The sequence below is a fragment of the Saccharothrix sp. NRRL B-16348 genome (assembly GCF_001280085.1).
Classification (GTDB): Bacteria; Actinomycetota; Actinomycetes; order Mycobacteriales; family Pseudonocardiaceae; genus Actinosynnema.
Genome location: NZ_LGED01000194.1, coordinates 1 through 193626, shown reverse-complemented (window position 1 = coordinate 193626; position 193626 = coordinate 1). Strand labels below are relative to the sequence as shown.

Sequence of the window (193626 nt, the reverse complement as noted above, 5' to 3'; positions counted from 1 at the left end):
CGGCGGCCATGGGTGCGTTGGCGAGGTCGGTGGTGGCGGTGACGCGGTCGGCTCCGGCGGCGGCGTGGAAGGCGGTGATGTGGGCGAGGAGGTCGTGGATGTGGCCGTGGCCGCGGTGTTCGGGGAGGACGCCGAGGTAGCCGACGTTGCGGTTGTTCGGGGTGGCGGAGGGGATGGTGAGGCCGACGAGGGTGCCGTCGGTGGTGTGGGCGAGGCGCCACCAGTCGCGTTCGCCGGGGCAGTCGCGGTAGAAGGCGAGGGTGTCGCGGGCCTGGTCGGTGGGGTCGGTGGTGGTGAGGGCGCGGCGGGTGTGGTGGTCGAGGGTGTCGACGGCGATGCGGCGCAGGACGTCGAGGATGACGTGGTCGTCGGGTTCGGGGGTGAAGGTGAGGCGGTCGCTCGGGGTGGGGGCGCCGTGGTCGGGGGTCCACTGGTACTGGAGTCGTTCGACGTGGTCGGTGAGGCCGGCGTGGTGGGCGGCGGTGGTGCGCCAGGTGACGGCGGCGGTGGTGGCGGGGTCGTCGCGCCAGGTTCCGGGGAGGCCGATGACGTATTGGGGTCGGTGGCCGAGTGCGTCGTGGCCCGCGGTGAGGAGGCGGGTGGCGAGGGTGGCGCGGTCGTCGTCGGTGCCGGTGGTGACGTGGAGGCAGTCGAGGGCGAGGGGGTGGGTGCTGTCGGTGCGGCCCCACCAGAGGGCGCGGGCGACGATGTGGTCGTCGTGTTCGGCGATCCAGGTCCACTCGGGGCGGTACTGGTGGCGGGCGTGGTCGCGGTGGTAGCGGTCGGCGTCGATGTGGGCGACGGGGTCGGTGACGGTGAAGTGGGCGATGCGGTGGTGGTCGGCGGGGGTGGCGGCGCGGATGATCACGCGAGCGATTCTCACATCCGGTCGTGGATGCGGTCGCGCATGGGCTTCTCCCCCAGTGCCCGGAGGGTGGCGTCGACGAGGGCGGTGAGGGGGTAGGGCAGGTCGGCGTCGAGGTCGCGGGCGGCGGCGGTGGTGGCGGTCCACTCGGCGTCGAGGGTGGGGAGGAGGGCGCGGGCGTGGTCGGTGAGGTGGACGATGCGCCTGCGGGCGTCGTCGCCGGGTTTGAGGTCGACGAGGCCGTCGCGGCGCATCTGGTTGACGGTCTGGCTGACGGCGGAGTGGGTGACGCCGATGGTGTCGGCGAGGTCGCGGATGGACAGCGGTCCCCTGGTGTGGACGAGGCGGATGACCGGGGTGTAGCGGGGGCGGAAGTCCGGTAGGCCGAGGTCGGTGTAGACGCGGGCGACGTCGCCTTCGAGGAGGTCGAGGAGGTGGCGGAGTCGGGTGCCGAGGTATTCGCCGGCGGGTGCGTGGTCCACTCCCCTAATGTAACAGCGCTGTTGTATCTGTGAGGAGGGGTGGATGTACCCGGAGATCGAGCCGTACGAGCACGGGATGTTGGACGTCGGCGACGGCAACCTCGTGTACTGGGAGGTGTGCGGCAACCCGGAGGGCAAGCCGGTGGTGTGCCTGCACGGCGGGCCGGGCACGGGCTGCTCCCCCGGCATGCGGCGGCAGTTCGACCCGGAGGCCTACCGGATCGTGCTGCTGGACCAGCGTGGCAGCGGGCGCAGTCGGCCGCACGCGAGCGAGTACTCGACGGACCTGTCGGTGAACACGACGGCGCACCTGGTGGCCGACGTCGAGCGGCTGCGCGAGCACCTGGGCATCGAGCGGTGGATGGTGTTCGGCGGGTCGTGGGGTTCGACGCTCGGCCTGCGGTACGCGCAGTTGTTCCCGCACCGGGTGACGGACATCGTGCTGGTCGCGATCACGTCGGGCCGGCACGCCGAGCTGGACTGGCTCTACCACGGGCTGGGCATGCTGTTCCCGGAGCAGTGGTCGAGGTTCCGGGACGGCGCGGGCGAGGGCGCCACGGACCTGGTGGCGGCCTACCACGCGTTGCTCAACGACCCGGATCCGGCGGTGCGGGAGAAGGCGGCGACGGACTGGACGGACTGGGAGGCCTCGATCGTGTCGCTGGAGCCCGACCACAAGCGGGGGGAGCGGATGGAGGACCCGGCGTGGCGGATGGCGTTCGCGCGGCTGTGCGCGCACTACTTCAGCCACAAGGTCTGGTTGGAGGACGGGCAGGTGCTGCGGGACGTGGAGCGGTTGCACGGCATCCCGGCGATCCTGGTGCACGGTCGGCTGGACCTGCAGGGCCCGTTGTGGACGGCGTGGGAGCTGGCCCGGTCGTGGCCGGACGCGGAGCTGGTGGTGGTGCAGCGCGCGTCGCACGCGCTGTCGGATCCGGGGATGGCGGACGCGGTGCTGGCCGCGACGGACCGGTTCGCGCGTCAGGGCGTCGGCAGCTGATGGTGCGCCGGCCCGTGGACGCGGTGGTGGCGGGCGGGCCGCAGGGATTCAGGGCCGCCAGACGGTGGTCGTCCTGACCGTGACGCCTTCCAGGTTCCGGGGAACCGGCACCGGGAAGGCGTCGACCCGCGTCCAGCCCGCAGGCATGAAGGACCGCTGCGGGTCGCCGACCAGCACCAGGGCGCCGCGGCGGTGCGCGGCGAGCAGGAACGGCTCCACCCGGGCGGCCATGTCCCGGTCGTAGAACACGTCGCCGGCCAGCAGCACGTCGGTGTCGGGTTCGGTGTCGAGCAGGTCGCCGGGCGTGATCGTCACGGTCACGTCGTTGGCGCGGGCGTTGAGCCCGATCGCCGCCACCGCGACGGGGTCGATGTCGTTGGCCGTGACCCGGCCGCCCGCGCGGGCCGCCGCGACCGCGACCAGGCCGGAGCCCGACGCCAGGTCCAGCACCCGGCGGCCCGCGACGAGTTCGGGGTGGTCGAGCACGTGCCGGGCCAGCGCCTGGCCGCCCGCCCACGGGAACGCCCAGAACGGCGGTTCCGGCGAGCCGGTGCGCTCCCACAGCGCGATCACGTCGTCCGCCGTGCGCAGCACGATGTCGGGCGTCAACGGCACCGGTCGCGCGCTCGTGACCGAGCGGACGAAGTCCTCCACGCCGCGACAGTAGTACCGACGCTCGTCACGCTCGCCCTGCCTCGGGCACACGCCCGGGGCTCACAGCCCTCCGGCGACCCGCAGCACCGCGCCGGTCGTGAACGACGCCGCGTCGCCCAACAGCCACGCCACCGCCTCCGCGATCTCCGCCGGCTCGCCGGGCCGGCCCAGCGGGATCGCCGACGCCACCCGGTCGGGCCGGTCGGGCACCCCGGACAGCTCGTGGATCGCCGTGCGGACCGTGCCCGCCGCGACCGCGTTCACCCGGATCCCCCGCGGGCCCAGCTCCTTGGCCAACCCCACCGTCATGGCGTCGACCGCGGCCTTGCTCGCCGCGTAGTGCACGTACTCGCCGGGTGACCCGGTCGTGGCCGCCGCCGACGACACCGACACGATCGACCCGCCCGCCACCAGGTCCCGCGCCGCCCGCCGCGCGCACAGCAACGCCCCCACCACGTTGACGTCGACCACCCGGCGCAGGTCCTCGGTCCGCGTCTCCGCCAGCGGGCCGACCGGGCTGGTGATCCCGGCGTTGATCACCACCCCCGTCACCTGCCCCAGCGCCGCGGCGGCGTCGAACAGGGCGTCGACGTCCGCCTCGTCGGACACCTCCGCCCGCACCGCGACGCCGCCCACCTCGCGCGCCAGCGCCTCCGCCTCCGCCGCGGCGGCCCGGTAGCCGATCACCACCCGGTGCCCGTCGGCGGCCACCCGCCGCACCACGGCCGCGCCGATGCCCCGGCTGCCGCCCGTCACCACGATCAGGCCAGCCACGCGGTCACCTCCACGTCCACCACGTCCTGCGCCGTCACCAGCATGTGCGCCAACCCCGGCACGTCCACCAGTCGCGCGTCCGGCGCCGCCGCGCACAACGCCGCCTGCACCGGCCGGAACGCCGGGTACTCCTGCTCGCCCCGCACCACCAGCAGCGGCACGTCCAGCTCGGCCGCCCGCGGGAGCACGTCCCACGGCTCCACCGCCGCCCGTGCGGCGTCCGTCCACGTGTAGGAGTCGAGGGCGCCCATCGCGATCGACGCCTCCACCACCGCCTCCACCCGCACGGCCGGGTTCACCACCGCCACCCGCCGCACCGGCACCACGCGCCGCACCGCCGTCGTCAACGAGATGTGCCCGCCCGCCGAACCGCCCACCAGGTCCACCGGGCCGTCGTCGCACCCGAACTGCTCCCGCGCCGCCGCGACCAGCGCGGGCATCGCGGCCACGGCCGCCGCCACCATCGGCACGTACCCGCCGACCACCGGATCGGGGCCCTCGCCCCACGCGGGCAGCGCCGCGTACAGCCGCCACGCGTCCACCCCCGTCAACGGCAGCGCCTCGGCCATCGCCTCCGGCGTCCCCGGCTCGCCCAACAGGTGCCACACGACCACCAACCGCCGACCGCCCGCCGCCGGCGGCGCCGCCACGAACCGCACACCCGCCGCCTCACCCGTGATCATCATGACCCCGAACCTACGTCCCCACCGGCCCGGACGGCGTCCACCCGCCGCGAACACCGCCCACGCACAGCGACCACAAGCCGCCCGAACGCGTGAATCCGCACCCCGGTGTCACTCGAACGGTCGCGCCAGGGCACCCTGAGGACGTGACCGAGCCGCGTTGCGCCGCGATCTCCGCGGACCTCGAGGAACCCCAGGCGGGCACCGCCGCGACCGCCGCCGCCTGGATCTGCCTCGAACAACCCGGGCCCTGGGGACGCGACGCCCTCACCCAGAGCAGGCTCGACCCCGCGCTCGGCGCCGAACTCGCCCGCCGCGCCGCCGACACCGGTGTCCGCGTCCTGCTCATCCGCCGCCCCGGACGCCACGCCGACACCCACCACGACGCGCCCCGCCGCGTCTACCTCGCCGCCACCACCCCCGGCCGGCCGTGGCTGGAACGGACCGACCTCGCCGACCCCGCCGCCCTGCTCGACCTCGACTTCGCCGCCCTCGCCGCAGGCGTTCCCGCCGGCCTCGGCGAACCCGTCACCGGGCCGCTGCTGCTGGTGTGCGCCAACAGCCGCCGCGACGTGTGCTGCGCCCTGCGCGGCCGTCCCCTCGCCGAAGCCCTCGCCGCCACCCGGCCCGACACCGTCTGGGAGTGCACCCACACCGGCGGCCACCGCTTCGCGCCCACCGGCGTGCTGCTGCCCACCGGCTACACCTACGGCCGCCTCGACACCGACTTCGCCGCCCGGCTGCTCGACCACGCCGACCGCGGCCACGTCGTCACCGACCGCTGCCGGGGCCGCTCCACCCACGCGCCGCACGGCCAGGTCGCCGAACTCGCCGTCCGCGACCTCACCGGCGAACACCGCGACGTGCTCACCGTGCACGGCGACACCGTCCACCACGCCGACGGCAGCGCCTGGCACGTCACCGTCGAACCCCGCGACCTACCGGCCGCCCGGCCCGCCAGTTGCGGCGCGGCCCCCACCCCGGCCACCGGACTCGTCGCCACCGCCGTGCGCCGGCTCGTCCCCGTCGGCTGACCTGCCCGGCACCGCCGCCCGGAACAGCCCCAACCCCACCGCGTACGCGTCGTCCAGGCCCACCGCCCGCAACGCCTCCGCCGGCAACGCCAGCAACGACACCGCCACACCCAGGAAGTACGCGTCCAACAACCCCGCGTCCCGCGCCGTGCTCGGCAACCCCGCCGCCGCGTGCAGGCCCGCGCCCGCCCGCGCGTTCGACACCGCCATCCGACCCAACGCCGCCCGCACCCCCGGCCGGCGCACCGCCTCCAGGTACAGCTCCACCATCGCCAACAGCTGCGTCGGGTCGTCCGCCACCGCGCGCCGCAGCAACGCCGGGTACAGCTCCGCCACCTCCGCCGGCGAGATCCCGTCCGGCGTCGTCTCCCGCAACCGGCGCACCGCCGCCGCGTGCAACGCCGTCATCCGGTCCGCCGCCGCGCCCAGCAACGCGTCCCGCGACGGGAAGTAGTTCTTCGTCGTGCCCTCCGGCACGCCCGCCGCCCGGTCCACCGCGCGGTGCGTCAGACCACGACCGCCCTCCGCCGCCAACACCGAGATCGCACAGTCGCACAGCAGGTCCCGACGGCTCGTCACGGGGACGGGACACTAGCCGATCGTGGCCGGCCCGCCGTCGCCACCACCCGACCCGCCTCCACCACCAACCACACCCCGCACACGCACCGCACGTAGTCCACCGCGCCGTGCGACGAAACCGGGTACACACGCTCGGCACTGGGCCACCCGCAACAAGGGCATCTGGTGTTCACCCCACCAGCGTGATGTCATGGTTCAGTGCATTTCAACCCTTACGGCGGCGCGGCAGCGGAACTCGCCGCCGCCCTGGTCAACGCCGACCCCCGCAGCACCGCCGCCGACCTGCTCGACCTGCTGCGCGAGCACGGCTACAAACCCCTCGGCGACCTCGACGACGACCAGGCCCGCGAACTCACCGCCTGGGCCGCCCGGCTCTCACCCGTCTTCGACCACACCCCCGAGCAGATCGCGCTGGTCAACGACCTGCTCGCCGAAGCCGCCGCCAAGCCCTACATCTCCACCCACGACGACCGACCACCCCACCTGCACTACGCCCCCGAACACGCGCCCACACCGCAGCGCGTCCGCGCCTTCACCGCCGCCGGCCTCGCCAACGCCGTCTGCGACGACCCCGGCCGCCTCGGCCGCTGCGCACGCCCCGGCTGCCACACCGTCTACGTCGACACCTCCCGCAACGGCCGCCGCCGCTTCTGCACCACCCGCTGCGCCAACCGCGTCCACGTCGCCGACCACCGCACGCGCACCGCCTGACCCACCCGCCACCGCACGACCGGCCGGCCCACCGCGAGGCTGCCCGCCCGAGCGCGCCCGGCGGACTCCACCCGACCGGCCCACCTCGTGGCCGGCCCGCGCGTCCCCGCGAACCGGCCGCACCCCGTCGACACGACCGGCGCGGTTCCCGTCGGCGCGGTCAGTGCATGACGCGGCGACCGAAACGGGCGTTGCCGAACTCCGCCGCCTCGCCGATCAACGCCGACCCCACGTCCGTCCGACCGCGGAACCACGCGTGCCGGAACCACGCGTCCTGGTGGAACACCACGTCACCGAACAACGCCCGACCGCCGAACCTCACGTGCCGGAAATCCGCCCGACCCGACACCTCGGCCCGCCGCAGGTCCGCCCGACCCGACACCTTCGCCCGCGCGAACACCAGCTGGTCGGCCACCTGCGCCGCCCGCAACGACACGTTCCCGGCGAACACCGCCAACCCGAACGACACCGACCGCGCGAACAACGCGTCGGTGAACACCGCGTGCCGCAGGAACCGGGCGCCCGCGAAGTTCGCGTCACCCGTCACCGTCATCGCCTCGAACCGCGCGTCACCCAGGAACACCGCGCCCATCAGGTCCACCCGGTTCACCCGGCACCCCGACAGGTCGAAGTCCACCAGGATCGCCCCCGGCGCCACCACGTCCATCCCCGGCCAGAAATCCGCGCCCGGCCGCAGGTGCGACACCAGCTCCCGCTGCACCGCCGTGCGCCACGGCGCGTCCAACCCCAGGCTCACCCCGCCGCGCAACGCCGCCAACCACGACGTCACCACCGCCTGCCGCCGCCGCGGCACCTGCCGGCCGATCTCGGCCAACAGCAGCAACCCCTCCTCCTCACCGGCCCGGAACAGCCGGTTCGCCTCACGCCACACCGACACCGGAGCCGGGGCCGCACCCGCGTCCGGCCCCACCCGCCGCCGCGCGTGCTCGTCCAACAACGTCTCCGAACGCGACGCGCGCGCATGGCGCACGCCAATCCAGACGATGACCAACGCCACCGCCAACGGCACCAGCCACGACGACATACCCCCGATCATGCCCGTCCCGCGTACGTCGACGGACGTACTTCCCGTCACCGCTTCGTGGCCGACGCCGAGACGCTCGCCCACACGGAGCATCGAAGGCATGGAACCGACCAGCACCCCGGCCCACCGCGCCTCCGACACCGACCGCGAGCACACCGCCGCCCGGCTGCGCGACGCCGTCGGCGAAGGCCGCCTCACCCTCGCCGAAGCCGACGAGCGCATCGCCGCCGCCTACGCCGCCGTCCACCACCACGACCTCGCCGCCCTCACCGCCGACCTGCCCGCGCCGCCACCACCGGCCACCCCGCCCGCGCGACACCGGCCACCCGTGCTGCCGATCGTGCTGCTGGTGCTCGCCGTCGCCTGGATCGCCTCACCCCTGCCGTTCCCGTGGCCGCTGCTGCTCATCGCGCTGCTCGTGCACCGCGGCCTGCGACACCGCCGGCGGCACGACCCGATCACCCCGGCGGCCTGATCCACCCACGCCCGTGCCTGCCCTAGAGTCCGCCTTATGGACCTGACCGACGCGTGCTTCGCGGGCGCCGCCCGACAGGCCGAACTGCTGCGATCCGGCGCGCTCACCTCACGCGCCCTCGTCGCCGAGTGCCTGCGCCGCATCGACCGGCACGACCGGAGCCTCAACGCGTTCCGGCTCGTGTTCACCGACCGCGCCCTCGCCGACGCCGACCACGCCGACGCCCGCCTCGCCCGCGGCGAGGACGCGCCCCTGCTCGGCGTGCCCGTCGCGGTCAAGGAAGACCTCGCCATCGCCGGCCTGCCCACCACCAAGGGCACCGCCGCCGTCGACACCACCGCGCCCGCCGACTCCGAGATCGTCCGCCGCCTGCGCGACGCCGGCGCCGTCATCGTCGGCCGCACCCGCATGCCCGAACTCGGCCTGTGGCCCTACACCGAGTCCACCTGGGCCGGCGCCACCCGCAACCCCTGGTCGGCCGACCACTCGCCCGGCGGGTCCAGCGGCGGATCGGCCGCCGCCGTCGCCGCCGGTCTCGTCGGCGCCGCCATCGGCACCGACGGCGCGGGCTCGATCCGCATCCCGGCGGCCTGCACCGGCCTGTTCGGCCTCAAACCGCAACGCGACCACGTGCCCCTCACCCCCGACCGCGACGTCTGGGACGGCCTGGTCGCCGCCGGACCCATCACCCGCCACGTCGCCGACGCCGCCCTGCTCCTCGACGTCCTCGCGCCCGGCGGCGACCACACCGCCGCCGTCACCGCCACCCGGACCCTGCGCGTCGCCGTGTCCCTGCGCACCTGGGGCCGCGGCATCCCCGTCGACCCCGAAGTCCGCGACGCCGTCCTCGACACCGCCGGCCTGCTCGCCGACCTCGGCCACGACGTCACCCGCGTCGACCCCGACAACCTGCACGACGTCGCCGGACCCGCCGTCCTCGCCGCCCGCTACCTGCACAGCGCCGCCACCACCGAGCGGGCCCTGGACCGACCCGACCGGCTCGACGCCCGCACCCGCGCCGTCGCCGCCCTCGGCCGCTCCCTGCCCGCGCCCGCCGTGCGCGCCGCCCTCGCCCAGACCGCGAAGCTGACCGAGCACGCCAACCGGCTCTTCGACGACCACGACCTGCTGCTCACCCCCGTGCTCACCCGGCCGCCGCTGCGCGTCGGCGAGTGGAACCGCCGACCCACCCTCGCCGCACTGCTCGCCGCCGCCCGCATGACCACGTTCCTGCCCCTGTGGAACATCACCGGCAACCCCGCCGCCGCCGTCCCCGCCGGCCACACCCGCACCGGCCTGCCCCTGGCCGTGCACCTCGTCGCCACCACCGGCGACGAACGCACCATCCTCACCGCCGCGGGCCAACTCGAACGCGCCCGCCCCTGGACCGACCGCCGCCCACCCGCCTACCCCTGACCCCGCGCGCCCCACCTCCGCAACGCGCGTGTCCTACGTTCGGAACGACCGTGTCCTACGGTCGGAACGCGTGAATTCAACGCTCGGAACGCTCCCGCAGCTCCAGTTCCGCCCGCAACCGCCGCAACCACTCCGGCACCGGGCCACCCGACACCGCGGCCGACTCCGCCTCCACCACCTGCCGCAGCACGTCGTCCGCACCCCACGCCACCTGCCCGAGCACCTCCTCGCGCACCGACGGCCACGCACCCGACGCCGACGCCACCGCCCGCAACCGCGCGTAGGACTCCCACGTCGGGTGCGCCAGGAACGCCCGCCGCCGCAACCCCACCGCCCGCCGCACCCACCCCGCGCGCAGGCACTCGTCCACACCCAGGTCCACCAGCCGGGTCGCCGCGCCACGACCGCCCGTCGCCACCAGACCCCGCTCCACCCACGCCACCGCCTCCGCCGACCGGCCCGCGTCCCGCAACACCGTCGCCACCTGCAGGTAGTGCCACCCCGACGACAGGTCCCGCGACAGCACCAACACCTGCAGGTCCACGTCACCGGTGTGCTCGGCCAACTCCTCCATCACCCGCAGCAACGCCCACCGCTCCCGGTCGTACCGCCCGGTCTCCCCGAACCCGATCACCGGCAACCGCTCGAACCGCGCCACCGCCTCAGCCCGGTAGCGCTCCAGCCCGTCCTCGCCCAACGCCGACGCGTACGCCGCCAACCGCACCTCCGGCGGCTCGGCGAACCCCGTCTGCAACCACAACAACCACGCCGCCAACTCCCGACCGTCCACGGCCGGCTCGCCCGCGCACGCCACCGCGTGCAGGTCCAACACCCGGTCCACCAACCCGGCCAACGCCGCCCGCTGCGCACCGCCCTGCGTCGCGCCCACCAGCACCTCGGCCAACTCCCGCGCCACCACCCGCGCGCCCGGCCCACCCCGCACCAACGCCGACAGCTCCGCCACCACCGACGCCAACTCGTCCCACCGCACCGACCACGGCACGTCCACACGGGCCAGCGCGGCCGCCGCACGACCCGGTAAAGCGTCCACCGCGACATCCAACCGCACACCGACCCGCCCCACGAGCCCCCGCCCGGACGCCCGCCGACGCGATCACCCGCCCCGACCACGCGAAAGGGGCGCCGGCGACCACCGCCGACGCCCCACCACTGCGTCCAAGATCACCAACCGGGCGTCACTCGTGCAGCGAACGCGGCGGCTCCGACTCCCCGCCGCCCACCTCACGCGCCACCGGCCCCGACCCCAACGTGCCGCGCTCCACCCCGCGCTCGACCGGGCTGTGCTCCAACGGACCCGGCACCTCCTTGCGCGCCACCGCCTCCGCCGCCCGCACCGCCTCGGCCACCGCCGGGTCCGGCGCCGTGTCGAACCAGTCCGCCACCGACGGGTCGTCCTCCTCCGGCGCCGACGACACCGGCTTCTCGTAGGCGGGCGGCTCGTAGCGGAACACGCCGTCCTCGCCCGGCGCGCCCAGCATCTTCGCGAAACCCTCCAGCGCCTTGCCGTAGTCCGACGGCACCAGCCACACCTTGTTCGCGTCGCCCTGCGCCATCTGCGGCAACGTCTGCAGGTACTGGTAGGCCAGCACCTCCGGCGTCGGCCTGCCCGCCTTGATCGCCGCGAACACCTTCTCGATCGCCTTCGCCTGACCCTGCGCCTGCAGGTACCGGGCCGCCCGCTCGCCCTGCGCCCGCAGGATCGCCGCCTGCCGCTCGGCCTCCGCGGTCAGGATCGCCGCCTGCTTCGCGCCCTCCGCCGACAGGATCTGCGCCTGCTTCTGACCCTCCGCGGACTTGATCGCCGCTTCCCGCTGGCCCTCCGCGTTGAGGATCATCGCGCGCTTCTCCCGGTCCGCGCGCATCTGCTTCTCCATCGAGTCCCGGATCGACGGCGGCGGGTCGACCGCCTTCAACTCCACCCGCGCCACCCGGATGCCCCACCGGCCCGTCGCCTCGTCCAGCACACCGCGCAACTGGTTGTTGATCTGGTCACGGGAGGTCAGCGTCTCCTCCAGGCTCATCCCGCCCACCAGGTTGCGCAGCGTCGTGGTCGCCAGCTGCTCCACACCCACGATGTAGTTCGAGATCTCGTACACCGCCGCCCGCGGATCGGTCACCTGGAAGTAGACGACGGTGTCGATCGACACCGTCAGGTTGTCCCGGGTGATCACCGGCTGCGGCGGGAACGACACCACCTGCTCGCGCAGGTCGATCCGCGCCCGCACCCGGTCGAAGAACGGCACCAGGATGTTCAACCCCGGCGCGGCGGTCGTGCGGTACCGGCCCAGCCGCTCGATCACCGCGGCCGTGGCCTGCGGGATCACCAGCACCGACTTCACCATGACTATCAGCACGAACAGCACCAGGACCGCGATGACGATCAGCGTGGTGGTCAACTCTCCCAGCCTCCACTCAGGCCCCGGACAGCACCACTGCGGTCGCGCCCGAGATCTCGACAACAGTGACTTCGGCGCCGGGCTCGATGGTCTCGTGGTCCAACGACCGCGCCGACCACACGTCGCCGCCGATCCGCACCCTACCGCCGTGCCCGTCCACAGTGGACACGACGACGGCGGTGCTGCCCACCAGGGCCTCGACGCCCGACTTGTGGCCCTGCCCCAGCGCCATGCGGCGCCTGATCGCGGGCCGCGCGCCCACCACCAGCCCCAGCGACACCAGGCCGAACACGATCCCGCTGACCACCACGTCCCCGCCCAACGCGGACGCGCCCGCCGCGCCGAACGCGGCCAGACCCAGCATGACCAGCACGAAGTCGCCCGACAGGAGCTCGGCCGCCACCAGGACGACACCGAGGATCAACCAGATCAGCGCGGCCACCCACCCATCCTCGCACTTCCGGCGGCACGCGGGGCGGGTTTCAGGCGGCCGGCTCCGTCACGAAGTCGATCAACCGCTCCACCGCGCCGATCAACGGCGTCTCCAGGTCCCGGAACCCCGACACCCCCGCCAACACCCGACGCCACCCCTCGTAGGGCTCGCCCCAGCCCAGGGCGGCGCACACACCCTCCTTCCACGGCACGCCCCGCGGCACCACCGGCCACGCCGCGATCCCCACCGACGCCGGCTTCACCGCCTGCCACACGTCCACGTACGGGTGGCCGGTGACCAGCACGTCGTCGTCCCGGATCGCCGACACCAGCCGCGACTCCTTGCTGCCCGCCACCAGGTGGTCCACCAGCACACCCAGCCGCCGACCCGGCCCCGTGCCGAACTCCGCGATCCGGTCGGCCAGCACGTCCACCCCGTCCAGCGGCTCGACCACGACGCCCTCCACGCGCAGGTCGTGCCCCCACACCCGCTCCACCAGCTCCGCGTCGTGCAGGCCCTCCACCCAGATCCGGCTGTCGCGGGCCGTGCGGGCACGCAGCCCCTCGACCTTCACCGACCCCGACGCCGTCCGCGCGGGTGTCGCCGCCGCGGGCGCGGGCCGCACCAACGTCACCGGCTGCCCGTCCACCAGGAACCCCGCCGGGCGCAGCGGGAACAGCCGGTGCCTGCCCTGCCGGTCCTCCAGCACCACCTGCCCGTGCTCGAACCGCACCACCGCGCCGCAGAACCCCGACGCCGGGTCCTCCGCCACCAGCCCGACCTCGGCCACCACCTCGGGCACCGTCCTGCGCTTGCGGCCCGACAGCACGTCGCGGCCGTAGTCGTGTGATCGCACGGCCGGCGACGTTACCGGCCCGCGGCCGCCGCGTGGCGCTACGCCGTGCCGACGACCGACGGGTGATCGGGGAAGAACCCCGCGAACACCTCGCACCACGCCGCCAACCGGTCCCCGTCCACCACCGCCGACCAGCGCTCGATGCCGTCCCGCAGGTCCGGCGAGGCGTAGGCGAAGTCCACCGCGTCGGACGCCGGGTCGCCCACGCACGGCCGCGGGTCGATCGCCACCAGCCCCCGCCCGCCCGCGTCCAGCACGTTGCCGAAGTGCAGGTCGCCGTGCAGCAGCGTCGCCGCCACCCGGTCACGGGCCAGCTCCGCCGCCCGCGCGTGCGCCCGGTCGTGGTCGCCGGGGTGCCGCCGGCGCAGCACGCCGAAGACGAAGTCCACCCGTTCGCTCAACGGCGGGAACCCGTCCCGCGGCGGGATGTGCAGCGCGTTCAGCACCTCGGCCAACCCGGGATCGTCCGACGCCGCGGGGGTGCCCGGCGTCAGGCCCTCCAGCAGCAGCGCGCCCCGCGCGGGATCCGCCGCCAGCACCCGCACCATCCGCGGCGACGGCTCTCACGCACGCAGCGCCGCCAGCTCCTGCGCCGCGATCGCCGGCTCCGGCGTCACCTTCACCACCACCGGCTCGCCGTCACGCGTGCACCACAACGTGTGCGACGTGCCCCCGGAGAACGGCCGCACCACCTCCAGGCCCCAGTCCCGGCACAACCCCGCCACCAGCGCGTCCAGACCGTCAAGCCACGACCGCACACCCAGGCCGAAGCGCCGCGTCATGCGCTCCTCCAACGACCCCATCAGCCGTCCAACCTCAAGATGAACTCCTCCACGTCCTCACCACGCCCCGCGGCGAACCCCACGTCCTCGCCGACCGCCACGAACCCGCACTTCGCCAACACCCGCAGCGACCCCAGGTTGTCCACCGCCGCCCGCGCGAACAGCGGGCGCCGCGGCTCGTCCCGCAGCAACAGCTCCAACGCCGCCGTCGCCAACCCCTTGCCCCAGTGCTCGCGGTCGATCCAGCACGTCACCTCCGGCTCACCGAACCGGGTGAACCTGCCCACGTGGCCGACCACCTCGCCGTCGAACACCACCGTCCGCGCCACCACCGAGTCGTCGGCCAGGATCCGCGCCCACCGCACCAGGAACGCCGCCCGGTCCGACGGGTCCGCCGAGGTGAACGCGGCCATCCGCACCGCCTCCGGATCGCGCTGGTGCTCGAAGAACAGCAGCACGTCGGCAGCGGTCACCTCGCGCAGTTCGACGCCCACGCGGCAAGTAGACAACACGCGACCGGGCCGTCAGAAGATCCCCCGACCCCCGTCGGGCGACCGGCCGGGCGGACCGGTCAGAACGCGGGCCAGGGGATCGCCGGCCAGTCGTCGGACGGCGCCGGGTACACCCCCGCCGCCAGCAGCTTCTCCACCCGCTCGGTCAACGCCCGCACCTCCGCGCGCGTCAGGTGCTCGTGCAGCCGCTCCGACAACCCGCCGTCCAGCCGCGACCGCAGCCGACGCAGCGCCTCGACCGCCTCCGCGGCCAGCTCCTCGCCCAACCAACCCCACAACACCGTGCGCAGCTTGTCGTCGCTGTGCAGGCAGATCCCGTGGTCCACCCCGTACACCGCGCCGTCGAGCGCGTGCAGCACGTGACCACCCTTGCGGTCGGCGTTGTTCACCACCACGTCGAACGCCGCCATCAACCGCACCCGCGGGTGGTCGGCGTGCACCAGCACCGCAGGCTCCCCGTACCGGTCGTGCGCCCGCAACACCGAACGCCACCCCGGCCGCACCTCGGCCACCGGCACGATGTCCACCAGGTCGTCGTCCTCGCGGGTCTCCACCCACAACTGCACCATGCCCGACCCGAACGGACCCTCCCGCAGCACCGTCGGCGGCACCACGTGCACCCCCGCCGCCTCCGACACCAGGTACGTGGCCACCTCGCGGCCCGCCAGCGTCCCGTCCGGGAAGTCCCACAACGGCCGCTCGCCGCGCACCGGCTTGTACACGCACTGCGCCGTCACGCCGTCCAGGCTGATCTTGCAGAACAACGTCGCGTTCGACGCGTCCACCAGCCTGCCCTCGACGTCGATGCGGCCACGCCGCAGCAGGTCGAGCACCCCGTCGTCCGCCGGACCCACCGCCGCGCTCAGCCCTCGTCCGAACGACGGTAGCCGTTCTGCCGCGGACAGACGTGCCCCTCGGGGTCGAGCGGCTCGGCGCACAGCGGACACGGCTTGCGGCCCGCCCGCACCACCCGTTCCGCGCGCTCGGCGAACGCCCGCGCCTCCACCGGGCTCAGGAACACCCGCACCGCGTCCGGACCCTCCTCGGTGTCGTCGAGCACCACCGCCTCGTCGACCTCCTCCTCGGTGATCGCGAGCAGTTCGATGACCACCGCGCGGGACTCGGCGTCCCAGCCCAGCCCCATCGTGCCGACCTTGAACTCCTCCTCGACCGGCACCGCCAAGGGTTCGGTGTCCCGGAGGTCCTCGGGGACCAGTTCGGGCACTTCCGCGCCGAACCGCCGGTGCACCTCCTCCAACAGCGAGCCGATGCGCTCGGCGAGTACGGCGACCTGTTGCTTCTCCAGCGCCACGCTGACCAGCCGGGCCTCCTCGGAGGCCTGCAGGTAGAACGTGCGCTCGCCAGGCTGCCCGACTGTGCCGGCGACGAACCGGTCGGGCTGGCGGAATACGTGGATGACCCGTGCCATGACAACGACGACCCTAGGCCACGCGAGCAAGATCGGCAGCCCTGCCCCGTGCTTTTCCACGACTGGCGAACACGACTCCCGGTCGATCGGCGCTGACCGGCCGCCGCGCGCCCGGATAAGGTCGCCGCGTGGTGACGATCGCGCCGTACGGAACGTGGACATCGCCCATCGACGCGGCCGACGCCGCCGCGGCCGGTGGGGGCCTGCACTGGGTCGACCTGCACGACGGTCGTCCCTGGTGGGCCGAGGGACGACCCGCCGAGGGCGGCCGGGTCGCGCTGGTGCGCGACGGCCAGGACCTGCTGCCCCCGCCGTGGAACGCGCGCAACCGCGTCCACGAGTACGGCGGCCGGCCGTGGGTCGTGCTGGACACCCCCGAGGGGACGCGCGTGGCGTTCACCAACTGGGACGACCAGCGCGTCTACCTGTTCGACCCCGACGACCCGCGGCCCGTCCCGCTCAGCCCCGAACCCGAGCGCCGGCACGGCCACCGCTACGCCGACCTCACCGCCGGGCCCGGCCACGCCGAGGTGTGGTGCGTGCGCGAGACCGTGACCGGCGACGCGCGCACCGACGTGCGCCGCGACCTGGTCGCGCTGCCGCTGGACGGCTCACCGCCGCGCGTGCTCGCCGCCAGCCACCACTTCATGACCGGACCCCGGCTCTCGCCCGACGGCCGCCACTACGCGTGGATCGGCTGGGACCACCCCCGCATGCCGTGGGACGGCACCGAGCTGTGCGTCGCCGAGGTCGGCTCCTCCGACTACCGCGTGCTGGCCGGCGGCGAGACCGAGGCCGTGTGCCAGGTCGAGTGGGAGGCATCCGCCGGGGAACCCACGCTGCTGGCGCTGACCGACCCCGACGGCTGGTGGAACCTGTTCCGCATCGGCCTGGACGGCACCCGCACCAACCTCGCGCCCGTCGCCGCGGAGCTGGGCGGGCCGATGTGGCGGCTCGGCAACCGCTGGTTCGCCACCATCGGCCCCGGCCGCCACGCCGTGCTGCGCTCCGGCGCGCTGGCGGTGCTCGACGAGCGCAGCGGCACCGTCACCGACGTCGACGTGGACCTGCCCGTCTGGCACGCGCACCTCGCCGTGCACGACGGCGTGGTCGTCAGCGGCGCCTCCGGACCGCTCGCCGAGTCCGCCGTGGTGTCGCTGGACCTGTCCACCGGCGTCCTCACCGAGCACACGTCCGGCGAGTCGCCGTTGCCGGCCGACTACCTGCCGGTGCCCGAGGAACGCGTGTTCCGCGGGCCGGACGGCGACGTGCCCGCCTACGTCTACCCGCCGCACAACCCCGACTTCGCCGGGCCCGACGACGAGAAACCGCCCTACGTCGTGCACGTCCACGGCGGGCCCACCGGCCGTTCCGCGCCCGTGCTCGACGCCGAGCTGGCCTACCTGACCAGCCGCGGCATCGGCGTGGTCGCGGTCAACTACGGCGGCTCCACCGGCTACGGGCGGGCGTTCCGCGAACGGCTGCGCGAGCAGTGGGGCGTGGTCGACGTCAACGACTGCGCCGCCGTCGCCCAGGCGTTGGCCGACGAGGGCACCGCCGACGGCGACCGGCTCGCCATCCGCGGCGGCAGCGCCGGAGGCTGGACCTCCGCCGCGTCGCTGACCTCGGTGAAGACCTACCGGTGCGGCATGGTCGCGTTCCCCATCCTCGACCTGGCCGGCTGGACCGGCGACGGCGGCGAGACCCACGACTTCGAGTCCCGGTACGTCGAGGGCCTGGTCGGGCCGTGGCCCGCGGCGACCGACCGGTACGCCGAACGGTCGCCGTCGCACCGGGTCGACCGGCTGGCCGGGCCCGTGCTGCTGCTGCAGGGCCTGGAGGACGAGATCTGCCCGCCCGAGCAGGCCGACCGGTTCGCCTCGGCGCTGGACGGCACCGGCATCCCGCACGCCTACCTCACGTTCGAGGGCGAGCAGCACGGGTTCCGCAAGGCCGAGACGATCGTGGCCGCGCTGGAGGCCGAGCTGTCGTTCTACGGGCAGGTGTTCGGCTTCACCCCCGAGGGCGTCGCGGTGCTGGAGCTGCGCCGGTGACGTCCTCCGGGTCTCCTTTGTTGCGGGCGGGTGACCGGGTCGTCGTGGTCAGCCCGGCCGGACCGTGCGCGGCCGGGCTCCTCGACGCCGGCGTCGCGTGGCTGCGCAAGTGGGGCCTGGACGTGCGGGTCGACGACCACGCCCTGGACACCCACCCGACGCTGGACTACCTCGCCGGCCACGACACCGACCGCGCCCGTGCGCTCGAACAGGCCTGGCTCGACCCGGCCGTGGTCGGGGTGCTGTGCGCCCGCGGCGGCTACGGCAGCCTGCGCATGGTGGACCTGGTCGACTGGACCGCCGTCGCCGCGGCGGCTTCCGGACGCCGGAAGGTCTTCGTCGGCTCCAGCGACACCACCGTGCTGCACGAGCGGTTCTGGGCGCACGGCGTGCCCACCTGGTTCGGGCCGATGGTCGGCACCAGGGCGTTCGTGGAGGACGCCGACGCCCGCGAACGGCTCCGCGCCGCCCTGTTCACCGGCGTGTCGTCCTACCGCGGGGTCGGCATGGCGCCCGGCGTCGCCCGGGGCGTCGCCGTCGGCGGCAACCTCAGCCTCCTCGACGCGCCACCGCCCGCCGGCGCGATCGTGCTGCTCGAGGACGTCAACGAAGAGCCCTACCGGCTCGACCGGATGCTCACCGACCTGCTGCGGTCCGGGTGGTTCGACCGCGTCGCCGGGCTCGTCCTCGGCTCGTGGACGGGCTGCGGCGACCCCGCGGCCGTGCTCGCCGACCGGCTCGGCGGCCTCGGCGTGCCGATCGTCGCCGACGCCCCGTTCGGGCACTGTGACGGCCAGCTCACCGTGCCGCTCGGCGTGCCGGTCGAGATCGACGGCGGCACCGGGGTGGTCACCATCGTCGGCTGACCACCCCGGCGCCACCGGTCACGGGGTCCGACCGTCACGGGGTCCGACCGTCACAGAGCCGACCGTCACAGGCCGAACGCGAGCAGCACGTCACCGCCGTCCGGGTTCGGGTAGTCCGGCGCGTAACCCGCCTGCACGTACACCATCCCGTCGGCCACGACCGCGCCACCACCGCCACCGGAGATCGTGCCGCCACGCCCCGGCAGGCCGTTGACGCCGGTGAAGTCCCGGATCGTGTCGTAGGTCCACAGCACCCGGCCGTCCCGCGCCGAGTACGCCCGCAGCTTGCCGTCGTTGCCTCCCTCCCACACCAGGCCCGGACTGCTCGTCACCGCCGGGCCGTGACCCAGCGAGCAGATCTCCGGGTGCGCGGCGGCGCCACCGGTCGTGCAGCCGTCCGCCGGGTTCGGCGTCTTCCACAGCACGCGGCCCGTGGCCGGGTCCACCGCGAACACCGTGCCCGGATCGGCGAAGTACGTCGCGATGTAGAGCCGGTGCCCGTCGTAGCTCGTGCCCCACTGGATGCCCGAGATGCCGCCGCTGGGCAACGGCACACCCAGCTGCCGACGCCACACCACCTCCCCGGTCCTCGCGTCGAACACGTGGTAGACGCCCAACTTCTGCCCCACCCCGACCAGCTCCCGCCCGCCCGCGGTGAACAGGTTCGGCGTCGCGCCGATGTCGTAGTCCAACGCCGTGCCGTCCTTCAGCCCCGGGCAGTAGCCCTCCGGTTCGGGGCTGTTGCACAACCCGCGCCACGTGTCGGCCTTCGTGACCTGGTTGCGCCACTTCACCGCGCCCGTGCGGTGGTCCAGCGCCAGCAACGTGTCGAAATCGCCGGCGCTGCCCGTGTAGTTCTGACCGGTGCCGACGTACACGGTGCCGCTGCGCGCGTCGACCACCGGCGAGCTCCACACCCCTGCCCCGGACGGCTCGTACCGGGTCGCGCCACTGGGCCACGTCCCCACCGCCTGCGGCTCGGGCACCGTGTAGTGCCGCCACACCAGCTCGCCCGTGCGGGCGTCGAGGGCGTCGATGTGACCGCGGAACGTGCAGCACGGGTAGTTCGGGTCGTCCGTCCCGTCCGGGCTGGTGGCCGCGTTCTCACCGCTCGACGTGCCGACGTACACCTTCCCGTCGTGCACGATCGGTGAACTGGTCACCGTCGCCGCCGGGTGCGCGTCGACCTGCTTCGCCCACACCACCCGACCCGTGACCTGGTCCAGCGAGTAGACGAAGCCGCGCACATCGCCGAAGTACACCCGCCCGCCCGACACCGACGGGCTGTCCCACGGGATCGCCGGCCGGGCGCCCGGAGCGATCCCGGACAGGTCCGTCGTCCACACCTCCGCGCCGGTCTCCGCGTCCCGCGCGTGGAACCTCCCATCCGGCCCGCCGAAGAACGCCACCCCGCCGACCACGGCAGGCTGGCTCCGCACCGGAGCCTCCGATTTCGGGAAGGCGAACGCCCACTTCACCTTCAACTTCGACACGGTGCGCGGCGTGATCCGCCACTCCGCCGCCGCGTACCGCGACCCGGCCGAGTCCTTCGACCACGTCGCCCAATCACCCGCCCAGCCACCCGGCCGGTCGGGCCGCCCCGGCGAGGCCGCCGTGACCCCGGCACCCAGCGACACCACCGACGCGGCCACCGCCACCAACGCCACTACCCGTTCAGAGATCGGCATTTCCATCCCCCTGCCACTGTGGAAAGCCTCTCCACCGTGACAGCGGGAACCGATCACCACGAGCGACGAAAGGACCGAATCCCCTCGGGAGAAGGTTGACCCCGACCAAGCCGATCGGTTGACCCCGACCCGCCCCGAGAAGGACTACCCTCCGCCACCGACACAACGGCAGCCCCGCTCAAGCCAACCTCCACCACTTCGGCAATCGGTCTGGTCGTTCGGTTAGGTCGGGCCCGACCTACCGCAGCGTCCCGGTGGGCGGTCCGGGCGCTGCCGTTGTCAACCGAACGCCAGCGCCCGCCAGTGCGTGTCGCTGTTTGCCGCTTGTCGCTTACCGCTCGTCGGTGGTGATGAGCGGTTGTCGGTCGTCGGTGGTTGTCAGTGGTTGTCGCGCAGCATCTGGTTGTCCCGCAGCGTCTGGGTGTCGCGTCGCACCTCCTCCGCTCGGTCGCCGACGGCCTGGATCTCCTGGGCCAACTCCGGGTGGCTGGCCCGCATCCTGCTCAGCGCCGCCAGCAACGGCTCCAGCAGCGCCACGGCGTCGTCCTCCGCCAGCGCCTCGCGCACGACGACGTCCATCCGGCCGACCTGACCGGCCAGGCTGCGCAGCGACGCGGCGTTGTCGCGCGCCCACTGCGACACCGCCCGGTCAGCCGCGCGCTTGTCCCGTTCGGCACGGACCCGACCCTCGGCGGTAGCGCCCAGTTCCGACGGGCGCAGCCGCAGGTACCGGCGCTCCGCCGCCTGTCTGCTGGCCACTCCCAGCGCGGGAGCCAGCTCGGCCCAGCTCGTGCCCAGCTCACGCGCCGCGGCGATCAGCTGCGGTTCCCAACCGGCCAGCTCGTCGCGCAGTCGCCGCAGGAGGACCAGCGCGGACAGCACCTGCCCCGCACTGAGGTCTTCCCCGGTTGCCGCCGCCCGGACGGTCTCGTAGTCTCCGATCGCCATGACGTCAACTTACCGACGACATTCGCTCTTGTCAACCACATGACGACGTGGTACAACTGAATCGGCAGCGCAATCACCAGCGCATTGACCAGACCAAACCAGGAGGTGTTCCCGATGTTGATGCGCACGGACCCGTTCCGGGAGCTGGACCGGCTGGCGCAGCAGTTCTTCAGCGGACCGGGCACGTGGTCGCGGCCCACGCCCATGCCGATGGACGCCTACCGCGCCAACGACCAGTTCGTGGTGGAGTTCGACCTGCCCGGAGTCACCCCGGACGCCATCGACCTCGACGTCGAGCGCAACGTGCTCACGGTGAAGGCCGAGCGTCGCCCCAACCGCACCGACGACGTCGAGATGCAGCTGTCCGAGCGTCCTCTGGGCGTCTTCTCGCGCCAGCTGTTCCTCGGTGACTCGCTCGACGTCGACCGGATCAAGGCCGACTACGACTCCGGCGTGCTGACGCTGCGCATCCCGATCGCGGAGAAGGCCAAGCCGCGCAAGATCACCATCGGCCAGACCGACGGCGCACCGAAGGAGATCAACGCCTGACAATTCCACGCCGTCGGCTACCGGATGTGCACCGGGTCTGCGGCAGGTAGGCCCGGTGCACATCGCCCACCGCCCGAGCGGCACTCGCCCACTGGCCCGGCCGCTGCCCGCGGCCCGGTGTGCGGTGACACCGGCAGATCGCGTCACCGATGCGCAGGTCGGGACCGGACAGTGCAGGCGGTACCGGACGCGGCCTGAGCGGAAATCGGTGGATCGTGCCGGTCGACGTCCGACAGGATCGCCGACCATGCGACCGGCGCCGGGGGAAGTGCTGCACTTCTCCGAAGACCCCACGATCACCCGGTTCGAGCCGCACGTCGCCGCCACGGCCCGACAACCCGAGGCGTACGTGTGGGCGGTGGACCACACACGGACGCCCGACTACTGGTTCCCGCGCCAGTGTCCGCGTGCGATGGCGTGGGTCGAACCGACCACCAGCGCCGAGGACCGGGCGTGGCTGGGTGTCGAGCGGGTTCACGCGATCGAGTTCGGCTGGCTGCGCCGGATGCAGACCGCACGGCTGTACGCCTACCGGTTCGACGCGCGGGCGTTCCGGCCGTTCGGCGAACCGACCAACGCCCACGTGGCCACCGAACCGGTCGAACCGCTCGGCGCGCCCGAGGTGGTCGGCGACCTGCTCGCGTTGCACGAGGACGCCGGCATCGAGCTGCGGCTGATGGCCAACCTGTGGCCGTTCTGGCGACGGGTGGTCGCGAGCACGCTCGGGTTCAGCGGAATCCGCCTGCGCAATGCCCTGCCCGAACCGCCCTGACGATCGACCCGGCGGACGGTCCTCGTGAACGAGGCTGACCAACCGGCGGCTGCGACCACTTCGCATGCCGCGATGTCAGCACCCGCTCGACGTCCGGCGATACCCAACTGCTGCCGTCGGGGTGACGGCCCATCTCGAGGAACCACTCGGACACCTCAGCCGGGTAGACGTCACGCCACGCCTCACGCGCCTGGTCCGGGGTCAGCTCCACGAACTCCACGTCACGCCCGATCGCCTCGCCGATCATCCGCACCGCGTCCCGCCGAAGCACCGGTGCCGGACCGGTCGGCTGGTAGGTCCGACCGGCGTGCCCTCCTCCACCAACGCCTTCACCGCGGCCGCCAGCGACGACGGGCCGGTGAAGTCCCCGGCCACCACCTCGACCCCGGCCGGCAGTCGAGCCGCCGCCGGATCACGCGTCAACGCCCGGACCGACCACCCCCGTCGAGCAGTCGACGCACCACGCATTGCCCGGCGATGCCGGTCGCACCGGTGACCAGAACCGGCATTGCTTCCTCCCGGCAGGCTAAGAAGACACGACTCAAAGCCCTGGTGAGGGTCCTCGGGCGACGAGGGTTGCCGACATACCGACCGGTCGGTACCCTCGCGACGTGGACGAACGGCGCATCGACGCGGTGGTGTTGGACTGGGGTGGCGTGCTCACGGTCTCCGTGCCCGCCTTCATCGAGGACTGGCTGACTTCGGAGAACATCGACCGGGACCGCTACGGCCGGACCATGAAGAGCTGGATGGGCCGTGACGCGGTCCCCGACAACCCGGTGTTCCGACTGGAGACCGGCGAGCTCACGCCCGACGAGTTCGAGGCACTCCTGGCCGCCGAGCTCCTCACCGTCGACGGACGCGAGGTGGCGTCGAAAGGCCTGCTGCGCCGCATGTTCGGCAGCGCCCACCCGGACCCGAAGATGGTCGACCTGGTCCGCGAACTGCGCGCCGACGGCCTGCGGACCGTGCTGCTGTCCAACAGCTGGGGCGAGGGCTATCCCGAGGAGCTGCTGCTGGAGCTGTTCGACACGATCGTGATCAGCGGTCGGATCGGGCTGCGCAAGCCGGACCCGCGCATCTTCCAGCACACTCTGGACCAGATCGGCCTGCCCGCCCACCGGTGCGTGTTCTTCGACGACGCGCCGGTCAACGTCGAAGCGGCGCAGGCGGTCGGCCTGCACGCCCACCGGCACACCGACGCCGACACGACCCGCGCGGTGATCGCCCAGCTCAGGGGAGTCGCCGCATGACCGAACTACCCGGCCTGGACCTCGACCGGCTCGCCGCGCACCTCGGCACCGGCCCGTTGACCGGCGAACTGATCCCCGGCGGACGGTCGAACCTGACCTACCGCGTCACCGACGGCCGGGAGCGCTGGGTGCTGCGCCGCCCGCCGCTGGGCCACGTGCTGGCCACCGCGCACGACATGTCCCGCGAACACCGCGTGATCAAGGCACTCGCCGACACCGCCGTGCCCGTGCCGCGCGTCGAGCTGCTCTGCGAGGACACCGACGTCATCGGCGCGCCGTTCTACCTGATGGAAGAGGTGCCCGGCGTCGCGCTGCGGCACCGCGACCAGTGCCCGTGGCTCACCCCCGACAAGGCGCGCACCCTGTCCGAACGGTTGGTCGACGTGCTCGCCGACCTGCACGCCGTCGACCCGAAGGACGTCGGCCTGACCGACTTCGGCCGGCCGGACGGCTTCCTCAAGCGCCAGGTCGCCCGCTGGGGCAAGCAGCTCGACGCCTCGCGCAGCCGTGAGCTGCCCGGCATCGACGAACTGCGCGACCGGCTCGCCGACAGCGTCCCCGACTCCGCCCGCGCCACGATCGTGCACGGCGACTACCGGCTGGACAACGTCCTGGTCACCGAGGACCCGCTGGACATCAGCGCGGTGCTGGACTGGGAGATGGCCACGCTGGGCGACCCGCTGGCCGACGTCGGCCTGCTGTGCGTGTACTGGAACGGCATCGGCGCGCGCGAGGACGACCCGATCACCGGCACCGTGCCGACGTTGCCCGGTTTCGCCGACACCGACGCGCTGGTGCGCCGCTACGCCGAGCGCAGCGGCGCCGACACCGGCGGTCTGGCCTGGTACACGGCGTTCGCGTACTTCAAGCTCGCCGTGATCCTCGAAGGCATCCACTTCCGCTTCACCCACGGCAAGACCGTGGGAGCGGGGTTCGACCAGATCGGCCAACTCACCCTGCCGCTGGTCCGGCAGGGACTCGCCGCGAGCTCAGGGGAGCACTGATGGACTTCGCCTACGACGCCAAGACCGAGGAACTGCGCGGCACGCTGCTGCGGTTCATGGACGAGTTCGTCTACCCCGCCGAACCGGTCGCCGAACAGCAGTTGGCCGACGCCGAGGACCCGTGGGCGCGTCCGGCGGTGCTGGAGGAGCTGAAGGCCGAGGCGCGCCGGCAGGGTCTGTGGAACCTGTTCCTGCCCGACCCCGACCACGGCGGCGGCCTGACGAACCTGCAGTACGCGCCGCTGGCCGAGATCACCGGCCGCAGCCCGCACCTGGCGCCCGAGGCGCTCAACTGCGCCGCGCCGGACACCGGGAACATGGAGGTGCTGGCGATGTTCGGCACCGAGCAGCAGAAGAAGCAGTGGCTGCGCCCCTTGTTGGACGGCGAGATCCGGTCGGCGTTCTGCATGACCGAGCCGGACGTCGCGTCCTCCGACGCCACCAACATCGCCACCAGCATCACCCGCGACGGCGACGAGTACGTCATCAACGGCCGCAAGTGGTGGTCGTCCGGTGCGATGAACCCCAACTGCGCGATCTTCATCGTGATGGGCAAGACCGACCCCGACGCCGAACGGCACCGTCAGCAGGCGATGATCCTGGTGCCGCGCGACACGCCCGGCGTGCACGTCAAGCGCGGCATGCGCGTGTTCGGCTACACCGACGCCTCGCACGGCGGGCACGCCGAGATCGTCTTCGACAACGTCCGCGTGCCCGCCGACAACCTGATCGCCGGCGAGGGCGAGGGCTTCGCGATCGCCCAGGCCCGCCTCGGCCCCGGCCGCATCCACCACTGCATGCGGCTGATCGGCATCGCGGAACGCGCGCTGGAACTCCTGTGCCGCCGCGCGATTTCCCGCGTCGCGTTCGGCCAGCCGATCGCGCGCCAGGGCGTCGTGCAGGAGTGGATCGCCGAGTCCCGGGTGCGGATCGAGCAGGCCAGGCTGCTGGTGCTCAAGACGGCGTGGCTGATGGACACCGTCGGCAACAAGGGCGCGCACACCGAGATCCAGGCCATCAAGATCGGCACGCCGCTCATGGCGGAGTGGGTGCTGGACAAGGCGATCCAGGCGCACGGCGCCGGCGGCGTGAGCCAGGACTTCCCGCTGGCCGAGCTGTGGGCGGCGGCGCGGACGCTGCGCCTGGCCGACGGCCCCGACGAGGTGCACCGGATGTCGTTGGCGAAGCGGGAGCTCAAGCGGTATTTGTGACGGGGTGAGCGACTTCGACGTGTTCCTCGCCGACTGCCCCGCCCGCACCACCCTGGAGGTCGTCGGGCACACCTGGTCGGTGGTGGTCGTCGTCGCCCTCGGCGACGGGCCGCTGCGGTACGGGGAGTTGCTGGACCGGATCGGCGGCATCAGCAACAAGATGCTCACCCAGACCCTGGCCCGGCTGCGCGGCAACGGGCTGCTGACGAGCGCGGACGGGTGGCACGAGCTGACCGGTCTCGGCCGTTCGCTGCTCACCCCCGTCCGCGCGCTCGCGGCGTGGGCCGAGGAACACACCGGCGAGCTGCTCGACGCGAGGCAGCAGGCAGGGCCTCCGGACGCTGGACGGCAAGCCGGTCCGGCGGGCGTCGAGCAGCACGCCGCGGCGGCGGCGACCGGCACCCGGCAGCACACTCCGGCGACCGATACCCGGCAGCTCGCCGCGCCGTCCGATGGCCGGCGGCAGGCCGCACCGCTCGACACCAGCCACGCCGCGCAGTGCGACACCGGCCAGGCCGGGCTGGTCGACGGCCGTCAGGCCGCAGCGCTCGACACCCGGCAGCTCGACACCCACCAGCAGGAGATCCGGCAGCACGTGGTCGGGTCGAACGCGGGCGGGTAGTGGGTGGGCGGGGCAGGGGTTGGTTGCCGGCCTCGTTGTTTCAACCGACGTTTCAGGTTGGCGATAACGGCGTTTTGGTTGAAGGCCCCGCCACAATCACCCGTTCGTGAAGTCGGTAGTCGGAGAATGTGCAGTTCAGAGGGGGTGGAAGGCGGGAACCGAACGGTTCCTGGATGTGCGCGATCATGGCCGACATGACCCGCATCTCCGTCGTCACCGGCGCCAACCAGGGCCTGGGTTTCGCCCTCGCCGAAGGCCTCGCGCACCGCGCCGCCCCGTCCGACGTCGTCTACCTCACCGGCCGCCACGCCGGCCGGGTCGCCGACGCCGCCGCGCGCATCGACCACGACGCCATCCGGACCCACGTGCTGGACGTCAGCGACGAGCACGCCGTCGCCGCCTTCGCCGACGACCTGCGCGAACGCCACGGCGGCGTGGACGTGGTGCTCTCCAACGCCGCCGCCCGGCTCACGCCCGGCGCGTCGTGGGGCGAGCAGGTCGGCCCGTTCGTGGACACCAACAACCTGGGCACCACGCACATGCTCCGCGCGTTCACCCCGCTGCTGCGCCCCGGCGGCGCGCTGCTGGTGGTGGCCAGCTCCTTCGGCACCGTGCGCCAACTGCCCCGCCACCTGCACGGGCACTTCGCCGCACGGTCGCTGGACGACGTCGACGCCACGATGCTCGCCTGGCGCGACGCCGTGCTCGACGGCACCGCGGCCGCCCAGGGCTGGCCGGACTGGATCAACATCCCGTCCAAGGTGGGCCAGGTCGCCGCCGTGCGCGCGGTGGCCGCCGAACGCCGCGACGACGACACGGCCGCCGGCACGCTGATCGCCGCGGTCTGCCCCGGCCTGGTCGACACCGACGCCTCCCGACCGTGGTTCTCCGACATGAGCGGCGCGGCCAGTCCGGCCGAGGCGGCGAAGCCGGTGCTCGACCTGGCGCTCGGGGCGCGCCGCCCGGAGCACTACGGCGAGTTGGTCCAGTTCGGCCGGGTGCTGCGCTGGTCGTGAGGCACGGCCGCGAGCAGCGTGCGCGTGTAGTCGTGCCGCGGTGACAGCAGCACCTGCTCGACCGTGCCCTGCTCCACCAACTCGCCCTGGTACATCACCGCGACCCGGTCGGCGATCGTCCACGCCAACCCGAGGTCGTGGGTGATCACCAGCGCGGCCAGGCCCAGCTCACGGCGCAGCCGCAGCAGCAGCGCCAGGATCTCGCCGCGCACGGAGGCGTCCAGCGACGCCACCGGCTCGTCGGCGATCAGCAGCCGCGGACCCAGCGCCAACGCGCCCGCGATCACCACGCGTTGGCGCTGGCCGCCGGACAGCTCGTGCGGCAACGACGGGAAGAACAGCTCCGGCGGCCGCAGTTCGGCCTGCGACAACGCCTCGGCGACCCGAGCCGCCTCGTCGCCGGGCACCCGGTGGATGCGCAGCCCCTCGGCGACGGCCTCGTACACCGAGTGCCGCGGGTTGAGCGCGCTCGTCGGGTCCTGCAGCACCAGCTGCACCTGCCGCCGGTACGCGCGCAGTCCCGACGCCGACCGGGGGAGTCCGACGCCCTCGAACAGCACCCGGCCCGCCGTGGGCCGTTGCAGGCCGAGCAACGTGCGGGCCAACGTGGTCTTGCCCGAGCCGGACTGCCCGACCAGCGCGACGATCTCGCCCGCCCGCACCTCCAGATCGACCCCGGCCACGGCCTCCGTCGCGCCGAAGGACACGCGCACGCCCGAAGCTCGCAGCAGCACCGGCCCGTCCGACGGTGCTTCGGACGGCGTGACGTGCCGCGACGCCGGATCGCCCACGGTCGGGAACGCCGCCGCCAACGCCTGCGTGTGCGGGTGGGTCGGCGACGCGATCACCTCCCGCGCCGGACCTTCCTCCACCACCTGCCCGTACCGCATCACGGCCAGCCGGTCGCACGTCGAGGCCAGCACGGACAGGTCGTGGCTGATCATCACCAGCCCGATCCCGCGCTCGGACACCAGCCGCTTGAGCACGTCCAGCACCTGCGCCTGCACCACGACGTCCAGCGCCGTGGTCGGCTCGTCCGCGATCACCAGGCGCGGTTCGCACGCCAGCGCCATCGCGATCATCACCCGCTGCTTCTGCCCACCCGACAGCTCGTGCGGGTACGCCCGCGCCGCCCGCGCCGGCAGCTCCACCTGGTCCAGCAGCGCCGACACCGACCCGGTGACGCCGTGCAGCCGCATCGGCTCGGCGATCTGCTCACCGACCCGGTGCACCGGGTTCAACGCGTGCATCGCGCCCTGGAACACCACCGACGCCGCCGCCCACCGCACCGCCCGCAGCCGGCCCCACGACATGCCTTGCACGTCCTCGCCGTCGAGCAGCACCTCGCCCTCGACGCGGGCGTTGCGCGGCAGCAACCGCAGCACCGACATCGCCACGGTCGACTTGCCGCACCCCGACTCCCCCGCCAACCCCAGCGTCTGCCCGGCCTCCAGCTCCAGCGACACCGACCGCACCGCGGTCGCCTCGCCACGCGCGGTCCGGTAGTGCACGCTCAGGTCGCGCAACTCCAGCAGGCTGCTCACCGCTCCCCCTTCAGCCGCGGGTTGAGCACCGTCTCCAGGGCCCGCCCGCACAGCGTGAACGCCAGCACCACGCACACCACGCCCAGCCCCGGCGGCACCAGGAACCACCACGCACGCTGCGACACGGCGCCGTGCATGTTCGCCGCGTGCAGCAGCGACCCCCACGACACCCGCGTCGGGTCGCCCAACCCCAGGAACGACAGGGTCGACTCCGCCACGATCGCGCTGGCCACCGTCAACGTCGTGTTCACGAACACCAGCGGCAGCACGGCGGGCAGCACGTGCCGCCCGATCACGTGCCCGTGCCCGCCGCCCAACGCGCGGGACCGCTCGATGAACGGCCGCGCCTCCACCGCCAGCGTCTGGGCCCGCACCAGCCGCGCCGTCGCCGGCCACGACGTCACCCCGATCGCCAGCACGATCGTGCCGAGCCCGCGCGGCAGCACGGTCGACAGCGCGATCGCCAGCACCAACGACGGCAGCACCAGGAAGAAGTCGGTGAACCGCATCAGCACCGCCGACACCCACCCGCCGAAGTGGGCCGCCGCGATCCCGACCACGGTACCGATCAGCACCGACAACACGGTCGCCGCGAGCCCCACGACCAGCGAGATCCGGGTGCCCCACCAGGTCAGCAGCAGCACCGAGCGCCCGTTGTGGTCGGTGCCCAGCCAATGCGAGGACGACGGCGGCTCCCACGGCCGCGCGGTCACCCGCGTCACGTCCAGCCCGGACGCGTCGGTCACCCACGGCGCCAGCACCGCCAGCAGCGTGATCACCGCCAACCCGATCAGCCCGGCCAGGCCGCCGCGCTGGGAGGCGAACTCCCGCCACGTCGCCCGCGCCGCGGCCTGCCGCCGCTGCCACGCGATCGCCGTCACGACGCACGCACCCGCGGGTCCAGGACCCGGTACAGCAGGTCCGCGAACACGTTCATGGTGATCACCGCTCCCGCCAGCACCACGAACGTGCCCTGCAGCAGCGGCAGGTCCGGGCCGGTCAGCGCCTCGTAGGTCAACAGCCCCAGCCCGGGCCAGGAGAACACCGTCTCGACCGTGATCGCGCCCGACACCACGAGCCCCAGGTGCAGGAACACCAGCGTCACGGTCGGCAGCAACGCGTTGGGCACGGCGTGCCGCCGCCGCACCAGGTCGTCGCGCAGCCCCTTCGCCCGCGCCGTCGTGAGGTAGTCGGCGTGCATCTCCTCCAGCAACGACGACCGCATCACCAGCAGGTACTGCGCGTAGACCACCGCGATCATGGTCAGGCACGGCAGCACCATGTGGTGGGCCACGTCCACCGCCTGGGACAGGAAGTCCGGCGGGGTGTCCGGGTACCGCATGCCGCCGCTGGGGAACAGGTCGCCGGTGGCCAGCGACAGCAGCATGCCCAGCCAGAACGTCGGCATCGCCCACTGCGCCAGCGCCAGCCCGGTGGAGACCCGGTCGGACCGGGATCCGCGCCGCCACGCGCCGCGGATGCCCAGCCACAGCCCGATCACCACGGCCAGCACGGTGGACGTGCCGGTCAGCAGCACGGTCGGCCACAGCCTTTCGCCGATCAGCTCCAGCACCGGCCGGCTGTAGACGTAGGACGTGCCGAAGTCGCCGCGCAGCGCCGCGGTGAGGTAGTCGACGAACTGCTCGTCCAACGGCTTGTCCACGCCCAGCCGCGCGCGCAGCTCGGCGAGCTGGTCGCCGGTCACCGGCCGGCCGCGGGTCATCGCGACCACCGGGTCGCCGGGGATCACCCGGAACAGCAGGAACCCCAGCGCCACCACGAACAGCAGGCTGACCAGCGCGCCGCCGACCTTGCCCGCCAGGTGCCGGATCACTCGCGGTCCTCCGCGCGCAGCCCGCGCCGCCGGCCGATGAGCCACGCGCCGCCCACGAGCACGACCAGCGCGCCGCCGACCACACCCAGCACCAGGCCGGTGTTCGAGCCGGTGTCCGAGCCCGCCGACGCGACCGGCGTCGCGCCGTAGTACCCCCACACGCCGTTCTGGGCCATGATCACGCCGCCCGGGTCGGGCTGCACGGGGAACGAGGCGAACTTGTCGCTGCGGTAGGCCTCCAGCGCGTTGTCGTAGCCCAGGACGACGGCCGGCACCTGGTCGTAGAACCGCTGCTGCATCTTCAACACCAGCTCGCGGCGCTTGGCCGGGTCGAACTCGGCGCGCTGCTGCGCGTAGAGGGCGTCGTACTCGGCGTCGCAGAAGAACGTGTCGGTGGTGCCGCCCTTGCCGTCGGCGTTGGGCCGCTGGCCGCACGTGTGCAGCGACAGGATGAAGTCCGGGTCGGGGTTGGTGCCCCAGCCGGAGAACTGCAGGTCGAACGTCCCGGCCGTGCCGGCCTCGTTGAGCTGGTTGTCCGACACGATCTGCACGTCGACCACGATGCCCAGGTCGGCCAGCGACCGCTTGACGAACTCGCCGGTCTGCTCGTCGTAGGCGCGGCTGGCGTGCCCGAGCAGCCGCAGCTCCATCCGCCTGCCCTGCGGCGAGACGCGGATGCCGTCCGCGCCACGCGCGTACCCGGCCCGGTCCAGCTCGGCGTTCGCCGCGGCCGGGTCGTAGGGGTGCGCGGGCTCCGGCTTGAGGTGGTAGTCGCCGAACACCGGCGGGATCGGGCCGGTGCCGCGCTGCGCGTAGCCGCCGTTGACCTTGGCGATGATCGCGTCGAGGTCCAGCGACTTGGCGATCGCCCGGCGCACCACGACGTCCTTCAACGCCGGGTGCCCGTCGCCGATCGGCTCACCGGTGCGCGTCGCCGCCCCCGAGTTGATCACGATCTCGTTGAAGCGGCGGCCCTGCGCCTGGTTGCGCGTGATGCCGTCCTTGTCCTTCAGCGAGTCGAACTGCGCCGGCCCCATCCGGTTGACCAGGTCGACCTCGCCCTTGGTCAACGCCTGCACCGCGGCGTCGGCGGTCTTGTAGTAGGTGAACGTCAGCTCGTCGTACTTCGGCGCGCCGCGCCAGTAGTCCTTGTTCGCCTTGAACCGGATGAACTCGTTGGCCCGGTACTCGGTGAGGATGAACGGCCCGCTGCCCACGACGGGCGTCTGGTCGTTGCGGTACTCGCCGATGTCGGCGACCTTCGACCACACGTGCGCGGGCACGATCGGCACGTCCAGCGCCAGCATCGTCGCCTGCGGCTGCTTGGTCTTGATCACCAGGGTGCGGTCGTCGGTCGCGGTCACCGACTCGAAGTCGGCGGTGAAGCTGCCGTTGGCGGTGGCGGCGGTCTCGTCGCGCATCATCAGGTCGTAGGTGAACGCGACGTCCTCGGCGGTGATCGGCTGCCCGTCGGACCACTTCTTGCCCTCGGGCACGTGGAAGGTCCAGGTCAGCCGGTCCTCCGACGACTCCCACTGGTCGGCCAGGCCCTCCACGGGGCGCTGGTCCTTCACGTCGTAGGCGGTCAGGTAGTCGTACATGAGCCTGCCGACCTCGGTGCCCGCCTGGAAGACCGACAGGAACGGGTTGAGCGAATCCACCTGCTGGGTGATCGCCACCCGCAGGGTCACCGCCTGTTGCGCCTGCGCCGGTGTCGGCGCGAGCAAGACCACCAATGTCATCGCCGCCGTGACCGCGCCGAATCGCCGGATACCCACAGTGACCGCCTCCCGCCCGTGAGTGGAAGTCAAGAAGTAACCACTACGTCGTGGCACACGTCAAGAACCGACATCGCCTCGGTACGGTGAACCCATGCGGATCTTGATCTCGGCGGACATGGAAGGGGCGACGGGGGTCACCTGGACCGCCGACGTCGTCCCGCAGACCGAGCAGTGGCAGCGGTTCCGCCGGCTGTTCACCGGCGACGTCAACGCCTGCGTCGCGGGCGTCCACGCGGGCGGCGCGACCGACGTGCTCGTCAACGAGGCACACTCGTCCCAGCGCAACCTCCTGCTGGAAGACCTCGACACCCGGGCACGGCTGCTCACCGGGCGGCACAAGCCGCTGTCGATGATGCAGGGCGTCGACTCCGGCGTGGACGGCGTGGTGTTCCTCGGCTACCACGCGGGCGCGGGCCAGGAGGGCGTGCTCGCGCACACCTACCTGGAGAACTCCATCACCGGTGTCTGGCTCGACGGCGTGCCCGCGAGCGAGGGCAGGCTCAACGCCGCGCTGGCCGCCGAGCACGGCGTCCCCGTGCTGCTCGTGACCGGCGACGACAAGGCGTGCGACGACGCCCGCGACTACGCGCCCGGCGCCGGGTTCGTCGCCGTCAAGGAGTGCGTCAGCCGCTACGCCGCCGTCTGCTCGCCCCCGCGGGTCACCTCCGAGCTGATCACCGCGGCCGCCCGGACGGCCATGGGCCGCGCCGGACGGGGACCGGCCGCCGTCGCGCCGCACCGGGTCGAAGTGGAGTTCGACGCCACCCACCTGGCCGCCGCCGCGGCGGTGGTCCCTACGGTGGAGCAGATCGGAGCACGCCGGGTCGGGTTCGACGCCGCATCCATGACCCTGGCGATGCAGGCGTTCAAGGTCGTCACCGCGATCGCCGCGGGGGCGGTGGAGGGTATCTATGGCTGAGGACGTCGTCGACCTGTGCGCCGCGCTGCTGCGGTTCGACACCACCAACCGCGGCGGCGGCGAGTCCGCCGGCGAACGGGAGGCCGCCGAGTTCGTCGCCGCGCACCTGGACGCCGTCGGCGTGCAGGCCACCGTGCTCGAACCCGCGCCACGCCGCGGCAACGTGCTGGCCCGCGTGCCCGGCACGGAACCGGACCTGCCCGCGCTGCTCGTGCAGGCGCACCTCGACGTGGTGCCCGCCGACGCCGCCGAGTGGAGCGTGCCGCCGTTCGCCGGCGTCCAGCGCGACGGCTACCTGTGGGGCCGCGGCGCGGTCGACATGAAGGACATGATCGCCATGGTCCTGGCCGTGCTGGGCGACTGGTCCCGCGAAGGACGACGGCCGCGCCGCGACATCGTGCTCGCGTTCGTCGCCGACGAGGAGGACCAGGGCGAGTTCGGCGCCCAGTGGCTGGTCGACCACCACCGCGACTTCTTCGCCGGCTGCACCACCGCGATCAGCGAGTCCGGCGGCTACTCCTACCCCGTCGGCGACCACCGCGTCTACCCCATCGGCACCGCCGAACGCGGCACCTCCCACCTGCGGCTCACCGCCACCGGGCGCGCCGGGCACGGCTCCCGCCGCAACGACGACAACGCCGTGGTCAAGCTCCTCGCCGCGCTCACCCGCGTCGCCGCGATCGAGCACCCCGTGCGGCTCACCCCGACCGTGCGGGCGTTCATCGAACGGGTCGGCGCCGCGCTCGACGTGCCGGTCGACCTGTCCGACGTCGACGCCACCATCGCCCGGTTCGGGCCCGCCGCCCGGCTGGTGGAGAACACCGTCCGCAACAGCGCCACCCCCACCGTGCTGCAGGCCGGGTACAAGGTGAACGTCATCCCCGGCAGCGCCACCGCCGAACTGGACGTGCGCACCCTGCCCGGCACTACGGACGAGCTGCTGGCCTCGATCGACGCCGCCCTCGGCCCGGACGTGCGGCGCGAGTTCATCGCCGACGAACCGCCCGTGCAGGCGCCGATCGACTCGCCGTGGTTCGACGCGATGGCCGCCGCCCTGCGCGCCGAGGACCCCGAGGCCGTGGTCGTGCCCTACTGCATGGGCGGCGGCACGGACGCCAAGGCGTTCAGCAGGCTGGGCATCGACTGCTACGGCTTCGCCCCGCTGTCCCTGCCCGCCGGCTACGACTACCGCGCAATGCCGCACGGCGTGGACGAGCGCGTGCCCGTGGACGGCCTCCGCTTCGGCGCCCGCGTCCTCGACCGGTTCCTGTCCTCGTAACCCTCGTCCACACGATCGGGTGCATGGGCCCGCGTATCCCCACCCTTCGCATCACCCTCCTAGCTCGGGGAGTGATGGTGAAGGAGGCCGGCTCATGTGGGCGCGAATCACCAGAGGAGCAGTGGCGGTGGCGATCGTCGTCGGCGTCACCTCGTGCGAGAGCGGGGTGTTCGACCGCCCGGGCGGCGACACCGCGACCGACCCGACGACCACCACCCGACACACCGGCACCGGTTCGGACACGACCACCACCAAGGGAGGCACCCGGTACGGCTGGTTCCTCCCCGAGGGACCGGACTCGCCGAGCTTCCCGGAGGACAACGTGTACACGGCACTGAAGGCTCGAGCCTGCGCGGAGGCCCAGGCGATCCTGGACGACCAGTGGAGCTCGATGACGAGCCCGCGCAACGTCCTGCTCTACCAGGCCGGGGTCCACCTGTGCGGGGGCCGGGAATCGGCCGGGCGCGCGATGTTCGACCGCGCCTCCCGGTACGGCTGGGCGATGAACCGCGGCTCCGACGGCAGCGGCGAGGTCGACTGCGCGACCTACCAGGCCGTGCGCAGCGTCCTGGAGCAGCAGGCGCCCGAGAGCTTCCCGTGCGCCGAGGGCCGGCCGCCGAGGTGGCCGGACGACACGGACCGCGCCGACCCGCGCACCGACACCACCACGACCACCACCACTCCGACAGGCACGACCACGACGACCACGACCACCACCACCCGCACGACGACCACCACCACGACCACGACGACGTCATGACCAGCCCGGCCGACCGGGACGCGCCCGACAAGGGCTCCGGCCAGCCGGACGCGGTGCAGCGGGTCGGTGAGGCGTTGGCCAACGTCACCGTGCTCACCGGCCTGCTGGTGTACTTCGGCTGGCGGCGCAGCGACGTGCAGGCCCGCGAGCTGGGCATCGACAGCTCCGTGCTGGGCATGTCCACCACGGACTACGTGCTGCGCAGCGTCGGACCGGTTTTCCTGCTGCTGGCGGTCGTCGTCGGGATCGCCCTGGTCTGCCGGTGGCTGGAGCCCCGCGTCCGCGCGGCGAGCGACCGGCCCGGCAGCCGCGCACGGGCGCTGTCGGTGGTGCTGTCGCTGGCCTGGCTGATCCTGCCCGCCGTGACCGTGGCGCTCGGGCTGCTGTTCCCGGTCACCAGCTTCTACGCGTTCCCGCTCGCGGTCGGCGGCGGGATCCTGCTGTCGCTGTACGCGAGCCGCCTGCGCCGCCCCGACGAGCACCCGACGTGGACCAGGGTGCTGGTCTTCGCCGTCGTGTCGCTCTCGCTGTTCTGGTCGGCGGGCAACTACGCCGAGGTCCGGGGCGTCGAACTGGCCCGCGCCTACGCCGAGGACGTGCGCGGGCAGACCGCCGTCGTCGTCTACGCCCGGGAACGCCTGCACATCACCGCGCCCGGCGCCTGCGAGGAACCCCTGCCCGCCGACGGCTCCCGCTACCGGTTCCGCTACCTGGGCCTGCGCCTGCTCACCAAGGTCGGGGCCAAGTACTTCCTGGTGTCCGACGGCTGGACCCGCGACCGCGGCACCGTGGTCGTCCTCGCCGACAACGACGACATCCGCGTCGAGCTGGGCCACGGCGAGCAGCCGCGCCCGCCGACCTGCCCGGCCGCTACCGGCCCGGGTCGGTGATCTCGCGCAACCTGGTCAGCGCGTCCAGCAGCGCCGCCATCCGCGGCCGGCCCAGGTGCGCGGTCCACTCCCGCTGCACCTCCGCGATCGCGGCCAGGCAGACCGGGACCGCCGCGCGCCCTCGTTCGGCGACCCGGATCAGCCGGGCCCGCGCGTCGGTGGGGTCCGGGCCGCGCTCCACGTAACCGGCGCGTTCGAGCTGGTCGACCAGGAACCCGGCGGTCTGCTTGGTGATCCGGGCGGCCTCCGCCAGCTCCGTCAGCCGCGAGCCGTCCGGGTCGATCCGGTGGAACACCCGCGCCTGCGCGGGCGTCACGTCGTCGAACCCCGCCTCCGCCAGGGCGGCGAACACCCGGTTCTCCAGCTCGCGGTGCGGTAAGTACAGCAACAAGCCGAGATCGGGCACGGCACTCCTTGACAGCGGTCAGAGAAGTTGATCACCCTATCGTGTCGGGGCCGCCGGATCGTGCCGCTAGTCGAAGCGGATGTGCTTCACCGAAGTCCACGTCCGCCGCACCCGGCCGCGCAGCCGGCTGTCGGTGTTCGGCGCCAACGTGAGCCCGGCCGACGCGGCGATGCGGTCCGCGACCTGCGGCACCGTGATGTGGTCGGTCCACACGTGCTCGGCGAACTCCGGCTCGCGCAGCCGTTCCAGGCAGCGGTCCAGCACCCGCAGCGCGAAGCTCTCCCGCCGCAGCGGCACGTCCTTGCCGAGCACGACCTGCGCCGCGTGCCCGAAAACGCGTTCCCGCAGCCGCCGCACCACCGTCTCCCGCTCGGCCAGCAACGCGAAGTGCCGCACGTCGTGGCCGCGGTCGCGCAACCCGCCGACGATCTCCCGGAAGTAGGCGGGCTCCACCACCGTCATCGGCACCACGATCACCCCGTCGTGGCCGGTCAACGCCCGGTCCAGCACCTCGACCACGCCCCGCCGCCACGACACCAGGTCCTGGAAGTCGCCGCGCAGCGCGGGCGGCGTCATCCGGCGCAGGGCGAACCCGACGTGCTCGGGGTCGCTGAGGAAGCTGCCCGGCAGCCGCCGCTGGAGCTCGTGCGCGGTCTGGGTCTTGCCGCCGCCGAACGGGCCGTTGATCCACAGGAGCACGACACCGACCTTACGGACGCCGCGCCAACCGGACGAGCTTGAGCGCCAGGTGCAGCTCCAGCCGGGCGCCGCCGTCGGACAGGTCGCGGCCGGTCAGCTCGGCGATCCGGCCCAGCCGGTAGTACAGGCTGGTGCGGTGCAGGTGCAGGCGTTCCGCCGCGACGCGCACCTCGCAGCCGCAGTCCAGGTACACCTCCAACGTCCGCAGCAGCACGTCCGACAGCCCGGCCAGCACCTCGTCCGGCGACGCGCCGAGCAGCAGCCGGTACGCGCCCAGTTCGGACCACCGCACCCGATCCGGCAACGCCGGGTCCAGCCGCGCCAGCTCCGCCGCCGCCAACGCCTGCTGGTACGCCGCGCCCGTCCGGTCCGGCGGGTGCGGGTCGCTCACCCCGACGTGACCCGGCAGGTCCGGCAGGGCGTCGGCGGCGGGCACCGTGCGCACCACCCGCGGCTCCAACGCCACCACCACCCGCACCGGCGCCCGCTCACCGGCGGGCACCTGCGCCGCCAACGCCGCCAACCGCCCACCCAGGTCCAGCTCCGGCACGTCGCCGAGCACCCACAGGTAGCCGACCAGCACCCCGTTGTGCCGCAACGGGAAACCGACCCGCTGCTCGAACCCCAACGCCGCGTTCCCCGGCACCCGCACCGGCCCCGTCGCGGTCGCCACGCCGTGCTGCTCCTGCCACGCCGCGACGTCCGCGGGCACCCGCCGGGTCAGGATCGCCCGCACCCGCGCCTGGTCCACGTCGTCGGTCTGGGCGCTGTGCGCGACCACCCGGCCCGCCACGTCGTCCACCGACACCCCGCGTCCCAGCACCCGGGACAGCTCGTCCAGCAGCTCCTGCATTCCGACAACTGTAGGAACAACTCCAGTCCCCGGACGGTCGCCCCACCCGACGCCGACGCCCTAGCGTGATCGATCGTGACGAACAGCAGGATCGCACCCTGGGCCTCACCGCAGGCGCAACGCAGGCTCGCCGAGGTCGAGGCCGCCGTCTCCGCCGACCTGACCGCCGCCGGCGTCGCGGCCGCCGTCGGCAAGGCCCTCGAAGCGCACGCCGCCCAGGTCGACGACGACGGGATCGTGCTCTACGCGGGCACCAACGTGCTCAGCCCCGCCGCCGCGGCGACCGTGCGGGCCACCGTGTCCAGCCGGCCCAGCATGGGCTGGCCCGGCGAGAAGTACCAGGTCGGCCTCGACCACCTGGACACCCTCGAAGTCCTCGCGCCGATGCTCGTCGCGTCCCTCATGGAAGGCCGGTTCGCCGAGGTCCGGCTGCAGAGCGCCACCCTGGCCAACCTCGCCGTCTACACCGCGTTCGCCCGCGCCGGCGACAAGATCGCGGTGCTGCCCGAGTTCGCCGGCGGCCACGCCAGCCACCACGCCCAGGGCGTGCCCGCGATCCGCGGCCTGACCGTGGTCGACCTGCCGTACCTGCCCGACGAGCTGGACATCGACTACGCGACGCTGCCCGGGTTCCTGCGGGTGCACCGGCCGCGGATCGTGGTGATCGGCGCGAGCCTGATGCTGTTCCCGCACGACGTCGCCGCGGTGCGCGCGGCGGCCGACGAGGTCGGCGCGGTCCTCGTCTACGACGCCTCCCACATGGCCGGGCTCGTCGCAGGCCGGGAGTTCCAGCGCCCGCTGCACGAGGGCGCGCACCTGATGACGTTCTCCACCTACAAGTCGTTCGGCGGCCCGTCCGGCGGCTGCGTCGTCACCCGCGACCCCGAGCTGGCCGAACGCGTCTCGAACGTCGCCTACCCCGGCATGCTCGCCAACTACGACGCCGGACGCCTCGGCGCGCTCGCCGTCACCGCCGCCGAACTGGCCGAACACGGCCCCGACTACGCGCGGGCGTGCATCGCCAACGCGCAGGCGCTGGGTGCGGCGCTGGCCGACAACGGCTTCGACGTCGCCCGCCACGACGGCGTCTTCACCCGCTCCCACCACCTCGCGATCGACGCCCTCACCCTCGGCGGCGGCGACGCGGCGGCCGTGCTGCTCGGCGAGGCCGGGATCTACCTCAGCGGCATCAGCCTGCCGTGGCAGCGCATCGACGAGGGGCTGCGCGGCCTGCGCATCGGCACCCAGGAGATCACCCGCCGCGGCTTCACCCCCGAACATCAGCCCGCCGTTGCCGCTCTGATGCGCCGCGTCCTGATCGACCGCGAACCGCCCGAGCGGATCCGGGCGGACGCCGTCGCGCTGCGCCGGGAGGTCAACGCGACCGCCTGACCGTCACGCCCGCTTGTTCAGGATGTCGTTGATGCGCAACCCCTCCGCCGGGGTGACGCGGCCGTGCGGCAGCTCCACGCCGACGGCCTCGGCCAGCTGCCGCTGGTGGACGTCGACCACGGCCTCCACCAGGTCGGCCAGCACCGCGCCGCCGACCCGGGCGCGGCGGTAGCCGACGACGACCGTGACGACGCCCGCCGCCGCGGCGGGCCACCAGACCGTGCCCAGGGCGAGGTAGAGCACGCCCCAGGCGGTGGTCTCGGTGGCCGCGCGGTAGCGGGCGTTCGCGGTGGTCAACGCGGCCGCGGTGCTCTCGCCGAGCAGCAGCCACAACCGCGGCCACGCCAAGGCGACCGACAGGCCGAACTGCACGTCCACGCGTTCGTCGGCGAGCCGGAACCGGTCGCCGATCGGCGTCAGCCTGGCCGGGCGGTAGCGGTCGAGCGCGGCCTCCGCGCGGTTCGCCCGCCACGCGACCAGCCGCTTCGGGCGGCGCGCGGTCCACGTCCGGCGCACACCCGCGGCGACCGCCTGGGTGAGCAGGCCCGCCGCGGTGGCGGCGAGGAGGACGCCGACGACCAGGAGCGCGATCACGGCGGGCTTCGCCGACACGCCCCTGGTGACGCGGTCGAGTTCGGCGGCCAGCCGTGCGGTGTCCAGGGCGTGGCGGTGGCCGAGCAGACGGGCCACCACGACCGCCGCCACGAACAGCAGCCCCGGCAGCACCAGGGTGGTGAGCCAGCGGTCGGCCAGCTTCTTGCCCAGCTCCGACAACAACGTCGTCACGCCGGCTACCCCGCGCGCAGGATCATGGGCGCGTCGAACACTTCACACCGCGGCTCGCGCCCGTTCCCGTCCGGGTCGGCACGCCGGGGGCAGCGCCGCGTCGGGCAGCGGTAACTGCCCTCCACCCGGGCCGGGTCGAGCCCGAAGTCGGTCAGCACGGGCAGGCCGCCGGACTTGGTCGGCACCGGCGACGGGTCGTACCCGAGGTCGCGGCACACCTGCGCGGCCGGAACGCCGTCCCGCACCTCGCGCTCCGCCTCCTCGATGCCCGCGAGCACCAGCTCGTCGCCGTGCGCACCGGCCCGCAGGCGCGGCAACGCGGCGCACAACCACGCCATCGCCGCGTGGTCCTCGGCGCTGCTCAACCCGACCTCCCCCGCGCGGAACACCTGCGCCCGCGATCATCGTCGGACTACTCTACGTGCGCGTCGTCGTGCGGGGGTGCCAGGTGCTGGAAGAGGTGCTGCGGCGCGTCGAGCGGTTCACCCGGCACGGCGACGTTGACGCCGTCCTCGGCCGCGACGTGCTCACGGGGGCCGCGCCGCTCTGGCGGCGGGCGATGTCCGACGGCGGCTGCACGCCGGAGGAGGCGCTGGCCCTGGCCCGCCTGCACTGGTGCCGCTACCACGCCGACCCCGACCACCCGGAAGCCACCTCCGAGCTGTGGACGGCACTGCGCCTCTACCACGTGGTGCACCTGGGCGCCCCGGACGCCGTGCCCGAGGACGTGCGCCCCCACCTGGGCGGCGCCGGCTCGATCGAGTCGCAGTTCGCCGGACCCCAGCACTGGCGCACACGGGCCGTCACGCTGCTGCAGGCCCTGCGCGACGTGGACGACCCGGCGAAGCTGGACGAGGTCGTCGACCTGCTCGGCGGCGTCGTCGACGTCTACCCGCCCGACGAGCCGCGCCGATCTGCCGACATGGCCAACCTCGCCACCGCCCTGCAGTTCCGCGGCGACCGCACCGGCGACCTCGCCGACCTGGACCGCGCCGTCGACGTCGCCCGCGCCGCCGCACGGCACTGCCTGCCCGGCAGCAGCGAGGAAGGGCGCCGGCTGACCACGCTGGCCACGGTGCTCAGCTCACGGGCCCACCACACCGGCGACGCCCTCGACATCGTGGAGGCCATCCAGTTCGCGACCCAGGCCGTGCGCTACACCCGGCCGTCGGACACCGGGTACCAGGCCGTGTGCCTCACCGCCCTCAGCGGCGCCCTCGGCGTCCGCTACGAACTGCGGGGCGACACCGACGACCTCGACCAGGCCATCACGCACGCCCGCACGGCACTGGCCGCGTCCGACGAGCCGCTGTACCGCTCCAACCTGGCCGGGAGCCTCGTCACGAGGTTCCACGCCTCGGGGCGGATGGCGGACCTGGACGAGGCGGTCCGCGAACTCACCGAGGCGGTGCGGCGCACCCGCACCGACAGCCCGTTCCGCACCAGCAGCCTGGCCAACCTCGCCCACGCCCTCCTCGTGCGGTCCGAGCGGACCGAGGACCCCCAGGACCTGGCCGACGCCGACGCCGCCGCCCGGCACGCCGTGGCCACGGCCGGCCAGGGACACGTGAACCTGCCCGGCGCGTTCGACGTGCTCGGCCGCGTGTGCCTGGTCCGGTACCGGTTCACCGGCGACCCGTCCGCCCTGGACGAGGCGGTCGAGGCCTTCACCTCGGCCGTGGACCACTGCCGGCCCGGGAGCCCCTGGCTGTCCGAGTACCAGGGACACCTGGCCAACGCCCTCGCGGACCGGGTCGTCGAACGGACCTCGCCGCTCATCGGCCGCCGGCGGCTGGAACTGCGGCTCGTCGCGCCGAACGACGCCACCGCGGTGGTCGGCGACCACGAGGAGCTGACGCGGACCGTGGAGCTGCGCCGACAGGTGCTGGCCGGCGCCGGGCCGCACGACCGCCGCCGCGGCACCCACCTCAACGACCTGGCCAACACCCTCTGGCTGCGCGGCCTCGCGACCGGTGACACCGCCGACCGCGACGAGGCGATGCGCTGCTACCGCGAGGCGATGACCTACCCGGTCAGCCGGTCGTTCGCCGCGCTCAACCTCGTCCGCGGCCTGCCCGCCGACCACGTCGAGGAGATCGTCGCGCTGTGCCGCGAGGTGGCGGCCGACCTCTCCGCGACCACGTCCGACCGCGCGGCCGCGGCGGTGCGCTGGGCCGAGACGGCGGCCGACCACGCCCTGTGGAACACCGCGCTCAACGGCTACACCGCCGCCGTCGACCTGCTCGGACCGGCCACGACCCACGGCCTCGACCGCGTGGTGCGGGAACGCCGCCTGGCCCGGTGGAGCGGGCTGGCGTCGGAGGCCGCGAGCTGCGCCCTCCACGCGGGCGACCCCGACCGGGCGCTGGAACTGCTGGAACAGGCCCGGGGCGTCATCTGGTCGCAGCTGCTCGACGCCGGCGAGGGCCTGACCGCGTTGCGGGCCGTCGACCCCGAGGCGGCCGACCGGCTCGTGGAGCTCGACACCGCGCTGCGGCGCCGGCCCGACGACCCCGACCCGTGGCAACGCCGCATCGCCGACCGCAGGCTGCACCTTGCCCAGGAACGCGACGAGCTGCTCGACCGGATCCGGGCGCTGCCGGGCTTCACCCACTTCCTGCGCCCACCCCGCGCCGCCGACCTCCGCCGCGCCGCCGCCGACGGGCCCGTGGTCGTGGTGAACGTCAGCCAGTGGCGCGGCGACGCCATCATCGTCACCGCGGACCAGGTCACCGTGCTGCCGCTGCGGATCGACCACGCCACCGTGCTCGCCCGCGCCACCCGCTACCTGGTCGCGCTGGAGGAGTACGAGACCACCCACGACCCGACCGCCCGCGTGGTGCTCAACCAGCACCTCGTCAGCATCCTGGACTGGCTGTGGCACGAGGTGGCACGACCGGTGCTCGACGCCCTCGGCCCCGTGCGGCGCGTCTGGTGGTCACCCGCGGGCATCCTCGCCCTGCTGCCCCTGCACGCGGCGGGCCCGCGCGGCGGACCCGGCCTGCTCGACCACGTCGTCTCCTCCTACACGCCGACGCTGCGGGCGCTCGTCGAGTGCCGCGACCGCGCCGCGACGACCGCCACCGGTTTCCTCGCCGTCGGCCTGACCACCACACCCGGACAGCCGCCGTTGCCGCAGGTGCTGGAGGAACTGGACGTCGTCGCCCGCACGTTCCCCGGCGCACGGGTGCTGCGCGACGAGCAGGCCACCCGCGCCACCGTGCGCGACGCGCTGCGCGACGCCGCGTGGGCGCACCTGAGCTGCCACGGCACCCAGGACCCCGACAGCCCGTCCGACGGCGGGATCGAGCTGCACGACGGCAGGCTCACCGTCGCCGACCTGGGCGAGGTGACCGCACGCGGCGAGTTCGCGTTCCTGTCGGCCTGCCACACCGCGCGCGGCGCGCTGGCCGTGCCCGACGAAGCGGTCACGCTGGCCGGCGCGCTGCAGTACCTCGGGTGGCGGCACGTCATCGGCACGCTGTGGTCGGTGGACGCCGCCGGCGCCGCCGCGGTGACCGCCGACGTCTACCGCGAGCTGAGCCGCGACGGCGCGCTGGACCCGACCGACGCGGCCGTCGCCCTGCACCACGCCGTGCGCAGGCTGCGCGACGAACACCCACGACAACCCATCACCTGGGCGTCGCTCGTGCACTCGGGCGTGTGAGGACGAAGGAGGATCGGTGGACCTGCCACAGGACGTGCTCGATCACGGCGACCGCGTGTTCGGCCTGCTCGACCAGGGGCTGGACGAGCAGGCCGAACCGGAGCTGCGCGCCCTGCTGCGCCAGGTCGAACGCCACCTCGGCCCCGACGAGCCGGGCACCGTCGAGCTGTACGACGTGCTGGGTGGCGTGCTCTACCGGCTGCACCGGCTGCCGGAGTCCGAGGCGATGCACCGCGAAGCGCTGACCCGCTACCGCCGTTCCCTCGGGCCGGAGGACGCGACCACGCTCGCGTGCGCGCACAACCTCGGCACCACCCTGGTCATGCGCGGCGAGGTGGAGGAGGGCACCGCGCTGCTGGAGGAGACCTACCGGCTGCGCACCGCGGCCGACGGGCCGGACGACCCCGACACGCTGGTCAGCGCCAAGACGCTGGGCTCGATCCTGTTCACCCACCACGACCGGCCGCGCGGCCTGGCGCTGCTGGAGGACACCCACGCGCGGTGCCTGCGGGAGTTCGGGCGGGACGACGAGCTGACCCTCGACACGTGCAGCGACCTCGCCGCGGCGTTGTGGGAGTCGGACCGGCGCACCGAAGCCGCGCAGCTGCTGATCGGGCTCTTCCAGGACTACCACCGCCTCGCCGGCTGGGATCACCCGCTGACCCAGCAGACGCGCGAGCGCCTGTTCAGGATGGGCGTGCGGGTCCAATGAGGACCGTACCTGTCCCCATTACCGCCTAGGTTGGCGTCGTGACCGAGAAGCTGACGACCCGGGCGTTGAACCGGGCGACCCTGCACCGCCAGTTCCTGCTCGAACGGGTGGACCGGACCGCGTGCGACGTGGTGGAGCACCTGGTCGGGATGCAGGCGCAGGAGCCGTTCTCGCCCTACTACGGCCTGTGGTCGCGGATCCGGTCGTTCGAGGCCGACGAACTGGGGTCGCTCCTGCTGGACCGGCGGGTGGTCCGGGCGTCGCTGCACCGCGCCACGATCCACCTGGTCACCGCCGCCGACCACGGCCGGTTCGAACCCCTGCTGCGGCCGTTCCTGCACCGCCGGTTCGCGTCCTCGCCGTTCGGGTTCGTGATGGACGGCCTCGACGTCGAGGACTTCACCGAGGCCGTCACCGCGCTGCTGGAGGAGGCTCCGCGCACCCGGCGCGAGATCGGCGACCTGCTCGGCGCGCGGTGGCCCGACCGCGACGCCAACGCACTCGGTTACGCGGGCAGCTTCCTGGTGCCGTCCGTGCAGGTCCCGCCGCGCGCGGTCTGGGGGCGGTCCGGGGTGGCGCGGTGGACCACGGCGGCCCACTGGCTCGGCCCCGTGGGTCCCGCCGCGTCGACCGAGGAGTTCGTGCGCCGCTACCTGGCCGCGTTCGGTCCGGCCTCGGTCAAGGACGTGCAGACGTGGGCGGGAATGAGCCGCCTCAAGTCCGTGGTCGAGGCCATGGACCTGCGGGTCTTCACCGACGAACGCGGCCGGACGCTGTACGACCTGCCGGACGCGCCGCTGCCCGACCCCGACACGCCCGCGCCGGCGCGGTTCCTGCCCGAGTTCGACAACGTGCTGCTCGGCCACGACGACCGCACCCGCGTCATCTCCGACGAGGACTACCGGCGGGGGATCGTCATCGGCGGCAAGCCGACGCTGCTGGTGGACGGCTTCGTGCACGGCGTCTGGAAGCTCGCCGGCGACGGGCTGGACATCGAGGTGTTCCGGCCGTTGACCCGTGCCCAGAAGGCCGACGTGGAAGCCGAAGGCGCACGGTTGTTGCAGTTCGCGGGCGTGACCGGGGACGTCCGCCTCTGAGATCGGCTCCGGGTTTGGACGATCGTCCAGTACGATCGTCCAATGACGGTTCCCGAACGGCTGCTGCACGCCGCCGCCGAGCTCATCGCCGAGAAGGGCTGGGGTGCGGTGAGCACCCGCATGCTCGCCGAACGCGCCGGCGTCGGATCCGGTGTCGTGCACTACCACTTCGACTCCACGCAGGCGGTGCTCGTGCAGGCCGCCGTCGGCGCGCTGCGGTCCGCCGTGGACGGTCTCGCGTCGGTGCTGGAGCGCGCTGCGACGCCGGCGGACGCCTTGACGCTGCTACTGGAAGCGTTGGACGGGCACGGCGGGCAGGAGCTGTTCACCGAGACGTTCCTCGCCGCGACCCGCAACGACGAACTGCGTCAGGCGGTGGGCGAGGTGCTGGTGGAGTTCCGCCGCACGCTCGCCGCGTGGCTGCAGGCGCGGGACGTGCCGACACCGACGGAGACCGCCGCGGTGCTGGCGGCGGCCGTGGACGGCGTGCTGCTCCACCGGGCCCTGTCGCCGGACCTGACGGCGGACGTCGTCGTGCCCGTGCTGGGGAGGGTGCTGCGATGAAGGTCCTGATCAGCGGAGCGGGCATCGCCGGGCTCGCGCTCGCCCACCGGCTGGGGACGCTCGGGCACGAGGTCGTCGTGGTGGAGCAGGCCGCCGGGCCGCGCACGTCCGGGTACATGATCGACTTCTTCGGGCCGGGCTACGACGCGGCCGAGCGGATGGGCGTGCTGCCGCGCCTGCTCGACCTCGGCTACCGGGTGGCAGAGGCCGCGTACGTCGACGCGCGCGGGCGTCGGGTGGCGGGGCTGCGGTTCGACCGGATGGCACGGGCGGTGAACGGGCGGCTGGTGAGCGTGATGCGGCCGGACATCGAGCGCGCGTTCCGCGAGGACCTGCCCGCCGGGGTGGCGCTGCGGTTCGGCGCCCGCGTGGTCGGCGTCGAGGACGGTGAGGCCGAGGTCCGCGTGCGGCTGGCCGACGGGTCGGCGGTGTCCGGTGACCTGCTGGTCGGCGCGGACGGCGTGCGCTCGACCGTGCGGCGGCTCGTGTTCGGCGACGGGCACGTGCGCTACCTGGGGTTCCACACCGCGGCGTTCACGTTCGACGATCCCGCGGTCCACGCGCTGGTGGCCGGCCGGTTCTGCGTCACCGACACCGTGGGCCGCCAGGTCGGGTTCTACGGGTTGCGCGACGGACGGGTGGCGGCGTTCACCGTGCACCGGACGCCGTCACCGGACCTGCCCGCCGACCCGCGTGCGGAGATCGTCCGGGCGTACGGGTCGCTGGGCTGGGTCGTGCCGCGGGCGTTGGCGCGGTGCCCGGAGGACGTCTACTACGACCAGGTCGCGCAGGTGGAGCTGCCGCGGTGGTCGTCCGGGCGCGTGGTGCTGGTCGGAGACGCGTGCGGCGCGGTGTCGTTGCTGGCCGGGCAGGGCGCGTCGCTCGGGATCGGCGGCGCGTACGTGCTGTCCGAACACCTGGACGACCTGGCCGCGTACGAACGCGCGTGGCGGCCGGTCGTGGTGGAGAAGCAGCAGGTCGCGCGGTCGGGTGCGCGATGGTTCCTGCCCGCGTCGCCGTGGCGGCTGCGGGCGCGGCGGGTGGCGATGAGGCTGTCCGCGCTGCCCGGCGTGGACCGGGTGGTGGCGACGAGCCTGGTGGGCAAGCCGGTCAGGCTGGGCTGACGAGCCGGACCTCTCCGGGACGGTCGGCCGCCGGCGCCGCCTACGGAAGCGGGTTTCCTCTCGTGTCGGACTCCTCCCACTCGGAGTCGGAGTGCGGCGGTCCGTGGACGGCGTTGTCGACCTCCTCGTCGAAGTACAGCACCCGGTAGCCGTCGGCGTTCTCCTCGAAGTAGCCGCCCGCCGGCTTCGCCCGTTCCTCGACCTCTTTCTTGGCCGCCGGGTTCGCTTCCAGCCACTTCGGCATGATCCAGCCGTTGAACGGCTGCCCGTGCGATCCCGAGGCGACGACCGTGTACCCGATGGGGACGATGTGCCTGTTGGTGGCCTCGAACGCCCACTGGCAGGCCGCGCACGACATCTTGACGCCGCCCAGCTGGATCTCGGCGGGCACGTTCCGGGCGTTGCCGGACTGCCAGTTCTCGACGTGCTGACCGAGCAGCGTGAGTTCGGCGTGCTGCGACCCGGAGCCGCCTTGATCGAGTTCGAAGTACCTGGCCCCGTTGGCGCGGGCGTCGCGGATGGCCGCCGTCCACCCAGGCAGGGACGCGGATTCGGGGTGCGCCGAGCCGTAGTCACCGGACACCGTCGCGCCGAACTTCACCGCGTCCTTCGTCTGGCGACGGTTGTCGTCTTCCGCGCTGATCGGCTCCCGGAGGGCTTCGTCCATCTCCACGGCGTCGTTGCTGGTGACGTGAGCCCTGCCGGTGTTGCCGGCCAGTCCCAGGGAGCCGTCCGGCAACACCGTGGACGCCACGTGCGGGCTGCCGCCTTCCGCCGCGGCACGATGCGTGAGGCGGGCGACCCGATCGCCGGCCCGCAGCCCGGCGTCCCGGTCGTCCGCACCCGACGCCACCGTTTGACGGAACCTCCTGACGACGTAGACCGGAACGTCGTCGGGGGACGCATAACCCGCCTCGAGGTGGTGCGCGGTGGAGTTGGCGGCGTACTCGCGTTCGGCCGGCAGGGCTTCCCGCAGGAGGACCGGGTCGACCGCGTCGCTGCGCCAGGAGAACCCGGACCCGTCGAACGCGAGCCACCACTGGGCGGGTGTCTCGAGGGGCATCCGCTGGACCGCCGGCGTGCCCGCACCGGACCCCTGCGACGACCCGGCGGCCTTGGCGGGATCGGCCCCGCTCAGCGCCCGTCGGGCGGTGGCCTCGGCTTCCCGCTCGAAACGGTCCCCGGGATCGCTGATCCGCAAGCCGTCGCCGTTGTCGGCGCCCGCGACCGGACCCCGGCGCTGCTGGATGACGTGCGTGAGTTCGTGGGCCAGGGTGTGCTTGTCCACGCTTGCGGTGCCGGTGACGATGTGGTGGCCCGAGGTGTAGGCGCGGGCACCCACTTCCGCCGCCGAAGCCCGCGCGGCGGCGTCGGTGTGCAGGCGCACCTCGGAGAAGTCCGCGCCGAGCCGGTTCTCCATCTCGGTGCGCGTGTCGTCGTCGAGGGGGCGGCCCGGCGACCGGAGCACCTCCGGCACGGCCGAGCGCTGCACGGGCCGGAGGTGCGCGCTGCCGTCCTCGTGGAAGTGCGGTTGTCGCTGCCGAGCTTCGATGTGACGGCCCGTGGCGGCGTTGCCGATGGTGCGTTGCAGGTTCGCGATCGCCTGCGGAGTCAGGGGCATGGCCGGGTCCCACGACATCGGCGCCGGGTCGGCAGCCCGCGTCGGCTGTGTCCGGGACGTGCCGACCGGTTCCTGGTCCTGCGCGCGCACAAGCCCTCCATTCCTGGGCGGCCGGGAGACGTGATCGCATCTCACCTTGCCGGCCACGATCGAGCGGGAAGAAGGGCCGCGAGGGCACGACCCGACCCCCTCTCGCGGCCCGGGAGGGCAAGATCGCGCCCGGCACGCACGACCTCGGCGCGTCGTGCTTCAGCGCACGGGCCGGCGGTGGGCTGCGTCGTTCAGGCGCGTTCCGCTCGCAGCGCGTCCAGTTCGGCTTGTAGTCGGTCGAGTTGGCGTTCCGCCCGTTCGGCCCGGACGAGGGTCTGGGCGCGGGCTTCTTCGAGGGCGTCGAGGCGTTCGCGGGCGGCGCGTTCGGCTTGATCGAGTTGGGCGCGGTGGGCTTCGCGTTGGTCGGTCAGCTCGGCTCGGGCGCGGGCCAGTTCGGTGCGGGCGTCGTCGGCGGATTGTTCGGCGCGTTCGGCCTTGATCCGGGCTTCGTTCGCGGCGGCGGTTTCGGCGCGTGCGGCAGCCTGGGCCTGCTCGACGCTCGTCCTGGCTTCGGCGACGGCCTGGTCGACGCGACTCTGCGCGTCCGCTCGTGCCTGGGCGACCTGGGCTCGGGCTTCGGCTTGGGCGCGTTCGACTTGGGCCTGCGCGTCGTGTCGGGCTTGGTCGATCTGAGCTTGGGCGTCCGCACGGACCTGGTCGACTTCCCGCACCGCCTGCCGCCGTGCCTGTTCGGCGTGCGTGACGGCGTCGGCCTTGGCCTGCTCCACCTGGGCTTGGGCGTCCCGCCGGATCTCGTCCACGGCGGCCGCGGCCTCCACGCGGATGGTGGCGATCTCCTCTTCGGCCCGTTCGACGGCGGCATCGGCTTCGGCCCGTGCGGCGTCACGTTGCCCGTAGGCGGCTTCGGCGTCCTGCTCGGCCTGTTCGGCGGCCCGCACCGCGTCCTCGGTGGTCGCCTCCGCCGCTTGGCGTGCCCGTTCGGCGTCACGCCTGCGCCGTTCCGCCTTCGCGACCGCCGCCTCCGCCTCGGCGACCCGCCGTGCGGCCTCGGCCTCCACCGCCTGCACCTGGCTCTCGGCCACGCTCGGGTCGGCGATCGCGGACAACTCCGCCACCGCACCGGTCAACGTCGTCGACAGCTGCTCGGTCAACACCCGGAACCGCTCCAACAGTTCCTCGGCCCTGATCTTGCCCGCGGTGATCCCCTGCGGGCCTTTCGTCACGGTGACGACCTCCTTCTCGCCCTCCGCCGCCTGCGCCAACCGCTGCCTTTCCCGCCACGCCCGCCACCGGGTGTGCTCGGGCAGGTCGCAGTACTCCGCGGGCCGCCCCGGCCCGGTCCCCCGGAACACCGGTCGCGTGCAGCCGGGGTAGTTGCAGGTCAGCGCGGAGGTCTCCGTCGTCGTCACGGCAATATCGTAGCACCATTCCGTTGGATCAAACGTTATAGGCCACAACGCAACGCTATTGGGTGGATTGACCGTGACTTCCGATAAGTGAACCTTATCGGAAGTGAGATTGGAGGCCGTCCGGCCGTGCCCTCGGCCGACCGTGGCAGCAACGTGCCGCGTCCGGGTGGGGTCCCGTGAATCGATCCCATACTCGGTGCCGACATCACGGGGAACGGGGAGGAAGCGTGCGGACCAGCACGAAGGCGGAGATCGCTCAGATCTCCGAGGCGGTGGCGCGTGCGGTGTTCACGCAGAGCAATCTGCTGTGGATGGTGCAGAGCGAGATCCAGGCACGGTTGCCCGAGACCATCCGCCAGCACGCCCAGCTGTCGCTGCCGAACCTGGCCAAGCTGGCGATCGCCGAAGTCACCCCGGACCTGGCGGAGATGCAGGCGGCGGTGGAGGGGGCGGCGCGGAAGGAGTTGGAGGCCGACCTGCCGGAGTTGGTCAACCGGGCCGCGGACGGGCTGCTGCCGGAGTTGGCGAGGGCGGCGGTGCGGGAGGCGACACCGGATGCGGCGAAGCTGCGGGAGGAGTTGGTCGCCGCGGTGGTCTCGGAGGTGACCGGCATCATGCACGGTCAGGCCGGGGACGTGTTGGCGGACGTGGTGCGGCAGGCCACCGACCAGGTGCGCGACGTGGTCGCGGGCAGCCTGGCGCGGCAGTCCGAGGAGGTGATCGCCGAACTGGCCCGCGCCGCGGTCGCCAAGGCCACCCCGGACCGTGACGAGGTGCGTGACGAGCTGGTGCACGCCGGGTCCGCCGCGATGATCGAGGTGGTGCGCGCGGCGGTCAGGGACGCGGCGCCCGAGGCGGTGCGGGACGAGGCCGAGAAGGTCCGCGGCTCGTTGGCCGACGCGGTGGAGCGGGCGGCGGGGGAAGTGGTGCCCGGGCTCGCCCGTGACGCGGTGGCCGGGGCAACTCCGGACCTGCGGCTGCTGCACGAGGAACTGGCGGGCAAGGCCGCGGTCGCGGCGACCGAGAAGGCACGTGAGGCGACCCTCGAGGCTGTGCCGGGCGTGGTCGACAAGGTGTCCGAGGAAGCGCTGAACTCGGTGCGCGGCGCGGTCCGCGACGAGGCGGAGAAGGTGTTCGCGCAGTACGCGCCGAACCTGGTCACCGTGGTGCTGCCGCAGGGCGGGAAGGTGGAGCTGGGCGCGGACACGCACTCGGTGCTGCCGGAGTTGCTGGTGGCGTTGCACGCGCGCTGCCACGTGCTGCTGGTCGGCCCGGCGGGCACCGGGAAGTCCATGCTGGCCAAGCACGCGGCGGGGGCGTTGGGGCTGGAGTTCCAGGCGCTGTCGTTGGGCCCGACCACGCCGATGAGCAAGGTGTTCGGCTACTACGACGCCCACGGCCAGTACCGCGACACCCCGTTCCGCCGTGCGTTCGAGCACGGCGGCGTGATGCTGCTGGACGAGCTGGACAACGGCCACCCCGGGTTGCTCGCCGAGCTGAACCAGGCGCTCGCGCTGGGCACGTGCGCGTTCGCGGACGGCATGGTGGACGCGCACGAGAACTTCCGGTTGGTGGCCACCGGGAACACCTACGGCACGGGTGGCGACCGGCAGTACGTCGGCCGGCAGACGTTGGACGCCGCCACGCTGGACCGCTTCGTGGTGATCGACGTGCAGATCGACGAGGGGTTGGAGGAGAGGATCGCGTTGCGGCACGCGCCGTCGCACCCGGACGCGGTGCACGAACTCCTCGGCGAAGTCCGGGATCTGCGGAAGCTGGCGGAGGACAAGAAGCTGCCGGTGCTGTTCTCGCCGCGGACCAGCATCGACGGCGCCAAGCTGCTGGAGGCGGGCGCCACCGTGGACCAAGTGCTGCAGTGGCGGGTGGTGCGCGGTCTCTCCGACGCGCATCGCAAGGCACTCGGGCTGGACTGACCGGTGCCGACCACGACGCTGACCACGACGTTGCCGCCGTTGCTGTCCTGGCGTGAATTCCTGGATGCCGCGACGGCTCCGCCGTCCATCTCCTACGGGAGCAGCCGGAGAACGGATGTCGAATGGCACGGCGCCTCCTGGGACGAGGCGGTGCAACTGGCCGTCGACGGGTGGCCGCTGGCCTTGGAAGAGGCCGACGTGACGATCAGCCAACTGCGTGACAGCGCCGGCCTGTCCCACGCGGTCACCGTGTTGGAGCCGACCTGGGACGTGACCGGCAGCGAGGTGGACGTCGGCGCCTACCTGGCCGGGGTGCCGGAGTGCATGGTGGACGCGGTGCCCCGGCAGGTGTCCCGACGGGGCAAGGTGATCACGTTCCTCGTGCCGTCGTCGTACTCGCACCGGATCGACCACCAGGTGATCATCAACCGCGGTCTGGCGCTGGCCACGCTGTGCGCCGCGATCATCGACGCCGGTCACAGCGTGGAGATCTGGTCCGGGGACGCCGGGATCCTGCACCTGCCTCAGGGGAACCAGCGCTACTGCGGTGTGGCCCGGGTGATCTCGGCCGGCGAACCGTTCGACGTGGGCAGGCTGATCTTCGCGATGGCGCACCCGGCGATGCTGCGGCGGCTGTGGTTCGGCATCTGGGACTCGCAGCCGAAAGCGGTCGCCGCGGCGATGTACGCGGACAACTACGGACGGGCCCCGTACACGTGCCGGGCCACCGACCTGCCCTCCGAGATCACCCAGCCGTACGTGTTCCCCTACCTCACCGAAGAGGACCGGCAGTGGGACGACCTGCCCACCGCGCTGTCCTGGGGACGGCAGGTGTTCAGCGACCTCGGCCTGATCCAGGACTGACCACGGCCGGCGCGCTCATTCACCCGAACGCCGCACACGAGATGGGCTGGTGGGCGTAACGAACGTCCTTCCGTCACGAACCTGCCTGTAAGACCACCGTTCAGTGGAGGCACCGCCAGGGGGTTCTCATGACGACGAAGGCCATCATCACGCCGCGCTCGACGACGACGGGGCAGTTCCGGCCGAGTGAGGCCGAGTCGGCGGGGGTCGAAGTGGAAGCCGTGCTGCCGGAGGGCGCGGTGGTGAAGGGTGGCCGGGAGCGGCTGGAGGCGTTGGAGGAGCAGGGGTACCGGGTCAAGCTGCTGCCGGACGCCGGTGTCCTCGACCTCGGCACGACCCGCATCGACACCGAGAGCGACGCGGAGAGGCCACCGGCGCCGGCGGAGCTGGAGGTGCCGGCCGAGCAAGCCGACGAGTGGCCGCACCACCTCGTCCAGCTCGTCGCGCCGCCGCGTGCCGAGTGGCTCGCGGCGATCGAGGCACGCGGTGTGGAGGTCATCGAGCCGACCGGCGCGTACGGCGTGCTGGTCGGCGGAACGCCCGACGCGGTCGCGCGGCTGCGCGAGCTGACCTTCGTCACGTGGACCGGGCCGATGAAGCCCGCCTACCGGATCCACCCGAACCTGGCCGGTGCCACCGGCACGGTCTCGTACGTCAGCGTCTCCGTCCACCCGCCTGCCGCGGCCGACGAGGTGCGCCGGGCCGTCCAGGACGTGGGCGGCGCGGTGGTCAGCGACTCGCGCGCCGAGTCCGACGCGCCGCTCTACGCCACGATCGTGGTCGAGCTGGACGCGGCCGACCTCCCGACGATCGCCCGACTGCCGCACGTGCGGCTGCTCGAACGGGTCGACGACCGGCCCGGCCTGGACGGCGAGCGCGAGTCGCAGCTGGTCCGCGAGCAGATCCCGCCGTCGACGGGCTACCTGGCGTGGCTGGGGTCGCTCGGCCTGGGCGGCGGCACGGGGGTGAACGTGGCCATCTGCGACACCGGTGTCGACGAGAACGCGACCAACAACACGACCGGCCACCTCGACATCCGCGGGCGTCAGGTCGCGTTCGTCAACTACGACGGCGACGCGGCCATCCAGGACAAAGAGGGGCACGGCACCCACGTCGCGGGCATCGCGCTCGGCAACGGCGGCAGCGGCGACACCGAGGGTGTCGCGCCGGACGACTTCCTCAGCGGTCTGGGCGTGGCGCCGCAGGCCGGGCTGGTCACCCAGAACGGGCTCGAGGGCCCGTGGCCGCCCGCCGACTTCGGCCAGTTCACGCGGGACGCGGTGAACAACGGCGCGGCCGTGCAGAACAACTCGTGGTTCTCCTCCGCCGCGGGCAGCGGGTACACCGCGACCGCCCGCCGGTACGACCAGCTGGTGCGCGACCCGGACGACGCCACCGCGGGGCTCGACTCGCTGGTGATCGTCTTCTCGGCGGGCAACGCGGGCGGCCGGCCGGGGACGATCACCGGTCCGAAGGAGGCCAAGAACGTCATCGTGGTCGGCAACTCGCTCAACGCCCGCCCGGGCGAGGGGTTCCCGAGCGACGACGTGCAGGGCATCGCGTCGAGTTCCAGCCGCGGTCCCGCCGCGGACGGCCGGATCCTGCCGAACGTGTGCGCGCCCGGCACCGACGTGAACTCCGCGCAGGCGGGCACGGACAGCGGTCACGTCCTGCTGACCGGGACGTCGATGGCCGCGCCGCACGTCACGGGCGCGATCGCGGTGATGATCGAGTGGTGGCGGGCGCGCACGGGCGGCGTCACGCCGAGCGCGGCGATGGCGAAGGCGTTGGTCGTCAACGGCGCGGAGGACATGGCGGGCGGCCCCAACTGGCGGTCGTACTCGGCGTCGGAGTGGGCGAACCTCGGCGGTGGCCTGCGTTCGGTCTCCGCGCTCGGTCACGTCCCGGCGGAGGCGGTCGACCAGGCCCCGGGCGGTGTGTTCGGGGCGATGACGGAGGTCGCGAGCGCCGCGGCGGTGGCGGGTCCGGGTGACTGGCACTACGACCAGGGCACGGAGGTCATGACGTTCCGGACCGTCTCCCCCGGCGCGACCAGGCTGAACCTGCGCGACAGCGCCCCGCTCGGGCCGGTCCCGAACAACGACCAGGGGTGGGGGCGGGTGAGCCTGGAGAACGTGCTGGAGCAGGCGCCCGCCTCCGACCGTGGCCCGAAGGTCTTCTCCGACCAGCGGCACGCGTTCACCGCGGCGGGTCAGGAGCACCTGATCCGGGTCGCGCCGGCCGACCCGACCCGGCCGTTGCGCATCACGCTGGTGTGGACGGACGCGCCGGGCGCGGTGGCGGCCAACCCGACGCTCGTGAACGACCTCGACCTCGAGGTGACCGAGCTGGACTCCGGCATCGTGTTCAAGGGCAACGTGTTCGCGGGCGGGTTCTCGGCGCCGGGCGGCGTGTTCGACAGCGTGAACAACATCGAGTGCGTCTACCGCGCGAACCCGTCGGGCGTCTACGAGGTCCGCGTGATCGCTGCCGCGGTGTCGGCGAGCGCCCGGCCGGACATCGCCACGCCGTGGCAGGACTTCGCGCTCGTGATCGACAACGCCGAGGTGCCGCCGGCGGCGCCGGTGAGCGTCGTCCCGGTGCTCGACCGCTCGGGCAGCATGCTCGTCCACGGGTACGAGGCGGTCACCCGCACCGCGTCCAAGCAGTTTCTGGACCTGCTGTCGGTGGACGACGAGGTCGGCGTGGTCAGCTTCGGCAGCACCGGGGACGTGGCGTTCCCGACGGGTCCCGGTCCGGCCGTGCAGCCGATCACCGGCCAGCCGGTCCGCGACGCGGCGAAGGCCGAGGTGGACGCGGTGGTGTTCGGCGGCTGCACGTTCCTGGGTGACGGGATCGTCAAGGCGCGGGACCTGCTGGCGACCTCGTCGGTGGCGAGCCGGGCGATGGTGCTGCTGTCGGACGGGTACGACAACAAGGGGTGCGACGCGGGGAACCCGGCGAAGCCGTCGGCGCTGGACGCGGTGGCGACGCTGCCGAGCGCGGTGCCGGTCTACACCTGCGCGATGGGTCCCGCCTCGGACCAGGCGCTGCTGGAGCAGGTCGCGGACATCTCCGACGGCCGCTACTACTTCATGCCGACGATCGACGACCTGTTCGAGATCTACAACTACCTCCGCGGCCAGGTGTCCGGTGACGGGATCGTCGTCAACGAGTCGGCGATGGCGTCCACGAGCCGGGTCGCGGCGTTCGTCGACGACGTGGCGGCGCAGGCGACGTTCACGGTGTCGTGGGCGGACACGTCGCTGCGGTTCGTGGCGGAGAGCGCCACGAAGGCCGACCAGCTCTGCGTGCGGCTGCGCGACCCGAAGGGCAGGCTCGTGCCCGCGCACTCCAGTTTGCTGCGCCGGACCGAGGGCGACGGGTACGTGGCGTTCGACGTGGCCGAGCCGTTGGCCGGGAGGTGGTTCATCGAGGTGTCCACGGCGCGGGAGGGGCACACCCGCTACACCGCGGCCGGGTTCGTGCGGTCGCCGATCCGCCTGCACGTCGACCTGGGTCCGCGCCGGTTCACGGCGGGCAGCCCGCTGCTGGTGACGACCAAGATGACCGACGGCACCCGGCTGTTCAACCCGGCCAGGCCGACCGGGCTCGTGGTGGCGCCCGCGTTGAGCCTCGACAGCCTCGGCAAGGTCCACGCCGACGCCCTGGCCAAGCTCGACCCGGTGGAGGTGCCCGGCGGCGACTCGGTGCCGGAGCACGTCGGCAAGGTGCTGGCGCTGCGCGCCCGGCTGCTGGCGGCGGGCAAGCCCGACCTGTTCCAGTTCACGGCCACCCGGCTGACCCTGTCGGACACCATGCCGCGGGCGACCGGGGTCGAGTCGGCGTTGCCGCTGGTCACCGGCCGGTTCACGCAGACGAAGGAGGCGGGCAGCTACAACGTCCGCGTGACCGCCACGGGCCGGGCGCCGCACTCCGGTTCCCGGTACGTGCGCACGCAGCTCGCCTGCACCGTGGCCACGCCGTAGGCGGCCCGTGGTCCGGCCGCCGGGGTCACTGTTCCCCGGCGGCCGGAAGCCCGCTACACGGCGTCCTGCCGTGCCAGCCAGTTCGTGATCGCCTGGTTCGTCTCCGCCGGCTTCTCCTGCTGGATCCAATGACCGCAGTCCAGGTTGACCACGTCCACGTCGGGCACGAACTCGGCCAGCGTGGCGGACGGCTGGATCACGTCCCGGTCGCCGTAGATCATGAGCGTGGGCTGCCGGATGATCGGGTCCACGTCCGCCAGCAGGTGCCAGTTGCGGTCGAGGTTCCGGTACCAGTTCACACTGCCCGTGAACCCCGTCGATTCGAAGGCGGAGACGAAAACGGCCAGTTCACCGTCGCTCATCACGGGCTCGCCGAGTGGCGTTTCCGCTGTGGCGAGATCGATCAACGCCATACCCGGCCGAGGCTCCAGGGGCGGCACGTTCTTCCGGTACATGTTGCGGAGGAACCGGAAGGTGTTCTCGTCGAACACGGCGTCCGCGACGCCTGGCCGCCGGTTGAAGTGGACGAAGTAGAAGTCGCCGCCGAGCACCTCTTCCATGGCCTCGATCCAGGGCTTTTCTCCGCGTTCCTGGTAGGGCAGGCTCAGGTTGACCACTTTGTTCACGCGTTTCGGGTGCAGCAGGGTCAGTCCCCAGACGACCATCGCGCCCCAGTCGTGCCCGACGAAGGTGGCGTCCTCGTACCCGTAGTGATCGAGCAGCCCGACGAGATCACCCGACAGGTGTTCGATGTCGTAGTCCGTCACTGCGGCCGGACGGGACGAGTTTCCGTAACCGCGCTGGTTCGGGACGATGACGTGGTAGCCCGCCGCGACGAGGGCGGGCACCTGATGACGCCAGGAAAAGGCGTGCTCCGGCCAGCCGTGGCAGAGCACGATGGGCTTTCCCGCATTCTGCCGGCCTGCTTCGAACACTTCGAGTTCCACGCCGTTGACGGGGACGACGGTGGGCTCGGGGAAGTCGACCGGAGTGAACCGGGCGTGGGTGGTGGGACTCGTCGGTGAGGTCATGCCGCCATCGTGCGGACTGAAACCGGTCACCTCCTGACCGGTTTGATGTGGGAGTGTTGCCGGCGTGCGAACCGACCGGCTGGTGGCAGTCCTCCTCCTGCTGCAACGGCGCGAGCAGGTGACCGCGGCGGAGGTCGCCCGGGAGTTGGAGGTCTCCGAGCGCACCGCCCGCCGCGACCTCGACGCCCTGGCCATGGCCGGGGTGCCCGTGTACGCGATGCAGGGCCGAGGCGGCGGCTGGCGCCTCGTGGGCGGCGCCCGCACCGACTTGTCCGGGTTGACCGCGAGCGAGACCCGCGCCCTGTTCCTGGTCGCCGGCCCGGCCTCGGCCGCGACGCCGGCTGTGAAGGCAGCCCTGCGCAAGCTCGTCCACGCCCTGCCGGAGCCGTTCCGGGTGCAGGCCGAGGCCGCGGCGTCGTCGTTGGTCACGGACCCGCGACGATGGGGGTCGAGCCGGGTCGAGCACCGACCGCCCCGCTTCCTCGACGAACTCCAGGACGCGGTGATCCGCGGCGTCCAGGTGCGGCTCGGCTACGTCGACGGCCAAGGCGCCGAAACCGAGAGGACCGTCCACCCGCTGGGCATCGTCGCCAAAGGCCCGTCGTGGTACCTCGTCTCCGACACCGAGGCCGGCCGGCGGACGTTCCGGATCGACCGCGTGTCGTCCGCCGTGCCGACCGACGACCCCGTGCACCGGCCCGAGGACTTCGACCTCGCCGTGAGCTGGCACGAGATCGCCGACGAGATCGACCGCAGGCGGATGCCGCTCGAAATCCAGGCGGTGTGCGTGCCCCACGGGATCGGCCTGCTCCGGATGGGGCTCGGCAGTCGGCTCCAAGTGGGAGGCTCCACGACCGACGGCCGCATCGAGGTCCTGATCCGCGGCCACGACGAGTACACGCTCGCCGGCGAACTCGCCGGACTGGTCGAGTGGCTCGAAGTGACCGGCCCTCCAGGTGTGCGGGACCACCTGGCCTCGATCGGCAACGCACTCGTCCAGCGCTACGGCTGAGACGGTCGTCCGTGCTCGGCCGAGCGGCGGTTTCCACGGATGATCGGACGGGGTAACCGGCGGATCACCTCGTGGGAAAGGATGGCCGCATGATCGTTCCCTTGGACCTCGCCGACGACGAGACGGTGAAGGCGGTGCACCGGATCGCGGCCCAGTCGTACGCGGTCGAGGCGGAGTTGATCGGCAGCACGGCGATACCGGCGTTGCACGAGTCGGTCGAGGACGTCCGGAGATTGCCGTTGCGGTGGCTCGGCGGGTACGTCGACCACGACCTGGTGGCGTTCGTCGGCTACGCGAAGGTCGACGGCGTGCTGGACATCGACCGGCTCTGTGTGGCGCCGAGCCACTTCCGGCTCGGGTTCGCCAGACGGCTGGTGGAGCAGGTGCTGGCCGAGGGCGGGCCGGCGATCGTGTCGACGGGTGCGGCGAACGCGCCCGCCATCGCGCTGTACGAAGGGCTGGGGTTCCGGTTGGTGGACACGGTGGTGGTCGAAGGCGGGCTGCGGATCGCCCGGTTCGGGCATCCGGGGTCGATCTAGGACGGTTCCTGTCCTACTCGGGCTCTAGCGTCGTTCCCGTGACCGAGATCCGAGAGTTCCGCATCGCCGTGCCGCAGACCGACCTGGACGACCTCGCCGACCGCCTCGCCCGTGCCCGCTGGGTGGAGCCGTTGCCCGGTGACGGGTGGCGGCGCGGCGTGCCGGTCGACTACCTGCGCGACCTGGCCGGGTACTGGCGCACGGGCTTCGACTGGCGGGCGCACGAGGCGCGGCTGAACGCCTTCCCGCAGTTCGTGGTGGAGGTCGACGGGCTGGACGTGCACTTCCTGCACGTGCGGAGCGACAACCCCGACGCGCTGCCGCTGCTGTTGGTGCACGGCTGGCCGAACACGTTCGTGGAGTTCGTGGACGCCGTGGCGCACCTGCGGGACTTCCACCTGGTGGTGCCGAGCATCCCCGGTTTCGGGTTCTCCGCCAAGCCGAGCGGGCCGTTCGACGTCGCCCGGGCCGGTCGGGTGTTCGCCGGGCTGATGGCGCGGCTGGGGTACGGGCGGTACGGGGTGCAGGGAGGCGACCTCGGCGCCTACATCGCGCCGGAGGTGGCGAAGGCGGCGCCGGAGCACGTGGTCGGGGTGTTCGTGAACGGCGGGCTGGGGTTCCCGACCGAGGAGGACCTGCCGACGTTGACCGAGGACGAGCGCGAGTTCTACTGGCAGATGCAGGAGTGGGCGGGCGCGGGGGTGGACCACCACGCGCTGCTGCGCGCCGCGCCGCAGACCTTCGCGTTGGGCTGGCACGACTCGCCGGTGGCGTTGCTGGCGTGGCTGACGCAGAAGTTCCAGGAGTTCACCATCACGGTGGACTCGCCGGAGCAGGCGATCGACCGCGACCTGCTGCTGGTGAACGCGACCCTGTACTGGTTGACCGGCACGGCGGGGTCGTCGTCGTGGTTCATGTACGACAACGAGCGGTTCGCGTGGCCGGAGGGGCAGAAGCTGGTGCCGACGGGCGTGTACAGCGGTCCGCCCGCGATCCGGCGGCTGGCCGAGCGGCACAACGACATCGTGCACTGGCCGGACGCCAAGCCCGGCGGGCACTTCGTGGCGCTGGAGGTGCCCGAGGCGTTCGCGGGCGAGGTGCGGGAGTTCTTCGGGAAGGTCCGGTGAACCGGGTGATCGGCCGGCGGCTGCGCCGGCACTCGCTGCTGGAGCCGTCGGCCGACCCGGTGGCGGTGGTGCGGGCGATGTGCGGAGCGCACGCCCAGGTGATGTCGGCGGCGGAGCTGTCGATCGGCGTCCGCACGACCCTGACCCGGCAGCGGGTGCGGGACGCGGTGTGGGTGGACCGGACGTTGGTGAAGACGCGCGGGCCGCGCGGCACGGTGCACCTGCTGCCCGCGGCGGACCTGCCGATGTGGACGGGCGCCTTGACGGAGCTGCCGCAACGGCTCCAGCTGCTCACCGACGAGCAGGCGGGCGAGGTGGTGACTGCGATCGCGGACGCGTTGCGGGACGACGAGCTGACCGGTGACGAGCTGACCGAGGCGGTGGTCGCGCGCACCGGCGCGTGGGCGGGCGACCGGGTGATGGAGGCGTTCGGCGGAACGCCGTGGCCGCGGTGGGTGGAGGCGATGGGCACGGCGTCCAACCGCGGCGCGATGTGCTTCGCGCCGAACAAGGGCCGCAAGGTCGCCTACACGAGCCCGCAGCGGTGGCTGCCGGGTTTCGCGCCGGCCGCGAACGGGGCGGTGGAGCTGCTGCACGCCTACCTGCGGTCGTACGGTCCGGCGACGCAGGCGCACTTCGCGAAGTGGCTGGCCGCGCCGAAGCGGTGGGTGAACGAGCTGTTCGAGCGGGCCGACCTGGAGCAGGTGGACGGCGGGTGGGTGGTGCGCGGCGACACGTCGTGGCCGGACGAGCCGCCGGCCGGGGTGCGGCTGCTCCCCTACTTCGACGCGTACGTGGTGGGCAGCCACCCGCGTGAGGAGGTGTTCCCGGGTCGGGCGTTCGAGCGGGCGTTGTCGGGCGGGCAGGCCGGGAACTTCCCGGTGCTGCTGGTGGACGGCGTGGTGGCCGGGGTGTGGCACCAGAAGCGGTCGGGTCGGCGGATCGTGGTCACGGTGGAGCCGTTCGCGCCGTTGTCCCGGGCGCACTCGGCCGAGCTGGACCGGGAGGTGGCGCGGGTCGGCGAGTTCCTGGAGGGACGGCCGGAGCTGACGGTCGGCACGGTGACCGTCGGCGGGCACGCCTGACGAGCCCGGACGTCGGGCTGGCCGTCCACCGCGGACGGCCCGCCCGACGTCGGCGTGCGTTCCGTGTCAGGCCGACGTTTCCGTGCTCAGGCGGGGACGCCGAACCACGTGGGCAGGTGGCCGACCAGGTCGTCCTGGTCCTCGCCGACCCACGCCACGTGACCGTCCGGGCGCAGCAGCACGGCGGGCACGTCCAGTTCCTCGCTGACGTCGACCACGTGGTCGACCCGGTCCGTCCACCCGGCCACCGACAGCCGCCCGGTCTGGTCGAGCAGCAGGCCGCGGCCGGCGTGCATCAGCCCGTACAGGCGTCCACGCTTGAGGCCGACGTCCCGCAGCCGCCTGCCGAGCAGCTCGTGCCCCTCGCCGAAGTCGTAGCGGATCGCGGTCCCGGTGATCTTCTCGGTCAGGTGCCGGTTCACCTCGTCGAAGTCCATCAGCTCCCACACCAGCCGGCGCACCGCCTGCGCCCCCGGGTCGAGCGACATCAGCTGCATCTGCGCGCGCGTGTTGTCCAGCACGGCGGCGGCCACGGGGTGCCGTTCGGCGTGGTAGCTGTCGAGCAGCCCGGCCGGCGCCCAGCCGTTGACCTCCGCGGCCAGCTTCCAGCCCAGGTTGAACGCATCCTGGACGCCGAGGTTGAGCCCTTGTCCGCCGACCGGCGGGTGGACGTGCGCCGCGTCGCCGGCCAGCAGCGCCCGCCCGGTCCGGTAGCGCTCGGCCTGCCGGGTGGCGTCGCCGAAGCGGGACAGCCAGCGCGGCGAGTGCACGCCGAAGTCGGTGCCGGCGAACGCCCGCAGCTGCTGCTTGATCTCGTCGAGGGTCGGCGGGACGGCGCGGCCCTCGGACACCCCGGCGGCGGGCACGACGACGCGGTGCAGCCCTTCTCCGAGGGGCATGAGGCCGAACCGGACCTGGGTCTTGCGGACCTCGGCGGTCACGGCGGCGATCGTCTCCGGTGACGCGGTCACCTCCATCTCCCCCAGCAGCGTCTCGACCCGGCTCGGCTCGCCGGGGAAGTCGACGCCGAGCAGCTTGCGCACCGTGCTGCGGCCGCCGTCGCAGCCGACGAGGTAGCGGGAGCGCAGCCGGGTGCCGTCGGCGAGTTCGACGGTCACGCCGTCGTCGTCCTGGTCGAGGCCGACCAGTTCGCTGCCGCGGCGGATCTCGGCGCCGAGTTCGGTGGCGCGTTCGGCGAGCAGCCGGTCGGTGGTGGGCTGCGGGATGCCGAGGACGTACGGGTGGGCGGTGTCGAGCCGCTGCGGCGGCGGCTTGGGGATGCCGGCGAAGAAGCCGCCGATCGGGTGCTGCCGCCCGAGGGGCAGGAACCGCTCCAGCAGACCGCGCTGGTCCATCACCTCGACGCTGCGCGCGTGCAGGCCGAGCGCGCGGACGACCTCGGTCGGTTCGGTCTCCTTCTCCAGCACGAGCACGTGCACGTCGTGCAGCCGCAGTTCGCCGGCCAGCATCAGGCCGGTCGGTCCGCCGCCGACGACGATCACGTCAATCATGAATACCCCCGTTGAGCATGGACCGGGCAGCGCATTTTCGCAGGTCCCGGCTTCGAGCGGAGATTGTGCGGCACACCGGGGGTCTTGCCGCAAGACCCCCTGTGCGCTATAAGTTGAGAGTGGCGGGGAGTGCTTTCACCTCCTCGCCGTTCGTGTTTCCGGGCCGCGACCACTGATCGTTGGCATTGCCAACGAGTGGGTAGACTGCGGTCGCATGGAGACCTCAGGCGCGCCCCAGCGGCTGCGCGGCACGACGAGTTGGCTGCTCGGCCAGGCGACGACCCACGCGGCACGGCTCGTGTCGGAGGCGTTGGGCGCGGTCGGCGCGCGGCGCTACCACTACTCGCTGCTGGCCGCGTTGGACGAGTTCGGCCCGGCCAGCCAGGCGGACCTCGGCCGGCGCGGCGGGCTGGACCGCAGCGACGTGGTGGCCACCGTGAACGAGCTGGCGGACAAGGGCTTCGTGGAGCGCCGCCCGGATCCGGGCGACAAGCGGCGCAACATCGTGACCGTCACCCCGTCGGGGGTGGCCCACCTGCGCCACCTGGACCGCGTCCTGGGGCAGGCTCAGGAGTCGCTGCTGGCGCCGTTGTCGGCGGCCGAGGGGGAGGAGCTGGTGCGGGTGCTGAACGTGGTCTTGGAGCACCAGGGATGAGCGGGTCGATGCGCGCGGTCGTGCTGAGCGGGCCCGGCCCGGTGGAGAACCTGGCCGTGGCGGAGCTGCCGGTGCCGGAGCCGCCGCCGGGGTGGGTGCGGGTGAAGGTCGGCGCGTTCGGGCTGAACCGGTCCGAGTTGCACACCCGGCTGGGGCTGGCCGAGGGCGTGACGTTCCCGCGCGTGCCGGGCATCGAGGCGGTGGGCGTGGTGGACAGCGACTGCGACCTGCCGGTCGGGCAGCGGGTGGCGGCGATGATGGGCGGCATGGGGCGGGTGTTCGACGGCGGGTACGCCGAGTACACCGCGGTGCCGCGCGAGCTGCTGATCCCGTTCGACTCGGACCTGCCGTGGGAGGTGCTGGGCGCGGTGCCGGAGACGTTGCAGACCGCGTACGGCTCGTTGACCACGGGGCTGGACCTGCGGGCGGGCCAGTCGCTGCTGATCCGCGGCGGCACGTCGGCGCTCGGGTTCGCCGCCGCCGCGCTGGCCGTGGACCTCGGCGCGACGGTGCTGGCCACGACCCGCCGCGCCGAGCGGCTCGCCGTGCTGCGCGAGCACGGCGTGGCGCACCCGCTGGTGGACGACGGCACGGTGGCCGACCAGGTGCGCGAGCTGTTCCCCGACGGCGTGGACGCGGCGTTGGAGCTGGTCGGCACGCCGACGTTGCCGGACACGCTGGCGGCGACGAGGGTGCACGGCACGGTGTGCTTCACCGGGATGCTGTCGAACGAGTGGATCGTGCCGGACTTCTACCCGATCGGGTACCTGCCCAAGGGCGTGCGGCTGACCGCGTACGGCGGGGAGAGCTCCGACCTGCCCGCGGAGGTGCTGCAGCGGTTCCTCGACCAGGTGGCGGGCGGTGAGGTGTCGCTCGGCCCGACCACGGTCTACCGGTTGGACGAGATCCGGCAGGCGCACGACGACCTGGAGCACGGCCGGCGGGTCGGCAAGCTCGTCGTGCTGCCCTGAGAATCGGTGGCCCGGGGAGAACCGGTGGCCCGGAAAAATTTCTCGGGCGTCGTGTCGATGTGGTCCTCCGCCGTTCGTGTAGAGGGTGCGGAGCAACCCCCGACCTGAGGAGCACGAGATGACCCAGTACCTGATCAGCGTGGTGGAGCCGACCGGCTACGACATCCCCGAGCCGGAGGTCCTGCAGCGGATCATGAAGGACGTCCAGGCCGTGGACGCCGACATGCGGGAGGCCGGTGTGTGGGTGTTCGCCGGCGGTCTGCACGCGCCGGAGACGGCGACCACGCTGCGCCCGATGGAGAACGGCGAGGTGGTCGTGACCGACGGTCCGTTCACCGAGAGCAAGGAGCACATCGGCGGGTTCAGCATCGTCGACGTGCCGGACCTGGACGCGGCGCTGGACTGGGGCCGGCGGATGAGCGTGGCGTGCACGCTGCCGGTCGAGGTGCGGCCGTTCCAGGACTTCGCCGGCTGACGTGACGGCGGTCGAGCAGGTCTTCCGGGCGGAGTACGGCCGGTCGGTGGCGGTCCTGGTCCGCGTCTTCGGCGACATCGACATGGCCGAGGAGGCGGTCCAGGACGCGTTCGCCGAGGCGGTGCGGCGCTGGCCGGAGGCCGGTGTGCCGCCGAGCCCGGCGGGCTGGATCATCACCACGGCCCGCCACCGGGCGATCGACCGGCTGCGCCGGGAGTCCACGCGGGGCGACCGGCAGGCTCAGGCCGCGTTGCTGCACGCCCGTGACGACGCTTGCGAGGTGGACGCCGTGGGTGACGAGCGGCTGCGGTTGATCTTCACGTGCTGTCACCCCGCGTTGAACCAGGCGGCTCGGGTGGCGTTGACGTTGCGGCTGCTCGGCGGGCTGTCCACGGCGGAGATCGCGCGGGCGTTCCTGGTGCCGGAGCCGACGATGGCGCAGCGGCTGGTGCGGGCGAAGGCGAAGATCCGGGACGCGCGGATCCCGTACCGGGTGCCGGCCGAGGCGGAGCTGCCCGACCGGCTGCGTGCCGTGCTGGCCGTGGTGTACCTGGTGTTCAACGAGGGGTATTCGGCCAGTTCGGGTGGCGCGTTGGTGCGCGGTGACCTGTGCGCGGAGGCGGTGCGGCTCGGGCGGGTGCTGGCGGAGCTGATGCCCGACGAGCCGGAGGTCGTCGGGCTGCTGGCGTTGATGCTGCTGCTGCACGCGCGCGGTCCGGCGCGCACCGGCCCGGACGGCGGTCTGGTGCGGTTGGCCGAGCAGGACCGCTCGCGCTGGGACCGGGCGATGGTGGCGGAGGGGCGGGAACTGGTGCGGTGGTGCCTGCGCCGCGGCCGGCCGGGCCCGTACCAGGTGCAGGCGGCGATCAACGCCGTGCACAGCGACCCGCCGCCGACGGACTGGCGGCAGGTCGTGCTGCTGTACGACCACCTGCTGGCGTTGACGCCGAGTCCGGTGGTGGCGTTGAACCGCGCCGTCGCGGTGGCCGAGGTCGACGGGCCGGAGGCGGCGTTGTCGCTGGTCGACGACCTGGCGGCGGGTGGCGGGTCGATGGCGGGCTACCACCTGTTCCACGCCGTGCGCGCGGACCTGCTGCGCCGCCTCGGCCGGGACGCGGAGGCGGCGGGCGCGTACCAACGGGCGTTGGAGCTGGCGGGCAACGACGTCGAGCGGGACCTGCTGCGCCGTCGGCTCGACGCGGTCACCGGGTCGGCGCGGGGGTGAAGGGCGGGCCCGCGCTTGTCGGTGGCCACCTGTTTACTTTGCACATGATCGACAAGGCGGGTCACCGCGATGTCCACCCGACCACGGCTCCCACTCCCGGCACCGAGATGGTCGAGCGATTCCAGGGCGGGAAGGGAATTCGGTTCAAGATCCGCAACGTGAGGATCGACGGCCAGGCCGATGTGGTGCACGTCCGCGGTGGAGGTTCGCACCAGGTCAGTTTCGACGTGCTGCACGATTGCCGGGAGTGCGGCAACGCCATCAACCAGGTGATCGTCGGTCTGGCGGGCCAGGATCGTGCCCAGGTGTCGGTGTGGAACGGCAAGCAGCGCAGCGGGGGCGGCGTGAAGGTGGTCAACGCCTACACGAGCGTCGCGGCGCTGTCGGAGGACAACCCGGGTCCGGCGGAGTGGGTGACTGTGTCGTGCGACCTCGTTGTTCCCGACGAACCCGGCGTCTACTCGGTTCGAGCGCGTTATGCGCAGGCGTATCAGGGAAATCTGATGACTGCCGAGGGACGTGCGATCCCACAGCCGGAGCACCAGGAGGTGCTGGGTTGGTGGAAGGTCGACCGTCCGGAAGGGCCCGGCCCGGAATCGACCATCGGCACCATCGTCGTCGAAGCGTGAAGCTGCTGGTCAGCGGGCTCGTCACGCGACCGCGGTCGGGTGACGAGCCCTCGGGTCGACGTGCGTCTAGCGCAGCCGCCGGATCAGGTCCGCCACCTCCTGCGGGGTGAAGTCGAGCGACACGACGCCGATGGTCAGCTCGATGCTGCACCGCGTCGGGTCGGGCGAGCTCTTGGGCCGCTGGGGCAGTTCGACGCCGCTCTCGGCGAGGATCCGCTTCGCCGCGGCGGCGACGGCGTCCTTCGGCGCGGGGATGTGGACGTGGAACAGCGGTGTCTGGGGCACGCGCGGGCGGGTGGTCGCGTAGCCGTCGGCGTTGATCGCGGCGGCGACGGCCACGGCGTGGTCGCGGAACTCGGCCATCCTGGGCAGCACCTCGTCCAGGCCCATCAGGGCGGTGACGGCGGCCGGCCACGAGTCGGGGGTCGCGCCGCCGAGCCTGCGCCGCCACACCGAGGCGGCGTCGATGGTCGCCTGGTCGCCGGCGAGGACCGCGCCGCGCACGCCTTCCAGGCCCTTGTAGAGGGAGACGTAGACGGTGTCGAACAGGTCGGCGATCTCGGCGAACGGCCGGTCGTAGTAGGTCTGCGCCTCCCACAGCCGGGCGCCGTCCATGTGCGCCGCGGCGCCGCCGTCCCGTGCCCACTTCGTCTGCGCGACCAGGTCGTCCCAGGCGGGCAGGAGGCCGCCGATCTCGCGTTGGGGCAGTTCGAGGAGCAGGGCGGCGATCGGTTCGCGGACGCCGGCGAGGTCGTCCAGGGTGATCAGGTCCTCGCGGTCGCCGACGGCCAGGTGGCGCAGGCCGTGCACGGCGCTGTAGCCCTCGTCCTCCCAGATCACGAGGTGGCACTGGGGATGTGCGGCGAACGTGCGGCGGCCGGTGCGTTCGGCGTGGACGCGCATCGCGGTCTGCTGCGCCATCGTGCCGGTGGGGAAGAACAGGGCGGCGGGTTTGCCGAGCAGGTCGGCGATCCGTTGTTCCAGCTGCTTGGCGGGCTCGTCCAGGCGGAGGCCGGGTGGGACGCGGTCGAGCAGGCGACGCAGCACCGCGTGCGGGTCCTGGCGGAGCCGGGAGTGCTGGACCAGGGAACGCCGGATCTCGGGTGTCATGGCGGGAGTCTGGTGTTGCCGCCAGCGATGTGCAACAACGTTTGTCACCGGTCACTTGACTGATTCGGGCGCCGGTGCGCCGCGCCTAGCGTCGTCGGCATGGAACTGACTCGACCCGACGCCGACCTCGTCCTCGTCCACCACGACCGCGTGCCGTTCGAACCACGGCCGGACGGATTGCTGGACGTCCGGTGGCTGGAGCACGTGGAAGGTGACGGGGTGGTGACCTATTCGCAGTGGTCACGCCCGGTGGAGGTGGACGGCGGGGTCGCCTACCGCCGGTACCGGTCCGCCCAGGAGGAGGGCTCCGTCGAACGGCCGGTCGGGTGCGTGGTGCTGGTGTCGGTGGAGTTCGACCGGCCCGGGGTCGCCGAGGAGTGGGTCGACCTGGTGTTCACCGCGTTGGCGGCCGAGGAGGAGCGGCACCCGGGCGGGATTTCGGCGCACTTCCACGTGAGCCTGGACGGGCTGCGGGTGCTGAACTACGCGGAGTGGACGTCGCCGGAGGCGCACCGGGACGCCATGGCCCGGGGCAACGGGTCGGTGGGCCGGTCGGAGCCGTGGGGTCGGGTGCACTCGTTCGCCGGTCTCAAGGCGAGCGACGTGCGGCGGTACCGGGTGGTCGACCTGGGGTGACGACCAGGGATAATAGGGGTCATGGGGAAGACCTATGAACGGATCGAAGGACGTCTGCGCGAGTTCATCGAGGCGCAGCCGGTGTTCTTCACCGCGACCGCGCCGCTGGCCGCCGACGGGCACGTGAACCTGTCGCCGAAGGGCCGCCGGGGCACGTGGCGGGTGCTCGACGACCAGCGGGTGGCGTACCTGGACTTCGGCGGCAGCCACGCCGAGACCATCGCCCACCTGCGGGAGAACGGGCGGATCACGCTCATGTGGTGCGCGTTCGAGGGTCCGCCGAACATCGTGCGCGTGCACGGCACGGGCGAGCCGGTGTTCCGGGACGACCCGAGGTTCGCGGAGCTGGTGGCCGGGTTCGGCGACGCGGACGGTTCGGCGTTGCGGGCGGTCGTGGTGGTGACCGCGAAGCTGATCAGCGACACGTGCGGCTTCGCCGTGCCGTTCATGGACTACCGGGGTGAGCGGACGCTGCACGAGGAGTACTTCGACCGCAAGTCGGACGAGGAGTTCGCCGCGTACTGCGAGAAGAAGGACTTCGTCGGCTTCAGCATGGACGGCCTGCCCGCCGTGCCACTCCCCCTGCCGCCGCGGTAGCCGTTCGGCGCGGGCCGGTCGCTCATCGTGCGGCCCGCGCCGCGCCCAGGTAGGCCAGCACGTCCGCGAGGCGCCAGCCGGCGCGCTGGTCGAGGTCGTCGGCGATGCGGTCGCCGTGGTCGCGCCACAGGTCGCCGAGGCGTTCGCGGACGCGCTGGTCGGTGCCCTGGTCGCCGGTCTGGAACGCCGCGCCGATCTCGTCCCACCGGGCGACGATCCGCTGCACGTCCGGGTCGGTGACGGGGGTGTCGGCCTCCTGGTGGCGGTGCAGCTCGGCGACCAGGCCGGCCCACTCGGCGCGCAGCCGGTCGATGCGCTGCTCCCCCAGCTCGTCGCGGCGGGCGGCCAGGGCGTCGCGTTGCACCTCGGTCAGGTAGCTGTCCAGCAGCGACATGCGTTCGAGGGCGCCGAGCAGCCGTCCGGGGTGCGGGTCGGCGGTGTCGAGCAGGCCGCGGACCTGGCGGCGCAGCTCGTCCAGGTGCCGGGCCCTGGTGTCGAGGTCGGCCAGCTGGGCGGTGATCACGGCGCGCAGGTCGCCCGCGTCGAGGGCGGCGGCGATGCGGTCCAGCGGGACGCCGAGCTGCCGCAGCGCCCGGATCCGGTAGAGGCGGCGCACGTCGTCGGCGGTGTAGCGGCGGTGGCCGGTCGAGGTCCGCTCGCCCGGCACGAGGAGGCCGATCTCGTCGTAGTGGTGCAGGGTGCGCACGGTGACGCCGGCGGCACGGGCCAGGTCCCCGGCGGTCCACATCTCGGTCATGCCGCGAAGCTAGAACCTCACGTCACGTGATGCGCAAGGCCGCCGGAAACGGTGTCGTGTCGTGGGGAGGGCGTGTGACACCGTCTGCGCCGTGACCGAGTACCTGTTCTTCTGGAAGCCCGACGCGCGGCCGGGCGCGCCGGTCGGCGAGGAGTGCCTGAGCCAGTGGTGGGAGGGTCCGTTCACGGTGGACGGCCTGACCTACCGGACGGCCGAGCACTTCATGATGTGGGGCAAGGCGCGGTTGTTCGGTGACGAGCACACCGCACGTCGGGTGCTCGCGGCGCGCACGCCCCGCGAGGCGAAGGCGCTGGGCCGGCAGGTGCGCGGGTTCGACGAGGACGTGTGGGTGGCGCGCCGGCTAGACGTCGTGGTGCGCGGGAACGTGGCGAAGTTCGACGCGCACCACGACGCGCGCGAGTTCCTGCTGGCCACCGGTGACCGGGTGCTGGTGGAGGCCAGCCCGCTGGACCGGGTGTGGGGCATCGGACTGGCCGCCGACGACGAGCGGGCGGCCGACCCGGCGGCCTGGCGGGGGCTGAACCTGCTCGGCGAGGCGCTGGTGGAGGTGCGCGCCCGGCTCCGTCAGGGGTGATCGCGTCACCCGATGAGTGCGAACCGGTGGGCGCGTCCCGGCCGGTTGGGTCCGTTCGCGTCCCGATTGGTGGAATTTCGATCTACGCTAACTGAGCGGCGAGTGGCGCCGATCACCTCGGGAAGGGGGCGGTCGTGCTGGTCGAGGCTCAGCGGAACCGCGGTGCCCTGCGCCGGGTGACGGGTCTTGCCCGCAGCACGCCGGGCAGGTTGAGCCTGCTGGCCCTGCTGCTGATGGTGATGAGCCTGCTGGTCGGCGCGGCGACCGCGACGTCCGTGCAGCGCCGGTCGGACGCGCTGGAGGCGTTGGCCGACCGCAGCGAGCCGCTGGCGTTCGCCGCCCAGGAGGTCTACCGGGCGATGGCGGACGCGGACGCCACGGCGTCGAGCGCGTTCCTGTCCGGCGGGGTGGAGTCGGCGACGCTGCGCGGCCGGTACGAGGCGGACGTGGCGAAGGCCGCCGCCGCGTTGTCGGCGGCGACCGGCGAGATCACCCGCTCCCCCGAGCTGACCGAGGCGCTGTCGACGTTGTCGGGACAGCTGCCGGTGTACACGGGTCTGGTCGAGACGGCCCGCGCGCACAACCGGCAGGGCAACCCGGTCGGCGCGGCATACCTGCGCGAAGCGTCGGCGTTGATGCAGACGCGGATGCTGCCCGCGGCCCGCGAGCTGTACGGGGTGGAGACCGGGAAGGTGGTGCGCGACCTGGAGGACGCCGGGTCGCTGCCGTGGCCGGAGCTGCTGCTGGGCCTGCTCGCGCTGGTGGTGCTGGTGCTCGCGCAGCGGTACCTGACCCGCCGCACGAACCGGGTGCTCAACCCCGGCCTGGTGGTGGCGACCGCGTTGACCGCGATCTCGTTGCTGTGGGTGCTGGCGGCGAGCCTGCTCGTGGTCTACAACGCCTCGGCCAGCAAGAACGAGGCCACGCTGGTCGACCTGCTCGCGCGGGCCCGGATCGCGACGCTGACCGCGCGCGGCGACGAGACGTTGACGCTGGTGGCGCGGGGCAGCGGCGCGACCTACGAGGCGGAGTACGTCGAGGCCGACAAGGTGCTGGACGACCTGCTGGGCCGGGTGCGGGTGGTGGACGGGGCGCCGCCGGTGGCCGAGGCGGTGGAGCACCACGGTCGGTGGCAGGAGGCGCACCGGAAGGTCCGCGAGGCCGACGACGCCGGCGACTTCACGGCGGCGGTGGCGTTGGCGCTGGGCCAGGACGCGCGGGGCGCGGCGACGGCGTTCGACGCGTTGGACTCGGACCTGGTGGAGGCGATCGGCACGGCGCGGGCGGAGCTGACCGGCGCGATCGGACGGGCGCGGGCCGGGTTGGGCGGCGTGGTGCCCGCGGTGGTGGTGCTGGCGTTGCTGGCGGCGGCGGCCTCGGCGTTCGGGTTGTGGCAGCGGCTGAAGGAGTACCGATGAGACGGCTGCTCGCGGTGCTGGCCCTGGTGGTGACGGCGGCGTGCGCGCCGGTGCCCAGTGGCGCGCCGCCGATCGGCGGTGGTTCGCCGGTGCCGCCGCGTCCGGCGGAGGCGGCGGAGCTGACCGAGCCGCCCAGCACGGCGGACGTGCCGCCGGCGTCGTGCGACCCGACGGCGAGCCTGCGCCCGACCGGGCCGCTGCCGCCGCCGGGGCAGATGCCGGCCGGGTCGACCATGGCGGAGATCCAGGCGCGGGGCCGGCTGATCGCGGGCGTTGACCAGAACACGTACCTGATGGGGTTCCGCAACCCGGTCTCCGGCGAGCTGGAGGGTTTCGACGTCGACCTGGTGCGCGAGGTCGCGCGGGCGATCTTCGGCGATCCGGGCGCGATCCAGTTCAAGGTGGTGACCTCCGAGCAGCGGGTGCCGACGTTGGAGCGGCACGAGGTCGACATCGTGGTGCGGACCATGACGGCGACCTGCGAGCGCTGGCAGAAGGTGAACTTCTCGACGGTGTACCTGCAGGCGGGGCAGCGGGTGCTGGTGCCGTCGAACTCCGACGTCACGGGCATCGAGTCGCTGGGCGGCAAGCGGGTGTGCGCGACGAAGGGGTCCAGCTCGCTGGCCAACGTGGCGACCGCGGCGTCGCGGCCGGTGCCGGTGTCGGTGGCGCACTGGACGGACTGCCTGGTGATGCTGCAGCAGGGTCAGGTGGAGGCGATCTCCACGGACGACACGATCCTGGCCGGGTTCGCCGCGCAGGACCCCTACACGAAGGTGGTGGGCCCGCAGTTCGCCGCCGAGCCGTACGGGATGGCGTTCCCGAAGGCCGACGAGGACTTCGTGCGGTTCGTCAACGCGCTGCTGGAGCGGCTGCGGGCGGACGGCACGTGGGCGCGGATCCACCAGCGGTGGCTGGGCGATCCCCCGGCCCCGCCCGTCGCCGCCTACCGGGACTGACATGGACACCCTGGACGAGGAGCTGGCGGCGTTGCGGCGGGAGAGCGACCGGGTCGCCGAGTCGTTGCTGGCGATGGAGGACCACCCCGGCCACCGGTTGCTGCGCGGCGCGGTGCTGACGGGCGCGTCGGCGCGGCGGTGGGAGGCGGCGAACGCCGGGATGGTGCGGCTGTGGGAGTGGTTCGACGCCTACCGGGCGGTGCTGCGGCGGGCGTCGGACACGCGTGACCCGGCGGAGTTGGGGCGGCTGCTGCGCGGGGAGGCGGTCGTGCTGCCGGGTGCGTCGGCGCGGACGTTGACCGGGCCGGTGGCGGAGCGGGTCACGGTGCGCGCGCTGGTGGCGCGGATGAAGTCGGAGTACGCGCGGGTCACGGCGGTGCTGGCGGAGGCGCACGAGGCGTGGGCGCGGCGGTTGGAGGTGCTGGACCCGTTGGCCGGGCAGGTGGCGGGGATCGACTCGCCGGCCGCGGAGCGGTTGCACGCGGAGGTGGCGCGGGCGCACGCCCGTGCGGTGGCCGACCCGTTGACGCCCGATCCGGCGGTGGCGGACCTCGTCGCGCGGGTGGCGGCGGTGAGCGCGCTGCACCGGACGTTCTCGTCCCGGGTGGCGGCGCTGTCGCGGCTGGTCGCGGAGGTGGAGTCGGTGCGGGCGCGGGCGGCCGAGGTGCGGGTGGAGGTGGTGGCGAAGATCGTCGGCGACCACCCGCCGGTGCCGACCGAGGACGTGGCCGGGGCACTCGACGGGCTGCGGGGACGTTTCCCGGACGTGGCGGAATCGGACGTGGCGGCCGTGGAGACCGCGGTGGGCGCGGCGGCGGCGCGGGCGCGGGAGGTGTTGGCGCACCTGACCGGGTCGCTGGACCGGCGCGCGGAGCTGCGCGGCCGGTTGGACGCCTACCGGGCGAAGGCGGCCGGGCGTGGGTTCGCCGAGGACGCGGAGCTGCTGGTGCTGCACCGGCAGGCCCGTGACGTGCTGTTCGGCGCGCCGTGCGACCTGGGCGCGGGGACGGTGGCGGTGCTGCGGTACCAGCGTGCGGTGCTGGCCAGGACGGAGGCCCGATGAGGACGTGTCCACGTGCCGGCTGCGGCGGGGTGATCGACGACGACGGCTTCTGCGACGTGTGCGGCCTGGAGGCCCCGGTGCTCGCGTCCACCACGCCCGCCGCCGGTGACGCGGCAACCGGCGGCCCCGCGGGCGCGCCTGCGGCAACTGGTGGGCCTGCGGGCCACGGGCAGAGGACGGGTGCCGCGGGTGGCGGCAGGACCGGTGCGGGCGGAGGTGTGGCGACCGGTCGGCCTGGCGAGCTTGCCGCGGCCGGCGGGCCGGAGGTCGGTGCGGACAGCGGGCCCGCCACCGGCGCGTACCCCGGCCCCGGCAGCGGTTCCGGCGGCAGGTCTGACAGCGGCCCCGCGACGGGCGCGTACCCCGGTCCCCGCGGTCGGGCCGACAGCGGTCCTGCCACGGGCGCGTATCCCGGGCCGGGCGCCGACAGCGGTGTTGCGACGGGCGCGTACAGCGCGACCGGTCCCGCCACGGCTCCGTGGTCGCCCGCGGCGTCGTCGTCGGGGCGGGCGCGGCGCGCGTCGACGCCCACCCGGTCGTCCGGGCGCGGGCGGTTGGGCGCGGGGTTGGTGGAAGTGCCCCGGGTGCCGTACCGGGACCCGAAGGCCGCCGTGCTGACCGACCCGGAGGTGCCGGAGGCGAAGCGGTTCTGCTCCAGCTGCGGCAAGGAGGTCGGGCGTGGCCGGGACGGCAGGCCCGGCCGGGTGGAGGGGTTCTGCGCGCACTGCGGGCACCACTACTCGTTCACGCCGAAGTTGGCGCCCGGCGAGGTGTTGCACGACCAGTACGAGGTGCTGGGCTGCCTGGCGCACGGCGGGCTGGGCTGGATCTACCTGGCCGCCGACCACGCGGTCAGCGACCGGTGGGTGGTGTTGAAGGGCCTGTTGGACTCCGGTGACGCGGACGCGATGGCGGCGGCGATGGCGGAGCGCCGGTTCCTGGCGGAGGTGGAGCACCCCACCATCGTCAAGATCCACAATTTCGTGCGGCACGCCGACCGGACCAGCGGCGAGCTCGTGGACTACATCGTGATGGAGTACGTGGGCGGCACGTCGGTCAAGGACATGATCAAGCAGTTGCGGGCCGAGGGCGCGGGCACGGAGTCACTGCCGGTGGCGCAGGCGATCGCCTACGCGCTGGAGGTGCTGCCCGCGTTGGGCTACCTGCACGGGGTGGGCCTGCTGTACTGCGATTTCAAGCCGGACAACGTGATCCAGACCGAGGAGCAGTTGAAGCTGATCGACCTGGGCGCGGTGCGGCGCATCGACGACCGGCACTCCCCCATCTACGGCACGATCGGCTACCAGGCGCCGGAGATCGGCACGGACGGCCCGTCGGTGGCCTCCGACCTGTACACGGTGGGTCGGGCGTTGGCGGTGATGAGCTTCCAGTTCGACTTCCGCGGCAGGCACAAGGAGTCGTTGCCGGATCCGGACGAGCAGCCGATGCTGCGCAGGCACGACTCGTTCCACCGGTTCCTGCTGCGGGCCACGCACCGCGACCCGGAGCAGCGGTTCGCGTCGGCGGAGGAGATGGCCGAGCAGTTGACCGGTGTGCTGCGGGAGGTGTTGGCGCAGCAGGACGGCACGCCGCGGCCGGGTGTGTCGCGGCAGTTCACGCCGGAGCGGCGGGCGTTCGGCACGGAGGGCGGGCTGGACGTGCGGGCGGCGGCGACGGGTCTGCCGGTGCCGCAGGTGGACACCTCGGACGCGGCGGCGGGTTTCCTGGCGACGGCGGCGACGACGGGTGATCCGGACCAGGTGGTGGCGGCGTTGCGGGCGGCGCCGGTGCAGACGGTGGAGGTGCGGTTGCAGGTGGTGCGGGCGTTGATCGAGGCGGGTCGGGTGCGGGAGGCGGTCGGCGAGTTGGACGCGTTGGCGTCGCCGTTCGACCCGGACGACCCGTGGACGCCGGCGCCGGACGACTGGCGGCCGGGCTGGTACCGGGGGGTGGCGGCGTTGGTGGACGGCCGGGGTGATCGGGCGCGGGCGGCGTTCGAGCGGGTGCGTGACGCGTTGCCGGGCGAGGCGGCGCCGAAGCTGGCGGTGGCGGTGTGCGCGGAGTCCTCGGGTGACGCGGACGCGGCGGCGGCCGGGTACGAGGTGGTGTGGCGCACCGATCACGCGTTCGTGTCGGCGGCGTTCGGGCTGGCCAGGGTGCTGGTGGCGCGGGGTGAGCGGGAGGCGGCGGTGGGTGTGCTGCACTCGGTGCCGGACACGTCGATCCACCACGTGGCGGCGCAGGTGGCGGCGGTGCGGGCGCAGTTGGGCGCGGCCCGGGAGTGCGCGGGGCGTGCCGGCGCGGAGGCGTTGGCGGAGGTGATGGCGGCCGGTGCGAGGCTGTCGGGGTTGGAGTTGGACGTGGCGAGGCGGGCGGGGTTGACCGTGGAGTTGTTGGGTGTGGCGTTGGAGTCGTTGCCGGGCGCCGGTGCGGCGCCCGGCGGGAAGCTGCTGGACTGCGAGGTGAGCGAGTCGGGGCTGCGGTCGGGGCTGGAGCGCTGCTACCGGCAGTTGGCGCGGCTGGCCGACACCCCGGAGGAACGCATCGCTCTCGTCGACCGCGCGAACGCGGTCCGGCCCAGGACGTTGGTGTGATCATGGAATCCTGTCCCGAGTGCGCGTCGCCGGTGGCGTCGCAGGACCGTTTCTGCGAGGCGTGCGGGCGCAACCTGCGGGTGCAGCGGACACCGGTGGGTGGTCCGGGGGCGCAGTGGCCGCCGATGTGCGCGTGCGGTGGTGAGGAGTTCGACGCGGACGGGTTCTGCGAGCAGTGCGGTCGGGCGCGGCCGTCGGCGCGGGACCGGGTGGAGTTCGTGCTGCCCGGGGTGGCGGGGGTGAGCGACCGGGGCAAGCGGCGGCAGCGCAACGAGGACTCGATGGCGTTCGGGCGGGTGCGCGGGCGTGGTGTCGCGGTGGTGGTGTGCGACGGGGTGGCGTCGTCGGAGCGGGCCGAGCAGGCGTCGCAGACGGCGGTGGACACGGCGGCGGACGTGCTGTTGACGGGGTTGCAGGCGGGGATGGACGCCGAGTCGTCGACGACGGACTCGGTCGTGGCGGCGAACGAGGCGGTGGGCCGGTTGGCGCGGCCGGAGGCGGCGGAGGTGGCGCCGTCCTGCACGTTCGTGTCGGCGGTGGTGACCGACGACTCGGCGACGGTGGGGTGGGTCGGCGACAGCCGCGCCTACCTGGTGGCCGAGGCGGGCGCGGCGCGGTTGACCACGGACGACACGTGGGCGGCGCAGCTGGTCGCGGAGGGCGTGCTGACCGAGGAGGAGGCGTTGACCGACCGGCGGGCGCACGTGCTGTCGCGGTGGTTGGGCGCGGATTCCGGGGTGGAGGCGCCGCAGACGGTGACGTTCAAGGTGGAGACGCCGGGGCTGCTGGTGCTGTGCAGCGACGGGTTGTGGAACTACGTGCCGGAGCCGGAGGACCTGCTGGAGGTGCTGCCGCGGGGTGTGCCGCCGATCGAGGTGGCGCGGGAGCTGGTGGAGGTCGCGTTGAAGGCGGGCGGGCACGACAACATCACGGTGGTCGTCGTCCAGTTGCGGGGTGGGCATGGGGCTTGATTTCGCGGTCGAGGTGTTCCAGAACGAGTACCTGCCCGAGGGCGCCGCGGACGTCGACGCGATCGTCACGGTGACCACGACGGGCGCCGCCGCGCAGGTGGTGTCGGCGCACGCGGCCGAGGTGGTCATCGTGGACACGTCGGCGTCGATGGCCTACCCGCCGTCGAAGCTGACCGCGGCGAAGCAGGCGACGGTGGCGGCGATCGACGCGTTGCGCGACGGGGTGTCGTTCGCGGTGGTGGCGGGCACGGACACGGCGCGGACGGTGTACCCGCGGGCGCGGAAGCTGGTGGTGGCGGACGCGCGGACGCGGGCGGCGGCGAAGCAGGCCGTGCGGATGCTGCGGGCGGACGGCGGCACGGCGATGGGCCGCTGGCTCACGTTGGCCGACGAGCTGTTCGCCGGGTTCGAGGGCGGGCCGCGGCACGCGATCCTGTTGACCGACGGCGAGAACCAGCACGAGTCGCCGCGCCAGTTGACGAGGGTGCTCGACGAGGTGGCGGGCCGCTTCACGTGCGACTGCCGCGGGGTGGGCACGGACTGGCAGGTGGCGGAGCTGCGGCGGATCGCCGAGGCGATGTTGGGAACGGTGGACATCGTGGCCGACCCGGACGGGTTGGCGGAGGACTTCCGGTCCATGGCGGCGGCCGCGATGGGCAAGGCGGTGGCGGACGTGTCGCTGCGGCTGTGGACGCCGGAGGGCGCGCGGGTGGTGTCGCTGAAGCAGGTGTCGCCGGGGTTGCGGGACTTGACGGGGCGGCGGGTGGAGTCGGGGCCGCGGACGGGCGACTACCCGACGGGCGCGTGGGGTGGCGCGGAGAGCCGTGACTACCACCTGCGGGTGCGGGTGCGGCCGGCGGGCGTGGGCGACCGGATGCTGGCGTCGCGGGTGAGCCTGGTGGGTCCGGCGGGTGAGGTGCTGGGTCAGGGCCGGGTGTTGGCGGTGTGGACGGAGGACTCGGCGTTGTCGACGCGGATCAGCTCCGAGGTCGCCCACTACACGGGGCAGGCGGAGTTGGCGGAGGCGATCCAGGACGGCTTGGAGGCGCGCAAGTCCGGTGACGTGGGCCGGGCGACGGCGAAGCTGGGCCGGGCGGTGCGGCTGGCGCACGAGTCGGGCAACACCGACACGGCGAAGCTGCTGGCCAGGGTGGTGGAGGTGGAGGACCCGCGGACGGGGACGGTGAAGCTGCGGGCGCGGGTGGCCGACGCGGACGAGATGACGCTGGACACCCGGTCGACGGTGACCAAGCGGGTCGGGAAGGGCTAGGCGATGGCGACCTGCCCGGCCGGGCACGACTCGGCGACCGACGACTACTGCGACGTGTGCGGCGCGCCGCTGTCGTCCGGGTCCGGGTCGTCGCCGTCCGTGCCGGCGCCCGCGGTCGAGGAGACGTGCGCGGCGTGTGGCGCGGTGCGGGTGGGTCGGTTCTGCGAGGAGTGCGGGCAGGACTCGTTGAACCCGGTGGTGGCCCCGGCGCGGCCGGTGGTCGCGGAGGCGGTGTCGTGGCACGTGACGGTGGAGGCGGACCGGGCGTACTTCGAGCGGGTGGTGGCGGCGGGCGGGCCGGACGCGGGCGCGATGGCGTTCCCGGAGTTCTGCCCGCCGCGCCGGTTCGGGTTGGCGGGGCGGCAGGTGTCGATCGGGCGGCGGAGCCGGTCGCGGGGCATCTTCCCGGGGATCGACCTGGTGGGCCCGCCGGAGGACCCGGGTGTCTCGCACCACCACGCGGTGCTGGTGGCGTCGGGTGACGGGTGGGCGGTGGTGGACCTGGACTCGACGAACGGGACCACGGTCAACGAGGACGACACCCCGCTGCGGCCCCACCGGCCGCACCCGTTGGAGCCGGGTGACCGGGTCCACGTCGGCGCGTGGACCACGATCACCCTGCACCGCTCGGCAGGCCGGCCGGCCTAGTGCGACCTTCGCCACCGCTCAGCCGGCGAGCAGGCCCAGCGCGAGCGTGACGGCGGCGAGCAGCCCGAACGCGGACGGCAGGCCCACGTGGCGGTCGCCGACCCGCAGGTGGGTGGCGATCGCGGCGGTGAAGAACAGCACCACCCCGGTCACGGCGGCCAGGCCGAGGGGTCGGGCCGCGTAGCCGACGACGATCCCGGCGACGGCGAGGGCTTTCACCGCGCCGAGCAGCGGCAGCAGCGCGGCGGGGACGCGGGCGGCGGCCATGGCGGTGAGGACGCGGTCGTCGCGGACGAAGTCCAGCACCGCGGAGTAGGTCAGCGCGACGGCGAGCAGGGCACTGGCCGCGAGGTGGGCGACGTGCACCGGGTCACCCCCGGAACGCGTCGGCGTGCTCGACGGCCCACCGGGCGAAGGTGCGGGCGGGGCGTCCGGTGACGCGCTCGACCACGTCGGTGGGGGTGGAGCCGGCTTCGGGGACGTTCCCGTAGAGCCCGAGGACGAAGTCGGCCTTCTCGGCCGGTCCGCCGGGTGCGACGCGGTAGATCCGCAGCGCCGGCGGTTCGGTGGTCCACAGGGCACGGGCCCGTTCCGGGGTGAGTTCCTCGAAGCGCAGGTCGCGGCCGGTGGCGCCGGCGAGGTGGCGCACCTTGTCGCGCGGGGTGAGCGCTTCGGGGCCGGTGAGGGTGTAGGTCTGCCCGGCGTGGCCGTCGGTGGTGAGCGCGGTGGCGGCGACGGCGGCGATGTCGGCTTCGTGGACGGCGGCGCTGCGCCGGTCGCCGTGCGGTTCGCGGATCACGCCCTCGGCGCGCAGCGGCGGTCCCCAGTCGGTCAGCGTGTTGGCCATGAACTCCAGCGGCCGCAGCTGCGTCCACTCCAGGCCGCTCGCGCGGACGGCGGGTTCGAGGGTGCCCTCGGCCCAGCCGCCCAGGAGGGTGACGCGGCCGACGCCGGCGCGCCGTGCGGCGGCGGCGACCTCCTCGCCGTTGTCCAGCGGCCGGTAGCCGTGCCCGAAGTTGATCAGGTGGGCGGCGGTGGCGCCGGCGAACGCGGCGGCGAGGCTGTCGACGTCGGTGGTGTCGCCGCGCACGACCTCGACGTCGGCGGGCAGGCCGGCGTTCCCGGGCCGGCGGCTCAGCGCGCGGACCCGGTGTCCGGCGGCGAGCAGGTGGGTGACGAGGTGGCGGCCGACGGTGCCGGTCGCGCCGGTGACGAGGATGGTCATGCGGGCTCTCCGGTGAACGGGCCGGTGTGGTCGGCGACCCAGTCGGGGAAGGTGCGGGCGGGGCGGCGGAGGATCTTGTCGACCTCGCCGGTGACGGTGGCGGGCAGGCCCGCTCCCCTGGCGTACCGGTCCATCAGGGCGTGTGCGAACGCCGCCGGCAGACCTGCCCGGACCAGGTGCCCGGTCGCCTGGTCGGGTGGGATCTCGTGATAGCGCAGCGGGCGGTCCAGCACGCCGCCGATGATCGCGACGAGTTCGGCGTGGGTGTGGGAGCCGGGTCCGGTGACCTCGACGCGGCGGCCGTCGAGGGTGTCGGTGGTCAGGGCGTGGGCGATGACCTCGGCGAGGTCGCGTTCGTCCAGCGGCGCCTCGGCGAAGTCGGCGTAGGGGCCGCGCACGACGTCGCCCGACCGGATCTGGTGCGCCCAGGCCGTGGCGGTGTTGGAGGCGAACGACCCGGCGCGGACGCTGACCCACGGCAGGCCGCTGCCCGCGACGGCGGCCTCGGCTTCGGCGTTGCGGTCGCCGCGGTGGCGGGAGGGCTGGTCGGCGGGGTCGTCGTCGACGTTGAGGGCGGACAGCGCGACGACTTTGCCGACGCCGGCGGCGCGGGCACGGGCGACGAGGGCGAACGGGTCGGCGACGGCGCGCGGGTGGACGAACAGGGCCGTGACGCCCGCCAGGTGGGCGGGGTCGTCGTCGACGAACGTCACGTGGTCGAGGTCGGTGGCGTGGGCCCGCGGGTCGCGGCTGACGGCGAGCACGGGCCCGGTCAGCAGGCGGACGAGGTGGCGGCCGACGAGGCCGGTCCCCCCGGTGACGAGGACGGTCATGGGCGTTTCCCCCGGTTAGACTTCGTGCGGATCGGATACGATACGGAGACCATAACATATGAGTTCCATAAGTTCTGGGGACGCGCGGGAACGGCGGCGGACCGTCACCGCGATCAAGGAGGCGCTGCGGGAGCTGCGCAACCAGTTGTCGCTGCTCAACCACCAGGTCTCCCGGCGGCTGGAGCTCAAGGACGTCGACCTGGACTGCCTGGAACTGGTGCAGAGGCACGGGGCGATGACGCCGGGCGAACTCGCGCGGCGGGCGGGGCTGCACCCGGCGACGCTGACCGGGATCCTCGACCGGTTGCAGCGGGCGGGGTGGATCACCCGGGAACGCGACCCGAACGCGGCGGACCGGCGCGCGGTGACGGTGCGCGCGGTCAAGGACCGCAACCCGGAGCTGTTCTCGCTGTACTCGGGGATGAACGCCTCGCTCGACGACCTGTTCACCGGCTACAGCGAGGCGGAGCTGGCGCTGCTGGCGGACTTCCTGCGGCGGACCACGGCGTTGGGGCGGACGGCGACCGAGGAGTTGGCGGAGGAGTAGGTCGGGCGTCCGGAGTCTCCGACTGGGCCGGGCGCGCGGCCGCCGGTGGGCCGTCGCGCGGGTTTTCGGCGGGACGGCCGCACGCGTTGTCGATCACGAATACGGTGAGGGGAGTGCGGAGGAGCGTCAGGAGGGGTGATGGCCGACGCGGTCGACCTGGTGTTGGCGCAGTGGTCGGTGCAGCGCCCGGACGTGGACACCTCGCCGATGGCGGTGCTGACGCGGGTGACGCGGCTGGCACGGCTGCTGGAGCGGGAGTTGCGGGAGTTCGTCGGCCGGTTCGACCTGGAGCCGGGCGAGTTCGACGTGTTGACCACGTTGCGGCGGGCGGGGTCCACGCAGGGCATGACGGCGGGCGCGTTCCTGTCCGCGTCGCTGGTCACGGCGGGCGCGATCACCAACCGGATCGACCGGATGGAGGCCAAGGGCCTGGTGGAGCGCGTGCCCGACGCCGCGGACCGGCGGGTGGTGCGGATCAAGCTGACCGACCGGGGCGCGCGACTGGTCGACGGGATGCTGGCCGAGCACATGCGGCAGTACGCGCGGCTGCTGGAGCCGTTGGACGACGACACCAGGGTCGTGGTGGCCGACGCGTTGCGGGCGCTGCTGGAGGTGTGCGAGTAGCGCCGGGCACCGGCGGGGGCCCGGCGCCGACTACCGGGGCACGGCGTCGAGGGCTTTGAAGATGCGCTTGTCGGAGACGGTGTAGCGGGTGCCGATGGTCTGGGCGAAGTAGCTCAGCCGCAGTTCCTCGATCATCCACCGCACCTCGTCCAGCTCGTCGTGCGGTTCGTCGGCGGGCAGGGCGGCGCGCAGTTCGCGGTACTCGGCGTGCACGGCGTGGACGCGGTCCATCCACTCCTGGTCGCGGCGGACGTTCTCGGGCAGCTTCTCCAGCCGGCGGGCGATGCCCTGCAGGTAGCGGTGCACGTCGACGAGCCGGTCGGCGCCCGCCTCGGTGACGAAGCCCTTGTGCACCAGGCCGGTGAGCTGGGCGCGGACGTCGGCCACGGACTCGTCGAACACGGCGCCGCGCACGCCGTTGAGCCGCAGTTCGACGTCCTGGGCGGCTTCCAGGACGCGGCGGACCTTGTGCACCACGTCGAACGTGGTCTCGCCGAGGCCGCGGCGGACGTGGTCGGTGAGCTTGGTGAACGCGGCCTCGGTCCACACGGGCCCGCCGGCGTCGCGCAGGAGCTTGTCGACGGCGGCGGAGATGCAGTCGGCGAGCAGCGGTGCGACGCCGCCGTGCGGGTTGCGGGTCAACGCGAGCTTCTCGGCGTTGTTGAGACCGCGTTGCAGCGTCTTGACCGGGGACGGGGTGGTGAGCAGGAGCAGCCGGCGGGTGCCGCGCCACATGGCCTGCCGCTGGCGTCCGGGCGTGTCGAGGATCTCCACCGCGACGGTGTCGCCCTTGTCGACGAGGGCGGGGTAGGCGGTGACGACGATGCCGGACCGCTGCCGCTGCACGGTGCGCGGCAGGTCGCCGACGTCCCACGTGGTCAGGCCGGTGCGGGCGAGGTTGCTCGCGGCGGCGGCGAGGGTTTCGCGCAGTTGGCCCCGCAGTTGTGCCTTGAGCGCGGCGAGGTCCTTGCCCTGGGCGAGTTCGCGGTCGTTCTCGTCGACGATCTTGAACGTGAGCTTGAGGTGTTCGGGCACCTGGTCGAGCTGCCACTCGTCGCGGGGCACGACGACGCCGGTGAGCTCGCGCAGCCGGCGTTCCAGCGCGGGCAGCAGGGGTTCGTCGGGGTCGATGGCGGACAAAGCGGCGGCGGCGACGTCGGGCACGGGCACGAAGTTGCGGCGCACCGGTTTGGGCAGCGACCGGATGAGCGCGACGACCAGTTCGGTGCGCAGGCCCGGGATCTGCCAGGACAGCGAGTCGTCCGGCAGGGTGGTCAGCGCGGGCAGGGGCAGCTTGACGGTGACGCCGTCGACCGGCGCGCCGGGCTCGAACCGGTAGGTCAGCGGCAGGGTGAGGCCGCCGCGGCGCAGTTCGTCGGGGTAGGCGTCCGGGGTGACCGCGGCACGGTCGTTGAGCAGCATCGCCTTGTCGAAGGTGAGCAGGTCGGGGTCGGTGTGGCGGGCCTTCTTCCACCAGGTGTCGAAGTGCCGGACGGACACGACGTCGGCGGGCACGCGCTGGTCGTAGAAGTCGTAGACGGTCTCCTCGTCCACGACGATGTCGCGGCGGCGGGCCCGGTTCTCCAGCTCCTCGACCTCGGCGAGCAGGTCCCGGTTGTGGTGGAAGAACTTGTGGTGGGTGGTCCACTCCCCCTGCACCAGGGCGTGCCGGATGAACAGCTCGCGGGACAGCTCGGGGTCGATGCGCCCGTAGTTGACCTTGCGCGAGGCGACGATCGGCACGCCGTAGAGGGTGACCTTCTCCAGGGCGACGACGGAGCCGCGCTTGGCTTCCCAGTGCGGTTCGCTGTAGGTGCGCTTGACCAGGTGCTCGGCGAGCTTTTCGGCCCACTCGGGTTCGATCTTCGCCACCGTGCGGCCCCACAGCCGCGACGTCTCCACCAGTTCGGCGGCCATCACCCACTGGGGAGGTTTGCGGAACAGGGTCGAGCCGGGGAAGATCGCGAACTTCGCGTTGCGGGCGCCCAGGTACTCGGTGGCGGCGCGCTTGCCCGGGTCGCGTTTGGGTACGTCCTTGACCCCGATGTGCGACAGCAGCCCGGACAGCAGCGAGACGTGGACGTTGCGCGGGTCGGCGGGCTGGTCGTTGACGTGCACGCCGAGGGTTTTCGCGACCTGCCGCAGCTGCTGGTAGATGTCCTGCCACTCGCGCACGCGCAGGTAGTTGAGGAACTCGCCGCGGCACAGCCGGCGGAACTGGTTGGACGACAGTTCCTTCTGCCGTTCGCGCAGGTACTGCCACAGGTTGAGGAACGCGGTGAAGTCCGAGTCCGGGTCCTTGAACCGGGCGTGGAACTCGTCGGCGGCCTGCTGCTTGTCCGACGGGCGTTCGCGCGGGTCCTGGATGGACAGCGCGGAGGCGATGACCATGACCTCGCGGACGCAGCCGTTGCGGTCGGCCTCGATGACCATGCGGGCCAGGCGGGGGTCCACGGGCAGCTGGGCGAGCTTGCGGCCCAGCGGGGTGAGCTTCTGCTCGGCGGGCAGGATCGCGCCGAGTTCCTGCAGGAGCTGCACGCCGTCGGCGATGTTGCGCGCCTCGGGCGGGTCGATGAACGGGAACGCGGCGATGTCGCCCAGGCCGATCGAGGTCATCTGCAGGATGACCGACGCCAGGTTGGTGCGCAGGATCTCCGGGTCGGTGAACTCCGGTCGCGCGTCGAAGTCGTCCTCGCTGTAGAGGCGCACGCAGATGCCCTCGGAGACGCGTCCGCAGCGGCCCTTGCGCTGGTTGGCCGAGGCTTGCGAGACGGGTTCGATGGGCAGCCGCTGCACCTTGAGGCGGTGGCTGTAGCGGGAGATGCGGGCGGTGCCGGGGTCCACGACGTACTTGATGCCGGGCACGGTCAACGACGTCTCGGCGACGTTGGTGGCGAGCACGACGCGGCGGGCGGTGTGCGGCTGGAACACGCGGTGCTGCTCGCCGAACGACAGCCGCGCGTACAGCGGCAGCACCTCGGTGTTGCGCAGCTCCAGGGCGGCGAGGGCGTCGGCGGTGTCGCGGATCTCGCGTTCGCCGGACAGGAACACCAGCACGTCGCCGGGACCCTCGGCCTGCAGCTCGCGCACGGCGTCGCAGATGGCCTGGGTCTGGTCGCGGTCCGGGTCGGCGCCGGGGTCGTCCGGGTCCACGATAGGGCGATACCGGACCTCGACCGGGTAGGTGCGGCCGGAGACCTCGATGATCGGCGCGTCGCCGAAGTGCCGGGAGAACCGCTGGGGGTCGATGGTCGCGGAGGTGATGACGACCTTCAGGTCCGGCCGCCTCGGCAGCAGCTGCTTGAGGTAGCCGAGCAGGAAGTCGACGTTGAGGCTGCGTTCGTGCGCCTCGTCGATGATGATCGTGTCGTAGCGCGACAGCATCCGGTCGGTCTGGATCTCGGCGAGCAGGATGCCGTCGGTCATGAGCTTGACCAGCGTGTCCTCACCGGACTGGTCGGTGAACCGCACCTTGTAGCCCACCGCGCTGCCCAGCGGCGTGTCCAGTTCCTGCGCGACGCGCTCGGCGACGGTGCGCGCGGCGAGGCGGCGGGGCTGGGTGTGCCCGATCTGGCCGAGCACGCCGCGGCCCAGTTCGAGGCAGATCTTGGGCAGCTGGGTGGTCTTGCCCGAGCCGGTCTCGCCGGCGACGATCACGACCTGGTGGTCGCGGATGAGCGCGGCGATGTCGTCCTTGCGGTTGCTGACGGGCAGCTCGGCCGGGTACGTGATCTTCGGCACGGCCTCGCGGCGCAGGGCGACGCGCAGCTCGGCGGCCTCCGTCTCGGCCTCGATCTCGGCGAGGACGGCGGCGCGGGCCGAGTCGTCGCGGACCTTGCGCGCGCCCTCGAGCCTGCGCGCCAGCCTCCGCTGGTCCCGCGACATCAGTTCGGACAGGCGTTTGCGCAGGTCAGCGTGCGACATCTGGTTCATTTGGGTCAAGGATATCGAGGGTGGGCCGGTGGGGCTGCCGATTATCGGCCGGCGGACACGGCGAGTTGGCGTGACTGGGCGACCAGCTGCCCGGTCGTGTCCCACAGTTCGACATCCTCCTCGTAGTAGCCGCCGGCGAGGTGCCGGGTGGCGACGCGGGCGGCGAGCCAGCCGGGCGCGGGTCGCGCGCGGACGTGGACGGTGAGCTCGATCGTGGCGGAGTCGGTCACGCCGAGTTCGAGGACGGCGGGCGCGGCGGTGTCGACCAGGGTCGCCAGGCTCGCGGTGTCGGCGGGGCGGCCGTCGGCGAACCGGAGCCAGAACTCGGCGCGCGGCGTGCCGGTCGGCCGGCCCTGCGCCCAGCCGAGGGGCTTGGGCGCGCGCAGCTCGACCCGGTCGGCGACGGTGACGCCGGGCAGCCGCCGGCCGCCGTAGGCGTCGACGCACTCGTCCGGCGGCGGCAGGTCGGGCGCCTCGTCCAGCACGAGGGTGCGGCCGGCGGCGGCGTCGAGGTCGGCGTAGGAGGCGACGACGCGGAGCACCTCGCGGTCGCCGCACACCAGGCGTGCCTCACCGGTCGACAGCCGCCGTCCGACGCGCACGACCTCGGTGTCGACCCGGGCCGGTCCGACGACGCCGGGGCGCAGGTAGTGGGCGCCGACGACGAGCGGGTCGGGGTGCGGCAGCACCGCGCCGAGCGCCCGCAGGCAGAACGCGACGAGGTAGCCGCCGTTGGGCCGGCCGCCGTCGCCCGCCCAACGGTCGGTGAGGTGGGTGGCGAACCGCCCGTCCCCCGTCGCGTCCACCCGCGTGTCGGTGTCCCACTCGTGCATGGGACTCACCCTAATGGGCGTTACCGACGGGTAGTTCAGCCGCCGTAGGGGCTGCCGCCGTCGAGCATGGCGGTGGCCATCTTGGTGAGCTGCTTCGCCATCAGCACGTTGTGCAGGCCGGGACCGAAGCTCACCCGCGCCACGCCCAGCGGGGCCAGGTCGTTCGCCGTGGGCGAGCCGGGACCGTGGCCGACGTTCACCGGACGCCGACCGACGGCCTCGACGAACTCGGCGATCCGGTCGCCGGGCAGCCGGATCGGGAAGACGCAGTCCACGCCCACCTCGAAGTAGGCCTGCGCGCGGCGCACCGCGTCGTCGAACGACTTCTCCCCGTGGAGGAACTCGTCGATCCGGGCGTTGATCACCAGGTCGGGGTTGGCGGCGCGCACGGCGGCCAGGAACTCGGCCTGCTCGCCGATCTCGACCATGGCCTGGGTGCGCGGGTCGGAGTCCTCCAGGTTGCAGCCCGCCGCGCCGACCTCCGCCAGCCGCTCGCCGATCCGCGCGGCCGGCAGGTCGTAGCCGCGCTCGATGTCCGTCGTCACCGGCACGTCGACGGCGGCCGCGATCCGGCGCACGGCGTCGAACGCCACGTCGGCGGGCATGTCGTGCCCGTCCTGGTAGCCCAGGGCGGCGGCCACGGCGACGCTGGTCGTCGCCACCACCGGGTGGCCCGCCTCGGCGAAGACCCGCGCGGACGAGACGTCCCACGCGTTGGGCACCACCAGCGGGCTGCCCGGCACGTGCAGCGCGCGCAGCGCCTTGGCCGCCTCGGTCACATCGGTCTTGGTCACATCGACTCCCGTCACGACAGGGCCTCGCGGCGACGGCCCCGCCCTTGTTCCACTGTGATCAACCGTGCCAATACTGCCAGTTCCCCCAACCGGCCGGAGGCGTCCGCGAACACCTGGTGCCACCGGGTTCCGGGCGCGGTGCGAGAGGCGTCCGCCAAGCCGGAGCGGTGATCCACCGGCCGTGCAGGACCCGTTCACCGCGCCGTCATCCGGACCGGGCCCGCACGCCGGGAACGGGTCGGGGCGTCGACCGCCGGCTAAGGTCCGGTCCCGTGTCGAACCAGTGGGCCGTCGCGGGCGTGGACCTGCACCTCGACCTCGATCCGGCGTTGTCACGGCGCGGCGGGCTGGAGCGCGCGTTGCGGGAGGCGATTCGGGCCGGGCGGTTGGCGCCGGGCGCCCGGCTGCCCGCGACCCGGAAGCTGGCCGTCGAACTCGGGTTGGCCCGCAACACGGTCGCCGCCGCCTACGACCAACTGGTCGCCGAGGGCTACCTGACGGCACGTCGGGGCGCGGGCACGCAGGTCGCACCGCTCCCCCGAGCCGACCCGCCCGCCACGGCCGCCACGCCGCTACCGCCGAGCCCTCGGCACGACCTCACACCCGGCAGCCCCGACGTGTCGACGTTCCCGACCGCGGCCTGGCTGCGCGCGACCCGCCGGGCGCTCACCGCGGCGCCGGCGAGCGTGCACGGCTACGGCGATCCACGCGGCCGCGTGGAGTTGCGCACCGCGCTGGCGGAATACCTGGGACGCACGCGCGGCGTGCGGGCCACGCCGGAGCGGATCGTGGTGACCTCCGGCTACGCACAGGCCTTGGCGCTGCTGGCGTCGGTCGTCGACGGGCCGGTCGCCATGGAAGACCCCGGGCTGCCGTTCCACCGGGACGTCGTGGCCCGCGCCGGACGCCCGGTGGTGCCGCTGCCGGTAGACGACCGAGGCGCCACCACCCCCGCGGACGTGGCGGCGGCAGTGGTGACCCCGGCGCACCAGTACCCGACAGGCGTGCCGCTGCACCCGTCGCGACGGCACGCGTTGACCGCGTGGGCACGCGAGTCCGGCGGACTGCTGGTCGAGGACGACTACGACGGCGAGTTCCGCTACGACCGCCGGCCGCTCGGCGCGGTCCAGGGCACCGCTCCCGACCACGTCGTGTACGCGGGCAGCGCGTCGAAGACGCTGGGACCCGGCGTCCGCCTGGGCTGGCTCGTGCTGCCACCGCGCTGGCTGGACCCGGTAGTGGACGCGAAGCTGCACGCCGACCACCACACCGAGGTCGTGGGCCAGCTCGCGTTGGCCGACCTGATCGGCACCCACGCCTACGACCGGCACATCCGCGGCTGCCGACAGCGCTACCGACACCGCCGCGACCAGCTCGTGCAACGACTGGACGACCTCGGAATACCGGCGCACGGCGTCTCGGCCGGACTGCACGCGCTCGTGGAACACCCCGACGAAACCGCGGTGCTGGCACGGGCCGCCGCACGCGGACTGGCCCTGTCGGGACTGCGCCCCCACTGGCACGACCCCGACCACGCGGCACGACAAGGCATCGTCGTCGGCTACGCGACCCCGGCCGAACACGCCTACCGCGCCGCACTCGACGCATTGGCCCGAACGCTGACCACGTGAGCCCCCCGGCCCGCCGCAACGCCACCACCTCGGACAACACACCCCACAGCCGCCACGACAACGCCCAGGGCGTGCTGATGCGCCAACCACAACCCGCCGTTCGGCGGCTGGCGCCGCGGCACCCCGGCCGATGAGCTGGATCATGCGATGAGTCGGGGGACGACCCATCGAGGGGGAATTGGTTTGTTCCGACCCGTGCCGGTGCCCGTGCTGCCGCCCAGCACCGCACTGGCCGACCTGGCGACCGCCGGCGAGCACCACGCCTGGCTGGCGGGCACCACCGGCGTGTTCACCAGCCGACCGTCCACGCCACTCGTGCTGAGCTGGACCGGCGACACCTGGCGCGAGGAACCCCTGCCCGACCTGCCCGCCGCGGCGAGCCTGTCCGGCGTGTCGGCCGCCGCACCCGACGACGTCTGGGCCGTCGGCAACAGCGCCGGCCGCCCCCTCGTGCTGCACTACGACGGCACGGCCTGGCAGGTCGTCGCCACACCGCACATCGCCTGGGCCAAAGCCGTCACCGCCGTCCACGCCGACGACGTGCACGTCGTCGGCGCCGGCCGCGACGCCCTGCACTTCGACGGCCACCGCTGGCGACTGCGCGCCGCGACGTCCTCCGCCCGCGAAAGCCTCCAGACCATCACCGCCACCGGACCCCACGACGTGTGGGCCGGCGGCGGAGGCCTCGCCGGCGCCGGACCCGCCACCTACGACTACCCCGTCCTCGTCCACTGGGACGGCGCCACCTGGACCGAGGTCGCCGGACCCCGCACGGAACGCGGCCACGTCGCCCGCCTCGCCGCCGCCGCACCCCACGACGTCTGGCTCGGCCACGTCCGCGACACCGAAGGACTCCGCGTGCACCGGTGGGACGGCGAGCAGTGGAACGCCGTCCCCGCACCCGAGGACACCGGCCGGCTCAGCGTGCACGGCGTCGCCGCCGGCTGGACCTGGGGCGTCCGCGCCACCCGCGGCTCCTTCGAGACCCGACCCGCGTTCCACCGCTGGACCGGCGACGCCTGGACCGCCGTCACCCTGCCCGACGACCTCGCCCGCGCCTCCGCCTCCCACGTCGGCCTCGCCACCACCGGCGCCACCACCTGGGCCTACCTCAAAACAGCCGCGGGAGTGCACGTGCTGCGCCACACCACCCCGTGACCACCCACCACGCGCTGAGTCACACTGTCGCGTGACCTTCCGCCTCACCGTCCTGGGCACCGCCACGCCCTACCCGCGCCCCGGCAACCCCTGCTCCGGCTACCTGCTGCGCAGCGAGCACACCGCCGTGTGGGTCGACGCCGGCCCCGGCACGCTCGCCGAGCTGCAACGCCACCACCGCCCCGACCTCCTCGACGCGGTCTGGATCTCCCACACCCACGCCGACCACGCCGCCGACCTGCTGCCCTACTACTACGCGCTGCTGTTCGCCGACCACCAACCGCACGCGCCCATCCCCCTCTACGGCCCACCCGGACTCGCCGACCGGCTCGAGACCTTCCTCGCCGGCGCGTCGCCCAACCCCGCCTCCGCCGCGTTCGAGGTGCACGAACTGCACGACGGCCACCGCGCCGAGATCGGCGACCTCACCCTCACCAGCCGCGCCGTCGACCACGGACTGCCCGCGTTCGGCCTGCGCGCCACCCACGACGACGCCGTCTTCGCCTACTCCGGCGACACCGGCCCCTGCCAGGCACTCCACGACCTCGCCGACGGCGCCGGCCTGTTCCTGTGCGAAGCCGACGGCGCCGGACCGCACCACTGCTCCCCCGAGGACGCCGCCGCGGCCGGCCGCGGCGCCCGACGACTCCTGCTCACCCACATCGGCCACACCCTCGGCCACGTCGAAGCCGCCGAACGCGCCCACGCCCCCGTCGCCAGACCGGGTGAGACTTTCACGATCAGGTGATCGCCGCCGGTGCCTTCACCTGGCCCGACCACGTCCGACAACCGGACGAATCCCCATCAGACCTAAGTAGTCGCATAACCGAGAACCGCCGCATTACACCGAACACACCGAACACCGGGTAAATGGCAGCCGAAGGCCCACCGCAACCGACAACGGCAACCAACTTTTCCACCAACGTTCCACCACAACACCGCCACCAGGCAGAACACCGCGCACCACCACCACATCCGCCCGACCGCGAATGACCCGAGATCGCCACGAACACGTAACCCCGACACACCGAGAACCAACGAGCCCAACCACACGACCACAGCGTTGGATCACCAACGCGGGGGCAAGATGACCCCGCCTCACACCAACACAGTAGGCTGCCTCGTTGCCACCTCCTGATAGCCGGTATCCCCGGAGCACGGGTGGATCCACGGGTGCAGCGCGCAAGGGGAAAGGTCGTGGCAAGGGGATGGGCGTTCCACACCGCAGACTGATCGTCAGACCGATCGCCGGTCCCACGAGGTGACCATGAACGGCATCGACATCATGCTGCCCCACTACGGCGACATCGCGTACCTGAAAACCGCCGTGCGCAGCGTCATCGCCCAGGACGACGAGAGCTGGCGCCTCACCGTCATCGACGACAGCGTCGCCGACAACCAACTCCCCGAGTGGTTCGACTCGCTCCGCGACGACCGCGTCCGCTACCGGCGCAACGACCACAACCTCGGCATCAACGCCAACTTCCAGAAGTGCCTCGACCTCGCCGAACGCGACTTCCTCGTGGTCATGGGCTCCGACGACGCGATGCTGCCCAACTACGTCAGCACCATCCGCCGCACCACCGACCGCTACCCCGACGCCGACGTCGTCCAAGCAGGCGTCGAAGTCATCGACAGCACCGGCCAGGTCGTCCAACCCCTCACCGACCGCGTCAAGCGCAACATCTACGCACCCACCACCACACCCAAGGTGATGAGCGGCGAAGACCTCGCGGTCAGCCTCCTGCGCGGCAACTGGACCTACTTCCCCTCCCTGTGCTGGCGCCGCGAAGCCCTCAAAGACCTCGGCTTCCGCCCCGGCCTCAGCGTCGTCCTCGACCTCGCCCTCATGCTCGACCTCCTCGAACGCGGCGGACGACTCGCCGTCGTGCCCGACCTCTGCTTCCAGTACCGCCGCCACGACGCCAGCGTGTCCTCCTCCCTGGCCTCCGTCGGCGGGCGCTTCACCGAAGAACGCGACTTCTTCCTCGACGTCGCCGAACACATGGACCACATCGGCTGGCACCGCGCGGCCAAAGCCGCCCGCCTGCACCTGTCGTCCCGCCTGCACGCCCTGCTGATGCTGCCCGGCGCCGTCACCTCGAGGCAGACCGCCAGCGCCAAGCTCCTCGTCCGCCACGCATTCGGAACCACCAAACCCGTGAGGAAGTGATCGACGGTGCTGTCGACCGCGCCAGAACAACCGCCGCGGACCAGCCCCGAGCCCACCCCGCCGCCGCCCACCACCGCACAACCCCGCCGAGGCTGGCTCATCGCCGCCGAAGCCGTCGTGTCCGTGGCCGCCGCGGCGCTGACGGTGGTGCTCGCCCGCGGCGTCGAGGTCAACCCCCTCGACCGGATCGGCCAGGTCAGCGGCCTCGCCGGACTCCAACTCCGCTACGCCGTCATCGCCCTCGTGCTGCTGACGCTCGTCGTGGTCACCACCCGCGTCCGCTGGACCGCCCACGCACCCACCGCACGCAGACTCGTGGCCGCCGCCGCGGCCGGCCTGTTCAGCGGACTCGTCGCCGGCGCGATCGTGATCGCCCTGCGCGGCACGTCCTGGGGCCTGTTCGCCAACTACGGCGACGCCGGCACCCTCAGCGACTGGGCACAAGGACTGATCGACACCGGCACCATGAAGCCGGACTACCCACCAGCCTGGATCCACCTCACCGCCTGGCTCTCCGAACTCACCGGCTCCACACCGGACAACGTCCTCAAGCCACTGCAGATCGTCGGCACCGCGCTGTTCGGACCCGTCGCCTACCTCGCCTGGCGACTGCTGCTGTCCCCCATGTGGGCACTCGCCCTCGGCGTGCTCCCCGCCATCGTGCTGATCGAGCCGTACAAGCCCTACACCACGATCATGCTCGTCGTGATGGTCCCCGTGCTGATCGCCCTGCTCCGCCGACTCCGGCGCGCCGGCGACACCACCTGGCGCGGCATCGTCCTGCCCGCCCTCGGCTTCGGACTCGCCCTCGGCCTGATCTTCCTCATCTACTCCGGCTGGTTCGTCTGGTCCGCACCCGGCATCGTGGTCGCCGCCCTCGTGCTGTTCCCCTGGCGCACCGGCTGGGCCAAGGGCCTCACCCTGCTCGCCGTCACCACCGCCGTCTTCGTCGCCGTGTCCTGGCGCCACCTCTTCGGCCTGCTGGACGCCTCCGGCTCGGTCAAGGACCGCTACTTCTACTGGGACACCTGGACCGAGCCGACCTACATCGCCATGTGGCGCACCGACCTCCCCGGCACCACCGGCCCCTGGCCCCCGCCCGGCGAGATCGGCGGCGTCGGCCTGTTCACCATCCTCGCCCTCGTCGGCGTGGCCGCCGCGATCGCCGTCGCACGCAGCCGGACCATCGTCATCACCCTCACCTGCGTCTTCGCCGGCGCCTGGCTGCTGCGCTTCCACTTCGGCTCCCAGATGTACGCCGCCGACGCCGTGCAGCTCTACCCCCGCAGCACCGCCGAACTCCTCTACTGCCTGCTCCTGCTCACCGGCTTCGCCGCCTACTTCGGCGTGCGTCGCTTCGACGCCGTCCCCCGCGTCCGCGCCGCGCTCTCCTCACCGTCGCTCGGCCTCGGCGCGCTCGTGGCGGTGTTCCTGCTCCTGGCCTCCGCGGGCTCCTCGATCGGCGACCGCTACATGCCGCGCGTCGACAACTCGCTCGGCATCCTCGCGACCGCCTCGCACCTGACCAGGCAGACCGACGGCACCTGCGCGGCCTACGCGCACACGCTGGGCAAGGGCTGCTACACGAAGAACGACCCGCGCTACCACCTGGCGCTGCGCGAACTGGCCGAGTTCAGCCCCAAGCCCGGCGAACTGCAGCACCCGCGCTCGGACGGGTGACCAGAGGGCACGACAAGGGTGGGGGCGGCCGGGACGATCCGGCCGCCCCCACCGCTGTGTCGGCCCGGGTCCCGGCCACGTGCACGGCACCGTCGAGCGGGCGACGGCCGGCGGCGTCAAAATCAAGACCGTGCTGAAGCTGACCGCGACCGTGCTCGACGCACCCGACGCCCAAGCCCTCGCCCGCTTCTACCGCGACCTGCTCGGCTGGTCCCTCGGCGACGACGAACCCGGCTGGGCCACCCTCCGCCCGCCCGACGGCGGCGCCGGGCTGTCGTTCCAGACCGAGTCGCGCTACCGCCGCCCCACGTGGCCCGCCTCCGACGGCGACCAGCTGATGATGGCGCACCTCGACATCGAGGTGGACGACCTGGAGACCGCCGGCGCGCACGCGGTCGCGACGGGCGCCACGCTCGCCGACCACCAGCCGCAGGAGAACGTGCGCGTCTACCTCGACCCGGTGGGCCACCCGTTCTGCCTGTACGTGAACCCCTGAGCCGGTGTCAGGGCGCTTCGATCGCCCGGGTGATGGAGTCCAGCACGCCGGGGAACCGGTGTTCCATCTCCTCGCGCCGCAGCTCGTGGGTCCGGTAGCTGCCCTGGGGCGTCACTCGCAGCACCCCGGCCTCGCGGAGCACCTTCAGGTGGTGCGACAGCGTCGACATGCTGACCGGCACGTCGAACTGCCCGCACACGATCCCGCCCGATCGGGCGAGTTCGGCCACGATCCGCAGCCGGACCGGGTCCGCGAGCGCGTTGAGCACGGTCGCGAGACGCAGGTCTGCCACGTCCGGGTGTTGTAGGGCGCGCACGGTTCCGCATAGTAGCGACCCGGGACAAGTGGTCTATTAATCCACACTGAAGGTATTAAAGTTATCAACAATGTTAGGGTGACCGCGTGACCTTGCCCGAGCCGGTGCGCGCGGAACTCGACCGCGTGCGGCACGCGGCCCTGGTGGACTTCGCCGCGTTGGACCAGGTGCGGCGCCGCTTCGACGAGGAGCAGGCCGACGCCCTGTCGGGCTACCTGCGGGCCGCGCAGTCGGCGAACACCCTGCGGGCCTACCGCTCGGACTGGGTGGGCTGGGCGGCGTGGTGCGAGGCCGAGGGCCGGGTGGCGTTGCCCGCGGACCCGGTGGACGTGGCGGTGTACCTGGCGGTCGCGGCGGACACGACGAAGCCCGACGGCTCCCCCGCGTTCGGCCCGTCCACGTTGGAGCGCAAGGCGGCGGCGATCGCCGCGGTGCACGCGGCCGGCGGCCTGCCCTCGCCCACGCGGTCCGACGTGGTGCGGTTGACGTTGCGCGGCATCCGCCGGACCCGGCAGGCGCAGCCGCGGCGCAAGCGGCCGGTGCTGCTGGGCACGTTGGAGTCGTTGCTGGCGGAGCTGCCGCCGCCGGGCTGGCCCACGGGGGTCGCGCGTCGCCGTGACGCGTTGCTGCTGCTGGTGGGGTTCGCGGGGGCGTTGCGGCGCAGCGAGTTGGCGGCGGTGGCGCTGCAGGACGTCACGGTGGACGTGGACCCGCGCACGCACGAGCCGCTGCTGCTGGTCGAGCTGGGCGTGACGAAGACCGACCAGACCGGCGCGCACCGGCAGCGCGTGGTCCTCCCCCGCGGCGCACGGCGCCCGACGTGCCCGGTGTGCGCGTACGCGGACTGGGTGGACGTGCTGACGGCGCCGGAGCCGCGGACGTTGCTGGAGGACGAGGGCGACGCGTCGCCGACGCACCGCTGCCACTCCTACCGGCCCGACCCGGCGCGGGGCCCGCTGTTCCCGTCGGTGAGCCGGCACGGGCGGCTGGGCGGTCGGTCGATGTCGGACCGGGCGGTGTCGGACGTGGTGAAGCGGTACGCGGCGCGGGCCGGGTTGGACCCGGCGTTGTTCGGCGGGCACTCGCTGCGGGCGGGGTTCGCCACGCAGGCCGCGCTGGGCGGCGCGAGCGACCGGGAGATCATGCGGCAGGGCCGCTGGACGAACCCGCGCACGGTGCACCGCTACATCCGCACCGCGAATCCGTTGGAGGACAACGCGGTCACCCGCCTCGGGCTGTGATCAAGGGCGCACGGTGGGTTGTTAACTTCTAACACGTCCGGTCCTTCCGGGCGGAACCGAACGGTCTAGCGGATTAGGGCGTCGGCCCGCTTGCGCGGTTTGTTTCCGCCGTGTTTCCACGTGCGTTGAGCTGCGGTTATGACCGTCCGGTCGGTATCGGCGGCCCGGCTGACCTGCGCAAGTGGCCCGGCGGCGCCGGACGTCCAGCCCGCGGGACTGCGTTTACCCGCGCGTTGACGCCAATACGATCGTCTTCACGCGGCCGCCCGCCCCGGCCAAGCGCACCGTGGCCCCCGGACTACCCTGCACTGTCCGGGGGCCACGCGCTGCTTCAGGCGCCGGTCGCGCCGCCGACCACGGCGTCGGAGGACGGCGGTTCCTCGGTCTTCCCCGGCGGTGGCACGAGGACGGACAGGTCGCCGCCGTTGTCGTTGACGCGCAGCACGAACGGCCGGGTCTCGGTGTACTGGACGACGGACACCGACGCCGGGTCGACCACGATGCGCTGGAACCCGTCGAGGTGGACGCCGAGCGCGTCGGCGAGGACGGCTTTGATCACGTCGCCGTGGCTGCACGCGAGCCACACGGCGCGCGGTCCGTGCTCGGCGGTGACCCGGGCGTCGTGGGCCCGGATCGCGGCCACCGCGCGCGCCTGCACGGTCGCGAGGCCTTCCCCGTCGGGGAACACCGCGGCGGACGGGTGCTGCTGCACGACCGACCACAGGGGCTCGGCGAGCAGGTCCTTGATCGCGCGCCCGGTCCACTGGCCGTAGTCGACCTCGGCGAGGTCGGGTTCGACGGTCGCGTCGAGGCCGAGCTTGTCGAGCAGGGGCGCCAGCGTCTGCCGGCAGCGTTCCAGCGGCGAGGTCACCACGGCGGCGAGGGGCACGCCGGCGAGCCGGTCGACCAGTGCCGAAGCCTGCTCCTCGCCCCGTTCCGACAGGGTCACGCCGGGTTGGCGGCCCGCGAGGACGCCCGCTCCGTTGGCGGTGGAGCGGGCGTGTCGCAGCAGGATCACGGTAGCCACGCGGCCAACCCTATGTCGGGTTGAGCAGACCCATCGACAGCAGCCCCATCAGGACGATGCCGAGCAGCAGCCGGTACCACACGAACGCCGAGTAGCTGTGCTTCGAGACGTAGCGCAGCAGCCAGGCGATGGTGGCGTAGCCGACGACGAACGCGACGACCGTCGCGGCGATCATCTGCGGCACGGACGCGGCGTTGGGCTCGGAGCGGTCGAGCACGTCGGGGATGCTGAACAGCCCGGCGCCGAACACGGCGGGCAGGGCCAGCAGGAACGAGTAGCGGGCGGCGGCGGCGCGGTCCAGCCCGAGGAACAGGCCCGCGGTGAGGGTGCCGCCGGAGCGGGACACGCCGGGGATCAGCGCCATCGCCTGGGCCAGGCCCATGCCGACGGCGTCCTTGAGCTGGAGCTTGTTCCGCAGGTGCTGGGCGAACTGGTCGGCCAGGCCGAGCAGCAGGCCGAACACCACCAGCACGGTGGCGGTGATCCACAGGTTGCGCAGCGACGAGCGGATCTCGTCCTTGAACAGGTAGCCGAGCACGCTGATCGGGATGGACCCGATGATCACGTACCAGGCCATGCGGTAGTCCTCGGTCTTGCGCGCGGCCTTGCTGAACAGGCCGCGGAACCAGGCCGCGATGAAGTTGCCGATGTCCTTGGCGAAGTAGATCAGCACCGCGACTTCGGTGCCCAGCTGGATGACCGCGGTGAACGACGCGCCCGCGTCGTTGCCGAAGAACAGCGTGGAGACGATCCTGACGTGCGCCGACGAGGAAATGGGCAGGAATTCCGTGAGTCCCTGGACGAGTCCTAGGACAAGGGCCTGCAACCAGCTCAACTACCCACTCCTGCCAGATCCAGAGCTTCGGTCGCCGTGCGGAGCGCGGCGATCCCCTGCTCGAGATCTTGCAGCATGGGCGAAAGGGTGAGCGTGGTGACCCCCGCTTCGGCGTAGGCGCGCATCTTGTCGGCGATGCGCTCCTTGGTGCCGAGCAGGGAAGTCCCGTCGAGGAAGCCGAGCGGCAGCGCGGCCATGGCGCCGTCGTAGTCGCGGGCGAGGTAGCGGTCCTGGACCTCCGCGGCCTCGGCGGCGAAGCCCATGCGCGCGGCGTTGTCGTTGTAGAAGTTCTTCTTCCGGCTGCCCATGCCGCCCACGTAGAGCGCCGCGTAGGGCCGGATCCGGTCGGCGCACGCGCGCCAGTCCTCGCCGACGACCATCGGCACGGTGGCGGCGATGTCGTAGTCGTCGAGGGTCTTGCCCGCCTTGTCGCGGCCGGCCTTGAGCGAGGCCAGCGCGTCGCCGGAGTGCTCGGGCGAGAAGAACAGCGCGAGCCAGCCGTCGGCGATCTCGCCGGCCAGCTCGACGTTCTTCGGGCCGACGGCGGCCAGGTAGACCGGGATGTGCTCGCGCACGGGGTGCACGGTCAGCTTGATGGCCTTGCCGGGGCCGTCGGGCAGCGGCAGCGTGTAGTGCTCGCCGTCGTAGCTCAGCCGCTCGCGGCGCAGGGCGGTGTTGACGATGTCGACGTACTCGCGGGTGCGGCCGAGTGGCTTGTCGAACCGCACGCCGTGCCAGCCCTCCGACACCTGCGGCCCGGACACGCCGAGGCCGAGCCGGAACCGGCCGCCGGACAGGGAGTCCAGGGTGGCGGCGGTCATCGCGGTCATCGCCGGCGTCCGCGCGGGGATCTGCAGGATCGCGCTGCCGACGTCGACGCGCTCGGTCTGCGCGGCCACCCACGCCAGGACCGTGGGCGCGTCGGAGCCGTAGGCCTCGGCGGCCCACACCACCGAGTAGCCCAGTCGGTCGGCTTCCCTGGCCAGTTCGAGGTTCGCGGCGTCGTTGCCCGCGCCCCAGTACCCGAGGTTCAGTCCCAGTCGCACGAACCGGACCCTACCGGTCGGTAACCTGGTTGGCCAGGGCGACACCCCGGCCGGTGTGTCCCGATCGTGACGGGATTCGGCCTTGACAGGCGCGTGCCACGGCCCGCCGGAATGTCGATCACCCTTTAGGCTCCCCCGCGTGGAACAGCGATACCTCGGGCGCAGCGGACTGCGGGTCTCCCGGATGGCCCTGGGCACGATGACCTGGGGACGGGACACCGACGCGGACGAGGCGGCCACCCAGTTGCTGGCCTTCACCGAGGCGGGCGGCACGCTGGTGGACACCGCCGACGTGTACGTGGAGGGCGAGAGCGAGCGGATCCTGGGCGGCCTGCTGGGCGAGGTCGTGCCGCGTGACGAGCTGGTGATCGCGACGAAGGCGGTGGCGCGGCGCAACGACGGCCCGTTCGGCGGCGGCGCGTCGCGCGGCGCCCTGCTGCACGCGCTGGACGGGTCGCTGCGCCGGTTGGGCGTGGAGCACATCGACCTGTGGCAGCTGCACGCGTGGGACGCGAACGTGCCGCTGGAGGAGACGCTGTCGGCGTTGGACACGGCGGTGGCGTCGGGGCGGGTCCGCTACGCGGGGGTGTCGAACTACTCGGGGTGGCAGCTGGGCACGGCGGCGGCGCTGCCGGGGCACACGCCGCTGGTGTCGACGCAGGTCGAGTACTCGCTGCTGGAGCGGGGCGTGGAGCGGGAGGTGGCGCCGGCGGCGCAGCACCACGGCGTCGGGCTGCTGCCGTGGGCACCGTTGGGGCGTGGCGTGCTGACCGGCAAGTACCGCAACGGCACGCCGTCGGACTCGCGGGGCGCGTCGGCGCACTTCGCCGGGTACGTGGAGCAGCACCGCACGGAGCGGGCGGCGCGGATCGTGCAGGCGGTGGCGACGGCGGCGGACGGGTTGGGCACGAGCGCGTTGTGCGTGGCGCTGGCGTGGGTGCGTGACCGGCCTGGGGTGGTGGCGCCGGTGGTGGGCGCGCGGGACACGGCCCAGTTGCTGGGGTCGCTGGCGGCGGAGGAGCTGACGTTGCCGCCGGCGATCCGGGCGGCGTTGGACGACGTGAGCGCGGTGGAGTTCGGCTACCCCGAACGGCCGATGGGCTGATTCGTGTGGATGTGTCCGTTCAGTCCCTTGACGCACGAATTGTTGCTTTCCGTGACGAATCTTGTGACCTCGGTGACCCCGCGTCACCCGGACGGCCCAATCGGGGCTAGGTTCGGCTCGTGCTTGAGACAAGTGGTGAACCGGCCGCGGTGACGCGGCGGCGACTGTTCGGCATCACGGCCGGGACCGCGGCGACGGTCATGGCATCGAGTGGGTCCGCGGCGGCCCAGGGCCCAGCGACGACGAGGCGTGCCTCCTCCCCGGAGGCGACGTCGTTGGACGCGGAAGGCGCGTGGCGCAAGCTCGCGGAGGGCAACCACCGGTTCGTCACCGGGCACCAGACGCACCCGCACGAGTCGCTGCGGTGGCGCGAGTCGCTGGTGCAGGGCCAGCACCCGTTCGCGGTGGTGCTGGGGTGCGCGGACTCGCGGGTGCCGCCGGAGCTGGTGTTCGACCACGGGCTGGGCGACCTGTTCACGATCCGCGCGGCGGGCGAGGTGCTGGACAACAGCGTGCTGGGCAGCGTCGAGTACGCGGTGGAGCACCTGGGCATCCCGCTGGTCGTGGTGCTGGGGCACGCCCGGTGCGGCGCGGTGTCGGCGACGGTGGACGTGGTGCGCGGCCGGGCGGAGGTGTCCGGTGACGTGAGCGTGCTGGTGCGGGCGATCGAGCCGGCGGTGCTGGCCACGCCGCCCGACGGCGACGAGGCGCGGTTCCTGGCGGCGGCGGTGGACAACCAGGCCAAGCGGGTGGCGTCGCTGATGCTGGAGCGGTCGGTGACGCTGCGCACGGCCGTGCAGCACCACGGGGTGATGGTGGTGGCGGCGAGCTACCAGCTCGACACCGGTGAGGTCACCCGCCTGACGTAGGGCCGCCGAGCAGGCTGTCGTCCACGAGCCGGAACCACTCGCGCACCCCGCCGAGCTGGCCTTCCAGCCAGGTGGCGACGTCCGCGGCGAGGTCGAGCGCGCGGGGCGTGCGGACGTGCCCGGCGAGGTGCTCCACGAGGGTCTGGATGCGCCGCACGGGCGGCGGGTGGTTGCCCGCGAACGGGACGGTGAGGCCCAGCTCGTCGGCGAGCCGGTCGGTCACCTCGTGCAGGAACAGCACCAGCAGCACCGCACCGACCAGGCACGGTTCGTGCGCCTCCAGTTCGCGGTGCCCGAGGTCGTCCAGGGTGCGCAGCATGATCACGGCGGCGACGCGGTCGGCCTCGTGCTCGCGCGGCCAGCCGACGGACTGGGCGTCGAGCGCGCCGACCGGGGTGTGGTGGTCGGTGCGGCGGCGGGCGTGCAGCAGGTGCCCGGCCAGCAGGTGCCCGACCTCGTGCGCCAGCACGAACTGGGTGCCGCGCCGCGCCATCAGCGACACCAGCGCGGCGCGTTGCCCGGACAGCTCGGGCAGCCGCCGCGCCTCGACCGCGCCGTTGCCGTACAGGTAGGCGTTGACGGCCTCGGCCAGCGCGTAGGACGCCTGCTCGGAGGTCAGCAGGGGCGGGGTGCCGTAGTTCGGCAGCGCCCCCGTCATGATCTTCAGCACGGTGCCGAGCAGGTCCAGCAGCGCGGTGTTGACCAGCACAAGCACGCCGCGGCCCGGCACGGGGACGCTGAGCGCGTCGAGGGTGCCGGTGGGGAACACGCCCGCCAACACCGGGGTGGTGGTGTCCCAGCCTGCGGCGCGGGCCAGGTGCAGCACCTCGGGTTGCAGCGCGTCGAGGGTGCGTTGCTGCTCGCGCAGGTGCGCGGGCCGGTAGGCGGCGGGCCGGACCCGCACGTCGACCAGCCGTGCGAGCAGGGCCGACCGCGGTTCGGCGGCCACCTGGTGCCAGGTGTGGTAGCGCGCGGCGGTGTCGGCGGGGTGCGCGGGGGGGGGGGGGGGGGGGCGCGCGGGGGGGTGGGGGGGGCCGCCCCCCCGCCGGTCCCGCAGCAGTTGCACGTGCCGATTCCGCAGCTCCTCGACCGTCATCGCGACGCCTCCCCGTTCACCTGGGATAGTCGCCGGGAAAGGCCCGGAGGTACGGGTGTCGCCCGACTATCACCTTCCCAGACCAACGACAACACCCGCCCCCTGCGTGACGATGGTGGTTCGGTGATGGATGCTGGGAGGGCTGAACGGGGTCGACTGGGAGGTCCGACGTTGCGCCGACTGGCGGCGGTAGTGCTCACCGGGGTCGCGTTGGTCTCGGGCTGTGCGACCGAGGAGAACCCGGCCGACCCGTTGCAGCTCGCGGCGACGTTGGAGCCGGCGCGGCCCGCGGCGTCGCCGGAGCAGGCAGGCGCTCCCCGGGGCCGGGTGGTGCCCTCGGGGCGGGCGACGGCGGTCGCGGTCGCGGGCGGCCGGGTGGCCGTCGCGGTGGCCGATCCGCCGTCGGTGGCCCTCTATCCCCTGGACACGCTCGGTGACCCGCTGGTGGTGCCGTTGCCCGGTCCGGCGGAACGGCTGGTGACCGTCGGTGACGCGGTGGAGGCGGTGGTGCCCGCCGGTGTCGTGGTGACGATCCGGCCGGACGGCACGACGTCGTCGCGGAACGTGGACGGCGCGCCTGTGGACGTGGCGCGGGTGGGCGACCGGACGTTGGTGGCGCAGCGGGACCTGCGGCAGGTGTCGGTGGACGGGCACGTGGTGCGCGGCATCTCCAGCCCGGACCGGCTGGTCGCGGTGGACGGCGCGGCGGTCGTGCTGGACCGGCCGCGCAGCGCGGTGTTCGACCTCGACCCGGGCGCCGACGGCCCCGGCGCGGGGTTGCGCGCGGGCGAGGGCGCGACGAACGCGGTGGCCGACCGGTTCGGCCGGGTGCTGGTGGTGGACACGCGCGGCGGTGAGCTGATGGCGTTCTCCACCGGCCCGTTGATCATGCGGTTGCGCTACCCCGTGCCGGGCGCGCCGTACGGGATGGCCTACGACGAGACGCGTGACCTGGTGTGGATCACGCTCACCGAGCGCAACGAGGTCGTGGCGTTCGACGTCGCCGGCGCGGAGCCGGTGGAGCGGCACCGGTTCGCCACGGTCCGCCAGCCGGACTCGGTGGCGGTCGATCCAGGCAGCGGGCGCGTGTTCGTCGCGTCCGGGGACGGCGCAGGGATGCAGGTGATCGGATGATGGGCGATGGGGTGGTCGACGGGGACTGGGAGTACCGGCCGCTGCGGCTGCCGGCCGGTGTCTCCCGTCGCACGGCGACGACGCAGCTGGCGATCCACGCGGAGTTCGCCGGGTGGGAGCTGTCGCGGACGTTGTTGTTCGGTGACGGTTCTCGCAAGGTGTGGCTGCGGCGCAAGCGGACGGCCGCCGTGATGCCGGGCGTGATCACCTAGGGCCGGTCCCGCGCGGCCCACCGCGCGTCACCGTCGCGGCGGTGACGGCGGACCCGTTCGGCTGTCCACCACACCTGTGGTACCACAGGTGTGGTGGAGCGGGCTCGGCCTGCGCTTTCGGGGGTTGTTCGTCCGTTGTGGACTCAGCGGCGGGCTCGGACCAGCCAGGTCGCCGAGTCGTAGCGCACGCCGCGGTCGGTCTGGTGGGCGGTGAGGTCGGCGCGCAGGTCGGCCACGGCGCGTTCGCGGGCGTCCGGGTCGAGGCTGGTGAGCAGTCCGGCGAACTGGCCGGTGATGAACCGGCAGGCGTCCTCGGCGTCGCGGCCGAAGTACATGGGTTCGGTGAGGCCGTCGATCCGCACGTCGGCGAAGCCCGCCGACGCGAGCAGGTCGCGGGAGAGGTCGGGGTCGGAGAAGGCTCCGGAGACCGGTGGTGGCGCGGGCAGGTCGCGGCCGGCGGCGAGGGCCGTGCGGAAGGACTTGAGCCAGGTGTTGCGGTCCAGCGGCTGCCAGGTGAGCAGGGCCAGCCGCCCGCCGGGGCGCAGCGCGCGGGCGATGTTGGCGAACGCGGCGTGCGGGTCGCCGAAGAACATCACGCCGTGGCGGCTGAGGACCACGTCGAAGTGCCGTTCGGGGAACGGGTGGATCTGCGCGTCGGCTTGGCGGAACCGGGCGTTGGGCACGTGTTCGCGGTCGGCCGTGCGGCGGGCGAGTTCGACCATGGCCGACGACAGGTCCACGCCGAGCGCGGTGCCCTCGACGGCACGGCGGGCGGCGTCACGCGTGGTCTGCCCGGCGCCGCAGCCGATGTCGAGGACGTGGGAGGTCGGTTCGATCCCCGCCGCGTCCAGCAGCCGGTCGTGGTAGCCGGCCACGCCCTCGTCGATGCGGTCGGCGCGGGTGGCCCAGAAGTCGCCCTGGTCACCGTTCCAGGCGCGCAGTTGGTCCACGTTGGACGGATGGACCTCCGGTGCCGCGTTCATGTCCTGTCCCCCAGTTCGTCGTCCCCGGCCGCAGGACCCTAGTCGGGTGGGGGACGACGGGCGACCGTTTTACAGCCGGATCAGTCGGTGTCGGTGTCGGCGAGGGCGGCGGTCGGGTCGCGGTGTGGTGTGCCGGTGGGCCACCAGTCGCCGTCGGCGGAGCGGTAGGGGTACCAGCGGCCGTCGCGGCCGTAGCGGAGTTGTCGGTTGTGGACGGTCCAGCGGTTGCGCCACACGGTCGGTTCGGGCAGTTCGCCGCTGTCCCAGGCGGCGCGGGCGCGGGCGGTGTCGGTCTTGCCGGGGGTCCAGGGGTGTTCGAGGACGTCGAGGGCGCCGGCGCCGCCTTGTTGCCAGGCGCGGACGGCGCGGGGGTCGGCGTCGAGGCGGTCGCGCAGGGCGGGGTGGGTGGCGGCCATGCGGATGTGGTCGCCGCGGTCGTCGGTCGCGGGCCACCGGCCGGTGGCGAGCACCTCGCGGGCCTTGGCGGCGGCGTCGGCGACGAGCAGCCGCAGCACGTCGACGTCGAGGCCGGGCGCGGGTTCGAACTCGGGCAGGGGGCCGAGGTCGGCGGGCGGCGGGTCGTCGGGCAGGTCGGGGACGGGCTGGGCGTAGGCGGTGGTGGCGAGGACACCGCTGGTGGGTCGGGCGCCGGCGACGACTTCGTCCTGGTCGCGTCCGCGCAGGAGCAGCAGGACCCACGGGTCGGCGTCGAGCAGCCAGGACGCCTGGTGGCACAGCGCGGCGGCGTGGCGGCAGGGCAGTTCCCAGCCGGGGCAGGTGCACTCGGGGTCGAGGTCGCCGATGCCGGGCAGGAGCGGCACGCCCGCGTCGTCGGCGGCGTCGGCGAGTTCGCGGGGCATCTCGCGGTCGAGCAGCGCGGCGAGGTGCCCGGCCTTGGCGGCGATCTGGCCGAGGAACCGGTTCCACTCGCCGTCGGTGAGCGGGGTGAGGTGGACGGAGGTCTGGTAGGTGTCCTCGGCGTCGTAGACGGTGGCGGCGATGCGGCCGGGGCTGACGGTGATGGTGCCGACGAGCCCGGCGTGGGCGTACTTGCGGCCCTGCCGCAGCGGCGCCTGGTCGAGCGAGGTGTCCTCCAGGGCTTGCAGCCACGCCTTGCCCCACCAGGAGCGGGCGCGGCGCACGCCCTTGCCGAACGCGGGGAATCCTTTGACGCGGTCGCTCATGTGCCGCTCCTGAGTTCGACCAGGTTGCCCAGTTCGTCGTCGGACAGTTCGGTGAACGCGGCGCCGCCGCGGGCGAGGACCGAGTCGGCGAGGTCGCGCTTGGCGCGCAGCATCGCGGCGATGCGGTCCTCGATGGTGCCTTCGGCGATGAGCCGGTGCACCTGCACGGGCCGGGTCTGGCCGATGCGGTGGGCTCGGTCGGTGGCCTGGTCCTCCACGGCGGGGTTCCACCACCGGTCGTAGTGCACGACGTGGTCGGCGCGGGTGAGGTTGAGGCCGGTGCCCGCGGCTTTGAGGGACAGCAGGAACACCGGGCACTCGCCGTCCTGGAAGCGGCGCACCATGTCCTCGCGGGCGGGCACGGGCGTGCCGCCGTGCAGGAGTTGGCTGGGGATGCCGCGGGCGGCGAGGTGGCGTTCGATGAGGCGGGCCATGGCGACGTACTGGGTGAACACGAGCACCGCGCCGTCCTCGGCGAGGATGGTGTCGAGGAGTTCGTCGAGCAGTTCGAGCTTGCCGGACCGGCCGGCGAGCTTGGGCGACGGTTCCTTGAGGTACTGGGCGGGGTGGTTGCAGACCTGCTTGAGGCCGGTGAGGAGCTTGACGATCCGGCCGCGGCGGGCGATGCCGTCGGCTTCGCGGACCTCGGCCATGAGTTCCCGCACGACGGCCTCGTAGAGCGCGGCCTGTTCGCGGGTGAGGGCGACGGGCTGGTCGGTCTCGGTCTTGGGCGGCAGTTCGGGTGCGATGCCGGGGTCGGTCTTGCGGCGCCGCAGCAGGAAGGGCCGCACGAGCCGGGCGAACCGCCGCGCGGTCTCGTCGTCGTGGTCGGCTTCGATGGGTCCGGCCCAGCGCGCGGTGAACTCGGGCCTGGTGCCGAGCAGGCCGGGGGTGGTCCAGTCGAGGATCGCCCACAGTTCCGACAGCGCGTTCTCCACGGGGGTGCCGGTGAGGGCGACGCGGGCGCGGGCGGGGATGCGGCGCAGTGCCTTGGCGGTGTCGGAGGCGGGGTTCTTCACGTGCTGCGCCTCGTCGGCGACGACCATGCCCCAGTCGACGTCGGCGAGCCGGTCGGCGTCCAGGCGCATGGTGCCGTAGGTGGTGAGCACGAACCCGTCGTGCGCGACGTCGCGGCGGGGTCCGTGGAAGCGGCGGACGGGCACACCGGGCGCGAAGCGCTCGATCTCGCGCTGCCAGTTGCCCATCAGCGACGCGGGGCACACCACGAGGGTGGGACCGGGGTCGCGTTCCTGGCGGTGCAGGTGCAGCGCGATGAGGGTGATGGTCTTGCCCAGGCCCATGTCGTCGGCGAGGCACGCGCCGAGGCCGAGCGAGGTCATGCGGTCCAGCCAGCGCAGGCCGTGCAGCTGGTAGTCGCGCAGGGTGGCGCGCAGCCCGGGCGGCGCGGCGACGGGGTCGCGGTCGAGGTCGGCGAGCCGGGACTTCAGCTCGTCCAGCCAGCCGGTGGCGGCGACGTCGACCTCGACGCCGTCGATCCGGGTCGTGCCGGTCAGGGCGGCGCCGAGCGCGTCGATCGCGGTGACGGGTTTGAGGGTGCGTTCGCGGGCGCGGCGGGCGAGTTCGGGGTCGACCAGGGTCCAGCGGTCGCGCAGCCGCACCACGGGCCGAGTGGCCTCGGCGAGCCGGTCGAGTTCGTCGGGGGTGAGCGGGTCGTCGCCGAGGGCGAGCTGCCAGTCCACGGAGGTGAGCTGGTCGGGGCCGAAGAACGCCGGCCGGTCGGCGGGGCGTTCGCCGATGACGACCTTCGCCGACAGGTCGCGCACGAGGTCCTTGGGCCAGTGCACGTCCACGCCGGCGCCGGCGAGCCGGACCGCGCCGGTGGCGAGCAGGTGCTCCACGTCGGAGTCGAGCAGGGTGACCTCGTCGGGCACGGGCTGGTCGAGCAGCCGTTCCAGGGGCGACCAGGCGCGGGCGGCGCGGCGCAGCGCGACCATGGCGTCGGTCCGGGACCGCTGGTTGGCCGACGCCCACAACTCGGCGGCGTCGACCACGCGGGCCGGGTCGGCGAGGCTGTGCACCTGCACGACGGCGCGGAACGGGCCGAAGCCCTCGATCCGCAGCGAGATGCGCACGCCCTGGTCGGCCCAGTCGCGCAGGTGCGGCACCTGCTGGGGCGCCATCGAGGCGAACGCGGGCGCGCCGGCGGCGTGCACGGCGGCCGCGCCGCGCGGCATGGTGTCGGCGACGGCGTCGAGGAACGCGCGCAGCAGCGGTTCGGCGTCGGGCAGTTCGAGCGGGTCGCGGCCCGGCAGCGGAACGGCCCTGGCGTGCGCGGGCATCGCGTCGGCCAGGTCGCGCACGCGGGCGTGGTCGGCGGCGTCGAGCGGGCCGAGCAGCCAGGCGTCGAAGTCGCCGTCGGTGACCGCGGGCCGCACCCGGCCGCGGGCGACGAGCTGCAACGCCGTCACCACGGCGGCGCCCCAGAACGCGGTGGCGGGGTGGGCGTGCGGTGCGCGGCGGGCGCGGCTGAGCAGCGGCACGGCCTCGGCGACGGGCAGCCGCCGGGCGGGGACGGTCCGCCGGTCGCCGTCGGGGGTGGCGATGGTGAGCCGGTCGGCGCCGGGGGTGTCGTCCGGTCCCGACGGGTCCTGTGCGGGGTAGAAGGCCATGGTGGACGTGCGTGGCGGGTCGGCGGCCTCGAAGACGGCCGCGTACCGCTCCAACCCTGTGTTCAGCGTTCCCCCTCGCTACTCAAGTTTGAGTATAGCCCAGCTGCCGGGCCTGCCGGGCGATCCCGGCTCGCCCGCCATGGGGTAGGCGCCCGCTTCGAGGCGTCCGACGAGGCCCCGCGTCCACTCGACCCCGCTGGACGCGGTGTGCTCCCACAACCCGTACAGCTCCTTCACGTGCGGCGGCTCGTGCCACTCCCCCGCCTGCTTGCGCGCCGCGTCACGCCGTGCCTCCAACGCCGCCAACCGCTCGGTGAGCAGACCGACGGCCTCCTCCCGCGACAGCGACGGCAGCAGCGCCAGCCCCGCGGCCAGCAGGTCGGGCCGCGTCTCGGGGCGGCGCAGCGCGTCCCGCAGCAGCTTGCGGTACTCGGCCTCCCCCTTGGGGGTGATCTCGTAGTCGGTGCGGCCGGGCGGCACGGCGTGGTCGGCCAGGCAGCCGTCCTTGGTGAGCTGCTTGAGCGCGTGGTAGATCGAGCCCCACTTGACGTTGGCCCACTCCCCCGCGCCCCACGACATCAGGTCGTTGCCGATCAGGTAGCCGTGTGCGCGCCCGTAGCCGCGCACCACCCCGAGCACCAGCAGCCGTGTTGCCGACATCGCGTCCTCGTCCAGCGGTATCCGGGTTCCACGATCCCGGTTTCGCCGATCAGGGTAGATCGCCGAGGATGGAGCGGTGACCCTCGCCAAGATCGACGACGCCCGGCGGCGGGCCCGCCTCGGCGTCCGACACCTGCTCTCCACCCGTGCCGCCGCGGTCGAGGACGTGGTCGACGCGGTGGTGGGCCTGCACGCCACCGACCCGGCCACCGTGGTCCTGTCCGCGTGCGCGCGCCTGGAGCGGCCCTCGGTGGCGGAGGTGGAGGCCGCGTTCTACGACCGGCACACGCTGGTGCGGCTGCTGTGCATGCGCCGCACCATGTTCGCCGTCACCGCCGCGACCGCGCCCGTCGTGCAGGCCGCCGCGGGCGCCGCCGTCGCCGCGAGGGAACGGCAGAAGCTGCTCGCGTTCCTGGCGGAGGGCGTCGGTTGGGACGCCGACCGCCTCGCCGAGGTAGAGAAGGCGACCCTGGAGGCGCTGCGGCTGCGCGGCGAGGCCACCGCCGTCGACCTCGGCCGCGACGTGCCGGATCTGCTCGAACAGGTCGTCGTCGCGGCCGGCAAGCCCTACGAGACCCGCCAGAACGTGTCCAGCCGCATCGTCCGCGTCCTGGCCGCCGAGGGCTGGATGCGCCGCGGCCGTCCGGTCGGCAGCTGGTTGAGCAGCCAGTTCCGCTGGGAGCCCGCCACGCCGTGGCCCGAGCTCGACTCCGCCGAGGCCCGCGCCGAACTGGCCCGCCGCTGGCTCGCCTCCTACGGGCCCGGCACCGAGGCCGACCTCAAGTGGTGGACCGGCTGGAACCTCGGCCACACCCGCAAGGCCCTCGCCGCGGCGGGCGCCGTCGAGGTCGAGCTGTCCACCGGCCCCGGCCACGCCCTGCCCGACGACCTGGACCCGGTCGAGGACCCCGAGCCGTGGGCCGCGCTGCTGCCGGCACTGGATCCGACCCCGATGGGGTGGCAGGCTCGCGACTGGTACCTCCCCGACCGGCACCGGCCGCGCCTGTTCGACACGTCGGGCAACGTGGGACCGACCGTGTGGTGGAACGGCGCGGTCGTCGGCGGGTGGGCCCAACGTGCCGACGGCGGACTGGTGTGGGAACTCCTCGACGACGTCGGCGCGGACGCGGAGGCCGCGATCGCCCGGGAGGCGGAGCGGTTGGCGTCCTGGCTCGGCGGGGTGCGCGTGGTCCCCCGCTTCCGGACACCGTTGGAGAAGGAGTTGGCGAGATGATCCTGTTGCGGAGGGTGGACGACGGAGCGGTGGAACGGCTGCTCGGCCTCGCGGTGGCCGACACCGACCCGGGCGACGTGATGCCGCCGGGCTGGACGGTCGACCGGCCCGACGAGTTCCGCGAGTTCTACCGCGGCTTCCAGGACGACGCCTACGAGATCGTGGAGGACGACCGCACCGTCGGCATGGTCCGGCTCAGCGCCAAGGGCGAGACCGGCATCTGGGTCGCCCGCTGCGCCCGCGGCAACGGCGTCGGCCTCGCCGCCCTGCGCCGCGTCGTCGAGGAAGCGCCTCGCCGCGGCGTCACCACGATCGTCGCCGACACCACCACCGACAACGTCGCCGCCATGACCATCCTCCGGAAGGCGGGCGCCACCCTCGACGTCGACGGCACCCGCGTGTTCGCGCGCATCACCGTGCCCGCCGAACCGTCGCCCGACCTCGCCGACAGCCGCGAACTGCTCCTCGCCTACCTCGACTTCTACCGCGACACCGTGCTCCGCAAGATCGACGGCATGGCGGAGGACGAGCTGCGCACGAGCCGCCTGCCCACCGGCTGGGCGCCCCTGGCCCTGGTCAAGCACCTCGCCCACGTCGAACTGCGGTGGCTGCGCTGGTGCTTCCGCGGCGAGGAGATCGCCCACCCGCGCGGCAACCCCGACGTCGACCGCGCCGAGTGGGTCCTCGAACCGGGCGACACCGTCGAGAGCGTCCGCGGGTTCTACATCGAGCAGTGCGCCCGGTCGCGGGAGATCGCCGCTGAGGCCGCCCTCACCGACCGCGCGGCCCGCTGGGACCTGCCCGAGGTGCCCCGCGCCACCCTCGCCTGGATCCTGTTCCACCTGCTCCAGGAGTACGCGCGCCACGCCGGGCACCTCGACGTGGCACGGGAGCTCAGCGACGGCGTGGTCGGGACCTGACCGGAACCGGCCTCAGGTCGCGGACCGGCGGAGCTTGGCGTGCAGCGCGCGGCGGGCGACCGGACCGAGGTCCTGCACCACGTCGACGAGAGCCGCCAGGCGCTCCAAGGCGTCCAACGCGGCGTGCGCGCCGGCGGGGTCCACGCCCTCGAACAGCTCCAGGCCGATGAACCCCGCGCACACGGCGCGGGCCAGCCCGGCGGTGTCCACCACGTCGGCCAGCGGCGAGTCGGCGAGCAGCCGGTCCAGCGCCCGCTCGACCGGCCGGATCCACAGCTCCAACGCCGCCGACGTCGCTTTGGCCAGCTCCGGGTCGGACTGCGCGCCGGCCAGCAGCTGGGCGAGCACCATGACGTTGCCCAGCGAGCGTTCCTCGGCGTGCAGCCGCCGCCCCAGGTCCAGCAGCTCCCGCAGGTCCGCGACCTCGTCCAGGCCGGCCGCGAACGACGCCACCCTGGCCTCCGTCGCGGCCAGGCACGCCGCTTCCAGCAGCTCGTGCACGCTGCCGAAGTGGTAGAACACCAAGGCCTGGTTGACGCCGGCGGTCGCGGCGATCGTGCGCGCGGACGTCCCGGTGATGCCGTGCCGCCGGATCGTGTCGATCGCGCCGTCGATCAGTCGCTGTCGGGTGTCGGCCATGCCATCACGGTAGGGGCGCGGCCGCCCGGACCCTCCGCGGGCGTGCGCACAGGTAGGGGCGGGCCAGGACCAGGGCCGCCGCGGTGAGGCCGATCCCGACGAACACCGGCGCCAGGTGGCCCGCGTCGGTGTAGCCGATGACGCCGTGCACCACGACCGCGGGCAGGAACCCGGCCGCCGCGGCCAGCGCGAGCGACCACCACACCCACGCCTCGCCCCGCCGCCAACCCCACGCGCCGAGCAGCGTGATCGCCGCGGCCGCGGACATCAGCGCGCCGCCGAACCCCGCGCGGTCGTGCGCGACGAACCCTGGCAGCCGCGGGTTCGCGGCCCGCAACGCCTCCGGCCCGGTCCGCAGGAACGCCAGGTCACTGGCCACGAACACGTCGGACAGGCCCACCGCCGACACCACCACGCCGCCGCTGAACAGGCCGAGCCCCGTGCACACCACCAACAACTGCCCGACCAGCGCCCGCCGCCGCTCGTGCTCGGGCCCGTCCGGGCGCGCCGTCCAGTGCGGGCCGTCCGTGCCCCGCCGGGTGGCGGCCAGGAACATCGGGAACAGCACCACGGCCGCGACCGTGTGCAGCGGCTCCACGAAACCGAAGCCGAGGAAGTAGAGCAGCGTCGGGAACCCGATCCAGCCGGACACGAGGAACGCCTCACGGGCCCACGGCCGGCCCGTCCGCACACCGCCCGCCGCCAGGCCCACGTAGAGCACGCCGATCGCCACCATCGTGCCGGCCATGGTGATCCGGTCGTGCTGCAGGAAGTGCACCAAGTGGTGGTTGATCGCGTGCAGCCGGTCCACGTCCGCGCCCAGGAACCCGCGGTCGTACCAGAGCAGCACCGGACCGAGGGTGATCGCGGCGGCGCCCAGACCCGCGACGATCATGCCCAGCCCGACCAGCACACCCCACCACCACGCCGGCCACCGCCGCGGGTCGAGGCCCACGTCGCGCACCGACGGCGCGGGAGCGGTGGGCGTCGCCGCCTCCGTCACCCGCGCGAAGAACCCCGGACCGGCCCGCACCAGCACCTCGGGCGTGACCAGGACCGCCTTGGCCGGGTCGGCGAGGACGTCGACGGCCCGGGCCGTCGACGCGGACGCCAGGTGCACCACCGCGGGATCGGCCCCCAACCGGACCGCGTCGACGTGCGGCGACAACGCGTCCACCACGGCCGGGTCCGTCGCACGCACGATCACCGGCACACGCCGACCCACGACGGCCTCGCGCACCACGTCCACATCGGAGAGCCCGACCGGTGCCACCTCGACCACCCCCGCGCCCAGCAGCGGCAACGCCCGCACCGCGTCCCGCGCCACCCCCGGCGGCACCACCGCGCCGAGCCGGTTGCGCACCGGGACACCGGCGACCTCGCCGGCCAGCCGCGCCGGCGGATGGCGGTGCCCGAACCCCCACGACACCAGCCGCCCGCCGCCCGGACACGACCCGACCACGGCCAGCGTCCGCAACGCCACCCGCCGGGACCGACCCGTCCCCAGCAGCGCGGCGGCGATCCCGCGCAACGGGTGATAAGTCCAGTCGGGCACTAGCGACCCCCGCTTTCCGGTGGCGTCCAGCCGAGGACCGGCGCCATGGCGCGCAGGGTCGCGGACGCCGGGGTCAGCCTGGCGGCGAGATCACGGACCACGACCGCCGGCGGCCACGACCACCGGGCCACCCGACCCAGCCGCGCCGAACGCCGCACCACGGACCGGGCCCGCGGCCGGCGCACCCGGTCGTAGCGGACCAGCGCCGCACCCACGCCCGCGTCCCGGACCAGGCAGTCGGCCAGCACGACCGCGTCCTCCAACGCCTGCCCCGCGCCCTGACCCAACGCCGGGTCCATCGCGTGCGCCGCGTCACCCAACAACGCCACCCGGCCGCGCACGTACGTCGCCAACGGCGGCAGGACGTGCACGTCATGGCGCACCACACCGCCCTCGGGCACCGCCGCCAACAACGCGGGCACCGGGTCGGGCCAGTCGCCGAACCGGTCCCGCACGGCGGCGAGCTCACCACCCGCGGCGACACCACCGGCGGGCACCGTCGCCGTCCCGAAGCAGTAGAACCGCCCGCCCGGCAACGCGGTGAACCCGAGCCGTTCACCGCGACCCCAGATCACCGCACCCTCCGCTGGCGGCGCGGCGACCGGCTCGGTGATCATGCGCCACGCCGTGTACCCCGCGTAGCGCGGGAGCCTCGCCTCCGGCCACCACTGCCGCCGCACCCCGCTGTGCACACCGTCCGCGCCGACCACCAGATCCGCGCGCACGACACCGCCCCGGTGCTCGACCACCACGGCGTCACCGTCCGACCGCACCGCGAGCACCTCGCTGCCCGACCGCAGGCACTCCGGCGGCAACGCCTCCACCAACGTCCGGATCAGGTCCGCCCGCCGCACCACCACCAGCGGCGCGCCGTGCCGCCGTTCGATCTCGGCGTTGTCCAGCCGCGACAGCCACCGACCGGATCGGCCGCGCACGCCGCCCGCCGTCTCCACCGCGCCGACCGCACGGACCCGCTCCCCCAACCCGAGCGCCCCGAGCGCGCGCATCGCGTTCGGCCACAGCGAAAGCCCCGCGCCGACCTCGCCGAACCCCGCCGCGCGTTCCACCACCACGACCCGCCACCCGGTCCGACGCAGCGCGACCGCCGCCGCCAGACCACCGATGCCGCCACCCACCACGACCACAGTCCGCCCGACCACCGGCCACCCCCGTTTTGAGCGAGTGCTCAAAACGGAGGGTAGCCAGTGTTGAGCACTCGCTCAACGGTGTCTCAGGGTGCGACCGACCCGATCACCACGGTCGCCGACAACTCCTCGTCCGACACGACCTCCGCGCGCAACCCGCCTGCCCCCCCCCCCCCAAACCCCCCCCCCGCCCCCGCCCCCTCCCCCCCACCCCCCCCCACCAACACCCCCCCCCCCCGCGCCAACCCCCGCCCCGCCCCCACGTCCACCCGCCGCTGCACGTCCAGACCGTCCGACCCCCCGTCCAACGCCACCCGCGGCTCGTGCTCACGCGCCTCCGGCGGCATCAACCCGATCGCCCCCGTCGGCACATAGGGCGCGTTCGCCACCAGGACGTCCACCCGCCCCGCCAACGACACCGGCAACGGCTCGTACAGATCACCCGCGTACACCCGACCCGCACCCAGATTGCGCCGAGCGCACGCCACCGCCGCCGGATCCACGTCCACCGCGTGCAACTCCACCCCGGCCACCCGGTCGACCACTGCCGCACCCACCGCGCCCGACCCACAACACAGGTCCACCACCACCGAACCCGACCGCGCCACCCCCACCGCCACCCGCACCAGGAACTCGGTGCGCCGACGGGGCACGAACACACCCGGCTCCACCACCACCCGCAACCCGCAGAACTCGGCCCACCCCACCACCTGCTCCAACGGCAACCCGGCCACCCGCCGCGCCGTCAACAACGCCAACTCCTCCGGCCCCCGCGCGGCCTCCACCAACACCCGCGCCTCGTCCTCGGCGAACACACACCCAGCCGCTCGCAACCGCGCGACAACATCAACATCCATGGAAACGAACGCCTCTCGCGTCAAACCCGAGGGCGCCCCTCACACCGCCACGACGCGGCCGGGAGCGACCCGATGCACACCAGCAGAAATGGGTCCCACCTCCCTCGTCCGCGCCAACCGGCACACCGTATATCACCGCCGACCGACCTCAGCCCCCGCCAGCACGCGCACGCGCCACCGCAGCCTCCACACCGTCCAACAACACCTCCAACCCCGTCACGAAGTTCAACACCGCGTCCCGCTCCAAGTACGGCACGCACTCCTCCCCCTCCGCCACCGGCGGCTCCTCCTCCCCCAGCCACGTCGACAGCGGAAACCGCTCGGCGAAGTCCGGAGCCACTTCCTCGAACATCTCCGACCGCGAGAACCACCACTCCTCGTCCGTCATCCCCGTCTCCCGCGCCGCCCGCCGAGCCTCCGCGATCACCCCCGCCGCGCCGCGCACGAACTGCACCACCGCACCCACCACACCCCGCAACACCGACGACCCCAACCCCGTCGGCCGCAGGATCCGCAACAACACCTCCAGCATCACGAACTCGTTCGGCCCCAACACCGGCCGCGCCTGCGACACCTGCAACACCCACGGGTGAGCCAGGAAGAACGCCCGCGCGTCCTCCGCCCACGCCCGCAACGCCACCCGCCACCCGCCATCCACCGGGTACTCCGACGGCAACTCGCCCAACACCCGGTCGTACATCAGGTCCAACAACTCCGACTTGCTCGGCACGTACGTGTACAACGCCATCGCCGAACGCCCCAACCGCTCACCCACCGCACGCATCGACAACGCCGCCATGCCGTCCCGATCCGCCACCTCGATCGCCGCGTCCACGATCACGTCCACCGACAACCCCGACCCCGCACCACCACCCGGCGCACGCCACAGCAGCCGCATCGACCGACGCGCGTCACCCTGCCCGGCGAAGACCGCCACTTGCCCACCCCTTACAGCGTAAAGTACCGTGCCGCGAGCACCTTACGGCATAAACAAAGCAGGGGGAAAGCCAGGCGATGGCCGCACCAGCAGACAGCCACGACGTCATCCAAGTACGCGGCGCCAGGGAGAACAACCTCGCCGACATCTCCGTCGACATCCCCAAACGACGACTCACCGTCTTCACCGGCGTCTCCGGCTCCGGCAAGTCCTCCCTCGTCTTCGGCACCATCGCCGCCGAGTCCCAACGACTCATCAACGAGACCTACACCGCGTTCATCCAGTCCTTCATGCCCAACCTCGGCCGCCCCGACGTCGACGCCCTGCGCAACCTCAGCGCCGCGATCATCGTCGACCAGGAACGCATGGGCGCCAACTCCCGCTCCACCGTCGGCACCGCCACCGACGCCCACACCATGCTCCGCATCCTCTTCAGCCGCCTCGGCCAACCCCACGTCGGCACCTCCGGCGCCTTCAGCTTCAACCTCCCCGAAGGCATGTGCCCGCACTGCGAAGGCCTCGGCCGCGTCTCCACCGTCGACGTCGACCAGCTCGTCGACCGCACCAAGTCCCTCAACGACGGCGCCATCACCATCCCCGGCTTCACCGTCGACAACTGGTACGTCCAGACCTACGTCCAATCCGGCTTCTACGACCCCGACAAGAAGCTCCAGGACTTCACCGACGAAGAATGGGACGCGTTCCTCCACCGCGAGACCACCAAAGTCAAAGTGGGCAAGACCAACGTCACCTACGAAGGCCTCCTGGTCAAAGTCCAACGCCTCTACCTCGGCAAAGACCGAGAATCCATGCAACCCCACATCCGCGCCTTCGTCGACCGCGCCGTCACCTTCACCGAATGCCCCACCTGCGGCGGCGCCCGCCTCAACGCCGCCGCCCTCTCCTCCAAGATCGACGGCCTGAACATCGCCGACTGCTCCACCCTGCAGATCAGCGACCTCGCCGACTGGGTCGCCAAGATCACCGACCCCTCCGTCGGCCCCATGCTCACCACCCTCAAAGAACTCCTCGACAACCTCGTCGAGATCGGCCTCGGCTACCTCAGCCTCGACCGACCCGCCGCCACCCTCTCCGGCGGCGAGGCCCAGCGCGTCAAGATGGTCCGCCACGTCGGCTCCGCCCTCACCGACGTCACCTACGTCTTCGACGAACCCACCATCGGCCTGCACCCCCACGACATCCAGCGCATGAACGACCTCCTGCTCCGCCTGCGCGACAAGGGCAACACCGTCCTGGTCGTCGAGCACAAACCCGAGACCATCGCCATCGCCGACCACGTCATCGACCTCGGCCCCGGCGCGGGCGCCAACGGCGGCCACATCACGTTCACCGGCACCGTCGACGAACTCCGCGCCTCCGGCACCCTCACCGGCCGCCACCTCGACCACCGCGCCCGACTCCGCGAGCAGGTCCGCACCCCCACCGGCCGACTGCCCATCACCGGCGCCACCCTCCACAACCTCAAGGACGTCGACGTCGACGTGCCCCTCGGCGTCCTGACCGTCGTCACCGGCGTCGCGGGATCCGGCAAGAGCTCCCTCATCCACGGCTCCCTCGCCCGCCGCGACGACGTCGTCACCGTCGACCAGGCGCCCATCCGCGGCTCACGACGCTCCAACCCGGCCACCTACACCGGCCTGCTCGACCCCATCCGCGCCGCGTTCGCCAAGGCCAACGGCGTCAAGCCCGCCCTCTTCAGCGCCAACTCCGAAGGTGCCTGCCCCAAGTGCAAGGGCATCGGCCTCGTCTACACCGACCTGGCGATGATGGCCGGCGTCGCCTCCGTCTGCGAGGAGTGCGAGGGCAAGAGGTTCACCGCCGAAGTCCTCACCCACACCCTGCGCGGCAGGAACATCAGCGAAGTCCTCGGCATGTCCGTCACCGAGGCCCGCGACTTCTTCACCGAGAAGCAGGCCAAGGCCATCCTCGACCGGCTCGTCGACGTCGGCCTCGGCTACCTCTCCCTCGGCCAGCCCCTCACCACCCTGTCCGGCGGCGAGCGGCAACGGCTCAAGCTCGCCATCCACATGGCCGAGAAGGCGTCCACCTACATCCTCGACGAGCCGACGACCGGCCTGCACCTCGCCGACGTCGACCAGCTGCTCGCCCTGCTCGACCGGCTCGTGGACGACGGCAACACCGTCATCGTGATCGAGCACCACCAGGCCGTCATGGCGCACGCCGACTGGATCATCGACCTCGGCCCCGGCGCCGGGCACGACGGCGGCCGGATCGTCTTCACCGGCACACCGGCCGACCTGGTCGCGAACGCCTCCACCCTGACCGCCCACCACCTCCGCGCCTACGTCGGCGGCTGACCGTCCTGGCTGCTTTGGTACGAGTCCTTTCCGGTGCCACGTCTGGTGCCGGAAAAGGACTCGTTTTAGTTGACACTGAAGTTATTAAGATTATTGGCCAATGGGGCGAAGGGTCGCCCGATCGTGGTCGCCGTTCGGAATACCGCAGGTCGTTCCCACTGCCGGCCGATTGTCCGGCCCCGGGCAGTCCTCTAACGTTGCCGATCACGTCCGCGCGAACGTGATCGCAGAACCTCCACTCCCCGGCCGACCCGCGCCGCATTGGGTCTGCCGGAACCCCTGCACGAGGGAGAACCCTGCAATGGGAGACGTTCGCGGATCCAGACGAGCCCTGCTCGCGTTAGCCGCGGTGGCGATGACCACCGCGGCACTGGCCTCCGGCGCCACACCCGCCGCGGCCGAAGCCGACATCCTCGGCACGAACAACCCGACCGCCATCGCGGGCAGCTACATCGTCGTCTACAACGAGCTGTCCACGCAGAGCGTCGACGTGCTCACCGCCGACCTCAGCGCCAAGTACGACGCCAAGGTCGACTTCACCTACCGCCACGCCCTCAAGGGCTTCGCGGGCACGCTGTCCGAACGGGACGCACGCCGCCTGGCCGCCGAACCCGGCGTGGCCTACGTCCAGCAGAACGGCGAGGTCAAGGCCACCGCGACCCAGCCGAACCCGCCGTCGTGGGGCCTGGACCGCATCGACCAGCGCGACCTTCCGCTCGACTCGTCCTACACCTACCCGAACGACGGCACGGGCGTCACCGCCTACATCATCGACACCGGCATCCGGACCACGCACTCGGACTTCGGCGGCCGGGCCGCTTGGGGCACCAACACCGTCGACACGAACAACACCGACTGCAACGGCCACGGCACGCACGTGGCGGGCACGGTCGGCGGCACGGCGCACGGCGTCGCCAAGGGCGTGCGGCTGATCGCGGTCAAGGTGCTCAACTGCGCAGGCTCCGGCTCGTTCGCCGGTGTCGCCGCGGGCATCGACTGGGTCACCGGCCACCACACCTCGGGCCCGGCCGTGGCCAACATGAGCCTGGGCGGCCAGGGCAGCGACGTGACCGGCGAGACCGCGGTCCGCAACTCGATCGCCGACGGCGTCACCTACGCGATCGCGTCGGGCAACTCCAACGCCAACGCGTGCAACTTCACCCCGGCCCGCGTCGCCGAGGCGATCACGGTCAACGCCTCCACCAACACCGACGCCCGCGCCTCGTTCTCCAACTGGGGCACGTGCACGGACATCTTCGCGCCGGGCCAGAACATCACCTCGGCGTGGATGACCAACGACACCGCCACCAACACCATCAGCGGCACGTCCATGGCGTCGCCGCACGTCGCGGGCGGCGCGGCGGTCCTCCTCGGCGCCACGCCGTCGTTGACGCCCGCGCAGGTCGCGACCGCGATGATCGGCAACTCCACCCCGAACAAGATCACCAGCCCGGGCACCGGCTCGCCGAACCGCCTGCTGTTCGTCAACACCGGCGACCCCGGCCCCGGCAACCCGTCGGTCACCCCGCCGGGCAACCAGACCGGCGCCGTCGGCACGGCCGCCGGCTTGCAGCTCAAGGCCTCCGGCGGCGCGCCGCCGTACAGCTGGTCGGCCACCGGGTTGCCGCCCGGCCTGGCCATCGCGTCGGCGACCGGCCTGATCTCCGGCACGCCCACCACCGCGGGCACCTACACCGTGACCGCGACGGCGACCGACAGCGCGGGCAAGTCCGCGAGCACCACGTTCACCTGGACCGTCACCCCGACGGGCGGCTCGTGCGCCGCGCCCGGCGAGAAGGCGGTCAACGGCGGCTTCGAGAGCGGCACCACCGGCTGGTCGAACGCCACCCACACCATCGCCGCGTGGACCGGTGAGGGCGCGCCGCGCTCCGGCACCCGCTCCTCGTGGATCAGCGGCTACGGCTACAGCAACACCGAGACGCTGACGCAGACCGTCACCGTCCCGGCGGGCTGCACGAACACCACCCTGTCGCTGTGGCTGAAGATCAGCACCGACGAGTACGAGCCGGAGGTGTTCGACACCTTCACCGTCGCGGTGGCCGGCACCACCCTGGCGACCTACACCAACCTCACCCCGTCCGGCTACGAGGTGCGCACCTTCAACCTGGGCGCGTACGCGGGCCAGAGCGTCACGGTGAGCTTCACCGGCGTGGAGGACTGGTCCTACCAGACCTCGTTCGTGCTGGACGACGTCTCGGTGAACGCGGCCTGAGCCGACCGTGGGGAGGGCCGGCGCACCGGTCCTCCCCACGGCCTCGCGTCAGCAGCCGATGGGCGAGGAGCCGATCGCCACGTCGTCGTACCAGAGGGTGTTCGCGCCGTCGCCGTAGCTCTCCCAACCCAGCCGCAGGTCGGTGACCGCGGGACGCCAGTTGGTCTTGCGCAGCCACTGGCCGTCGACGTCGGGGGTCGACACGCCGTCGGCCACCAGGCCCTCGACCACCGCGCCGTTCAGCGAGGTGGAGATCCGACCCGCCGGGTCGACGGTGAACTGCACGCAGTTCCACTGGCCGGTGGGCAGCGGCTTGCTCTTCGACACGCCGACCGGGCTCTGCTCGGGCAGGGTCGCGTCGTCGGACTCGCGGTTCCACTGCAGCGCCGCGTTCTGGCCGCCCATGCGCAGGTCCTTGCCGCCGTCGGCGGAGTCCTTCATGGCCATGAACGTCACGTGCGCCGCCGGCAGGGCCGTGGTGTGGCGGACGTAGAAGCGGCCGTGCACGACGCTCGTGCCGGAGATCGGGGTGCCGAAGAAGATGTGGTTGCAGTAGCCCGACGCGCCGTTGACCCGCACCGACTTCGAGCCGCTGCGCGCGACCGAGCTGTCGACGCTGACCGTGCCCTGACCCGTGCAGTTGGCCGCGCCGACGGTCCACCGGCCGCTCGGCGCCGACCCGGTCTGCTGCTCGAAGCCGTCGCACAGCGTCGCCGTGCCGCAGTCGCCCGGGTTCCCGTCGGTCGTCGTGGTGGTGGTCGTGCTGGTCGTCGTGGAGGTGGAGGTGCTCGTGGACGTCGTGGTCGACGTCGTGGTCGTGGTCGGGTCTTCGTCACTGCACGAGACACCGTTGAACGCGAAGTCGGTCGGCGTCGCGTTCGAGCCGCTGTAGGTGGCCTGGAAGCCGAACTGGGCGCTCGCGCCCGTGCCCAGCGAGCCGTTCCACGGCATGTTGGACGCCGTCACCACGGCGCCGGACTGCTTCACGTCGGCGCTCCAGCCGGAGCTGATCGCCTGGTTACCGGCGAAGGTCCAGGTGAGCTTCCACGAGGTGACCGGAGCGGACTGGTTGGTCACGGTCACGTTGGCGGTGAACCCGGTGGCCCACTGGTTGAGCTTGTAGTCAACGGCGCAGACGGGCGCAGCACCCGCCGTGCTGGTCCCGCCGATCACCACCAAACCGGCTATCGACACCACAGCGGCCACCGCCGCCAGCAGATTTCGCACAACAACCCCTTCGTTGTCGTCTCTGGGAGCGTTCCCAGACACCGAATGTAACGATTCCGTCACCCCAATGGAATACTCCGGGTGCCGCAACGGTCGTCCCGACGAAGGCGCGCGACGCCGGCGAGTCAGCCCAGCACGGTCACCGTGCCGCGCCCGCCGTCCACGCGCACGCGGTCGCCGGTCTTGATGCGGGTGGTGGCGTTGCCGCAGCCGACGACGGCGGGGATGCCCAGCTCGCGGGCGACGATGGCGGCGTGCGACAGCGGCGCGCCGACGTCGGTGACCACGGCGGCGGCGCGCGGGAACAGCGGGGTCCAGCCGATGTTGGTCACCGTGGTCACCAGGACCTCGCCCGGCTGGAGGGCGGCGCCGTCGGCGACGTCGTGGATCACCCTGGCCACGCCCTCCACCACGCCCGCCGCGCCGGGGAAGCCGGACACCGCGTCGCCGAGGGGTTCGGCGGAGGCGTCGTGGACGTCCAGCCGGCGGTTCGGGTCGGCGGCCCACGACTCGGGGTCGAACCGGCCCCGGATCACGGTCGGGTACGGCGGCAGCGCGCGGTAGCGGTCGTAGGCGGCACGGCGGGCCGGCACCGCGGCCAACGGCGTCTCGTCGCCGCCGAGGACGCGCAAGGTCTCCTCGATCGACAGGAAGAACACCGCGTCGCCGTGCCCGGTGACCTCCCCGACCCGCACCAGGAACGCCCGCAGCACGGCGAACGTCCGGGCGAACTCAGACCGCGCCCGTTCCCGCTCACGGGCCAACGCGGCGAGCACGTCCACCTGACGCCGCAGACGCGCGACCTTGCCGGGGTGGGCGGCGCGCAGCCGGTCCCACGCCGCGTCACGCACGGCCGCCTGCCTCGCCAGCAGCTCCTCGGGATCCACGCCGACGTCGTCGAGGCTCGGCCACCCCGGGTCCTCGGCCGGGCGCGGCGCGGACACCTCGAACTCGTCGGCGAACCGGTGGCCGTACTGCCGGACGTACGCCTCGCGGGTGATCTCGCCGCGCTTGAGCCGCGCCAGGCCGAGCACCGGGCCCAGGCTCTCCAACTCCCCCGCCGTGCCGTGCGCGCCGGTGAGCAACGCGGTGGTGTCGTCCTCCCCCACCAGCTTCACCAGCTTGCGGCGCAGCTTGACCGACGACATGGAGCCGTTGCGCGCGCCGGCGTCGAACACCTTGGCGTCCACGTGCAGCACGTCGTCCACATCGGACTTCCACAGCGCGAGCAGGTCGGCGGGCGTCGAGGCGGCGCGGAACGCGGCGTGCAGCCGTTCGGCCCGACCGGGCGCGGACGCCAGCAGGCCGTCGATCTTCGCCCGGAACTCGCGGTTCTGCCGGAGGAACGGCAGCGCGGCCCCGATCGCCGCGCGCAGCACGGCCAGGCGTGACAGCGGCAGTGGCGGCACCTCGACGCCCGCCGGGATGCGGCCGAAGTACAGCTCGACCGTCCGCTGCATGAACCCGCCGCGGGCGAGGCCGAGCGCCTGCCCGACGGCCAGCGCGGCGCTGAGGTTGAGGTAGAACCGGCCGCCGATGTTGCCCGACGTCGGGTGCCCGGCGATCGCGGGCTGGGCGAGCACCTTCGCGAACGACCAGGTCGCGGGCGACATCACGCTCGGCACGGCCTCGCGCAGGTTCGCGCACGTCCACAGGTAGTCGCCGCGCAGGGTGTCGTTCCAGACCTCGGCCAGCGCGGTGATCGGCCGGGCCTGCAACACCGCGATCCGCCCGTCGGCCACGGCCCACTCGACGTCCATCGGCACGCCGTACAGGTCCTGGATGCGTGCGCCCAACGCGGCCAGTTCCGCCACCTGCGCGTCGGACAGCAGCGAACCGCGGCGCGTGACGCCGTCGGCGGACACGACGTACTCGTCCGGGGTGACCGTGCCGGCGACCAGTGCCTCGCCGAGACCGGGCGCGGCGTTGACCACGGTCTCGGTCCGCACGCCGGTGACGGGGTTCGCGGTGAACAGCACACCGGCCGCGTCGGCGGGCACCATCTCCTGCACGACGACGGCGAGCGCCACGTCGGTGATGTCGTTGCGGGCGCGGTAGGCGACGGCGCGTGCCGTCCACAGCGACGCCCAGCACCGCTTGACCGCGGTCAGCACGTCGTCGCCGGACACGTCGAGGAACGTGTCGTGCTGCCCCGCGAACGACAGGTCCGGCAGGTCTTCGGCGGTGGCCGACGAACGCACCGCGACCGGTCCCGGCGGCAGGGCCGCGCGGATGGCGTCGGCGATGTCCTCGGGCATGTCCAGGCGTTCGAACGCGGCGAGTGTCGCGTCCTCGCCGCCGAGTCCGGCCCGGGTCTCGGCGTCGAGCCCTTCGGTGAACCGGCGGTAGGCGTGCGTGGTCAGGTGGAAGCCGTCCGGCACGGGCAGGCCCGCGGCGGCGAGCTTGGCCAGCGAGGCGCCCTTGCCCCCGACCGTCTCCAGGTCGGCGGCGGGATCGGCGAGCGGCAACACCAGCGCGGGGGTCCCCATGCGCCGATCTTCGCACCGGCGTCTAGCTCCGGTTGCGCGAACGTGCCGAACGGGTGCGCGCCGCGCTCGACCCGCGCTACCTGCGCCGGCAGGACGACGACCTCGGGTGGGCCGACGCGTGCGGCGCGTTGGAGGTCGGACGCCGCAGGGCCGTCACGCGGCTGATCCTGTGGTCAGTGGGTCGAGGGGGCGTGCTCGCCCGGGCCCTCCGGTGTGGCGTCCTTCCTGCGCTTGCGGAGCCAGGCCGCGAGTTTCCAGGCGGCCGCGGCGAGCACCGGGATGCTCAACCCGGTGAGCGCGCCGTAGTCCTTGGCCCAGGCGCCCACGCTGTGGATGAAGTTGACCTCGACCTCCACGGAGTGGTCGTAGGTCTTGTGGTAGATCGGCGCGTCTTCACCGGGCACGACCACGTAGAGGGAGAAGTCGAGGAACAGCTTGCCGCTGCGCTTGGGGCGGACGTCCCACGCCCACTCGACGTGGTCACCCCTGAGGAGGCGGCGTTCGACCTTGTCGCCGACGAGCGAGATGTCGAAGTCGGGCCCGGTCAGGCTGGAGGTCAGCAGGTCGCCGACCTTCGCGGGCCCCGTGGTGACGCCGCCGTTGCCGGGCAGGCCCGAGGTGAAGCCGGGCGGGACGATCTCCCCGCTCACTCGCACGGCGACGCGCTGCAGATCGTTGACGCGCATCGACCCGGGTTTTCGGTAGGCGACGTGGCCGTCGCGCACCACCGGAAGCGTGAGTTCCGGATGCGTGGGTTCCGGAAGCACCGGCGTGGTGCCGGGAGGCGTGCGCGACGGGGGCAGCGGAGCGGGCATCGTGTCGAACGGAGGCCGCGCGGTCGGACTCGCGGGTGACGCGTCCTGCTGCTGCCCGCACGAAGCCGCGGTCATCGTGAGAAGTGCGCCCACGACCAGCGCCAGGTGCAGCGGCTTCATAGCCATCACTTCCACAATGCGGCCTGCTGTACCAACAGGGTCGGTCGATTCGGCCGCACCGTTACGCCGGTGGTCGGCATGGACCGGAACGTCGGTCGCAGGAACGGTCGCGCGACACCCGGGGTTCCCCGGCGCGCGGGGTGAGGGCGCAAGACCCCCGCGCGCCGGGGACGTTCACAGGGCGTTGGTGAACAGCAGGCGGTTGACCGTGCCGCCGGTGGTGCCGCCGCTGACGACGTTCGGCGTGGCGCTGGAGTTCAGCCAGTTGTGCACGGTGGCCGACGGCTGGTCGCCGAACCGCTGCTTGTACAGCGCGGCCACGCCGGCCACGTGCGGCGTGGCCATCGACGTGCCGCTCATCGTGCCGGAGCCGCCGGTGCGGACGGTCGAGACGATCGAGCTGCCGGGCGCGTAGAGGTCGACGCAGGCGCCCGTGCTGGAGAACGACGACCGCGCGTCGGTGTTCGTGGAAGACGCGACCACGCTGGCCGTCTCCACCTTGCGCGGCAGGCGATCGCACGAGTTGCCGCCGGTGTTGCCCGCCGAGGTGGCCAGGAAGACGCCCGCGGCGATCATGTTGCGGATCGCGGTCTCCAGGCTGGCCGACGCGGTGAAGTTCCACGACGTGTTGGCCACGGCGGGCTTGGTGTGGTTGGCCGTGACCCAGTTGATCGCGTTGAGCGCGGAGGTGGTGGTGGCGCTGCCGGAGCAGCTCATCATCTTCACGCCGTGCAGCCGCACGCCCTTGGCGATGCCGTAGGTGGTGGAGCCGATGGTGCCGGCGACGTGCGTGCCGTGGCCGTGGCAGTCGGTGTTGTTGGTGTCGTAGCCGTTGTAGTCGAACGTGGCCCGGCCGCCGTAGTCCGCGTGGCCCGGCGTGATGCCGGTGTCGATGATGTAGGCGTGCACGCCCGCACCGGTGTAGGTGTACGTGAAGCTCTGGGACAGCGGCAGGTTGCGCTGGTCGATCCGGTCGATGCCCCACGACGGAGGGTTGGCCTGGATGGCGTCGAGCGCGTCGGTGACCAGCACGTCCTGCTCGATCGTGGTGACCGCGGGGTCGCGGCTGAGCTTGCGCAGCTGCGCCGGGGTGAGCTTGGCGGCGAAGCCGTGGAACGCCGCGTCCCACACGTGGGTCGGCGTGACGCCCGCCGTGGCGGCCACGCTCGCGCCGCTGCGGGACGTGGCGTTCAGGGCGACGATGTAGGAGTCCTTGATCGGGTGGACGGTCGCGGACGCCGTCGCGGTGACGATGTCGGCCTGGTGCAGGGGTTCGGCCGAGGCGGTGGTGGCGGTGAGGCCCACGGCGGTGGTCGCGACGGCCAGGACGGTGAGTGTTCGACGGAAAGGACGCACGGGTTGGCTCCTTCGGGTGAACCCGGCCGAGTGCGCCCCGCCGCAGGGTTGACGGAGCGAACAGTCACTCGTCCGTGGTTCAGACCAGCAGCCTGACCAGCGCTTATGTCATGGTCAACGGTGGTCGGCCGAACGGCCGCCGACGCCGTCACGCTCGGTGGACATAACCGACAACTGGTAATGCCCGGTTCGCTCTCCCGGCCGCTTGGCCGGCTCCGACCGGCTCAACGCGGACCGGCCCCACGTCAACCGGGTCAGGGCGACACCGACGAGCACCACCGCCATGCCGGCCACGATCCGCGCCGTCAGCGGCTCGTCCAGCACGATCGCGCCGAGCGCCACCGACACGACCGGCAGCAGGTAGCCGACCGTGGCCGCGCTGGTCGGCCCTTCGTCCTCGATGATCCGGTAGTTGAGGACGAACGTGAGGCCGGTGCCGAAGACGCCGAGCACCACCACCGCGACGATCGCGGTGACGTTGGGCGTGGCCGGGGTGTGGTCGAACGGCAGCATGAGCGCACCCAGACCGGTGGCTGCGGTGAGCTGGGCGGCGGACACCGCGATCGGGCCGCCCTTGCCGACCAGGTTGCGCCCCATGTAGGCGAACGCGACCGCGTAGCTGGCCGCCGCGCCGAGGAGGGCGAGGGCGCCGACGCCGGCCAGGCCGTGCTGCTGCCGGGGGGCGAAGATCAGTAGGATGCCCGCGAAGCCGAGGACGAGGCCCGCGACCCGGACCGGCGTGATGTCGCGGTCCGTGCCGATCGCCAGTCCGATGAGGAGCGAGAACAGCGGGGTGGTCGCGTTGAGCACGCCCGCCACCCCGGAGTCGACGGTCTGCTCGCCGATCGCGAAGAGCAGGAACGGCAGGGCGTTGCAGAACAACGCGGCGACCGCCAAGTGGCCCCACAACCTCCGGGGCATCCGCTGCCGGCTCGCCCGCGCCATGACCACCAGCACGGCCGCGCCCAGCGCACACCGGATCACCGTGATCTGCACCGGCGACAACCCGGTCAGCGCCAGCTTGATCCACAGGAAGCCCGAGCCCCACAACAGGGCCAGCACACCCAACCGCAGCACACCACGTCCGGTCATGGGACCACCGTCCCAACCGAACGCCTTAAAGAAAAGTGAAACCTGATGACGTCCCGTTAAGCAACGCTACAAGATCGCTCCTGACCGTAGAACTCGGCCTACCTGAACGTTCGACACGCGCGCGCTGAACGTAGGACTCGCGCGAGAGTCCTACGTTCACGCCGCGAGAGTCCTACGTTCAGGACACCCGAATTCAACGCTCAGGTCGGGTCAGCGGGTGTGGACGAGCAGCGACTCGACACCGTGCACGATCGACGCGGTCCGGAACGCGGGCCGTTCGTCGGCCAGCCGCAGGTTCGGGAAACGGCGCAGCAACGCGGGGTAGGCGGCACGCAGCTCCAGCCGTGCCAACTCCGCGCCCACGCACCGGTGCGCGCCGTAGCCGAACGCGAGGTGCTGCGACGCCGGACGGCCCGCGTCGAAGGCGGACACCTCCTCGCGGTTGGCCGCCGACAGTGACACCACCACCACGTCACCCTCCTCGATCCGCTGATCACCGACCGTCAGCGGGTGCCGGGCGAACCGCGGGAACGCCACCTGCACCACGCTCAGGTGCCGCAGCAGCTCCTCGACCAACGGCGCCGCCGCCGCGTCGTCGTCACGCATCGCCGCACGCGCGGCGTCGTCCTTCAACAGCACGATCGCGCCCAACGCGAGCATCGACGCCGTGGTGTCGAACCCGCCGGTCAGCACACCGTCGGCCAGCCCGGCCAGCTCGACGTCGCTCACGGCGTCGCCGTGCTGCCGGATGATCGACCCGATCAAACCGTCACCCGGCGACCGGCGCTCGCGGCGCACGATCTCCTCCATGTACGACAACGACTCCGAGATCGCGCCCAACGCCTGCCCCGCGCCGCCGAACAGGTCGAACCGCGCCGCCGCCAGCTCCTGGAACCGGTCGCGGTCCTCGTACGGCACGCCGAGCAGCTCGCAGATCGTCAGCGACGGGACCGGCAGCGCGAACTCCTGCACGAGGTCGACCGGCCCGTCGGCGGCCTCCATGGCGTCCAGCCGCTCGGTGACGATCGCGTCGATGCGCGGCACGAGCCGGGACAGCCTGCGCATGGTGAACTCCGGCGTGAGCAGCTTGCGCAGCCGGGTGTGGTCGGGCGGGTCGGCGAAGCCGAGGCCGCCGGGCGACTGCTCCAGCCGACCGACCGCCGCGCCGAGCCGCGCGTAATCGTTACTGAACGCCCCTGTGTCGGAAAGCACGTTCTTCGCTTCGTCCTGACCGGTGACCAACCACACCCGCAAGCCGAACGGCACCGGGATCCGGTGCACCGCGCCGGTCTCCCTCATCCGCTCCAACTCGGCGACCGGTTCCACCCCGTCCCGCTTCAGCGGGACCAGCGCACGGTCCGGGAGCAGCGCAAACGCCCGCGAACCGATCTTGCCCAACACCCACCGCGTCGCCGAACGCCGTGCGACCCACGCCACCAAACCGTCGCGCACGGACGCCAGAGTCGTCATCGAACACCCCTCTTCCCCAGATCGAATCGCCCGACGGTAACCGTAAGTAGGGGTGAGCAGCATCGCGCTAGAGGCGGATTGACACACCAAGGTCGGTGACAGACGATCGGCAATCGCGCGCGATACGGGGGAAGCCGGTCGAAATCCGGCGCTGACCCGCAACGGTAGGTCCCACCCGGGACGAGCCCGAACACCCGTCGCGCGTGCCACGCTCCAGACACCGTCGAGGTCAACGGGTCGGAGCCCGGGAGAAGCCGGTGCCGGCTGTCCGGGGTCCGCTCACGCCTTGCGCCCCGGAAAGGCCGAACATGTCGTTGAGACGGACCGCCGCTGTCCTGGCTGCCGCCGCCGTGGCCGCGCTCGCGGTGCTGCCCGCAGCCCAGAGCCAGGCACGGGTGGCGCCGACGACGGACGTCAGCGACGCCGCCGCCGGCTGGCTCGCCCGGCAGCTCGTCGACGGGGACCACTTCGAGAACGTCTTCGACGGCGTCGCCTACCCCGACCAGGGCCTCACGCTGGACGCGCTGTTCGCGTTCACCGCGGCCGGCGTGGCGTCCGACAGCGCGGACGAGGCCACCGCCTGGCTCGCCGAGCCCGCGATCATCGCGAACTACCTGCACTTCGGCGACCCCGCCGAGTCGTACGCGGGCGCGCACGCCAAGCTCGCGCTCGCGGTCCAGGCACGCGACCTGGACCCGACGGGCTTCGGCGGCGAAGACCTGATCGCCGGCCTCACCGCGCTCCAGGCACCGTCCGGCCGGTTCTCCGACAAGTCTCAGTACGGCGACTACTCCAACGGCTTCACCCAGGCGTTCGCGGTGCTCGCGCTGGACCGGTGGGAGGGCGCGCCGCAGGCCGCCGTCGACTACCTCGTCGGCGAGCAGTGCGCGGACGGCGGCTTCCCGCTGATCCTGGAGGCCGCGACCTGCGTGTCGCACGTCGACGCCACCGCGATGGTCGTGCAGGCGCTGCTCGCGGTCGACAAGACCGCCGAGGCCGCCGAGGCGCTCGACTGGCTGACCGGCGTGCAGCAGGCCGGCGGCGGGTTCCGCGACGAGGGCGCGGCAGGCGAGGGCAACGCCAACAGCACCGGTCTGGCCGCGCAGGCGTTGCGCGCGGGCGGTCGGACGGCCGCCGCGGACAAGGCGACCCGGTTCCTGACGTCGTTGCAGGTCGGCTGCACGGCCGCGGAGGCGGCGCGGGGTGCCATCGCGTTCGACAAGGCCGGGTTCACGCAGGCCACGTCGTTGCGGGCGAGCGCTCAGGGCGTCCTCGGCCTGGTGGGCGTGAACTTCGCGGACCTGACCGCGGCGGGCGACACGCCGGACGCGCCGGTGCTCGACTGCGGAACCACGACCACGTCGCCGACGTCGTCCTCGTCGTCCACTTCGGACACGACGACGACCACCACCGACACCACGACCACCACCTCGGGCGCCACGGCCACCAGCACGACGACCACCGCGGTGGTGGCCGTGGCGAACAACCGCGGCACCCTGGCCCGCACGGGCGCGGCCGTCGGTCCGGCGCTGTGGATCGGCGCGTTGCTGCTGGTGGGCGGCGTGCTCGCGGTCGTCCTGGCGCGCCGGCGGTACGCGGAGGCACGGAAGTGACGGCACGTGATCGCGGCACAGCCGGGCTCGACGCACCATGACCGGCCGGTTGCGCCGCGCCCTGTCGGCCGTCGCCGTCGTCGGGCTCGCCCTGACGGCCACCCCGCTGTCCGCCCACGCGGCCGACTGCGCGGGCGTCACGGTGGTCGTGGACTTCCGCTCGCTGGGCGGCGGCGTGCAGACGGGGTGCGCTCCGGGTGATCCGGCGACGGGCACGGCCGCGCTGACCGCCGCCGGGTTCGGCTACACGTTCGCGTCCCGGCAGCCCGGTTTCGTGTGCCGGATCAACGGCAAGCCGAGCAGCGACCCGTGCGTGAACACCTCGCCGACCACGGCGTACTGGGGGTACTGGCACGGCCAACCGGGCGGTTCGTGGACCTACAGCAGCACGAGCGCCGCCGCGTACGACCCGGCTCCGGGAAGCGTGGAGGGCTGGTCGTTCGGCGCGGGTGAGCAGCCGGGCATCGCGCCGCCGGCGCCCGCGCCGCAACCGACCCAGCCCGCTCCGCAGCCGCCGGCGCCCGGACAGCCCACGCAACCGGGCCAAGCGGGACAGCCCGCGCCGCCCGCGCCACAACCCGGTCAGCCGACGCAGGAGACCACCACCCAGCCGTCCGAGACGTCCGCGTCGACCACGGCCGGGACGACGACCGCACCGCCGTCGTCGGCGACGACCACCGGCAGCACGACGTCGAGTTCCGCCGCGCCGACGGGTGCCACGTCGGTGGCGGTGGAACCCACGGCGGGCACGTCGTCCGGCGGCACGGTCGGGCTGGTCGTCGGGATCGTGGTGATCGCCGCGTTGGCCGGTCTGGGGCTGTGGACCGCGCGCCGGCGTGCCAAGGCGACGGAGTGAGGCTGCACCCCGGCTCGTGGTGGCTGTGGGCGTTGTGCCTCGCCGCCGTGGCCAGCCGCACGACCAACCCGGTGCTGTTGGCACTGGTGATCGCGGTCGCGGGGTACGTGGCCGTGTCGTGCCGGGAGGACACGCCGTGGGCCAACGCCTACGGGGTGTTCCTCAAGTTCGCGTTGGTGGTGCTCGCCATCCGGGTGGTGTTGCACGTGTTCCTCGGTGGCGTGGGCGGGCCGACGGTGCTCGTGACGTTGCCGGAGATCCCGTTGCCGGAGTGGACGAAGGGCATCCGGCTGGGCGGCCCGGTCAGCGCCGAAGGGCTCGCTTTCGCGCTGTACCAGGGGCTTCAGCTGGCGACGTTGCTGTGTTGCGTCGGCGCGGCGAACGCGTTGGCCAACGCCAAGAGGCTGCTGCGGTCGTTGCCGGCCGCGTTGTACGAGGTGAGCGTGGCAGTGGTGGTGGCGTTGACGGTCGCGCCGCAATTGGTGGCCAGCGCGCGATCCGTGCGCCGGGCGCGGGCGTTGCGGGGTGACGTGGTGCGTGGCGTGAAGGCGATGCGGGTGCTGATGGTGCCGGTGTTGGAGGACGCGTTCGAGCGGTCGCTGGTACTGGCCGCGGCGATGGACTCGCGCGGGTACGGCCGGACGGCGGGGCTGCCGAAGCGGACCAGGGCGGTGACCGGTGTGCTGGTGCTGGGCGGGTTGCTGGGGCTGTGCGTCGGCGCGTACGGGTTGCTCGGCGGCAGCGCGCCGGGCGTCGTCGGCACGCCCATGCTGGTGATGGGCTCGGTGCTGGCGATCGCGGGACTGTGGACGGGGTCGCGCCGGGTGCGGCGCAGCCGGTACCGGCCGGACCGGTGGGGTCCGCGCGAGCTGGTGGTCATGGGGTCCGGGCTGGTCGCGGCGCTGGCGACGTTCCTCGCGCCGGACGGTCTGGGCGGCGGCGCGTTGACGCCGAGCACGGTGCCGCTGACCGTGCCCGAACTGCCGCTGCTGCCCGCGTTCGGCCTGCTGTGCGCGCTCGCGCCCGTCGTCGTCGCCAGGAACGTCATCGCCAGGAACAGGGTGAACGTGTGATCCGGTTCGAGAACGTCTCCGTCACCTACCGCGAGGCCGCCGCGCCCGCGTTGGCCGCGGTGGACCTGCACGTGCCGGAAGGCGAGTTGTGCCTGGTCGTCGGGCGGACCGGGTCGGGGAAGTCGACGTTGCTGCGCGCGGTGAACGGCCTGGTGCCGCACTTCACCGGCGGCACGCTCACCGGCCGCGTGCTGGTCGCCGGGCGCGACACCCGCACGCACCCGCCGCGCGAGCTGGCCGACGTGGTGGGCATGGTGGCGCAGGACCCGCAGGCCGGGTTCGTCACCGATTCGGTCGAGGAGGAGCTGGCGTACTCGATGGAGTCGCTGGCGCTGCCGCAGCCGGTGATGCGCAAGCGCGTCGAGGAGACCCTGGACCTGCTGGGGCTCGCCGACCTGCGGCACCGGCCGCTGGCCACGTTGTCGGGCGGGCAGCAGCAACGCGTGGCCGTCGGCGCGGCCCTGACCGCCCACCCGCGCGTGCTGGTGCTGGACGAGCCGACGTCGGCGCTGGATCCGGGCGCGGCGGAGGACGTGCTGGCCGCGCTGCACCGGCTGGTGCACGACCTGGGCATGACCGTGCTGATCGCCGAGCACCGGCTGGAACGGGTCGCGCAGTACGCGGACCGGGTGGTGTGGCTGCCCGGCGGTGGTCTGCCGCCGGTCGCGGGCGAGCCCGGTCCGGTGCTGGCGGACGCCCCCGTCGCGCCGCCCGTGGTGCGGTTGGGTCAGCTCGCGGGGTGGGAGCCGGTGCCGGTGTCGATCCGCGACGCGCGGCGGTTGGCCGGTCCGCTGCGGGACCGCCTTCCCGAGCCGCCCGTGGTGCCGTCGGCGCCGTCGGCGGAGCTGGTGCACGCCCGTGATCTGCGAGTTCGTTACTCCGCTGTGGACGCTCTGCGTGGCGTGTCGTTGCGCGTCGGCGCGGGTGAGCGGGTGGCCGTGATGGGGCGCAACGGGTCGGGGAAGTCGAGCCTGCTGTGGGCGGTGCAGGGCACCGGCAAGCGGTCCGGCGGCGAGGTCTCCGTGGACGGCGTCGACCCGGCGACGCTCAAGCCGGGTCCGCGGCGCAAGGCCATCGGTCTGGTGCCGCAGCAGCCGGGTGACCTGCTGTACCTGCACACCGTCGGCGGCGAGTGCGCGCAGGCGGACCGCGAGTCGGGGAAGGCCGAGGGCACGTGCCGCGAGTTCCTGGACCGGCTCGCGCCGGGCATCCCGGACGAGCGGCACCCGCGTGACCTGTCGGAGGGGCAGCGGCTCGCGCTGGTGCTGGCCGTGGCGCTCACCCCGTCGCCGCGGGCGGTCCTGCTGGACGAGCCGACCCGGGGCTTGGACTACCCGGCGAAGACGCGGCTCGCGGCGGCGTTGCGCGATCTCGCCTACGACGGCCACGCGATCGTGCTGGCGACGCACGACGTCGAGTTCGTCGCCGAGTACGCGAGCCGGGTCGTGGTGCTGGCCGAGGGCGAGGTGGTGGCCGACGGCCCGACCGCCGAGGTGGTCACCGCGTCACCGGTCTTCTCGCCGCAGGTGGCGAAGGTGCTCGCGCCGGCGCCGTGGCTGACGGTGGCGGACGTCCGCGCGGCTTTGGCGGCACGGTGAGCGAGCCGGTCCGCATCCGTCCCCGCGCCACGCTCGCCCTGGCGGTGGCGGCGGCGATCAGCGTCGTCGCCTTCGGCTGGCCGTTGCTGGTCTCCGCGGACGCCGTGATCGCCCAGGGCGCGACCGCGCCGTGGACGTTCGCCCTCCTCCTGCCCCTCGTGCTGGCCGTCGTGCTGGCGGAGATCAGCGAAGGCGGACTCGACGCGAAAGCCGTGGCGATGCTGGGCGTGCTGTCGGCGTTGGGCGCGGCGATCCGCCCGCTCGGCGCGGGCACGGCGGGGATCGAGACGGTGTTCTTCCTGCTCGTCCTCGGCGGCCGGGTGTTCGGGCCCGGGTTCGGGTTCGTGCTCGGCAACACCATGCTGTTCGCGTCCGCCCTGCTCACGGGCGGTGTCGGGCCGTGGTTGCCGTACCAGATGCTCGGCGCGGCCTGGGTGGCGCTGGGCGCCGGGCTGCTGCCGTCGGCGCGCGGCAAGGCCGAGCTGGCGTTGCTCGCCGCGTACAGCGCCGTCGCGTCCCTGGTCTACGGGCTGCTGCTGAACCTGTCGTTCTGGCCGTTCGCGTTGAGCGCGGGCAGCACCTCGCTGTCCTTCCAGCCGGGCGCGCCGATCCTGGACAACCTGGTGCGCGTGGTGACGTTCAGCCTGGCCACGTCGCTCGGCTGGGACGTCGGCCGCGCCATCACGACCACGATCCTGGTGCTCGCGACCGGCCCGGTGCTGCTGCGCACGTTGCGCCGGGCCGCTCGCAGGGCGTCGTTCGGCGATCCCGTGTTCACCGGGGCAGCTGCGCCGCCACCTCCGCCAACGCGTCCAGCACCTCCGGCGTGAGGTAGCCGGTCGCGATCTCGGCCTCGGCGACGGTCACCGTGGTCCGGTCCCGGTCCGAGCCGTAGTTGGCGCCGGTGAACGCCACGTCCGCGAGACCGACCTGGGCCGTGCCCAAGGCCTTCACGTCACCGGTCCCAGGGGCGTCCATGATGTCCTGGAACTCCTGCGCGTCGCCGCGCGAGTCGAACACGACCCAGGCCACCGCGATCACCGCCGAGTTGCCCGCGTCGTCACCGACGGTGAACAGCACCCGTTCCATCGACGTGCACGCGGTCTCCCGGAGGAACTCCCGCACCCCGCCGAACGCCGCGTCCACGCACGCTGCCTGCTGCTTCTCCGTCCGCTTGAGCCCGTGCAGCCCCATCCGCCGCCACGCCCCGTCGGCGTCGCCCCGCCGGGCGAAGTCACCGCTCTCGGCTTTGCGCGCCTCGACGCCGAGCCCCGGACCGCCGCCACCACCGGAGCCGCCCGCGCTGAGGCCGACCGCTCCCCCGTACCCCACCGCGCTGAGCGCGATCAACCCGGCCAACAGCGCCGACCTGCTCCGCCCGCCCCCGCCGGCGACCGGCCGAACCCGGCCTCGGTCGTCGGTGTAGAAACCTCTTGGCACCCTGACCTCCTCCCCCTGAAGAAGGTTTAGCAACGCCAAGGGCCCCGAGACCCGAATTTCGCGGAGAACCCCTCGAAGAGCGCAAACCAGACGGTCGGTTCACTGACCGTGCGTAACCCGCCACCGGTCGTAGTCCACGGGTGTCCGCACGCCGTCGTCCAGCACCGATCGGTACACGTCGTAGCTGCGGTAGTCCGGGCGCGAGTGCTTGATCAGCAGGATCGCCGCCCGCGCCTCCGGCGTGATCCGCTCGGGCAGCGCGCGCACGTGGCCGAGGTCGGGCTGGCGCGCCGGCTCGTCCACGAACCAGATGTCGGCGTTCCACTCGGGCCCGGCGCCGTCACGGTACTTGAGCCCCAGGTACAGCCCGTCCGGGTACGCGTCCGGCTCGGTGTTCCAGTGGCCCTCGTCCTTGCGGAACTGCACCACGCGCACCCGCTCGTGCCGCGCGAGCCGGGCGGCGACACCCACCACGGCGTCGACGTCCAGCGACGGGCACGCCACCGTGATGTCGATGTCGGGCACCACCATCAGGCCCAACGCCGAACTGCCCGTCCGCACCGGCTCACCCAGCGCCGACAGCAGCACGTCCAGCCCGAGGTCCGCCACCACGGCGTCCGCCTCCGCCTGCAACTCGCCCTGGCGCCGCAGCAACTCGTCGATCATGCGGCCAGTATCGCCCGCTTGGGCCGCGCGGCGAGCAGCAACGCCAACCCCAGCACCGACATCGTCAGGCCCATGCCGTACGCGGTGCGGTAACCGAGGTGCTGCGCGAGGCCCAGCAGCGGTCCGACGAGCATCGCGCTGGTCTTGTAGGTGTTGGTGAACAGCGTGCTGGCGTACCCGGGCCGGTCGGGCGCGAGGTCCTGGAAGTACGAGATGCCCAGGCCCATCACCGCCGAGATGACCACGGCGTGCAGCACCTGCGCCGCCATGACCTGCCAGGTCGCCTGGGTGAGGAGCATGATCGTGTAGTACGCCAGCGCGACCGCGCCGCCCGCCAGCACGAGCACCCGGAGGTTGTACCGCATCGCCAACGCGCCGAAGCCCAGCATCAGCGGGATCTCCAGGGCCGCGCACAACCCGAGCACCAGGCCCGCGTCACCGGTCGTGCCGCCCAGGTTCTCGGTCACGAACAACGGCATCGCCGTCACGCCGAGCGATGTCGCGCACTGCAGCAGCACGAACGCCGCCGCCGCGAGCACGACCTCCCGCCGCAGCCCCGACTGCCGCGCCACCTCGTGCGACGGCGCCGCGGACGGCCCCAGCTCGGGCAGCCACACCAGGACCACGACGACGGCCAGCACGTACACCGCGCCGCTGACCGCGAACAGGCCGGTGAACCCGCCGCCGGCGAGCAGCAGCGCGCCCAGCGGCGGACCGCCGACCCACGCGATCGACATCGTCGTCCGCAGGCCGCTCATCGCCAACGGCGCCTTGGTCGAGCCACTGCGTTCCAGCAACTGCCGCGCGTAGGCGTACATCTGCGGAATCTGCGTGGACGAGATCGCCCACACCGTGAGCGCGACGACCAGCAGCAGCCAGTAGTCCCGCAGCACGGCGAACAGCACCCACGCCAGCGCGCCCGACACGCCGGCCACCACCAACAACGTCCGGCGGATGGGCCGCGAGTCGGAGAACCGCCCGACCAGCGTGCTCACCACCATCGACACCAGCGCGCTGATCAGCAGGAACGCCCCGACCGCGACCGGACCGGCCTCGATCTCCTTGATCAGGAAGACGGACAGGAACGGGGACGCCAACGCGTACCCGACACCGGTCAGCAGGCTCACCGACAGCAGCGGCACGAAGGGTCGGGACCGGGGTCGGACAGGGGTTTCGCTCAGCGCGGGCACACCGGCGATCCTCGTCGCCCGCCCGGGCGACGAGGAAGCCGATTTCCAGCATGCGGACCGGTGAGAGCGCTCACACAGTGGCTCGGGCGACCAGCACCGCCATGTCCAGCGGCAGTTCGCGGATGTCCTCCAACGCGAAGCCGTTGGCCGCCAGCAGCCGCCGGTGCTCGTCGGTGGTCCGCTCGCCGCCCTGCACGGTGTTGACCATCATGTGCACGTTGAACGCCAGCGGCAGCAGCGTGCGCGGGTCGTCCTGGATCGGCCGCTCCACCACGGCAAGCGTCGCGCCCTCCGCCATCGCCGCGCGCACGTTGCGCAGGATCACCGAGCACCGCGCGTCGTCCCAGTCGTGCAGGATCCGCGACAGCAGGTAGAGGTCGCCGCCCGGCGGCACCGGGTCGTGGAAGAAGTCGCCCGCGACCACCGACGCCCGTGCGCCGTGCCGGACCAGCACGTCGGCCGCCGCGCCGACCACGTGCGGCCGGTCGAACAGCACCCCGCGCAGGCCGGGCGCGGCGGTCAGCACCAGGTCGAGCAGCCTGCCGTCGCCGCCCGCCACGTCGACCACCGTGCCGGTGGCGGGCAGGTCCAGCAGACCGGGCACCAGTTCCAGGAAGCTCGTGCCCGCGGCCATCGCGCCCTCGAACAGCCGCGCGTCCGCCGGGTGGGCGGCGAAGTGCTCGAACGGCTGCGCGCCGTAGACGTGGCTGAACCCGCTCTCGCCGGTGCGCACGGCGTGCTCCAGCCCGCTGAACGACCGGTAGAACAGGCCGCCGTAGATGCGCGCCAAGTCCCGTTGCGACCCGGCCACGTCACCGCGCAGCACCGTGCCGACCTCGGTCAACGACCAGCGCTCGCCGTCGCGGCGGAACACGCCCAGCGCGGCGAGGTAGGCGAGCACGCGGCGGAGCTTGTCCGCGCGGCAGCCGGTGCGGTCGGCCAGTTCGGCGGTGTCGGCCGGCCCGTCGGCGAGCAGGTCGGCGATCCCGAGTTCGGCGACCACGGCCACCGCGCGGGTCCGCCACGCGCCGGTCATCAGGTCCAGCATCGAGCGACGCGGCTGGTCGGGCCGTCCGACGTGGCGTTCCAGCAGCGCGGCGTGCCGTCCGGGGACCTTCAGCTCCAGCCGCATTCGGGTCGCGCCGCGGAAGTGCAGCACCGTCACGTTCTCGTCGTCGTGGTAGCCGCCGTCCGCGCTGAGGCCAGCGTCCCGCAGCGTCCCGCACACCCCGCGCAGCAGCACGTCGTCGTCGCCGGGAACGTGGAACGCCACGTGCGACTCGGCCTCCCGGTCGGCGTCGGACAACGCCGACCCGCCCGGCACCACGATCAGCTCCACCTCACGCGGCCCGCCGGCGACGGGACCGCGCATGATCCGCACGTCGAACTCCTGCCCCGTACGCAGGCGCAGCCGGTCGCGCACCACCACGCCCGGGCGCGGTTCCCGCGCGTCGACGCCGAGGTCGGCCAGCACGCCGATCACGTCCGCCGGCGCCACCGCCGCGACCAGCACCGCGGCTCGCGCGAACTCCAGGTGCCGCAGGAGAGGCCCGGGTGGGTCGCCACCCAACACGGCCGCCAACGCGTCCCCGGTGCTCCGGTCCCGCGCGAAGGCCACGGTTTCCGCCAGCCGGCGGAGGTCTCTCTCCCCCAGCGCGCCGGGCGCGCCGCTCACCGTCACAGACATTGCCGATCCTCCCCAGAGGATGGCCGTGCCCACCCGCGGGCGGGCACGGCGGAGTCGTCACCCCTGGCGGGGCTGAGGTCTGTCGAGCTCCGGGTGGAGCTCGATGTCGCACCAGCGCACGAGGCCGGCGATGCGTGGCTGCCCGTCGTGCCGCCACGCCATGGACGGCTTGGTCATCTCGCCGGGCGCGGACACCCGGCTCGCGCCGAGCACGGCGAGTTCGCGCGCGGTCCGCCGGAACTCCTCGCCGACCGCGCCCAGTCCGACGTTCTGCAGGTGCCGGGCGAACGGGCGCATCGCGTCGACCGCCGCGGCCACGTCCGGCACGGACACGATCCGCGCGACCCGGTTGCCCGCGCCGCTGAGCGGCATCAGCACGTCGTCGAGCACGACCGTCCACTCCAGACCGTCGGGCGCCCACACCTCGCCGTCGTCGGACGTGGCCGCGCGCCACTCCGCGACGAGCCGGCGGTGTTGCAGCACGGTGGCGTCCCGCGCGTCGATCGTCCCGGGCGGGTTGTCCCGTGCTTCCCGCCGCATCGCCTCGGCCAGGTGCTGGGCGATCGCGCGGGCGTGCTCCTCCTGCACGAGGTAGACCTGCGGCGAGAGGCACGCGTGCTGGTCGAAGTCGCTGCAGTCGGCGGCGATCCGGCGCGCCACCTCGGCGACGCCGTGCCGTGCCGCGTACTCGGCGCTGACGATGCCGAACGAGAGCTTGTGCCCGTGTTCCTCGTAGAGCTGGTGCGGCCCGACCTTGGCCCGGATCGCCGCGCACGCCTCGTCGCCGCCGTAGGCGATCACGGCGTCGGCCTGGCCGAGCGCGGCCTCCAGGGTGGCCTCGTCGTCACGGTCCCAGTAGGTGGCCACGACGGCGTCGGCCAGCACCGGCTCCACGTCGTGCAGGGTGCGCAGGAACGCGGCGGTGAAGTGCGGTTCCCTGGCCGGGACCTTGGCGATCACGGACGCCTTCACCAGCAGCGCCCGCACCAGGGACCGCGCGGGCAGGCCCGGGACGTTGCCGGAGAACACCGCCAGCACGGTGCGCGGCCCGATCGCGGTCGTGCCGCCGCGGAAGTCGTCGAGCACCTCCGGGTCGCCCAGTTCCCGGGTCAGCGCGGCCAGCAGCGACTCGGCGCGCAGGTTGCCCAGCTCGGCGTCCAGCGCGCGGTGGATCGTCTCCTCGGACATGCCGGTGACCAGCGCCGCGTTCCGCACCGCGACGCGGCGGGCGGTGAAGTCCCGCTTGCCCCACAGGTCCACCACCGCGTCGACGGCCTCCACGATCCGCCGCACGGGCAACCGCCGCAGGTCTTCGTGGGCGGAACGGAGCCCGTCGCCGACCGCGGCCCAGTCGGCGGGTCGCACGCCACGCCACTCGTGCGGCCCGGCTTTGAGGGTGAACGGCACGCCGCCCGCCGTCAGCCACGCGGGCGTCCACGACACGCTCACGCCGCACCTCCCGTCATCTCGTCCAGGGTCAGCGAGCAGCCGCGACTGGCGCTGCCCGCGATCCGGCCCGCGATGGCCACGCCCTCCGGCCCGGCGATGCCGAGGTCGCCGGTGAGCAGCACGTGCGGCCGGTCCAGCAGGGACAGGTCGGTGACCTCCAGGAGGCCGTGGCCTTCGGCCAGGTGCTCGCGGGTGCGCGGGTCGCGGACCGCGGGCCCGCCCGCCGGGTGGCTGCCCTTGGGACGTTCGCCGAGCGGCCCGACCGGGGTGTCCGAGGCGTCGTAGAGCGTGTTGGCCAGCTCGGTCATGCCGAACATGTTGCGGTGCCGCTCGACGCCGAAGACCCGGCGCACGGCGGCGCGCAGGTCGTCCACGCGCATCACCCGCGAGCGGCCCTTGAACCCGCCGCCCTCGTACACCCCCGAGCCCGGCGGCAGTCGCCAGCTCCGCCCCTGCGCCTCCAGCGCGTCGCAGATGTTGACGAACGCGAACGTCCCGCCGACGAGCACCACCGGCCGCCCCTCCGCCACGGCGACGTCCAGTCGTCGACCGAGCAGGTCGAAGTCGACCCCGTGCGGTCCCACGACGGACGTGCTGAGCTCCGGGTCGCCGAACACCCTGGCGATGCGCGCCATGTCGAACGCGATCGCCATGTCGGGCGCGTCCTCCTCCGACGGCACGAACGAGAGGACCACGGGCGGGCCGTCGTCGTCCGGGACCGCGACGTGCCGTCGGGCGTTCGCCTCGACCGCCAGGCCCTTCAGCTCCAGCCCGAGCCTGGAGTAGCGGACGCTGCCCCGGGCGTTGCCGCTCGTTCCGCTGGTGCGGAACACCCGGACGGTCGGCGCGTCCGGGAAGAGGTGCGGACCTCCGTCTTTGTAGGCGGTGTCCGGCACGCCGACGCCCACGCCGACCTGCTTCCAGTAGCGGGCGACGTCCGGCGAGTTCGCCATGGCCAGCTCGACCAGCTGCTCCCGGAGGTCGAGGGGGTCGCCCACGCCGTCGCAGACGAGCCGTGCCATCTGTTCGAAGAGCCGCGCGACGTGGGGATCGTCGTGGGCAACGGTCATCGAGAAATCCTCCTGCGGTGAAGGGCGGACCTGGACAAGTCAGCAGTGGGCCGACGTGTCGGACAAGGTCCGTCACCGGAACGGGGCACCGCTGACCGGGGGTTTCCGAGGTCTCAGGATGACCGAGCGACGGCGTGCGCAGCACCGAACGAGCACGTTCCGCTTCGGGAAGCGGAACGCTGACCGGTCCTGTCGGTGCTCGTGGACGGAGGCGGAACGGCCCGGAACGCCTGCGAACGTCTGTGAACGCCCCGAGATGTCATCGGGGAGGCCTTGACATGTCGGCCGACACGGTTCTGACACGCGTCCTGACACGGGTCTGCACGCCCGATGACAGGTCCATCCCGGACGGTGGCGCTCGGACAACAGGGGAAGGGAACGGACATGGAGTACGCATTCGAGGCGGAAGGCCTGGTCAAGCGGTACGGCAAGACGACCGCGCTGGCCGGCGTCGACCTCGCCGCGCGACCCGGGACCGTGCTGGGGGTGCTCGGGCCGAACGGGGCGGGCAAGACGACGGCGGTGCGGATCCTGGCCACGTTGCTGCGGCCGGACGGCGGGCGTGCGGCGGTCGGCGGGCTGGACGTGGTGTCGGACGCGGCGCGGGTGCGTCGGCTGATCGGGCTGACCGGGCAGTACGCCTCGGTGGACGAAGACCTGACCGGCGTGCAGAACCTCGTGCTGATCGGGCAGCTGCTCAACCTGCGGACGTCGCAGGCCAAGGCGCGGGCCGCCGAGCTGCTGCGCGACTTCGAGCTCACCGAGGCGGGCGGGCGGCAGGTCAAGACCTACTCCGGCGGCATGCGGCGCCGGCTGGACCTGGCCGCGAGCCTCGTCGGCCGACCCGACGTGATCTACCTGGACGAGCCGACCACCGGGCTGGACCCGGCCAAGCGGGACGACATCTGGAAGGTGGTGCGCACGCTCGTGGCCGACGGCGCGACCGTGCTGCTGACCACGCAGTACCTGGAGGAGGCGGACGCGTTGGCCGACGAGATCTCGGTCATCGACCACGGTCGGGTCATCGCGCACGGCACGCCGGCGTCGCTCAAGCGGGTCGTCGGCGGGCAGACCGTGCTGGTGCGGCCCGCGGACCCGGCCCGGCTGGCCGACGCCGCCGCGGTGCTGGCCGAGGTGTCCGGGCACCAGCCGGAGTCGACCGCGCGGGGCGTGGTGACCGTGCCGGTGGACGGTGACGCGGCGTTCACGGAAGTGGTGCGGCGGCTGGACCAGCGGCGGATCGCGGTGACGGAGCTGTCGCTGCGGCTGCCGAGCCTGGACGAGGTGTTCTTCACGTTGACCGGCAAGCACACGGAGGTGGCGGCATGACGACGGTGACGACTTCGCCGGCGGTGGCTCGTCGGGAGGAGGCGCAGCGGCCGTTCGCCCTCGTGCGGCACAGCGCGGCGTTGGCGCGGCGCAGTCTGATCAAGACGATGCGGTCGCCGGAGCAGCTGCTGGACGTGACGTTGCAGCCGGTGATCTTCGTGGTGCTGTTCGTGTACCTGCTGGGCGGCGCGGTGTCCGGGTCGACGCACGAGTACCTGCAGCTGCTGCTGCCCGCGATCATGGTGCAGACGACCATGTTCGGCGGGATGGCGACCGGCGTGAACCTGAACACCGACATCGGCAAGGGCGTGTTCGACCGGTTCCGCAGCCTGCCGATCGGCCGGTCCGCGCCGTTGATCGGATCGGTGCTCGGCGACCTGATCCGGTACGTGGTGGCGGTGGTGTCGCTGCTGCTGTTCGGCACGGCGATGGGGTTCCGGGTGGAGACCGGCGTGCTGCCCGCGTTGGCGGCGTGCCTGCTGGCGATCCTGTTCGCGTTCTCGGTGAGCTGGGCGTTCGTGCTGGTGGGGATGCTGGTGCGGACGTCGGGCGCGGTGCAGGGCATCGGGTTCCTGGTGATGTTCCCGCTGACGTTCGGCACGAGCATGATCGCGCCGGCGGAGACGTTGCCGGGGTGGCTGCGGTCGTGGGTCGAGATCAACCCGGTGACGCACGTGATGAACGCGTCGCGCGGCCTGATGGTGGGTGGCCCGGTGGCCGGTCCGGTGGCGTGGACGTTGGCGTGGTCGGCGCTGTTCGTGGCCGTGTTCGCGCCGCTCGCCGTGCACGCTTACCGTCGTCGCGCCTGACCTGCGGTTTCCGTGCCGAGTGTTGAATTCAGGTGTTCTGAACGTAGGACACGCGTGACGCGAACGTAGGACACGCGCGTTCTGAACGTAGGACACGCGCGGTCTGGAGGTACGACACGCGGGCGCTGGGCGTTGGACTCTCGGGGCCGCGTTCGGCGCCCGTGCGCTGATCGGGTGTATCGGACGTGTCCTTGCGGCCCGAGGTGCGGCAGGCGTGCCACGGTTGCCGGGTGTTCCGGGTGTTCTTAGATCGGGCGTCGCGCGACGCCGAGTTCGTCGCCGCCGTGCGGGATGCCGGCGGCACGGTCACCGACCGGGCGGAGGACGCGGACGTCGTGATCGACGCGTCGACGCCGGCCGAGCTGTCCGCGCGGCTCGCGGCCGTGCTGCGGGAACGGCCGGTGCGCAACGACTTCTCCGGGCACGCCCGGTCGGTCGTGCAGGCGGGCTGGATCTCCGGCGGCGTGCACCTGCACCTGCCCGACCGGAAGCTCCCCACGTCCCGGACGACTACCGCGACGTCCTCGGCGCGTTGGACGACGTCCGGCCGACCGCGCGCGACTGGCTGGCCGACCGCGTGGACGCGTTCATCGCCGGGCAGCCGAGGGGCTACTTCTTCATCGAGGGCAAGACCGGGATCGGCAAGACGACGTTCCTCGCGCTGTACGCGGCCGAGCACAACCTCCCCCGCCACTTCGTCACGAACGCCGGGACGCGCCGCACGGCGTCCGGCGCCCTGCGGGCCCTCGGCACCCAGCTCATCACGCGCTACGAGCTGGCCGACGACCCGGCGTCCACCGCCGACCCGGTGGGGTTCCAGCGGGTGCTGCACGCCGCCGCACGGGCCGCCACCTCGGCGCCGGAGCCGCACCGGCTGGTGCTGGCGGTCGACGGCCTCGACCTGGCCGTCGAGCACGGCGACCTGCCGCTCGCCCTGCCCGTGCGGTTGCCCGACAACGCCTACGTGGTCGCCACGGTCCGCGAGGGCATCGCCTTGTACGCCCGGGAACGGCCGTACGACCACGTGCGGATCGAGCCGGACGGCGCGGACAACGAGAGCGACATCCGCCGCCACATCGACGAGGTGCTGCGCGACGACGACGTGCTGCGGGAGCTGGTGGCGGCGAAGACCTCGCCGGAGGTGTTCCGGGACGAGCTCGCCCGGCGCTGCGCCGGCGTGTGGATCTACCTGCGGCACGTGCTGGCGGACGTGCGTGCCGGTCGGGTCGCGCCGGACGACCTGCAGTCGCTGCCCGTCGACCTGTGGACCTACTACAGCCGCACGCTCACCGAGCTGAGCGGCGACAGCGACCTGGCGCTGCCCGCGTTGAGCGCGCTGGCGTGCGCCAACGAGCCGTTGACGCTGGACACGCTGACGGCGCTGGCGGACGTCGGTGACGACCCCGTTCGCGTGCAGGAGTTGCGGGCGGTGGTGACCGGCAGGCTGAGGGCGTTCGCCCGCGTGGTCGGCCCGGAGGACGACCGCCGCTTCACCACCCTGCACGACAGCGCCCGCGACTACCTGGCCGGCGTCCGCCCGGACGACCCGATGACCGGTGACGAGCGGCAGCTCGACCTGCTGGCGCTGACCGCCGCGACGACCCGCCGCCGCCTCGCGGACCGCTACCTGACCGCGCTGTTCGGCCCTGGCGGCATCCGGCCGGGCGTGCTCGTGGCGGACCCGGCCCGGCTCGGCGGGCTGGACGGCGGCTACGGGCTGCGGAACCTGGCGGGGCACCTGGCCGAGCTGGACGCCGAGGACGAGCTGCACGCCCTGCTGACGACCGAGGTCGAGGCGCCCGCCGACGGTGGCGCACCCCGTCGGGCCACCGCGTGGTTCCTCGCGCACGAGGCGCACGGCACGTTCGTCGAGTACCGGGCGTCGCTGGCGCTGGGACGGCGGCAGGCGGCCGAGGCCACCGACGTCGACCTGGCCGAGGGCGGGTCGGCGCCGTCCATCACCGCGGAGGTCCGCTACGCGCTCATGGACGGCAGCGTCGAGTCGGTCATCGCGAGCACGCGCCCGGGTCTGCTGCGCACGCTCGTCGAAGGCCGGATCTGGGCGCCGCGGGTTGCCTTGGGCCGCGTCCAGGCGGTGCGGGACCACCCGGCGCGGGTGGAGCTGGTCGCGGCACTGGCGGCGGCAACCCGACCCGACGGCAGCCGGTGCCTCACGCCGCGCGACGCCCGGCAGGCGTGGACGGTGGTGTTCCCGCCCGCGTCGAGGAGGGCGTTGGAGGTCGCGGGCGCGGTGCTCCCCTTGTTGCCGCCCGACGACCGGGAGGCGATCGTGCGGAACCTGCTGGACGCCGTGGCCTCCGGTGACCAGCCGTTCCGCGCCGAAGTCCTCGGCATGCTCGGCGCCGCGCTGACCGCGCCGGACCTGGAGCGGGCGGTGGCCATCGCCTTGGACGGCGGTGACGACACCGCTGCCGCGTGGCCAGGGCTGATCCCCCGCGTCGCGTCGGCGGCGCTCCCCCGCGTCCTGGACGTCCTCGCCCGCCGACCGCACCGCCCGCACCGCCCGGAGTCGCGGGCGCACCGGGCGCTCGCCGTGCGGCTGGCCGCCGAACGGCTGTTCCCCGACTGGGTGACCACGCACCTCGCCGGGCAGCTGTCGACGTTGGGCGTGGTGGCCGACACCGGGCAAGCCGTCGAGCACGTCCGGGCGTTGATCGCGCTCGTCGACGAGGCCCAGCTCGCCCGTGCCTCGAACCTCGTGCTGGACCGGGCTTCCGAGGGCCGGGACGAACCCGACTTCACCTCGATCATCTCCCTCGCCCCGTTCCTGCGCGGCCAGGCGGTGGACCGCGCCCTCTCCCTGGCCCGGACCGTCGGCGCCGACCGGCCGCACTGGGCACGGGCCCGCACGCTGGCCGCCCTGGTCCAGGCGGTGCCGTCGGCGAGGCGCCCGGCGCTGGTGGCCGAGGCGCTGCGGGCGTTGCCGGATCCGGGTTCGCGCTTCGACCTCCTCCGGGACGAGACCTTGATCGCGGTGGCAGGCCACGTCGAGGGCAAGACCGTCGACGTGGTCCGGAAGGCGGGCGCGGAGCTGGAAGCCCGACGTCAGGCCCACCTGCTGGCGGTCCTGGCCACCCGCGTCCCGGCCAAGCAGGCCGGCGGGCTGCGCCGCGAGGCGATCCGGTTCGCCTCGTCGTGCCAGGGGTGGCAGCGCGCCGACGCGTTGTGCGCGATGGCCCCGCACCTCGACCACGAGACCCGGCTCCTGGCCTTGGACCTGCTGCCCGGCATCGGCTACGGCCTCGGGATGCACCGGCACCGCGCGGACGCGTTGGAGGCGCTCGTCGCGGGCAGCCGGGACGAGGACGAGGTGCGGCACGCGGCACGCGCGGCCGGTGTGATCGGCGACGTGCGACCGCAGGCCGACGTGTTCGCCGCGCTGGTCGGACGGGTGCCGTGGGAACGCCGGGCCGCGGTGCGGGAACGGGTGGAACACCTGGCGGACGGGCTCGCCCCGGTCGATCGGGCCGACCTGGCGGTCACCGTCGCCGGGCAGGTTCCCGAGGCGGAACGGGACGACGTGCTGCGGTGGGCGGCGACGCTGGTCCCGGACCGGCAGCCGGTCGGTGACCAGCGGTTCGCGGAGCGGCTGGCCGCGGTGGGCGGGGTGCTCACCGGGGAGGCGATCCGGCGCCGGCTCGCCGACGCCGTGGACCTGCCCGACGACAACGACGCCTTGGACGTGTGGCGCGCGTTGGGGCCGCGGCTGCCGGACGAGCGGGCCACGGACAAGTTCTGGCGCGGGCTGCGCAAGAAGGTCCGCGGCGCGCCGGACAACCGGTTCGCCCGGTACCTGGCGATGGCGGCGCCGCACGTGGACGCCGACGAGGTGGACGACCTGCGTGCGGCCGCCGAGGCCGTCGACGCGAGGCATCGGCCGCTGCCGCTCGCGGCGCTGGCCGCCCGCCTCGACGGCGAGGAGCGGCGACAGGTCGTCGCACGGGTGATGGACGACCTGCGTCGGCAGCCGCCGTCGTCGGTGCTCCAGGTCCACCCGGTCGTGCTGCTCGCCGAAGCCATGACCGACGCCGAGCGGGACGAGCTGGTCGACCTCGTCGTGGCGCACGTCGGCACGGCGTGGTGGTTCCTGGACCTGCTCGGTCGGCTGCTGCCCGCGCTGACGGAGGCGCAACGCGCCCGGGCGTGCGAGGCGGGCATCGCCGCGCTGTCCCGCGAGGCCGCCATGCCGGGCCGTGACTTCGGCCCGGTGGCGCGGCACGCGACCGTGCCGTTCCTGCGTGCGCTGGTCGACGCGACGCGCTTCGCCGCGGAGGACAACAAAGGGCTCGCGGCGGCCGCGCTGCTCGCCTCGCACGCCGGCGCGCGGGCCGCGTGGCACCGGGAGGTCGACGGTCTGCCGCCGGTGCGGGACCTGCTGTCCGGGCTCGGCCGGGCCGGTGTGCTGACCGTGCTGGCCGCGGCCGCACCGCACCTCGCGTCCTACGGCGGGAACAGGGTGGCCGACGCCTGCGTCACGGCGGTCGAGGACGTCGTGCGCTCGTGGCCGTGACACCCCCTCGCGGTCAGGTCTCGGGCCGGATCAGCGCGATGGCTTCCGCGCGGTCGAGGGCCACGCCGGTGGCGTAGGCGAGGTCGTAGGCGGCGTCGCCCACGTCGGCGCGCAGGTGGTCGGCGAGTCGTGCCACTTCGGGGTTGCGGGCGTCGGGCGCGCCGCGCAGCTGCTCGGCGGCGCCCAGCGCCTGGGCCGCGTCGGTCGGGTTGCCGAAGTGGGCGCGCACGGCCGCCTCGGCGACCGCGACCCTGGCCAGGATGGGCATGTCCTTGGCCGACATGGCGTGCTCGAAGGCCGTGCGGGTCGCCTCCACGGCCGCCTCGTGGTCACCGCGCTCCACGGCGAGGTGCGCGCGTGACGTCAGGATCCGCGCGTGGAACTGCGGTATCACCAGCGGCTCGCCCGCGAGCGACTCCCGAGCAGCCTCGTACTGCCGTTCCGCGGCCGCCAGGTCGCCCTCGTACCGGGCCAGGTCGCCGAGCACGAGCCAGGCGAACGCGACCCCGCGCGCCGACCACGGCTGCGACGTCTGCCTGGTCAACGCCAGGCAGTCCGCGCGGGCCCGCGCCACGTCGCCGAGCTGCAGGTGCGCGGTGGCCAGCAGGATGCGTTCGTTCGCGGCGTCGTCGTCGGGGTCCAGCTCGGCGAGCAGGCTGATCGACTCCTCCAGCGCCGCCATCGCCGGTTCCGGCTCGCCGAAACCCAGGTGCGCCTCGGCCACCCCGGTCAGCGCCTGCGCCAAGGCGAACCGGTCGCCCACCTCGCGCAGCCCGGTGATCGCGGTGGTGATGTCGTCCCGCGCGCCGCGCAGGTCGCCCGAGTTCTCCCGCACCGCGCCGCGCACCATCCACAACACGGCGCGCGTCCACGGGTCCGCCGTGTCCAGCCGCTCGTCCACCGCCGCCAACGCCCGTTCCGCGTCGTCCATGAGCAGCCCCGCCATCGGCTCCAGCAGCACCAGCACGGGGTGCTCGCCGGTGGACTCGGCGGCCAGCTCGGCGAGCCGGGCGAGGTGGTCGTCCAGGTCCTGGAAGCCGCCCGTGACCGCGTTGTTGACCAGCAGGAACGCCGACGCGACCTGTCTCGCGGTGACGGGCGCCTCCCCCGGCACGGCCAGCGCGAGGCGCAGCCACGGCACCGACTCGGCCCGGTTGCCGCGCATGGTCCAGAACATGCTCATCGCGGCGGCCAGGCGCACCGAGGTGTCCGCGTCGCCGTTGTCGGCGGCGAAGTGCAGCGCGGCGATGAAGTTGTCCCGCTCCGCTTCCAGCCGGGAGATCCAGGTCAGCTGGTCCTTGCCGCGCAGGTGCGGTTCGGCGGTCTCGGCCAGGTCGCGGAAGTACCCGGCGTGCTCGGCCCGCGCCGCGGCCACCCGGCCGCCTTCGGCCAGCCGTTCCAGGCAGTACTCGCGGATCGTCTCCAGCATCCGGTAGCGGGCGCCGTCGACGACCTGCACCAGCGACTTGTCGACCAGGGCGGCGAGCAGGTCGAACGCGTCGTCGCCGGCGAGCCGTTCGGCGGCCTCCAGGTCGAAGCCGGCGGGGAACACGGCCAGCCGCGCGGCGAAGTCCCGTTCGGGCTCCGACAGCAGGTCCCAGCTCCACGCGACCACCGCGCGCAACGTCTGGTGCCGGGGCATGGCGGTGCGGCTGCCGCCGGTGAGCAGGCGGAACCGGTCGTCGAGGCGGGCGGCCAGCTGCTCCACCGACAGCGACCTCAGCCGGGCCGCGGCCAGTTCGATGGCCAGCGGGAGGCCGTCCAGCCGGCGGCACACCTCCGCGACGGCCTCGGCGTTGTCCGGCGTGACGGCGAAGCCGGGCCGCACCGCCGCGGCGCGTTCGGCGAGCAGCCGCACGGCCGCGTCACCGTCCAGCGGCGGCACCGGGCTGACCACCTCCCCGTACACGCCGAGCGGTTCGCGGCTGGTGGCCAGCACCCTCAGCCGCGGGCAGCGGCCGAGCAGCTCGTCGGCGAACCGGGCCGCCGCGCCGACCAGGTGCTCGCAGTTGTCCAGCACGATCACGGCCTCGGTGCGCGACAGCACGTCCACCAGCCGGGTCATGGTGTCGACCAGCGCCACGGGCCGGTCGACGGCGCGCTGGTCGCGCAGGCCGAGCGCGCCGAGCACGGCGGGCGCGACGTCGTCCGGGTCGGTCACCGACGCCAGCTCGACCAGCCACGCGCCGCCGGGCAGCCGGGCCGCGACCGTGGTGGCCAGGCGGGTCTTGCCCGCGCCGCCCGGTCCGACGAGGGTGACCAGTCGGTGGCCCGCGAGCTGCCCGGCGACCCGGTCGAGGTCGGCGGACCGGCCGACCAGGCTGGTCAGCGGCAGCCGCAGGTTGCCGGCGCGCGGCTGGTCGGCGGGTTCGGCGCGGAGGATCTCCTGGTGCGTCTCGCGCAGCTCGGGGCCGGGGTCGGCGCCCAGTTCGTCGGCGAACCGGCGGCGGATCTCCTCGTAGGCGACCAGGGCCTCCGCCGGGCGTCCGGTCGCGACGAGGGCGCGCAGCAGCAGCGCTTGCAGCCGTTCGCGCAGCGGGTGCCGGGCGGCGAGGTCGGTGAGGTCGGCGACCAGGTGCTCGGCCCGGCCGCACGCCAGGTCGGCCGCGGCGCCGTCCTCCACGACGGCCAGCCGCGTCTCGTCCAGGCCCGCGACGTAGCCGACCGCGAACGGCGCGCCCGCCGCGTCGGCCAACGCCGGTCCGCGCCACAGCGCCAACGCGTCCGCCGCCAGGCGACGCGCGGTCATCGGGTCGCCCGCGGTCAACGCGGCCCTGGCCTCGCGGGCGAGCCGGTCGAACCGGAGCGCGTCGACGGCGTCCGCGGGCAGGTCGAGCCGGTAGCCGCCGTGCGCGGACCGCAGCACGTCGGCGGGCAGGGCACGGCGCAGCCGGGACACCAGGGACCGGACCGCGGCCACCTCGTCCGCCGGCCGGTCGTCCGGCCACAGCGCGTCGGCCAGTTCCTCGGTGGTGACGACCCGACCCGCGGCCACCGCCAACCGGACCAGCAGCGCGCGCACCCTGGCGCCGCCGACCTCGACCACCGTGCCGTCCGCCGTGACCTCCAGCGGCCCCAACACCCCCACCCGCATGCGATCACTGTGCCACGGCGGCCGGCGGCCCGCGTCGCACGCCACCGGCGATTTCCGCGTGCCCCGGCGCGCTCCGGCACGGCCGGAAATCCGAGGGGTCCTCCCGTGCGGAACGTCGATCTCGCCAAGGACGGGTTGCGCGGGGTTCACTACGACAAAAAACTTGCACGGTTTTCCGCAATAGTGCGGATAACGGTCGGACATCCGACCATTCGTACCGTAACAATGTCAGGGATGCGCTAACGAATGCCCGGAGCAACCGATATCGCCGCTATGGACGAGGATTCCACTCCGGCGGCACGAGTCCCCGCGCCCGAACGCCGGAACACGGCGTCCGAACGCAGGAACCGCGCCGTCGCGGACCGAGCAACCACCTGGGGTGCCGGATGAACAGCCGTATGGTCGAACTCGAAGCAGTACTGGCCCGGTCCGCGCCGGACCGGCAGGCGGCCCGCCGCCTCGCGGTGGACCTGGCGCGCTCGCTGGACGCGCTCAGCGCGCGCCGCGACGTGGACCGCCTGCTGCGCTGCGCCGCCGCGCTGACCCGGATCGGCTCCGCCGACGCCGCGGACGCGCTGCTGATCGCCATGCTGGCGCTGGTGGACCCGACCGGGCCGGAGGCGTCACGGGTGCGTGACCTGCAGGCGTTGGCGTCGGTGGCCCGCGGTCGGCGCGAGCCGGGCACGACCGCGCCCCGCCAGGTGCGGCGCAGGCCGCCGACCGCCGCGTTCGGCCGCGGCGCGCCGTTGCGCCAGGTGGTCGGCGACTTCCTGGACCCGCTGCCGGTGCCCGACCCGGTCGCGGTCGGGTCGGTGGCGGTGGCCGTGGAGCAGGCGAAACCGAGCGAGACGGGCGCGTTGGAGCTGGCGTTACAGCGCAACGCCGCGGTGCTCGGGTCGAACCACCCGCAGACGTGCGTGCTGCGGCTGAACCTGATGTGCGCGCGGTTCCGGATCGCCCGCGACCACGGTGACGCCGAGGAGGTCGCCGAGTCGTTGACCGACCTGCGTGACGCGACCGACCGGGCGTTGAACGCGCTGGGCGCGCACCACCCGCGGGCGCTGGTGGCGCAGGCGAACCTGGCGTCGGCGGAGTTCGAGCTGGCCAGGGTGCGCCGGTCCGCCGAACGGGCCCGGCTCACCCTGCCCAGTCTGCGTTCGGCCGCGGACCGCACCGCCACCCGGCTGGGCGCGGACCACCCGCACTCGGTGATCGCGACGTCCAACCTGGCGGCGGCCGAGCTGGAGCTGGCCCACCTCGACGGCACCCGCGGGCAGGCGCAACGGCTGCTGGACGTGGTGCGCGACGCGTCGATGCGGGCGGTGTCGGCGCTGGGCGCGGACCACCTGGCCGTGCGGGCGTTGGACGAGCAGCGGCGGGCGTGCGAGGCGTTGCTGTCCGGGGTGGGGCCCGACCCGTCGTTCGAGCGGGGTTACGCGTCGTTCGCCGACGCGGGCCGGTCGCTGGCCACGGCGAAGCCGAGCACGCCCGCGGCGCGGCAGCACGTGACGGCGGCGGAGTGGCCGCCGGGCACGCTGCTGGCGCGGCTGAGGGAGAGCAGCAGGCAGGAGCTGATGTCGCTGGGCACCACGGTCCGCTACGCCGCCGACCGCGAGCTGATCGTCCAGGACGCCACCGACACGCACGTGTTCCTGCTGCTCGAAGGCGTGGTGAAGGTGCTGGTCAACGACGCGAGCGGGGACACCGCGGTGCTCACCGTGCGGGTCGCGGGCGACCTGGTGGGCGAGCTGGCCGCGCTGGACCACAAGCCCCGGTCGGCGACGGTCGTGACGTGCGGCGACGTGTCGGCGAAGCTGATCACGAGCGCCGAGCTGCACGGGTTCCTGCACCGCCGCAACGACGGGTTCGTCGAGCTGATCGGCGTCATCGACGACCAGCTGCGGTGGGCCAACCGGCGGCGGCGCGACTTCCTGTCCCACACCGCCGCCGAACGGGTCGCGCGGGTGCTGGCCGAGCTGGTCGGCGCGCACGGCCGCCAGGAGGTCGGCGGCTGGGTGCTCGGCATCCCGTTGACCAAGGTGGAGCTGGCCTCGATCGCCGGGATGAAGCCGCGCACGGCCGAGAAGGCGTTCGCCGACCTGCGCAAGGCCGGTGTGGTGGTCAGCCACCTGCGGCGTGACGTGGTCGTGCCCGATCTGGAAGGGCTGCGGCGATTCGCGCGATTGTGAGGGCGGCTCCGGAGGCGCTTATCCGGTGAACCAGCCGTCGATCAAGGGGTTGCGGAATGTGCGGGTGGGGTCGAGTTCGCCGCGCAGCTCGGCGAATCGGGCCCAGTGCGGGTACCGCTCACCGGGGTCGGCCAGTTCGAACAACTTGCCCCAGTGCGGGCGGGGACGCCACGGGCTCAGCGTCGCCTCGATCTTGCGCAGGACGGCGCGCACGGCCGCGTCGTCCGGGTGCCAGGTGAAGTGGAACGCCACGCTCGGCCGGTCGTGCACCGGGCTGAGCCACTGCGCGTCGGCGGCGATCGTGCGGACCTCGGAGGTCAGCAGCACGGGCGCGATCTCGGCGGACAGGTCGTTGAGCGCCCGCAGCGCGTCGGCCGCGTGCTCGCGGGCCACGAAGTACTCGGACTGCAGCTCACGGCCGACGCTCGGGGTGAAGTCGGCGCGGAAGTGCGGTAGCCGTTCGTGCCAGGGGCCGGGCACGCCGAGCTGGGTCGTGCAGTGCAGGGCGGGCTGGCCGGGCACCGGGTGCACCGGCTCGGTGGCGGGCGTCGCGCCGGTCCAGGCCAGGTCGTGCCTGGTGTCGGTCGTGCGGTGCTTGGCGAACACGTGGGCCACGCCCTGCCACGTGGTGAAGGCGCTGACGCTGTAGGCGCTGGCGAACACTGCGTCCACGTTGTCGACCAGGGCGTCGAACGGCATGTCCTGGTAGACCCGCTGCTCGACGTCGAAGGTCGGCACGACGTCCAGCTCGACGGCCACCACCACGCCGAGCGAGCCGAACGCCACCACGGCGCCGTCGAACCCGGCGTCTCCCCTGCTCAGGGTGCGGGTGGTGCCGTCGGCCGCGACCAGGTCGAGCGAGCGGACCAGGCTCGCGAGCGACGGGATGTCGTTGCCCGAGCCGTGGGTGGCGGTGGCGCACGCGCCGATGATCGTGATGTGCGGCAGCGACGGCATGGCCGGCAGCGCGAGACCGACGGCGTGCAACCGCTCGGCGAGCCGCGCGAGCCGCGTCCCGGCACCCACCCGCACCGACCCGTCGCGCACCTCGAACACCTCGGGCATCCGGTCGAGGCTGATCAGCGTGCCGCCGGTGTCGGCGATCGTGCTGAACGAGTGCCCCGCGCCGACCACGCGGGCCGACTCGGCGTCACGGACGACGTCCTGGAGTTCCCCGACGGACGTCGGGTGCGCGGTCCGCGCGGCGGAGAAGGTGAAGTTGCCTGCCCAGTTGGTGCTCACCGGGCCGATTCTGCCCCATCGTCGGTGGCGGCCTGCCCACCCGAGGCCTCCTCGGCGGCCCGATGATCCACGGCCTGCGCCGCCACGTGACCCCCTGTGTCCCGGTGCTCACTTCCGCTGAGGTCGATGAGACGTAGTCGCGCGGCGTGGGATCGTCGTGGCACCGGGGTGGAACGGAATCCCGACGCTTCCCGTCCCACGCGGGGAGGTGCCGAGATGCTGCGCTACATGACGGTGGTGGGTGCGTTGTGCGCCGTGTGGGCGCCGTTCCGGTCGGGCGGTGTGCCCCGGCCGGAGGCGGACGTCACGGTGATCGGGGTGGCGGTGGGTGTCGTGCTCGCGGCCGCACTGACCGTCGGCGGTCGACAACGTTCGACCCGGGTGGTCGCGGCGGTGGCGGGCGTCGGGTTGGCCGTCGCGGTGTGGTGGCTCCTGGTGTCCGACTTGCTGATCGGCCTGACCGGTGACGATTTGCCGGTGTTGGCGGTGGGTTCGCTCGCGGTGGCGGTCGGCGCGGTCGGGTTGGTGGGACGGCGCACGCGGGCGGTCGACGGGTCGGCGGAACATCGCGGGCCGAGGGAGGACGCAGCACACCAAGCCGCCTCTGCCGAAGTCATGCCGGAACCGCAGGCAACACCGGCCGAACCCAGTGCGGCGCACCTCGCCGAGAGCGTGGCCGGGCAACCGGCGGCAGATGCGGCGGGGCAAGCGGGGGAAGGCGTGTCAGGGCAGCCAGCGGAAGGCGTGGCGGGACAACCGGCCGAGGGTTTGGCTGGGCAGCAAGCCGAGGGTGTGGCGGGGCGGCCGGCGGAACGGCTGGTGGGGCCGGGGGCCGAGGGTGTCGCGGGGTTGCGGGCGGTGTCCGGTGGTGAGGTGAGGGGTCGCAGTAGGTCTGGTGGGTGGCGGGTGCGGCCGGTCGGTGTTCTTGCGGTGGTGGTGGTTGCGGTGGCGGCGTTCCTGGCACCGGCGGGGGCGCAGGCGGTGATCGTCCGGTCGGAGACTCGGGAGGCTCGGGACTTCCCGCCGGGGCCCTTGGCCGAGCGGCCCGGTGGGAGGCAGTGGGCTTGGCAGCCGCCCGCCGACGTGGTGGACGTCGTGCCGGCCCTGCACGGGGTGGCGGTGGCGACTCGGGACGGGGCCGTGGTGGCGTTGAACGGCAACGACGGGCGGGTCGAGTGGCGGTACGCACGGCCGGGTGCGCCGGTCGGCTCGCTGGTGGCGTCGATCGACCGACGGACCGTCGTGGTGTCCTTCCGTTCTCTGCACGACACGAGGGCGCAGTCGGTGGTGGTGCTGGATGCGGACACCGGCACGCCCCGGTTCGAGATGGTGGTCCGGTCCGTGCTGGTGGAAACCGATCAGGTGATGCCCGGCGCGCAAGTGCTGACACTGCGCGACAACGAGGTCATCACCGGCTACGACATCCGCGACGGCGGGGTGCGGTGGCGCTGGTCGCCGCCTGCCGGCTGCACGTCGTGGTTCGGGCAGGTGGCCCAGGGCCGCACGACCGTGCTGGTGCCCGTGGAGTGCCCGGACAGGTTGGATGTCACCGCCCTGGACGAAGTGACCGGTGAGGAACGGTGGCGGCACGAACTTCGGCGCGGTGACACGAATGGGGAGCGGCAGGACGTCCAGCTGCGCGCCACGTCGGACGGGGCCGTCGTCCGGCTGCAGACGTTCGGTGCGCAGACCACGCCGGACGCCGTGCCGAACGGACTGCTGGACACCGAGACCGGACGGGTGCTGTCCCGGCCGGAGCAGTCGTGGGCCGTGCGCGCCGACGCCGGTGTCACGCCGTTGGTGGAGGAGGACGAAGGCGGCCAGGTCACCGGTCTACTCGCGCTCGACCCGACCACCGGCACGACCACCCGGCTCTCGGTCGAGGCCTGTCCCCGACGCACGGCGGACCTCACGACGCGCACCACCTACGTGCGGACGTGCGAGGACAACGGCCGCGAGCTGACCGTGGTGACACAACCGTTGGACGGCTCACCGCCCACCTCCACCCCCGTCCGCCTGGACGGCTCGGGCTCACGCGGCCGCTCGGACGTCCGCCTCGTCGCCGCCCCCGGCGCGATCGTGGTCACCCGCACGGCGTTCGGCGGCACGCCCGCCCCGGTGGTCGGCCTCCGGAGCTGAACGCGGTCAAGTGCCTGGACACAGCCAAGGGCCAAGCGCGGGTCAAGTCCCGCGCGCGGCCGGAGCGGTCAGGTGAGGCGCGCGCTGATCGCCAGCCGGTTGTAGGCGTTGACCACGGTCGCCGCCCACACGACTTGCTGGGTCCGGACCTCGCCGATCGCGTGGATCGCCGCGTCGAGGACGGTGTCCGGTACGTGCCCGTCGTGCACCAGGGTCACCGCTTCGGCCAGCGCCAACACCGCCCGTTCCGGCTCGGTGAACGCGGGATCGGTGCGCCAGTCAGAGACGTCGCGCGTCTCCCCCGCCGCCACGGCCGCCTCGCCGTGCAGCCGGATGCAGTAGGTGCACCCGTTGATCTGCGAACACCGCAACCGCACCAGTTCGACGAACCCGACGGGCAGGTCCACGCCGTCCACGGCCTTGCCCAACGCGCCCAACGCCGCGAACCCCGGACCGGCGAACGGATCAAGCCTCACCACGCACCACCTCCAACGACGCCCTGACGCCTACGTACCCACCACTCGACCGCCGGCAGGCACACGGTCCAGCCGGTCCCATCGACACCACAACCCGCGGCCCGAAGGCCACTAACCCGGCGCCCACGCGCAGATCACGCTTCACCACCACCTCCGACCAGAGCCGGAGGCCCGGCCCAAGGGCACCACAGCCCGCCGCCCGAAGGCCACGACCTCGCACAGATCAAGCCTCACCTCCTCCCACGACATCCCGACGCCCGCCCGCGTGCCGTTCGGCCGCCAGTCGGGTGACCGTCGGCAGGCAGACCTTCCCCGTTCGCCCCAGCGGCAGTTCCGGCAGCACCACCAGGTGTTCGGGCAGCTTGCGGCGGCTGAGGCCGCGGTCGCGCAGGAACGCGGTCAGCTGCCCGAGCGACGGCGCAGGCCGGCCGGGCCGCACGGCCACGCACGCGCACAGCCGTTCGCCCAGGTCGGGGTCCGGCACGGGCACGCACGCCACCTCGGCCACCTCGGGGTGACCGTCCAGCGCCCGTTCCACCTCGGCCGGGCTGATGGTGTACCCGCCGCGGATCACCACCCGCTTCAGCCGGCGCACCACGTGCAGGGTGCCGTCGGCGGCGAAGAACCCCTCGTCGCCGGTCCGCACCCAGCCGCCCGGCAGGCGGTGCCGCCGGTCCAACTCGGGCGCGTCGACGTAGCACAGCGGCGTCATCGGCCCCCGCGCGCAGATCTCGCCGTCCACCACGCGGATGTCGGTGACCGCCGGATCCGGCCGGCCCACCCCGTGCTCCGGCGTCGCCGTGTGGCAGTTCACGCCGTCCGACGACCCGTAGACGTTGATCACCGGGCAGCCGAACGCCGCCCGTGCCTCCGCCAGAGCCTCAGGCGTCAGTACGTCACCGCTCGACACCACCGCGCGCAGCGACGAGGTGTCCACAGTGGACGCCAGAGCCGCCATCCGCCGCAGCATCGTGGGCACGCCGAACACGTGCGTCGGCCGGTGCTCCGCCACCACGCGCAACGCCGCCGCCGCGTCGAACCGCCGCATCAGCAGCACCGTCCCGCCCCACCGGCACAACGTGATCGCCGCCCCGAACGACCCGAACGCCGACGCCAACGGCACCAGCACCAGATCGCGCGGCACCGCCGTGGCCCCGTGCACCGCCCGCACGTAGTTCGCCCGACCGCCGGCGAACGCGTTGTGCGAGTAGGCGACCAGCTTCGGCGTGGACTCCGACCCCGACGACACCAGGATCCGCGCCGGAGCCTCCGGGTCGACCGCCACCGGCGACCACGGCGCCTCACGAGCCGGGTCAGATGCCGCCGCCACAGCCTCCGACACGTCCGTGATCACCGTGCTCGCCACCGGCGAACCCGTGCCCGCCACGGGCGACACACCGTCGGGCAGGTGCACCGCGACACCGCCGACCGCCGCCACCGCCAGTTCCGCCACCACCCCCTCTCGCCCGTTCGGCACGTCGACACCGATGATGTCGGAAGGGCCATAACCACGGAGTAACCTCGCCTGCCACCTCACCGCCCGGTCCAACGACGCGTAGTCCCACGACCCCGCGGAGTCGATCACCGCGGTCCGCCCGGGGTGCGCGGCCACCCGCTCCCGGAACAACGAGTACAGATCCCGATCCGGGCAATGACCTGCCGAAACCCAGGACCGGCGCAACGCGGCGGGCACCAGGTCGCGCACCACGACCCCGGTCGACGACGTCCACGTCATCCGAACCCCCAAACCGGTCCCGGCACCACGCACCCGTCCGTCACCAACGCCCGCGCGAACCGCCGATCCCGCGCCAGCGAAACCAGATCCGTGCACACCGGCACCCGCAACGGCGCCGTGCACCGCCGCGTCGCCCGCGCGTTGAGCCGCGACGCCGCCGACAGCAACGACGACGCCACCGACTGCCCCGTCCCGGTCCGGATCCGCCGCCCGAGCGCGTCCACGACACCGCGGGCGCACACCACGCCGCCGAACACGTCCACGATCGTCATCAGCGACGGCGGCACCCCGGCGTGCGCCTGCACCACGAAGTCCGTGCCCAACGGCGGCCGCGGACCCAAGGCGTCGCCCCAGCCGGACGCGTGCGCGTACACGATCCCGGGCCGCACGCGGGCGACGTCCCGGGCCCGCAACGACCACGTGGCGGCCTTCCCCGGCCCCCAGTTGTGCAGGAACACGTCCGCGCCCGACGCCAGCTCGAGCAGCTCGCGCCGCCCGGCCACGGTGCCGAGGTCCACGGTCACCACCCGCTTGCCCCGGTTCACCGCGTGGAAGCGGGCGGACACGTCACCGGCCATCGGCGGCACGCCCCGCAGCGGGTCTCCACCGGGCGGCTCGACGCGCACGACGGTCGCGCCCAACTGCCACAACAGGTGCCCGGCCATGGGCCCCTGCACCCGCCGGCACGACTCCAGCACCACCAGCCCGGACAACGGCAGCACACCCGGGTCGGACGCCCCGCCGACCGGCGCCGAGCCCGTCCCCAACGGCCGCACTACGTACGGCGGCACGTCGTCGACCGCCCGGTGCGCCACCCGCACCAACGTCATCCCGGTCGACGTCGCGACCCGTTCCAGCCGCACGATCGGCAACCGCGCGGTCAGCCCGGTCAGCTCCGGCGGCAACGGGCACGTCGCCGTGGCGAACCGGTGCTGGAACGGCCGCCACGCCGCCGCCACCGCGCCCGGCTCGGCGTCCAACGCCGCCCAGAACCGCCGCCACACCTCGGCGTCCAGCGCCTCGACCTCGAACGCCACCCCGTCGGCGGACAGGAACGGCGGCCCGCCGACCCCCGTCGGCACCGGGTCCGGCTCGTCGGCCGTGGCCGCCGCCAGGTACTGCGACACCGCCAGCAACGCCGCCTGCGCGACCGACGTCGACACCGCGTCGAGCGGGACACCGCGCAATCGCGCCACTTCCAGCGCGGACGCGCCGATCGCGTCGAGTTCGGACGCCACGATCGAGGCGTAGTCCAGGCCGAGCGCGGTCGGCCGCCCGAACCGCCTGCCGTGCACGTGCATGAGCCCGCACGCCGCCTGCACGTCCAGCTCGCCGCCCAGCGGCAGGTCCACCGGCCCTGACCACGGCACGGCCGTCAACGTCGAGGTCATGCGGACCGCCGCCCGTGCACCGAGTAGACGACCGGCGACGTGGCCATGAACCGGTCGTCGGCCAGCACCTCGCGCACGGCGGCGAGCTGCGCGTCGCTCATCCCGGCCGCCACCAGCTTGTCCCGCAACATGTGCGTGGTGTGCGCGAGCAGCCGCACGCCCGGCGACCCGGCCCGCCACGGGTGCACCACCACTCGCGGGTCCACGTCGACCAGCCCGGCCTCGACCATCGCGCCGGCCGCCTTGCGTCCCCACGCGCCGTCCACGCCGTACGCCTCGAACACGCTCTCCTTGACGGCCAGGAACGTCTCGTACAGCTCGGCGGCGTCCCGGTCCGGCGCGAGGAGCACCGGGCTGTAGGAGTTGTCGAACTCGTCCACCTGCAGCCAGCCTCCCGGTTTCACCGCGGCGACGAGCTTGCGCAGCACGGCGTCCCGCTCGGGCAGGTGCCGCAGCACGAGCCGCACGTGGACCAGGTCGAACGCGGCGTCGGGCAGCGGGTCGCACACCACGTCGTGCCGCAGCACGGTGAGCCGGGGCGCGGGCGGCACGTGCTCGGGTTGCACGTCGGTCGCCAGCACGGTCGCGTCACGTCCGGCGAGCCAGTGGGCCACGCTGCCGCCGCCCGCGCCGACGTCCAGGCACCGCCAGCCGGCCCGGACCCCGGTCTGCGCGAGCCGGGCGAAGGTCACCGGGTCGTAGGCGGCGGCCAGGCAGCGGTGCTGCTCGGCGACGTGCGCCTGGTCGAACACGTAGGTGGTCACGTCCACCGCCCGCTGCCGTGGGTCTCGGCGGTGCCGGCCAGCCGGGTGAGCAGGTCGAGCCTGCGCACCTTGCCGGTGGCGGTGCGCGGCACGTCGTCCCAGGCCAGCACGTGCGGGTCGGCCATCGGCGGCAGGTCGGCGACCGCGTGCCGCCATGCCGCCGGGTCCAGCGGGCCGGACGTCACGAGCACCGGGATCGGCGGCCGGCCGGGTGTGCCGAGCACGACGCACTCGACCACCTCGGGCAGCCGGTCCTCGACCAGGTCCTCGATCCGCAGGCAGCTCAGCCCCGGCACGGCGTCCACCTCGCGGTCGAGCAGCCGCACGGCGCCGCCGCGGGTCAGCACGCCGAGGTCGCCGGTGTTCCACCACGGCCCGTCGTTCTTGGCGTGCCACCGGTCCTGCTCGCCGACGTACCCGGCGCAGCGGGCCGCCGTGCGGGCCAGCACCAGCCCGCTGTGCCCGCGCGGCACGGGGGTGAGCGTCACCGGGTCCACCACGCGCAGCCTGGTCCGGCCGGGCACCGGACGGCCCAGGTCACGGGCGTCGGGCGAGCGGTCGAGGGTGCGGCGCGTGAGGAAGCGGAACGTCAGCGGGCCCGTCTCGGTCTGGCCCCAGCCCTGCATCCACAGTGGACGCCTGCGGCGGGAGGCGTGCAGCATGGCCCGCATCGCCGGCGGGTGCATGGCGTCGTAGGTGCTGACGAACAGCCGCACGTCGCGGAACGGGTTGTCCGGCCGTGCCGCCAGCGGCTGCCACCGCACGTAGGCCGACGGCAGCGCCTCCAGGGTCGTGGGCCGGTGGCGGGCCAGCACCGACTCGGCCGCACCGGGTTCGCTGAGCAGCACGACCTTGCGCGGCGCGAGGCAGAACACGCTGGCGGTCCAGCAGAACGTGCGGCCGTGCGCGTAGGAGCCGGCGTTGGCGACGACGTCGTCGCGGCGCACGCCGATCACGGGCCAGCGCACCGCCTCGAACCGGGCCAGCCGGTGCACGAGCGTGCGGGTCGTGTGCACGACGAGCTTGGGCACACCGGTCGTGCCCGAGGTGTGGTTGATGACGAGCGGGTCGTCGTCGTGCCTGCGCCGGGGCGCGGGCACCCGTGCGCCGCGCACGTCGTCCAGCGTCAACGCGCCCGGCACGGGCGGTCCGAGCGCCAACACCCGGCGGGCCGGGCCGGCGGGCGGCACGCGGTCGGTCACCAGCACCGCCGGGTCGAGCCGTTTGAGCAGGATCTCCAGCACGTCGTCGGGCAGGTGCCCGGACAGCAGCGCGGGCACCGCGCCGATCCGCACCGCCGCGCACGCGAGCAGGTCGTAGTCGTAGTGGTTCCGCTTCACCACCGCCACCCGGTCGCCGCGCCGCGCGCCCGCTTCGTACAGCCAGCCGGCGGCCTCTCGGACCAGGCCGGCCAGCTGCGGCACGGTGTAGTCGACGCCCGGTCCGTACCCGGACGGCAGGATGTCGAACGGTCGGTCCAGGTGCACGGTGGTGTGCGTGCCGCGCGCGGCGACCTCGTCGAACAGCGTGCCCATGTCGTGCGGCCTCATGCTGGTTGCCTCCTCGGCACGGCGCGGACCCGTGCGGCGGCGCGGCGGCCGGATCGCACCGCCGCCTCGCTGTACGGGGTCAGGGTCACCCAGTCGCCCGCGTAGTCCACGACCCCGCCGAGACGGGACGCGAACTCTCCGCGCAGCGCGAGGGCGTTCGGTGTGGCTTCGGGCAGGCCGTGGCGGAACCGGTGGACGACCGACTCCGTCACGGCGGCGCGCAGGCCGGGCACGAAGCGCTCGGCCTCGGCGGCGAGCGCGGACACCACCTCGTCGTCGGTCGCGTCCAGCAGCGCCGGCGCGACCGCCGGGCTCGCGATCACGGTGACCAGGCCGCGGCCCTCGGGCGCGCGGTCGGGGTGCTTGAGGTGGTCGAACAGCACCACCGACACCGACGGGCTCTCCGACCGCGGCACGGCCAGGAGGTACACGTCCGACTCGGGGCGGTGGTCCAGCATCAGGTGCAGCTTCACCATCGGGGTGAACGCGCAGGCGTCCAGGAACGGCCGCTCGTGCTCGGGCGGGTTCACGTAGACCCGGCGGGCGACGGGCGCGGGCACGGCCAGCACCACGGACCTGGCCCGCAGCTCCGCGCCGTCGCCGGTGATCCGGGCGTACCCCGGCCCGGCGAGGACCTCCCGCACCGGGAACGACGTGGTGACGTCGAGCCGCGCGGCGAGCGCCCGGGCCGGCACGTCCATGCCGCGGTGGTAGGTGCGCCACGCCGTGGACGGGCCGATCGCGCCGAGCAGGGCCAGGAACGGCGCGGCGGCCGAGCGTTCCGGCTGCCACCCGAAGAACCCCGACACGACCGGCTGGCACAGGTACTCCAGCACGTCGGGGTGGTAGGGCGCGCAGAACTCGGCGACGGTGGCCCGGCCCACCCGGGACGCCTCGGGCCGTTCGGTGTCGGCCGTGCTCCTCTTGGCCAGGCCGCGCGACGCGCGCGCGAAGTCCAGCCGTGCCCGCACGGACAGCCCCGCGCCGGTGAGGAGGCCCGACGGGTGGGCCAGCCCGGGTCGCACCCGGCCCTGGCGCCACACGCCGAGCCGCCGTCCGATCTTGGGCACGTCGTCGAGTCCCAGGCGCCGCAACAGCTCCCACGTGTGCGGGTAGCCGCGGGTGGAGATCTGCTCGGCGCCGGTGTCGACCACGAACCCGGACACGCGGCGGGTGGCCATCCGGCCGCCGACGTGGTCGGCCGCCTCGAACACCCGCACCTCGCGTCCCGCCCGCGCCAGCTCGTGCGCGGCGGCCAGGCCGGCGATCCCCGCGCCGATCACCGCGACGTCGAGGTCCATCACCGCACCACCAGGTTCACCACGACGAGCGTCACCACGGTCACCCGGTGCACGTCGATGCCGATCCGCCGGGCACGGAGGATGTCGCCCTCGCCGAACCCGACGCGCAACTGCTTGGCCCGCAACAGGATCGTGGGCAGCAGCGCGAGCGGGAACCACCACGGGCCGCCCACCAGCGGCAGTGCGAGGATCAGCAGCAGCTCGCACGCCGAGACGGCGCGGACGAAGGTCCGGTTGCCGCGCGGCGTGGTCAGCGCCGCCACGGTCGGCCGGCCGACCCGCCGGTCGCCTTCGACGTCGTTGGTGTTGGAGTAGACGCCGAACAGCAGCGGACCGAGGCCGAAGATCAGCGCCTGCACGACCACCACGCCGTCGACGCGACCGGTGGCCAGGCCGTACGGCGCGAGCACCAGCGCCCAGCCCAGCGCGGCCAGGAAGAACTCCTGGAAGCCGCGGTAGCTCAGCTTCACGCCCCACGAGTACTGCAGGGCGAAGCAGTAGGTGACCGCGACCAGCGCGATCGTCCACACCGGACGGTGCGGCGCGACGGCCAGCGCGCCGAGCCACACCGCCGCCCCCACCACGGCGGTGATCAGCGCGAACCGCAGCACCTGCGGCTCGGTGAGCGTGCCCGCGACGAGTGGTTTGCGGTCGAGCTTGCGGGCCGGCGCGTCCGGCGCGTAGTTGTGGATGTCGCTGCCGTCGCGGTAGCCGGTGAGGTCGTCCAGCGCGACCATCGCGACGATCACGAGCACCTCGCCGACCAGGAACACGCCCATGGTGGTCAGCACGCCGACGTCCAGCCGCAGCGCGGGCGCCAGCAGCGCCCACACCACCAGGACGCCGAGGTAGTAGTCGACGATGTCGAGCTTGGCCAGCTTCACGTACGCGCCCGTGGATCCGGGCGCGATGGTGGTGGTCATCGAGGTCTCCTCAGCCGTGTGCGCCGGACGTGGCCGCGAACCGGCACACCTCGTCGGCGATGCGTTCCACCTGCGCGTCGGTCAGGTGGGGGTGGATGGGGATGGCCAGTTGGCGTCGTGCGGCGGACGCCGCGGCGGGCCAGTCGCGGCCCGGCTGGGCGTGCCCGGCGAACGCGGGCTGACGCGGCAGCGGCGCCTGGTAGTAGACGTGCGAGCCGATGCCGCGCGCGGTGAGGTGGTCGCGCAGCGCGTCACGCCGGTCGGCCAGCAGCGAGTAGACGTAGTAGCAGCGCCCGTCCCGTCCGGGCGGCGGGGCGAGCACGCCGCGGCCGGCCAGGTCGGCGAACCGGGAGGTGTAGTACTCGCCGATCCGCGCCCGCCGCTCCAGCCGGTCGGGCAGGCCGGCGAGGCGGCGCAGCTGGAAGGCTGCCATCACCTCGTCGAACCGGCTGTTGTAGCCGACCCGGTGGTGCAGGAACCGGTGCACGCCGTCCTGGCCGTGGTTGCGCAGCATCCGCACCTCGCGGGCCAGGGCCGGGTCGCCGGTGACGACCATCCCGCCCTCGCCGGGCATGCCGAACGTCTTGACCTGCACGAACGAGAACACGCCCGCGTCGCCCCAGGTCCCGGCCGGCCGTCCGGCGAGCACGCCGCCCTGCCCGACCGCGGAGTCCTCCAGCAGCCGCACGCCCGCACCGGTGGCGATCCGCCGCAACGCGGGCATGTCCGCCATCACCGAGAACACGTGCGCGGGCATGATCACCTTGGTGCGCTCGCCGACGAGCTTGTCAACCTCGGCCGGGTCGACCACCATCGTCCACGGGTCCACGTCGGCGTACACCGGCGTGGCGCCCAGGACCGACGGCGCGGACGCCAGCGGCGCGCACCCGTACGCGGGCACGATCACCTCGTCGCCCGGACCTACGCCCATCGCGCGCAGCACCAGCGTCAACGCCGCCGTGCCGCTGCCGCACGCCACCGCGTCGGCGACGCCGAGCGCGTCGCGCAGCGCCGCCTCGAACTCCGCGGTGCGCGCGCCGAGGATGAACCGCTGGTCCGGCGCGAGGCCGACTTCCTCCACCACCTCCAGCAGCAGGTCGCCGTCGAACAGGTCCGGCGGGAAGAACGGGATCGTCACACGCGCTCTCCGAGGTAGAAGGAGCGGATCTCGGCGCACACCCGGTCGACGTCGCCGGCCGGCAGGTCCGGGTACAGCGGCAGCGCGAGGGTGCGGCGGCAGGCCGCCTCCGCGTGGGGGAAGTCGCCGGGCCGGTGGCCGAGGTCGGCGAAGCACGGCTGCAGGTGCAGCGGCGTCGGGTAGTAGGTCTCCGTGCCGATGCCGCGTCCGGCGAGGTGCGCGGCCAGGTCGTCACGCCGGTCGACCTCGACCACGTACACGTAGAACACGCCGCGCACGCTCCCCCGCCGTGACAACACCGACGGCAGCTTCCGCACGCCCGGCACGCCGGCCAGGCCGTCGGCGTAGCGACGGGCCAGCGCCGCGCGGCGGCGGATGTCGCTGTCGAGCCGGTCCAGCTTGGCCAGCAGCACGGCGGCCTGGACGTCGTCCATCTTGCTGTTCACCCCGACCGCGCCCGTGCCGGTGGAGATGCCGGGGAAGTTGTCGATCGTGCGGCCGAACCGGCCGTGGTGGCGCAGCGCGCCCACCGTCTCGGCGATCACCGGGTCGTTGGTGATCACCGCGCCCGCGTCGCCGAGCGCGCCGAGGGTCTTGGTCGGGAAGAACGACAGCACTCCCCCGGCGCCGAGCAGGCCCGCGTGCACGCCGTCGTGCCGCATGCCGATCGCCTCGGCGCTGTCCTCGACCACGGTCAGGTCCAGCCGGCGGGCCACCTCGCCCAGGCCGGCGAGGTCGGCGAGGTGGTGGAACAGGTGCACCGGCATGACGAACCGGGCGCGCGGACCGGCGACCGCGGCGACCGAGGCCGGGTCGAGGCCGTAGCCGTCCGGCTCGATGTCGGCGAACACCGGCCTGCCGCCCGCGAGCACCACCGAGGACGCCGACGCGATGAACGAGAACGCGGGCACGACCACCTCGTCGCCGGGCCGCAGGCCGCACGCCCGCAGCAGCAGGACGAGCGCGTCGGTGCCGCTGTTCACCCCGACCACGTGCGCGGCCCCGGTGTACGCGGCCAGCGCCCTTTCCAATTCCAGGACTTTCCGCCCGTGCGAGTACTTGCCGTTACGGATGACTTCCACAATGTGCCGGCGCGTTATCGGCCACAATCCGGAAAATGTCGCCGATTGCGTGAAGAATGGCACGGTCAGCGCACTCACCTCCGCGGTCACCGCTTCCCGACCGAGCGTATGGCAGGTCACCGGGCCGGCGGCCGACCACCGGCCAGTTCACTCTTCCTGGTCAACTCGTCGGCGCGGAGTTGACATACCTTCGCGATTGGGACAACGTCGGGGCCATCAATTGACGAGCGGACATCGCTCATTCCCGATGCCTTCGAGACCGGACGAGACAAGACGGGGCCTCACTAGTGCGCACACTCGTCGTGGGACTGGGCCGAGCCGGTGCGGACCTGCACCTGCCGGTGCTGGCCAGGGCGCGGACCTCGGTCCGACAGCTGTTCGACGACCGACCGATCGTGGCGTGCGACCCGCGGCGGCTGCCCGCGGAACGACCGGGTCTGGCGATGGTGGGCAGCCTGGCGGAGGCCGCCACCCTGCTCGACCCGGCCGACACGGTCGCGCACGTGTGCACGCCGCCGTCCGTGCGCGCCGAGGTGATGGTCGAACTCGCCGAACGCGGTTTCCGCAACGTGATCGCGGAGAAGCCGCTCGCCGCCGACACCGACGACCTGGCCCGGGTGATCCGGCTGCGCCGCAAGCACGGGCTGCGGATCGCGGTGGTCGAGCCGTGGCTGACCAGCTCGCTCACCGTGCGGCTGATGGAGCTGATGCGCGGCGGCACGCTCGGCGAGCCGAAGTCGATCTCGATCGTGCAGAACAAGCCCCGGTTCCGCCGGTCGCTGACCAGGCCGAGCCACCAGACGGCGTTCGACGTGGAGCTGCCGCACGGCGTGGCGCTGGCGCTGCGGCTCGCGGGCAGCGCGCGGGTCACGCACGCCGCCGGGCACGACCTGACCGTGGGCGACGTGGTCGTGCCGCGGATGGGTGGCGCGCGGATCGGGCTGCGGCACAACAGCGGCGTGCGCACGGAGATCAGCTCGGACCTCACCTCGCCGGTGCGGGAGCGCCGGATCACGGTGGAGTTCGAGAAGGGCAGCGCGGTCGGCCACTTCGCGGTGAGCGACGACGACGACCACGCGCAGCTCACCGTCACGGTCAACGGGCGGCGCGAGCACGAGGTGCTGCGGGACGACTCGCTCACCGAGTGGGTGCTGCGCGCCTACCGGCTGTTCCACGCCGCCGGCGACCAGCACGCGCGGGGGTTCGCGTTCGCCACCGACGTGGTGCAGCTGCTGTCGGTGGCCAAGAACATCTGCGCCGAGCCGGTGATCCCCGCCGCGCGTGGCGAGGCGTCGCCCGGCCCGGTGGCCGCGCATGTCCGCTGAGCCCGTGCTGGCGGGCATCGCGGACGAGGCCGCGCAGGACCTGGCGGGCCAGGTGGCGGTGCTCGCCGAGCTGGGCTGGTCGCACCTGGAGCTGCGCACCGTGGACGGGCGGGCGGTGGCGGACCTGGACGACGACGAGTTCGCGGTGGTGGCGAAAGACCTGGCGGCGCAGGGCGTGCGGGTGGTGTGCCTGGCCTCGCGGATCGGCGGCTGGGCCCGGCCGATCAGCACGCCGTTCGAGGACGACCTGGCCGAGCTGGACGTGCTGCTGCGCCGCTGCGCCGCGCTGGGCACCCGGTACGTGCGGATCATGTCCTACCCGAACGCGGGCCTGTCCGAACGGCGGTGGCGCGACCGGGTGATCACGCGGGTGTCGATGCTCGCCGAGCTCGCCGAGGCGGCCGGGGTCGTGCTGCTGCACGAGAACTGCTCCGGGTGGGCGGGCACGAGCGCGGAACGCGCGCTGGACCTGCTCGACGCGGTGGACAACCCGGCGTTGAAGCTGCTCTTCGACACCGGCAACGGCGTCGCGCACGGCTACGACGGGTACGCGCTGCTGCGCGAGGTGGTCGCGCACGTCGAGCACGTGCACGTGAAGGACGCGTCGGGTGACCGGTTCGTGCTGCCCGGCTCGGGTGACGCGCGGGTGGCCGACTGCGTGGAGCTGTTGCGCGCCAACGGTTATCGGGGCGCGTGGTCGTTGGAGCCGCACGTGTCGCTGCGCCCGCACGAGTCGGGCGCGCTCGGCCCGGACGCGGCCTCCGCGTTCGTGGCGGCCGGCCGGGCGATGGCCGGGCTGGTGCGGTGATCGGACCCTGGGCGAGGGGAGCCGTGCGGTGATCGGTGAGGATCGCGACCTGCTGCTGCGGCTGCTCGCGCTGCCGACCGCGGGCCCGTTGGAGACCACCGACGAGGTGTGCCTGTGGGACGCGGTGCACGCGTACTCGGAGGCGGCCGAGTGCTTCGGGATGCGCACCGTCCACCTGGGGCCGTCACGTGAGGCCGACGTGCTGCGGCACGACGTGCCCGCCGTGGTGCGGGAGGCCATCGCCGAGGACCCGGACTTCCTGGCCCGGCAGCCGAACCTGGTGCTGCGGGTCGGCCAGGCCGATCCCGTGGTGATGTTCAACGTGCACCTGGACACGGTCGCGCCGTTCGAGCCGGCCGGGTTCGACGGCGTCCGGTTCCACGGGCGCGGCGCGATCGACGCGAAGGGGCCCGCGGTGGCGCTGCTGGCCGGTGTCCGCGCCGCGATGACCGATCCGGCGGTGGGGCGGGACGCGAGCGTGCTGATCCAGGCGGTGTCCGGCGAGGAGGGCGGCGCGATGGGCGTGTTCGGCACCCGTCCGCTGGTCGAAGCCGGGTACCACGGCAGCCTGAACGTGTTCTGCGAGCCGACCGGGATGCGCTACCTGCCCCGTTCGACGGCCGCGATGACGGCGTGCGTGCAGGTGCGCGGCGAGGACGCGATCGACGACCAGCCGCAGGCGGGGCACAACGCGTCGGTGCTGCTCGGGTTCCTGGCCCAGCACCTGGCGGGCGCGTTGGCCGGCCGGGTGCCGGACGGCCAGGTGTGCGTGGCCGGGCTGCACACGGGCCGGATGCACAACCGCGTGTACGGCAGCGGCGAGCTGCTGCTGAACCTCTCCTACGGCAGCACGGCGTCCGCGCGGGTGCTGGCCGTGGCGCTGGACGCCGCGCTGCGGGAAGGGCTGGCCGAGTTCGCCGCCCGCTTCCGCGGTGTGCCGCCGTTCCACCGCACCGCCGTCGACGCCGCCCTGATCACCCGGCTGGTGTGGCGCAAGCGCGGGCTGCCCGCGCTGCCGCCCCAGGACGTGCCGCTGCTGGACGGCGTCGTGCCGCGCTGGCCCGCGCACGAGCCCGCGTTCACCTGTGACGCGATCTGGCTGGCCGACGTGCCGGGCGCGCACACCGCTGTCCTCGGCCCCGGATCGCTGGAGGCCAACAACGCCCACGCGCGCGGCGAGCACGCCGACGTTGCCGACCTCGACCGGTTCGCCGACGTGGTGCGGGACATCGTCGTGAGGTTCGCGCGGAACGGAGGAGCATGACCGTCCTGGTGCCCTACCCCACCCTGCTGTCCACCGTCGCCGGTGTCTTCCGGGAACGGGGCGTGCCACCGGACCGGGCGGCGGTCGCGGCGGAGGCGTTGTGCCACGGCGACCTGACCGGGATGAGCACGCACGGGCTGGTGAACCTGACCCGGCTGTACCTGCCGCTGTTCGACTCCGGGCGGACGGCGCCGGCGGCCGACATGGCGGTGATCGCCGATCGCGGCGCGTCCGTGCTGGCCGACGCGCGTCGGGCGCTCGGGTTGTGGTCGGCGTCGCAGGCGGTGGAGTTGGCGGCGTCGCGCGCGGCGCGGTACGGGATCGGGATGGTGACGTTGCGCGGGGCGACGCACATCGGCTGCGCCGGGTACCACGCGGCCCGTGCGGCGGCGCACGGGATGGTCGGCCTGATCGCGTCGAACTGCGGCGGTCAGCGCATCGCCCCCGCGCCGGACGGCCGGGAGCCGCTGCTGGGCACCAACCCGTTGGCGTTGGCCTGCCCGGCGGGCGACCGGCCGCCGTTCGTGCTGGACATGAGCACGACCGTGGTGCCGACAGGTCGGGTGCGGGCGGCGGCACGGGCCGGTGAGGAGATCCCGCCGGGGTGGCTGGCGTCGCCGGACGGGACGCCGGTGACCGATCCGGAGGCGTTCGACCGGGGTGACGGGCGGCTGCTGTGGCTGGGCGGGGCGCCGGAGACGGGCGCGTACAAGGGTTTCGGGCTGGGGCTGCTGGTGGAGGTGCTGGCGGCGCTGGTGCCGGGTGCGGCGATGGGACCGCTGTCGTCGGTGTCGCGGGACGACGACATCGGGGTGATGGCGCTGGTGCTCGCGCCGTCGGCGCTGCGGCCGGGGTTCGGTGAGGACGCGGCGGCGTTGTTCGGGGCGGTGGCGGGCGCCAAGCCGGCCGACCCGCGCAGGCCGGTGACCTACCCGGGGTGGCAGGAGGGTGAACGCGCGCGGTGGCGGCGGGTGCACGGCGTCCCGGTGCCGGACGAGCTGTACGAGGAGTTGCGCTCGATCGCGCCCGCCCTGCGGGCCGCCGGGTGACCGGGTCGGAGGCGGGCAGGTCGGAAGCGGGCAGGTCGGAAGCGGGCAGGTCGGAAGCGGGCAGGTCGGAAGCGGGCAGGTCGGAAGCGGGCAGGTCGCGGATGGGTGAATCGGACTCGGGCAGGCCACGGGTCGAACCGGTGTCCGGCGAGGCGCGGGGCGGTGGGCTGCCGTTGATCCGGCTCGGTGTGGTCGGGTTGGGGGTGATCTCGCGGTTCTACCTGGCCGCGATCGAGGCCTCGCCGCGCTTTGAGCTGGCCGCCGTGTGCGATCTGGACGAGCGGGCGTTGGCGGGTCATCGCGTGCCCGCTCACCGGTCGCACCGGGCGATGCTCGACGCGGGCGGGGTGGACGCGGTGGTGGTGACGGCGCCCAACGACGTGCACGCGGCGGTCGTGGCGGACGCGGTCGAGCGTGGGTTGCCGGTGTGCGTGGAGAAGCCGTTGGCGACGACGCTGCGTGACGGGTTGGCGGTGGCGGAGGCGGCGCGGGCGCGGGACGTGGCGTTGTTCACCGCGTTCCACCGCCGGTACAACGCGAACGTCCTGGCGTTGCGGGACAAGCTCGCGGGCGCTCCGCCGATCGTGGCGCTGACCGTGCGCTACCTGGAGCGGATCGAGGAGCACGTCGGCGACGACCGCTGGTACCTCGACCCGGCCCGGTCCGGCGGCGGGTGCGTGGCCGACAACGGGCCGAACGCGCTGGACCTGGTGCGGCTGTTCCTCGGCGAGGTGACGTTGGAGTCCGCACGGGTCACGCGGGTGGCGGGCATCGACCGGCAGGCGGTGCTGCACGTGCGCGGCACCGCGCCGGCGGTGGTCGAGTTGGACTGGTCGCACCCCGGCGAGACCAAGGACGTGACCGCGCGGCTGGCCGACGGGACCGTGCTGAGCGCGGACATGCTCGAGGGCTACGACGAGTTCAAGGGCTCGCTGTGGCACGAGTACGAGGGCGTCCTGAGGGACTTCGCGTCGGCCGTGGCGGCCCGGTCGGCGTGGCGTGACGGCGGGTTGGCCGCGTTGGACCTGGTGGACGAGGTGTACCGACGAGAGGGTGCTTGATGCTGGAGGACGGCGAGAAGCGGGCGGTGGGCAGCCGGGTCGTCAAGGTGCTGGTGCACCGACGCGACAACCGCGGGATGCGGCTGGAGCCGTTCGCGAGCCGGTGCGTGCGCCGTGGCGAGGTGCACGAGCTGGTGACCACCGACCACGAGGACACGGCAGCGGGCACGCGGATCGACCGGGTGGCGTTCCTCGGGTTCGTGGAGATCGACAACGCCGGCGTGATCGACCGCGGCGACGAGGTGTGGTGCGACGGCGAGTTCGTCGGCGTCGTCCTCGGTTTCGACGCCTGCCACCACCCGAACCACTACAACATCCTCATCACCACCCCGACCCCGCGCACCGGCCCGGAAGTCGGTCTGCGACCCGAGATGGACGTCCTGTTCAGCCCGGCGGTCGTCGGGGTCCCGGCACTCTGAACGACGACACGACAAACGACGGCGCCCCGGGGGACGATCTCCCAGGGCGCCGTCGTGCTGGTCAGGTCAGTGACCGAGGAGCGGCACGTCGAGGGTGCCGAAGTGGTAGGCGCGCACGGCGGCCACCAGCTCGTCCACGGTCAGCGTCCCGTTGCCGCTGGTGTCGATGGTCCGGAAGGCCTCGACCGCGGACGAGGCGTCCACCCCGATGGCTTCCAGCCACTTGCGGAACTCCGACGGGCTCACCTCGCCGTCGCCGTCGGTGTCGCACAGGCCCACCATGGCCGCGACCGTCGGCCGGATCACGCGGTTGAAGCCGGCGTCGCCCTCCGCGAACACCTGCGCCTCGACCACGCTGAGGAACTGGTCCTCGGTCATCGAGCCGTCCGCGCCCACACCGGCCTTGGTCGCCAGGTACTCGAACATGGAGATGTAGGCGTCGATCAGCGCTCGCGCCTGCGGTGACGAGGGGTCCTCGTCGAACGCCTGGATGATGCGGTGCGCCTCGGCCTCGTAGTCGGACTTCTCGATGCTGCCGTTGCCGTCGACGTCCCACTTCTCGAAGCGCTTCTTGAGCCGATCGCTCTTGACCGCCGTGGACATGACCATTCGGACACTCCTAAAAGGTAAAGGTGGTTTCGGCGAAACCTGGCTTGCTCCGCCGGTCCGCGGACCGGCTCCCCCGGTCAGGGGGATCTCAAAGGCGCATGACCTCCCCTCCGGGCACGCTGCCCGTGACGTCGAGCAGCAGCCGCGCGTTCCTGGCCAGGTGGCCGAGGTCGTAGCCGCTGTGCGCGACGAGCAGCACGGTGGCGTCGCTCGTGCGCAGCGCGGAGCGCAGGTCGGCGACGGGCGGCCCCAGCGCGGGCACCTCACCGGCCACCGGGTCGTGGTAGGTCACGTCGGCCCCGAGCGCCCTCAGCTCGTCGGCGATCCGGAACGCGGCGGACTCCCTGGTGTCCGGCACGTCGGCCTTGTAGGACACACCCAGCAGGAGGATCCGCGCGCCGTCCACGGACACGCCCGCACGGGTCAGCAACCGCACCGCCCGTTCGACCACGTAGGACGGCATCGCCGAGTCGACCCGCCGGGCCGCTTCCACCACGCCCAGCTGCGCGCCCTCACGACGGGCCTTGTCCAGCAGGTAGCGGGGATCGACCGGGATGCAGTGGCCGCCGACGCCCGGCCCCGGGGTGAACGGCTGGAAGCCGAACGGTTTCGTGGCCGCGCAGTGCAGCACGTCCCACACGTCCACCCCGAGCTGGTCGCAGAACACCGCGATCTCGTTGACCAGCGCGATGTTCACGTACCGGTAGGTGTTCTCCAGCAGTTTCGCCATCTCGGCCTCGCGGGTGCCGCGGGCCACCACCACCGAGTCCACGAACCGGCAGTAGAAGGTCGCGCAGTGCTTGGCGCACAACGGGGTGTGCCCGCTGACCACCTTGGGCGTGTTGCGGACGCCGAACGTGCGGTTGCCGGGGTCGATGCGCTCCGGCGAGTAGCCCAGCGGGAAGTCCTCGCCGGCCACGAGACCGTGCCGCTCCAGGATCGGCCGCACCACCTCGTCGGTGGTGCCCGGGAAGCTCGTGGACTCCAGGATCACGAGCGTGCCCGCGCGCAGGTGGTCGGAGACGGTCTCCGCGGCGGCGCGGACCGCGCCGAGGTCGGGTCGCCCGTCGGGCCCCAGGCCGGTGGGCACGCAGATCACCACGGTGTCGGCGCCCGCGATCACGGCCGGGTCGGTGGTGGGCGTGAAACCCCTGGTGCGCATGGCGTGCAACTCGGTGCGCGACACGTCCAGCACGTGCGAACGGCCCTCGGCGAGCGTGCGCACCACGTCCGGGTCGGTGTCGTACCCCGCCACCGTCATGCCCGCGGCGGTGGCCGCCGCCGCCAGCGGCAGCCCTACGTAGCCGACTCCGACCACGACCAGATCGAAGGACACGTGCGCCCTTTCCACATCGGTTGGGGTTGACGACCACAGCGGTCAGGCCTTGAACGTCGCGCCGTACGGGGGCACGTGCGTGCCGTAGCCCTTCTCCACCGTGACCAGCGGCACGAAGCACGCCGCGTCGCCGTAGATCGTGATGTCGCCGTCGGTCAGGTTGGCCAGCACGTGCGCGCCTTCCGGCAGCGACTGGCAGCCCTTGGGGTGGTCGTACGTCGCCAGTGGAGTGACCTCGACCGAGAACACGACCACCTGCCCGGTGGCCGCCTGCGCCGCCGGGCTCGACGGGACCAGCAGGGCAGTCGCGGCGAGCACCACGCCGAACACGCGTTTCATCCGTCGCCTCCTCACTGGATGTAATCGCCGTCCGCAAGCTAACAGTCACCCAGAGCAAGAAGCAGTAGTTGAACCGAACACCACTCGGGCAGGTTGCGCCCTTCGTCGGTCGTTCATCCGGATGGTCACCTCACGCGTTGCCGAGGTGGTTGTCGGTGATCCGACCACCGTCCGAATTCACGAGTTCGAGCGACACCCACCGGTCTTTCCGGCTGGTTAAGAGGAATGTCAGACGCACGCCGTGACGAACCCGCAACACGGCGGTCACGGCAGGCGCACGCCACCGGCACGGACGAGCGCCCGCTCCGCGCCCGCCGGGCAAGAACCCCGGCATCGCCCGAACGGCAACCCACCGCCAATTACGCACCGTGAACCGACGACGCCTGCGGTCCTCAGTGGACCCACCCTGAGTAACCGGATGCAGGCGGGACGTCCAGTTTCGGCGAAGTGGACCGGGACGACGGGTGCGGCCGGTGCTTAGGGTCGCGGTTACCCGCTCTGATGGAGGTCCCGTGGTGGAAGACGTGACGGCCGACGTGCTCGACGCGACGACCCGTTACGCGGCGTCGATCCTGGCTGCCCTGCCCGGCCGACCCGTCGTGCCCGGTGGCGACGTGCCGACCGCGACGGACCCGCTGCCGGTGTCGGGCAAGGGTTTCGCGGGCGCGCTGGACTTGTTCGCCCGACGGTGGGCGCCCGGGTTCTCCGCGTCCGCCGGACCCCGGTACCTGGGGTTCGTCACCGGCGGCAGCACACCGGCGGGCATCGCGGGCGACTGGCTGGCGGCGGTCTTCGACCAGAACCCGGCCGCCTCGGACGGCTCGTCCGCATCCGACCTGGAACGGGAGACCGTGCGGTGGTTGGCCACGATGTTCGGGCTCGGCGACGCGCACGCGGGGGCGTTCGTCACCGGCGCGACCATGTCCAACTTCGTCGGACTCGCCCTGGCCCGGGAATGGCTGGGCGAACAGGCCGGCGTGTCGGTGGCCGACGCCGGCGTCGCCGCGCTCGGACCCGTCAAGGTGTACTCGGGCGCACCCCACTCGAGCATCCACAAGGCGCTGTCGATGCTCGGACTTGGCCGGGACAGCCTGCGCCCGGTCCCCACCCTGCCCGACCGCGAGGCGATCGACGTCGCACGGCTCGCCGCCGAACTCGACGGCACACCCGCGATCGTCGTCGCGAACGCCGGCACGGTGAACACCGCCGACTTCGACGACCTCCGCGCACTGGTCGAACTGCGGTCGCGCACACCCTTCTGGCTGCACGTCGACGCCGCCTTCGGCGGGTTCGCCGCCCTCTCCCCCTCCTTCGCGCACCTCGTGGACGGCCTCGCCGACGCCGACTCGATCTGCGTCGACCTGCACAAGTGGCTCAACGTGCCCTACGACGCCGCCGTCCAGTTCACCCGCCGCCGCGACCTCCAGGTCAAGGTCTTCCGCAACTCCGCCGCGTACCTCGGCACACCCACCGAGAACCCGGACTTCGTCCACCTCACCCCGGAGAACTCCCGCCGCCTACGCGCGCTGGCCACGTGGTTCACCCTCACCACCCACGGGCAGGACGGCCACCGCCGGATCGTCGAACGCACCGTCGACCTCGCCCACCGCCTCGGCGACCTGCTCGCCGACACACCCGGCGTCCGCCTCCTCGCCCCGGTCCGGCTCAACGTCGTGTGCTTCACCCTCGCCGACGCACCGACACCGGAACGCGTCGCCGAAGCCGCCCGCCGCATCGCGTCGAGCGGCGACACCTTCCTCACCCCCACCGTCTACAACGGACAGCCGGCACTCCGCGCCGCCTTCAGCAACTGGAGCACCCGACCAGCCGACCTCACCACGATCCACACCGCGATCGCCAACGCCTGCAAGGACCTGTAGCCGTCAGGACAACTCCGGCAACACCTCCGCGGCCACCGTCTCCAAGATCGCCTCGTCACCGGCGAACGGACCATCCGCCCTCGGCCACGGCGCCAGCACGTCGGTGAAGCCCAACTCGCCCGCCCTGCCCAGGAAGTCCCGGTAGCACTCGACGCTCGACAGCGAGAACACCGGCGCCGCGTCGGTCTGCAGGAAACGGCGCACCTCGGCACGGCTCCGGGACGCCGCGGCCAGCGCCTCGTCGAACCGCGCCGACAACTCGGCCAGCGACCTCCACCAGGTGTCCAACGAGTCCCGAGCGGAACCCAAGGTCACCCAGCCCTCGCCGTGCTTCGCGGCCAACGCCAACCCTCTCGGCCCGTTCGCCGCCAGCACGAACGGCGTGCGCGGCCGCTGCACGCACCCCGGCGCGTTCCGGGCGTCCACCGCCGTGTAGTACTCGCCGGAGTAGTCGACCCGCTCCTGGCTCAGCAAGGCGTCCAACAACTCGACGAACTCCTCGTACCGCCGCGACGGGCTCGCGGCCCTGGTCGCGCCGCCGAACACCGCCACGTCGTAACCGCCCATCCCGCCCGCGCCGATGCCCAGCGTGACCCTGCCGTCCGACAGGTCGTCCAACGCCAGCACGTCCCGCGCGAACGGCACCGGGTGCCGGAAGTTCGGCGACGCGACCATGAGCCCCAGCTCGATCCGCGACGTCGCCAACGCCGCCGCGCTCAACGTCGGCACCGAGCCGAACCACGTGTGGTCGACCAGCGGACCCCAGCCCAGGTGGTCGAACGTCCACGCGTGGGCGAACCCGTACTCCTCCGCCGCCAGCCACCGCGGCTTCGCCTCGGCCCAGCGGTACTCCGGAAGGATCGTGATACCGGCCTTCATCGCTCCCCCTAGTTTGAACACCTGGCGCGTTCATTCGAACAGAGGATGCGTGAGCGGTCAACACCGGATCGGGTGATCTACTCCCCCGCCGACGCGCGGACGCCCGGCCCCGCACCCTCGACCGAGGGAATCAGGACCGGGCGTCCACGTGCCGAAGCGCAGGCTCAGCCCCAGATCGACGCCGCCCACTCGGGGTGGTCGATGAACGGGTTGCGGTTGCGCTGGTAGCTGTCGTAGATCACCTGGTTGCGACGCTTCTCGAACGCGTCCGGCGGGTCCTGCGCGTTCCACCGCAGCAGCACGGAAAGCCTGCCGTGGTACGGCGCGGTGCCGTTGTTGACGTTGTCGTTCATCTCCAGGTTCGGGTAGCCGTCGCCACCCTCGTACCGCACGGCCATGTAGAAGAGCATCCGCGCGACGTCGCCCTTCACCGCGTTGCGCGGCTCCCACGAGTCGGCGTCGGTGTAGTTGCCCGGAGCCTCCCCGACCGCCGAACCGCCCAGGTCGAAGTCCTTGTTGCCCCGGGTCGCGTTCACCGACACGTCCGTCGGCCGCAGGTGGTGGATGTCGGTGCCCGGACCGGTGGCGGTGCCGAAGTCGCCGTGCGACTTGGCCCAGACGTGCTCGCGGTTCCAGTCGTCCGGGTCGCCGCCGTTGGTCGTCTTGCTCTGCGAACGCCCGGTGTAGAGCAGGATCACGTTGGCGCTGTTGTTCGGGTCCTGGTCGGTGACCTTCAACGCCTCCCACACCTGGTCGTACGACAGCTTGGTGTTGGTCCGGACGATCCCGTTCAACGCCGTCTTCAGCGACGCCCCGGTCTTGCCGAGCGCGTTGCGGTAGTACGTGTCGTCGTAGCCGCCGCCGGGAGCCGTCGTGGACGTGGCGGTGGGGCGGGTCGTGGTGGACGTCGTCGGCGAGGTGCCGGCGTGGGCGAACGCGGTCGGCGACGTGAGGCCGGGGTGCGAGAAGTACGCGGTCAGGGGACCGGTGACGTCGATCCGCGCGCCGAGCAGGCCGGGGTTGGTCCGCAGGCCCCACTGGGCCCGGAACGCCGCCGTGATCTGCACGTACAGCATCTGGCTCGTGCTCGTCTGGGTCGGCGAGTCGGCCAGCGCCAGCGCGTAGTCGGACGGGAAGTTGGACCGCACCACGGTGTTGGTGGCGGTTGGCTGCCCGACGACGTAACCGCGCACGGTCGCGGACGCGCCGCTCTGCTGCCCGATGGCCTGGGCGACGGTGATCGACGTGGCGCCGGCGGCAGCGGTGGGGATCAGCAGGGCCGCTGCGACGGCGATGGTGGAAACGACAACGGCAAGCGGAGTCAGCAGGGGTCGTAGTCGCACGATTGGGTGTCTCCTCCCGAGTGCGGCGGCGCAGGGTGGCCGCACGCAGGGAGGATCCCACGAAAGATCACACGTCCGAGTGAATGATCACCGAACATTCGTAACGAGACGGGACAGTTCTTCAGACTTCACTGAAGCTATTGAGACCACTCAAGCTTCGTAGCCCGTGGTGGCCCGCGTGATCAGCTCCGTGTCGGCCTCGCCGAGCCGCCCGGTCAACGCCGTCAACGCGTCCGCGATCTTGCGCTCCTCGTACGTGAAGTGCGTCTCCATCAGAGCGGCCACGCTGTCCAACTCGTGCCGCAGCGCCACCGGGTCGACGTCGCCCAACCCCTCCAGCGCCGCCAAGGCGTCGGACACGATCCGGTGATCACGGCCCAGCTCGTCCAGCACCGGCCGCAGCTCCGGGTACTCCCGGGCCAGGACCGGGAACACGCCGTCGTCCTCGGCGGTGTGGTGCCGCTCCAGCGCGGCGCAGAACGACAGGCAGTGCGACCACAGGTCTTTGACCCCCGCGTCGTCGGCCAAGCCGTCCCTCAACGCGTCGATCCGCTCACGCAGCGCGATGTGCGCTTGTACGAGCTGGTTCCCGAACGCCACCAGGCGCGACGATTCCATGACGTGCTCTGCCTCCGACCCCAGACCGGGATCGATCTTCTCACGGTCGTCGCGCCGGCCGTCGCAGAGGCTCCCGGTGCGGTCGTCCGCCGGTCAGCCCGCCGCCGGGACCGGTTCCCGGCTGCGCGCCCACGAGGCCAGTCGCGGCGCGAGCAGCCGGTACACCTCGGGGTCGAGACCCATGCCGGTGTGCGTGCTCGTCACCTCGACGCAGTCCGCGCACGGGTCGGCGCACAGCTCCCACGGGGCGATGAGGTCGTTGCGGGAGAACACCGCGATGGCGGGCACCTTCAACGGTTCCGCCATGGCCGCGGCGTTGGTGTCGTAGCACGAGCCCGCGAAGCAGTCCTCGTTCAGCAGACCCGGCACACCCGCGCGCGACAGGCGCGCCAACGTCCGCGCCACCCGCACCACGCTGGGGTGCGCGCCGAGCTGGTCCAGCACCGGGCTGGCGAGCATGACCAGGCCCTGCACGAGTTCCGGCCTGCGCACCGACACCAGCCTCGCCAGGCCGCCGCCGCGGCTCTGCCCGAACAGCACCACCCGGCCCCCGGTCGCCTCGGCGTGCGCCTCCAGCCTGCGTTCCAGCCGGTCGACCAGCTCCGACGTGCAGCCGACGTTCAGCCCGATCCGGGCCCCGATCGGCGCGTAACCGCGCTTGCGCAGCCACGCCCTGGTCAGTTGCAGGCTCCGGTCGCCGAAACCGAACCCCGGCACCAGCAGCACGCCCAGCCCGCGTCCCTCGTCGCGGTCGGCGGCACGCCACGCCGGATGGGCCAGCAGCCGCGGGATGCCGAGCAGCGCCACCAGCACCTGTTCACGGGCCGCTCCACGGGTCGCCTCCACCACGCCCATCCGACCTCCTCGCGTCGCCGACCAAGGGGATTCCCCATCCGGGGCGGGTCATTCCTGCCGTTTGCCGACGAAAAGGCCGGGAACCACAGTCCCATGTGGTTGTGGAGGCCGCCGGGCGTGTACCGGCCCCAGGAAGACACGTGGTTGATGGTCGAGGCGTTGGAGGAGGCCGGATTGCCGCGTGGCGGTCGGGTGCTGGACGTGTGCACCGGCACCGGCGCGCTGGCGGTCGCCTCCGGATTGGCGGGCGCGCGGGAGGTCACCGCGGTCGACCTGAGCAGACGTGCCCTCCTCGCCACCTGGGTCAACGCCCGGGCGCGCGGTCTTCCGGTGCGCGTGCGGCGCGGTGACTTCGGTGACCTGGTCGGGCGCGGCGAGTTCGACGTCATCACGGCCAACCCGCCGTACGTGCCCAGCGCCGGCATGCCGGACCGGGGGCCGGCGCGGGCTTGGGACGCCGGGCCGGACGGCCGTTCCGTGCTCGACCGGCTGTGCGCGGTGCTGCCGTTGCTGTTGGCGGACAAGGGAACGGGTCTGGTGGTGCACTCCGCGCTGTGCGATCCGGACGTCACCCTGCGGCAGTTGCGCGGTGGTGGCTTGAAGGCGTCCGTGGTGGCCCGCCGCACGGTCGCGTTCGGGCCGGTGATGCGCGAGCGGGCCGGGTGGTTGGCCCGGCGCGGGCTCATCGACGACGACCAGGAGCACGAGGAGCTGGTGGTGATCCGTGCCGACGCCGCGTGACGCCCGGGTGGTGACCGTCGTGCCCGGTGGGCCGGTCCTGGTGGAAGGACCGGTCGAACTGCGGCTGGACGACGGCACGGTGGTGTGCTCGGACCGGTTCGTCGTCGCGGTGTGCGCGTGCCGCCGCAGCAAGCGTTACCCGCTGTGCGACACGAGCCACCGCAAACGACGTTGACCGCGGTCGGCTGACGGGCGGCGGGCTAGAGGGGCCGGCGCAACGCCGTCCGCCCCTCTGCCCACGCGCCGAGCAGGTGGTCGCCGAGCCGTTGTTCGAGCAGTTCCGTGGCCTGCACGCCGAACACCACCGATCCGGTCAGCTCCGGCTCGCGGGCCAGCAGGTCGCCGATCACGTCCCGCCGCATCACCTGCTCGTGCACCGCGTCCGCCTCGATGTGCTCGGTGAAGAACTCCACGCACGCGGGGTGCGCGTCCAGCCGTGCCAACGCCTTCGCCATCCGGGTGGCGCTGGGCGCGGTGGTGATCTCGGCGGCAGCGAAGTGCCCCACCAGCGAGCCGCGCAACGACCGGTGCAGCCCGCACAACGACATCAGGTTCACCGTCGCCAGCATCACCGCGGGAGCGTGCTCCAGGTACCGCAGGTAGCCGTTGTCCAGCCCGGCGCCCGCGAGCAGGTCGGCGAACAGCCGCGAGTGCATGCGGTCGCCGCGACCGCCGCCGAACTCGTCGAACTCGACGGCCACCAGCGCCGCCTTCGCCGCACCGCGCAGGCGCGGGATCACCCACGCGTGCGGGTCCGCCTCCTTCAAGTGGTAGATCGAGCGCAACGCCAGGTACTCGCGCATGTGCCACCACTCCCCCTCGTCCTTGAGGAAGTGGCTCACGCCGACACCGTCGACCGGTTCGACCAGCAAGGCGTCCAGCACGCCGTCGATGTCCGCGCCACCGGGCACGTCGGCGCGCAGCGCGTCCAGGAACACCTGTTCCAGCACGGCGCGGAAGCCGAGCAGGCCCGGATCCCACTCCCAGGTGTCCGATACTCCCGCGAAACCCTGGTAGTGCAGCTCGTAGCACACGTGCAGGGCCAGGTGCAGGTCTTCGCCGTACGGGTCCGTCGACGCGTGCGGCGGCAGGCCGGTCGCCGGCGGGTCGCCGCGCAGGGCGTCCAGGACGGCGGCGGACAGGGGGCCGCGCGGCGCGGGCAGCACCGCCCGGTCGACGGCAGGGTCCACAGTGGTCATGGCCGTGGACTACCCGTTCCGGTCGGCGTGCACGCGAGCAGCTCCACGGCGGCCTCGGGTGATCCCGCCCTCAGCTGCCGCTGCGCGCCCGTGCCCCGGTCGAGCACGTCCCGCACCAGTGCGCGGATCACGTCACGGTCGTCGCCCAGCGCGTCGGACACGTGCTCCAGCAACGCCTCCACCAATGCGACGGCGGGCACCTGACGTGCGGTGAGCGGGTCGACGCCGGGACCGGACAGCCCGTGCCGGGCCGCCGACCACACGGCCGCCGCCACCACCTGGTCGTCCAGCTCGGGTGCGGCGCCGGCGGTGCGCGCCGTGTCGACCAGCGCCCTGGTCAGACCCGCTTGGAGCAGGGCGTCGTCCACCGTGGCGGCGGTGTCGGCGGCCCGCACCTCGACGGTCGGGTACCGCGGTGACGGCCTGGCCAGCCAGAACGTCTGGCTCGCGTCCACCAGCGCGCCGCTCGCCACGAGCCGGGCGACCCGCGCGTCGTGGTCGGCGGCCGTGCGGAACAGCGGAGGCACGCCCGAGTTCGGGAACCGGGCCTGGTCCATCATCCGCCAGCTCGCGTAACCGGTGTCGTGGTCGCGGTCGAACGGCGAGTTGCCGCCGAGCGCCAGCAGCGTCGGCAGCCACCGCCGCAGGTGGTTCACCACGTGCACGGCCGTCTCCCGATCCGGCACGCCGACGTGCACGTGGCAGCCGCAGCACTGGTAACCGGCCACCTGGGCGCGGTACACCGACTCGATCCGCTCGAACCTCTCCCCCGCGCTCAACGCCGGGCGCGGGTCGGCCAACGGCGGCGAACCCGAGGCGACCAGCCACCACCCCTCGGCGTGAGCGGCGGCGGCCAGCGCACGCCGACCGGCCACCAACTGGTCGCGCAGCTCGTCCAGACTCGCGCACACACCGGTGGCGAACTCGACCTGCGCACCGCTCAGCTCACGGTGCGCCCGCGCGCCTGGCGGCAGGTCGCGCACGCGTGCCAGCACGTCCGCCGCACGTGCCACCGGACGACGCGTCGCCGGATCCACGAGGAGGAACTCCTCCTCGACACCCACCGTCATCACGCGGGATCGCGGCGCGGCAAGGGCTTCGTCGCCGGACCTTCCAGCACGGCGCCGTCCACGTCGAACCGCGAGCCGTGGCACGGGCAGTCCCAGCTGCGTTCGGCCGGGTTGAACCGCACCAGGCAACCCAGGTGCGTGCAGCGCAAGGACACGCCGTGCACACCGCCCGTCTCGTCCCGGTACACGCCGGCCTTGCCCGTGCCGTCACGCACCACCCGCGCCTCGCCGGCCGGCACGTCCGCGACCGAGTCGACCTCGGCGGACTTCAGCCGGTCGCCGACCAGGTCGACGGCCACCTTCGCGTTCAGCAGCGCCAGCTTCGGCGTGGCGCCCAAGGTCAGCCGGTGCGGGCTGAACCGGGCCGCCAGCCGGTTCTCCCGGCCGACGATCAGGTCGGTCAGCAGTTCCGCGGCCATCGTGCCGTTGCTCAGCCCCCACTTCATGAACCCGGTCGCGCCGTACAACGTGGTCGAGCCCGGCAGGTAGGGGCCGATCATGGGCAGGTTGTCGTAGGACGTCGGGTCCTGCGCGGACCAGCGGTGGGTGACCTCGGCGACGTCCCAGCGCTCGGCCGCGAACCTGGTCAGCTCGTCGTACGGCTCGCCCGGCGACGAGCCCGTGGCGTGGCCGCGCCCCGCGACGATCAGCAGGTCCCCCGACCTGGCCAGCGACCACGTCTCAGTGCCCGCGCTGATGCCCAGGCCCGTCGGCGGCGTGCCCGACGCCAGCCGGATCGCGACGCAGTAGGACCGCATCGGCTCCAGGCGGGCGAAGTACAGGCCGCGGTCCAGGATGGGGTAGTGCGTGGCGATCACCACGCGTTCGGCGACGACCGTGCCCCGGTCGGTGTGGACGCGGCTCGGCGTGCCGTCCTCGATGCGCAGCACCCGGCTCGCCTCGTAGACCCGCGACCCGTCGCCGTCCACGGCCTCCGCCAGCCCGCGCACGTACTTCACCGGGTGGAGGGCCAACTGGTCGTCCAGCCGCACCGCGCCCGCGATCGGGAACGGCACGCCCATCAGCTCGCCGCGGTCGCGTGACACCGGCAGCCCCGCCTTCACGGCGGCGGTCGCCTCCTGCTCGACCGCGGCGAGTTCGTCCTCGTCGAACGCGAACGTGTACGCGGGCATCCGGCGCAGGTCGCAGTCGATGCCCACCTCGGACACCAGCGCGGCGACCCGTTCGACGGCGGAGGTGTTGCCGGAGGCGTAGTCGGCCGCGGCTTCGGCGCTGTGCCTGCGTTCGATGGTCGAGTACACAGTGGACTGCAGGGCGGTGACCTTGGCGGTGTTGTTGCCGCTGACCCCGCTGCCCACCCGGTCGGCCTCCACCACCACGACCCGCAGCCCCGCGCGCTTGAGCAGCAACGCCGTGGTGACACCGGTGATGCCACCGCCGACCACCGCCACGTCCACCGCCGTCTCGCCGGTGAGCACGGGGAACCTGCCGTGCGGTATCGCCTCCGACCACAGGGAGTGGCGGGCGGTCGTGGTCGCTTCCGTCATGCTTTAGCTGATACCCGGGCGGTCCGCGTTCGAACCTCGGCCCACGCGGTAACCCCGACGCATGCGCACCTTCGCCGATCTCGCCGACCTGGTCGCCCTGGTCGAGGACCGCGCGCCCGCGCGGGAGCTGTACGTGCGCTGGTCGCAGGGCCCGGAAGCGGACAGCGATCGGCGCAGCCGGGACGGGCTGAGCGGCGTGCGGCTGCCCGGCCTGTCCGCCAACGCGCTGGCGATCGAACCGTGGTGGGGCGGCAGACCCCTGCGGCTCTGGGTGGCCCGCCGCCTGCACGACTACCGCCACCTGCGGGAACGCCGGGGGCCGGGCACGCGGCCGTGGATCCTGGAGGGCACCGAGGTCGGCCGGGGCCCGGACAACGAGCCCCTGGTGGAGTGCCGTCACCCGATCGGGTGGATCACGGACGACGTGCTCGCCGAGTGCGAACGCCTGGTCGACGAGCACGCCGCCACGAGCTGGGGCCCGCTGGACCGCGAGGGCTGACATGCCGCTGCGGGAGGTCTACCGATCGCAGGTGACGTCGAACGGACTCGGACTCCGGTTCAGCAGCCTTGCCTGGTGCAGGTGACACCGCGCAGGAAAGTGCCGTTGACGTCCCACATGGCCACGTAGACGTGGGTGTACCCGCCCGGGACATCGCAGGGCATGTTGAAACCGAACGGGGTGGTCGTGTCGACCGACGCCGTTCGCGTTTCCAGCGACGAGTAGCAGGAAGCGGATTCAGCGCGGAACCGGGCCTGCTTCCCCGTGGAACGGGCCTTGATCGAGCCCGAGACGTCGACGCTGCGGTTGTACCACGTGATCGAGCCGGTGAGGACGCTCGCGCCGTATTCCAAGTGGAACGGCGTCACCGGATAAGCGGCCTCCGTGCTCGCCTGACCCACCGCGGGAGCCGTGAACAACCCCATCACCGCGAGCATCGACACGATCAGGCCAACCGTTAACGATCGTTTTGGTTTCATGTCGTGAAGGTACTCGGAAGCGCTAGCCGACGGTGAACGTCCTGGTGGCGCCGGTGAACGGGGTGACCGCGCCGGTCCAGCCGCTCTTCCAGTCGCCGTGGTGCACGATGCGGTACGTGCCGGTCGGCGTGTCGGCCGGGATCGTCCACGTCACCGTGGCGTTCGAGTTGGCCACGCCCTCGCGCTGCCAGCGGTAGCGGGTGGACCAGTCGCCGTCGTCCGCGTGCCTGGTCCACGTGCCGTCGACCAGGCGCTGGACCTCCAGGAACGTGCCGTTGCGGCGCAGGTTGTTCTTCGGGTGCCCGGTGACGAACACCGCCGTGGCGGTCTGGCCGCGGGCGTAGGTGGTGGCGGGTTGGGTGAGGACCTGGCCGAAGGAGTGCCAGGGGGCCTTGTCGTCGAACACCACGCCGGTCTGGAGGTTGAGCTCGGTGAACGGCGGCTTGGTGGGCGTCGGGCCGGGCGCGAGGGGTGTGCCGGCGCGCAGGGACGCGGCGAGCGCGGCGAACTCCTGCTGGTAGGCGGGCAGGGTGTTGCGGCCGAACAGCGTCGAGCCGCCCTCGTACTGCTGGAGGTCGTACTCCTCCGGCGTGGTCACGTACTGGCTGTAGTCGTTGGCGTAGCCCTGCACGAGCACGTTCTCCAGCGGCACGCCCGCTTCGGCGGCCACCGCGCGCCGAATCCGCAGGCCGGCTACGATCGTCACCTCGCCCGGCACGGCGACCAGGTGCAGCGGCCCGATCTTCACGATCTGCAGCGGCAGCACGTTCGGCGTGGCCTGCACCAGGCCGGTCGGCACCAGTGACGCCTTCGGGTACTGGCAGTCGCGCAACCACTGCGGCACCTCGACGTTCAAGGGTTCGAACAACGCCTTCCACGGGCTGGTCATGCCCTCGCTGAAGCCGGGGATCGCCGGGCCGTCCTCCACGCTGCCCGCCATGGTGGACGCGCCCACGACACCCGGACACGTCGTGCCCGGCCGCCCGTCGGTGGTGTACCGGCCGTCGACGGCGACCGCGGCCATGTCCACGAACCGCATCCGGTAGTCCACCGCGCCGGTCACCGGTGTCTGCGGACCCGCGAACACCTGCTGCGCCTTGCGGTTCTGCCGCTCGCCGATGATCCGGGTGTTCTCCACCTCGTCCTCGGTCGGGCCGGAACCGGGGCGAAGGTTGAGGTTCGGCGACATGTCGCCCGCGTTGGTGTTGGGGAACGCGGCGACGAACCCGGGCCGGTCCTCCAGGTACCGCACGCCGCGGTCGTCGTGCTCCCACTGGTAGGACGCGTAACCCTTGTTGTCCGGGCTGATCAGCGTGTTCTTGTTGGTCATCGACGTGTTGTGGGTGGCGAACCAGCTGATCGCGCCGACGTCCGCGCCGTTCTGCCGGAACCGCAGCACCGTCATCGCCGGGTCGATCGCCCGCGGGAAGTGGCCCTTGTCGGGGTTGCGCTCGAACGCGACCCGGGAGCGGTTCACGCTGGCGTCGGTCAGCTCGCCGCGGCCCAGGGTCAGCTCACCGGGCTTGAGGTCTTCGTGCGCGCGCACGACCGACTCCGTGATGCCGTCGGTGATCGCGGCCAGCGTCTGCGGCTGCAGGCCGAGGATCGACAGGTTGTAGGCGAGGTTGTGCGAGTAGCCGCCGGGCCCGGCGTGCGTGTGGGTCGCGGACAGCAGCACGTTCTCGCGGGTGTAGAGCGAGCCGTACCGTGCCTGGAGCTTGGCCAGCACCGCTTCCTGCACGGCCCGGAAGATCATCGCCAGGTCCGCGTTGACGTACGCGACGCGCTTGCCGGTGGCCTGGTCGACCACCACGTACGCCCGTGAGCGCTGCCGCTGGTGGATGCCGGTGGTCTTCTGGTCGAACGCCGAGTAGCCCATCATCCCGTTCTCGGCGGCGGGTCCGGTGACGTCGGAGATGCCCCGCCCGACCAGGTACGGCTGGGGCGCGGCGTCCGCGACCGGCAGCCCGACCACGACCAGGGCGGCGACCAGCGCCGTTGCCGTCAACGACCGTCGCGAGACCCGCATCCGCACTCCCCGACCCGATTCGGTTCGCCATACGCGAAACGTCTTCACCTTTACTCGACGGTAGGTGATCGGGGCCACCCGGGCAAGCCCCGCCTGGCACAGTCGTCGTCGTGACGTTGGACGGGGTGCCGGACTGGTTGCCGGCGTGGTGCGCGGACCGGTTGGGCGACGAGCCGGTCGGCGTGCTGTTCGAGGCGCGGCAGATGTCGGCGGTGTTCGGGCTGCGGTTGGCCGGGGGCCGGGACGTCGTGGTGAAGGCGCGCGAGGACGAGGGCCGTGTCGCGTCGTGCGTCGCCGCGCAGGCCAGGCTGGCGGAGCGGGGATTCCCGTGCGCTAGGCCGCTCACGCCCGCGGTCGTCGTCGGCACCCTGGCCGTGCACGCCGAGGAGCACCTGCCCGGCGGTGAGCCGCTCGGCGGCGACTCGCCGGAGGTCGCCGTGCGCTACGCCGCGGTGTTCGCCCGGCTGATGGCCGAACTGGCCGACGTGACCGTTCCCCCGCCGCTGCCGAACCCGCGCTGGGCGCGGTGGGACCACGCGGACGCCGGGCTGTGGCCTGCGGTCCCGCTGCTGGACGACCGGGACCAGTCCGCCGTGCCCGAGCACGTCGTGGACACGGCCGCCCGGGTTCGCGCACGGCTGTTGGCGGCCGACCTGCCGCGCGTGCTGGGCCACGCCGACTTCGAAGGGCAGAACCTCCGCTGGCGTGACGGGGAGGTGTGGGCCGTGCACGACTGGGACAGCCTGGCGTGGCAGCCGGAGGCGGCGCTGGTGGGTGCGGCGTGCGGGTCGTTCGTCCACGCGTCGCCGCCGACGCTGGCCCCCATCGACAGTTCCGCCGCGTTCCTGGAGACGTACCAGGACCTCCGGGGACGCCGGTTCACCGCGGAGGAGCTGGAGGTCGCGTGGGCGGCGAGCCTCTGGCAGGCGGCGCACAACGCCCGCTGGGAGGCCCTGCACGGCGACACCCCGGTGTCCGGTGACGCCGTGCGCGCGCAGTCGGCCGAACGCCTCCGCCTGGCGAACGCCTAGCTGTACTGACCTGGGAGGTTGGGGACGCGGCTGGCGGGTGGTTGGCCTTGGAGTGCGGTGTGGCCGCGGTGGTGATTGTAAGTGTGCAGCCAGTGTGGCAGCGCTTCTCGCCGCTCGGTCTCGGACCGGTATGCCCGGGCGTAGGCCCATTCGTCGAGCAGGGTGCGGTTGAAGCGTTCGACCTTGCCGTTGGTCTGGGGCCGGTAGGCACGGGTGCGTTTGTGGGTGACACCGGCGTCGGCGAGGGTGTCGCGCCACAGGTGTGAGCGGTAGCAGGAACCGTTGTCCGTCAGCACCCGCTTCACCACCACCCCGCCGGCCCGGAAGAACGCCTGCGCCCGGGTCCAGAACGCGGCGGCGGTCTCCTTGGTCTCGTCGGGCAGGATCTCGGTGTAGGCCAGGCGGGAGTGGTCGTCCACGGCGTTGTGCAGGTAGGAGTAGCCCAGGTTGGGGTGGCCGTGGGTCTTGCGGGGCCGGGTGGGGTCGCGGTGGGCGGCGCTGTTGCGCCTGCCCGCCGGGCGGCCGTGGACCTTGTGGCCGCCGCCGTCGGGGATGTTGCCCAGCTTCTTGAGGTCGACGTGGACCAGGTCGCCGGGCGCGGGCGTGCTCGTAGCGGCGCACCGGCACGGCGGTGGCCCGGTCCAGGTGCGCCAGGCGGGCCAGACCGAAACGGCGCAGCACCCGGTGCACCGTGGAGGGATTCAGACCCGGCAGGTAGGCGATGCGGGCCGGACCCCAGCGTCGTAGCAATCGGACCTTGACGATCCGTCGCTCCTGGCGGGTGGGCAGGCGACGCGGGCTGCGACGGGGACGACTGGAGCGGTCGGTCATACCCGCCTCGCCCGACTGCCGGTACCGCCCGGCCCAGCGGGCGGCGGTGGTCGGCGAGACCTGGAACCGCTCGGCAGCCCGCCGCAACGGCCAGCCCTCGTCCACGACACACCGGGCCAGACGCAGCCTGCCCGCCGGAGTCAACGGTGCGTTAGCGTGGGTCACGAGGGCCTCCGTGGGCTTGGTGTAGACGTCGCAATCCACACCGAACCCGGAGGCCCTCCCTCATTCCAACATCATCCG

173 protein-coding genes, 4 pseudogenes and 1 riboswitch are annotated in these 193626 nt (G+C 73.1%); of the genes and pseudogenes, 85 read left to right on the top strand and 92 right to left on the bottom strand.

From position 1 onward, the window contains the following. Both ADK67_RS18690 and ADK67_RS18685 read right to left on the bottom strand, forming a co-directional pair. A partial coding sequence (locus ADK67_RS18690) for a GNAT family N-acetyltransferase (protein WP_053717704.1) occupies positions 1-868 on the bottom strand: 868 nt, incomplete at its 3' end. A gap of 11 nt (positions 869-879) precedes the next feature. Continuing rightward, positions 880-1347, bottom strand: coding sequence for a MarR family winged helix-turn-helix transcriptional regulator (locus ADK67_RS18685; protein WP_157620561.1), 468 nt, complete (start codon positions 1345-1347; stop codon positions 880-882). A gap of 43 nt (positions 1348-1390) precedes the next feature. On the opposite strand from ADK67_RS18685, the gene pip reads away from it, so the two are divergent. Continuing rightward, positions 1391-2347: a prolyl aminopeptidase gene (pip, locus tag ADK67_RS18680; RefSeq protein WP_053717703.1), complete on the top strand. Its 957-nt coding sequence runs from the start codon at positions 1391-1393 to the stop codon at positions 2345-2347. A gap of 48 nt (positions 2348-2395) precedes the next feature. On the opposite strand, the gene ADK67_RS18675 is transcribed toward pip, so the two are convergent. Genes ADK67_RS18675 through ADK67_RS18665 form a run of 3 tightly spaced genes read right to left on the bottom strand, consistent with a single transcriptional unit; the run spans position 2396 to position 4461 of the window. Continuing rightward, positions 2396-3001 carry a class I SAM-dependent methyltransferase gene (locus ADK67_RS18675; protein ID WP_053717702.1) on the bottom strand — a complete coding sequence of 202 codons (606 nt, stop codon included), beginning with the start codon at positions 2999-3001 and terminating at the stop codon, positions 2396-2398. A 60-nt stretch (positions 3002-3061) separates the two neighbouring features. Next, a complete protein-coding gene (locus ADK67_RS18670; RefSeq protein WP_053717701.1) occupies positions 3062-3775 on the bottom strand; it encodes an SDR family oxidoreductase in 714 nt (237 codons plus the stop codon). Continuing rightward, on the bottom strand, positions 3763-4461 hold the full coding sequence (locus tag ADK67_RS18665; protein ID WP_053717700.1) for an alpha/beta fold hydrolase: 699 nt from the start codon (positions 4459-4461) through the stop codon (positions 3763-3765). The genes ADK67_RS18670 and ADK67_RS18665 overlap by 13 nt, the downstream gene beginning before the upstream one ends. A gap of 143 nt (positions 4462-4604) precedes the next feature. On the opposite strand from ADK67_RS18665, the gene ADK67_RS18660 reads away from it, so the two are divergent. Next, the gene (locus ADK67_RS18660) at positions 4605-5492 is read left to right on the top strand and encodes a sucrase ferredoxin (RefSeq protein WP_053717699.1); all 888 of its coding nucleotides are present in this window, start codon (positions 4605-4607) and stop codon (positions 5490-5492) included. Here ADK67_RS18660 and ADK67_RS18655 read toward each other — a convergent pair. Then, the gene (locus ADK67_RS18655) at positions 5397-6071 is read right to left on the bottom strand and encodes a TetR/AcrR family transcriptional regulator (RefSeq protein ID WP_053717698.1); all 675 of its coding nucleotides are present in this window, start codon (positions 6069-6071) and stop codon (positions 5397-5399) included. The two genes, ADK67_RS18660 and ADK67_RS18655, sit on opposite strands and share 96 nt — an antisense overlap. A gap of 198 nt (positions 6072-6269) precedes the next feature. On the opposite strand from ADK67_RS18655, the gene ADK67_RS18650 reads away from it, so the two are divergent. Next, positions 6270-6782 (top strand): CGNR zinc finger domain-containing protein, encoded by a 513-nt coding sequence (locus ADK67_RS18650; RefSeq protein WP_053717697.1) that lies wholly within the window; start codon positions 6270-6272, stop codon positions 6780-6782. Between the two features lie 160 nt (positions 6783-6942). Here ADK67_RS18650 and ADK67_RS18645 read toward each other — a convergent pair whose 3' ends face one another. Next, complete coding sequence (locus ADK67_RS18645; protein ID WP_053717696.1) at positions 6943-7827, bottom strand: pentapeptide repeat-containing protein; 885 nt, start codon at positions 7825-7827, stop codon at positions 6943-6945. A gap of 100 nt (positions 7828-7927) precedes the next feature. Here ADK67_RS18645 and ADK67_RS18640 point away from each other — a divergent pair, with 100 nt between their 5' ends. Further along, complete coding sequence (locus ADK67_RS18640; RefSeq protein WP_053717695.1) at positions 7928-8302, top strand: DUF1707 SHOCT-like domain-containing protein; 375 nt, start codon at positions 7928-7930, stop codon at positions 8300-8302. Between the two features lie 36 nt (positions 8303-8338). Further along, positions 8339-9718 (top strand): amidase family protein, encoded by a 1380-nt coding sequence (locus ADK67_RS18635; RefSeq protein WP_053717694.1) that lies wholly within the window; start codon positions 8339-8341, stop codon positions 9716-9718. Positions 9719-9794: 76 nt separating this feature from the next. On the opposite strand, the gene ADK67_RS18630 is transcribed toward ADK67_RS18635, so the two are convergent. The 9 genes from ADK67_RS18630 to ADK67_RS18590 form a co-directional block, all read right to left on the bottom strand. After that, positions 9795-10769, bottom strand: coding sequence for a hypothetical protein (locus ADK67_RS18630; RefSeq protein WP_157620559.1), 975 nt, complete (start codon positions 10767-10769; stop codon positions 9795-9797). Between the two features lie 145 nt (positions 10770-10914). Then, on the bottom strand, positions 10915-12081 hold the full coding sequence (locus ADK67_RS18625; protein ID WP_231648250.1) for an SPFH domain-containing protein: 1167 nt from the start codon (positions 12079-12081) through the stop codon (positions 10915-10917). 70 nt (positions 12082-12151) lie between these two features. After that, on the bottom strand, positions 12152-12577 hold the full coding sequence (locus ADK67_RS18620) for an NfeD family protein (RefSeq protein ID WP_053717692.1): 426 nt from the start codon (positions 12575-12577) through the stop codon (positions 12152-12154). 40 nt (positions 12578-12617) lie between these two features. Further along, the gene (locus ADK67_RS18615) at positions 12618-13424 is read right to left on the bottom strand and encodes a DUF3097 domain-containing protein (RefSeq protein WP_053717691.1); all 807 of its coding nucleotides are present in this window, start codon (positions 13422-13424) and stop codon (positions 12618-12620) included. A gap of 38 nt (positions 13425-13462) precedes the next feature. After that, positions 13463-13972 (bottom strand): aminoglycoside phosphotransferase family protein, encoded by a 510-nt coding sequence (locus ADK67_RS18610; protein ID WP_053717690.1) that lies wholly within the window; start codon positions 13970-13972, stop codon positions 13463-13465. A 15-nt stretch (positions 13973-13987) separates the two neighbouring features. Next, on the bottom strand, positions 13988-14206 hold the full coding sequence (locus ADK67_RS18605; protein WP_157620557.1) for a hypothetical protein: 219 nt from the start codon (positions 14204-14206) through the stop codon (positions 13988-13990). A gap of 20 nt (positions 14207-14226) precedes the next feature. Beyond that, positions 14227-14700, bottom strand: coding sequence for a GNAT family N-acetyltransferase (locus ADK67_RS18600; RefSeq protein ID WP_053717688.1), 474 nt, complete (start codon positions 14698-14700; stop codon positions 14227-14229). 77 nt (positions 14701-14777) lie between these two features. Beyond that, positions 14778-15572, bottom strand: a complete 795-nt coding sequence (locus tag ADK67_RS18595; protein ID WP_053717687.1) for an SCO1664 family protein — start codon at positions 15570-15572, stop codon at positions 14778-14780. A gap of 8 nt (positions 15573-15580) precedes the next feature. Further along, the gene (locus tag ADK67_RS18590; protein ID WP_053717686.1) at positions 15581-16147 is read right to left on the bottom strand and encodes a DUF3090 domain-containing protein; all 567 of its coding nucleotides are present in this window, start codon (positions 16145-16147) and stop codon (positions 15581-15583) included. Between the two features lie 128 nt (positions 16148-16275). On the opposite strand from ADK67_RS18590, the gene ADK67_RS18585 reads away from it, so the two are divergent. Together ADK67_RS18585 and ADK67_RS18580 are read left to right on the top strand one after the other, a co-directional pair. Beyond that, entirely contained in the window at positions 16276-18201 is a 1926-nt protein-coding gene (locus ADK67_RS18585; RefSeq protein WP_053717685.1) for a prolyl oligopeptidase family serine peptidase, read from the top strand. Continuing rightward, the gene (locus ADK67_RS18580) at positions 18198-19067 is read left to right on the top strand and encodes a S66 peptidase family protein (RefSeq protein ID WP_053717684.1); all 870 of its coding nucleotides are present in this window, start codon (positions 18198-18200) and stop codon (positions 19065-19067) included. Before ADK67_RS18585 ends, ADK67_RS18580 begins: the two co-directional genes overlap by 4 nt. A 65-nt stretch (positions 19068-19132) precedes the next feature. Here the strand turns inward: ADK67_RS18580 and ADK67_RS18575 are convergent, their stop codons facing one another. Together ADK67_RS18575 and ADK67_RS18570 are read right to left on the bottom strand one after the other, a co-directional pair. Next, complete coding sequence (locus tag ADK67_RS18575; protein ID WP_053717683.1) at positions 19133-20755, bottom strand: outer membrane protein assembly factor BamB family protein; 1623 nt, start codon at positions 20753-20755, stop codon at positions 19133-19135. A gap of 378 nt (positions 20756-21133) precedes the next feature. After that, on the bottom strand, positions 21134-21703 hold the full coding sequence (locus tag ADK67_RS18570; protein ID WP_053717682.1) for a hypothetical protein: 570 nt from the start codon (positions 21701-21703) through the stop codon (positions 21134-21136). A 114-nt stretch (positions 21704-21817) separates the two neighbouring features. On the opposite strand from ADK67_RS18570, the gene ADK67_RS18565 reads away from it, so the two are divergent. Together ADK67_RS18565 and ADK67_RS18560 are read left to right on the top strand one after the other, a co-directional pair. Then, entirely contained in the window at positions 21818-22252 is a 435-nt protein-coding gene (locus tag ADK67_RS18565) for an Hsp20/alpha crystallin family protein (RefSeq protein ID WP_053717681.1), read from the top strand. A 247-nt stretch (positions 22253-22499) separates the two neighbouring features. After that, on the top strand, positions 22500-23024 hold the full coding sequence (locus ADK67_RS18560; RefSeq protein WP_053717680.1) for a DUF6886 family protein: 525 nt from the start codon (positions 22500-22502) through the stop codon (positions 23022-23024). Positions 23025-23267: 243 nt separating this feature from the next. On the opposite strand, the gene ADK67_RS52610 is transcribed toward ADK67_RS18560, so the two are convergent. Next, complete coding sequence (locus ADK67_RS52610) at positions 23268-23447, bottom strand: hypothetical protein (RefSeq protein ID WP_053717679.1); 180 nt, start codon at positions 23445-23447, stop codon at positions 23268-23270. A gap of 188 nt (positions 23448-23635) precedes the next feature. Between ADK67_RS52610 and ADK67_RS18550 the strand changes: the two genes are divergently transcribed. The 5 genes from ADK67_RS18550 (at position 23636) to ADK67_RS18530 (ending at position 28130) form a co-directional block, all read left to right on the top strand. Then, positions 23636-24277, top strand: a complete 642-nt coding sequence (locus ADK67_RS18550; protein WP_063797640.1) for an HAD family hydrolase — start codon at positions 23636-23638, stop codon at positions 24275-24277. Then, entirely contained in the window at positions 24274-25281 is a 1008-nt protein-coding gene (locus tag ADK67_RS18545) for a phosphotransferase family protein (protein ID WP_053717678.1), read from the top strand. Before ADK67_RS18550 ends, ADK67_RS18545 begins: the two co-directional genes overlap by 4 nt. Continuing rightward, a complete protein-coding gene (locus tag ADK67_RS18540; protein WP_053717677.1) occupies positions 25281-26492 on the top strand; it encodes an acyl-CoA dehydrogenase family protein in 1212 nt (403 codons plus the stop codon). Before ADK67_RS18545 ends, ADK67_RS18540 begins: the two co-directional genes overlap by 1 nt. A 4-nt stretch (positions 26493-26496) precedes the next feature. Next, the gene (locus ADK67_RS48255; RefSeq protein ID WP_063797639.1) at positions 26497-27114 is read left to right on the top strand and encodes a winged helix-turn-helix transcriptional regulator; all 618 of its coding nucleotides are present in this window, start codon (positions 26497-26499) and stop codon (positions 27112-27114) included. A 194-nt stretch (positions 27115-27308) separates the two neighbouring features. Next, positions 27309-28130, top strand: a complete 822-nt coding sequence (locus ADK67_RS18530) for an SDR family NAD(P)-dependent oxidoreductase (RefSeq protein ID WP_053717724.1) — start codon at positions 27309-27311, stop codon at positions 28128-28130. On the opposite strand, the gene nikE is transcribed toward ADK67_RS18530, so the two are convergent. Genes nikE through ADK67_RS18510 form a run of 4 tightly spaced genes read right to left on the bottom strand, consistent with a single transcriptional unit; the run spans position 28085 to position 33250 of the window. After that, positions 28085-29674 (bottom strand): nickel ABC transporter ATP-binding protein NikE, encoded by a 1590-nt coding sequence (gene nikE / locus ADK67_RS18525; RefSeq protein WP_053717676.1) that lies wholly within the window; start codon positions 29672-29674, stop codon positions 28085-28087. The two genes, ADK67_RS18530 and nikE, sit on opposite strands and share 46 nt — an antisense overlap. Further along, positions 29671-30555, bottom strand: coding sequence for an ABC transporter permease (locus tag ADK67_RS18520; RefSeq protein ID WP_053717675.1), 885 nt, complete (start codon positions 30553-30555; stop codon positions 29671-29673). Before ADK67_RS18520 ends, nikE begins: the two co-directional genes overlap by 4 nt. Continuing rightward, positions 30552-31508, bottom strand: a complete 957-nt coding sequence (locus ADK67_RS18515) for an ABC transporter permease (RefSeq protein WP_331459322.1) — start codon at positions 31506-31508, stop codon at positions 30552-30554. The genes ADK67_RS18520 and ADK67_RS18515 overlap by 4 nt, the downstream gene beginning before the upstream one ends. Further along, on the bottom strand, positions 31505-33250 hold the full coding sequence (locus tag ADK67_RS18510; protein WP_082403561.1) for an ABC transporter substrate-binding protein: 1746 nt from the start codon (positions 33248-33250) through the stop codon (positions 31505-31507). The genes ADK67_RS18515 and ADK67_RS18510 overlap by 4 nt, the downstream gene beginning before the upstream one ends. Before the next feature lie 130 nt (positions 33251-33380). Here ADK67_RS18510 and ADK67_RS18505 point away from each other — a divergent pair, with 130 nt between their 5' ends. The 4 genes from ADK67_RS18505 to ADK67_RS18490 all read left to right on the top strand — a co-directional run bounded on the left by ADK67_RS18505 (position 33381) and on the right by ADK67_RS18490 (position 37137). Further along, the gene (locus ADK67_RS18505) at positions 33381-34208 is read left to right on the top strand and encodes a M55 family metallopeptidase (RefSeq protein ID WP_053717673.1); all 828 of its coding nucleotides are present in this window, start codon (positions 33381-33383) and stop codon (positions 34206-34208) included. After that, on the top strand, positions 34201-35487 hold the full coding sequence (locus ADK67_RS18500; protein ID WP_053717672.1) for a M20/M25/M40 family metallo-hydrolase: 1287 nt from the start codon (positions 34201-34203) through the stop codon (positions 35485-35487). The genes ADK67_RS18505 and ADK67_RS18500 overlap by 8 nt, the downstream gene beginning before the upstream one ends. 94 nt (positions 35488-35581) lie before the next feature. Further along, positions 35582-36247 carry a hypothetical protein gene (locus tag ADK67_RS52605; protein ID WP_197289504.1) on the top strand — a complete coding sequence of 222 codons (666 nt, stop codon included), beginning with the start codon at positions 35582-35584 and terminating at the stop codon, positions 36245-36247. Beyond that, entirely contained in the window at positions 36244-37137 is an 894-nt protein-coding gene (locus tag ADK67_RS18490; RefSeq protein ID WP_053717670.1) for a hypothetical protein, read from the top strand. Before ADK67_RS52605 ends, ADK67_RS18490 begins: the two co-directional genes overlap by 4 nt. Here ADK67_RS18490 and ADK67_RS18485 read toward each other — a convergent pair. The 3 genes from ADK67_RS18485 to ADK67_RS54690 all read right to left on the bottom strand — a co-directional run bounded on the left by ADK67_RS18485 (position 37118) and on the right by ADK67_RS54690 (position 39095). Continuing rightward, positions 37118-37543, bottom strand: a complete 426-nt coding sequence (locus ADK67_RS18485; protein ID WP_231648246.1) for a MarR family winged helix-turn-helix transcriptional regulator — start codon at positions 37541-37543, stop codon at positions 37118-37120. The two genes, ADK67_RS18490 and ADK67_RS18485, sit on opposite strands and share 20 nt — an antisense overlap. Positions 37544-37609: 66 nt before the next feature. Continuing rightward, complete coding sequence (locus ADK67_RS18480; protein ID WP_053717668.1) at positions 37610-38242, bottom strand: AAA family ATPase; 633 nt, start codon at positions 38240-38242, stop codon at positions 37610-37612. Positions 38243-38252: 10 nt separating this feature from the next. Then, positions 38253-39095: a helix-turn-helix domain-containing protein gene (locus tag ADK67_RS54690; protein ID WP_053717667.1), complete on the bottom strand. Its 843-nt coding sequence runs from the start codon at positions 39093-39095 to the stop codon at positions 38253-38255. A 75-nt stretch (positions 39096-39170) separates the two neighbouring features. Between ADK67_RS54690 and glyA the strand changes: the two genes are divergently transcribed. Then, positions 39171-40487 (top strand): serine hydroxymethyltransferase, encoded by a 1317-nt coding sequence (glyA, locus tag ADK67_RS18470; RefSeq protein ID WP_053717666.1) that lies wholly within the window; start codon positions 39171-39173, stop codon positions 40485-40487. A 3-nt stretch (positions 40488-40490) separates the two neighbouring features. On the opposite strand, the gene ADK67_RS18465 is transcribed toward glyA, so the two are convergent. After that, on the bottom strand, positions 40491-41273 hold the full coding sequence (locus tag ADK67_RS18465; RefSeq protein WP_053717665.1) for a hypothetical protein: 783 nt from the start codon (positions 41271-41273) through the stop codon (positions 40491-40493). A 5-nt stretch (positions 41274-41278) separates the two neighbouring features. Next, entirely contained in the window at positions 41279-41638 is a 360-nt protein-coding gene (locus tag ADK67_RS18460) for a hypothetical protein (protein ID WP_157620550.1), read from the bottom strand. Positions 41639-41694: 56 nt separating this feature from the next. Here ADK67_RS18460 and ADK67_RS18455 point away from each other — a divergent pair, with 56 nt between their 5' ends. Genes ADK67_RS18455 through ADK67_RS18435 form a run of 5 tightly spaced genes read left to right on the top strand, consistent with a single transcriptional unit; the run spans position 41695 to position 48437 of the window. Further along, a complete protein-coding gene (locus tag ADK67_RS18455; RefSeq protein WP_053717663.1) occupies positions 41695-44940 on the top strand; it encodes a CHAT domain-containing protein in 3246 nt (1081 codons plus the stop codon). Positions 44941-44956: 16 nt separating this feature from the next. Next, entirely contained in the window at positions 44957-45652 is a 696-nt protein-coding gene (locus ADK67_RS18450; RefSeq protein ID WP_053717662.1) for a tetratricopeptide repeat protein, read from the top strand. Positions 45653-45690: 38 nt separating this feature from the next. Next, a complete protein-coding gene (locus tag ADK67_RS18445) occupies positions 45691-46749 on the top strand; it encodes a winged helix DNA-binding domain-containing protein (protein WP_053717661.1) in 1059 nt (352 codons plus the stop codon). Between the two features lie 42 nt (positions 46750-46791). Continuing rightward, a complete protein-coding gene (locus ADK67_RS18440; RefSeq protein WP_053717660.1) occupies positions 46792-47313 on the top strand; it encodes a TetR/AcrR family transcriptional regulator in 522 nt (173 codons plus the stop codon). Further along, a complete protein-coding gene (locus ADK67_RS18435) occupies positions 47310-48437 on the top strand; it encodes an FAD-dependent monooxygenase (RefSeq protein ID WP_053717659.1) in 1128 nt (375 codons plus the stop codon). Before ADK67_RS18440 ends, ADK67_RS18435 begins: the two co-directional genes overlap by 4 nt. Positions 48438-48477: 40 nt before the next feature. Here ADK67_RS18435 and ADK67_RS51005 read toward each other — a convergent pair whose 3' ends face one another. Continuing rightward, positions 48478-50148, bottom strand: coding sequence for an eCIS core domain-containing protein (locus ADK67_RS51005; RefSeq protein ID WP_053717658.1), 1671 nt, complete (start codon positions 50146-50148; stop codon positions 48478-48480). 191 nt (positions 50149-50339) lie between these two features. After that, entirely contained in the window at positions 50340-51518 is a 1179-nt protein-coding gene (locus ADK67_RS51000) for a hypothetical protein (protein WP_053717657.1), read from the bottom strand. A 227-nt stretch (positions 51519-51745) separates the two neighbouring features. Here ADK67_RS51000 and ADK67_RS18420 point away from each other — a divergent pair, with 227 nt between their 5' ends. From ADK67_RS18420 to ADK67_RS18410, 3 genes are all read left to right on the top strand, one after another. Continuing rightward, entirely contained in the window at positions 51746-53452 is a 1707-nt protein-coding gene (locus ADK67_RS18420) for an AAA family ATPase (protein WP_197289503.1), read from the top strand. Positions 53453-53455: 3 nt separating this feature from the next. Continuing rightward, on the top strand, positions 53456-54316 hold the full coding sequence (locus ADK67_RS18415) for a DUF7192 family protein (protein WP_053717656.1): 861 nt from the start codon (positions 53456-53458) through the stop codon (positions 54314-54316). Positions 54317-54444: 128 nt separating this feature from the next. Continuing rightward, on the top strand, positions 54445-58305 hold the full coding sequence (locus ADK67_RS18410; RefSeq protein WP_053717655.1) for a S8 family serine peptidase: 3861 nt from the start codon (positions 54445-54447) through the stop codon (positions 58303-58305). 53 nt (positions 58306-58358) lie between these two features. On the opposite strand, the gene ADK67_RS18405 is transcribed toward ADK67_RS18410, so the two are convergent. After that, positions 58359-59336, bottom strand: coding sequence for an alpha/beta fold hydrolase (locus tag ADK67_RS18405; protein ID WP_053717654.1), 978 nt, complete (start codon positions 59334-59336; stop codon positions 58359-58361). Between the two features lie 64 nt (positions 59337-59400). On the opposite strand from ADK67_RS18405, the gene ADK67_RS18400 reads away from it, so the two are divergent. The 4 genes from ADK67_RS18400 (at position 59401) to ADK67_RS18385 (ending at position 63099) form a co-directional block, all read left to right on the top strand. Continuing rightward, positions 59401-60348 (top strand): helix-turn-helix transcriptional regulator, encoded by a 948-nt coding sequence (locus ADK67_RS18400; RefSeq protein WP_053717653.1) that lies wholly within the window; start codon positions 59401-59403, stop codon positions 60346-60348. A gap of 89 nt (positions 60349-60437) precedes the next feature. Beyond that, positions 60438-60887, top strand: coding sequence for a GNAT family N-acetyltransferase (locus tag ADK67_RS18395; protein WP_053717652.1), 450 nt, complete (start codon positions 60438-60440; stop codon positions 60885-60887). A 38-nt stretch (positions 60888-60925) separates the two neighbouring features. Continuing rightward, a complete protein-coding gene (locus ADK67_RS18390; protein WP_053717651.1) occupies positions 60926-62014 on the top strand; it encodes an epoxide hydrolase family protein in 1089 nt (362 codons plus the stop codon). Then, positions 62011-63099 carry a winged helix DNA-binding domain-containing protein gene (locus ADK67_RS18385; protein WP_053717650.1) on the top strand — a complete coding sequence of 363 codons (1089 nt, stop codon included), beginning with the start codon at positions 62011-62013 and terminating at the stop codon, positions 63097-63099. Before ADK67_RS18390 ends, ADK67_RS18385 begins: the two co-directional genes overlap by 4 nt. 86 nt (positions 63100-63185) lie before the next feature. Here ADK67_RS18385 and rox read toward each other — a convergent pair whose 3' ends face one another. Further along, the gene (rox, locus tag ADK67_RS18380; RefSeq protein ID WP_053717649.1) at positions 63186-64610 is read right to left on the bottom strand and encodes a rifampin monooxygenase; all 1425 of its coding nucleotides are present in this window, start codon (positions 64608-64610) and stop codon (positions 63186-63188) included. 214 nt (positions 64611-64824) lie between these two features. On the opposite strand from rox, the gene ADK67_RS18375 reads away from it, so the two are divergent. The 5 genes from ADK67_RS18375 to ADK67_RS18355 all read left to right on the top strand — a co-directional run bounded on the left by ADK67_RS18375 (position 64825) and on the right by ADK67_RS18355 (position 68565). After that, complete coding sequence (locus ADK67_RS18375) at positions 64825-65265, top strand: MarR family winged helix-turn-helix transcriptional regulator (protein ID WP_053717648.1); 441 nt, start codon at positions 64825-64827, stop codon at positions 65263-65265. Between the two features lie 8 nt (positions 65266-65273). Further along, positions 65274-66236 carry a zinc-binding dehydrogenase gene (locus ADK67_RS18370; protein ID WP_053717647.1) on the top strand — a complete coding sequence of 321 codons (963 nt, stop codon included), beginning with the start codon at positions 65274-65276 and terminating at the stop codon, positions 66234-66236. A 118-nt stretch (positions 66237-66354) separates the two neighbouring features. Next, positions 66355-66711: a YciI family protein gene (locus ADK67_RS18365; RefSeq protein ID WP_053717646.1), complete on the top strand. Its 357-nt coding sequence runs from the start codon at positions 66355-66357 to the stop codon at positions 66709-66711. Between the two features lies 1 nt (position 66712). Continuing rightward, complete coding sequence (locus ADK67_RS18360; RefSeq protein ID WP_053717645.1) at positions 66713-67936, top strand: RNA polymerase sigma factor; 1224 nt, start codon at positions 66713-66715, stop codon at positions 67934-67936. A gap of 44 nt (positions 67937-67980) precedes the next feature. Beyond that, a complete protein-coding gene (locus ADK67_RS18355) occupies positions 67981-68565 on the top strand; it encodes a hypothetical protein (RefSeq protein ID WP_053717644.1) in 585 nt (194 codons plus the stop codon). A 66-nt stretch (positions 68566-68631) separates the two neighbouring features. On the opposite strand, the gene ADK67_RS18350 is transcribed toward ADK67_RS18355, so the two are convergent. Further along, entirely contained in the window at positions 68632-69675 is a 1044-nt protein-coding gene (locus tag ADK67_RS18350; protein WP_053717643.1) for a threonine aldolase family protein, read from the bottom strand. A 99-nt stretch (positions 69676-69774) separates the two neighbouring features. On the opposite strand from ADK67_RS18350, the gene ADK67_RS18345 reads away from it, so the two are divergent. Together ADK67_RS18345 and ADK67_RS18340 are read left to right on the top strand one after the other, a co-directional pair. Then, entirely contained in the window at positions 69775-70311 is a 537-nt protein-coding gene (locus ADK67_RS18345; protein WP_053717642.1) for an antibiotic biosynthesis monooxygenase, read from the top strand. Positions 70312-70332: 21 nt separating this feature from the next. Beyond that, the gene (locus tag ADK67_RS18340) at positions 70333-70908 is read left to right on the top strand and encodes a pyridoxamine 5'-phosphate oxidase family protein (RefSeq protein ID WP_053717641.1); all 576 of its coding nucleotides are present in this window, start codon (positions 70333-70335) and stop codon (positions 70906-70908) included. Positions 70909-70930: 22 nt separating this feature from the next. Here the strand turns inward: ADK67_RS18340 and ADK67_RS18335 are convergent, their stop codons facing one another. Then, positions 70931-71665 (bottom strand): MerR family transcriptional regulator, encoded by a 735-nt coding sequence (locus ADK67_RS18335; RefSeq protein WP_053717640.1) that lies wholly within the window; start codon positions 71663-71665, stop codon positions 70931-70933. 91 nt (positions 71666-71756) lie between these two features. Here ADK67_RS18335 and ADK67_RS18330 point away from each other — a divergent pair, with 91 nt between their 5' ends. From ADK67_RS18330 to ADK67_RS18295, 8 genes are all read left to right on the top strand, one after another. Further along, a complete protein-coding gene (locus tag ADK67_RS18330) occupies positions 71757-72260 on the top strand; it encodes an NADAR family protein (RefSeq protein ID WP_053717639.1) in 504 nt (167 codons plus the stop codon). Positions 72261-72394: 134 nt separating this feature from the next. Next, complete coding sequence (locus ADK67_RS18325; RefSeq protein ID WP_063797638.1) at positions 72395-73678, top strand: hypothetical protein; 1284 nt, start codon at positions 72395-72397, stop codon at positions 73676-73678. Then, positions 73675-74637, top strand: coding sequence for a glutamate ABC transporter substrate-binding protein (locus ADK67_RS18320; protein ID WP_053717638.1), 963 nt, complete (start codon positions 73675-73677; stop codon positions 74635-74637). The genes ADK67_RS18325 and ADK67_RS18320 overlap by 4 nt, the downstream gene beginning before the upstream one ends. Position 74638: 1 nt before the next feature. Continuing rightward, positions 74639-75700 carry a hypothetical protein gene (locus tag ADK67_RS18315; RefSeq protein ID WP_053717637.1) on the top strand — a complete coding sequence of 354 codons (1062 nt, stop codon included), beginning with the start codon at positions 74639-74641 and terminating at the stop codon, positions 75698-75700. Continuing rightward, a complete protein-coding gene (locus ADK67_RS18310) occupies positions 75697-78294 on the top strand; it encodes a serine/threonine-protein kinase (RefSeq protein WP_082403558.1) in 2598 nt (865 codons plus the stop codon). The genes ADK67_RS18315 and ADK67_RS18310 overlap by 4 nt, the downstream gene beginning before the upstream one ends. A gap of 2 nt (positions 78295-78296) precedes the next feature. Then, positions 78297-79265 (top strand): protein phosphatase 2C domain-containing protein, encoded by a 969-nt coding sequence (locus ADK67_RS18305; RefSeq protein ID WP_082403569.1) that lies wholly within the window; start codon positions 78297-78299, stop codon positions 79263-79265. Beyond that, positions 79255-80535, top strand: coding sequence for a vWA domain-containing protein (locus ADK67_RS54685; RefSeq protein WP_053717719.1), 1281 nt, complete (start codon positions 79255-79257; stop codon positions 80533-80535). Before ADK67_RS18305 ends, ADK67_RS54685 begins: the two co-directional genes overlap by 11 nt. Positions 80536-80538: 3 nt before the next feature. Then, entirely contained in the window at positions 80539-81183 is a 645-nt protein-coding gene (locus ADK67_RS18295; protein ID WP_053717635.1) for an FHA domain-containing protein, read from the top strand. Positions 81184-81201: 18 nt separating this feature from the next. Here the strand turns inward: ADK67_RS18295 and ADK67_RS18290 are convergent, their stop codons facing one another. The 3 genes from ADK67_RS18290 to ADK67_RS18280 are packed head-to-tail and all read right to left on the bottom strand — an operon-like array spanning position 81202 to position 83241. Beyond that, entirely contained in the window at positions 81202-81549 is a 348-nt protein-coding gene (locus tag ADK67_RS18290) for a DoxX family protein (RefSeq protein ID WP_053717634.1), read from the bottom strand. A gap of 4 nt (positions 81550-81553) precedes the next feature. Then, the gene (locus tag ADK67_RS18285) at positions 81554-82408 is read right to left on the bottom strand and encodes an NAD(P)H-binding protein (RefSeq protein ID WP_053717633.1); all 855 of its coding nucleotides are present in this window, start codon (positions 82406-82408) and stop codon (positions 81554-81556) included. Then, positions 82405-83241 carry an NAD(P)H-binding protein gene (locus ADK67_RS18280; protein ID WP_053717632.1) on the bottom strand — a complete coding sequence of 279 codons (837 nt, stop codon included), beginning with the start codon at positions 83239-83241 and terminating at the stop codon, positions 82405-82407. The genes ADK67_RS18285 and ADK67_RS18280 overlap by 4 nt, the downstream gene beginning before the upstream one ends. A 58-nt stretch (positions 83242-83299) precedes the next feature. Here ADK67_RS18280 and ADK67_RS18275 point away from each other — a divergent pair, with 58 nt between their 5' ends. Continuing rightward, positions 83300-83788, top strand: a complete 489-nt coding sequence (locus ADK67_RS18275) for a MarR family winged helix-turn-helix transcriptional regulator (protein ID WP_053717631.1) — start codon at positions 83300-83302, stop codon at positions 83786-83788. 138 nt (positions 83789-83926) lie between these two features. Further along, complete coding sequence (locus ADK67_RS18270) at positions 83927-84412, top strand: MarR family winged helix-turn-helix transcriptional regulator (protein WP_053717630.1); 486 nt, start codon at positions 83927-83929, stop codon at positions 84410-84412. A 30-nt stretch (positions 84413-84442) separates the two neighbouring features. Here the strand turns inward: ADK67_RS18270 and hrpA are convergent, their stop codons facing one another. From hrpA to ADK67_RS18255, 3 genes are read right to left on the bottom strand one after another with little or no spacing between them, the layout of a single operon-like run. Further along, on the bottom strand, positions 84443-88345 hold the full coding sequence (gene hrpA, locus ADK67_RS18265) for an ATP-dependent RNA helicase HrpA (protein WP_053717629.1): 3903 nt from the start codon (positions 88343-88345) through the stop codon (positions 84443-84445). A 41-nt stretch (positions 88346-88386) separates the two neighbouring features. Next, positions 88387-89178: a thioesterase family protein gene (locus ADK67_RS18260; RefSeq protein WP_053717628.1), complete on the bottom strand. Its 792-nt coding sequence runs from the start codon at positions 89176-89178 to the stop codon at positions 88387-88389. Positions 89179-89213: 35 nt separating this feature from the next. After that, positions 89214-89972 carry an isocitrate lyase/PEP mutase family protein gene (locus ADK67_RS18255; RefSeq protein WP_082403557.1) on the bottom strand — a complete coding sequence of 253 codons (759 nt, stop codon included), beginning with the start codon at positions 89970-89972 and terminating at the stop codon, positions 89214-89216. Between the two features lie 272 nt (positions 89973-90244). Between ADK67_RS18255 and pdxR the strand changes: the two genes are divergently transcribed. The 7 genes from pdxR (at position 90245) to ADK67_RS18225 (ending at position 97110) form a co-directional block, all read left to right on the top strand. Further along, complete coding sequence (pdxR, locus tag ADK67_RS18250) at positions 90245-91603, top strand: MocR-like pyridoxine biosynthesis transcription factor PdxR (RefSeq protein ID WP_053717627.1); 1359 nt, start codon at positions 90245-90247, stop codon at positions 91601-91603. Further along, a complete protein-coding gene (locus ADK67_RS50995) occupies positions 91600-91737 on the top strand; it encodes a hypothetical protein (RefSeq protein WP_157620546.1) in 138 nt (45 codons plus the stop codon). The genes pdxR and ADK67_RS50995 overlap by 4 nt, the downstream gene beginning before the upstream one ends. A 49-nt stretch (positions 91738-91786) precedes the next feature. After that, complete coding sequence (locus ADK67_RS18245; protein ID WP_157620544.1) at positions 91787-92761, top strand: hypothetical protein; 975 nt, start codon at positions 91787-91789, stop codon at positions 92759-92761. A gap of 31 nt (positions 92762-92792) precedes the next feature. Then, positions 92793-93509, top strand: coding sequence for an MBL fold metallo-hydrolase (locus ADK67_RS18240; protein ID WP_053717625.1), 717 nt, complete (start codon positions 92793-92795; stop codon positions 93507-93509). A gap of 519 nt (positions 93510-94028) precedes the next feature. Then, complete coding sequence (locus ADK67_RS18235; RefSeq protein ID WP_053717624.1) at positions 94029-94934, top strand: glycosyltransferase family 2 protein; 906 nt, start codon at positions 94029-94031, stop codon at positions 94932-94934. Positions 94935-94940: 6 nt separating this feature from the next. Next, positions 94941-96614: a hypothetical protein gene (locus ADK67_RS18230; RefSeq protein ID WP_053717623.1), complete on the top strand. Its 1674-nt coding sequence runs from the start codon at positions 94941-94943 to the stop codon at positions 96612-96614. A 79-nt stretch (positions 96615-96693) separates the two neighbouring features. Then, positions 96694-97110, top strand: coding sequence for a VOC family protein (locus ADK67_RS18225; RefSeq protein ID WP_442974163.1), 417 nt, complete (start codon positions 96694-96696; stop codon positions 97108-97110). A 7-nt stretch (positions 97111-97117) separates the two neighbouring features. Here the strand turns inward: ADK67_RS18225 and ADK67_RS18220 are convergent, their stop codons facing one another. After that, positions 97118-97402, bottom strand: a complete 285-nt coding sequence (locus ADK67_RS18220) for an ArsR/SmtB family transcription factor (protein ID WP_231648245.1) — start codon at positions 97400-97402, stop codon at positions 97118-97120. Positions 97403-97512: 110 nt separating this feature from the next. Here ADK67_RS18220 and ADK67_RS18215 point away from each other — a divergent pair, with 110 nt between their 5' ends. After that, positions 97513-98667 (top strand): site-specific integrase, encoded by a 1155-nt coding sequence (locus ADK67_RS18215; RefSeq protein ID WP_053717621.1) that lies wholly within the window; start codon positions 97513-97515, stop codon positions 98665-98667. Between the two features lie 331 nt (positions 98668-98998). Here the strand turns inward: ADK67_RS18215 and ADK67_RS18210 are convergent, their stop codons facing one another. Genes ADK67_RS18210 through ADK67_RS18200 form a run of 3 tightly spaced genes read right to left on the bottom strand, consistent with a single transcriptional unit; the run spans position 98999 to position 101575 of the window. Beyond that, positions 98999-99694 (bottom strand): histidine phosphatase family protein, encoded by a 696-nt coding sequence (locus ADK67_RS18210; protein WP_053717620.1) that lies wholly within the window; start codon positions 99692-99694, stop codon positions 98999-99001. Between the two features lie 10 nt (positions 99695-99704). Next, the gene (locus ADK67_RS18205; RefSeq protein WP_053717619.1) at positions 99705-100529 is read right to left on the bottom strand and encodes an undecaprenyl-diphosphate phosphatase; all 825 of its coding nucleotides are present in this window, start codon (positions 100527-100529) and stop codon (positions 99705-99707) included. Next, complete coding sequence (locus ADK67_RS18200) at positions 100526-101575, bottom strand: LLM class F420-dependent oxidoreductase (protein WP_053717618.1); 1050 nt, start codon at positions 101573-101575, stop codon at positions 100526-100528. Before ADK67_RS18200 ends, ADK67_RS18205 begins: the two co-directional genes overlap by 4 nt. 139 nt (positions 101576-101714) lie before the next feature. Here ADK67_RS18200 and ADK67_RS18195 point away from each other — a divergent pair, with 139 nt between their 5' ends. Both ADK67_RS18195 and ADK67_RS18190 read left to right on the top strand, forming a co-directional pair. Next, on the top strand, positions 101715-102680 hold the full coding sequence (locus ADK67_RS18195; RefSeq protein WP_082403556.1) for an aldo/keto reductase: 966 nt from the start codon (positions 101715-101717) through the stop codon (positions 102678-102680). A 119-nt stretch (positions 102681-102799) separates the two neighbouring features. Then, positions 102800-103549: a carbonic anhydrase gene (locus ADK67_RS18190; protein ID WP_197289502.1), complete on the top strand. Its 750-nt coding sequence runs from the start codon at positions 102800-102802 to the stop codon at positions 103547-103549. On the opposite strand, the gene ADK67_RS18185 is transcribed toward ADK67_RS18190, so the two are convergent. After that, complete coding sequence (locus ADK67_RS18185; protein ID WP_157620542.1) at positions 103533-104498, bottom strand: M48 family metalloprotease; 966 nt, start codon at positions 104496-104498, stop codon at positions 103533-103535. The two genes, ADK67_RS18190 and ADK67_RS18185, sit on opposite strands and share 17 nt — an antisense overlap. Positions 104499-104816: 318 nt before the next feature. On the opposite strand from ADK67_RS18185, the gene ADK67_RS18180 reads away from it, so the two are divergent. Both ADK67_RS18180 and ADK67_RS18175 read left to right on the top strand, forming a co-directional pair. After that, positions 104817-105779 carry a YncE family protein gene (locus ADK67_RS18180; protein ID WP_197289501.1) on the top strand — a complete coding sequence of 321 codons (963 nt, stop codon included), beginning with the start codon at positions 104817-104819 and terminating at the stop codon, positions 105777-105779. Next, positions 105779-105991 (top strand): DUF5703 family protein, encoded by a 213-nt coding sequence (locus ADK67_RS18175; RefSeq protein ID WP_157620563.1) that lies wholly within the window; start codon positions 105779-105781, stop codon positions 105989-105991. The genes ADK67_RS18180 and ADK67_RS18175 overlap by 1 nt, the downstream gene beginning before the upstream one ends. A 143-nt stretch (positions 105992-106134) precedes the next feature. Here ADK67_RS18175 and ADK67_RS18170 read toward each other — a convergent pair whose 3' ends face one another. The 4 genes from ADK67_RS18170 to ADK67_RS18155 form a co-directional block, all read right to left on the bottom strand. Then, complete coding sequence (locus tag ADK67_RS18170) at positions 106135-106974, bottom strand: class I SAM-dependent methyltransferase (RefSeq protein WP_053717613.1); 840 nt, start codon at positions 106972-106974, stop codon at positions 106135-106137. An 80-nt stretch (positions 106975-107054) separates the two neighbouring features. Then, positions 107055-108158, bottom strand: coding sequence for an SWIM zinc finger family protein (locus tag ADK67_RS18165; protein ID WP_053717612.1), 1104 nt, complete (start codon positions 108156-108158; stop codon positions 107055-107057). Then, positions 108155-110788 carry a DEAD/DEAH box helicase gene (locus ADK67_RS18160; protein ID WP_082403567.1) on the bottom strand — a complete coding sequence of 878 codons (2634 nt, stop codon included), beginning with the start codon at positions 110786-110788 and terminating at the stop codon, positions 108155-108157. Before ADK67_RS18160 ends, ADK67_RS18165 begins: the two co-directional genes overlap by 4 nt. A gap of 78 nt (positions 110789-110866) precedes the next feature. Then, complete coding sequence (locus ADK67_RS18155; protein ID WP_053717610.1) at positions 110867-111448, bottom strand: PadR family transcriptional regulator; 582 nt, start codon at positions 111446-111448, stop codon at positions 110867-110869. A gap of 76 nt (positions 111449-111524) precedes the next feature. On the opposite strand from ADK67_RS18155, the gene ADK67_RS18150 reads away from it, so the two are divergent. Beyond that, the gene (locus tag ADK67_RS18150) at positions 111525-112682 is read left to right on the top strand and encodes a winged helix DNA-binding domain-containing protein (RefSeq protein WP_053717609.1); all 1158 of its coding nucleotides are present in this window, start codon (positions 111525-111527) and stop codon (positions 112680-112682) included. After that, on the top strand, positions 112679-113602 hold the full coding sequence (locus ADK67_RS52600) for a GNAT family N-acetyltransferase (RefSeq protein ID WP_197289500.1): 924 nt from the start codon (positions 112679-112681) through the stop codon (positions 113600-113602). Before ADK67_RS18150 ends, ADK67_RS52600 begins: the two co-directional genes overlap by 4 nt. Before the next feature lie 12 nt (positions 113603-113614). On the opposite strand, the gene ADK67_RS18140 is transcribed toward ADK67_RS52600, so the two are convergent. From ADK67_RS18140 to ADK67_RS18120, 5 genes are all read right to left on the bottom strand, one after another. Beyond that, entirely contained in the window at positions 113615-114241 is a 627-nt protein-coding gene (locus ADK67_RS18140; RefSeq protein WP_053717608.1) for a TetR/AcrR family transcriptional regulator, read from the bottom strand. 4 nt (positions 114242-114245) lie between these two features. Further along, positions 114246-115796: a hypothetical protein gene (locus tag ADK67_RS18135; RefSeq protein ID WP_053717607.1), complete on the bottom strand. Its 1551-nt coding sequence runs from the start codon at positions 115794-115796 to the stop codon at positions 114246-114248. Beyond that, a complete protein-coding gene (locus ADK67_RS18130) occupies positions 115796-116956 on the bottom strand; it encodes an FAD-dependent monooxygenase (RefSeq protein ID WP_053717606.1) in 1161 nt (386 codons plus the stop codon). Before ADK67_RS18130 ends, ADK67_RS18135 begins: the two co-directional genes overlap by 1 nt. 71 nt (positions 116957-117027) lie before the next feature. Beyond that, positions 117028-117798: a putative protein N(5)-glutamine methyltransferase gene (locus tag ADK67_RS18125; RefSeq protein ID WP_053717714.1), complete on the bottom strand. Its 771-nt coding sequence runs from the start codon at positions 117796-117798 to the stop codon at positions 117028-117030. A gap of 148 nt (positions 117799-117946) precedes the next feature. Then, positions 117947-118735, bottom strand: coding sequence for a TetR/AcrR family transcriptional regulator (locus ADK67_RS18120; protein ID WP_053717605.1), 789 nt, complete (start codon positions 118733-118735; stop codon positions 117947-117949). 77 nt (positions 118736-118812) lie between these two features. On the opposite strand from ADK67_RS18120, the gene ADK67_RS18115 reads away from it, so the two are divergent. Then, the gene (locus tag ADK67_RS18115; protein ID WP_053717604.1) at positions 118813-121074 is read left to right on the top strand and encodes an ATP-binding cassette domain-containing protein; all 2262 of its coding nucleotides are present in this window, start codon (positions 118813-118815) and stop codon (positions 121072-121074) included. A 355-nt stretch (positions 121075-121429) separates the two neighbouring features. Continuing rightward, positions 121430-123307 carry a S8 family peptidase gene (locus ADK67_RS18110; RefSeq protein ID WP_231648244.1) on the top strand — a complete coding sequence of 626 codons (1878 nt, stop codon included), beginning with the start codon at positions 121430-121432 and terminating at the stop codon, positions 123305-123307. 48 nt (positions 123308-123355) lie between these two features. On the opposite strand, the gene ADK67_RS18105 is transcribed toward ADK67_RS18110, so the two are convergent. The 6 genes from ADK67_RS18105 to ADK67_RS18080 form a co-directional block, all read right to left on the bottom strand. Continuing rightward, complete coding sequence (locus ADK67_RS18105) at positions 123356-124534, bottom strand: cellulose-binding domain-containing protein (protein ID WP_053717603.1); 1179 nt, start codon at positions 124532-124534, stop codon at positions 123356-123358. A 125-nt stretch (positions 124535-124659) separates the two neighbouring features. Next, positions 124660-127023, bottom strand: a complete 2364-nt coding sequence (locus tag ADK67_RS18100; RefSeq protein ID WP_053717602.1) for a PEP/pyruvate-binding domain-containing protein — start codon at positions 127021-127023, stop codon at positions 124660-124662. Between the two features lie 173 nt (positions 127024-127196). Then, positions 127197-127964, bottom strand: a complete 768-nt coding sequence (locus ADK67_RS18095; protein WP_157620540.1) for a hypothetical protein — start codon at positions 127962-127964, stop codon at positions 127197-127199. Positions 127965-128132: 168 nt separating this feature from the next. After that, positions 128133-129314 (bottom strand): S8 family peptidase, encoded by a 1182-nt coding sequence (locus ADK67_RS18090; RefSeq protein ID WP_053717600.1) that lies wholly within the window; start codon positions 129312-129314, stop codon positions 128133-128135. 114 nt (positions 129315-129428) lie between these two features. Then, entirely contained in the window at positions 129429-130406 is a 978-nt protein-coding gene (locus tag ADK67_RS18085; protein ID WP_053717599.1) for a DMT family transporter, read from the bottom strand. Positions 130407-130616: 210 nt separating this feature from the next. Next, positions 130617-131876, bottom strand: coding sequence for a cytochrome P450 (locus ADK67_RS18080; RefSeq protein ID WP_053717598.1), 1260 nt, complete (start codon positions 131874-131876; stop codon positions 130617-130619). Between the two features lie 103 nt (positions 131877-131979). Next, positions 131980-132092, top strand: a riboswitch (cobalamin riboswitch). Positions 132093-132184: 92 nt separating this feature from the next. On the opposite strand from ADK67_RS18080, the gene ADK67_RS18075 reads away from it, so the two are divergent. From ADK67_RS18075 to ADK67_RS18055, 5 genes are read left to right on the top strand one after another with little or no spacing between them, the layout of a single operon-like run. After that, entirely contained in the window at positions 132185-133489 is a 1305-nt protein-coding gene (locus ADK67_RS18075; RefSeq protein WP_082403555.1) for a prenyltransferase/squalene oxidase repeat-containing protein, read from the top strand. Positions 133490-133526: 37 nt separating this feature from the next. Beyond that, positions 133527-134345: a hypothetical protein gene (locus ADK67_RS48250; protein ID WP_063797635.1), complete on the top strand. Its 819-nt coding sequence runs from the start codon at positions 133527-133529 to the stop codon at positions 134343-134345. Next, positions 134342-135418, top strand: coding sequence for a CbiQ family ECF transporter T component (locus ADK67_RS18065; RefSeq protein ID WP_053717713.1), 1077 nt, complete (start codon positions 134342-134344; stop codon positions 135416-135418). Before ADK67_RS48250 ends, ADK67_RS18065 begins: the two co-directional genes overlap by 4 nt. Next, positions 135415-137016, top strand: a complete 1602-nt coding sequence (locus tag ADK67_RS18060) for an ABC transporter ATP-binding protein (protein ID WP_053717597.1) — start codon at positions 135415-135417, stop codon at positions 137014-137016. The genes ADK67_RS18065 and ADK67_RS18060 overlap by 4 nt, the downstream gene beginning before the upstream one ends. After that, a complete protein-coding gene (locus tag ADK67_RS18055) occupies positions 137013-137846 on the top strand; it encodes an ECF transporter S component (protein ID WP_053717596.1) in 834 nt (277 codons plus the stop codon). The genes ADK67_RS18060 and ADK67_RS18055 overlap by 4 nt, the downstream gene beginning before the upstream one ends. On the opposite strand, the gene ADK67_RS18050 is transcribed toward ADK67_RS18055, so the two are convergent. The 6 genes from ADK67_RS18050 to ADK67_RS18025 all read right to left on the bottom strand — a co-directional run bounded on the left by ADK67_RS18050 (position 137791) and on the right by ADK67_RS18025 (position 144518). Next, positions 137791-138456, bottom strand: a complete 666-nt coding sequence (locus ADK67_RS18050) for a hypothetical protein (protein WP_157620539.1) — start codon at positions 138454-138456, stop codon at positions 137791-137793. The genes ADK67_RS18055 and ADK67_RS18050 overlap by 56 nt on opposite strands. 99 nt (positions 138457-138555) lie before the next feature. Next, positions 138556-139122: a hypothetical protein gene (locus ADK67_RS18045; protein ID WP_053717594.1), complete on the bottom strand. Its 567-nt coding sequence runs from the start codon at positions 139120-139122 to the stop codon at positions 138556-138558. Then, positions 139119-140312 (bottom strand): sugar efflux transporter, encoded by a 1194-nt coding sequence (locus tag ADK67_RS18040; RefSeq protein WP_231648243.1) that lies wholly within the window; start codon positions 140310-140312, stop codon positions 139119-139121. The genes ADK67_RS18045 and ADK67_RS18040 overlap by 4 nt, the downstream gene beginning before the upstream one ends. Positions 140313-140382: 70 nt before the next feature. After that, on the bottom strand, positions 140383-141999 hold the full coding sequence (locus tag ADK67_RS18035) for a methyltransferase (RefSeq protein WP_053717592.1): 1617 nt from the start codon (positions 141997-141999) through the stop codon (positions 140383-140385). 57 nt (positions 142000-142056) lie between these two features. Continuing rightward, positions 142057-143448 (bottom strand): acyl-CoA reductase, encoded by a 1392-nt coding sequence (locus ADK67_RS18030; RefSeq protein ID WP_157620537.1) that lies wholly within the window; start codon positions 143446-143448, stop codon positions 142057-142059. After that, complete coding sequence (locus ADK67_RS18025; protein ID WP_053717591.1) at positions 143445-144518, bottom strand: acyl-CoA reductase; 1074 nt, start codon at positions 144516-144518, stop codon at positions 143445-143447. Before ADK67_RS18025 ends, ADK67_RS18030 begins: the two co-directional genes overlap by 4 nt. A gap of 384 nt (positions 144519-144902) precedes the next feature. On the opposite strand from ADK67_RS18025, the gene ADK67_RS18020 reads away from it, so the two are divergent. From ADK67_RS18020 to ADK67_RS18005, 3 genes are all read left to right on the top strand, one after another. After that, the gene (locus ADK67_RS18020) at positions 144903-145847 is read left to right on the top strand and encodes an ATP-binding cassette domain-containing protein (protein ID WP_053717590.1); all 945 of its coding nucleotides are present in this window, start codon (positions 144903-144905) and stop codon (positions 145845-145847) included. Then, positions 145844-146656, top strand: coding sequence for an ABC transporter permease (locus ADK67_RS18015; RefSeq protein WP_053717589.1), 813 nt, complete (start codon positions 145844-145846; stop codon positions 146654-146656). Before ADK67_RS18020 ends, ADK67_RS18015 begins: the two co-directional genes overlap by 4 nt. A gap of 532 nt (positions 146657-147188) precedes the next feature. Continuing rightward, entirely contained in the window at positions 147189-151187 is a 3999-nt protein-coding gene (locus tag ADK67_RS18005; protein WP_053717587.1) for a hypothetical protein, read from the top strand. 13 nt (positions 151188-151200) lie between these two features. Here ADK67_RS18005 and ADK67_RS18000 read toward each other — a convergent pair whose 3' ends face one another. Further along, complete coding sequence (locus tag ADK67_RS18000; RefSeq protein ID WP_053717586.1) at positions 151201-154281, bottom strand: BTAD domain-containing putative transcriptional regulator; 3081 nt, start codon at positions 154279-154281, stop codon at positions 151201-151203. Between the two features lie 386 nt (positions 154282-154667). Between ADK67_RS18000 and ADK67_RS53715 the strand changes: the two genes are divergently transcribed. Beyond that, positions 154668-156470 carry a Crp/Fnr family transcriptional regulator gene (locus ADK67_RS53715; RefSeq protein WP_231648242.1) on the top strand — a complete coding sequence of 601 codons (1803 nt, stop codon included), beginning with the start codon at positions 154668-154670 and terminating at the stop codon, positions 156468-156470. 18 nt (positions 156471-156488) lie between these two features. Here the strand turns inward: ADK67_RS53715 and ADK67_RS17990 are convergent, their stop codons facing one another. Then, the gene (locus tag ADK67_RS17990) at positions 156489-157712 is read right to left on the bottom strand and encodes an FAD-binding protein (RefSeq protein ID WP_197289499.1); all 1224 of its coding nucleotides are present in this window, start codon (positions 157710-157712) and stop codon (positions 156489-156491) included. A gap of 216 nt (positions 157713-157928) precedes the next feature. Here ADK67_RS17990 and ADK67_RS54680 point away from each other — a divergent pair, with 216 nt between their 5' ends. After that, positions 157929-159851, top strand: coding sequence for an outer membrane protein assembly factor BamB family protein (locus tag ADK67_RS54680; RefSeq protein ID WP_053717584.1), 1923 nt, complete (start codon positions 157929-157931; stop codon positions 159849-159851). A gap of 68 nt (positions 159852-159919) precedes the next feature. On the opposite strand, the gene ADK67_RS17980 is transcribed toward ADK67_RS54680, so the two are convergent. The 9 genes from ADK67_RS17980 to ADK67_RS17940 all read right to left on the bottom strand — a co-directional run bounded on the left by ADK67_RS17980 (position 159920) and on the right by ADK67_RS17940 (position 170211). Continuing rightward, complete coding sequence (locus ADK67_RS17980) at positions 159920-160327, bottom strand: carboxymuconolactone decarboxylase family protein (RefSeq protein WP_053717583.1); 408 nt, start codon at positions 160325-160327, stop codon at positions 159920-159922. Positions 160328-160550: 223 nt separating this feature from the next. Next, positions 160551-162062, bottom strand: coding sequence for a class I adenylate-forming enzyme family protein (locus ADK67_RS17975; RefSeq protein ID WP_053717582.1), 1512 nt, complete (start codon positions 162060-162062; stop codon positions 160551-160553). Next, positions 162059-163453, bottom strand: coding sequence for a CoA transferase (locus tag ADK67_RS17970; protein ID WP_053717581.1), 1395 nt, complete (start codon positions 163451-163453; stop codon positions 162059-162061). Before ADK67_RS17970 ends, ADK67_RS17975 begins: the two co-directional genes overlap by 4 nt. Further along, positions 163450-164217, bottom strand: a complete 768-nt coding sequence (locus tag ADK67_RS17965; RefSeq protein ID WP_331459315.1) for a class I SAM-dependent methyltransferase — start codon at positions 164215-164217, stop codon at positions 163450-163452. The genes ADK67_RS17970 and ADK67_RS17965 overlap by 4 nt, the downstream gene beginning before the upstream one ends. After that, a complete protein-coding gene (locus tag ADK67_RS53700; protein ID WP_082403551.1) occupies positions 164214-165767 on the bottom strand; it encodes a class I adenylate-forming enzyme family protein in 1554 nt (517 codons plus the stop codon). Before ADK67_RS53700 ends, ADK67_RS17965 begins: the two co-directional genes overlap by 4 nt. Beyond that, on the bottom strand, positions 165764-167068 hold the full coding sequence (locus ADK67_RS17955) for an NAD(P)/FAD-dependent oxidoreductase (protein WP_053717578.1): 1305 nt from the start codon (positions 167066-167068) through the stop codon (positions 165764-165766). The genes ADK67_RS53700 and ADK67_RS17955 overlap by 4 nt, the downstream gene beginning before the upstream one ends. Next, complete coding sequence (locus tag ADK67_RS17950; RefSeq protein WP_053717577.1) at positions 167068-167991, bottom strand: UbiA family prenyltransferase; 924 nt, start codon at positions 167989-167991, stop codon at positions 167068-167070. Before ADK67_RS17950 ends, ADK67_RS17955 begins: the two co-directional genes overlap by 1 nt. A 10-nt stretch (positions 167992-168001) precedes the next feature. Beyond that, positions 168002-169129: a DegT/DnrJ/EryC1/StrS family aminotransferase gene (locus tag ADK67_RS17945; RefSeq protein ID WP_053717576.1), complete on the bottom strand. Its 1128-nt coding sequence runs from the start codon at positions 169127-169129 to the stop codon at positions 168002-168004. Continuing rightward, positions 169126-170211 carry a DegT/DnrJ/EryC1/StrS family aminotransferase gene (locus ADK67_RS17940; RefSeq protein ID WP_269436005.1) on the bottom strand — a complete coding sequence of 362 codons (1086 nt, stop codon included), beginning with the start codon at positions 170209-170211 and terminating at the stop codon, positions 169126-169128. The genes ADK67_RS17945 and ADK67_RS17940 overlap by 4 nt, the downstream gene beginning before the upstream one ends. Positions 170212-170513: 302 nt before the next feature. On the opposite strand from ADK67_RS17940, the gene ADK67_RS17935 reads away from it, so the two are divergent. The 6 genes and pseudogenes from ADK67_RS17935 to ADK67_RS17910 all read left to right on the top strand — a co-directional run bounded on the left by ADK67_RS17935 (position 170514) and on the right by ADK67_RS17910 (position 176137). Next, the gene (locus tag ADK67_RS17935) at positions 170514-171536 is read left to right on the top strand and encodes a Gfo/Idh/MocA family protein (RefSeq protein ID WP_231648240.1); all 1023 of its coding nucleotides are present in this window, start codon (positions 170514-170516) and stop codon (positions 171534-171536) included. After that, entirely contained in the window at positions 171526-172344 is an 819-nt protein-coding gene (locus tag ADK67_RS17930) for a sugar phosphate isomerase/epimerase family protein (RefSeq protein ID WP_053717709.1), read from the top strand. Before ADK67_RS17935 ends, ADK67_RS17930 begins: the two co-directional genes overlap by 11 nt. 28 nt (positions 172345-172372) lie before the next feature. After that, positions 172373-173608, top strand: coding sequence for a M20/M25/M40 family metallo-hydrolase (locus ADK67_RS17925; RefSeq protein WP_053717574.1), 1236 nt, complete (start codon positions 172373-172375; stop codon positions 173606-173608). Further along, positions 173605-174657 carry an Ldh family oxidoreductase gene (locus ADK67_RS17920; RefSeq protein WP_053717573.1) on the top strand — a complete coding sequence of 351 codons (1053 nt, stop codon included), beginning with the start codon at positions 173605-173607 and terminating at the stop codon, positions 174655-174657. The genes ADK67_RS17925 and ADK67_RS17920 overlap by 4 nt, the downstream gene beginning before the upstream one ends. Before the next feature lie 101 nt (positions 174658-174758). Further along, positions 174759-175715 (top strand): annotated as a pseudogene (locus ADK67_RS17915) (Gfo/Idh/MocA family protein); the annotation flags it as partial. Between the two features lie 2 nt (positions 175716-175717). After that, entirely contained in the window at positions 175718-176137 is a 420-nt protein-coding gene (locus ADK67_RS17910) for a DUF6917 domain-containing protein (protein ID WP_053717572.1), read from the top strand. 66 nt (positions 176138-176203) lie between these two features. Here the strand turns inward: ADK67_RS17910 and ADK67_RS17905 are convergent, their stop codons facing one another. The 4 genes from ADK67_RS17905 to ADK67_RS50990 all read right to left on the bottom strand — a co-directional run bounded on the left by ADK67_RS17905 (position 176204) and on the right by ADK67_RS50990 (position 178689). Further along, on the bottom strand, positions 176204-176746 hold the full coding sequence (locus tag ADK67_RS17905; RefSeq protein WP_331459314.1) for an EF-hand domain-containing protein: 543 nt from the start codon (positions 176744-176746) through the stop codon (positions 176204-176206). 88 nt (positions 176747-176834) lie between these two features. Next, on the bottom strand, positions 176835-178082 hold the full coding sequence (locus ADK67_RS17900) for a nucleotide sugar dehydrogenase (RefSeq protein ID WP_053717571.1): 1248 nt from the start codon (positions 178080-178082) through the stop codon (positions 176835-176837). A gap of 42 nt (positions 178083-178124) precedes the next feature. Next, complete coding sequence (locus ADK67_RS17895) at positions 178125-178421, bottom strand: hypothetical protein (protein WP_053717570.1); 297 nt, start codon at positions 178419-178421, stop codon at positions 178125-178127. Positions 178422-178551: 130 nt separating this feature from the next. Beyond that, positions 178552-178689: a hypothetical protein gene (locus ADK67_RS50990; protein ID WP_157620533.1), complete on the bottom strand. Its 138-nt coding sequence runs from the start codon at positions 178687-178689 to the stop codon at positions 178552-178554. A 244-nt stretch (positions 178690-178933) separates the two neighbouring features. Here ADK67_RS50990 and ADK67_RS17890 point away from each other — a divergent pair, with 244 nt between their 5' ends. Continuing rightward, positions 178934-180301 carry a pyridoxal phosphate-dependent decarboxylase family protein gene (locus ADK67_RS17890; RefSeq protein ID WP_053717569.1) on the top strand — a complete coding sequence of 456 codons (1368 nt, stop codon included), beginning with the start codon at positions 178934-178936 and terminating at the stop codon, positions 180299-180301. A gap of 3 nt (positions 180302-180304) precedes the next feature. Here the strand turns inward: ADK67_RS17890 and ADK67_RS17885 are convergent, their stop codons facing one another. The 5 genes and pseudogenes from ADK67_RS17885 to ADK67_RS17870 all read right to left on the bottom strand — a co-directional run bounded on the left by ADK67_RS17885 (position 180305) and on the right by ADK67_RS17870 (position 183996). Beyond that, entirely contained in the window at positions 180305-181180 is an 876-nt protein-coding gene (locus ADK67_RS17885; RefSeq protein ID WP_053717568.1) for an LLM class flavin-dependent oxidoreductase, read from the bottom strand. A 164-nt stretch (positions 181181-181344) separates the two neighbouring features. Next, positions 181345-182028: pseudogene (locus ADK67_RS17880) on the bottom strand (endonuclease I family protein); the annotation flags it as partial. Between the two features lie 96 nt (positions 182029-182124). Continuing rightward, a pseudogene (locus tag ADK67_RS54675) lies at positions 182125-182523 on the bottom strand (DUF6359 domain-containing protein); the annotation flags it as partial. Between the two features lie 150 nt (positions 182524-182673). Then, positions 182674-183141, bottom strand: coding sequence for a hemerythrin domain-containing protein (locus ADK67_RS17875; protein ID WP_053717567.1), 468 nt, complete (start codon positions 183139-183141; stop codon positions 182674-182676). 93 nt (positions 183142-183234) lie between these two features. Further along, a complete protein-coding gene (locus ADK67_RS17870; RefSeq protein WP_053717566.1) occupies positions 183235-183996 on the bottom strand; it encodes an alpha/beta fold hydrolase in 762 nt (253 codons plus the stop codon). Positions 183997-184089: 93 nt separating this feature from the next. Between ADK67_RS17870 and ADK67_RS17865 the strand changes: the two genes are divergently transcribed. Together ADK67_RS17865 and ADK67_RS17860 are read left to right on the top strand one after the other, a co-directional pair. Beyond that, positions 184090-184737 carry a HemK2/MTQ2 family protein methyltransferase gene (locus ADK67_RS17865; protein WP_053717565.1) on the top strand — a complete coding sequence of 216 codons (648 nt, stop codon included), beginning with the start codon at positions 184090-184092 and terminating at the stop codon, positions 184735-184737. Then, a complete protein-coding gene (locus ADK67_RS17860) occupies positions 184721-184912 on the top strand; it encodes a CDGSH iron-sulfur domain-containing protein (protein WP_033439821.1) in 192 nt (63 codons plus the stop codon). The genes ADK67_RS17865 and ADK67_RS17860 overlap by 17 nt, the downstream gene beginning before the upstream one ends. Before the next feature lie 25 nt (positions 184913-184937). Here ADK67_RS17860 and ADK67_RS17855 read toward each other — a convergent pair whose 3' ends face one another. The 3 genes from ADK67_RS17855 to ADK67_RS17845 are packed head-to-tail and all read right to left on the bottom strand — an operon-like array spanning position 184938 to position 188514. After that, on the bottom strand, positions 184938-185936 hold the full coding sequence (locus ADK67_RS17855) for an iron-containing redox enzyme family protein (RefSeq protein ID WP_053717564.1): 999 nt from the start codon (positions 185934-185936) through the stop codon (positions 184938-184940). Next, positions 185933-187006 carry a carboxylate-amine ligase gene (locus tag ADK67_RS17850; protein WP_053717563.1) on the bottom strand — a complete coding sequence of 358 codons (1074 nt, stop codon included), beginning with the start codon at positions 187004-187006 and terminating at the stop codon, positions 185933-185935. The genes ADK67_RS17855 and ADK67_RS17850 overlap by 4 nt, the downstream gene beginning before the upstream one ends. Then, a complete protein-coding gene (locus tag ADK67_RS17845) occupies positions 187006-188514 on the bottom strand; it encodes an FAD-dependent oxidoreductase (RefSeq protein ID WP_053717562.1) in 1509 nt (502 codons plus the stop codon). Before ADK67_RS17845 ends, ADK67_RS17850 begins: the two co-directional genes overlap by 1 nt. 61 nt (positions 188515-188575) lie before the next feature. Between ADK67_RS17845 and ADK67_RS17840 the strand changes: the two genes are divergently transcribed. Continuing rightward, positions 188576-189013, top strand: coding sequence for a DUF6098 family protein (locus tag ADK67_RS17840; RefSeq protein WP_053717561.1), 438 nt, complete (start codon positions 188576-188578; stop codon positions 189011-189013). Positions 189014-189072: 59 nt separating this feature from the next. On the opposite strand, the gene ADK67_RS17835 is transcribed toward ADK67_RS17840, so the two are convergent. Together ADK67_RS17835 and ADK67_RS17830 are read right to left on the bottom strand one after the other, a co-directional pair. Beyond that, positions 189073-189492 carry a hypothetical protein gene (locus ADK67_RS17835; protein WP_053717560.1) on the bottom strand — a complete coding sequence of 140 codons (420 nt, stop codon included), beginning with the start codon at positions 189490-189492 and terminating at the stop codon, positions 189073-189075. Positions 189493-189514: 22 nt separating this feature from the next. Next, entirely contained in the window at positions 189515-191521 is a 2007-nt protein-coding gene (locus ADK67_RS17830) for a neutral/alkaline ceramidase (RefSeq protein WP_053717705.1), read from the bottom strand. Positions 191522-191631: 110 nt separating this feature from the next. Between ADK67_RS17830 and ADK67_RS17825 the strand changes: the two genes are divergently transcribed. Continuing rightward, positions 191632-192552, top strand: a complete 921-nt coding sequence (locus tag ADK67_RS17825; protein WP_053717559.1) for a phosphotransferase — start codon at positions 191632-191634, stop codon at positions 192550-192552. On the opposite strand, the pseudogene ADK67_RS17820 reads toward ADK67_RS17825, so the two are convergent. Further along, positions 192549-193548 (bottom strand): annotated as a pseudogene (locus ADK67_RS17820) (IS481 family transposase). The gene ADK67_RS17825 and the pseudogene ADK67_RS17820 overlap by 4 nt on opposite strands. Between the last annotated feature and the right edge of the window lie 78 nt (positions 193549-193626).

What these genes read in the sequence shown, in the direction of transcription:
- ADK67_RS17975 (WP_053717582.1), bottom strand. Translation starts at nt 162,062, where the DNA reads ATGACGTGGACGTCGTCGACCGGGGTCGTGGTGCGCGACCTGGTGCCC.
- ADK67_RS18575 (WP_053717683.1), bottom strand. Translation starts at nt 20,755, where the DNA reads ATGCCGATCTCTGAACGGGTAGTGGCGTTGGTGGCGGTGGCCGCGTCG.
- ADK67_RS18570 (WP_053717682.1), bottom strand. Translation starts at nt 21,703, where the DNA reads ATGGCGATCGGAGACTACGAGACCGTCCGGGCGGCGGCAACCGGGGAA.
- ADK67_RS18510 (WP_082403561.1), bottom strand. Translation starts at nt 33,250, where the DNA reads ATGACATTGGTGGTCTTGCTCGCGCCGACACCGGCGCAGGCGCAACAG.
- ADK67_RS18560 (WP_053717680.1), top strand. Translation starts at nt 22,500, where the DNA reads ATGCGACCGGCGCCGGGGGAAGTGCTGCACTTCTCCGAAGACCCCACG.
- ADK67_RS54685 (WP_053717719.1), top strand. Translation starts at nt 79,255, where the DNA reads ATGGGGCTTGATTTCGCGGTCGAGGTGTTCCAGAACGAGTACCTGCCC.
- ADK67_RS18440 (WP_053717660.1), top strand. Translation starts at nt 46,792, where the DNA reads ATGACGGTTCCCGAACGGCTGCTGCACGCCGCCGCCGAGCTCATCGCC.
- ADK67_RS18605 (WP_157620557.1), bottom strand. Translation starts at nt 14,206, where the DNA reads ATGACGCGGCGCTTCGGCCTGGGTGTGCGGTCGTGGCTTGACGGTCTG.
- ADK67_RS18665 (WP_053717700.1), bottom strand. Translation starts at nt 4,461, where the DNA reads ATGATGATCACGGGTGAGGCGGCGGGTGTGCGGTTCGTGGCGGCGCCG.
- ADK67_RS18530 (WP_053717724.1), top strand. Translation starts at nt 27,309, where the DNA reads ATGACCCGCATCTCCGTCGTCACCGGCGCCAACCAGGGCCTGGGTTTC.
- ADK67_RS18235 (WP_053717624.1), top strand. Translation starts at nt 94,029, where the DNA reads ATGAACGGCATCGACATCATGCTGCCCCACTACGGCGACATCGCGTAC.
- ADK67_RS18075 (WP_082403555.1), top strand. Translation starts at nt 132,185, where the DNA reads ATGTCGTTGAGACGGACCGCCGCTGTCCTGGCTGCCGCCGCCGTGGCC.
- ADK67_RS18640 (WP_053717695.1), top strand. Translation starts at nt 7,928, where the DNA reads ATGGAACCGACCAGCACCCCGGCCCACCGCGCCTCCGACACCGACCGC.
- ADK67_RS18545 (WP_053717678.1), top strand. Translation starts at nt 24,274, where the DNA reads ATGACCGAACTACCCGGCCTGGACCTCGACCGGCTCGCCGCGCACCTC.
- ADK67_RS18590 (WP_053717686.1), bottom strand. Translation starts at nt 16,147, where the DNA reads ATGGCACGGGTCATCCACGTATTCCGCCAGCCCGACCGGTTCGTCGCC.
- ADK67_RS18110 (WP_231648244.1), top strand. Translation starts at nt 121,430, where the DNA reads ATGACCACCGCGGCACTGGCCTCCGGCGCCACACCCGCCGCGGCCGAA.
- ADK67_RS18165 (WP_053717612.1), bottom strand. Translation starts at nt 108,158, where the DNA reads ATGAGCGACCGCGTCAAAGGATTCCCCGCGTTCGGCAAGGGCGTGCGC.
- ADK67_RS17970 (WP_053717581.1), bottom strand. Translation starts at nt 163,453, where the DNA reads ATGACCTCGACGTTGACGGCCGTGCCGTGGTCAGGGCCGGTGGACCTG.
- ADK67_RS18505 (WP_053717673.1), top strand. Translation starts at nt 33,381, where the DNA reads ATGCGGATCTTGATCTCGGCGGACATGGAAGGGGCGACGGGGGTCACC.
- ADK67_RS17875 (WP_053717567.1), bottom strand. Translation starts at nt 183,141, where the DNA reads ATGGAATCGTCGCGCCTGGTGGCGTTCGGGAACCAGCTCGTACAAGCG.
- ADK67_RS18000 (WP_053717586.1), bottom strand. Translation starts at nt 154,281, where the DNA reads ATGCGGGTGGGGGTGTTGGGGCCGCTGGAGGTCACGGCGGACGGCACG.
- ADK67_RS17835 (WP_053717560.1), bottom strand. Translation starts at nt 189,492, where the DNA reads ATGAAACCAAAACGATCGTTAACGGTTGGCCTGATCGTGTCGATGCTC.
- ADK67_RS18115 (WP_053717604.1), top strand. Translation starts at nt 118,813, where the DNA reads ATGGCCGCACCAGCAGACAGCCACGACGTCATCCAAGTACGCGGCGCC.
- ADK67_RS18395 (WP_053717652.1), top strand. Translation starts at nt 60,438, where the DNA reads ATGATCGTTCCCTTGGACCTCGCCGACGACGAGACGGTGAAGGCGGTG.
- ADK67_RS17855 (WP_053717564.1), bottom strand. Translation starts at nt 185,936, where the DNA reads ATGACCACTGTGGACCCTGCCGTCGACCGGGCGGTGCTGCCCGCGCCG.
- ADK67_RS18095 (WP_157620540.1), bottom strand. Translation starts at nt 127,964, where the DNA reads ATGGCTATGAAGCCGCTGCACCTGGCGCTGGTCGTGGGCGCACTTCTC.
- ADK67_RS18355 (WP_053717644.1), top strand. Translation starts at nt 67,981, where the DNA reads ATGATCGACAAGGCGGGTCACCGCGATGTCCACCCGACCACGGCTCCC.
- ADK67_RS17950 (WP_053717577.1), bottom strand. Translation starts at nt 167,991, where the DNA reads ATGACCACCACCATCGCGCCCGGATCCACGGGCGCGTACGTGAAGCTG.
- ADK67_RS18100 (WP_053717602.1), bottom strand. Translation starts at nt 127,023, where the DNA reads ATGGGGACCCCCGCGCTGGTGTTGCCGCTCGCCGATCCCGCCGCCGAC.
- ADK67_RS18315 (WP_053717637.1), top strand. Translation starts at nt 74,639, where the DNA reads ATGGACACCCTGGACGAGGAGCTGGCGGCGTTGCGGCGGGAGAGCGAC.
- ADK67_RS17830 (WP_053717705.1), bottom strand. Translation starts at nt 191,521, where the DNA reads ATGCGGGTCTCGCGACGGTCGTTGACGGCAACGGCGCTGGTCGCCGCC.
- ADK67_RS17885 (WP_053717568.1), bottom strand. Translation starts at nt 181,180, where the DNA reads ATGAAGGCCGGTATCACGATCCTTCCGGAGTACCGCTGGGCCGAGGCG.
- ADK67_RS17920 (WP_053717573.1), top strand. Translation starts at nt 173,605, where the DNA reads ATGACCGTCCTGGTGCCCTACCCCACCCTGCTGTCCACCGTCGCCGGT.
- ADK67_RS52605 (WP_197289504.1), top strand. Translation starts at nt 35,582, where the DNA reads ATGTGGGCGCGAATCACCAGAGGAGCAGTGGCGGTGGCGATCGTCGTC.
- ADK67_RS18085 (WP_053717599.1), bottom strand. Translation starts at nt 130,406, where the DNA reads ATGACCGGACGTGGTGTGCTGCGGTTGGGTGTGCTGGCCCTGTTGTGG.
- hrpA (WP_053717629.1), bottom strand. Translation starts at nt 88,345, where the DNA reads ATGAACCAGATGTCGCACGCTGACCTGCGCAAACGCCTGTCCGAACTG.
- ADK67_RS17865 (WP_053717565.1), top strand. Translation starts at nt 184,090, where the DNA reads ATGTGGTTGTGGAGGCCGCCGGGCGTGTACCGGCCCCAGGAAGACACG.
- ADK67_RS18175 (WP_157620563.1), top strand. Translation starts at nt 105,779, where the DNA reads ATGGGCGATGGGGTGGTCGACGGGGACTGGGAGTACCGGCCGCTGCGG.
- ADK67_RS18080 (WP_053717598.1), bottom strand. Translation starts at nt 131,876, where the DNA reads ATGACGACTCTGGCGTCCGTGCGCGACGGTTTGGTGGCGTGGGTCGCA.
- ADK67_RS18025 (WP_053717591.1), bottom strand. Translation starts at nt 144,518, where the DNA reads ATGACCGTTGCCCACGACGATCCCCACGTCGCGCGGCTCTTCGAACAG.
- ADK67_RS18275 (WP_053717631.1), top strand. Translation starts at nt 83,300, where the DNA reads ATGAGTTCCATAAGTTCTGGGGACGCGCGGGAACGGCGGCGGACCGTC.
- ADK67_RS18155 (WP_053717610.1), bottom strand. Translation starts at nt 111,448, where the DNA reads ATGTCGGCAACACGGCTGCTGGTGCTCGGGGTGGTGCGCGGCTACGGG.
- ADK67_RS18280 (WP_053717632.1), bottom strand. Translation starts at nt 83,241, where the DNA reads ATGACCGTCCTCGTCACCGGGGGGACCGGCCTCGTCGGCCGCCACCTC.
- ADK67_RS17930 (WP_053717709.1), top strand. Translation starts at nt 171,526, where the DNA reads ATGTCCGCTGAGCCCGTGCTGGCGGGCATCGCGGACGAGGCCGCGCAG.
- ADK67_RS18635 (WP_053717694.1), top strand. Translation starts at nt 8,339, where the DNA reads ATGGACCTGACCGACGCGTGCTTCGCGGGCGCCGCCCGACAGGCCGAA.
- ADK67_RS18305 (WP_082403569.1), top strand. Translation starts at nt 78,297, where the DNA reads ATGGAATCCTGTCCCGAGTGCGCGTCGCCGGTGGCGTCGCAGGACCGT.
- rox (WP_053717649.1), bottom strand. Translation starts at nt 64,610, where the DNA reads ATGATTGACGTGATCGTCGTCGGCGGCGGACCGACCGGCCTGATGCTG.
- ADK67_RS18365 (WP_053717646.1), top strand. Translation starts at nt 66,355, where the DNA reads ATGACCCAGTACCTGATCAGCGTGGTGGAGCCGACCGGCTACGACATC.
- ADK67_RS18320 (WP_053717638.1), top strand. Translation starts at nt 73,675, where the DNA reads ATGAGACGGCTGCTCGCGGTGCTGGCCCTGGTGGTGACGGCGGCGTGC.
- ADK67_RS18285 (WP_053717633.1), bottom strand. Translation starts at nt 82,408, where the DNA reads ATGACCATCCTCGTCACCGGCGCGACCGGCACCGTCGGCCGCCACCTC.
- ADK67_RS18340 (WP_053717641.1), top strand. Translation starts at nt 70,333, where the DNA reads ATGGGGAAGACCTATGAACGGATCGAAGGACGTCTGCGCGAGTTCATC.
- ADK67_RS17955 (WP_053717578.1), bottom strand. Translation starts at nt 167,068, where the DNA reads ATGGACCTCGACGTCGCGGTGATCGGCGCGGGGATCGCCGGCCTGGCC.
- ADK67_RS18310 (WP_082403558.1), top strand. Translation starts at nt 75,697, where the DNA reads ATGAGGACGTGTCCACGTGCCGGCTGCGGCGGGGTGATCGACGACGAC.
- ADK67_RS17910 (WP_053717572.1), top strand. Translation starts at nt 175,718, where the DNA reads ATGCTGGAGGACGGCGAGAAGCGGGCGGTGGGCAGCCGGGTCGTCAAG.
- ADK67_RS18015 (WP_053717589.1), top strand. Translation starts at nt 145,844, where the DNA reads ATGACGACGGTGACGACTTCGCCGGCGGTGGCTCGTCGGGAGGAGGCG.
- ADK67_RS18260 (WP_053717628.1), bottom strand. Translation starts at nt 89,178, where the DNA reads ATGCACGAGTGGGACACCGACACGCGGGTGGACGCGACGGGGGACGGG.
- ADK67_RS53715 (WP_231648242.1), top strand. Translation starts at nt 154,668, where the DNA reads ATGAACAGCCGTATGGTCGAACTCGAAGCAGTACTGGCCCGGTCCGCG.
- ADK67_RS18270 (WP_053717630.1), top strand. Translation starts at nt 83,927, where the DNA reads ATGGCCGACGCGGTCGACCTGGTGTTGGCGCAGTGGTCGGTGCAGCGC.
- ADK67_RS18625 (WP_231648250.1), bottom strand. Translation starts at nt 12,081, where the DNA reads ATGGTGAAGTCGGTGCTGGTGATCCCGCAGGCCACGGCCGCGGTGATC.
- ADK67_RS18405 (WP_053717654.1), bottom strand. Translation starts at nt 59,336, where the DNA reads ATGACCTCACCGACGAGTCCCACCACCCACGCCCGGTTCACTCCGGTC.
- ADK67_RS17905 (WP_331459314.1), bottom strand. Translation starts at nt 176,746, where the DNA reads ATGGTCATGTCCACGGCGGTCAAGAGCGATCGGCTCAAGAAGCGCTTC.
- ADK67_RS18295 (WP_053717635.1), top strand. Translation starts at nt 80,539, where the DNA reads ATGGCGACCTGCCCGGCCGGGCACGACTCGGCGACCGACGACTACTGC.
- ADK67_RS18500 (WP_053717672.1), top strand. Translation starts at nt 34,201, where the DNA reads ATGGCTGAGGACGTCGTCGACCTGTGCGCCGCGCTGCTGCGGTTCGAC.
- ADK67_RS18035 (WP_053717592.1), bottom strand. Translation starts at nt 141,999, where the DNA reads ATGTCTGTGACGGTGAGCGGCGCGCCCGGCGCGCTGGGGGAGAGAGAC.
- ADK67_RS17850 (WP_053717563.1), bottom strand. Translation starts at nt 187,006, where the DNA reads ATGACGGTGGGTGTCGAGGAGGAGTTCCTCCTCGTGGATCCGGCGACG.
- ADK67_RS17870 (WP_053717566.1), bottom strand. Translation starts at nt 183,996, where the DNA reads ATGGGCGTGGTGGAGGCGACCCGTGGAGCGGCCCGTGAACAGGTGCTG.
- ADK67_RS53700 (WP_082403551.1), bottom strand. Translation starts at nt 165,767, where the DNA reads ATGAGGCCGCACGACATGGGCACGCTGTTCGACGAGGTCGCCGCGCGC.
- pip (WP_053717703.1), top strand. Translation starts at nt 1,391, where the DNA reads ATGTACCCGGAGATCGAGCCGTACGAGCACGGGATGTTGGACGTCGGC.
- ADK67_RS48250 (WP_063797635.1), top strand. Translation starts at nt 133,527, where the DNA reads ATGACCGGCCGGTTGCGCCGCGCCCTGTCGGCCGTCGCCGTCGTCGGG.
- ADK67_RS54690 (WP_053717667.1), bottom strand. Translation starts at nt 39,095, where the DNA reads ATGCAGGAGCTGCTGGACGAGCTGTCCCGGGTGCTGGGACGCGGGGTG.
- ADK67_RS17895 (WP_053717570.1), bottom strand. Translation starts at nt 178,421, where the DNA reads ATGAAACGCGTGTTCGGCGTGGTGCTCGCCGCGACTGCCCTGCTGGTC.
- ADK67_RS18045 (WP_053717594.1), bottom strand. Translation starts at nt 139,122, where the DNA reads ATGATCGACGAGTTGCTGCGGCGCCAGGGCGAGTTGCAGGCGGAGGCG.
- ADK67_RS18410 (WP_053717655.1), top strand. Translation starts at nt 54,445, where the DNA reads ATGACGACGAAGGCCATCATCACGCCGCGCTCGACGACGACGGGGCAG.
- ADK67_RS18140 (WP_053717608.1), bottom strand. Translation starts at nt 114,241, where the DNA reads ATGGCCGACACCCGACAGCGACTGATCGACGGCGCGATCGACACGATC.
- ADK67_RS17840 (WP_053717561.1), top strand. Translation starts at nt 188,576, where the DNA reads ATGCGCACCTTCGCCGATCTCGCCGACCTGGTCGCCCTGGTCGAGGAC.
- ADK67_RS18125 (WP_053717714.1), bottom strand. Translation starts at nt 117,798, where the DNA reads ATGGATGTTGATGTTGTCGCGCGGTTGCGAGCGGCTGGGTGTGTGTTC.
- ADK67_RS18160 (WP_082403567.1), bottom strand. Translation starts at nt 110,788, where the DNA reads ATGGCCTTCTACCCCGCACAGGACCCGTCGGGACCGGACGACACCCCC.
- ADK67_RS18645 (WP_053717696.1), bottom strand. Translation starts at nt 7,827, where the DNA reads ATGTCGTCGTGGCTGGTGCCGTTGGCGGTGGCGTTGGTCATCGTCTGG.
- ADK67_RS18345 (WP_053717642.1), top strand. Translation starts at nt 69,775, where the DNA reads ATGGAACTGACTCGACCCGACGCCGACCTCGTCCTCGTCCACCACGAC.
- ADK67_RS18540 (WP_053717677.1), top strand. Translation starts at nt 25,281, where the DNA reads ATGGACTTCGCCTACGACGCCAAGACCGAGGAACTGCGCGGCACGCTG.
- ADK67_RS18370 (WP_053717647.1), top strand. Translation starts at nt 65,274, where the DNA reads ATGCGCGCGGTCGTGCTGAGCGGGCCCGGCCCGGTGGAGAACCTGGCC.
- ADK67_RS18610 (WP_053717690.1), bottom strand. Translation starts at nt 13,972, where the DNA reads ATGGTGCGGGTGCTGGCGGCGGATCCCGCGCGGGGCGCGCTGCTGCTG.
- ADK67_RS18335 (WP_053717640.1), bottom strand. Translation starts at nt 71,665, where the DNA reads ATGACCGAGATGTGGACCGCCGGGGACCTGGCCCGTGCCGCCGGCGTC.
- ADK67_RS18350 (WP_053717643.1), bottom strand. Translation starts at nt 69,675, where the DNA reads ATGACACCCGAGATCCGGCGTTCCCTGGTCCAGCACTCCCGGCTCCGC.
- ADK67_RS54680 (WP_053717584.1), top strand. Translation starts at nt 157,929, where the DNA reads ATGCTGCGCTACATGACGGTGGTGGGTGCGTTGTGCGCCGTGTGGGCG.
- ADK67_RS18435 (WP_053717659.1), top strand. Translation starts at nt 47,310, where the DNA reads ATGAAGGTCCTGATCAGCGGAGCGGGCATCGCCGGGCTCGCGCTCGCC.
- ADK67_RS17845 (WP_053717562.1), bottom strand. Translation starts at nt 188,514, where the DNA reads ATGACGGAAGCGACCACGACCGCCCGCCACTCCCTGTGGTCGGAGGCG.
- ADK67_RS18565 (WP_053717681.1), top strand. Translation starts at nt 21,818, where the DNA reads ATGTTGATGCGCACGGACCCGTTCCGGGAGCTGGACCGGCTGGCGCAG.
- ADK67_RS18375 (WP_053717648.1), top strand. Translation starts at nt 64,825, where the DNA reads ATGGAGACCTCAGGCGCGCCCCAGCGGCTGCGCGGCACGACGAGTTGG.
- ADK67_RS18170 (WP_053717613.1), bottom strand. Translation starts at nt 106,974, where the DNA reads ATGAACGCGGCACCGGAGGTCCATCCGTCCAACGTGGACCAACTGCGC.
- ADK67_RS18020 (WP_053717590.1), top strand. Translation starts at nt 144,903, where the DNA reads ATGGAGTACGCATTCGAGGCGGAAGGCCTGGTCAAGCGGTACGGCAAG.
- ADK67_RS18490 (WP_053717670.1), top strand. Translation starts at nt 36,244, where the DNA reads ATGACCAGCCCGGCCGACCGGGACGCGCCCGACAAGGGCTCCGGCCAG.
- ADK67_RS52600 (WP_197289500.1), top strand. Translation starts at nt 112,679, where the DNA reads ATGATCCTGTTGCGGAGGGTGGACGACGGAGCGGTGGAACGGCTGCTC.